This window comes from Bacillus sp. S/N-304-OC-R1 (assembly GCF_019749375.1).
Classification (GTDB): Bacteria; Bacillota; Bacilli; order Bacillales; family Cytobacillaceae; genus Cytobacillus.
Map to the genome: position 1 here is coordinate 1 of NZ_JACWFE010000005.1, position 179,980 is coordinate 179,980.

General features: G+C 37.3%; 162 protein-coding genes, 2 pseudogenes and 3 riboswitches. Of the genes and pseudogenes, 99 read left to right on the forward strand and 65 right to left on the reverse strand.

Annotation, left to right across the window (positions count from 1 at the left end; all coding sequences use genetic code 11):
- Positions 1-192: 192 nt before the first annotated feature.
- The 3 genes from H0173_RS07290 to H0173_RS07300 form a co-directional block, all read right to left on the reverse strand.
- Complete coding sequence (locus H0173_RS07290) at positions 193-909, reverse strand: potassium channel family protein (RefSeq protein WP_221845700.1); 717 nt, start codon at positions 907-909, stop codon at positions 193-195.
- A gap of 143 nt (positions 910-1,052) precedes the next feature.
- Positions 1,053-1,367, reverse strand: a complete 315-nt coding sequence (locus tag H0173_RS07295; RefSeq protein WP_221845701.1) for a hypothetical protein — start codon at positions 1,365-1,367, stop codon at positions 1,053-1,055.
- 105 nt (positions 1,368-1,472) lie between these two features.
- Complete coding sequence (locus H0173_RS07300; RefSeq protein ID WP_221845702.1) at positions 1,473-1,841, reverse strand: hypothetical protein; 369 nt, start codon at positions 1,839-1,841, stop codon at positions 1,473-1,475.
- Between the two features lie 384 nt (positions 1,842-2,225).
- Between H0173_RS07300 and H0173_RS07305 the strand changes: the two genes are divergently transcribed.
- The 4 genes from H0173_RS07305 to H0173_RS07320 all read left to right on the forward strand — a co-directional run bounded on the left by H0173_RS07305 (position 2,226) and on the right by H0173_RS07320 (position 8,380).
- Positions 2,226-4,592, forward strand: a complete 2,367-nt coding sequence (locus tag H0173_RS07305; RefSeq protein ID WP_221845703.1) for a polyprenyl synthetase family protein — start codon at positions 2,226-2,228, stop codon at positions 4,590-4,592.
- 294 nt (positions 4,593-4,886) lie between these two features.
- Complete coding sequence (locus H0173_RS07310; RefSeq protein WP_221845704.1) at positions 4,887-5,264, forward strand: SET domain-containing protein; 378 nt, start codon at positions 4,887-4,889, stop codon at positions 5,262-5,264.
- 563 nt (positions 5,265-5,827) lie between these two features.
- Positions 5,828-6,682 carry a malate synthase gene (locus H0173_RS07315; RefSeq protein WP_221845705.1) on the forward strand — a complete coding sequence of 285 codons (855 nt, stop codon included), beginning with the start codon at positions 5,828-5,830 and terminating at the stop codon, positions 6,680-6,682.
- 288 nt (positions 6,683-6,970) lie between these two features.
- Positions 6,971-8,380 carry an IS110 family RNA-guided transposase gene (locus H0173_RS07320; RefSeq protein WP_221845706.1) on the forward strand — a complete coding sequence of 470 codons (1,410 nt, stop codon included), beginning with the start codon at positions 6,971-6,973 and terminating at the stop codon, positions 8,378-8,380.
- Between the two features lie 419 nt (positions 8,381-8,799).
- Here the strand turns inward: H0173_RS07320 and H0173_RS07325 are convergent, their stop codons facing one another.
- The gene (locus H0173_RS07325) at positions 8,800-8,964 is read right to left on the reverse strand and encodes a hypothetical protein (protein WP_221845707.1); all 165 of its coding nucleotides are present in this window, start codon (positions 8,962-8,964) and stop codon (positions 8,800-8,802) included.
- 240 nt (positions 8,965-9,204) lie between these two features.
- Between H0173_RS07325 and H0173_RS07330 the strand changes: the two genes are divergently transcribed.
- The 3 genes from H0173_RS07330 (at position 9,205) to H0173_RS07340 (ending at position 14,394) form a co-directional block, all read left to right on the forward strand.
- A complete protein-coding gene (locus H0173_RS07330; RefSeq protein WP_221845708.1) occupies positions 9,205-11,433 on the forward strand; it encodes an AAA domain-containing protein in 2,229 nt (742 codons plus the stop codon).
- A 319-nt stretch (positions 11,434-11,752) separates the two neighbouring features.
- Positions 11,753-12,970 (forward strand): MFS transporter, encoded by a 1,218-nt coding sequence (locus H0173_RS07335; protein ID WP_221845709.1) that lies wholly within the window; start codon positions 11,753-11,755, stop codon positions 12,968-12,970.
- A 17-nt stretch (positions 12,971-12,987) separates the two neighbouring features.
- The gene (locus H0173_RS07340; protein ID WP_221845710.1) at positions 12,988-14,394 is read left to right on the forward strand and encodes a M20 family metallopeptidase; all 1,407 of its coding nucleotides are present in this window, start codon (positions 12,988-12,990) and stop codon (positions 14,392-14,394) included.
- 57 nt (positions 14,395-14,451) lie between these two features.
- Here the strand turns inward: H0173_RS07340 and H0173_RS07345 are convergent, their stop codons facing one another.
- Positions 14,452-15,744, reverse strand: coding sequence for a helix-turn-helix domain-containing protein (locus tag H0173_RS07345; protein WP_221845711.1), 1,293 nt, complete (start codon positions 15,742-15,744; stop codon positions 14,452-14,454).
- A gap of 428 nt (positions 15,745-16,172) precedes the next feature.
- Positions 16,173-16,718, reverse strand: coding sequence for a helix-turn-helix domain-containing protein (locus H0173_RS07350; protein WP_221845712.1), 546 nt, complete (start codon positions 16,716-16,718; stop codon positions 16,173-16,175).
- A 525-nt stretch (positions 16,719-17,243) separates the two neighbouring features.
- On the opposite strand from H0173_RS07350, the gene dapA reads away from it, so the two are divergent.
- The 3 genes from dapA to abaF are packed head-to-tail and all read left to right on the forward strand — an operon-like array spanning position 17,244 to position 20,949.
- Positions 17,244-18,110, forward strand: coding sequence for a 4-hydroxy-tetrahydrodipicolinate synthase (gene dapA / locus H0173_RS07355; RefSeq protein WP_221845713.1), 867 nt, complete (start codon positions 17,244-17,246; stop codon positions 18,108-18,110).
- A gap of 16 nt (positions 18,111-18,126) precedes the next feature.
- Positions 18,127-19,611, forward strand: a complete 1,485-nt coding sequence (locus H0173_RS07360) for an aldehyde dehydrogenase (RefSeq protein WP_221845714.1) — start codon at positions 18,127-18,129, stop codon at positions 19,609-19,611.
- Positions 19,612-19,641: 30 nt separating this feature from the next.
- Positions 19,642-20,949, forward strand: a complete 1,308-nt coding sequence (abaF, locus tag H0173_RS07365; protein WP_221845715.1) for a fosfomycin efflux MFS transporter AbaF — start codon at positions 19,642-19,644, stop codon at positions 20,947-20,949.
- A 298-nt stretch (positions 20,950-21,247) separates the two neighbouring features.
- On the opposite strand, the gene H0173_RS07370 is transcribed toward abaF, so the two are convergent.
- The 4 genes from H0173_RS07370 to H0173_RS07385 are packed head-to-tail and all read right to left on the reverse strand — an operon-like array spanning position 21,248 to position 25,223.
- Positions 21,248-22,366, reverse strand: coding sequence for a M20 metallopeptidase family protein (locus tag H0173_RS07370; protein ID WP_221845716.1), 1,119 nt, complete (start codon positions 22,364-22,366; stop codon positions 21,248-21,250).
- Position 22,367: 1 nt separating this feature from the next.
- Positions 22,368-23,846: a sodium:solute symporter family protein gene (locus H0173_RS07375; RefSeq protein ID WP_221845717.1), complete on the reverse strand. Its 1,479-nt coding sequence runs from the start codon at positions 23,844-23,846 to the stop codon at positions 22,368-22,370.
- A complete protein-coding gene (locus H0173_RS07380) occupies positions 23,843-24,040 on the reverse strand; it encodes a DUF3311 domain-containing protein (protein ID WP_221845718.1) in 198 nt (65 codons plus the stop codon). Before H0173_RS07380 ends, H0173_RS07375 begins: the two co-directional genes overlap by 4 nt.
- A 1-nt stretch (position 24,041) precedes the next feature.
- On the reverse strand, positions 24,042-25,223 hold the full coding sequence (locus tag H0173_RS07385) for an aminotransferase A (RefSeq protein ID WP_221845719.1): 1,182 nt from the start codon (positions 25,221-25,223) through the stop codon (positions 24,042-24,044).
- 299 nt (positions 25,224-25,522) lie between these two features.
- Here H0173_RS07385 and H0173_RS07390 point away from each other — a divergent pair, with 299 nt between their 5' ends.
- Complete coding sequence (locus tag H0173_RS07390; protein ID WP_221845720.1) at positions 25,523-26,953, forward strand: sigma-54 interaction domain-containing protein; 1,431 nt, start codon at positions 25,523-25,525, stop codon at positions 26,951-26,953.
- Positions 26,954-27,060: 107 nt separating this feature from the next.
- On the opposite strand, the gene H0173_RS07395 is transcribed toward H0173_RS07390, so the two are convergent.
- The 3 genes from H0173_RS07395 to gad form a co-directional block, all read right to left on the reverse strand.
- Positions 27,061-27,741 carry an ABC transporter ATP-binding protein gene (locus tag H0173_RS07395; protein WP_221845721.1) on the reverse strand — a complete coding sequence of 227 codons (681 nt, stop codon included), beginning with the start codon at positions 27,739-27,741 and terminating at the stop codon, positions 27,061-27,063.
- A gap of 1 nt (position 27,742) precedes the next feature.
- Positions 27,743-28,777 carry an ABC transporter permease gene (locus tag H0173_RS07400; RefSeq protein WP_221845722.1) on the reverse strand — a complete coding sequence of 345 codons (1,035 nt, stop codon included), beginning with the start codon at positions 28,775-28,777 and terminating at the stop codon, positions 27,743-27,745.
- 178 nt (positions 28,778-28,955) lie between these two features.
- Complete coding sequence (gene gad / locus H0173_RS07405) at positions 28,956-30,542, reverse strand: glutamate decarboxylase (protein WP_260631083.1); 1,587 nt, start codon at positions 30,540-30,542, stop codon at positions 28,956-28,958.
- Between the two features lie 181 nt (positions 30,543-30,723).
- Between gad and H0173_RS07410 the strand changes: the two genes are divergently transcribed.
- Positions 30,724-31,725, forward strand: a complete 1,002-nt coding sequence (locus H0173_RS07410; protein ID WP_221845723.1) for an LLM class flavin-dependent oxidoreductase — start codon at positions 30,724-30,726, stop codon at positions 31,723-31,725.
- A 137-nt stretch (positions 31,726-31,862) separates the two neighbouring features.
- Here the strand turns inward: H0173_RS07410 and H0173_RS07415 are convergent, their stop codons facing one another.
- Complete coding sequence (locus tag H0173_RS07415) at positions 31,863-33,050, reverse strand: amidohydrolase (RefSeq protein WP_221845724.1); 1,188 nt, start codon at positions 33,048-33,050, stop codon at positions 31,863-31,865.
- Positions 33,051-33,251: 201 nt separating this feature from the next.
- Here H0173_RS07415 and H0173_RS07420 point away from each other — a divergent pair, with 201 nt between their 5' ends.
- From H0173_RS07420 to H0173_RS07455, 8 genes are all read left to right on the forward strand, one after another.
- On the forward strand, positions 33,252-34,352 hold the full coding sequence (locus tag H0173_RS07420; protein ID WP_221845853.1) for an MBL fold metallo-hydrolase: 1,101 nt from the start codon (positions 33,252-33,254) through the stop codon (positions 34,350-34,352).
- A 518-nt stretch (positions 34,353-34,870) separates the two neighbouring features.
- The gene (locus H0173_RS07425) at positions 34,871-36,448 is read left to right on the forward strand and encodes an ATP-binding protein (RefSeq protein ID WP_260631084.1); all 1,578 of its coding nucleotides are present in this window, start codon (positions 34,871-34,873) and stop codon (positions 36,446-36,448) included.
- Entirely contained in the window at positions 36,441-37,109 is a 669-nt protein-coding gene (locus H0173_RS07430; RefSeq protein WP_221845725.1) for a response regulator, read from the forward strand. Before H0173_RS07425 ends, H0173_RS07430 begins: the two co-directional genes overlap by 8 nt.
- A gap of 159 nt (positions 37,110-37,268) precedes the next feature.
- Positions 37,269-38,297 (forward strand): DctP family TRAP transporter solute-binding subunit, encoded by a 1,029-nt coding sequence (locus H0173_RS07435; protein ID WP_260631085.1) that lies wholly within the window; start codon positions 37,269-37,271, stop codon positions 38,295-38,297.
- A gap of 137 nt (positions 38,298-38,434) precedes the next feature.
- Positions 38,435-39,457: a TRAP transporter substrate-binding protein gene (locus tag H0173_RS07440; protein WP_221845726.1), complete on the forward strand. Its 1,023-nt coding sequence runs from the start codon at positions 38,435-38,437 to the stop codon at positions 39,455-39,457.
- 81 nt (positions 39,458-39,538) lie between these two features.
- Positions 39,539-40,036 carry a TRAP transporter small permease gene (locus H0173_RS07445; protein WP_221845727.1) on the forward strand — a complete coding sequence of 166 codons (498 nt, stop codon included), beginning with the start codon at positions 39,539-39,541 and terminating at the stop codon, positions 40,034-40,036.
- Positions 40,017-41,288 (forward strand): TRAP transporter large permease, encoded by a 1,272-nt coding sequence (locus H0173_RS07450; RefSeq protein WP_221845728.1) that lies wholly within the window; start codon positions 40,017-40,019, stop codon positions 41,286-41,288. Before H0173_RS07445 ends, H0173_RS07450 begins: the two co-directional genes overlap by 20 nt.
- A gap of 419 nt (positions 41,289-41,707) precedes the next feature.
- A complete protein-coding gene (locus tag H0173_RS07455) occupies positions 41,708-42,874 on the forward strand; it encodes a sulfite reductase subunit alpha (RefSeq protein WP_221845729.1) in 1,167 nt (388 codons plus the stop codon).
- An 84-nt stretch (positions 42,875-42,958) separates the two neighbouring features.
- Here H0173_RS07455 and H0173_RS07460 read toward each other — a convergent pair whose 3' ends face one another.
- The 4 genes and pseudogenes from H0173_RS07460 to H0173_RS07475 all read right to left on the reverse strand — a co-directional run.
- The gene (locus H0173_RS07460) at positions 42,959-43,798 is read right to left on the reverse strand and encodes a YitT family protein (protein ID WP_396021193.1); all 840 of its coding nucleotides are present in this window, start codon (positions 43,796-43,798) and stop codon (positions 42,959-42,961) included.
- Between the two features lie 182 nt (positions 43,799-43,980).
- Positions 43,981-44,553 (reverse strand): hypothetical protein, encoded by a 573-nt coding sequence (locus H0173_RS07465; RefSeq protein ID WP_221845731.1) that lies wholly within the window; start codon positions 44,551-44,553, stop codon positions 43,981-43,983.
- A 9-nt stretch (positions 44,554-44,562) separates the two neighbouring features.
- Positions 44,563-45,012, reverse strand: coding sequence for a DUF4085 family protein (locus H0173_RS07470; protein WP_221845732.1), 450 nt, complete (start codon positions 45,010-45,012; stop codon positions 44,563-44,565).
- 6 nt (positions 45,013-45,018) lie between these two features.
- Positions 45,019-45,207, reverse strand: a pseudogene (locus H0173_RS07475) (multicopper oxidase domain-containing protein); the annotation flags it as partial.
- 165 nt (positions 45,208-45,372) lie between these two features.
- On the opposite strand from H0173_RS07475, the gene H0173_RS07480 reads away from it, so the two are divergent.
- From H0173_RS07480 to H0173_RS07495, 4 genes are all read left to right on the forward strand, one after another.
- The gene (locus H0173_RS07480; RefSeq protein WP_221845734.1) at positions 45,373-45,987 is read left to right on the forward strand and encodes a pyroglutamyl-peptidase I; all 615 of its coding nucleotides are present in this window, start codon (positions 45,373-45,375) and stop codon (positions 45,985-45,987) included.
- 282 nt (positions 45,988-46,269) lie between these two features.
- Complete coding sequence (sstT, locus tag H0173_RS07485; protein ID WP_221845735.1) at positions 46,270-47,508, forward strand: serine/threonine transporter SstT; 1,239 nt, start codon at positions 46,270-46,272, stop codon at positions 47,506-47,508.
- 364 nt (positions 47,509-47,872) lie between these two features.
- Complete coding sequence (locus H0173_RS07490; protein ID WP_221845736.1) at positions 47,873-48,574, forward strand: Na-translocating system protein MpsC family protein; 702 nt, start codon at positions 47,873-47,875, stop codon at positions 48,572-48,574.
- A gap of 243 nt (positions 48,575-48,817) precedes the next feature.
- A complete protein-coding gene (locus tag H0173_RS07495; RefSeq protein WP_221845737.1) occupies positions 48,818-49,510 on the forward strand; it encodes a Na-translocating system protein MpsC family protein in 693 nt (230 codons plus the stop codon).
- A gap of 76 nt (positions 49,511-49,586) precedes the next feature.
- Here the strand turns inward: H0173_RS07495 and H0173_RS07500 are convergent, their stop codons facing one another.
- Positions 49,587-50,912, reverse strand: coding sequence for an ATP-binding protein (locus H0173_RS07500; RefSeq protein ID WP_221845738.1), 1,326 nt, complete (start codon positions 50,910-50,912; stop codon positions 49,587-49,589).
- Positions 50,913-51,304: 392 nt separating this feature from the next.
- Between H0173_RS07500 and H0173_RS07505 the strand changes: the two genes are divergently transcribed.
- Positions 51,305-52,312 (forward strand): hypothetical protein, encoded by a 1,008-nt coding sequence (locus tag H0173_RS07505; protein ID WP_221845739.1) that lies wholly within the window; start codon positions 51,305-51,307, stop codon positions 52,310-52,312.
- A gap of 73 nt (positions 52,313-52,385) precedes the next feature.
- On the opposite strand, the gene H0173_RS07510 is transcribed toward H0173_RS07505, so the two are convergent.
- The 3 genes from H0173_RS07510 to H0173_RS07520 form a co-directional block, all read right to left on the reverse strand.
- A complete protein-coding gene (locus tag H0173_RS07510; RefSeq protein ID WP_221845740.1) occupies positions 52,386-53,255 on the reverse strand; it encodes an alpha/beta fold hydrolase in 870 nt (289 codons plus the stop codon).
- Positions 53,236-53,844 (reverse strand): TetR/AcrR family transcriptional regulator, encoded by a 609-nt coding sequence (locus H0173_RS07515; RefSeq protein ID WP_221845741.1) that lies wholly within the window; start codon positions 53,842-53,844, stop codon positions 53,236-53,238. Before H0173_RS07515 ends, H0173_RS07510 begins: the two co-directional genes overlap by 20 nt.
- Before the next feature lie 134 nt (positions 53,845-53,978).
- A complete protein-coding gene (locus H0173_RS07520) occupies positions 53,979-55,772 on the reverse strand; it encodes an ABC transporter substrate-binding protein (RefSeq protein ID WP_221845742.1) in 1,794 nt (597 codons plus the stop codon).
- A 104-nt stretch (positions 55,773-55,876) separates the two neighbouring features.
- Between H0173_RS07520 and H0173_RS07525 the strand changes: the two genes are divergently transcribed.
- The 4 genes from H0173_RS07525 to abc-f all read left to right on the forward strand — a co-directional run bounded on the left by H0173_RS07525 (position 55,877) and on the right by abc-f (position 61,479).
- Positions 55,877-57,103, forward strand: coding sequence for an MFS transporter (locus H0173_RS07525; protein WP_221845743.1), 1,227 nt, complete (start codon positions 55,877-55,879; stop codon positions 57,101-57,103).
- 87 nt (positions 57,104-57,190) lie between these two features.
- A complete protein-coding gene (locus H0173_RS07530) occupies positions 57,191-58,063 on the forward strand; it encodes an alpha/beta fold hydrolase (protein ID WP_221845744.1) in 873 nt (290 codons plus the stop codon).
- 323 nt (positions 58,064-58,386) lie between these two features.
- Positions 58,387-59,094, forward strand: a complete 708-nt coding sequence (locus H0173_RS07535) for a M48 family metallopeptidase (RefSeq protein WP_221845745.1) — start codon at positions 58,387-58,389, stop codon at positions 59,092-59,094.
- 459 nt (positions 59,095-59,553) lie between these two features.
- On the forward strand, positions 59,554-61,479 hold the full coding sequence (gene abc-f, locus H0173_RS07540) for a ribosomal protection-like ABC-F family protein (protein WP_221845746.1): 1,926 nt from the start codon (positions 59,554-59,556) through the stop codon (positions 61,477-61,479).
- Between the two features lie 195 nt (positions 61,480-61,674).
- On the opposite strand, the gene H0173_RS07545 is transcribed toward abc-f, so the two are convergent.
- From H0173_RS07545 to H0173_RS07555, 3 genes are all read right to left on the reverse strand, one after another.
- Entirely contained in the window at positions 61,675-62,646 is a 972-nt protein-coding gene (locus tag H0173_RS07545; protein WP_221845747.1) for a nuclease-related domain-containing protein, read from the reverse strand.
- 464 nt (positions 62,647-63,110) lie between these two features.
- Positions 63,111-63,572 carry an SRPBCC family protein gene (locus H0173_RS07550; protein WP_221845748.1) on the reverse strand — a complete coding sequence of 154 codons (462 nt, stop codon included), beginning with the start codon at positions 63,570-63,572 and terminating at the stop codon, positions 63,111-63,113.
- A 14-nt stretch (positions 63,573-63,586) separates the two neighbouring features.
- A complete protein-coding gene (locus H0173_RS07555; protein ID WP_221845749.1) occupies positions 63,587-65,266 on the reverse strand; it encodes an FAD-binding protein in 1,680 nt (559 codons plus the stop codon).
- A gap of 286 nt (positions 65,267-65,552) precedes the next feature.
- Between H0173_RS07555 and H0173_RS07560 the strand changes: the two genes are divergently transcribed.
- The 5 genes from H0173_RS07560 (at position 65,553) to H0173_RS07580 (ending at position 69,596) form a co-directional block, all read left to right on the forward strand.
- On the forward strand, positions 65,553-66,152 hold the full coding sequence (locus H0173_RS07560; protein ID WP_221845750.1) for a TetR/AcrR family transcriptional regulator: 600 nt from the start codon (positions 65,553-65,555) through the stop codon (positions 66,150-66,152).
- Positions 66,153-66,280: 128 nt separating this feature from the next.
- Positions 66,281-66,364: riboswitch (cyclic di-GMP riboswitch) on the forward strand.
- Between the two features lie 56 nt (positions 66,365-66,420).
- Positions 66,421-68,424 carry a diguanylate cyclase domain-containing protein gene (locus tag H0173_RS07565; RefSeq protein WP_221845751.1) on the forward strand — a complete coding sequence of 668 codons (2,004 nt, stop codon included), beginning with the start codon at positions 66,421-66,423 and terminating at the stop codon, positions 68,422-68,424.
- Positions 68,425-68,440: 16 nt separating this feature from the next.
- Entirely contained in the window at positions 68,441-68,818 is a 378-nt protein-coding gene (locus tag H0173_RS07570) for a PilZ domain-containing protein (RefSeq protein WP_221845752.1), read from the forward strand.
- A gap of 125 nt (positions 68,819-68,943) precedes the next feature.
- Complete coding sequence (locus tag H0173_RS07575; RefSeq protein WP_221845753.1) at positions 68,944-69,243, forward strand: nucleotide pyrophosphohydrolase; 300 nt, start codon at positions 68,944-68,946, stop codon at positions 69,241-69,243.
- Positions 69,244-69,269: 26 nt separating this feature from the next.
- On the forward strand, positions 69,270-69,596 hold the full coding sequence (locus H0173_RS07580; RefSeq protein WP_221845754.1) for a YnfA family protein: 327 nt from the start codon (positions 69,270-69,272) through the stop codon (positions 69,594-69,596).
- Between the two features lie 56 nt (positions 69,597-69,652).
- Here the strand turns inward: H0173_RS07580 and H0173_RS07585 are convergent, their stop codons facing one another.
- Positions 69,653-71,119, reverse strand: a complete 1,467-nt coding sequence (locus H0173_RS07585) for an alanine/glycine:cation symporter family protein (protein ID WP_396021194.1) — start codon at positions 71,117-71,119, stop codon at positions 69,653-69,655.
- Between the two features lie 201 nt (positions 71,120-71,320).
- Positions 71,321-71,408, reverse strand: a riboswitch (glycine riboswitch).
- A 3-nt stretch (positions 71,409-71,411) separates the two neighbouring features.
- A riboswitch (glycine riboswitch) is annotated at positions 71,412-71,512 on the reverse strand.
- Positions 71,513-71,691: 179 nt separating this feature from the next.
- On the opposite strand from H0173_RS07585, the gene H0173_RS07590 reads away from it, so the two are divergent.
- Entirely contained in the window at positions 71,692-72,153 is a 462-nt protein-coding gene (locus tag H0173_RS07590; protein ID WP_221845755.1) for an FUSC family protein, read from the forward strand.
- Between the two features lie 157 nt (positions 72,154-72,310).
- Here H0173_RS07590 and H0173_RS07595 read toward each other — a convergent pair whose 3' ends face one another.
- On the reverse strand, positions 72,311-72,646 hold the full coding sequence (locus H0173_RS07595; protein WP_221845756.1) for a hypothetical protein: 336 nt from the start codon (positions 72,644-72,646) through the stop codon (positions 72,311-72,313).
- Between the two features lie 115 nt (positions 72,647-72,761).
- Positions 72,762-73,283 carry a cupin domain-containing protein gene (locus tag H0173_RS07600; RefSeq protein WP_221845757.1) on the reverse strand — a complete coding sequence of 174 codons (522 nt, stop codon included), beginning with the start codon at positions 73,281-73,283 and terminating at the stop codon, positions 72,762-72,764.
- 161 nt (positions 73,284-73,444) lie between these two features.
- Here H0173_RS07600 and H0173_RS07605 point away from each other — a divergent pair, with 161 nt between their 5' ends.
- Positions 73,445-73,822 (forward strand): VOC family protein, encoded by a 378-nt coding sequence (locus H0173_RS07605; RefSeq protein WP_221845758.1) that lies wholly within the window; start codon positions 73,445-73,447, stop codon positions 73,820-73,822.
- A 106-nt stretch (positions 73,823-73,928) separates the two neighbouring features.
- Here the strand turns inward: H0173_RS07605 and brnQ are convergent, their stop codons facing one another.
- The 3 genes from brnQ to H0173_RS07620 form a co-directional block, all read right to left on the reverse strand.
- Positions 73,929-75,287: a branched-chain amino acid transport system II carrier protein gene (gene brnQ / locus H0173_RS07610; RefSeq protein ID WP_221845759.1), complete on the reverse strand. Its 1,359-nt coding sequence runs from the start codon at positions 75,285-75,287 to the stop codon at positions 73,929-73,931.
- 134 nt (positions 75,288-75,421) lie between these two features.
- Positions 75,422-76,402, reverse strand: a complete 981-nt coding sequence (locus H0173_RS07615) for a proline dehydrogenase family protein (protein WP_221845760.1) — start codon at positions 76,400-76,402, stop codon at positions 75,422-75,424.
- A 30-nt stretch (positions 76,403-76,432) separates the two neighbouring features.
- On the reverse strand, positions 76,433-77,416 hold the full coding sequence (locus H0173_RS07620) for a proline racemase family protein (RefSeq protein ID WP_221845761.1): 984 nt from the start codon (positions 77,414-77,416) through the stop codon (positions 76,433-76,435).
- A gap of 317 nt (positions 77,417-77,733) precedes the next feature.
- Between H0173_RS07620 and H0173_RS07625 the strand changes: the two genes are divergently transcribed.
- The 3 genes from H0173_RS07625 to H0173_RS07635 all read left to right on the forward strand — a co-directional run bounded on the left by H0173_RS07625 (position 77,734) and on the right by H0173_RS07635 (position 81,183).
- Entirely contained in the window at positions 77,734-79,104 is a 1,371-nt protein-coding gene (locus H0173_RS07625; protein WP_221845762.1) for a sigma-54 interaction domain-containing protein, read from the forward strand.
- A gap of 517 nt (positions 79,105-79,621) precedes the next feature.
- A complete protein-coding gene (locus tag H0173_RS07630) occupies positions 79,622-80,665 on the forward strand; it encodes an alpha/beta fold hydrolase (RefSeq protein WP_396021195.1) in 1,044 nt (347 codons plus the stop codon).
- 191 nt (positions 80,666-80,856) lie between these two features.
- A complete protein-coding gene (locus tag H0173_RS07635) occupies positions 80,857-81,183 on the forward strand; it encodes a hypothetical protein (RefSeq protein WP_221845763.1) in 327 nt (108 codons plus the stop codon).
- A 57-nt stretch (positions 81,184-81,240) separates the two neighbouring features.
- Here H0173_RS07635 and H0173_RS07640 read toward each other — a convergent pair whose 3' ends face one another.
- Positions 81,241-81,951: a class I SAM-dependent methyltransferase gene (locus H0173_RS07640; protein WP_221845764.1), complete on the reverse strand. Its 711-nt coding sequence runs from the start codon at positions 81,949-81,951 to the stop codon at positions 81,241-81,243.
- A 116-nt stretch (positions 81,952-82,067) separates the two neighbouring features.
- Between H0173_RS07640 and H0173_RS07645 the strand changes: the two genes are divergently transcribed.
- Both H0173_RS07645 and H0173_RS07650 read left to right on the forward strand, forming a co-directional pair.
- The gene (locus H0173_RS07645; RefSeq protein ID WP_221845765.1) at positions 82,068-82,412 is read left to right on the forward strand and encodes a hypothetical protein; all 345 of its coding nucleotides are present in this window, start codon (positions 82,068-82,070) and stop codon (positions 82,410-82,412) included.
- 234 nt (positions 82,413-82,646) lie between these two features.
- Positions 82,647-82,823, forward strand: coding sequence for a hypothetical protein (locus H0173_RS07650; protein WP_221845766.1), 177 nt, complete (start codon positions 82,647-82,649; stop codon positions 82,821-82,823).
- Positions 82,824-82,903: 80 nt separating this feature from the next.
- On the opposite strand, the gene guaC is transcribed toward H0173_RS07650, so the two are convergent.
- Positions 82,904-83,887 carry a GMP reductase gene (guaC, locus tag H0173_RS07655; RefSeq protein WP_221845767.1) on the reverse strand — a complete coding sequence of 328 codons (984 nt, stop codon included), beginning with the start codon at positions 83,885-83,887 and terminating at the stop codon, positions 82,904-82,906.
- Between the two features lie 385 nt (positions 83,888-84,272).
- On the opposite strand from guaC, the gene cyoE reads away from it, so the two are divergent.
- Both cyoE and H0173_RS07665 read left to right on the forward strand, forming a co-directional pair.
- The gene (gene cyoE, locus H0173_RS07660; RefSeq protein ID WP_260631087.1) at positions 84,273-85,175 is read left to right on the forward strand and encodes a heme o synthase; all 903 of its coding nucleotides are present in this window, start codon (positions 84,273-84,275) and stop codon (positions 85,173-85,175) included.
- A 245-nt stretch (positions 85,176-85,420) separates the two neighbouring features.
- Entirely contained in the window at positions 85,421-87,367 is a 1,947-nt protein-coding gene (locus H0173_RS07665) for a GTP-binding protein (RefSeq protein WP_221845769.1), read from the forward strand.
- A 99-nt stretch (positions 87,368-87,466) separates the two neighbouring features.
- Here the strand turns inward: H0173_RS07665 and H0173_RS07670 are convergent, their stop codons facing one another.
- Positions 87,467-87,883, reverse strand: coding sequence for a PaaI family thioesterase (locus H0173_RS07670; protein ID WP_221845770.1), 417 nt, complete (start codon positions 87,881-87,883; stop codon positions 87,467-87,469).
- 18 nt (positions 87,884-87,901) lie between these two features.
- Positions 87,902-88,360, reverse strand: coding sequence for a PaaI family thioesterase (locus H0173_RS07675; RefSeq protein ID WP_396021196.1), 459 nt, complete (start codon positions 88,358-88,360; stop codon positions 87,902-87,904).
- A 443-nt stretch (positions 88,361-88,803) separates the two neighbouring features.
- Between H0173_RS07675 and H0173_RS07680 the strand changes: the two genes are divergently transcribed.
- The 13 genes from H0173_RS07680 to paaX all read left to right on the forward strand — a co-directional run bounded on the left by H0173_RS07680 (position 88,804) and on the right by paaX (position 100,532).
- Entirely contained in the window at positions 88,804-90,132 is a 1,329-nt protein-coding gene (locus H0173_RS07680) for a phenylacetate--CoA ligase family protein (RefSeq protein WP_221845772.1), read from the forward strand.
- A 238-nt stretch (positions 90,133-90,370) separates the two neighbouring features.
- A complete protein-coding gene (gene paaA / locus H0173_RS07685; protein ID WP_221845773.1) occupies positions 90,371-91,324 on the forward strand; it encodes a 1,2-phenylacetyl-CoA epoxidase subunit PaaA in 954 nt (317 codons plus the stop codon).
- 24 nt (positions 91,325-91,348) lie between these two features.
- Entirely contained in the window at positions 91,349-91,693 is a 345-nt protein-coding gene (paaB, locus tag H0173_RS07690) for a 1,2-phenylacetyl-CoA epoxidase subunit PaaB (RefSeq protein ID WP_221845774.1), read from the forward strand.
- Entirely contained in the window at positions 91,690-92,502 is an 813-nt protein-coding gene (gene paaC / locus H0173_RS07695) for a 1,2-phenylacetyl-CoA epoxidase subunit PaaC (protein ID WP_221845775.1), read from the forward strand. The genes paaB and paaC overlap by 4 nt, the downstream gene beginning before the upstream one ends.
- Positions 92,503-92,545: 43 nt before the next feature.
- Entirely contained in the window at positions 92,546-93,046 is a 501-nt protein-coding gene (gene paaD / locus H0173_RS07700) for a 1,2-phenylacetyl-CoA epoxidase subunit PaaD (RefSeq protein WP_221845776.1), read from the forward strand.
- A 17-nt stretch (positions 93,047-93,063) separates the two neighbouring features.
- Complete coding sequence (locus tag H0173_RS07705; protein ID WP_221845777.1) at positions 93,064-93,369, forward strand: EthD family reductase; 306 nt, start codon at positions 93,064-93,066, stop codon at positions 93,367-93,369.
- The gene (locus H0173_RS07710) at positions 93,369-94,145 is read left to right on the forward strand and encodes an enoyl-CoA hydratase/isomerase family protein (RefSeq protein WP_221845778.1); all 777 of its coding nucleotides are present in this window, start codon (positions 93,369-93,371) and stop codon (positions 94,143-94,145) included. Before H0173_RS07705 ends, H0173_RS07710 begins: the two co-directional genes overlap by 1 nt.
- A gap of 13 nt (positions 94,146-94,158) precedes the next feature.
- Positions 94,159-94,932 carry an enoyl-CoA hydratase-related protein gene (locus H0173_RS07715; protein ID WP_221845779.1) on the forward strand — a complete coding sequence of 258 codons (774 nt, stop codon included), beginning with the start codon at positions 94,159-94,161 and terminating at the stop codon, positions 94,930-94,932.
- 15 nt (positions 94,933-94,947) lie between these two features.
- On the forward strand, positions 94,948-96,465 hold the full coding sequence (locus tag H0173_RS07720; protein ID WP_221845780.1) for an aldehyde dehydrogenase family protein: 1,518 nt from the start codon (positions 94,948-94,950) through the stop codon (positions 96,463-96,465).
- Positions 96,466-96,624: 159 nt separating this feature from the next.
- Positions 96,625-97,497 carry a 3-hydroxyacyl-CoA dehydrogenase gene (locus H0173_RS07725; protein WP_221845781.1) on the forward strand — a complete coding sequence of 291 codons (873 nt, stop codon included), beginning with the start codon at positions 96,625-96,627 and terminating at the stop codon, positions 97,495-97,497.
- Positions 97,494-98,699 (forward strand): 3-oxoadipyl-CoA thiolase, encoded by a 1,206-nt coding sequence (locus H0173_RS07730; protein ID WP_221845782.1) that lies wholly within the window; start codon positions 97,494-97,496, stop codon positions 98,697-98,699. The genes H0173_RS07725 and H0173_RS07730 overlap by 4 nt, the downstream gene beginning before the upstream one ends.
- A 99-nt stretch (positions 98,700-98,798) precedes the next feature.
- A complete protein-coding gene (locus tag H0173_RS07735; RefSeq protein ID WP_221845783.1) occupies positions 98,799-99,575 on the forward strand; it encodes an enoyl-CoA hydratase-related protein in 777 nt (258 codons plus the stop codon).
- Between the two features lie 78 nt (positions 99,576-99,653).
- A complete protein-coding gene (gene paaX, locus H0173_RS07740) occupies positions 99,654-100,532 on the forward strand; it encodes a phenylacetic acid degradation operon negative regulatory protein PaaX (protein WP_221845858.1) in 879 nt (292 codons plus the stop codon).
- Positions 100,533-100,638: 106 nt separating this feature from the next.
- Here the strand turns inward: paaX and H0173_RS07745 are convergent, their stop codons facing one another.
- Positions 100,639-101,166 carry a gamma carbonic anhydrase family protein gene (locus H0173_RS07745; protein ID WP_221845784.1) on the reverse strand — a complete coding sequence of 176 codons (528 nt, stop codon included), beginning with the start codon at positions 101,164-101,166 and terminating at the stop codon, positions 100,639-100,641.
- An 80-nt stretch (positions 101,167-101,246) separates the two neighbouring features.
- Between H0173_RS07745 and H0173_RS07750 the strand changes: the two genes are divergently transcribed.
- The gene (locus H0173_RS07750) at positions 101,247-102,227 is read left to right on the forward strand and encodes an NAD(P)H-dependent flavin oxidoreductase (protein ID WP_221845785.1); all 981 of its coding nucleotides are present in this window, start codon (positions 101,247-101,249) and stop codon (positions 102,225-102,227) included.
- A 61-nt stretch (positions 102,228-102,288) separates the two neighbouring features.
- Here H0173_RS07750 and ltaE read toward each other — a convergent pair whose 3' ends face one another.
- The gene (gene ltaE / locus H0173_RS07755) at positions 102,289-103,332 is read right to left on the reverse strand and encodes a low-specificity L-threonine aldolase (protein ID WP_221845786.1); all 1,044 of its coding nucleotides are present in this window, start codon (positions 103,330-103,332) and stop codon (positions 102,289-102,291) included.
- A 168-nt stretch (positions 103,333-103,500) separates the two neighbouring features.
- On the opposite strand from ltaE, the gene H0173_RS07760 reads away from it, so the two are divergent.
- Positions 103,501-103,776 (forward strand): CC/Se motif family (seleno)protein, encoded by a 276-nt coding sequence (locus tag H0173_RS07760; protein WP_221845787.1) that lies wholly within the window; start codon positions 103,501-103,503, stop codon positions 103,774-103,776.
- Between the two features lie 61 nt (positions 103,777-103,837).
- On the opposite strand, the gene H0173_RS07765 is transcribed toward H0173_RS07760, so the two are convergent.
- From H0173_RS07765 to H0173_RS07775, 3 genes are all read right to left on the reverse strand, one after another.
- Positions 103,838-105,643, reverse strand: a complete 1,806-nt coding sequence (locus tag H0173_RS07765; RefSeq protein ID WP_221845788.1) for a carbon starvation CstA family protein — start codon at positions 105,641-105,643, stop codon at positions 103,838-103,840.
- 136 nt (positions 105,644-105,779) lie between these two features.
- On the reverse strand, positions 105,780-106,517 hold the full coding sequence (locus tag H0173_RS07770; RefSeq protein WP_221845789.1) for a LytR/AlgR family response regulator transcription factor: 738 nt from the start codon (positions 106,515-106,517) through the stop codon (positions 105,780-105,782).
- Positions 106,492-108,276, reverse strand: a complete 1,785-nt coding sequence (locus tag H0173_RS07775; protein ID WP_221845790.1) for a sensor histidine kinase — start codon at positions 108,274-108,276, stop codon at positions 106,492-106,494. The genes H0173_RS07770 and H0173_RS07775 overlap by 26 nt, the downstream gene beginning before the upstream one ends.
- Positions 108,277-108,564: 288 nt before the next feature.
- On the opposite strand from H0173_RS07775, the gene H0173_RS07780 reads away from it, so the two are divergent.
- From H0173_RS07780 to H0173_RS07790, 3 genes are all read left to right on the forward strand, one after another.
- The gene (locus tag H0173_RS07780; protein WP_221845791.1) at positions 108,565-109,806 is read left to right on the forward strand and encodes an MDR family MFS transporter; all 1,242 of its coding nucleotides are present in this window, start codon (positions 108,565-108,567) and stop codon (positions 109,804-109,806) included.
- A gap of 139 nt (positions 109,807-109,945) precedes the next feature.
- On the forward strand, positions 109,946-110,791 hold the full coding sequence (locus H0173_RS07785) for an SDR family NAD(P)-dependent oxidoreductase (protein ID WP_221845792.1): 846 nt from the start codon (positions 109,946-109,948) through the stop codon (positions 110,789-110,791).
- Positions 110,792-110,802: 11 nt separating this feature from the next.
- Positions 110,803-112,311, forward strand: coding sequence for an AMP-binding protein (locus H0173_RS07790; protein WP_260631095.1), 1,509 nt, complete (start codon positions 110,803-110,805; stop codon positions 112,309-112,311).
- Positions 112,312-112,347: 36 nt separating this feature from the next.
- Here H0173_RS07790 and H0173_RS07795 read toward each other — a convergent pair whose 3' ends face one another.
- Together H0173_RS07795 and H0173_RS07800 are read right to left on the reverse strand one after the other, a co-directional pair.
- On the reverse strand, positions 112,348-113,778 hold the full coding sequence (locus H0173_RS07795; protein WP_221845794.1) for a Na+/H+ antiporter NhaC family protein: 1,431 nt from the start codon (positions 113,776-113,778) through the stop codon (positions 112,348-112,350).
- 177 nt (positions 113,779-113,955) lie between these two features.
- Entirely contained in the window at positions 113,956-114,483 is a 528-nt protein-coding gene (locus tag H0173_RS07800) for a ferritin-like domain-containing protein (protein ID WP_221845795.1), read from the reverse strand.
- Positions 114,484-114,640: 157 nt separating this feature from the next.
- Here H0173_RS07800 and H0173_RS07805 point away from each other — a divergent pair, with 157 nt between their 5' ends.
- Positions 114,641-114,898, forward strand: coding sequence for a hypothetical protein (locus tag H0173_RS07805; protein WP_221845796.1), 258 nt, complete (start codon positions 114,641-114,643; stop codon positions 114,896-114,898).
- Positions 114,899-114,995: 97 nt separating this feature from the next.
- Here the strand turns inward: H0173_RS07805 and H0173_RS07810 are convergent, their stop codons facing one another.
- Positions 114,996-115,298: a DUF5634 family protein gene (locus tag H0173_RS07810; protein WP_221845797.1), complete on the reverse strand. Its 303-nt coding sequence runs from the start codon at positions 115,296-115,298 to the stop codon at positions 114,996-114,998.
- Positions 115,299-115,353: 55 nt separating this feature from the next.
- Here H0173_RS07810 and H0173_RS07815 point away from each other — a divergent pair.
- From H0173_RS07815 to nagA, 3 genes and pseudogenes are all read left to right on the forward strand, one after another.
- Positions 115,354-115,563, forward strand: a pseudogene (locus H0173_RS07815) (nitronate monooxygenase); the annotation flags it as partial.
- Positions 115,564-115,599: 36 nt separating this feature from the next.
- Complete coding sequence (locus H0173_RS07820; protein WP_221845798.1) at positions 115,600-116,487, forward strand: ROK family protein; 888 nt, start codon at positions 115,600-115,602, stop codon at positions 116,485-116,487.
- Positions 116,488-116,872: 385 nt separating this feature from the next.
- Positions 116,873-118,063 (forward strand): N-acetylglucosamine-6-phosphate deacetylase, encoded by a 1,191-nt coding sequence (nagA, locus tag H0173_RS07825; RefSeq protein ID WP_221845799.1) that lies wholly within the window; start codon positions 116,873-116,875, stop codon positions 118,061-118,063.
- Between the two features lie 362 nt (positions 118,064-118,425).
- On the opposite strand, the gene H0173_RS07830 is transcribed toward nagA, so the two are convergent.
- Together H0173_RS07830 and H0173_RS07835 are read right to left on the reverse strand one after the other, a co-directional pair.
- Entirely contained in the window at positions 118,426-119,523 is a 1,098-nt protein-coding gene (locus tag H0173_RS07830) for an ABC transporter ATP-binding protein (protein WP_221845800.1), read from the reverse strand.
- 128 nt (positions 119,524-119,651) lie between these two features.
- On the reverse strand, positions 119,652-120,557 hold the full coding sequence (locus H0173_RS07835; RefSeq protein ID WP_221845801.1) for a PucR family transcriptional regulator: 906 nt from the start codon (positions 120,555-120,557) through the stop codon (positions 119,652-119,654).
- Positions 120,558-121,045: 488 nt separating this feature from the next.
- Here H0173_RS07835 and H0173_RS07840 point away from each other — a divergent pair, with 488 nt between their 5' ends.
- Positions 121,046-122,284 carry an ATP-binding protein gene (locus H0173_RS07840; protein WP_221845802.1) on the forward strand — a complete coding sequence of 413 codons (1,239 nt, stop codon included), beginning with the start codon at positions 121,046-121,048 and terminating at the stop codon, positions 122,282-122,284.
- A gap of 191 nt (positions 122,285-122,475) precedes the next feature.
- Positions 122,476-123,066, forward strand: a complete 591-nt coding sequence (locus H0173_RS07845; protein ID WP_221845803.1) for a hypothetical protein — start codon at positions 122,476-122,478, stop codon at positions 123,064-123,066.
- Between the two features lie 76 nt (positions 123,067-123,142).
- On the opposite strand, the gene H0173_RS07850 is transcribed toward H0173_RS07845, so the two are convergent.
- On the reverse strand, positions 123,143-123,526 hold the full coding sequence (locus H0173_RS07850; protein ID WP_260631089.1) for a DoxX family protein: 384 nt from the start codon (positions 123,524-123,526) through the stop codon (positions 123,143-123,145).
- A gap of 155 nt (positions 123,527-123,681) precedes the next feature.
- Between H0173_RS07850 and hemG the strand changes: the two genes are divergently transcribed.
- On the forward strand, positions 123,682-125,067 hold the full coding sequence (gene hemG, locus H0173_RS07855) for a protoporphyrinogen oxidase (protein WP_221845804.1): 1,386 nt from the start codon (positions 123,682-123,684) through the stop codon (positions 125,065-125,067).
- Between the two features lie 166 nt (positions 125,068-125,233).
- Positions 125,234-126,103, forward strand: coding sequence for an AraC family transcriptional regulator (locus H0173_RS07860; protein WP_221845805.1), 870 nt, complete (start codon positions 125,234-125,236; stop codon positions 126,101-126,103).
- A 46-nt stretch (positions 126,104-126,149) separates the two neighbouring features.
- Here H0173_RS07860 and H0173_RS07865 read toward each other — a convergent pair whose 3' ends face one another.
- From H0173_RS07865 to H0173_RS07875, 3 genes are all read right to left on the reverse strand, one after another.
- The gene (locus tag H0173_RS07865; protein WP_221845806.1) at positions 126,150-127,049 is read right to left on the reverse strand and encodes an NAD-dependent epimerase/dehydratase family protein; all 900 of its coding nucleotides are present in this window, start codon (positions 127,047-127,049) and stop codon (positions 126,150-126,152) included.
- A gap of 51 nt (positions 127,050-127,100) precedes the next feature.
- On the reverse strand, positions 127,101-128,330 hold the full coding sequence (locus tag H0173_RS07870) for a CynX/NimT family MFS transporter (protein WP_260631090.1): 1,230 nt from the start codon (positions 128,328-128,330) through the stop codon (positions 127,101-127,103).
- 211 nt (positions 128,331-128,541) lie between these two features.
- The gene (locus H0173_RS07875; RefSeq protein ID WP_221845807.1) at positions 128,542-130,653 is read right to left on the reverse strand and encodes a GAF domain-containing protein; all 2,112 of its coding nucleotides are present in this window, start codon (positions 130,651-130,653) and stop codon (positions 128,542-128,544) included.
- A 165-nt stretch (positions 130,654-130,818) separates the two neighbouring features.
- Between H0173_RS07875 and H0173_RS07880 the strand changes: the two genes are divergently transcribed.
- From H0173_RS07880 to H0173_RS07890, 3 genes are all read left to right on the forward strand, one after another.
- The gene (locus tag H0173_RS07880; protein WP_221845808.1) at positions 130,819-131,997 is read left to right on the forward strand and encodes a M20 family metallopeptidase; all 1,179 of its coding nucleotides are present in this window, start codon (positions 130,819-130,821) and stop codon (positions 131,995-131,997) included.
- 216 nt (positions 131,998-132,213) lie between these two features.
- Positions 132,214-133,407 (forward strand): hypothetical protein, encoded by a 1,194-nt coding sequence (locus H0173_RS07885; RefSeq protein WP_221845809.1) that lies wholly within the window; start codon positions 132,214-132,216, stop codon positions 133,405-133,407.
- 87 nt (positions 133,408-133,494) lie between these two features.
- A complete protein-coding gene (locus tag H0173_RS07890) occupies positions 133,495-134,724 on the forward strand; it encodes a Zn-dependent hydrolase (protein ID WP_221845810.1) in 1,230 nt (409 codons plus the stop codon).
- A gap of 315 nt (positions 134,725-135,039) precedes the next feature.
- Here H0173_RS07890 and H0173_RS07895 read toward each other — a convergent pair whose 3' ends face one another.
- Positions 135,040-135,990, reverse strand: a complete 951-nt coding sequence (locus H0173_RS07895) for a DMT family transporter (protein WP_221845811.1) — start codon at positions 135,988-135,990, stop codon at positions 135,040-135,042.
- A gap of 120 nt (positions 135,991-136,110) precedes the next feature.
- Here H0173_RS07895 and pdxR point away from each other — a divergent pair, with 120 nt between their 5' ends.
- Together pdxR and dpaL are read left to right on the forward strand one after the other, a co-directional pair.
- Positions 136,111-137,499, forward strand: a complete 1,389-nt coding sequence (gene pdxR / locus H0173_RS07900) for a MocR-like pyridoxine biosynthesis transcription factor PdxR (protein WP_221845812.1) — start codon at positions 136,111-136,113, stop codon at positions 137,497-137,499.
- Positions 137,500-137,595: 96 nt separating this feature from the next.
- On the forward strand, positions 137,596-138,816 hold the full coding sequence (dpaL, locus tag H0173_RS07905) for a diaminopropionate ammonia-lyase (protein ID WP_221845813.1): 1,221 nt from the start codon (positions 137,596-137,598) through the stop codon (positions 138,814-138,816).
- A 41-nt stretch (positions 138,817-138,857) separates the two neighbouring features.
- Here dpaL and H0173_RS07910 read toward each other — a convergent pair whose 3' ends face one another.
- On the reverse strand, positions 138,858-139,430 hold the full coding sequence (locus tag H0173_RS07910; protein WP_221845814.1) for a hypothetical protein: 573 nt from the start codon (positions 139,428-139,430) through the stop codon (positions 138,858-138,860).
- Positions 139,423-140,190, reverse strand: a complete 768-nt coding sequence (locus H0173_RS07915) for a hypothetical protein (protein WP_221845815.1) — start codon at positions 140,188-140,190, stop codon at positions 139,423-139,425. The genes H0173_RS07910 and H0173_RS07915 overlap by 8 nt, the downstream gene beginning before the upstream one ends.
- A gap of 292 nt (positions 140,191-140,482) precedes the next feature.
- Between H0173_RS07915 and H0173_RS07920 the strand changes: the two genes are divergently transcribed.
- The 3 genes from H0173_RS07920 to H0173_RS07930 all read left to right on the forward strand — a co-directional run bounded on the left by H0173_RS07920 (position 140,483) and on the right by H0173_RS07930 (position 143,977).
- Positions 140,483-141,241: an NRDE family protein gene (locus H0173_RS07920; RefSeq protein WP_221845816.1), complete on the forward strand. Its 759-nt coding sequence runs from the start codon at positions 140,483-140,485 to the stop codon at positions 141,239-141,241.
- Between the two features lie 137 nt (positions 141,242-141,378).
- The gene (locus tag H0173_RS07925) at positions 141,379-142,362 is read left to right on the forward strand and encodes a diaminopimelate dehydrogenase (protein WP_221845817.1); all 984 of its coding nucleotides are present in this window, start codon (positions 141,379-141,381) and stop codon (positions 142,360-142,362) included.
- 160 nt (positions 142,363-142,522) lie between these two features.
- Positions 142,523-143,977 (forward strand): PstS family phosphate ABC transporter substrate-binding protein, encoded by a 1,455-nt coding sequence (locus tag H0173_RS07930; RefSeq protein WP_221845818.1) that lies wholly within the window; start codon positions 142,523-142,525, stop codon positions 143,975-143,977.
- Positions 143,978-144,021: 44 nt separating this feature from the next.
- Here H0173_RS07930 and H0173_RS07935 read toward each other — a convergent pair whose 3' ends face one another.
- The 3 genes from H0173_RS07935 to H0173_RS07945 form a co-directional block, all read right to left on the reverse strand.
- On the reverse strand, positions 144,022-145,248 hold the full coding sequence (locus tag H0173_RS07935; protein ID WP_221845819.1) for a PucR family transcriptional regulator: 1,227 nt from the start codon (positions 145,246-145,248) through the stop codon (positions 144,022-144,024).
- 156 nt (positions 145,249-145,404) lie between these two features.
- Positions 145,405-146,949, reverse strand: coding sequence for an L-glutamate gamma-semialdehyde dehydrogenase (gene pruA, locus H0173_RS07940; protein ID WP_221845820.1), 1,545 nt, complete (start codon positions 146,947-146,949; stop codon positions 145,405-145,407).
- Between the two features lie 24 nt (positions 146,950-146,973).
- Positions 146,974-147,891: a proline dehydrogenase family protein gene (locus H0173_RS07945; RefSeq protein WP_221845821.1), complete on the reverse strand. Its 918-nt coding sequence runs from the start codon at positions 147,889-147,891 to the stop codon at positions 146,974-146,976.
- 256 nt (positions 147,892-148,147) lie between these two features.
- Here H0173_RS07945 and H0173_RS07950 point away from each other — a divergent pair, with 256 nt between their 5' ends.
- The gene (locus H0173_RS07950; RefSeq protein WP_221845822.1) at positions 148,148-149,878 is read left to right on the forward strand and encodes an ABC transporter ATP-binding protein; all 1,731 of its coding nucleotides are present in this window, start codon (positions 148,148-148,150) and stop codon (positions 149,876-149,878) included.
- The gene (locus H0173_RS07955) at positions 149,871-151,712 is read left to right on the forward strand and encodes an ABC transporter ATP-binding protein (protein ID WP_221845823.1); all 1,842 of its coding nucleotides are present in this window, start codon (positions 149,871-149,873) and stop codon (positions 151,710-151,712) included. The genes H0173_RS07950 and H0173_RS07955 overlap by 8 nt, the downstream gene beginning before the upstream one ends.
- Before the next feature lie 114 nt (positions 151,713-151,826).
- On the opposite strand, the gene H0173_RS07960 is transcribed toward H0173_RS07955, so the two are convergent.
- From H0173_RS07960 to H0173_RS07970, 3 genes are all read right to left on the reverse strand, one after another.
- Positions 151,827-152,018, reverse strand: coding sequence for a YfhD family protein (locus H0173_RS07960; RefSeq protein WP_221845824.1), 192 nt, complete (start codon positions 152,016-152,018; stop codon positions 151,827-151,829).
- 90 nt (positions 152,019-152,108) lie between these two features.
- The gene (locus H0173_RS07965; RefSeq protein ID WP_221845825.1) at positions 152,109-152,237 is read right to left on the reverse strand and encodes a YfhE family protein; all 129 of its coding nucleotides are present in this window, start codon (positions 152,235-152,237) and stop codon (positions 152,109-152,111) included.
- An 82-nt stretch (positions 152,238-152,319) separates the two neighbouring features.
- Positions 152,320-153,222 (reverse strand): TIGR01777 family oxidoreductase, encoded by a 903-nt coding sequence (locus H0173_RS07970; RefSeq protein WP_221845826.1) that lies wholly within the window; start codon positions 153,220-153,222, stop codon positions 152,320-152,322.
- A gap of 93 nt (positions 153,223-153,315) precedes the next feature.
- Here H0173_RS07970 and recX point away from each other — a divergent pair, with 93 nt between their 5' ends.
- Positions 153,316-154,116 carry a recombination regulator RecX gene (recX, locus tag H0173_RS07975; RefSeq protein ID WP_221845827.1) on the forward strand — a complete coding sequence of 267 codons (801 nt, stop codon included), beginning with the start codon at positions 153,316-153,318 and terminating at the stop codon, positions 154,114-154,116.
- 49 nt (positions 154,117-154,165) lie between these two features.
- Here recX and H0173_RS07980 read toward each other — a convergent pair whose 3' ends face one another.
- Complete coding sequence (locus tag H0173_RS07980; RefSeq protein ID WP_221845828.1) at positions 154,166-154,828, reverse strand: SDR family NAD(P)-dependent oxidoreductase; 663 nt, start codon at positions 154,826-154,828, stop codon at positions 154,166-154,168.
- Between the two features lie 159 nt (positions 154,829-154,987).
- Here H0173_RS07980 and H0173_RS07985 point away from each other — a divergent pair, with 159 nt between their 5' ends.
- Entirely contained in the window at positions 154,988-155,302 is a 315-nt protein-coding gene (locus H0173_RS07985; RefSeq protein ID WP_221845829.1) for a YfhH family protein, read from the forward strand.
- Between the two features lie 36 nt (positions 155,303-155,338).
- Here H0173_RS07985 and H0173_RS07990 read toward each other — a convergent pair whose 3' ends face one another.
- Positions 155,339-155,509 carry a small, acid-soluble spore protein K gene (locus tag H0173_RS07990; protein WP_221845830.1) on the reverse strand — a complete coding sequence of 57 codons (171 nt, stop codon included), beginning with the start codon at positions 155,507-155,509 and terminating at the stop codon, positions 155,339-155,341.
- 134 nt (positions 155,510-155,643) lie between these two features.
- On the opposite strand from H0173_RS07990, the gene H0173_RS07995 reads away from it, so the two are divergent.
- On the forward strand, positions 155,644-155,913 hold the full coding sequence (locus H0173_RS07995; RefSeq protein ID WP_221845831.1) for a YfhJ family protein: 270 nt from the start codon (positions 155,644-155,646) through the stop codon (positions 155,911-155,913).
- A 36-nt stretch (positions 155,914-155,949) separates the two neighbouring features.
- On the opposite strand, the gene H0173_RS08000 is transcribed toward H0173_RS07995, so the two are convergent.
- A complete protein-coding gene (locus H0173_RS08000; protein ID WP_221845832.1) occupies positions 155,950-156,930 on the reverse strand; it encodes a metal-dependent hydrolase in 981 nt (326 codons plus the stop codon).
- Between the two features lie 213 nt (positions 156,931-157,143).
- Here H0173_RS08000 and mutY point away from each other — a divergent pair, with 213 nt between their 5' ends.
- Complete coding sequence (gene mutY / locus H0173_RS08005) at positions 157,144-158,232, forward strand: A/G-specific adenine glycosylase (protein ID WP_260631091.1); 1,089 nt, start codon at positions 157,144-157,146, stop codon at positions 158,230-158,232.
- Between the two features lie 120 nt (positions 158,233-158,352).
- On the opposite strand, the gene H0173_RS08010 is transcribed toward mutY, so the two are convergent.
- The gene (locus tag H0173_RS08010; protein WP_221845833.1) at positions 158,353-158,544 is read right to left on the reverse strand and encodes a cytosolic protein; all 192 of its coding nucleotides are present in this window, start codon (positions 158,542-158,544) and stop codon (positions 158,353-158,355) included.
- A gap of 127 nt (positions 158,545-158,671) precedes the next feature.
- On the opposite strand from H0173_RS08010, the gene fabL reads away from it, so the two are divergent.
- The 5 genes from fabL to H0173_RS08035 all read left to right on the forward strand — a co-directional run bounded on the left by fabL (position 158,672) and on the right by H0173_RS08035 (position 163,043).
- The gene (fabL, locus tag H0173_RS08015) at positions 158,672-159,421 is read left to right on the forward strand and encodes an enoyl-[acyl-carrier-protein] reductase FabL (RefSeq protein WP_221845834.1); all 750 of its coding nucleotides are present in this window, start codon (positions 158,672-158,674) and stop codon (positions 159,419-159,421) included.
- A gap of 130 nt (positions 159,422-159,551) precedes the next feature.
- The gene (locus H0173_RS08020; protein ID WP_221845835.1) at positions 159,552-159,845 is read left to right on the forward strand and encodes a gamma-type small acid-soluble spore protein; all 294 of its coding nucleotides are present in this window, start codon (positions 159,552-159,554) and stop codon (positions 159,843-159,845) included.
- A gap of 232 nt (positions 159,846-160,077) precedes the next feature.
- Positions 160,078-160,329: a YgaB family protein gene (locus H0173_RS08025; RefSeq protein WP_221845836.1), complete on the forward strand. Its 252-nt coding sequence runs from the start codon at positions 160,078-160,080 to the stop codon at positions 160,327-160,329.
- Positions 160,330-160,667: 338 nt separating this feature from the next.
- Positions 160,668-161,201 (forward strand): nucleoside tri-diphosphate phosphatase, encoded by a 534-nt coding sequence (gene ntdP, locus H0173_RS08030; RefSeq protein ID WP_221845837.1) that lies wholly within the window; start codon positions 160,668-160,670, stop codon positions 161,199-161,201.
- Positions 161,202-161,294: 93 nt separating this feature from the next.
- Positions 161,295-163,043, forward strand: coding sequence for an ABC transporter ATP-binding protein (locus H0173_RS08035; protein ID WP_313770620.1), 1,749 nt, complete (start codon positions 161,295-161,297; stop codon positions 163,041-163,043).
- A gap of 74 nt (positions 163,044-163,117) precedes the next feature.
- Here the strand turns inward: H0173_RS08035 and H0173_RS08040 are convergent, their stop codons facing one another.
- Positions 163,118-164,188 (reverse strand): FUSC family protein, encoded by a 1,071-nt coding sequence (locus H0173_RS08040; RefSeq protein WP_221845838.1) that lies wholly within the window; start codon positions 164,186-164,188, stop codon positions 163,118-163,120.
- 291 nt (positions 164,189-164,479) lie between these two features.
- The gene (locus H0173_RS08045; protein WP_221845839.1) at positions 164,480-165,778 is read right to left on the reverse strand and encodes a glutamate-1-semialdehyde 2,1-aminomutase; all 1,299 of its coding nucleotides are present in this window, start codon (positions 165,776-165,778) and stop codon (positions 164,480-164,482) included.
- A 172-nt stretch (positions 165,779-165,950) separates the two neighbouring features.
- Between H0173_RS08045 and H0173_RS08050 the strand changes: the two genes are divergently transcribed.
- The 10 genes from H0173_RS08050 (at position 165,951) to perR (ending at position 178,031) form a co-directional block, all read left to right on the forward strand.
- The gene (locus H0173_RS08050; RefSeq protein WP_221845840.1) at positions 165,951-166,358 is read left to right on the forward strand and encodes an ion channel; all 408 of its coding nucleotides are present in this window, start codon (positions 165,951-165,953) and stop codon (positions 166,356-166,358) included.
- 76 nt (positions 166,359-166,434) lie between these two features.
- Entirely contained in the window at positions 166,435-166,905 is a 471-nt protein-coding gene (gene bcp, locus H0173_RS08055) for a thioredoxin-dependent thiol peroxidase (RefSeq protein WP_221845841.1), read from the forward strand.
- A gap of 229 nt (positions 166,906-167,134) precedes the next feature.
- Positions 167,135-167,851 carry an ABC transporter ATP-binding protein gene (locus H0173_RS08060; RefSeq protein WP_221845842.1) on the forward strand — a complete coding sequence of 239 codons (717 nt, stop codon included), beginning with the start codon at positions 167,135-167,137 and terminating at the stop codon, positions 167,849-167,851.
- Positions 167,823-170,309 carry an FtsX-like permease family protein gene (locus H0173_RS08065; RefSeq protein WP_221845843.1) on the forward strand — a complete coding sequence of 829 codons (2,487 nt, stop codon included), beginning with the start codon at positions 167,823-167,825 and terminating at the stop codon, positions 170,307-170,309. The genes H0173_RS08060 and H0173_RS08065 overlap by 29 nt, the downstream gene beginning before the upstream one ends.
- Positions 170,302-171,084 (forward strand): hypothetical protein, encoded by a 783-nt coding sequence (locus H0173_RS08070; protein WP_221845844.1) that lies wholly within the window; start codon positions 170,302-170,304, stop codon positions 171,082-171,084. Before H0173_RS08065 ends, H0173_RS08070 begins: the two co-directional genes overlap by 8 nt.
- A gap of 324 nt (positions 171,085-171,408) precedes the next feature.
- Positions 171,409-173,181: an ABC transporter ATP-binding protein gene (locus H0173_RS08075; protein WP_221845845.1), complete on the forward strand. Its 1,773-nt coding sequence runs from the start codon at positions 171,409-171,411 to the stop codon at positions 173,179-173,181.
- 153 nt (positions 173,182-173,334) lie between these two features.
- Positions 173,335-174,810 carry a PAS domain-containing sensor histidine kinase gene (locus H0173_RS08080; protein ID WP_221845846.1) on the forward strand — a complete coding sequence of 492 codons (1,476 nt, stop codon included), beginning with the start codon at positions 173,335-173,337 and terminating at the stop codon, positions 174,808-174,810.
- A gap of 197 nt (positions 174,811-175,007) precedes the next feature.
- On the forward strand, positions 175,008-176,459 hold the full coding sequence (locus H0173_RS08085) for a PAS domain S-box protein (protein WP_221845847.1): 1,452 nt from the start codon (positions 175,008-175,010) through the stop codon (positions 176,457-176,459).
- A complete protein-coding gene (locus H0173_RS08090; RefSeq protein WP_221845848.1) occupies positions 176,452-177,102 on the forward strand; it encodes a response regulator transcription factor in 651 nt (216 codons plus the stop codon). The genes H0173_RS08085 and H0173_RS08090 overlap by 8 nt, the downstream gene beginning before the upstream one ends.
- Positions 177,103-177,593: 491 nt before the next feature.
- Entirely contained in the window at positions 177,594-178,031 is a 438-nt protein-coding gene (gene perR, locus H0173_RS08095) for a peroxide-responsive transcriptional repressor PerR (RefSeq protein ID WP_221845849.1), read from the forward strand.
- Between the two features lie 70 nt (positions 178,032-178,101).
- Here the strand turns inward: perR and H0173_RS08100 are convergent, their stop codons facing one another.
- Complete coding sequence (locus tag H0173_RS08100; protein ID WP_221845850.1) at positions 178,102-178,452, reverse strand: YgzB family protein; 351 nt, start codon at positions 178,450-178,452, stop codon at positions 178,102-178,104.
- 255 nt (positions 178,453-178,707) lie between these two features.
- Here H0173_RS08100 and H0173_RS08105 point away from each other — a divergent pair, with 255 nt between their 5' ends.
- Positions 178,708-179,583 (forward strand): nucleotidyltransferase-like protein, encoded by an 876-nt coding sequence (locus H0173_RS08105; RefSeq protein WP_221845851.1) that lies wholly within the window; start codon positions 178,708-178,710, stop codon positions 179,581-179,583.
- The last annotated feature ends 397 nt before the right edge of the window (positions 179,584-179,980 follow it).

The following is a 179,980-nucleotide window of genomic DNA, read 5'->3' on the forward strand; positions in this document are numbered from 1 at the left end:
TTCAAATAAAATGAACGCATGCAAGGCTAGTGGGACTGGTCTTGCCAGACCCCCATTATAGTAATAGTTTAATACATTAGTAGGGATTGGCATCTTTTTTTGGTGAGTTTAGTTAGAGAATACCTATGAATATTATTAGTGCCTGATCTCCAGTGTAGTATTACTTTCATACTCAGGCGATCAGGCACTTTTTTAAGTCTGATTATGCTTATTCTTCATTTTTTGCAGTTTTTCAATCATATAGTTATAGTCAATTTCATCAATATTTGGGTAGGCATCAATCGTTTGTTTAATATCCTTAAGCTCCTTTGGGAGTCGGTCATCTCGATTATCCGTAAATATGGAGGCTACTGTTCCTGTTATTAAACCGATGACACCTATTCCCGTTAACATTAGCACGCTCGCAATGATTCTGCCAACCGTTGTTTCCGGGGATAGGTCCCCATATCCGACTGTTGTCATTGTGACAATTGCCCACCAAAGTGCATCGCTATATGAATCAAAACTCGGTTCAATGAACTTCATAGGCAAAGCAATAAGAAAAAGAATGGACATGACTGAAACAACGAAAGTGTCAATTTTGTATTTTCTTAGGAGTTGATCAAGGAAGGCTATGCGTCTGTTCATGATCATTATTAGGCGAATAATCCTGAAAATCCGAACAAACCGCGCAGTCCGGAAAAACTGATCTAAAGGCAGAATGGCAATAAAGTCTAAAGGGTGGCCCTTGAAATACTCCCATTTATTATCACTAATGTATAGCCTAATTATGTAGTCCAGAATAAAGATTCCCCAAATAAACCAGTCGAGAATTGCCCCTTGCTTTGAGGGCAGATCAAGAACAAGGGAAAGTATAACTAATGCAGCTAGGCAAAGCTCATATATGATGCCAAAGTATATTTTTTTCATCCAATCCCTACTTTGTTAAACTATTATTTTGTCATTTTAACATAATAGGTGTGTTTTTTTACCTTCATAAATTTTCATTTTTCGCATCCCTTTTCAATAAATTCGTTCATTTATGTATAGAAAGGGGGGAGAAATCCCCCTTACTAATCTTTAATTTGATACAATACCTTAAATGCTTTTTCAGCAGCTTCTTGATCAAGAATATCTATATGGATTCCATAGATGTACACGCCGTCAACGCTAAATCTCTTATCTGGTATGGAAATTGTTAAAAAGTATTCTACTCCATCATTTTTAAAGCTAGAGCCTTTTGCTAAGTCCGCATATCCATTTTTGTTTTTAACAGAATCTCTGAATGGTTGTGTTTTTGTTAAAAATATATCAACATGTTTGGATACCTCTTTAAGTGTTAATTCTTTACCGATTCCCTTCGACACCGTAACTAATAAATTTTTCATAAAATCCCCATCTATAGGAAAATCCTTACTGTTAGCAATTATGTTAATTTGCTCTAATTTACCATCAATTTCTTTAAACTCGACATTTTTATCATTAGAAAATAATTAATTATCTTCTTTACTATAAGTCCATATTTGGATGCCGGTGGACACTGTGCTTCCGTTTTCGTTAATTCCTGTCACTATTTCATACTCTTCAACATTAGACGGATTAGAGTATCCGTAATCAGTGGATTTTACTAAATCAATCCTAGGATACTCAATCTTTAATGCATCTATTAAAGTATCTCTAGGAATCAACTTCCTGTTAAAGTCTTCTTCATTGAATTTATTATTAAAATTACTATTTGAGACTATGTGATTTCTTATTAAATTGCATCCATTAACTATACCGACAACTATTAATATAATAATTAGTGTTACAACACTCCCTCTAAAACTGCTATTCTTCTTTTTTACTCTAGATCTGCTCATGATTTTCTCCAATCAATTAGTTATTACATTATTCTTATCGGAAACATTTTCACATTCATTTAATATAAGTATTATTTCTCGTTTTCAGAGATTCACTCAATATAAAAGAATCATAGTATTTAGATTTGAGTGTCTACAATGATATAAAATCCACCTAATATGCAATTATAGTTTGCAGCTATGTAAATGTATTTTATCTAAACTGATTGCTTACAGAACTGATACAACTTTACTTTTTAATATCTAATTAAAGTCTATACTTAGCTATTTAGTTAAAACGATGTTATTTTTGAGCAAAATAATTTTTGTCGATTTTTATGAAAAATACTTGAATTAATATTGGAATAGATTTATAGAAGAGATGGTTAAGTTGAGGTAATGATGATGAATAAAGGGTTAATAATAAATGCTGATGCATGCTACCGACTGGCGGAGCGGAGGGCTGCCCAGTACTTTCAATCACTTTATGTGCAAGTCATGGAAAAGGCTTTTGTACCAATCCTAACAAAAGATTTTCAATCATGGAAACATAATCATATTCAACATTCTTTCGTATCCTTTTTTTCGCGTGGAAAGAGAAAAACAGATTCTAAAGAGTATCACCATTATATCCGTTGGCTAGAGCGTAAAGGCAAACTAGATAATTACTTGGATCGAAGCATCTCCTATATTTTCTTGAGGGATCTGGGGAAAGCTCTGGACTCAACTGACACATTGACAAGAGTTCGTCGTGTCGTTGAAAGTATAAAAAATAACCTGACTCATTCCACGGCAACAGATGAGATGTTAAGCATTGTTGGATTGTACAGGAAAGCTCAGAAGGAATGCATTGAATCCACTATGATCTGGATGCTAGAGAAGCTAAAGACTGTAACTTCCAATATTCCAAAGGGAATGGATGCTGAAGAAGCCCAGCGAAAACTGATCAAAATCATAGTCGGGGTCATCATGCATGTCGTCGATGCGATGGATAGTGACATATCAGCAGAAGAACGTAGGCAGAAGCTTGATGAAGCGATTAGGCTAGGGTATTACTATGGTCTGACCTATCCATTCATTGATGATCTACTTGATGCCAAAATCTTATCTGAAAGAGAGAAAAGGCAGTATTCCCAATTAATTAGGACAACACTGACCACGGGAAATGTGCCGGAATTGGGGAAGTGGACGGGAGTATACTCAAGCTTAATACGATATATTCATTCGGAACTTCGTGAGGCCTTTGAGTATATTAAGACCTATCAGAGGCCAGAGGCAAGAAAAAAATTTTTTGAGCAATCCTATGTATTTTTTCATTCGCAGGAAGTGGACCGAGTTAAAGAACTATCGAATGCCAATTACACGAATGAAGAGCTTTATATTCCGATCATATTAAAATCCTCTTCATCACGATCCATTGTCCGTTCAGTCATTAGTGCTTCTGAGGACGAGGGCTTTGACAACCGTACATTCTTTTATGGAATTTACAATCAGCTCGCTGATGATTTTGCAGATATGTTTGATGACATGAAGGAAGGAGCGGTCACACCATATACGTATTATTTGAAATACCATGATAAGCGTCCGGATCTTATCAATCCCTTTGAATTATATTGGACGGTCATTTCCCACTTGATCCATCATGTGTATCATTCTGATGCCAAGACTTGTGAAGTGATGTTGGACCGAGCAATAAATGGCCTAAAGCGATGTAAGGAACGATTGGGAACCAAAAAATACAACGAGTTGATGGATTTATTGGCTTCTGGAACTTCGGAATTCAATAGTTTGATTCAAAATATGGTGAAAAAAGCGGATGATGTGGATTTCTTTGATAAGCTGCTTCGAGATCGTATGATTACTATGCTGAGAAATGAACGGAAAGAGCAAGAAGACTTTTTAAATACGATCGAAACAGTACGAGAACAAATCAACAACGCCCTGCCTATTCATAAAACCAATGATAACTCTACAATGAATGTGCCAATCATTGATGCTGCGAACTACAGTTTGGCAGGCGATGGAAAGCGATTGAGGCCCATAGTTGCTTGGTTCATGGGAGTGAACGTATATGGATTAGATAGTTCAGCCATCGTACCACTTCTAAGATCATTGGAATATATGCACACGGCATCCTTAATCTTTGATGATTTGCCATCTCAAGATAATGCATCAATCCGCAGAGGACGTTCAACCCTCCATCATGTATATAACAGTGCCATTGCTGAATTAACTGCTCTCTTTCTGACCCAGAAGGCAACTTGGGAACAAGCAAATCTTGATCGGTTCGATGCGAAAGTTGTCCTTAAATTGATCCAATATTCGGCTCAAATGACAGAGGAGATGTGTAAAGGGCAAGTAATGGATTTGGAATCTAGAGGGAAGCAATTGACTTTGGAACAATTAAATACGGTGAGTTTTTATAAAACTGGAATTGCCTTCGAAGCTTCTTTAATCATGCCTGCCATTCTTGCCCAAGCAAATGAGGCAGAAATGGAAACTCTGAAAACATTCGCCCGCCATGCCGGCATTGCGTTTCAGATTAAGGATGACCTCCTTGATGTTGAAGGAGATCTAACCTTACTAGGAAAACCAATCGGCAAAGATGCTGAAAACAACAATATGACTTTTGTAGCCATCCTAGGTAAGGAAGGTGCCAGAAAAGCAATGTGGGAACATTACTGTCTGGCGATGGAAGCGATAGAAGAAATGCCGCGTAAGACTTCATTTTTGAAGCATCTTTTGAATTATATGGTGAATAGGGATCGTTGAGAGGTTGTTATCGATCAATCTAGTTAGAATAGGTTTTAAAAAAGAGTTTATATTCAACAAGGGATTGAACCGAAACCCGAATAGTGGACACTAATATTTTGTGCCTGCCCCCTAGTACATTAATCCATTAATGCATTGGGGGGCAGGCACCTTTTTTAAAATTGTAAACTTTAAGGTTAGTGAAGTTTCAAAAAACGAATCAAATGTCTTGTTTGAAGTATAAAAAATGAGCTCAAGGTTCAATTAAATGTTACAGTTAGAAAGATAAATTTTAAAAGTGAGTAGGCGAACAATATGATTGAGGTAAAAACATCTACACTAAGTGATGGAGAATTCAACAGAGGGGTATTTGCTACACGTGATATCAAAAAAGGAGAGCTTCTGCATGAAGCACCTGTCATTGCTTATCCAAACGACCAGCACCAACACATTGAGCAAACGATACTGGCTGATTACGCTTTTGAGTATGGGAAAAATCATTCTGCTATCCTACTTGGTTATGGAATGCTGTTTAACCATTCTTATGAACCTAATGTAACTTATGAAATTAATTTTAGCAACCACACATTTGACTTCTATGCTTTCACAGATATAAAAGCAGGAGATGAGATTCTAATCAATTATAATGGCGATGTTGATGACAAAGATCCACTTTGGTTTAATCAGGATTAAATCCTGGACCGATACCTTTTGCTGAAAGTAACGTGCAAAAATATGTGAAAAAATCGTGCAAATATCCAAAACATCGTGCAAATCTGGATAAGAAACGTGCATATAAACAAAATATCGTACAAAAAGCTGTTTTTGATTATTAATTCGGTGTCTGATACCCAGTGTGTTAATCCAGTAATACATTGGGGGCAGGCACCTTTTGTTTGCTTCTATTCGGATCTAGGGCATTGAGGTTTCGCGATTTTTTGGAGCCCTATATTTCACAGTTATTTTAATAAGATAAAAAGAATAAAATTTTATTTTACCTCATGATAAAATATATTGTCAACAATAATTTTGTGATATTTTCAAAAAAATGATATAATAGTGTTACAATTGTTTTTTTAATCGTATTCCGAATTCCGCTGTATTTTTTTGCTTATAGAAAGCGGATACGTTTTTTTAATATCCATTTTTAGCCGAAGAACAATTGTGTGAGCTTTAAAGGTAAGTTAGTTGAATAAAATGATCAAATTACTATCTAATAGTAACCGAGTTTTTATTCTACAAGGAGGACTAGAATAATGAATCTAATCAATAAGAAAGTTACACACAAGAGTTTTGGCATGGGTAGTATAATTAAACATAATGATTCTAGTATTGAAATACATTTCGCATTGGAAAATAAAAAGTTTGTTTACCCCGACGTATTTGAGAAACACCTAAAACTACATGATAAAAGTATGGCTCTTATACTTGAAAAAATTATACAAAAAAAGGAATTGGAACGAAAGGAGGAAGAATCGAAGAAGGAAGAGGAAAAAAAACTACAACGAAAAAACCTGGAACTTCGCTTGGAACATGAAAAACTTATGAGAAATCATAAACTTCATCCCGAATCACAAATGGTTTTTTGGTGTGACACAGAAGAACAGAATAGTTCTTTTTCAGAATGGAAGGTTTTCTCAGGTGTAATAAAAAGTGGTGATAACAAGGGGAATCCAAACAAACCCATCCGTTTGTACAAAAATAGTGCTGTCCTGTTAACAGCAATAGATTCTGATAAGCCTGAAAAAGATAGACGTATCTTAGGGGTCTATATGGTGAATGAAAACTTTATCGGTAAGCTTTGTGAAGATGGATATATTCCTGCTCATTCAAAATACAGACTCCAACTTACAGAACAGGAATCCGATCAGATGCTTTTCTGGGAATATTATACAAATAAGAAATTCCCACACAAAATGACATGGAATACAGGTAAATACCGTTATTTTGATAATTTATGGATAGCTCAAATTTTGCATGATATAGTTTCGTTGAAAAGTGATCCAAAGGAAAGAGAGCTGGCACAACAATTTTTAAAACATTTTTGTAAAATGAATCAGATAACAGATCGAGAGTTACCAAAGCCTAATGGTGCATTAATGCGTATTTAGACGTTATCCCAAAGTTCTCGGTTCCTGACCCCCCAATGCGTTAATACATTGGGGGTCAGGAACCTTTTTTCATGTGGGAACATTACTGTTTGGCGATGGAAGCGATAGAAGAAATGCCACGTAAAACTTCATTTTTGAAGCATCTTTTGAATTATATGGTGAATCGAAGGCTAATGTGCCTAGTATAGTAAATAGTTAATAAATAAAAAAAGACCACCGTTTTCATTGTAAAATAGAAGTACCTATCACAGAACTTCCAATTACTATCCGACCAAGGAGATGAAAACGATGGCATATTCATTATTGAATCACATTCAAGGTAAAAAAGGAAGTCGATGGGCACAATTTGTACGGGACACGGGATCAGAAAATTTACTGGTAGTGGCTATTGATGCAGCTAAATTTACACATAAGGTATTAATTTGTACGTTTTATGGAGATGTATTAGTGAAACCCTTCGAGTTTGATGCATCTTTGTCTGGATTTGAGAGAGTTAAAAAGCAGATCCAACTAGAAAAGGACAAGCATGGAATGCAGGATGTAGTTGTGGGGATTGAAACTACTGGACACTATTATGAGGATCTTGTCCGGCGTTGTCATTTAGAGGGTTTTCATGTTCGTATTGTTAATTCAGCGACCACAGCACAAGAAAGAGATGCCCTCTTAAATTGGTCAAAGACAGATAATTTAGATTTAATGGCGATTGTTCAATCCATTATACATGGAAGAGGAACTTCGAATGAATTATCTTCAGGCAATGTACATACATTACAAAAACTAACAAGGGCACGTCGCGAACTAGTCGATGAACGTACAGCTACTCAAAATCTCATTCGTATGCATATAGATCATATATTTCGGGAGTTCCAGGGGAAAAGTGTATGGAAAAATGGAAAACGTGAACACTGTCAACCCTTTTCTAAATTATTTGGCAAGGCACCTCGTTATATAATGCGGCACCATCCACATCCAAGCGATATTCTTGCGCTAGGAGAAGATTGGCTACGAGCACTCTCTATTCGTGAGAACCTTAAATTAAGAGATCAATCTATTAAGACATTACTAGAATTTGCGAAAGAATCAATTTCTCAACCTAAAAAGTATGTAGAGGCAGATATATTTCTTCTCATTCAAAAACTCGACAGATTAGAATTATTGGATCATCAAATCAAGGTATTAGAACGAAAAATTGAAGATTTATTCATAGAGACAGAGGGTGCCGTTATACTCACTGTTCCAGGAATAGGGGTAGTAACAGGAGCTGAATTTTTCGCAGAAATGGGCGATATCTCTGATTTCGATCATGCGGGGCAATTAATTAAACTGGCTGGGACCAATCCGATTGTTAAACAATCGGGAGGACATAAACCCACTTACTATGGTATTTCCAAACAAGGTAGGAGAACCTTTAGGAATATTACCTATCAAGTTGGAAAGTCCTTGGCTGTTAATAACCCCGAAATGAAACAGAGATATTTGGACCTTAAAGAACGTGGAAAACACACCCGGCAGGCATATGTCGCTCTTGGAAATCGGATGATACGCCTTGCCTTTTCAATGATTCGCAATCGGACATTATACAGTACTGATCAAGAGAATTATGTGTTAATTAATGAATTAAGTAAAAAGCTAAGAGCTGCCAATGTGAAGAAATTTTATGAACAACATATCTCGTCAACTGTCTGTCTATCAGCTTAGATTAATGTTTTTTATTAGTTAATTTTGCAGTCCTGTTTTAAATGGGGCTTCTCTAGGACGTCAGATCACATTGTTTTTCGTGCCTGAGGCTTCAAGACCTCGCGGGTCAGCGTTATGGATCTTGTCCTACAAATACGGATAATACGTGAAAATCAAAGTTTAAATTTGCTAGGCGGTATCACTGTGGGATGAAAATGCAAGGTCCTTTCACGTTCTAGAGAAGCCCTATAATAATATTCTGTGATAGTTGAGTACTCAAAAAAATGGAAATTGGGCACTTTACTTAAGGTCGGCCTTTTTTAAGAAAAATTGACTCTTGATTTATTTACAATTATACGCTGACCCCTAGTACGGTAATACTTTTATATTACTTGGGAACAGGCATTTTTTTTCTGAAAACGGCTCAATTGATTGGCATTTTAATCCCGCATCCCCCCAGCTTCCCGCGAAGTCACCGCCCCTTGCCCTGCACTCACATCTTTCCTAATTTCCTGTTTCACCTTCTGCGGATCCGTTCCAACAACTCCAGATTGCATATTAGAACCAGAACCTAAATTCTTATTAGCCTGTTGATTCGGTTTCATACAAATCCTCCTCAATTGATTATTTAACCTTCATATTATTTACAAATACCACTCATATATCCCTAGGATTTAAGCCTCCTCTCAAATGACATCTACTTTTTCCAATGTTTACAATCCGAAATACGCATGCGGATTACCATACGAGGCAATCATTTTAATGTATAATAACCGTCAGTAGAACTTACAAGTACCGGATTTGATTTAACATAATCAACAAGTAGTAAATAACAAGGAGAGCAAATGACAACAACCAAAACATATATCAAAGAATGGCAGCAAGCCTTACAACAAGAGATTAATCACTTAAAAAAGTTTGGCGGGAGCCGCTATTCTGTTATAAATGGAAGGCTGTTATCAAACGACGGCCCGTATAGCTACTATTTTGATACAGCCATTTCATTGAGGATACCGGTTGGTTCCTCGATAAAATTGGAATGGGGAACGATGAAAAGCAGTGGAAAGGTGCTTTCCTCTGAGGGCAGGGGAATCATTCTGGCACTAGAGCATAGCTTTGGCGACCTTATCCCAGAAGCGTATTTGCTGCATGACCCTTGGGAATTGCTTGAACAATTAATCGAGCGATTGGATGAAATCAAAAAAAGCAAACAGAAGCGGCTGCGAGTGCAGAGATTGATGAACCCTTCCATGGAAACGAAACATCCGGAGGAAAAGATCAAAAGCAATGTTCATGAATTGGTTTTGCGGTCTAAATACAATCCTGCAACGTTCGTTTGGGGCCCCCCTGGTACTGGAAAAACATACACCTTAGCGAGAACAGCTTCGAATAAATATATGCAAAAGAAAAAAGTGTTGATTTTGTCGCATAGCAATCAGGCTGTCGATGTCTTGATGAGTGAAGTGACTGATTTTCTTAAAAAGAAGAAAAAGTTCAGTGAAGGGGATGTACTTCGCTACGGCGGGAACGTTGGAGAAACGCTCTCAGCCCATCATGAAATTACCACAAATCTGCTGATTGAAAAGCAGGACCCGCTCCTTGCTCAGGATCGTGAGAGATTAGTGGAAGAAAGGCGCCACTTAAAGCAAGACTTGGCTCATTCCTTCAGTAAACGAGATTCGGATCATCTGCTGGAACTAGAAACGAAAATTGCTAGGATTCTGGAGAAGGTACGGAAACAAGAAGTTGAATTAGTTAAAGAGGCGTTCATTGTAGGCACTACGCTGGCAAAGGCGGCTAGTGATAGCGCGATTTATGAAGAGGATTTTGACCTCGTCATCCTTGATGAAGCAAGTATGGCTTATGTACCACAGGCCGCTTTTGCCGTAAGCTTAGGAAAGCGAGTCATTATTTGCGGTGACTTTAAGCAATTGCCACCGATTGCTTCAAGCCGAGATCCTCTTGTAGCGGAATGGCTGAAAGAGGATGTGTTCCATAAGGCGGGAGTAGTGGACTGGTTGAATGAAGAGAAGCTTCATCCGCAGCTTTTTTTATTAAAAGAACAGCGGAGGATGCACCCGGATATTTCAGCTTTTACGAATCGGTACATCTATCATTCACTAGTTGGAGATCATGAAAGTGTTAATAAAAGTAGAAATAGCATCGTAGGCCAAGCTCCTTTTAAAGAGCAAGCTGCTGTGCTATTGGATACGAGTTTCACAGGTTTGCATTGTTTAAGTGATAAAGCAACCAATTCTAGATTTAATTTATGGCAGTTGCTGCTGTCTTTTCAATTAATACATGAAGCATATTTAAGTGGAGCGAAATCGATTGGATATGTAACACCATACCGTGCTCAAGCGAATCTCATGGAGATGTTTCTCGAAGAAATATATGAAGAAGAGCGCAGTGGAGCGGATATTATTGCAGCAACTGTTCACCGATTCCAGGGAAGTGAACGGGATGTGATGATATTTGATACCGTCGATAGTGCTCCACAAGAGCGGGCTGGTATGCTTCTAACCGGCAAGGAAAGTGAACGATTGATTAATGTTGCCATTACGAGAACGAAGGGGAAATTTCTTCACGTCAGCAACAGAGATTTTATCGAAAAGCATGTTTTCGCAAAAAAAACGCTTCGCCAGCTTGTTGATCATCAAGTCCGGAATAACCAAACCGTCACTACAAAAGAAATTGGTTCATGGATTCAAAACCAACACCCAAAATTAAGATGGATGCATGCACGAAAACTGGAAGCTGTTTTTCAAGATCTGCTAAAGGCAAAGTCATCGATTATCATCTCCTTGCCAGAGGGAAGCAAGTTATCTGAAGAGTGGACGAAGCATCTATCAAATAGAGGAAAACGAGTAAAATTAACCGTTATTTCGAATCAAGAGTGTAGCGATTCCGATGTTTGGCTGGACGAGAGCTTTGCATTTCCATTTGTGATCATCGATGAGAAAGTACTGTGGCTCGGACTTCCGCTAGAAGGTGCGAGAGGAGTTCAGCCTCCTTATGTAGCGGCGAGGCTTCGTTCGAGTAAAGTGTGTGAGTATTTGTTAAAACAGATTTAATTAAACTATTACGAGTTAGATGTGATATAACGACTAAAGCTAAGATTGATAGTTGTGGAAGAACCAATGACATTCATTATTTGAAAAAAATAATTTCTATGTTTACGCCTCTCACATTTGTTGAGAGGTATTTTTTTGTATCAACTAGTGAAACTGATTCATGGAAGATATGAAAGAGCTATTCGTAATATTTAGAAATATATTGCGAAATAATAATATCGAATATATAATTAGGGACAAGACCGTTATTGACCGAAAATAGTGAAAGTTAGGTTTTAGCAGGTTGGTTTTATTCTTACTACGCGGAAGGTGAAAATGTATGGGTTTACAAATGAGCACTGGCAGACGCAACTTTATTTTTTCATTGTTGTTTCTTGGATGGCTGGTTGATTCGTTAACATTGTTTGGAATGAATGTTGCAATTATTCCAATTAGTAAAGAATTGAATTTATCTCAGACACAGAGCGGTATGGTCATTAGCAGCTTCTGGCTAAGCAGTGCAATGATGACTCTGATTGCCGGATGGGTCTCTGATAAGTTTGGTTCAAGAAAAGTTATCACGATTGCCGTATTTATCATTTCGCTATTTTCATTGTTAACTGGGATGGCAGGATCATTCGTAGCGATTTTAGGGATTCGCTTTGTTCTTGGATTGGGTGATGGAGGACTGCCTACAGGAAGCGGGGTTGCCATTACCGAAATTTACAAAAGAGAGGTTCGAGCAAGAGCCAAGTCAATGCTTCTTGCGGCACAATTAATCGGTGGGGTGCTTGCATTATACCTTACAGGATTAATCTCAGACGTTTGGGGCTGGCGAGTAATGTTTTACATTGTTGGTGGTCTGGGTCTTGTTACAACCCTATTATTAGTCAAATTTTATAATCCGCCAAAAATGGTAAAGCAAACGCAAGAACAGTCTAATTCCTTACCAATGAAAGAATTATATAAAAGTAAAGTTCTATGGACGATCGTCATCATGTATTTTTGTTCAAGTGTAGTGCATTGGGGTTTTTCTTCATGGCTACCGTCTTATTTAGAGGAAACTCGCCATTTAAATTTAAGGGCAGTAGGATCTCTTTCTATGATTCCGCAGGCATGTGGCTTAGTTGCTGCAGTTCTTACAGGCTATTTAATTGACAAAGCTTTAGCAGGTAAAGAAAAACTAATTGTCATAATTGGGGCCATCGTTTCTGGAGTTTGTTTGTATTTAATGTTTAAAGCACCAAATATTCAAGTGGCGCTTACGTATCAAAGTATTTTCTCTATTGGCGATTCCATGATTGCAATGGCCATTATTACAATACCGCTTAAATACGTTTCACAAAATATTATTGGCTCCTTCATGGGCATGATGTATTTTGCTGGGGGATTAGCCGGATTTATTGCTCCAACGGCAATGGGTGCTCTAATCGACGGATTTGGGGGATCATTCGAAGCGGCATTTTTCTTCCTTATTGGTGCACTAGTTGTTGTTGTTATTTGTGGGTTATTATATAAAATCCCAACCAATAATCCTAGTTTCGTAGGAGATAATTAATATAAGAGGTGTAGGAAATGGACTATCGTACGCGATTATCACAAATCATTGAAGATAAGCGGGAGAAGCTGATTGGAGTAAGTAATAAGATTTGGAGCTATGCCGAAACAGGCTTCGAAGAGTTTAAATCAGCAGAATTATTATGCCAAACGTTAATAGAAGAAGGATTTTCGGTAGAAAAAGGCATTGCCAATATTGAAACCGCCTTCATGGGCAGTTTCGGCAGCGGTAAACCGGTGATTGCTTTTTTAGGAGAGTTTGATGCACTTACAGGATTAAGTCAATCTGGCGGCGTTACTCAAAAGACTCCAGAAAAAACTGGAGGAAATGGCCATGGCTGCGGTCATAACTTATTAGGAACAGGATCACTTGCGTCTGCTATCGCACTAAGATACTTCATGGAGGAAAATAACATCAAAGGGACGGTTCGCTATTATGGCTGTCCTGGAGAGGAAATTGGCGGCGGCAAGACGTTTATGGCCAGAGACGGAGTGTTTGATGATGTGGATGTTGCCTTAACATGGCATCCGGGAACGACTAATAACGTATGGTCTGTGGCAACCCTTGCTTGTTATGAAGTTTACTTTAAATTTAAAGGAAAAAGTGCGCACGCAGCAGCTAGTCCACATTTAGGGAGAAGCGCACTTGATGCGGTTGAACTTATGAATATCGGCGTAAACTATTTACGGGAGCATATCATACCTGAAGCTCGTGTACATTACGCCATTATAAATACTGGCGGCCTTTCTCCAAATGTTGTCCAAGAGGAGGCGGAAGTATTGTATTTCGTTAGGGCACCAAGGGTGTCGCAAACAGAGGAGATTTATCAGCGAGTTTGCGAGATTGCGAGAGGAGCTGCGCTAATGACGGGAACGCAGGTAGAAGTCGATCTGGCCTCAGCTCTCTCAAATGTGATTCCGAATACAACGTTAGAAAAAGCGATGTATGATAATTTCTTAGCACTAGGTATTCCTGAATATTCAGATGAGGAAGTACAATTTGCCAAGGAGATTCGTGCCACATTGGAAGAGGCAGACAAACAATATGAGGTACAAAAAAATCGCTCTATGGCAGGTAAAGACCTAGCGGACAGCATCGACCCGTTCACTCCAGATGTTTTTATGGCCGGTTCAACAGATGTGGGCGATGTCAGCTGGATTGTTCCGACTGCACAATGTATGACTGCATGTGAACCGCTTGGCACACCTCTTCATACGTGGCAAATTGTCGCTACCGGAACGACTTCATTAGCTCATAAGGGAATGTTGCATGCCGGAAAAGTCATGGCTTCAACGGCCTTAACCGTTCTCCAACAACCAGAGCTTATCGAGAAAGCTAAGCAAGAGCTTGTAGAGCGTCGAAATGGGGAAGAATACATGTGTCCATTACCGCCGGAAGTAAAAGAATATAAAGTTAGAATCTAAAAAAACGGAGAGCACACTCTAATGAATGTGCTCTCTTTTCAACGTTTACCTTTTAGATTAAAATGGAGAAATTTTATAGATTTTTCGCGGCCTTCCACGTGTTTGAGGCTTCTCCTCAGCAACCACCTCGGCAAATCCTTTTTCCTCAAGAGTCGTTAATATTCTTCGGGCACTTCTTGCGGGGATTTGCATGTAATTGGCAAGCTCATTTGCGTTCAGTTCATCACTTGCTAATTTTTTTAAGGAGGATTTCAGTTTATTTAAAGTCATCACACTAAGGGATGTTTGTTGGCTAATGGATTCTAATTGTTTTGATGTATAGGAATAGGTGATTTTTTCTTGTTTCCCTAAAGGACCTGTGAATCTCTTATCATCAAAACAAACCATCCATGAGCCTTTTCCGCATTCTTTTGCATGAAGTAAGGCATTCCCTGCATTAATTTCAGCAGCGTACACCGTTTGACCAATACCAATTCCACAAGTAATAGCCTGTTTATTAAACCAGTCAAAATCATCGCTATATGGCAAGTGGCTGAAGTCTCCTGTTATTTCCTGCATTAATCCTCTTGTTGTAAAAATAACATAGCGCCCAAATCCCGATGATTTAATTGAACCATGTACTTTATTTGTATAGGTGAGCAAATTTTCCATTACTTTAAGCTCAATTCTATAAAGTTCATCGGTTGAAAAAGCATCCTTTTTCATTCCGATAAACGTGTCAATTTCGATAATCTGGACAGCAGTTTGAGTAGACTTATAATGCAGCATTTCATAGGTGCGAAGCATATTCGTCAGCACTGCCTCAACCGCCATTGAGGATGGAAGAAGCCGATAAGCAGGAACACCAAGCATCTTGAGTTCATGATCAATTGGATGTCCAGTAACGACAGCTTTCGTTTGACCGTTTTTCCAAAGATCAAAATGATATTGCACTAAACCTGTAAGCGAGATCATCTCGGATTCGACATATTTCGGCTTAGTTTCTATGCCTGCCTCCTGTAATGCCCGTTCCCATGAAAGAAAATCGGTAGCATCAAAGCTGATTTCATCCACTTCAATTTTTTGTTCATATAATACGCGTAACACAATTTTATACAGGGAGGAACCGTTGTAATCTATACAAAATATAGGAGATGCAATTCGATTCCAGTCCTGAACGATATTATAGGTGATGGGTCCAGTACAGAGCCACATATCCATTTGTTCAATAAATGGCGATACCTTCTCATCCAAGTCTTCTAAAGTCAGACATTCAAAAGGTGTACAAATGAATTCTGGCCTTTCACTAATAACGGACTGGACAAATTCCAAAGAATCAGACGGACCTAATAGGCCGAGTCGAATTTTCAAGAACGACCCTCCTCTTCTAATTTAAATAAAAATACATATATTTGAAATTATTTTTCCAATTCATATTTTAATTTAATTATATCAAAAGTATAAATATTAAAGTAGAACTATAAAAAAGAAAGAGGTTTTCTTTTACATTTAGTAATGAAGCCGCTTATTTATCGTGTATGCAATTTTTCACAACCATTTTCACCAATTTATCAGATGCTCTTATTTGGAAAGTATTAAAAGCAAACCTTTAATTGGACAATAAAACATTAGTCCCCGTTCTAAGTTAAAATAGTGCATTTCCGGAAAAAGGGTGACAAAGTCATTAACCGGTTCATATTACGTTGGTTTTAATCATTCATTTAAGGTTTTGAAAAGGTGATGGCAACAGCTATAACTCACAGTGCGGAGAGCACAGTGGGTATTTTTCTTAATGAAACTTATACGGGAATACTTGAAATACAAAGGAATTTTACAATCGAATCAGTTTTATTTATCCAGTTGTGTGGGGTAGTAGAATCTAAGAAAATACAGTCAAATGGTTTTAAATCATGTTCCTCTTTATCTATAAGGATTGTAAGCGTTCCTTCTAGGACGTAAAGAAATTCTTGCCCTGAATGTGAATAAGAATCCTCTCTATTACCACCTGGATTGAGTAAAACTAATATAGGATTAAATAGTGGATTTTCAATGTTACCCGCTAAATCTCTATAAAAAAATGGATTATCAAGGGTGTTTGTTTTACTAATTACGTTTCTCATAACAGCTGGCGCTGCTTTCTTATCGGATTCCGAAAAAAAGTAGCTTGGATTGACTCCAAGTGCTTCAGAGATTTTTTTCAATGATTCAAGCGTTATGGATGATTTTGAACGCTCTACTTGAGATATAAAGCTGATTGATAGATTAGTCTGATCTGCTATTTGCTTTAATGTTAACTTTCGTTCTTTCCGTAAACTCTTTATTTTTTCTCCAATTAAATCATTCACTTTACTCAACTCCCTTCACAGCTATTCATCACGCTTACTATTCTACGAAAGTTTATTTGCATAAATTTTTTTTACTTTCACTTTAATAACTTCAATCGTTTTACATAAAATTAAGTCCCATATGCCACAGATACTTATCAAATAAAAATAAAAGTATTTTACTGTAGATTTATTGATTTTTAGGTCGATGAATACATAATAAAACTCCTTATTATTAGGTTTGGCAGTCCTGTCCAAATCCCTAATCAAAAGGAGAAAACTTAGATAAGAATAACACAAAAGTCAAAATTTATGAACTATTAAAGTAATTAACGAACAAAAATAAAGTAAAAACTGAAGTGCTACTTAAATAAAATATAATATTTAATCAAAAAAGAGAAGTTTTTTAATAAATATTCAAAAAATTACATTTACAACGAAAATTCAGTGTGTTATTATCAAAAATAATTGAAGTACTACTTCAATATTAAATTTTATATTAAATGATTTATTACTAAAAAAATTTATTATTTGAGGAGAATGACGATGAATTTTCATGGTATTTTGGTTCCATTGGTGACCCCTTTTAAAAGCGATAAAAGCTTGGATGCAGAAACCTTAAAACAATTGACTGAATCCTTTATCAATAAAGGTGTTACTGGTTTAGTAGTGTGTGGCACGACTGGTGAATATTACACCTTAAATGAAGAAGAACGTGAAATCGTTTTAAAAACGGTAGCAGAAATCGCCAAAGGCCGCGTAACTCTGATTGCTGGTATCAATGATTTATCAACTGAAGGGGCAGTTAATCATGCTAAACAAGCTAAAGATTTGGGCTATGAAGGTCTAATGTTAGCACCTACGCCTTATAGCCTGCCTGATCAAGCTGGTGTGATTGCTCATTATGAAGCGGTGGCAGCGGCGACCGATTTACCAATTATCATGTACAACTTTCCTGCTCGTATCGGCATTGAAATTGAATATGATACCGTGGTGCAATTGGCTAAGAATCCGAATATTGTCGCTATTAAAGAAAGCAGTGGCGACTTTAGCCGCGCTTTACGTTTGCTTCAAACCCCATTTGATAATTTTGAAGTGATTTGTGGTTGCGATGATCAGCCTGTGGACTTTTTCTTCTGGGGAGCGAAAAGCTGGATTGCGGGCGCAGGTAATGTGTTCCCTGAAGAGCAAGTCGCCATGTTTAATGCTGCGCAAGCTGGTGACTGGGACAAGGCTCGACAAATTATGAGCAATATCTACCCAGCTATTTACTCTATGGAGTCCGGCAATTACAACCAAAAGGCGAAACTAGGCTGTCTGAAAGGTGAAATCAACGTCGGTACGGTACGCCTGCCTTTATCTGATTTATCAGAAGAAGACAAAGCAGAATTCTTGGCTTTCTTTAAAAAATAATTAGGAGGAGAGGTAAATGACCGTTACAAAAGAGCAAGTCTTTGCCCGCGCCAAAGAAGGCAAACTATGGGCAGGCAACTTAATTGCTGGCTTTACGAGTGAAGCTGGCAAAATAGAAAACCGTACCCCTATCGACAATAGTCTAATTGGCTATATTGCCGATGGCGATGCACGGGATGTTGATGCTGCTGTTAAGGTAGCAAGAGACACATTTGAAGCAGGGATTTGGAGTCAATTATCCCCAAGTGAGCGGAAAAAAGTGATGGTTCGTTGGGCGCAATTGCTAGAAGAACATAGCGAAGAATTGGCCGCCTTGGATTGCGTTGATGCAGGTAAACCTATTACAGAATGTTTGAATACCGATATGCCAGCAACGATCGATACATTTTATTGGTATGCCGAAGCTATTGATAAGCTCTTTGGCAAAGTCGCTCCTACAGGTAGGGATGCTTTGGGATTGATTATCACTGAACCGATTGGCGTGGTTGGTGCGGTGCTGCCTTGGAACTTCCCGGCGCAAATGTTTGCCTGGAAAGTGGCACCTGCTTTAGCTGCAGGGAATTCTGTGATTGTAAAGCCTGCTGAATTAACTTCACTTAGCGCTTTCCGAATGATTGAACTTGCTTATGAAGCGGGTGTGCCTAAAGGCGTTATAAGTTTGGTGTGTGGTTTGGGCGAGAAAGTAGGCGAACCATTAGGGCGGCATATGGATGTGGACATTGTCTCATTCACGGGCTCAACTGAAGTTGGCAGGTACTTCTTAAAGTACTCAGCAGAAAGCAACCTCAAGGAAATTGTGTTAGAGTGCGGTGGTAAAAGCCCACAAGTGGTGTTTGAAGATGCTGATTTGGAGGCTGCGGTTCCACATATTCTATCTGCTGCTTTCTGGAATATGAGTGAAAACTGCAGCTGCGGTTCACGTTTAATCGTGCACGAATCCGTCAAAGACGAATTAGTAGAAAAATTAAAAGCTGGCTTAACAAGCTGGAAGGTGGGGAACCCGATGGATGAGTCAGTCGCTATTGGCCCCATGGTCGAAGAAGCACATTTTAATAAAGTGAAATCGTTCTTGGACATTACGCTTCAAGAAGGGGGACGCTTAGTTGCTGGTGGGAAAATTCACAGTGAATTGGGTAGCGGCTGGTACATAGAGCCAACTATTTTTGATCATGTAACCGCTAACATGACCTTGTTCCAGCATGAAGTATTCGGCCCTATTTTAGCCGTTAGCACTTTCGAAACGGAGGAAGAAGCTATCGCGCTTGCCAACAACACCTCTTATGGTTTGGCTGCTTCTTTTTATAGCCAAAATGTACATCGTACGGTCCGTGTGGCACGTGCCATAAAAGCTGGGACAATTTCTGTGAATGGCTTTAGTGAGGGCGATATCACCACTCCATTTGGTGGCTTTAAACAATCTGGCTTCGGCGGCAAAGACAACGGCTTAGAAGCATTTGAACAATATGTGCAAACAAAAGTGATTTGGTACGTTAATTCATAATAATCTGAATGGTACTTTGGGGGAGTAAATATGGTGAAAACAGATAATAAGCTTCTAAAAAAAGTAGTTGCTGCTTCGATGGTTGGGTCTGTAGCTGAATGGTATGAGTTTTTCTTATATGGTACCGCTTCTGCTCTCGTCTTTGGGGAATTATTTTTTCAACAAACGGGGAGTGCAATTGACGGCATACTGGCTGCATTTGCTCTTTATGCAGTAGGCTTTTTAGCTAGACCGATCGGAGGACTTGTTTTTGGTCATTATGGAGATAAAATTGGGCGTAAAAATTTATTACAGCTTAGTTTGATTATTGTTGGTATTACGACCTTTTTAATGGGCTGTATTCCTACATTCCATAGTATTGGCTATTGGGCTCCAATCTTACTCGTTACATTACGTTTAATTCAAGGATTTGCTTTTGGGGGAGAATGGGGAGGTGCTGTTATATTAGTATCTGAGCACAGCCCTGATGATCGACGCGGTTATTGGGCAAGCTGGCCACAGGCAGGCGTGCCACTAGGGAATTTAGTAGCAACCATCATCCTGTTACTTTTATCTAAAAACTTAAGCCCTGAGCAATTTATGGATTGGGGCTGGCGCGTAGCATTTTGGTTCTCGGCAGTAGTCGTCCTAATTGGTCTTTGGATTCGTAAAAGTGTAGACGATGCCCCTATTTTCAAAGAGGCACAAGAAAAACAAGCACAATTAGAAAAGCAGCAGCTAGGAATTTTAGAAGTATTGAAACACCATAAAAAAGCGATTATTGCAGGTATTGGAGCTCGTTTTGCAGAGAACATATTATATTATATGGTAGTCACTTTCTCCATTAGTTATTTAAAACTTGTTGTGGATAAAGACACATCCCAAATTTTATTATTAATGTTTGGTGCCCATGCTATTCACTTTTTCTTTATTCCATTAATGGGACACTTAAGTGATATTTTGGGACGTAAGCCAATCTATATTACGGGAGCCGTCTTAACTGCATTTTGGGGATTCATTGGGTTCCCTATGATGAATACAGGAAATGACTGGTTAATTATGTCTGCCATAACGATTGGATTATTCATACAATCGATGACGTATTCACCATACTCAGCATTGATGACAGAGTTATTTCCAACTCACATCAGATATACAGCACTGTCGCTATGTTATCAAGTTGCGCCAATTTTTGCAGGCTCGTTAGCTCCATTAATTTCATTAAGTCTTTTAAATAAATTTAATAGCTCCATCCCAATTTCAATTTATTTAGTTGTATCAAGTATCATTTCGATTTCATGTATCATGTTAGTAAAAGAAACAAAAGGAAAATCACTTACTTTTAAGAAAGCAGGGTAATTGTTTTCGTCAGTCTTACACATTTTTGGAAAGAAACATCAGATAGAATTAACCGTAGAAAAAGGGCACAAGGAAAGATCCCTGACACATATTGATATGCTCCCCATAAGGTAGATAGATTAAAAAACAATCTGTTTCATCTTAAGGGGAGCTTTCTTTATTAATTTACGATCAATGCATCCGAGAGGTACTGGCAGGCAATAAACAAGCCTATGCACATATTATTAAAGCCTTAACTCTGGATAAGGTACCAGCCCCCACACTACGGTTTTGCATTAACCCCTTGGAGAACAAGCCTCTATTTCAATTCAGCCAATCCCTTAAATAGCTCAACTCCCGATTCAATTAGTTCATCAGGAAAGTCGTATGCATACGTATGAACATGTGGATGATCTTCACCGTTTCCAATCATACAATAGGCACCTTTTGTTAACTTGGTAAAGTGTCCAAAGTCTTCAGAACCACGGAATGCTTCCTTCATTTCGATTAAATCCATTCCCTTAGATTTTGCAACGAAACGAATGTTGTCTGCGCTTTCTTTATGATTGAACGTTTCGGGGAATTCATCGTTATAATCAAAGCTTACTTTTAACCCGAATTCTTCTGCTTGTGCTTTAGCGAAATTTTCAAGGTTATCTTGAAGTCTATCTAACTCTTCCTCATAATAAGCCCTTATTGTCATGCGAAGATCGCCTTTTGATGCAGCAATACCGAATGCTTTTTCGCCAACATCGATTTGTACAACTGTGCAAAGGATCAGACCTTTATTGTTTTCTGGAGAAGTGAATTCTGGAATCATCCTAAGAATATTTCCGATTGCGTAAGATGGATTGATTCCCGTTTCTGGCTGACTGGCATGGGCTGGAGCGCCTCCTAGATGAATGGTCATTCCTTTCGATGCACAAAACATCGTACCATCCATAATCCCAACAGACTTGTAAGGGAAACCACTCATATTATGATAGGCGTAAATTTCATCAATCTGGTGTTCCTTAATGAAATCAACACATTGAATTGCACCATCTCCTGTTTCTTCTGCAGGTTGAAAGAGGAAGAAGATGTTTTTATCCGCACCCTCTTGATCAATTTCAAGTGCAAATCCAGCTAGTGTTGCAGAGTGGCCATCATGACCACATTTATGTGCTTTTCCAGGAAATTTAGAAGCCCATGGAAGATCAATCACTTCGTCCATCGGAAGGGCATCAAAGTCCGCTCGGAAAGCAATATTTGGCTTATCTGTTCCTGCATGATAAATCGCATAGAACCAATTTCCTTTATCTACAACTTCGAGGGCTGTATTCGCTTTCAAAAACTCCATTAAATGTTGCTTTGTCCAAACTTCTTCATTAGATAGTTCAGGATGTTGATGTAGTTCGTGACGCAGTTTTTTGGCTAATTCATAATTTTGTATTTTCATATTAGGCAACTCCTCTTTCTAAACTTTTACTTCCCACTGTTGATTTCTGAGTTACAAGACTGACGGCAATTGTTACGATTGCATTGATGATTAACATATATAAACCATTATTAATATCTAAAATATAGGAAGGTAAATGTGGGAATAATTTTGCTACCGTTGTGCCTGTTGCTGCTGAGAATAGTGCTAATGATAAACCAACGACAATCCCACTGATTGCACCTTGTTTCGTAACAAAGTTTTTCTTCGATAAGCTAAAGATTAAAGATGGGAAAAGCTGTATGATAAAGTTATAGCTTAGTAATTGCAGCAGCACGAGTGCACCACTTGAATGTAATGATAAATATAAGCTAATAATCGCAGCAACGATTGCAAAAGATCGTGCAATATTCATTTGCTTACGAGCTGATGTGTTTGGTTTCAAGGGCATATAAATATTAGACATGATCATTGAACCAATTGTAATAAGCATGACTGAACACGGAACTAAAGATGCGAGTAAACCCGCTGCTCCAATTAATCCAACAAACCACGGATCGAAAGTTTTAAATACTAACTGAATTAATGCCATATCACTTTCCGCACCTACTAGATTCGGAATCGTTAAGATCGCCGCTAATCCGACAAAACATGAAAATAACTGCATTAATGAATATAAGGGCATTAATATTGAATTTTTACGAATAGCTTTGTCACTTTTTGCTGCATATGCTGATAAAAATGTATGTGGCCAAATATACACTCCTAAAGACATTAATATGATGCTAGAGATAAACCATACTAGACTTAGACCTGCCTTTGGAAAGAATAATACTTGAGGCTTCACTTCAGAAATTCCTTTAATCATTGATCCAATGCCATCATGATAATGGAAAGGGAAGTACAGACCTAGAAATAAAAGCACGCCAAATGTAAGAATATCCTTAATCAAAGCTACACGAGATGATCCATGAAGCCCTGAAATTAATGTATAGATGACAACAACAATGCTTCCTATCCAAATGGCAGTTGAAGAAGATATTGCTCCATATGATGCGACAGACACAATCAGACCTAACCCTTTTAGTGCCATAACAATCATTGGCATAATGGCCACGACACCTACAATGGTAATAAGCTTCCCTAGAATCGGACTAGAATATTTCTTCTCAAAAAAATCACCTTGTGAGATTAGCTTATGCTCTTTACTGTAACGTCTGATTTTTGGTAATAGAAAGTAGCCAAGAACGCAGCCAATTGAAATATATGTCATGATATATAGTGTTGCAATTCCACTATTATAGGCTAGTCCCACTAATCCAGTTAATGAAAATGCGGTAAAAAACTCTCCAGCTAATAAGAAGAAGGTAACGATAGCCCCCATGCCTCGTCCACCTAATGCCCATTCTTCCATATTGCTATTTTTCCCTCTTCCTGCCTTGATCGCCCAATACATACAGACGATCACAAAAGCAATCATAATTGTGATAGAAATCTTCATTCTGCACCCTCCTCATCATGTTTGTCGAACTTATACATAACCAAAACCGTTAAGGAACTTAATACAACACACAAAACAATCCAAAACATGGAGAAAGGTAACCCTAATACAAAGGGTTCAATTCGATTCGTTAAAGGTACGCCAATAAGAAAACCGACGATGGGAATAAATGCTAGATAATATAATGGTTTCAAGTTAATCAACCTCCACAGGTACTTTTTTTAATAAAGGCTGTACAAACTGCTGCATACGTTTCATTGCCTCTTCAAGCTTCTCCATTGAACATGCATACGAAATACGGATGTACCCTTCGCCATATTCAGAAAAACCATGGCCTGGAATGAGGGCAACTTTCGCTTCCTCTACAAGCTGAAGGATAAATTCATTCGAGCTTAGGCCAGTCTTTTCAATGGAAACAAATAAATAAAACGCTCCTTCTGGTTTGATTGCTTCTAAGCCCATGTCCGTAATGCACTGATAAATATAGTTGCGTCGTTTTTCATATTGCTGACGCATTTCTTCAACTTCCGGTAAATCGTGATTTAATGCCTCGATAGCAGCGTATTGACTGACGGAGCTTGCACATACACAGTTAAATGCATGGACTTTAAACATTTCTTCTGTAATAAAAGCAGGAGCTAAAGTGAAGCCAATTCTCCAGCCTGTCATCGCATGGGACTTTGATAAACCATTGATGACGATACATTGCTCTTTCATTTCTGGGTATGACGCGATTGAAATATGCTTCAATCCATAGGTTAGTTCACTGTATATTTCATCTGAAATAACGAAGATCTCTTTACCTCTTAAAAGGTCTGCGATTTCTTCTAATTCATGAGCTTCTAACATGGCGCCTGTAGGGTTTGATGGATAGGGTAAAACAACGCATTTCGTTTTTTCTGTTAAGTTTTCATCAATTAATTTAGCCGTGATCTTACAATTATTTTGACGAGTATCCACAAACACTGGTGTTGCGTAGCACATCCGAATAAGTGGCTCATAACCAGGATAAATAGGTGCAGGTAAAATGACTTCATCACCTGGCTCTAAAATCGTACGGAATGCAATATCCAGCGCTTCACTTGCGCCCATTGTAATGAGAATTTCATCTTCAGGACGATAATTAAGTTGGTAACGTCTTCTGACAAAATCAGCAGCAGCTTGTCTAAGCTCAAGCACACCTGAGTTATGTGTATAACCAGTTTTGCATGCATCAATGGCACGTTTTCCTGCTTCTAAAATGGAATCCGGTGTAACAAAATCCGGTTGTCCAATGGTCAAGTTAATAATCGACGGATCATTAGCCACTTTGTTACCGATTTCACGGATGGCAGAAATCTTGATGTTTTTTATAGTTTTACTAAGTAAATGTTTCATGATATCCTCCTCAAGCATGCTATAAATTTGAGTACACTTTTTACATAAGCAAGAATCATGCCAATTGTTAAAATATTGATAAATCAGTATTTATGAAACTGCTTACATTGAAAATATAATTCTATTTCGATTTGTTGATTCGAATTAGAATCGAAAGATGTAAAAATTCAGAGAATTATGATGGATAGTATGCTATAGTTTTTTACAAAGGGGTTAATAATGAGTCGTTTTCGAATCATTAGACTAAACGCTGAAATATTTCGAGAGATGTAAACTATTTGCGAATGGGGAGAAACGCTTTGACAGCGAAGGATTTACCACAATTTGATGAGCAATTATTTTTGAAAATTTTAAATGCATTGAATGACCCTATTTGGATTATCGATAATAAAGGAAATGTATTGTGGGTGAATCAACCAACCTATGATTATTTTTCATCGATCCAAATTCATGAATTGGTTGGCCAAAACGTTTTTGAAATGGAAAAACGAGGAGTATTTTCACCATCGATCGCAAGGCTTGTCATTGAACAAAAACAGGCTGTAAGCACCACTCAGATCACTCAAAATAATCTTCACATGATTATTTCTGGTGACTATATTCCAGACGAGAATGGAAATATTCAATATATCGTTACGCATGTAAGACAATTATCTCAAGCGATCAATCAATCGAGTGAATTAGAAAAAATAGAATCGATTTTACAACAATATAAGCAGCAAATTCGCCAGCTACTTTTACAAAAAAATCAGCAAGATGACGATTTCTATGTCGGAAAAAGTAAAGCAGCTCAGTATATTTCTGTATGGTCTGAAAAGATTGCAGATATCGATGCATCAATTCTATTAACGGGAGAAACAGGAGTTGGGAAAACAGCCTTTGCCTTTCGAATTCATCAGCTGAGTAATCGTAATAATAAACCATTTATTCATTTAGACTGCGGTGCCATTCCAGAATCTCTTATTGAATCTGAGTTATTTGGATACAAAAAAGGGGCATTTACAGGGGCCGATGCGAATGGAAAAATCGGATTAATTGCAGCGGCCGATCAGGGGACATTGTTTTTAGATGAAATCGGAGAATTCCCTCTCCATCTACAATCAAAGCTTCTGCAATTTTTACAAAACAAGACATATCGGATGATTGGGGATAACCAAGTACAACAAGCAGATGTGCGCATTATTGCAGCTACCAATGTGGATTTAATGGAAAGAGTAAAAGAAGGAACATTTCGTAAGGACTTATTTTACCGTTTAAATGTTCTTCCACTGAAAATTCCACCATTACGCGAAAGAAAAGAAGATATTATTCCGCTAATAAATTATTATTTACATAGATTTAACCTAAAGTATAGCCGTCAACATACATTATCCAAAAACTTAATGGATGCCCTATACAATTACCGTTGGGAAGGCAATATTCGTGAACTTGAAAATTTAATGGAACGGTTAGTCATTACATCGGCTGGACCAAAAATTGATATGGATGATTTACCAAGCGACTTCCCGCTTCAGCGCTCTCAACAAATGCTCCTTCAGAACGTAGAAGAAGTGAGCCTGCCAATCTATTTAGAACAGATTGAGAGAAGCATATTAATTAATACTTATAATGAGACGAATAGTACGTGGAAAACAGCTAAAAAACTTGGCGTCTCTCAATCCTATATCATTCGTAGGTTAAAAAAGTTTAATTTGAGAATAAGTGATGCGAAGGAATTGGTTGAGGGTTAGTTTTAGAAAAGCTCAGGACGGGGATATTCAATAATAAGCAGTAATTATAAACCCTCGATTAGCATTTCCAACGCTAACCGAGGGTGTTTTTTCTCTAATTACATTCATTAATGCAAAACAACTTGTCCATCGCTCATTTTAATAATCCGATCCGCATATGAAAGCATTTCTTCATCATGAGTAACGAGTAAAGTTGAGATGTTCAGCGATTTGGTTAATTCACGAATTAAAGCCATGACATCTTTAGACCTTTTCGAATCCAAACTAGCCGTTGGTTCATCGGCAAAGAGAACTTTCGGTTTATGGATAATGGCACGTGCAATAGCAATTCTCTGCTTTTCGCCACCAGACAAAGAAGATGGATAAGCATTTTTCCGATGGCTCATTTCTACTAACGATAGAATCTTGTCTATTTCTTTTTTCTGTTCATGTTTCTTCATTTTTGAACCTGCTACATCAAGCATCAGCAGGAGCTGCTCTTCTACTGTAAGAAAAGGGACGAGATGGGCAAATTGAAAAACAAATCCGAATTTGTTTGCCCGTATTTTTCGAACTTGCTCAGCATTCATAGAAGTCATGTTTGTCCCTTCGAACAGCACTTGTCCATCTGATGCTGGCTGAAGTCCAGCTGCAATTGTGAGAAGTGTACTTTTCCCCGAACCCGAAGCTCCAACTAATGCTGTAACCTCGCCTTCTCTAAGGGAAAGATTGACTCCTTTTAGAATTTCTTCTGTCACTTCACCATTTGTAAAGCTTTTTCTAACGTCCTCTATTGTAAATACGGTCATATTAAACCTCTCCTTGTTGAATGGCTTGCAATGGTTCTACTTTTTTAATCTGGATACCTGAAAGAGTAGCTCCAATAAATCCGATGATAAGGAAAACGATCGATAATTGTACCGTTGTTTCAGGTGTTAAATGAAAGGGCATCCCCTCAGGTGCAATCATATTAAAAACTTGACTCAGTCCAATAGATAGACTAAGAGCAATGGCAGTAATAAACAGCATTTGAGTCCACATCATTTTAAACAAAGCACTTGTTTTGACACCGATCGCTTTTAAAATTCCGTATAAACCAATTTTTTGAACGTTCATCATGTAGAAGAAGATAGCAAACAACATTCCGCTAATGACGACTAAAAACCAAACAATCATATTCAAAGACATCTGTTCTGCTTTATAACTTGCAATGGTATTTAGAAATTGCGTGTTAGAAAATGCTTGTAATCCATCTACTGCTTTTGCTGAATCCTTTCCAGGGATGAAAAGCATTTGCATTTCATCTGTCCGATACATTTCCTTGAAGTCATCCATATGAATATAAGCAACAGGAGCATGACTGAATTTCTTTTGCTCGACAAAACCTTTTACAATAAATTCACCGCTGTATTGATTATTTGTCAGGACATCGCCGACCTTAATTCCCTTATCTTTCATCGAGTCATCGAGGACGATTTCTCCTTTTTTCACATTTTGAAACAACGAAGAATCCGTCGATGTAACAAACACAACACTTTGCTGTTTATCAGCCGCATCATTCACAAAACCCATTCCAATAGAAAAAGAAACAGCCTCTTTTTCTTTCGTTAAAACTTCATCTTGTATGTCATTAGGGATTCTTGAAAGAGTAAACGTTTTGTCGGAATCCTTTGTCATATAAAATTGCCCCTCAGGCAAATCCTTAATGAGTGCCGCATTATCTTGTGATAATCCATTCGCCAGACCAGATATAATAAACGTTAAAAAACTAACGAGAAAAACGATAGAACCTAAAATGAGAAATCTAACTTTACTTTTTTTAATTTCTTTCCAAGCCATATTCATCTCTTATTCCTCCGATCTCTTTTTGACATCTTTAGTTTATGCTTGGAATGTGAACGGAGAATGAACAGGAAATTACATATGGTTTCTATGAAAAGGATTATTGCAAGGTGCGGGACTTCACGAAAGAATGTACAGGGGCAGTACAACATACTAAAATGGAAGCCCCTTATTTTAATGGTCAATGGCGAATGCTGATATCACATTCTGAATCATGTGGTATTGGGAAATCTAAGGAATCAAGGAAGGTAACGGCCTGTTTAAGGTTGATCAAGAACAATTGAGCCATATTCAAGGAAAATCCATTACGGATGACAACACGCATAATTGTAATATTTTCCATGTCCGGTGGTAAAGAATATGCTGGGACTTGCCAGCCAAATCGCTTCAGCTGCTGTGATAAGTTATATAGGTTCCAGATGGAAGTGTATCCTTCTTTCAGCCGAAACGTTAATACAGGAATATCCGATCCATTTGTAAATATGTCAAAAGGTCCTATTTCCTGAATGGCCTTGCTAAGAAAAAGCGCTACTGATTGAGAAGCACTTTGTACTTGATAGTATCCTGCTTTTCCTAAACGAAGGAAATTATAGTATTGCAAGAGCACTTGTGCGCTCGGACGTGAGAAAGTTAAAGATAGTGTACGTATGTTTCCGCCTAAGTAGGACACATGAAATATAAGATCTTCTGGAAGATCCTGAGCTTCACGCCAAATAATCCAGCCAATTCCCGGGTATACTAATCCGTATTTATGCCCTGAAACATTGATGGATTTCACCCTAGGCAATTTAAAATCCCAGACTAAGTCTGGTTGCAGAAATGGGGCTATAAATCCTCCAGAAGCAGCGTCAACATGTATCGGTATATCAAATCCCGTTAAAGCTTGAAACTCATCTAGGGCTTTTGCAATTTTATCAACAGGCTCATAGAGGCCAGTATAAGTTACTCCTAAGGTAGCTACCACACCAATTGTGTTTTCATCTATGGCAGCAACCACAGCCTCAGGATCCATAGACGGGTGTTCTGGTGTAATGTTCACATATCGCGGTTCAACATCCCAATAGTTCGCGAATTTTTTCCAAACGATCTGTACAGCTGAACTAAATACGATATTAGGCTGGTCAATTGGCTTTCCTTTCTTTTTACGCGCATTTTGCCAACGACGTTTTAATGCAAGTCCTCCAAGCATGCATGCCTCTGACGATCCCGTTGTCGATATGCCCATCGTTTCATGCGGTTGGGGAGAATGCCAGAGATTCGCTAATATTCGTACACATCTTTCCTCTATAGCTGCCGTATGCTGGTACTCACACTTGTCAATTAAATTCTTGTTGAATGATTCCGCATACAATTGATCTGCAGAACGCTCCATCCAGGTGGTTACGAAGGTGGCAAGATTGAGTTTAGGATGTCCATCAAGAGTCAGTTCATCGTGGATCATTTGATAGGCTGTTTCAGGCAGCATGCCCTGATCAGGTAAATGAAAATTAGGGACAGTTTCTGTATGGCGGTCAGACAGGGGACTTATGTTAGATTCGTGAGAGAGCCGTCGCGCTCTGTTTCTTCTTGCTAGCTTATGAGGAAAAGGGGAATACAGCTGTTCCCATTGTGATCTCGGTCCCAGTGCATTTACGGGAGTTGAATGTGTATGGTTTGTCCACTGATATTCTGTAAATAAATTAGGAGATTGGGTGTGTGTCATATGCTTTATTGGTGAATTAGAAGCGTGCGGGCTTAAGTAGGGTTGAAAAAACGTATAATAACTCATCAAGGACCTCCTTTTTCAACAATTTAGTAATAACTATGAGAAACAACCTAAATCTAGAAGGTTAATTTAAAAGGGACAAAAGCTGATTTTTCAGGTATTCCGAGTAAGCATTTAAGTTTGTTTTCTATATGTAAATTGTTAGTATGGTATTGAAATCTTTCTATAGAAAGGATCAATCAGAATGGCAAATATACAAATACCTGTTTCTGTATTAAATCTTGCTCCCATTCGCGAAGGTCAAGTGGCGAGGGACGCCATTGATTCAATGGTTGATTTGGCGCAGGCAACTGAAAAAATGGGTTATACACGTTATTGGATTGCTGAGCATCATAATACGCCAACACTTGTTAGTTCAGCCACCTCAATTTTAATAAAACATACATTAGAACATACAGACCATATACGTGTAGGATCTGGCGGGATCATGCTGCCGAACCATTCTCCTTTAGTTGTGGCTGAACAATTTGGAACGATGGCGGCTATTTATCCTGGTAGACTAGATTTGGGACTTGGCAGGGCACCAGGGACAGATATGATGACTGCAAGTGCACTAAGAAGATCCAAAAATGATTCAGTCTACACTTTCCCTGAGGACGTTCAAGCGTTGCTTACGTATATGGGGCCAGAGGAGCACCAAGGCTATGTGAGAGCCTATCCAGGTGTGAATACCAATATCCCGATTTATATCCTTGGTTCATCCACCGATTCTGCATATTTAGCGGCAAAATTAGGATTGCCATATGTGTTTGCGTCACATTTTGCTCCTCAATTTATGGAAGAGGCCATTTCTATTTATCGAAATCGATTCCAGCCATCACAATACCTTGATTCCCCATATATGATGGTTTGCTTAAATGTGATTGCAGCTGAAAGTGATGAAGAGGCGCAATTTGAATCAACGACGATGCAGCAATTTTTCCTAAATGTTGTCCGGGGAACACGAAATCCGCTAAGGCCACCAGTTGAAAGCATGGATCACGTTTGGAGTACTGAAGAAAAACATGCATCCGGCACAATGTCCAGAGTTACTTTAATAGGAAATCAAGCTTCTATTCGAAATCAATTAACAAGTTTTCAGGAGAAATATAATGTAGATGAAATTATGGCTGTGTCTTATATTTTTGATCCTGACAAACAAAAGCGTTCTTATGAAATCTTAAAAGAAGTTGTGGATGGGAAATGAATTTGCAGTTCTGATCATTCAAACAAACTGGAATAGGCTTTAAGATAATGGCATTAAATGAACAAAAGGCAGCTCCAATAGGACTGCCTTTTTTATATAGTTTATTTGGTTTGGGGGCCTCTATTTATCAATAAACGTTAATCAATATCGTAATATCCACAAACTACTGTACCAACTGCTTTGGCTGCTACTAAAAGTGCATCTTCATCAATATCAAATTTAGGGTGATGGTTGAAGTATGGCTTTTCAACCCCTTTTGGTGTACAACAAATGTAGAAAAAACATGCTGGGAATTTTTTTGCATAGTGTGCAAAGTCCTCAGAAGGAGGCATTGGCTCGAATTCCTGCACATCCACAATATCTTTATCGTTTGCATTTTTTAAGTAAGAAGCAACCATTTTAGTCACTTCAGGATCATTGTAAAGTGGCGGATAGTCCGGTGTATATGTTAATTCACAAGTAACATTGAATTCTTCTTCGATTCCTTTTGCAATGCGGCGAATTTCTCGTTGTATCGTTTCCCGTGTTTCTTCTGTCATTGCACGAACATCGCCTTCAATTTCCACGCTATCTTTAATGACATTAAAGGTTCCTTTACCATCAAATGAACCAATTGTTACTACACCCATATCAAATGGATTTAATCGCCGGCTGACAATTGTCTGAATCGCTGCAACAAAATGTGCACCTGCGACAATTGAGTCATTTGCCAAGTGTGGTGAAGAGCCATGTCCGCCTATACCTTGGACTTTTACTTTAAAGTAAGCACGGCCTGGGAATACATAACCACTGTTATATCCTACTAAACCAGATGGACCAAGAGGTAATAAGTGAATACCAAAAATATTATCTAAATCATCTAATAAACCAGATTGGATCATGCCGATTGCTCCACCTGGCGGAACTTCTTCTGCAGGCTGGTGAATGATTTTGATCGTACCAGGAATTTCATCTTTCAATTGAATGAGGCAATCAGCAAGAACTAACAGGTAAGCTGTATGTCCATCATGTCCACATGCATGCATAACACCAGGATTTTTAGATTTAAACGGTACATCCGTTTCTTCTTCTATCGGAAGCGCATCAAAATCTGCCCTCAGTCCAATTGTTTTTCCTGGTTTCCCACCTTTTATTGTGACAATAATTCCATGGCCACCGCCGACTTTTGTATGAATATGAACATCTTTTCCTTTATAAAAATCCTCAATATATTTGCTAGTTTTTTCTTCTTTGAAAGAAAGCTCAGGATTCTCATGAAGGTGACGGCGTATTTGAATGATTTCTTCTTTACGTTCTTCAAGCATTTGCATTAATTTATTTTTCATTGCCCATTCTCCCATTCAAAACTAAATAGATTATTCAATTATTCCACAAAGTAGTGTTGTCTAATCGTTGCAGGTTGGAATCAAGGGGCTAGAAAATTGAACGAATCGAGAGCAAGACTTGTTATATAAAGTTATACAAAAGATGATAAAATAAATAAGCTGTTATTTATAGGAAGTAAGGGAGGTCTTGTGAAACTGGTTATGTTATATTTAATCATTTTTATAATAATTATCGTTTTACTCATTTTACTAATAATTAATCTACATCCTGCATTTGGCGGAAAGTTAACCAAAGAGCAAAAGCGAGACTTTAAGAAATATGACCAATTTGTCGATGGGAAATTCATAAATCAAGAGATAACAAGAGCTAACATCCGTTTATCGGAGTTTCCCTCAATGATGAAGGATTTCATTCGAGGAGGCAATGACCGTACTCCTAATGAAGCACTTTCTGTGGCTGCAATTGATTGGAATAAAATTATGAGCGAAGAAGATAGTGTAACCTGGTTTGGACATTCCGCTTTCTTGGTCAGTCTTGATAATAAAAAAATCTTTGTTGACCCCATGTTAAGTTTAAGAGCTTCACCTGTTTCATTTGTTGGCAGTAAACGCTATACAGGAAGCATGCTTGATGTGATTATCGATTTGCCTGATATCGATGCTGTTTTTATTACTCATGATCACTATGATCATTTAGATTATTCATCTATTACTATGCTGAAAAACAAGACTGCTCATTTTTTTGTTCCACTAGGAGTAAGCAATCATCTAATACGGTGGGGGATTCCAAAAGAAAAGATAACGGAGCTGAATTGGTGGGATGAAACGGACTTTGAAGGTTTAAAGGTGGTCTTCACTCCATCAAGGCATTTCTCAGGTAGAGGAATCTTTAACCGGAATACAACGTTATGGGGCGGCTGGGTCATATTAGGGAAAAAGACACGGTTTTATACGAGCGGTGATGGAGGATATGGCCAGCATTTTAAAACAATTGTTGATAAATACGGGCCATTTGATATGGCGTTAATTGAGGGTGGTCAATATGATAGGCGCTGGCCAATGATTCATATGACACCGGAAAAAGCGATTCAGGCAAATGAAGATATTAAGGGCAAGTCAATGATGCTTATACATTGGGGAGCCTACACTCTTGCCAATCATGGCTGGACGGAACCAATTGAACGGGCAATATGTGCAGCCACAAAAGCCGATAACAACCTAATCGTTCCTCAAATCGGCGAAACTGTATCATTAGAAGAAGGAGAATTTGCAACTGCAATTCTTCCTTGGTGGCATAGATAGCTCTACACTAATGATTCAGTAAAAAAGCTACCTTTTTCAATATGCAAAAGTACCCTATAGGTAGACTTATTTAAGTCTACTCAATAGGGTATTTTTTTATATACTATTTAGCGGATATATTCCGGAACTAGCGGATATATTGAAGAACTGGCGGATATATTGTGGAACTGGCGGATATATTGTGGAACTGGCGGATATATTGTGGAACTGGCGGATATATTCCGGAACTAGCGGATATATTCCGGAACTAGCGGATATATTCCGGAATTGGCGGATATATTGTGGAATTTGCGGATATATATCGGAACTGGCCGATATTTTCCAATAAAAAGGCATAGGTAAATGTTTACTATCTCCTATCAATACTCAATGCTAAAGGACTCAAATATATTTGCAGATATTTAGAGTAAATATACTGTATTTTCAAAAAAAGGTATTATTACATTTTTTAAGATGTTAAAATTTTTATTATATGGATATTGTCTGGATGAAAGTATTTTTTGTTGTGGGGTATTCGAATGACTAGAATTTCTTTGCGCATGAAGATGTTTATTTTTTCATTTATTTTAGTAGTTTTTTCGGTGATGACAAGCGGGTTGATTATGATCCTTAATATATCCAATTCATTTGAAAAAGAGCTTGGAGCACGTGCGATCGCCATAGCAAGAACTGTCGCTCAGCTGCCAGACATTAAATCATATGTTGGGAAAGAAAGTGGAGAACAGACCATCCAGCCTATTGCTGAGAGAGTACGGTTGGCTACAAATGTTGATTATATTGTTGTTTTTGATATGAATCGGATTCGCTACTCTCATCCATCGGAAAGTAAGTTAGGTACACTTTTTGAAGGCGGGGATGAATTAGCATCATTATCTGAGCACGAATATATTTCAAAGGCGCAAGGCGTTTTGGGATATGCTATTCGTGCATTTGTCCCAATCATGAATGAAGAAGGGGTAAAGCAAGTTGGTGTCGTGACGGTTGGGATTTTGTCTCCTACAATTCAAACCTTGATTACGGAATATCGGGTTAACATGCTGATCTCTTTGTTTTGGGGCTTATTGATTGGTCTTATTGGTTCCCTTATTATTGCGAACCATCTTAAAAAGCAGACACTGAATCTAGAACCCTATGAAATTGCCCGCTTAGTAGAAGAACGTTCAAGTATGATCCAGTCTATGGATATTGGAGTCTTAGCAACGGATGAAAAAGATAATATTACTTTTATGAACCGCTTAGCAAAACAATATACGAATTTTTATGGGGAATCTATTAAAATTGGTGATCTCTTTCCTGAAACATGGATAGGGAAGGAATTTTCTTTAAGCAAGGAAGTCATTTCCCGTCCTTTGCTTTGCCGAGATGTGATGTACTTAGTGAAAATTTATCCTATTAATGTAAAAAATCGGCGGGTTGGTTCGTTAATTATGATGACGGATCGAAAAGAAGCACATATGCTGGCAGAGGAATTAACCGGAATTAAAGCACTTGTGGATGCATTACGCTCCCAAAATCATGAATATATGAATAAATTACATAGTATAGCTGGGTTAATCCAATTAGAGAGAACAGAGGAAGCTTTAAATATGATTGTCGATGAAATATCAGATGAACAAACAGTTATTCAGTTTTTAAAGGATTATATATCTGACTATTCTGTTCTTGGTCTTCTCCTTGGGAAACGATCGCGAGCCAAGGAATTAGGAATTTCACTCGTCATCGATAAGGAATCTTTTTTACTAGAAGGAATGAATGGGATTTCAAGTGGGGATCTCGTTACTATTATCGGAAATTTACTAGATAATGCGATGGAGGCCTGTTTAAAACAGGAGGAACGTAATGTCTCTCTATTATTACAGGGGAATGCAACGTTTTTGTATATAGAGGTTCGAGATAATGGGGCTGGCTTGCCGGATAATGTGGAGAGAATTTTTGAATACGGTTACAGTACGAAGCAAAAGGAAGGCAGAGGAATTGGATTAGCATTAGTGAAACAAATTATCGATTCAAACAAAGGAGAGATTTCAGCTGAACAGCTGTCACATGGTGGTACAGTCTTTAGAGTAAAAGTAGGAGGGAGAAATCATAATGAATAAAATTTCTGTGTTTATCGTTGAGGATGAGCCGATCGTATTAGAAGTAAATAAAGGCTTTTTAGAGAAAATGGACGGCTTCTCCCTTATTGGACAGGCTACAACTGGAAAGGATGCCCTGGAACAAATAAAAGAACTAAAACCAAAGCTGATATTGCTGGATATGTTTTTGCCAGATATTTCGGGTTTAGATATATTGGTCGATCTTAGATCAGAACGGATTCCTTCTGACATTATCATGATTACAGCAGCTCGTGATGCTGGTACTATTCAAGAAGTCATGCGTTTGGGTGCGGTTGATTATCTAGTAAAACCTTTTCGTTTTGAGCGATTTCAAAAATCACTTCAGGAATACAGGAAGATGTTGAAAAAAATAGAATCACTCCAAACGTTAGTTCAGGCTGATATTGATGAGTGGCTGGGAAATTTAGAGGATGAGGATGATTTACCAAAAGGATTCAATGACATTACAATGAAACAAATTTTACTTGGCTTAGGTTCAACAGAAGAGCCAATAACAGCCGAACAATTAGGACAAACCCTGGGGATGGCTAGAGTAACAGTAAGAAAATACTTGGATTTTCTAGCGGGAAAAGATAAGGTTCATATTGAATTGCAGTATGGAAATGTGGGGCGACCAACGAAGTATTATTCATTAATATAAGACTAAAAAGAAGTTGTTCACAAAAGGTGTAACAACTTTTCTTTTTTATTTTTTTGATACCATAAAAACCAAAAAAATCATTAAATACAAAATATCTAAAAATTACAAATATGAAATACAATAAAAATGTTCTACTTTTAGAAGGTTTGGAGGAATAAATTGTACATCAGGTCAAGTTTAAAGGTCACTATAGTTATCTTGATTATCATTTTATTTGGTTGTCAGTCTGTTCCATATCCGAAAGATTATGAGCAGTTAGGTGCAGATGAACGAATTGTTATTCGATTTTCACATGTAGTAGGTGAAGATACGCCAAAAGGTTTGGCTGCTCGTAAATTTGCCCAGCTCGTTAATGAACGAAGCAATGGCTATGTTGAAGTACAAGTATTTCCTAATGGGTTTCTTTATAAAGATGGCGAAGAAATGGAAGCGCTTTTACAAGGGGATGTGCAAATGATTGCGCCTGCGACATCAAAGGTGACATCACTAATTCCTGAATGGTCAGTCATTGATCTGCCTTTCGCTTTCAAAAGTTATGAGGAGGTACATGAATATATAGCCAGTCCGGTTGGACAAGAACTTACATCCAAGTTTGATAACCATGGCATACTCATGCTAGGCATCTGGGACAATGGATTTAAGCAGATTAGCAATCGTAACAAGCCTATTTATAAACCAGAAGATCTAAAAAATTTAAGAATTCGAATCATGCCAAGCGACATTATTTACAATCAATTTTTTAGCTTAGGAGCGGTACCGCAGAAAATTGATTTCAATACAACCTTTACACACTTAGAAAGAAACGATATTGATGGTCAGGAAAATACACTCTCAAATATTACAAGTAAAAATCTTCATTTTCTTCAAAACTATTTAACAGTAAGCAATCATGGCTATCTAGGTTATGTATTGTTAATGAATAAAGAGTTTTGGGATCAGCTCCCAAATAATATCCAAGTCCTAATAAATGACACTCTCAAGGAAGTAAGTGTATGGGAAGCGGAGCTGGCACAAAAGACAAATGAAGAAAAACTGAAAGAACTAATAGAGTGTAATTGCATTAATATCTATCAACTAACAGATGAAGAAAAAAAAGCTTGGGAACAAGACTTTAAGCCAGTATATGAATATTTCCAGGAAAAATACGGGGATAAGTATATAAAGGCATTGCCTAAATATAAAGAATAATAGTTCCTGTAATAAAGTGATGAAAATTAGAGTTAATGGGCAATTTCAAGAGAAACAAATTCTATGTTTAACTCTAGTATTTTATTAACTTTTTACAATATAAACATTTTCATTAAAAAAAATAAGGGGGAAAAAGAATGAAAAAGTTTACTTTAATTAGCATTATTAGTCTTTTCATGATACTTGCCACAGCATGTTCTGGAGGTACTGAGAAGAAAACAATTGCATCCAAAGATAACCCTATCATTATCAAATTTTCGCATGTTACATCTATTGATAGTGTTAAAGGAAAAGCGGCTGAGCGCTTTGCTGAGTTAGTAAAAGAAAAAACGGATGGGAAGGCAAAAGTAGAAGTTTATCCATCTTCGCAATTATACGGAGATAATGATGAGTTGGATGCTCTTGTTTCTGGAAATGTCCATATGATTGCTCCTTCTGTAACGAAAATGGTTAAATTAGATCCACGCTGGCAGTATGTAGACATGCCTTATTTATTTAAAGACCAAGAGCATGTTCATAAGTTTTTCAATAGTGATATCGCAAAGACTCTATTAAATAGTGATAAATTAGCAGCTAATGACATTATGGGCGTCGCTTTCTGGGAAAATGGATTTAAGCATTTCACGAATAATAAGCATCCATTGAAAGCACCTGAGGACTTTAAAGGAATTAAATTCCGTGCTCAAGCTGGAAAAGTGTTAGAAGCTCAGTTTAAAGCTCTTGGTGCAGGAAGTGCAACTATTGCGTTTGGTGAAACATATGCAGCTTTACAGCAAGGTACTGTAGATGGGCAAGAAAATACTTATAACAATATCGACACTCAGAAATATCAAGAAGTACAAAAATATATGTCAATAAGTGAACATGGAAGGTTGGATTATGCAGTATTTGTTAATAAGTCATTCTGGGATAGTATGCCAGAGGATATTCGTACAAAAGTAGAAGAAGCAATGAAGGAAGCCACAGAGCTTGAATGGAAACTTGCTGGAGATGAAAATGCAAAAAGCTTAGAAAATATTAAAAACTCTGGAAAAGTGGAAGTTATTAATTTGACTTCGGAAGAAAAAGAAGGTTTAGCAAAAGCTTTACAGCCAGTTTACGATGAGTTCGAAGAAGTCATTACTCCTGAATTAATTAATGGCATTCGTGATCTTAAATAAGGACATAAGAGTGTCGGTCATGTTATTTGATCGGCACTTATTCTTTTATTCAATTAGAAATGATTAAAGAAGGGGTGCAGCATGAAAGGATTGAAAAGAATTTGGAACTTATTTGAAGAAGTTTCCGCGGGGACATTCTTTTTTGCAGGAATTACACTCATTTTCTATGGGGTAATCATGCGGTATGTCTTTAATGAACCGAAGGCCTGGGTGGAAGAGATTGTGAGATATTTAATCATTTGGGGAACCTTTATCGGATTTGCCATTGCATTAAGGCATAATCAGCATATTCAGGTTGATATTTTATATGATAAACTCCCGAATGGCGCAAAACGAGCAGTAGATTTATTTGCAACTACAGTATGTATATTATTTTGTCTTGCTTATACGTTTTATGGTTTGATCCTTGTAGAAAATCGATATTCTTCAGGAATGGTTTCGTTAGACGTTGGATTGCCAATGTGGGTAGTCTATTTAATTCTTCCGATATCTGGAATCTTATTTTTATTACGATTTATTGAGCGGTTTCTGAACCAATTGCGAGGAAAGGAGGAAAACTATGATAATCCTATTACTTAGTATTTTCTTTCTTTTAATGATTCTTAGGGTGCCCATAGCCATCAGCTTAGCTGGGTCGACGATGGTAGTATTAATGCTTTCTGATTTTAATATGAACATGCTGCCACAAAGATTTTTCACGGCAATTGATTCTTTCCCAATGATGGCGATTCCAGGATTCGTTCTAGCGGGTGTCTTACTAGCCCGAGGAGGAATCTCCAAATATTTAATTGAAGCATTAAGATCATGGGTTGGCCATTTACCAGGCGGCTTATCGGTAGTAACCATTTTAGCTTGCATGATCTTTGCTGCCATTTCCGGCTCAAGTCCAGCAACGGCTGCAGCAATCGGTTCTATTATGATTCCGGCAATGGTTAATGCTGGTTATGATAAGAAATATTCAATGGGCCTAGTTGCGGCGGCTGGAACTCTAGGTATTCTCATTCCACCAAGTATTCCACTCATTATTTATGGAATTACAGCTGAGGAATCCATCGGGAAATTGTTCATGGCTGGAGTAATCCCTGGTTTATTACTTGGAGGGGTTCTAATAGTCTCAGCCATCTTTTATGCAAAGAGAAAAGGTTATGGAAAAGGTGAGAAAGCTTCTTGGGAAGAAAGAGGCAAAAAGTCTTTAAAAGCAATTTGGGGGGCATTTTTGCCATTCTTAATTCTAGGGAGCATTTATAGCGGGATTGTAACACCAACAGAGTCAGCCGTTATTGCTGTATTTTATGGGATCATTGTATCTGCATTCATTTATCGGGAACTCCATTGGAAAGATGTACGCCCCATTATAGTAGAATCCATTAATATTACTGCTATGATTTTCTTAATTATTGGGGCAGCAAGCTTGTTTGGATTATATTTAACAAATGCTCAAATTCCTCAAGAAATTGGTGCCTGGATTGCCAGCAGTGAGTTGAATAAATGGGTATTTATGATAATCGTGAATATCTTGTTCTTCGTAATGGGGATGTTTCTAGAGGCAGTTTCCATTATTCTGATTACATTGCCAATCCTGCTTCCAATGCTTAAACATTTCGATATTAACTTAATTCATTTCGCCATCATCATGACGATAAATATGGAGTTAGGAATGATTACACCGCCAGTTGGACTTAACCTTTTCGTTGTTAGCGGAATAGCTAAGGAGAAACTCGGCAATGTTGTAAAGGGTGTCATTCCATTTATCGTATTAATGATTGTCGTACTCATTTTTGTCATCATCGTACCTGGATTATCTCTTTGGCTGCCAGATCGAATGCAATAAATGAAGAAGCAAAGTGAATCATTCTAAATTGATTCTAACGAAGCACCCTTCCAAACTAATGATGGAGGGTGTTTTTAATAATGGAAAAAAGGAAGAACACGGTAAAAATCAGTAAAAAATGACCAAGAAATTATGCTATAAATGATTATTAAGTATTCTCTATTTGTATACTAGAAATAGTAGCGAACAAACATAGGTGATTTTTTTTTGCCAAAGGAAGTACATAATAATAACTTTGAACGATTTTAAAATAAGTGTTTTTAATCAACATTTGGGGAATTTCGAACATAATAGAAGAAAAAGAAAAGGATCCTTTTGTTTCTTCGAAAAATTCAATCATTTTGTGTCAAAAAACACATCTGATTCTCCCTATTTATGTTATTCTAGCTATATACATCTTGTTTTGGAGGAATAGCGAAATGCAAAATACTTTAGAGAATCCTAAAAGTGAAAAACTGCCATTTTCAAGAACTAACCCATTTCCAGCAAAAGTACTAAAAAATACTAATCTGAACGGGACTGGCTCTAGCAAGGAAACAAGACATCTAGAATTGTCATTAAAAGATTCAGGCTTGTTCTATGCTCCAGGTGATGCACTTGGTATTGTCCCTTCAAATGATCCTGAACTAGTGGCTGCTCTTCTAGAGAAAATGGGCTGGGATGAAAAAGAAGTTGTAACTGTTGGAAAACAGGGGGAAACGCTGCCATTGAAGGAAGCGCTAACAACCTATTGTGAAATCACACTTCTGACAAAGAAAATTCTACAGCAGGCAGCAGCATTCACAGAAAATGAAGAACTGCAAAAGCTTATATTGGTTGAAAATGCAAACGAACTAAAAGAATATTGCAATGGCCGCGATTTATTAGATATGCTTCGTGATTTCGGCCCTTGGAAGGCATCAGTACAAGACGTTGTTTCCATGTTAAGAAAAATGACACCGCGCCTCTATTCCATTGCAAGCAGTATAGCTGCTCATCCAGATGAAGTTCATCTAACTATTGGGGCTGTTCGCTATACTGCCCATGGACGTGACCGTAAAGGTGTTTGTTCTGTTCAATGTGCTGAACGAGTTCAAGAAGGAGATACGATTCCGGTATTCGTTCAAGCGAATAAACATTTTTATTTGCCGGATTCTCAAGATCAAGATATTATCATGGTTGGTCCAGGGACAGGCATTGCGCCATTCCGTTCGTTTATCGAAGAACGTGCAGTAAGTAAGGCAGATGGCCGAACATGGTTATTCTTTGGGGACCAGCATGCATCGTCAGATTTCCTTTATCGTGACGAATTGGAAAAGTATCAGAGTGATGGAGTACTAACAAAGCTAGATACTGCCTTCTCACGTGATAGCGATCAAAAAGTATATGTTCAGCATAGAATGCTTGAAAATAGTAAAGAAATGTTCCAGTGGATTAGCAATGGTGCTTATTTCTACGTCTGTGGAGATAAAGAGCATATGGCGAAGGATGTCAATGAAGCACTTATTTCGATCGTAGAAAAGGAAGGCTCCATGTCGCGTGATGAAGCTGAAGCTTACTTGAAGGATCTGCAAAAGCAAGGCCGTTATCAGCGTGATGTTTATTAATCAGAAATTTATTATTTTGAGTTTTAATTAAGAAACACCCCTTCGTTTTTTTTCGAAGGGGTGCTTCTGCGTATGCCTTATAATCTAATGAATATCATGCTTTTTAAAGTTTCCGCCTTTCACCTCAGCAACGTCATAAACCGTCACAAAGGAATAGGGGTCAATTTCTTGAATAATTTCTTTCATTTTTGTTTCTTCTAAACGGTTAATAACACATGTAATTTCTTTGAATTGTTCATTTGAATAAGCACCCCGAACGATGTTATACGTGGCACTGCGGCCTAAGCGGTCACGTATCGTTTCTACCATTGATTCGGGTTCATTCGTAATAATTTTAAAAGTTTTAGAACCACTTAAACCCGTTTCAACGATGTGAATAACTTTTGATGCAATAAAATAGGCAATCCCCGATAGAATTGCTCCTTGCAGACCAAACACAGTAGAGACAACAATAAATACAAACAGATTTAAGAAAAGGATAAGGTCACTTGTTCCGAAAGGCAGTTTTCGGGATAGAAGAACGGCTAACATGTCAATGCCATCTAGGGCACCGCCATTACGTAAGGCTAGTCCCATTCCAAAACCAATAATGATACCGCCAACAACAGTTATGAGCAGCGTATCTCCTTCAATTATAGTATGGACTTGATGCATGACACTAGTCCCCACTGCAAGTGAAGCAATGCCGATAATGGAATTAATTGCAAAGCTTTTACCAATTTGTTTATATCCTAAATACACGAATGGGATATTCAGTACAGCAATTAACACTCCTAAAGGTAATTCAATTAATTGTGAACCGGCGATGCTGAGTCCTGTCACTCCTCCGTCTGATACATTGTTTGGGATTAATACCGCTTCTAGGCCATACGCTGTAATAAAGGCTCCTATAATAATCAGTATAGCTCTTGATAGTTTTATCATCTTTCTCTGGCGTTTTTGCTGGGTGTTCGGGTTCATATAATTCCTCTCTTCAGCCAAATAACTTCAAACTTATGTAATTTGCTTATATTTTATAGTATATGCTTTGAGAAAAACAATTACTGATACTAATTCGAATTCGATCTATTTATTAAATAAAAGCTTTGAAAGGCATCCAAGTATTTTTAATCAATTAGCGATTGAAACTTTTCAATAACTGCTTCTTTTAAAATACCTAATTTATAAAAATGGCTCGTAAAAACACTAACCATCATTTCATTTTCTTCTGTAATTGTAATTTTCGATAAGACACGGTTAATTATGTCTATAAGTTCAATAGGATTAGCATACAGCGTATTCCAAGCACGCACTTGCAATTCTAAATCACTGCCAAAGATGGCAGCTTCTATTTCCTCTGATGGCACGGGTACACTAAAGTGTGCATAGGGATCTTCGTATACGTCTGTATGAATATATGTAATGGGGTTGTACTCTTCTAAATCATACGCATAACGTTCATTTCCGATCGTAACAATTATTTCATTTTGCTCAAATTCAACCTTCCCATTTCCTAAAACGATACTATTCGAAAATGATTGAATGGCACTGATCACATCGGGAGTAATTAGCCAATACCGAAAATTAGGATTTATCTTCTTAATATATTCCTCAAGTGATGTTTTTTTAATCTTTCTTTCATCTCTCAAAACCGTATATTCAGCCGGACGATAAAAATACTCGGCATCTAGCCCTTTCATTGTAATTGTCTACTCAGAATCCGGGCATTCAAACAACACTCGAAAGGCAAAACCATCATCATTTTTTTGCAATTCGTAGTAAACGATCCATTGGCCAACACTTAATGCTTTATCACTTTCCTCAGTTAGTACGTTTTGAAAAATAAGGTGTATATGCGATTTAGATGTAAATCCGCCATCCGTATTGATGAAAAGATGAAGGGTATCCCCATATCGATCAATCAGCTCTATAGATGAATCATGCAAACTTTCTGCAAATACATCTTGAACCGCAACTGGTAAATATGGAACTGCTTGTTTAGTCTGCCGGTCTGCAGCACCTAAAAATTCTTGAAATGCTTTATCTGCTTCTCTCATCCATTGTAAATAATCTTCACTAACTGTTTTGGGTAAGGTTGGCCCATTTAATGTGCCATTTTCTACATAAGGAATGAAACGGCTCGGCAAAATATATTCCACATAAAATCACCTTAAATAAGTTGGTAAAAATAGTATACTATAAGCGCATTCGTCTTCACATTGGCATCTGCGTTCAACAACTTCAAATAGGCGCATCATATCATCATCTTCATGCTCTAATATGTGACAGTGGAATACATAGCGGCCAGTGAATGGACGAAATTTCATCATAATTCTTGTGATAAATACTGAAGGACATTTGAACGGTGTTTCTAATCGTAACGATAAATATCTCGTTATGCCATATTTTTTTGTAAAATTTCCCTGTTTATCATACTCAGAAAAGTTAGGGTATCTGATAAACTTAAATAGAAGAGTATTTAGAAAGAACTTCTACAAAATTAGAGGAGGAAACTAAGAGTGAAAACATTATTGCTGACTGGTTTTGAACCTTTTTTACATTTTTCTATTAACCCAACGATGCGTATTGTTCAGGATTTAAATGGGCAGCAGGTAGGAGATTACAAGATTCATAGTGAGGTATTATCTGTAGATTTTAAGAAATCTGGGAATCAGATTATAGAACATTTAAAGAATATTGAACCAGATGCAGTTATTTCTTTAGGACTGGCTGGTGGACGCTACAAAATTACACCTGAACGTATAGCGATAAATATAAATGACGGAGAGGCAGATAACAGCGGCAATACTCCGGTTGATGAGGTTATTCAGCAGGAAGGACCAGATGGCTATATGAGTACTCTTCCAATCAGTGCAATGGTGGGTAGGCTGATTGAGGAAGGACTCCCGGCAGAAATATCAAATACTGCCGGGACGTATTTATGCAACCATGTTATGTATCAAAGCCTGCATTTTGCGAGCACACATAATAAACAAATTCCTGCTGGCTTTATCCATATTCCTGCTTCACATGAGTTAGCAATTCAGCATGGGAAGATTCCAAGCTGGTCTCATGAGGATTTGAAAAAAGCGGCTCTAACTTGCATAAAAGTTTTATCTGAACAAAAATATTAATTTGGATAAATGGGGGTGTCATGAGCTTGAATGGCACCCCCATTTATATTGGAGTTTTTAAGTGAATCTCTTTTTTGAAATAGTAATTTATAGTAATGAAATTGGAGTGGTTATTACAATTTATTGCAATATTTAATAGATTATGAATAGTTTTAATAAAAATAATAGTATTGTAGTATATCAAAAAACACCGTATAATATTTTTATAGAAAGACAAGTGTCTTTATAGAGTGGAATTTCGGTAAATGCGATAAGAATATACAGAATAATGGAGGAACATCTATGAAAAGCTTGCTAATCAAGTGGAGCAGATTAGGCCTAGTAAAACAAATCATCATAGGTTTGATAATTGGCATTGCTCTAGCTTTAACAATCCCTGAAGCGGCAAAACCGATTGTTATTTTTGGCTCTTTATTTGTTGGTGCTTTGAAAGCTATTGCACCTGTACTCGTACTCTTTTTGGTTATGTCAGCAATTGCTCAGCACAAAAGTGGTCACAAGACGAACATGAAATCCGTTATCATACTTTATCTTTTAGGTACTTTTTTGGCTGGATTGATCGCTGTTGTTGCTAGTTTTATTTTCCCTGTAAACTTAATACTTGTTAAAGGTGCTGAAGGGGTAACCCCTCCAAGCGGTGTTGTTGAGGTTCTTAAAACATTGCTGTTGAATATTGTGGATAATCCAGTGAAGGCACTATTTAATGCGAATTATATCGGTATATTGGCTTGGGCGGTTCTGCTTGGTTTGGCATTAAGAAATGCAGCTGATTCAACAAAAACGTTGATTTCTAATTTCTCCGATGCAGTATCAAAAATGGTTACTTGGGTGATTAAGTTTGCTCCGCTAGGAATTATGGGACTAGTATTTGAATCCATTACAACAAATGGAGTGGAATCGTTATTAGGCTACGGAAATTTACTAGGCGTATTAATTGGTTGTATGCTCTTTGTGGCACTAATTGTTAATCCAATCATTGTGTTTGTGTATATTAAACAAAATCCATATCCGCTCGTGTTTAAATGTATAAAGGAAAGCGGTATAACTGCATTCTTTACACGAAGCTCAGCTTCCAATATCCCTGTTAATATGAAGCTATGTGAAAATCTAGGCTTGAATAAGGATAGTTATTCAGTATCTATTCCATTAGGCGCAACAATCAATATGGCTGGTGCAGCTGTTACGATTTCTGTTTTAACACTTGCAGCAGTTCATACTCTTGGTATCCAAGTGGATCTTCCAACTGCGATCATTCTTAGCGTGTTGTCAGCAGTCTGTGCTTGTGGTGCTTCAGGGGTTGCCGGCGGATCCCTACTGCTCATTCCACTAGCTTGCAGCTTATTTGGAATCCCAAATGAAGTGGCTATGCAGGTAGTTGGAGTCGGCTTTATTATCGGAGTTCTGCAAGACTCATTTGAAACAGCTCTAAACTCTTCTACAGACGTTTTATTCACCGCAGCAGCTGAATACAAAGAATGGCGTAAAGAAGGGAAATCAATAAATCTTAACAAAACAGCTTAATGAATATGTGATTGAACTGTATCCTAAATGTTAGAAGAAGTCATTAGGATACATGAAAAAAGGAGTCGCATAAGTTAAAGTGAACTTCAAAATCTATATTGCTATATTAATCAACAGATGATATACTTTGTTTGATTAATGTCTTACTGTCATTAATTTTTTCTTTATCATCTAAGTAGAAATAAATTTCTAATATAATTTGTAAAATTGTTTTATGGTAAATGGAAGAAATATTGTCTATCCGTGGCCTAACTCCTTATTTTTGGAGTTAGGCCATTTTTGTTTTCTGTTAAAAATTTTCTTTCATTAGCTATGTTCCAGTATTAGTACAAATTTAAAACGCAATGTAAAGGAGGGACAAATAATGATTAGAAGCGGTAATAAAAATCAAGAAGATCTCCTCCAGCTAAGCAGCACATTAAGTAAAATGCTTAAACAGAGATTTGGAAAAGGTCCTGAATCATGTTTTGTAACTCTTCATACGGGAAAGCTGATCGTATATATACGCAATTTTATTACGCCTGCAGAGGAAGTGCTAATTACAACTGAAGAGATGAATTTAGCATATGATTTTCGAACCCTTTTAATGAACCATATTGCTAAAGAATTGATTACACACGATGCTTTTAAAGTTCTAGACTTTAATTATGTTTCATTTCATCAAGATTGGGATTATGAAACGAATACGGCTATATTGTTATTTGAAGAGGAATCTTTAAGCACGGATTTAGATGTAAAAAACAAACCATATTATTATGAAAAAATGGCTCAACAAATTAAGTATATAAGTGCAGAATTACACAAGGCACCTCAAGCAATGGAGCTCATGAAGATTAGCCCAAATTTATTGGCTGTTAGATGCAGTGGTGTCATGTTAGAAATTGAAAAAGTACTAAATAAAAAAGGGCATCAAGATTTATTACAAGAACGCTCTTGGGAAATCAAAAAAAGTTTTCAAGACAAAAAGGACTCCTTTACCAATATTATTGGCAAAGAAGTTGAATGCATATACATATTATGGGATTATATAAAAGATCGAAACTTTATATTCTTTTATCTGCAATAAGAAGAATTAGAAAAGCATATTTGGACATTTTGTAAATTATCTTAAGCCAATATAAAGCAGACCACCGGCTGCTTATTATATTGGCTTTTTTAAATGGAGTCTTTAAATGGATACCTTACCAGGAAGTAAGATAATGTATAAAAAAATTGAATGAAAATGGAGATAAATAGTTTATTTATGATAAAGACTATCTAATGGGGACTAAAGAAGGAAAACGTATTGAAAAGGATTGGGGGTAAAAAGATGGAACATGAGAAGGACAAACTAAATACTATTAGCAGTTTTACAAGCAAGTTATTGCGAAAGAATTTTGGAAAAGGGCCACAATCCTGTCAGTCAACACTAACAAAAAATCACCTAGTCATATATATTCGCGGCTTCATTTCTCCAATGGAAGAAGTGTTAATAAAGCAGGGGCAAAGAAATCAAGTCGAAAAGGCACGGACTGTTATATTAAATTATTTATTAAATGAGTTAAAGGGTGTTATCGAGTTAACACTGGATCAGGAAGTAAAACGGGTGTACCATGATTGGAATTTTCCGAATAACTCAGGTGTTATTATGCTTGTTTTAGACGAAGAAACGAATGGAGGAGCAACAGATTCCAATTTTCAGGAATTAGAAGCAGAAGTAGCTCGAATTAGTAAATTAGTACAAAAAGTTCCAGATAAAATCTTTGTGTATCCAATGTCCTCTACCATCTACTTAGTAGAACGGGTGGGCATATTAATGATGATCGAAAAAGCATTAGTACAAAAAGGATTTGCTGAAGAACTGAAAATAACAAAAGATGAATTAGAAAAGGAATATTTTCACCGCCAGGGGAGATTTAGTGAAATATTCAATAAAAGGGTTCGAGATATATTTATTGATTGGGATATACACGGTGATCGATCTTTAATGACCTTTATTCTGAAAGATAATAATTTAAATTAATTTTTTATAATGCAGCCGGTTAAGCCATATACCAGAAAAAAAGACCGTCCTAGGACGATCTTTTAAAAAAATTTGGTTAAAAATATTCCTTAACCTGGTTGTTATTTACTGCTAGAGTGAGGTCTTTTTGGGCCCCTTTTACCGTAATAGTTGCCTTTGTTCCTTTACCGACTTCACTTTCAAATGTTAGGGATCCGCCAATTGCTTCAATCAGACGGAAGGTGACCATTAAACCAAGACCAGTTCCTTCCGTTTTGGTTGTATAAAAAGCTTTTCCTATTTTTTGAAGATGCTCCTTAGACATTCCTGATCCGGTATCAATCACTTCAATGATGACTTGCCCTTTCTTATGATTAAAGCTGGCAAGCACGCTTACATTTCCTTTATCCGTAGCTTCAATAGCATTTTTAATGATATTTAGGAGCGCTTGCTTAAACTTTAAAGGATCACCCTCTATATATACTTCCTTATCTATTTGGCTATTTAGCTCAATTCCTTTTATATTTGCATATGAGTTCATCAAAAGAATCGTTTCTTTAATTCCGATGCTCGCATTAAAACTTTCAAATCTCTCCGTCAATTGAGGCTTAGCAAAATTTAAATAATCAGAAATAATCGTTTCTGCTCGATCCAGCTCGTTAATAGCGGTATTCATATAATTCTGTGTAGTTGGGTCCACTTTGCTTTTTGTCAGTTGGATAAAACCTCTAACAACTGTAAGCGGATTTCGAATTTCATGGGCAATAGAAGCCGCTAACTCACTAACAATGTTTAATTTTTCTGCTTTATGTATTTCTTCCACAAGGTTTAATCTGTTCAGCTTACTCTCAGTAAAATATGTATAAATAAGAAAACAAAGAATATAAGAAATGGCTGTTTGGAATAATAGTTCAGAATTAATAATAGAACTTGATAATCCAACAAGATGGAAATGAATGTTTATAGATATTATGACTAAAGCAAAGATTAAAATCGAAGAAATAAAACTAACTAAATATTTTTTCACTATACTTAATTTATGAAATATTGGTCGGAATAAAATAAATGCTGCAAAAAGAATGATTGAACTAATGAAAACATTTAAGGAAGCTGCCGAACCGCCTAAAAAGAATCGATAGCTTACTAATAATATTCCGCAAATTGTCCCCGAGATAGGTCCCATATATAGAATACAAATTACAAAAGGAAAGTAACGTAAATCCCATATAAAAGTTCCACCATATGAAGCATGAATAATAGGGAACTCCATGCTTAAAATGGATGCAGCCCCAAAACAAATACCTGCTAAAACCTTGTAAAACTTTTTATTCGGATTTGAAAAGATCCATTGATAAAAATAAATAGGACTTAATACAATAAGTAAATTTACAAAGATGTCTTTAATCAAAGATGTAGGTTCCAAATATAATTCCCTCCTTTCAAAATAGGCTTTAATAAAAATAAAAAAGCCAAATAAGAGCAGAAAAATCTGCGACTTATCCTGGCTTTAAAATCTAGCTTTTGCTACTAGAGTATCATAACCACTTATAATTATTTTCATTTTCTATTTGAAAGAGACCTGGGCATCGAATCCCTGTATCCAATTAATATATTACTTGTTATACATTCTCTTTACAACAATAAATAGCGCTTTTATAGGTTTTATAGGAAAATAGCCTGTATCGGCTATATCGAATAACTGTAAAGAAATACAAAAAAAAATTTTTAATTAATTCAGAATTTTTAATAAATAATGGTAAAATATATATAATACATGTCATCTCGTTCAATAATAAGGGCGAAGGGAGAATGAAAATGAAGAGGTTTTTATGGGGGATCGTATGGCTGGTAATCTCGGGCGTACTAGTTGCCTGCTCGAATCAAACGAATGCAAATGAGACAACCGAAATCAATGAATTAAAAAAGCAAATAGAGCAGCTATCAATGGAAAACAAAGCTTTGCAAATAACGATGGAGCAGCAAAAGAAATTCATTGAAGAAAATATAAACAATAACTCTTCTGTTATTCTCAAAAAAGACATCCAAACATATCCACAATCATTATTTAAAGAGGCGGCTTTTGATATCAATGATGATGGAAAGGAAGAAATAATTGAACTATATGTAAATGCAGAAAAAATGGAAGATGGCATGTTTGCGTGGGATGATGGGCAGACATGGCTGTTGGTCGTAAAGGATGGGGAGGATACTTATCCGCTATTTGATGATTTTGTTCAGTTAGGATCAATCGATTTTAGTACGGCCAAGTTTGATGGAAAACCTGGTATTGTGATGCTAGAGACTGGTCATGGAGATAAATCAATCCACAAAATTGCATACAATCAAAACGAAAAAGGATTTGTGAGGGAAACTATTTATAAAATAGAAAATTCCTTTCAGCACTATACTCAGCCAGCGTCCTATGCCTTTTTCAAGGACGCTTATGAATTAATGCAACTAGCTTTTACAGAAAAGGCAGCAAGGGCTTTAGATGAAAATGAGGATAAACTTAAGGAACTTAGAGATCGTGCTGAGATCTTTAATCCTATTGAAGTTAATCTTTGGAATGCACAGCGATTGTTTGAAACCGCCGGTGAGCTGAATCCCGAATTAAGTGTTTCCGTAGAAAGAGTAATTGATTTGCTTAATGACATGGTAAGAGAACAGCCTACAGAAGGACAATTGAAAGTGTTAAGGAGTATTTGTGATGTATTCAAAGAAAATGAAAGCAGTCAATTGATAATTGAAGAAGAAAATCAAATCCATCCTGACATTATGGCTAAGTTTGAAAAAATTAAATTCATTCTTAATGAGGGAAAGTGACCTTTGTAAAAAGCCCATCCGAAAGAATGGGCTTTACAAGTATATTTGAAAATCAAGGATTAGCAAATTGCATTTATATAAAAAACTGCTCAATTTCTTCAATGATGATCTTCAAATTATTCTCATTTTGAAAGTGGCTTGCATTTTGTAATGTGATGGCTTTGGATAATGAAGGAAAGATGTTCTTTGCCCTTGGTATGACTTCTTTTGCTGGAAAAAACACATCATGCTCAGCTGCAAAAATTAAAGTAGGAGCATGGAAATTTTCTAATTCTTCTTTTGTAGCGTAGCTTGGAAAAGCAGTTTCCAGTTTAACATAGTCGTAAACATACTTGATCTGTAATAGCAATTCAGGCTCTATGTTTGTATCAAACATTTCCTTACTCGCTCTTACTAAATTTCTTTCATTCGGAAATAATTTATATAAAGCAAGAGGGATAAGGATTTTCTTCATCATATTTGAAATTTTCCCGCCAGCGATTGCAGACGGTACAAGAAAAACTGCCTTTTCTATACGTTCTGGTGCATAGGCAGCTAATCTAATCAGAATACCGCCTCCATAGGATGGGCCAATAAAATTTGCTTTTTTAATGCCAATACCATCCATAAAATCACAAACCCACTGAGCATATTCATTTGACTTTGGATTGAGGCGAACTTCATCACTTTTTCCTGGATGACCGATTGTATCTGGCGCGAAAATTTGGTAATGCTTCGCCAGTGGTTCAAACCATTTTAATGTAATAGGGTTTACGACATTTCCCCCGTGAAAGCAAATTAGAGGTTCTGCCCCCTGATTCCCTCCAACAAGAATATGAGTTTTCCCAAAGCGAGTGTCAACATACTTACTTTCAAATATAGTGTTAAGCCCGTCCGTCATCTTATCATAAATCTCAAGGATTTTCTTTTTGCCCTCTGGATCTTTATAAATGGTTTTCATCATGTTTTCCTCCATTGAAAAGGGTATTGGCAAGGCTCTCTATTAAAAATCTAATGACTCCGTCAAAATGGTTATGACCAATTTCATTTTTATGAAGCAGTGTAAAGAAAATCGTTTTTAATGCAGATGAAACAAATCCACTGTCACACTTGATGTTAAAGTGCTCTAGAAGGATTGAAATATCATCCTGATCCTTTATTAAGTGGCTTTTTATTTCATTCTCAGGAAGCTTCTTAAGTATTTGCTCATAAACGCCATTTTGCAGGTCCAAAATCCATGGATTCTTTTCTATTTCCGAAAAAATAGCATGTATGGCAGAAATAAATTTTTGTTTTGGAGGGTCAGTTGATGCCTGTAATGTATCAAAAACCTTCGTTTTTACACGCCTATCGATTCGTTCCAGCACCTTAAAAAAGAGAAGTTCTTTGGATGGATAAAATAAGTAAAATCCACCTTTTGAAATGCCAACTCTTTTGACTAGTTCATCTACTGTTGATTTTTTATATCCATAAATAGACCAGCATTCCTCCGCGGTGTCTAAAAGTTTCTCATTAATTGCTTTCTTTTCCTCTTCACTAAACCCCTTTGCCATAGCTTCACCTCATTTGTGTGACTAAAATTTAAAAAACGGTCATATAAATAGTAAAAGATTCCATGAAAAAATACAATCAATTTTTATAAAAATTAAGAATTTATAATTAGTCAAAAAAAGATGAATATAACGGTTTACGTTATTTCATCTTTTTTTGTTACGTCCGGTTTGATCCATATATTTTTAAAATCTACGTGCCCTCTAGAATTGATCTTTACCCCTTTAATGGAGGGATGAAAGGTTGATTCAATACTTTTATGAACTAAGAAGGCAGCTGCCTGTTCTGAAATGAGATGAGCTTCTATTTCTGAAAATAACGTTGATCGTTCCTCTTCTTTAGATGTTGCGAGGATTGTCTCTATCTTTCTATCAATAGCATCCTTAATTTCTGGATCCAAATGCTGATGCAAAAAGCTAAAGCGGGATTGATAAAGTTCCAGCTTAGACATTTCTTTTTCTCCCCATACAGCTTCAAATAAAATACAGTCTGCTTGTTGGATACTTTCTTCATTAAGGATTTCCTGCCAGCCGAGAATCGTTATATGAATAGAAATCCCATATTGGGCTGCTTCAGTCATTATCCATTCGGCATCAGGCTGATGCCGTTCGTACGTAAATAATTGAATGGGTTCCCCGGAATAGCTAGATTGCTGTAAAAGAAACTGTATTTCTTCATTCTCTATTTTTTCCTGAGTCATGAGCAGAGAGCGTTGCATTTCAAAGCTAAAGGAAGGAAGCAGCCTCGGTGATCCTAGGTCAGCAATCAGCTTTTTACGGTCAATTAGCTTATTGAGTGCCTTTCTAAAAAATATACTTTGCAGAGGGCTATTCTTTTTTCGAAGATTAAAGGTTAAAAGACTGCTGCCTTCATACATCCCCTCGACTACTTCATGAGATGGATCGTCACTGGAGTAATTACTTTCGCCGGTGTTAACAAAAATACTGCTGTTATCTGCTAAAATTTCTTTCTCATATTCTCTTGGCACATTTAAAATTTCAAAACGGTCCACGAAAGGTCTGCCTTCATAATAAGATGAATTTGCTTCAAGAACAGCGTAATTTTCATTATACGTATGTACCTTAAAAGGTCCTGTACCTATATAGTCTGTACCTTCCGCGGGGATAATGGAAAGGGCAGGAAAACTAAGAAATCGCAAAAATAGTTCGTTTGGTTTATGTAAATGGAATCGTACCGTGTATCGATTTAGACATTCAATGTCATTAATATTTTTGACAAGCCATGATTGTTCAAAGTCTGGATGGAAAAGTAACGAAAACGTAAAATGAATGTCAGTTGATATAAGTTCCTTGTCATTGTGGAATTGTAATCCTTTTTTCAAATAGAATGTCCACTCTGTTTTTTCCTCGTTAACCTCCCAATGATGGGCAAGTTTCCCCTTTACTTTTTCGGTTGAATGATCAAATAAAACGATCGTGTCATATACCTGCTTAATGAGATGGACATCGAAATCAAAGAAAGCTTTTGAAGGAACTATCGAATTAAAGGTTCGAAACATTGGGAGTCGAATAATATCCTTCACTACCTTAGCGTTTTCTTGTTGCGTATAACCAAAGTATTGATTTAGCCATTCCAAAAGCTGTTTTTTTAAATCGGGACTACCATAGAGTGTGGCAAGCTCCAATCCTTCTGTAATTTTTCCATTCATAAATAGATTTATTGCTTCAGAAAAAGCAGCATCGTCAATTGATTTTAAAAAGGTAAGATGAGATTTATTTCCTCGCCCGCGGCCAGGGGAAAATAATATCCAGCCGGACTCGATGAGCTTTGATAGGATAAACTTTGTATTTCGCTGTGAACAAAACAGAAGATTTGCAAGCTCTTCCATCGTGGTCGAGAATGGGACATGCTCGGGTTGGCTTTTATAGTAATCACGTATCGCTTTGTAGTTCTCAATTAATCGACTCATTTTTCCACTCCTAAAACCCGAAACTTTTTAAATTATTTCTTCCATTTTTACATATTAAAAATCCACCTACAATAAAAACAAAGATTGAAAGGGGAATGGCATGAATGTCTACTTCATTAGTGAAATTGAATAAAGAAACAGGAGGTATTTGGAGTAATCAATCCTTTCTCATCCTCCTTAGTTCAACATTTTTGCTAAGCTTAGCGAATCGAATTTATGAGCTTCTGCTTCCACTTATTCTTTTTGAATTAACGAATTCGTCTGTTGCGGTAACAACGATGCGAACTGCAGAGCTACTGCCCAATTTGGTATTTGGCATCTTCATTGGTGTGATTGTTGATCGAGTGAATAAAAAGAAGCTTGCACTATGGAGTATCGGTTTGCAAGCTGCACTGCTTTTCTGCATGGCTTATTTGTTAAAAGTGGGAACAAGCTGGCTAGGCATTTATTATATTATCGGCTTCCTGCTGATGACTTGCAATTATGGGTATTTCAATGCTCAGATTGGGCTAGTCAAAATGAACATTCCAACGAATTATTTAAATTCGGCGAATGCAAAATTCTCCTTTATAGAAACGTTTATTAGTGTGATGGGTCCTGTTATTTCCGGCATTATTTTACTGCTGCCATTTTTCTATAATGGAGTGCTGCTTACCGCCTTTGTTTATATGCTTTGCCTGTTCATTTTGGCACGGCTATCACACCAGGCAGAAGCAGTCAGGATGAATAGCTCTGGATTCTTTGCTGATTTTCGTGAAGGTTGGAGAGCGTTTAAAGATAATAAACTCCTTTGGATGATGACTATTTTTATTATGCTATTAAATTCAACATTTTCAGTTGTCCAGATTGCAGTGCTACTTTTCGCAAAAGAGGATCTAGGTCTAAAATCTACCGGAGTGGCGATCGTCATATCGGCTATTGGAATTGGTGGAATGATCGGCAGCCTTTTCTCAAGTAAACTAAGAAAAGCATGGGGATTAGGCGTTTTATTCGGAGTGTCTGCATTTCTTCATGGAGCTGCCTATTTGTTAATGTATTTTTCAGATCATTACTATAAGCTGATTATAGCACTGTTTTTTAGCGGAATAGCAACATCATTTTACACTGTCTGTGCATACACATTCAGGCTGGAGCAGACGACTCCCGAATTGATTGGCAGAATTAGCGGAATGACAGGAACGTTTTTCAGAATCGGGATGCCGATTACTGTTTATTTGTCAGGCTGGGTCATTTACAAGTGGGGGACTGCCCCGATCTTTCTCACAGCCGCGATTTTTAATCTTATTGTTTTTATCATCTACCGCATGACTCTCTTATGGAAGGTAAAGTAAAAAAAGTTCCGATAAATTTAAGAGAAAAAGAGAAAAATATTAATAGTTAGATTGTATTTTTTTAACAACTAAATAGGATGGTGTAACTTGTCTAATTTAACCTTTCCAATAGAAGCCACAAGAGAATTGTATTATCAGAAATATGATGAATCATTAAAGCAATGGAACATTGAGATAGAGTCCCTTTACATCAATACAACATTCGGGAAAACACATGTGATTGCTTGCGGACCCAAAAATGCTCAACCGCTTGTACTGCTTCACGGTATGACTGTAAGCTCCGCAATGTGGTTTGCGAATGCTCCGGGTTGGTCCGAAATGTATCGAGTTTATGCGATAGATACGATTGGAGATTTCGGAAAAAGCGAATGTGTTCAGCCAATTACAACTTCTGAGGAAATGAAGACTTGGCTTAATGAGGTTCTTGATGCTTTAAAATTAGATCAAATCTATTTGGTTGGACACTCAATGGGAGGATGGATCTCGTTAAAGTTTAGTTTGGAATCTGAAAAAGTAAAAAAATTAGTTTTATTAGCACCTGTCATGAGCTTCTCTTCATTAAATTGGAAGTTTCCATTTAAATTGCTGCCTGCAATGATATTAAAAAACTCGTATTTTATTAGAAGTTTATATAATTGGATGTTTGCAAAACAAAGTCGTCCCAATTCCATTCTCTACGAACAATTTCTTCTAGGGTATAAATATGGAAAAATTCAGCTAAGAGTTGCACCAACTGTTTTTAAAGAAACGGAATTAAAAAAATTGCAGCCTGAAACCTTAGTTCTGATTGGTGAAAATGAAGTCGTCTATTCATCAGTAGAAAAAGCACTAAAGAATGCAGAAGCTTCACCAAAAATAACCGCTAAATTAATTCCAAGCAGTTCACACTGTTTACCTGCTGAACAAAATCAACTTGTCAATCAATTGGTAATCAATTTTTTAGATGAAATGAAGAAATAAATATTCTTTTATCTTTCTAGAAAATTTTGTTTTATTCTTTAAAAATATCTTTTTTAGGCAAAAAGGTATGGTATAATTTTACTAATATTTTAATGGGAATGAGGTTATTGTATGCCAGAAATTAAGTGGGGAACTCCATTAAGTTTAGCTTGTTTAGGAATATTTTTAGGCGGTTTAGGCACCTTTTTTAAGGCAGTTTGGAGTACTTTTTTGTAAACAGACTATTACAGTCTGTTTTTTTTTATTTGCATCCTATCACTTAGTTTTTATAAGATTATCCAAGGTGATCAAATTTACTTGAATAGCTAACAATAGGTGATGAAATGATACATACATTCTTAGGAGATACAATTCATTTTGAAATAAAATACAAAAATCGAACTTCCATGGGCATTTATATAGATCACTATGGAAATATTGAGGTTCAAGCTCCAAAGGGGACACCAGATAAAAAGGTGATTCAATTAATAGAAGATAGCTGGGATTTAATCCAGAAAAAATTAAAAGAAATGAAGGACAGAATGGCAGGTCCAATTGATAAAGTCTATGACGCTAGTGAAAGCTTTCTGTATTTAGGAAATGAGTATCCTATCCAGATCCACGAAAATCATAATGCCGATCAGGACTATGTTGTATTTGAACGAGATAAGCTGCACATATATGTGCAGCAGCTTGAGGATGAGAGGATAAAACAAGCTTTAAAGCGATTTTATTATCAGCAATGCAAGGCTTTAGTGGAGAGGAGCATTTCCGCTCATCAAAGTTTCTTTAAAGAAAAGCCTCGTTCTATCCGAATTTCAGATAGTAAGACGACATGGGGAACGTGTGATTCAAAACGGCAGTTAACCTTCAATTGGAAGCTGGCAATGGCACCACGAGAAGTAATCGATTACGTTGTGGTGCATGAGATGTGTCATATGGTTCATCTGAATCACGACCGATCCTTCTGGCGTCTCGTTGGAGGGATGATGCCGGATTATAAGGAACAGGAAAAATGGCTAGCCCGATCAAGCTGGAAAATGACTGTTTAGCGTTTCTGATTTTGTTATTTACAAAAAAATAAAAAAGTGGGATAATAAAGAAAATTTCGGAGGTGGAAAGTAAGTATATGGAACCAACTAATTGCTAATATTAATTTATTTTTTAAATTAATAACGATTTTCAAATGAGTGACATTTACCTAAAAAAGTTAGGTTTATTTGTTATGCTCTTTATGGAATGAAGGCAATTAGAAGGTAACTTACTTTACTACTATTGAGATCATAATTTATAGAAAATTACGTAGTCTTTGTGAAATACAGCAAGCCAGTTTTTGGTGCGTATTTTTTCATGACTGTGTTAATAGATTATTTTCTATGATCAATCTAGACTGTAAGAAGAAATCCTCTTCTTATGGTCTTTTTTAATTCATAAATTAATAGTAAATATTGTCTTTCTTCACCTTGTCCATAAAATGCGTAACGTAAATATGGATGAAAGAAGGAATTAACATGTTAGAACTGAAATTGAATGGAATTAAAAAATATATGGAAGCTACTCTTGTCGTGAAAAATATTACCTTTGAAGCGTATGAAGGGGAGAAGATCGGAATTATTGGTGCAAATGGAAGCGGTAAAAGCACGATTCTCAAATTAATTGCAGGAATCGAGCCCATGCATTATTATCCAGGTTACCCGCAAACCTCTAGTCCTGGATATGATGAGGGGCTGATTCATTCTCCACGAGGGGCAACTAAGGCTTACCTCGAGCAATCACCTGTGTACCGGGAAGGCTTAAAAGTAAGAGATGTGTTAAATCTTGCTTTTGCAGAGATTGAAAGCATTGAAATTCAAATGCGTGAATTAGAGGAACAGTTGAAGACATTGGAAGAGGCTGCTCTAGAAAAAGCTCTGAAAAAATATAGCGATCTTCTTCATCAATTCGAAGTAAAAGGGGGATATGAGCGGGAGGAGAAAGTCAGCAAGGTTTGTACGGGTCTTCAATTTGATGAGAGCTTCCTAAATATGGAATTTGATATATTAAGTGGAGGAGAAAAAACGACTGTCGTGCTAGGCAAGCTCTTAATTCATAATCCGGATATTTTGCTGCTCGATGAGCCTACAAATCATTTGGATATGGAATCGATAGAGTGGCTTGAAGGGTATCTGAAAACCTATAAAGGAATCGTATTAATTGTCTCCCATGACCGGTATTTCCTGGACAATGTCGTGACAAAAATCGTAGAGATAGAAGATATGGAATCAATAACCTATAAGGGAAACTACTCCTCTTTTATTAGTCAAAAAGAAGAGAATATGCGGATTCAATACGAGCATTTTCGAGAGCAGCAAAAAAAGATTAATAGCATGGAAAAGACGGTTATGAGCTTAAGAGACTGGGCGATGAGAGCAGATAATAATAAGTTTTTTCGAAGAGCGTCCAGTATCCAGAAGAAGCTGGATAAGATGGAGCGCATCGAGAAGCCAATTTTTGAAAGACGAAATATGAAGCTGGATTTAAAAGAAGCCGTCCGGTCAGGAACTGAAACAATAAAGGCAATCGGGCTCTCTAAAAGCTACGGGGATAAAATCATCTTGAGGGATGCAGATTTGCTAATTACCTTTGGTGAAAGAGCAGGTTTAATCGGGCCGAATGGGAGCGGGAAAACTACTTTTCTGAAGATGCTTTTAGGTGAAGAACAGCCCGATGAAGGCGTAGTGGAATTGGGAGCTAATGTGGTCGCTGCATATTTGCCTCAGAAAATTGTTTTTAAGGATGAAGAACATTCTGTAATCGAAGTATTTAGGGAGAATATCTCGATTGTAGAGGGTAAAGCAAGAGAGTATCTTTCAAAGTATATGTTTTATAAAAGCAGTGTCTTTAAAAAAGTAAAGCATTTATCCGGAGGAGAAAGAATCAGGCTGAAGCTAGCTATGCTGTTGTATCAAGATATCAATTTACTAATTTTTGATGAGCCTACAAACCATCTTGATATTGATTCGATTGAAACGCTTGAGGAGGCTCTGGAAGACTTTAAGGGCACCATATTCTTTATCTCTCATGACCGGTATTTTATTAATAAAATCGGCCAAAGGGTAATAGCCCTAGAGGACTATTCTTTAAAAAGCTATCTTGGGAACTATGATAATTTTAAAATTGAAAAAGAAAAAATTAGTATTGGAGAAGAAACGAAAAAGCCAGTTATAAAAACGGATAAAGTTAAAAAACAAAAAAGTCAATCTGAAGAAACAAAGAAGGAAGGAGCTAATGCCTTAGCTCGAATTGAAATTCTTGAAAGGGAAATAAGCGAGATTGATTTAGCCATGGCTGCCGACTTTATGGATTATGAGAAGCTTAATATCCTGTATGAAAGAAAACTAGAATTAAATAGTGAACTGGAATCGATTATGGAAGTTTGGTTGGGATTAGGTAATTAATTGAGCTAAGGCGCCTGTTCTTCAGCGGATATAAGCTGGAGATCAGGCGCTTTTTTATTAGTTTCATACCATATTTCTGTATATTATTTAATTTATTTGCGAAACAGGACAGTTTATTTGCGAAACAACAGGATTTGTTCGCGGAATTGGACAGATTATTTGCGAAACATCAGGATTTATTTGCGAAACTGAATTTTACCAAGGAATGTTTTCAACGGAATAAGAACGGTTCTTTTTCTCTCCCGAACTAATAAGTCTTACGGATCGCAATTGTCTTCCTGCTGCGTCGACAGATTCAATATGGGCAAAATTTCGAAACTCGTGGTTAGTTATTTTCGGATCATATAGTAAAAAATAATCTAGTAACGAGCACTCTAGTGCATCACTAGAAAAACTATTACATGATGGACAGTACCATTTTCTCTTTTTGCGAACAATAGGAAGAGAATCGCATAAGGGACAATGAATTCCCGTTAATAATTCGCTCTTTTTAATATCATATCTTTCTAATATATGGACTGTTGGCGGTGTATTCTTTTTGACAAAGAGCTTGCTTAGTTTTCGTAGCTCCTTTTCTTCGAGGATTTCATGCGGGTACATGCTCTCAATCATATCAATTTTTTTCAGGAGATTATGAGATTTGCACACTCGTTGTTTAGCTTCTGGATTGTGTCCAATAAAGGAGATAATGGCATAAGGATTACTAATTACGACTAAGTAATCAACTGGCACTGAAGGGAAATTATATTTAGAGAGAAACTCTTTTATGCAGGCTTTTTGCATTTCAGCCTGAGAGATAGGGTCTGTGTAGCCTTTATATTTTTCATCAACCTTTTGATAAAATTGCTCATTTTCAAAATCAAAATTTAACGTTCCTGTCATATTTTTGGTTTCAACTATAAGGGCGAATTTTTTAGTAAGGAGGAGTGTATCTATTTGGCAGTTAAATTTTCCAAATGGAAGGTTTAAATCGTGGAAAATCATATATTCTTTATCGGGGAGTCTGCAAAAAAAGTAGTCTAGGGATTCTTCACCTTGATAACCTGCCTGTCGTCTTGCGAGTTCCTTCATTATCTGTTGGCGTTTTTCATGATTTTTGGGGAGTCGCCGCAATAAGGCCGTTAAAATCAAGATAATTAATGGGATTTTCCGTTCCTTAATAATCAAAATGATCATTCCTTTTGTTTTTATATACTAATTCTCATTTGGTTAGAAAATACCTGCAGAATCTTGTTGAAAAATATCATATTTTAATAGCTTGCTTTATATATTTTTTTTGAATAGGATTTATTTGCGAAACTAGGCAGTTTATTTGCGAACCGACTAAATTTGTTTGCGGAACTAGGCAGTTTATTTGCGAACCGACTAAATTTGTTTGCGGAACTAGGCAGTTTATTTGCGAACCGACTAAATTTGTTTGCGAAACTAGGCAGTTTATTTGCGAAACAACAAAATTTATTTGCGATATACCCTTATTATCTTAAAAACGTGAGAGAATTTATAAAGTCATTAATTTCTTTTTTTCATCTTGATTCATATTTGTATTTATGAATAAAAACAGTACTGGAATGTCAATAGATAAGAGTCTGTCCATCAACACTTTAATGTGAAGTTGGCAGACTCCTTAAACATTATGCGCCGCCTTTAACGGTTTCGATTTCAATGATTTTGTTTCCAATTGCTTCTGTTAATTCTTCTGCCGTTTTCGGGACAAATGATTTTAGTATGGCGTTGATCATTGGTCCCATCATGCCGCCAGCAGTAATGTCTAAATTTCCTATCATTTTCGTTGTGTGATCTGGTAAGGATTCAGCCTCGAAGTATCCGTTTCCAGAGAAGTTTTCATTCAATCCTGATAGTTTGAAGGTGACACGAGTTGGTTCAATCCATTCGGTTATATCAATTTTTAGCTTTACCGTTTTTTGCATGATGCCGATATCGCCTTTGAATACCCACGTAGATTGTCTTTCATTTAAAATATCGTGCTCGATATAACCAGGAACTAATGGTGCCCATTTGTCCATGTCCTTGACAAAATCCCAAATTCGTTCAATTGATACATCTAAATCCTTCGTATGTGTTCCGGTTGGCATCGGAATCCCTCCATTTACATTGTTGTCGTTGTTTTCAAATCTTTATTAATCTCTCTTGAAGGCGCGCTTCCCGAATGAATGCCTGCTAAGTAACCAAATGTTAATGCAGGTCCAATTGTTCCGCCTGCACCTGGATATGCAGGGCCGAGAATGCCCATTGCTGCATTTCCTGCAGAATAAAGTCCAGGAATTACTTTTCCGCGAACGCTGATTACTTGTCCATGTTCATTGATGCGTGGTCCGCCATTTGTACCTAGAGTGCCATAGTAAATTGGTAGCGCATAAAATGGTGCCTTCACAACTGGACCGATGTTCGCCTGAGGACCAGCAAAGCGGTTAGCGAATTGCTCAAAATGTAAAGTACCTCTGTTAAATTCAGGGTCTTCTGCATTTAACGCGTGCTTATTAAATTTCTCAACCGTTTGCTCAAGACCATCTGGATCAACGCCGATTTTTTCAGCAAGTTCTCTAATGGTGTCTGCCTGATCAACCCAATCTGGTGCAGGTTCTCCCGGAGACATTGTCACAATTAAGGCACGATCCTTCAATTGCTGGTCAAAAATAAGCCAAACAGGCGGTTCATTCGGTAATGTCTGAGTAACCTGATCATACTCATAGAATGATTTAGGGAAGTCCATATAAGTTGATCCTTCATTTGCAAAGCGCTTTCCATGACTGTTAACAATAATAGAATTCGCCATAGTACGAGCGGGGCTATCAATTTGGTTATACACACGGCCCTCGTATTCTACTGTCGGGTCAACAAACGCTGGCGACCACCAAGCCTCGCCCATGTTAGCCAAACCAGCACCAGCTTCCATCGCCATAATCAGGCCGTCACCTTCATTCGTGGCTGGTGATTGAGGGTGAGTAACCTGCCCTTTCAGGAATGAACGGACAAGCTCTTTATTCCATTCAAATCCTCCTGTTGCAATAACAACACCTTTACGAGCACCAATATAAAAGTTGCTTCCATTTCGTTCAGCTCGAACACCAATCACTTCTCCATCATCATTCATAACAAGTTCTTTTCCAGGTGTTTCGATATATGTTTCAATGCCGCGATCAAGAACTGCCTTAAACAGACTGCCTACAAGTGCTCTCCCCATAGTGGTAATGTTTTTTTCCATGCGATCGGCAACAATTGAAAAATCAATATCTCCCGGATCAGCAGCTCCGCCTTCTTCTAGTGTTAAAGGAGGAAAGATAGGATTTCTCCTAATTTTGTCTGCCCATTCCCCTAAATCATTCAGAGAAAACGGCTGAGGATCAAGTGAGCGCCCTTCATTTTTTCCCCCTGGAAGATTTGCATAGTAATCTCCGTATCCCCGGGGAACTGAAAAACGTACAGGTGTATGCTCATGTAAGTAATCGATCATTTTCCATCCATTATCAACAAAAACATCAATGAGGGCAGGATCAGGCTCTTTTCCTCCAGTTAAACGTGAAATGAGTTCCTTTGCTTCTTCCTTAGAATCTGAGACGCCACGGTCCTTCATATATCGGTTCATTGGAATCCATGGAATCCCGCCGGAAAAAGCTGTAGTACCTCCAACTTGATTCGCTTTTTCCAAAATGGTTACACGCGCACCTTGGTCATGTGCAAGAATGGCAGAGGTTAGTGCAGCTCCACCACTTCCCAAGACGATTACATCAGTCTCTAAATCCCATTGAATTTCTTTTCTCACTACCATTTCATAACCTCCCATAGTCATTGGTATCGCTTACAAAAAATGAATTGGACTAAATAATGCTGTTCCTGCTCTGAATAATTCTGAGTGGGTGAGAAGAACTACTTTTCTCTCAATAAATTACTGGGAATTTTTTGGTGACAATACTTTTTTGATGAAGCATGGTCATATATAATGGTAACAAATACAGTTTTATAGACAATAAACAATCTTCTGATAAATGCTGTTTAATAGGCAATATGGTCTATTTTGTTGAGAAGATTATTAAAAAGAGACAAAGGGGATAAAAATGTCTAGAAAGTTAGATCCTCGCGTTAAACGAACAATGAAAATGTTTGAAGACGCATTACTAGAGTTACTTGCAGAAAAAGAATATAAAAAGATTACAGTACAAGAAATTACAAAAAGAGCTTCTTTGAACAGAGCGACTTTTTATTTGCATTTTTATGATAAGGATGAGCTTTTAGAAGCCTGCTTGAATAATGCATTGATGGACTTAAGAGAAAGTGTTAAACTGCCTGAGTATGAATTCACCTACAATGGGGAACATCCACATCCAACTATTATCCGGCTACTAGAAAAAATGATGGAAAATAGCAGATTCTATAAAATTATGCTAGCTGAAGAGAAAATTCCTTATTTTACTGAAAAAGTGTTAATAGTAGTTGAGGAACTTGTAGACCAAGGAATGAGTTTTTTAGAAAAAGACAATATCGAAAAAAGAGTTCCTGCTCCAATCATAAAATCATATATTTCAACAGCCTATCTCGGTTCCATTATTTGGTGGCTTAAAAACGATATGCCGTACACACCGGTCTATTTGGCGACTCAACTAACAATCATGTCAACTGTCGGTCCCTTTGTGCAAAATCCGTATATAAAAAAATAGATTTTTTAATTGTAATTAACTAGACATATTTAGGTAGAAATTACTAAAATTATGTTGAAATTTGTAAAATATCCATATACTATAGTTTATAATTCATAGATTGTTAGAGAAGATTTAAACAGTGAAAACCATTTTATGGAAGTGATGAACTATACTTTTTATTTGGGCATCTGAAGTATAGGGAGCTAGTGATGCAACCGGCCAACCTTTGTTGGTCTTTTTTTGTCATTAAGGATTTGCATGGATGGGGAAAAGTGGGGATTTTGGAATGGTTTTTAATCGTATTGTTTCATTACTAGGAATTACGAGCTTAAAGGGAAGACTACGATTTTGGTTTATATGTTTTCTTGTACTATTAGTTTTGTTGGCTTCGTTTCCATTTGTTATTTTAGGCAAAATGCAAAAACGTGAAGATGCCAAGATTGAACTAGAAAAAATGATAAATTTACAGCAAATCGTTATTAATAATTGGTTTGAGGAGAAATTAGCAGATATAAAATCTATTGCCGAACTTCCAACTTTTAAAGAAAAAGATTATAAGAAAATGAATGAGGCTCTTGAAGTATTTGTTAATAACCATGCTGAATTTAGTGCAATGGTATATGTAAATGAAGCTGGAAAAACAGAAATTGATACATCTGGTCCAATAGGATTAGATTTGTCTGACAGACAATATTATAAGGAAGCCAAAAAAGGAGATTCCTACATAACGGATGTATTGATTGGAAGGCAATCCAACAAACCAATCGTTATTATCTCTGTCCCTATTTACAGCTACTCAGGTCAGTTTCATGGATTGGTATTTGGTTCTGTACCAATTACGACGATCGACAAAATTATGGAGCAGTTTCAAGATAGCTCCCGCGAGACATACTTGGTTGATAGGGAAGGAATGCTGATTACGAAATCTAGGCAAGGTGAAATTGGAGATACAATTTATACGGAAATTTATAAGCACGCATTGACAGGAAATCGTGTAAATAAGTTTTATCAAACCCAAAATGGAGATCTAGTTCTAGGAGAATATCGGTGGGTTCATCATCAGAAATGGCTCATAATAGGAGAAATAAAGGGAAGTAATATTTATGAACCATTTTACCGTATGGCAACTGCCTTTTCTATTGTTCTAGTACTTTTAGCGATTCTAGGATATATTCTAATTATTTGGGTTTCAAATCAAATTGAAGCCCCTATACGAAATGTGTTAATTGGAACAAGAAAAATTGGTCTTGGAAAATTTGGCTATAGATTATCGAGGTCAGATTACCGTAAGGATGCAAAAGAGCTTCAGGAGCTAAGTGAAAATTTTAATAATATGGCTGAGTTAATTGAGAGACATATAGATTCTATTGCAAAAAGTGAAGAGCGATTCCGGATGATTGCTGAGTATTCAAGCGATATGATTACCATTCATGATTCAACTGGAAAATATCTTTATGTGTCCCCTGCAGGAAAAGAAATATTACAATATGATGATAAGGAAGTTATTGGATTTGATGCTTATTTTTTCATTCATCCCGATGATATTGAGATGATTAGAAAAAGTCATGAAAAATTATTGAAGACTGGCTATGTTGTTTCCACTTATCGAATCCGCAGAAAAGATGGAGAATATATTTGGCTTGAATCTTCTATTAAATGTTTGCAGGCAGAACATCCAGGGGAACTGCAAATTATAGTGATTTCGAGAAATATTACAGAAAGAAAAATGGCGGAGCTAAGACTGAAGGAAGCTAATCGGACACTTCATGAACTATCTACTAAAGATGGATTGACAGGGGTTTGGAATCGCCGTACATTTGATAAACAAATTGAAAAAGAGTGGAAACGAGCTTTAAGAGAATTAACGCCGCTTTCCCTTATTATGTTCGATGTGGATTATTTTAAAGCTTATAATGATTCATATGGTCACCAAGCTGGAGATGAATGCTTAAAAGCTTTAGCAGCTAGAATGAATGAAATTTTGGAAATGTCTAGGGGTATGGTTTTTAGGTATGGAGGAGAGGAGTTTAGTATTCTTTTGCCTAAAACCGACCTAGCAGGTGCGAAAGTTGTTGCAGAAAGGATTAGAAAAGCTGTAGAAAAATTAAGCATTCCACATAGAGAATCTCAAATTAGTAACTATGTCACGATGAGTTTTGGAATTAGCTCCACTGTTCCAACTAATGATAATACAATAACTCAATTTATAGGAGATGCAGATAAGGCTCTTTATAATGCTAAAAAAGATGGCAGAAATTGTGTCAGGTTCTATACTAATGATAAATATTAGAAAGTAGGCAGTTTATATGAGATATAGAAGGCAAGAGTCATTCCGCTATCAATTTGAAGAACCTGTTGCATGTACATTTAGAATTCTAAAAGTAGAAAGCAAAGAGCGATTAAGTAATACAGGAAATGCTTACGTATATGACATAAGTGAAGGTGGTGTAAAGCTAACAACTCCTTTGAATTTATCAATAGACAACAAGAAAATAGAAATTGAAATTTCTTTTCGATTAAATGAAGCAGAATTATTGCTAACAGGCATATTAGTTTGGAAAAAGAATCATATAAATGATTATTCGTACGGAGTTCATTTTACAATAGATGAGAAGCTGAAAAGGAAATTAATAGAGGAACTTAAAATTTTTTCAAGAGGAATTGCGTTCATTAAGAGGAAGTAATATTTGCTTTTTTGGTCTATATCCTAATGATGTAGGCCATTTCTTATGTTGATAGTAAAGAAATTTTAATCTGGTCTCCATACTGGTAAAATAAAACAAGAATACATCGTTCGGGGGGACTTTTTATGAAAAACATGATCGATAAAATTACCGAATTCCGTGATGAAAGAGGATGGGGACCGTTTCATAACGAAAAGGATCTCGCTATTTCCATATCATTGGAGGCAAGCGAGCTGCTGGAAAATTTTCAATGGAAGAGCAGCGAGGAAGCAGTCAGTGCCACTAGACAAAATATTAAAGAAGAAATGGCGGATATTTTAATTTATCTTTTACAGTTAGCGGACAAAATGGAAATAGATTTAGAAGAGGAAGTATTTAAAAAAATGGAAAAAAATGCACTGAAATATCCAGTTCATCAAAAGTGAGTAACAAATATTAGAAAAGGTGAAACATGTTCTATACAATAATCGTATTTTTACTAGCAGGAATTGCAGAAATCGGCGGGGGCTATTTAGTTTGGCTATGGCTCCGTGAAGGAAAGCCATATTGGTACGGAATTATAGGCAGTATCATTTTAGTTTTATATGGAGTTATTCCTACCTTGCAAAAGTTTCCGACGTTTGGAAGAGTGTATGCAGCCTATGGCGGCGTATTTATCATTCTCTCAGTTTTGTGGGGCTGGGGAATAGATAAGAAAACACCAGATACATATGACTGGATCGGAGCAGTTATTTGCTTAGTGGGCGTCTCGATTATGCTCTGGGGTCCAAGGCAGTAATGGCTGAAAAAAGACGCTGCTAATATAAAGCAACGTCTCTTTTCAATGACAAAAATTTATGATACATTTTTCTCTTTAGCTTTATCTTCAGTATTTACATGTTCCCAGTAATCCGCATTTTTAATTCCTAATTTAGCACAATTAAATGTTGGATCAAGGCCTTGTTTCTTCTGTTTTTCATAATCTTTTAGAGCTATAAAAGCGGGCTTAGCTAAGAAAACAATGGCAATTAAGTTTAGCCAAACCATCACACCTACACCGATATCCCCAAGTGTCCATGCTAAAGTTGCTTCTTTTACTGCGCCGAAAAAGGTAGCACCTAACAGAATAAGCTTCAGAATGGTTATTGGTACTTTATTGTTTTTCCCTTTTAGAATATAAGCTAAATTGGTTTCCGCGATAAAGTAGTATGACATGATCGTTGTAAATGCAAAGAAGAATAGCGCGATTGCTACAAATTCTGAACCAAATCCAGGCATAAGGGTATCAACGGCGATCTGAGTATACCCTGGTCCTTCCTGGACATGTGACAGGTTTTGTACTAAATAATCTCCAGTTTTTTCATTAATTGTATTGTACATGCCTGTAAACAATATAATAAACGCCGTAGACGTACATACTAAAAATATATCAAAATAAATCGAAAAGGCTTGTACTAAGCCTTGTTTGGCAGGGTGAGATACTTCTGCAGCAGCTGCTGCATGGGCACCCAAACCTTGTCCAGCTTCACTTGCATAAAGTCCGCGTTTAACTCCCCAAGCAATAGCTGATCCAAGAATTCCGCCAAATACAGAGTCTGCACCAAAGGCGCTTGAGAAAATAAGCGAAAAGACAGCCGGAATTTCCGTATAATTAAATGCCACAATCAAGACAGCGATTAGGATGTATATACATGCCATAAAAGGGACTATGTATTGGGCAACATTTACAATCCGCTTAACTCCTCCAAAAATAATTACCCCTAACAAAATAACTAGAAAAATACTCGTTATCTTCGAATCTACGTTAAATGCATTTTTAATGGAAACGGCAATAGAGTTTGATTGAACGCCGGGCATTAAAATGGACATGGCTATTAGCGTGGCAATTGCAAAGACAAATGCATACTTTTTCCAGCCAAGACCTTTTTCAATATAAAATGCAGGGCCACCCCTGTATAGCCCGTCCTTCTCTTCCTTGTATATTTGGGAAAGTGTTGATTCAATGTAAGCTGTAGCAGCCCCAAAAAAACCGATCACCCACATCCAAAAAACAGCACCAGGCCCTCCAAATGCAATCGCAGTAGCAGTTCCAGAAATATTTCCGGTACCAATCCGGCCAGATAAGGCTAGAGCTAAAGCTTGAAAAGAAGAAACTCCCTTATCCGAACTTTTTCCATTAAACAATAAACGAATCATTTCTTTAAAAAATCGCACTTGTAAAAATCTCGTAAGCACACTAAAGTATAACCCTGCAACAACGCAAAAAATAATTAACGGTGCGCTCCATAAAAAATTGCTTACATTTGATGCCATTTGTTCCAACAAGATAACCTCTCCCTTTATAAGTAGTAGTATCAATACTCTTAGAGTGGTTTATCTTCAGGTATTCATTTGCAAAAAACTTAGGAAACATAGGGTGTAATATATTTTTTTGTGAAAATAAAAAAATCCTTTTTCTGCTCGCAAATGTAAAGCAAGCAAAAAAAGGACAAAAAAGATGAATTAAAAAATTCATTGACCCTTCTCTGTCCTTTATACCTGAGAGTTTAACCCTATTATGAATAGAGTCTTTCTCCTTTGGTGTCGTACATAAAGTACGCACTCTCCAGAGGTGCGTCCGGTTACAGTCCTTTTACCTGAGAGATTAATTCCAAGGGTATTTTTGGAACTTGCTCCTTCGGTGGCATATTACATGCTCTCTCCCGCAACGTTCATCCGCCTATATTTCATTATTTCAGAATATTGATTGTTATATCATATACTGTTAGGTTCCATTAATCAACATAATTTTTAAAGGGGGATACTTCCACATCTTTTAGTGGTTTATCAAAAATCGCAATTGAGCTAATAGTTCTAGGGAAAATGAAAGATGCTAATGGATATGGAGGTGTATTATGAAAACAGAACTAATTTGGAAGTTAGCACTAGGATCGGCTATTGCTTGGGAAGGGGCAAGATTATTTGGTTCTGAATATCCTTACTTAGCTCCGATTTCGGTCATATTATGCACACAAGCAACACTTAATAAAGCTTTTCGTCTATCCCTGCATCGTATCATCGGAACGATTATTGGTATTTTTGTTACGGTTTTAATTGCTAGTCATATAAAAATTAATGGAGGATATTTAGGGCTGCTAATATTGATTGGAGGTTATTTGGCAAAATGGCTAAAGCTTGATAGGATGGTCATTCATCAAGTTGCTCTAACGATACTATTTGTCTTTGCCTTTGAGCACAAAATGAAGGACTATCCTTTAGAACGGATGAAAGATACGATTATAGGTGTTATGGTTGCCATAATCATTCAATTTATATGGTCAAAGTTTTTTTCCCGAAATAAGCCAAATGCCGGCTGATACATATTTTGATGGTGATTAATAACAGATGCATAGGAAATTGCCTATGCTTCTTCGTTTTTATTGCTCTGCAAATTCTTGTTGAATTGGAAAATAATCCTACACCTATGCTCTCATTGTTTTTCTAGAGTTCCATCATTAATTGTATTCTTTTTCCTTACATTTCATACTTCAAATATTCGAAATGCCCTGTAGGATTACTCTTTATCACATTGCCATCCTTATCTTTAAAAACTTCATATTCTTCGTATGTTTCAATATAATAGTTGCCACCATCCGCTTTTTTTCGATCAACAAATTTTAGTTCCATTACAGGAATCATGTTTTCGCTCATTTCTTCTTCACTCACTTCGGCATTAACTGCCTGGTTGGACGAAGAATCAGAGAAAAGAGACAAGTTCCCGGTATCATTCCTTTTTAGATCAAAGGATTCAAAATATGCTGCCACGCCAAGAAACACTATTATGACTATTAGTGACATGAATTTTTTCATCTCTAAAACTCCTTTAACATAAGACTTTTTAAAAATTTATGCATGTCCTTACCGTTATATGAGCTTTAGGGTGCATTCTTCGATTTCAGAAAGCTGGAGACATCCGTAATGTCTCCTACTCAGGAATCACTTCATAAGCGAGCTTCTTAATGACCTCCTCGTGCTGTGGATATTTTGCTAATAGCTCGACCTGTGTGAATAACTCAAAATCTTGAAATTCAAAGCCAGGGGACACCATACATCCTACTAAAGAGAAAGTGTCCTCCTTCATCACAGAAGACCCAAAGATTGAGTTTTTGCGAACTAGCGCTTGTGGAACTTCACCTTCATCCAAGTTTAATCCAAGCTTTATCTCTTCGTATTTCCCGTCTTCATGAATAATGTGAATGGTTAAAGGGCTTCCAGCGTGGTAATACCATAGCTCATCAGATTTTAACCGGTGAAAATGGGATACATCATTAGACGTTAATAAGAAATAGATGCTTGTATATAGCTTTCGTTCTCCATTAAACTCAACCGTCAATTCTGCATCCGTAATTCTTTCTCGAGATTCAAAAGTTCTCCTATAATAACCGCCCTCAGGATGTGGATCCATCCTAAGATTTGTTACATAATATTGTGCGTCGCGCTGATTCATCGCAAAATACCCCCAATATACTTTAGCTGTTTACTCCTTGAAATTATATCAAATGTATTGATATTACAAAAAAGTCATACAGACGTATAGAAATTGCTTTTGCGGCCAGTCGTTGTTAAACTTATTTTGTCTATCTTATTGTTAAAAAAAGGAGAATTCAGATGATAAATAAAATTGGAAAAGTCACTGTCTATGTACAAGATCAACAAGCGGCTAAAGATTTTTGGATTAACAAAGTTGGTTTTGTTTTAAAGTTTGAACAGCCTATGGGACCTGATGCTTCTTGGATCGAGGTTGGACCAAGTGAAGAAGAATTTACAACTTTAGTTCTTTATTCTAAAGCAGCGATGGAACAGCATCAGCCTTCTAAAGTTGCTCATCCTTCCGTTCTATTCAGCACAACTGATATTGAAGCGGCGTATGAGAAAATGAAGCAGAATGGTGTTCAAGTAGAAGAAATGATGAGACTTCCATTCGGGACAATGTTCTCATTCAAGGATCAGGATGGAAATGATTATTTAATACGCGAAGATAAATAAAGATTTTGCATAAGATAAAAAAGACCTAGGTCTCATTTTTTTGAGAGCTAGGTCATCCGTTCATATGAAAACGCTTTAGTAAAAGCGTGAAAAAGATAGGTGATTTCTACATTCTATTTACTTCTTGCCCTGCAATATTTATTAATGTAATAGGTTCCTTTCTTGATTTGGCTACTAAGAAACCGATGACAAATCCAACTAAGCCTGTTACAATCCATCCAGCTCCATTTTCAAATAAAGGGATGAAGCCAAAAATACTGTTAATCGTCTCTGGTGCTATTTTTGCATCCTTTAATGCATCAAGAATAGCAACAAAGCCGACTCCGATAATCGTTCCAATATAAACAGATCGATGTCCTTTGAATAAATTATTAGTAAAAATTAATGCAATTAGAGCAATCGCAATTGGATACAGCAGCAGTAATATTGGCGAAGCCAAAGTTAAAATCGTGTTTAATCCAAAGTTTGTAATAATTAAGCTTAATATCGAAAAGATAATTAGCCATTTTTTATATGATATAGATGGAACAATTCTTTCGAAATACTCTGAGACAGCTGCTAAGCAAGCTACATTCGTCGTAATCCCTGTTAAGAAAATAACTGTTCCGATAATATAAATACCAATTTCTCCGAAAAGAACTTTAGCACTTTGAGCTAAAACCTCTCCGCCATTTTGTTTAAATCCGATTTGCTCTACACTTGAAGCTCCAATCCATGCCATGGAGATTTGTAAAAGCACAAGCCCGATAATCGTTACAATTCCAGATTTAATAAAGAGCTTTGATACCTCTTTTTGAGAGGTGATTCCTAATGAACTGATCGATTTGATAAAAATTCCTCCGAAAACAAATGCAGCAAGTACGTCCATTGTATAGTACCCTTGAGTGAAACCTTTTAAAAAGGCACCGCTTACATATTCCTCCTGAACCTCTCCAAGACTGCCCATTGGGGTAACGATCGACTTTACAATTAGCGCTATTAGTAAAATTCCGAAAATAGGAGTGATAATTTTCCCTAAACGATCGACGAACTTTGTTGTATTCCATGAAAGGAGAATCGTTAACAAAATAAACAAGAAAGAGAAAATGAATAGGTAAAGACTTGTACTAGATTTTGTCTGGATTAATGGATGTATAGCAATTTCATATACAACCGAAGTCGTTCTTGGAATTACGTATATTGGGCCAAGTGTTAAGAAAAGTAATATGGAAAAAATAGTTGCAAATAGGGGATTTACTCTTCCAGCAAGTTTTTCCACTGTTCCGCCGCCACGTGTCAATGCAATGATAGCAAGTAAAACAAGTCCCACTCCCGTGATTAAAAATCCGCTCATTGCAATCCACGTATTTGTTCCCGCTTGCTGTCCGACCATAGGAGCAAATATAACGTTTCCTGCGCCAAGGAACATGGCAAATAACATAAACCCAATTGCAAGTACCTGTGAAAATGACAATTTCTTTTCCATTGTGGTTCCCCCTTGTAATGTTAACGTCTGATTGTATTAATAATTATAGTAACATAGTGATTTTTTTGTAAATTGGTTAATTTAATAATGATATAAATTTTATGAACAAGATAGGGGAGAAGAGCCCCTATCAATCACTTCTTGAGCTTTTTAGTAGCTCTTCCTAATAGGAACGCCCCTGCTCCCATTCCTATTAAAGTATTAGTCTTTTTATTAAACATTTGTTTTGCTACAAGATTAAGATTTTGCGGGCGTTCAGCTAAGCGTCTCATGAAATAGCCGTACCAGTCATTTCCGAATGGAACATAGGTGCAGAAATTATATCCTTCCTTAGCAAGCTTAAGCTGTAAATCCTTTCTGAAACCATAGAGCATTTGGAATTCAAATTTGTCATTTGGAATATTGTGCTCTCTTACAAAATTCTTCACATGATTAATAACATGATGGTCATGTGTGGCAATAGACGTAAATTTACCATTCAGCAGGTGATATTCAATCATCTTAGTAAAGTTACGATCAATTTCATTCTTATCTTGATATGCTAGGTTTTCAGGCTCTTTGTAGGCACCTTTCACAATCCTTAATCGGTAGTTTTTATATTTTTCGATATTGTCTTCTGCATTATAGAAGTAGGCTTGAATCACTGTGCCGATATTATCATAGTCAACAGAAAGCTCGTCTAAAATATCAAACGAAGGCTGAAGATGACCGTAATCCTCCATATCAAAGTTAATAAAAATGCTATATTCGTATGCTTTGGCAACGATTTCTCTTAAATTATCTAAACAGAATTGATATTCAATATCTAATCCGAGCTGAGTTGGCTTTAAAGAGATATGTGCATCTAATTGGTTTTCATGAATAGCTTCAATGACAGAAAGAATTTGTTTTTTAGCATCGAGAGCTTCTTTTTTCTCAAAAACAAATTCACCCAGATTATCAATAGTTGCAGAAATTCCCTCTGCATTTAAAACTTTTACACTCTCAACCATTTCTTTAATATTTGTTCCGGCCACGACAGATTGTGCCCCAAGTCTTAATCCCCAACGCTTAGCTCCCCTGTTTAAAACCTTATTTTGAGAAAGCATAATGAAGAAGTCTCTAGTTAGTCCCATAGTTAATTCCTCCGCGATAAAAAATGTTAATTACTTTAATAAAAATCCTTCGGTATAAGGGTCGGTTGCTTCAAGTGAGAATTGATGAATGCCAGTCATCCATGCAGACCCCGTTATTTTAGGCAGGATGGCTTTATAGTTTTGAACTCTAGTATGTTCCACAACAGCTCCTTTAAAAGTAGAGCCAATAATGCTTTCTTGAATAATTTCTTCACCTGGCTTCAAGTTTAGGGTTGCTAGCTTTGCGCATGTTCCCGTTCCGCATGGAGAGCGGTCAATTTGTCCATCTCCGAAAACCACCGTGTTTTTATAATGGTTTTTGCCTTTTTGTAAACTGAACTCTACTAAATCAATAGAATTGATTTGTGGGATTTCAGGATGCTTAACGGTTAATTGTTCGTTTGCCGCTTTCCTAATGGCAAGGCCAAGAGAGGCAATTTGATCTTGTTCATCCAAATCTAGTTTTAGATTCAATTGATCAGCATCAACAATTGCAAAGAAGCTGCCTCCGAATGCTATATCCATATTGATATACCCTATGTTTTCTACTAAAACGCTTTCACCCTTCAGAAGTACAAAAGCTGGAACATTAATAAAGGATACTTCCTTTACTCGGCCATGTTCATACGCTACTTCGCATTCAACAATGCCAGAAGGTGTATCAAGCAAAACTTTGTCTTTTTTCTCGATGATTCCGTTGTTGATCGCAATCGTAACCGCCGCAATTGTACCGTGGCCGCACATATTTAAATAACTGCCGCTATCCATGAAAAGAACACCAAGGTCACAAACTGATTGGCAAGGCTTTGTTAATATAGCCCCAAACATATTCAAGTGCCCTCGTGGCTCATGCATAAGCAGTTTTCGTATATGATCCAACTCCGATTGCATATAAAGCTTCTTTTCCATCATCGTATTCCCTTGGATATCTGGAATTCCATTTGTAACAATTCTTGCTGCTTCTCCCATCGTATGGGCATCAATTGTTTGAATATAGTTCTCTAAAACTGCCATAAGAAAAAACCTCCTGGTGTACACAATTAATCGCTTTTCACTCTATAAATGCAATTTGTGTGCCAAAAGAATTATTTTTTCTGATTTTATTGTTTTAAGGACTTTTATAATCAAACAAAAATCGATAAAATCCAAGAATTATAAGAAGAAAATAGTAAAAACTTAGCGTTAAAAAAGATTCGAATCAAATTAATATATTGTCAATATTCATATGCTTCTGTACAATGAACTGTAAACTCTGGTTTACACTTTTGTAAATCTAAGTAAACAATTTTGTAAACTGCTTCATAGTTTTATAGAGAGAGTGTGGGAAATCAATGAATTCTTCTTTTAATCATTCACTATATTATTTAAATACTTTAATAGAAACGAGTTCGGATGCGATTACCATAATTAATACGGCAGGAGAGGTCCAATATTGGAGTTCTCAAGCTGAAAAAATGTATGGAATTTCTCTGCAGGAAATTAAAAATAAAAAGATAAGCCATTTTTTTAATAAAGAGGATCTTAAATTAATAGAGATTTTAGAAACAAAAGTGCCTGTTTTTAATATCTATCACCAGCCAAGACCAGATAAGCACGTGCTCATCAGTTCCTCTCCCATTTTTGATGAGAATGGAGAATTAATTGGGGCTATTTCAATAGACCAGGATATAACAAACATTGTTAAGCTAAATGAGAAATTAACACTCACCAATAGCCAATTACAGAAAATCAAACAGCAATATCAAATTCAGGAACAAATTGGTCCATTAGCTGAAATAAAAGGAAATAGTGCCACTATACAAAATGCGAAAAATTTAGCTGTTAAGGTTGCCAAGACAGATGCAACCGTATTGATTCAAGGGGAAAGCGGTGTTGGAAAGGAGCTTTTTGCTCAAGGGATTCATGATGCAAGCTTTCGGAAGAATCAGCCGTTTATCCCAATTAACTGCGGTGCAATCCCTGAGGCTCTGTTTGAAAGTGAGTTATTTGGCTATGAGAAGGGCTCGTTTACAGGTGCATATAAAGAGGGAAAAGCAGGGAAGGTGGAAATGGCAGACGGCGGAACGCTATTTTTGGACGAAATCGGGATGCTTCCTCTCGAAATGCAGGTTAAGCTGCTTAGGGTTCTCCAAGAGAGAGAGGTATTTCGTATAGGGGGCAATGCATCAATTAAGGTAAATATAAGAGTGGTAGCAGCTACAAATAGTGATTTAAAAGATATGGTGAAGAAGGGGCTATTTAGAGAGGATTTATATTATCGCTTAAATGTAGTCACGTTAGAAATACCGCCGCTTCGTAAAAGAATTAATGATATTCCGATACTAGTAGAGAATTTTGCTCAAGAGTTTTCCGCTAAATATCAAAAGGAAATGCCCACTCTATTGGAAAGTGCAATGGAAGTATTTACGAACCATCATTGGCCAGGAAACATTCGAGAATTAAGAAATGTTGTTGAAAGAATGATTATTTTTATTGATAAGTCTACGATTCATGCAGAAGATGTAATGAGTATTTTTCCTGTTGAGGTCAATGAAATAATTGTAAAAGAAGGGCTTGCACAAGAGAAAGCTCTATTGGAAAAAGATCGGATTGAGCAAGTTCTAACTGAAACGTACCGAAACAAAAGTGCGGCAGCAAAGAAGCTAGGGATATCAAGGGTAAGTCTTTATAAAAAATTGAAGCAGTATAATATTGATATGTGATTTCTATTTTAAAAGTCAGAGTTTTATAGATGCTCATTTTATGCATTTATATTAACAAAGGGATTTAAAAAGCAGCCTCGTAGTTTTTATAGAGTTATAATATTTTGGTGTAAAGGACATGCTCTTGGCTAAATGCTGAGAGCATGTCTTTTTTTGTTTTCTGAATTCAGTTCAATATCTATTGTGATTCATTTAATATTAAACTAAAATTTAATTTACTATTAATAGATATTTTGGAAAAATAGCCTTGTTATTATCCGAAAAATATCATTATTGGACAGGAAATGAGTAAATCTAACCAAGGCTGTCCGATAACCCCTTTTATTGGACAGCTTTTTAACAAAATGGCCAGTTTCTGTCCGATAAACCTTTTTATTGGACAGCTTTTTAGCAAAATGGCCAGTTTCTGTCCGATAAACCACTTTATTGGACAGCTTTTTAGAAAAACAACCTAAAGCTGTCCGATAATATATTTTATCAACTGAATTAATAAAGTATTTTAAGAGATAAGGAGTCAATTTTGAAAAAGAAGAGAAAGATGTTCATTGCCTGTATAATTATTATCTTATTAATTGGAATTAAATTTATTATCCCGACTTGGACACCTAGCATTAAAGGAACTGACAGTATTAGCACATTACAGCAGGTTGAAATAAATGGAACAAAGTTGGAAGTTATGGTTAGAGGACAAAATCGATCCAATCCAATTATCATTTTTGTACATGGAGGACCAGGATGTTCGGAAATCCCTTACGTCAGGAAGTACCAGGATTTGCTTGAAAAGGACTTTACGATTGTCCACTATGATCAGCGCGGAAGCGGAAAATCTTTTCACTTTTTTGAAGAGTATTCGAACTTATCAACAGATGTACATGTGGATGATCTATTGGCATTGACGGACTATATTTCAAAAAAATATAAGCAGAAAAAAATCCTTTTAATTGGTCATTCTTTTGGAACTTATATAGGTTTGAAGGCAGCAAGCAAAGCTCCTGAAAAATTTACAGCCTATATTGGGATTGGGCAGGTTGCAGATACTATGAAAAGCGAATTAGACGGTTGGGAATTTACAAAAAGTCAGGCACTGCTTGCGGGGAATAGAGCGGACGTTGAAAAATTGGAGAGCCTTAAAGACTCCATTGAAAAAGGAGAAGCCTATACACCAAGGAACTTAATTCGAAAATACGGGGGAGCAGCAAGATTAATTAATGATAATATGGATTACTATTTAGGTTTTTTGTTTAGCCCGGAATATAACTTTCTTGATGTCGTTCGCTATCTAAAAGGAGTTTCGGTTTCACAGAGTATTCTTCTTCCAGAAGAAAGACAGCATAGCATTACAAGTTTAGTTGATCGCATTGAAATACCTTGCTTTTTTGTTATGGGACAATACGATTATATGACGTCAGTAAATGCTGCAAAGGCATACTTTAATCGTCTTGAAGCGCCTGAAAAGGATTTTGTGATTTTTGGAATATCGGCTCACTATCCACAATTTGAGGAGAAAAAAGAGTTTGCAGCGTGGCTGAATCAAAGATGGGAAGAGCTTGGCGAAAATTAATAGTAGAAACCGGTGATTGGATCCAAAAATGCAAGTATAAGCTTAGGACAATCATATGTCACAGGCTTGTTTGTTTTATAGGCGGTTGTAGAGCCTCCTCAGACTTCTTTTTCGTGGCAATATTTGGCACATAAAGGCGATTATAAGAATAATTTATGATTGTAGTCAAAAATAGAGGAGGTAGAGTTGTCTTGCAATATGGTGTTTATCCCCAAAGAAATATGGAGAATTTCCATGAGAAGTGCAAAAAACACTTGTATCAATTTGTTCAAATTGAATTAAATGATGGATCTGTTTATCAGGGATTACTTCACAGCTATGATCGGGAGAAGATATACATTATCATGCCTAAAATGCACCACGATCACCATGATCACCACCATCATCACCATCATCATATGACGATGGAAAGCAGTGATGAAAGCCGCTTATTTCCTTTCTTTGGACCATTTGGGCTGTACGGCTTTCCTTTCTTTGGTGTGAGAGCCTTTGGACCATTTTTTCCATTTTTTATTTAATAAATGATAGTAAAAAAGGCTTGAAGTTCATATGAATTTCAAGCCTTTCGATTAAATTCATTTCGAACATGTAAATATGCGATAATCTATAATTCCTTGATATTTTGCTAGTATATAATGATGCTGGTTCATGACTGAGAAAAGTTCAGGTTCAATATACGTAGAATAGTGAAATTCCTGTGCAGCATTATTTTTAAGGAGCGATGGTTTTTCCTTGCGCATTTTTATATTTGAAAATCCAGATTGTTTTAATAAACTGACCCAATCCTGTTCCATAAGAACCGAATCTAATCCATAAAATTGTTTAATTTCTTCCCTGTTTGCTAGAGAAAGATCGGAATTAATCGTAAGCTCATTTGCAATAAAGCGGCCGCCGTCTTTTAATAACCGGAATATTTCATGTAGTGCTTTAGGTTTGTTCACAAAAGCAAGAACAGATTCGGAAATAATAAAATCGAATGTTTCATCCCTGAGTGGGCAATCCTCGATGGACCCTACAATGATTTCTACAGGTAGTTTATGTCCCGCTATTCTTTTTTTTGCTTTTTTCACCATAACGGGATTAATATCCATCCCTATTACCTTTGCCCCAAATTGAGATGAAAGATAAGCGGCAGTTTGGCCAGTTCCACAGCCTACATCAAACACAGTTGAGCTGTTATTAATTTTTTCTGACAAAAGGATTTGCTTTGTCAGTTTTAATCCTCCGGGATGTGCACCGCCAACACCAAATTTGGATAGGAAATCTAAATATTTTGAAGTTGCCATTAGAACCACCTTCTATATTTATTACTTTTCCCATGATATGTAATAAGAATAAGAAGGTCACACGGTTTTATTATTTTGCTCTTTTTCATAGACTCTTCTAAAAAGGGGAGAAAATCATGAACAGTGAAATGCAAAAAGCAAATATTCTGGCTGAGCAAATAAATGGTTTCATTTCATTTGTAGACAAATGCCATCGGAATAAAAGTGTTTATTTCAATTCTGACAAAATGTATCAAGTTATGCTTTGGATAGATGAGTATAAATTTCAAACTTTAGCAAAAGAGCTCCTTCGAATCAATCGATTTTCTTGGGATGAAAAGTATACACATTATTTAGTGGAGCAATTTCTGAAGGGATCTGCCATAATTGAAGAATACGTCAAAAATCATTATGATGATTTGTTCCTTCTAACAGCAAGACTATATACATTGAAAAATATTTGTTCGTCCTTTACAAAGTGAAAACAAGGAGTGATTCTATTGGCAATGTCTCATTATTATAAAAAGATGAGGGAGAGAGTTAGAGATGATCTCAGAAAAATGACTATGCTAATATTTTAAAAATTAAAAGATACATAAATGTACAAAGTATGCCAATTCCAAAAGAGGGATTGGTTTTTTCATGTCAATCAAAAGTTTAAAAGGGACAAGCATGGGTATTAAAATAAATAAACTTTCATGTAAAGGAGGAAAATTATGAGTAATGAAATGGAGAGAATAAATGGAACGATGGTTCGTAATTTAAAGGAAATGAAGGAAAATGGCAAGGTAATGGAGAGTATGAAAACAAACCAACAAATAAACGAAGAGGGAATGGAGCCAGATCCTAAGCAAGAAAATGTTTCTAATAAAAACAGCTCCTTAAAGGAATAGATGTGAATATGAAAACCCCCGCCTTAAACGAAAGCGGGGGGGTGTTCCATACATATCAAACGTGAATGATTCTATTTCTATTAATAAACTCGATCTCCGTTGAAAATGGAGTTTTTAACAACTACATAATCTACATTGCGGATAGAGCTTAATTTGTTGCCGCCAGAGTATGAAATGGAGGATTGAAGATCCTGTTCCATTTCAGTTAATGTTTCTTGTAAAGGTCCTTTGTACTCCACATACATTTTTTTGCCTTCTACATTTTTCTTTTCACCTTTTTGGAATTCAGAAGCAGAACCGAAATATTCCTTGTAAAGTTTTCCGTCCTTTTCAACTGTTTCTCCAGGTGACTCTTCATGTCCAGCAAATAGGGAGCCGATCATAACCATTGTTGCACCGAAGCGTACTGATTTTGCGATATCCCCATGAGTACGGATTCCGCCGTCAGCAATGATTGGCTTGCTTGCTGCTTTTGCACACCAGCGTAATGCAGCCAATTGCCAGCCGCCTGTTCCAAAGCCCGTTTTGATTTTCGTAATACAAACCTTACCAGGTCCAATGCCAACTTTAGTTGCATCAGCACCAGCATTCTCAAGCTCTCTTACTGCCTCTGGAGTTCCAACATTTCCAGCAATTACAAAGCTATTAGGCAGGTGTTTCTTAATATGGCCAATCATGTTAATAACAGCATTAGAATGCCCATGAGCAATATCGATGGTGATAAATTCTGGAGTAAGCTGTTCATCTGCTAATTGTTGAATGAAATCATATTCTTCTGCTTTCACACCAACACTAATAGATGCGATTAATCCACGACCTTGCATATCCTTAATGAATGAAATTCTACTTTCAGGATTAAAGCGATGCATGATATAAAAATAGCCATTTTCAGCTAAGTATAGAGCAATATTTTCATCTATAATTGTTTGCATGTTTGCAGGAACGACAGGTAATTTAAATTTATGTCCGCCCAATGTAACAGAAGTATCACATTCAGAACGGCTGTTCACTATACATTTTGCAGGAATCAATTGAATATCTTCGTAATCAAATACGTTTTCCATATATTACACCCCTAAATACGAATATTAAAATAAATACTCATAGTAAATGTTCGTACATATAGTAATGTACATGATTATAAACTCAATGTCAAAGTATTTTATTATTATTTGTGAAAGAGTTTGAAAAATCCTTATAAAGTATTTAAAGTGTCATTCAGCAATAAGATAGCAAGAATTAATGGAATATAAGTGACTACTTGCTTGCAATTTATCGCTTGTTAGTACAATACTATTAAAGGGCTCGATTGTTGGGGCAATTTATAGGGCAATAGTCGATGATAATACCAACGATTCAATAATGCAAAAAGTATATTAGAACAGACATGTAGCTCATACTGAAACTGAACATTTATTTCATTAATAATTGATGGGGGAGGAAAGAAAAATGAGTAATGATGGAGTACCTTCTCCGAAAAAGTCCTTAATAACTGATTTAAAATACCTTGTTAAAGCTAATGTTTTAACCGCTAATGTTCTTCCGGTTTTTACCGGTTTTTGGCTAGCACTTTATTTTACGAATCAATCTTTTGCAGATAACATAAGTTTGTTTCTCCTAACGATTATTGGCAGTACCTTTGTAATTGCAGGGGCTCTCATAATTAATAATTGGTATGATGTTGATATTGATAGGGTAATGGATAGGACTAAAAAGCGGCCTACAGTAACCGGAAATATATCTTTAAGAACGGTCTTATGGTTAGGTATTATTCTTTCCATTCTAGGTTTTATTTGTTTGCTTTTTACGACAATAGAAGCGACGATATATGCATTTATTGGATGGTTTACATATGTAGTTCTGTATACGATGTGGTCGAAGCGAAGGTTTACACTTAATACGGTCATTGGGAGTATTTCAGGGGCTGTTTCCCCATTAATCGGCTGGTGTGCGATTGCGACAAGTGTACATATCGTGCCCATTGTCCTATTTCTCATATTATTTATTTTTCAAATGCCTCATACTTTTTCCATTGCGATGCGGAAAAATGATGAATATAAGGCTGCCGGGGTCGCGATGCTTCCAGCCGTGCACGGATTTGCGATGACAAAGAGACAAACAATGGTTTATATTGCCTGCCTGATTCCGTTTCCATTCTATTTAACATCTCTCGGAACAGTATTTATCACCGTAGCTACTTTGCTAAATATTGGCTGGCTTGTCATTAGTATTAGAGGATTCTTTACGAAAAATGATGAAAAGTGGGCAAAGGTGATGTTCCTATATTCTGTTAACTATATTACGATCTTGTTTTTGCTTATGGTTATAGTGACACTGCCAATATTCGAATAGGAAGAAGGGAACACGGTGAAAAAAGCCATGTTCCCTTTCTTCATTTATCGAATTCTGCTCATGGAAGGCTGGATTAATCCATTTGATGATGCAGCCTGAACCCAGCCAGGATACTCGGCCATCAATAAATCGAAAGCTCATTTTCAGATGTGAATTGAGGATCTGCCACACTGGATTTTTCCAGAGTGGTATAAGCTTGCTATAATAAAAAATATCCTAAACGATAGAATAGGAGTCCTGCATAAATGAACAAAACAATAGGAATATTAGCACATGTTGATGCGGGAAAAACAACCTTCTCCGAACAATTGCTTTATCATACAAATAGCATTAAGAATCGGGGACGAGTGGATCACCAAAGCGCCTTCTTGGATAGTCATGAAATTGAGAAACAGCGTGGGATTACTGTTTTTGCCGATCAGGGAATGTTTGATTTTGGTGACAGCACGTATTATTTAATAGACACTCCGGGGCACGTCGATTTTTCTCCGGAAATGGAGCGGGCTATTCAGGTGATGGATGTTGCCATTATCGTTGTCAGTGCAGTTGAAGGTGTGGAAGGCCATACGGAAACAGTATGGAATCTATTGAAAAAGCATCGTGTGCCAACATTTTTCTTCATTAATAAAACAGATAGAACGGGTGCAGATGTAGATAGGGTGCTAGAGGAAATTCGCAGTAATTTATCTGCAAATGCCTGTAATATTTTTGAATCACTTGCTTCTGAAGTGATGAATGAAGAATTAATCGAATTCATTGCCGAACGGGATGAGGCGCTATTGGAGCATTATATGGAGGAAGGATATGAGCCAAAGCTTTGGTTTAATGCAATGCAATCGCTGGTTCAATCCTCACAAATTTATCCATGCTCAAGCGGATCAGCCTTACAGGATATAGGGGTAAAGGAGTTTCTTGAACAGCTCGAATTACTAACAATTACGAATTTTTCTAATCATGAACCTTTTGCAGGACGAGTATATAAAGTCCGATATGAAGAAAATGGCACAAGAGTTACGTTTATTAAAGCGCTAAGCGGGACATTAAATGTACGAGATGAAATCTCATATGGTAATGAAATGATCGAAAAAGTAACTCAAATTCGCCGTTATAATGGGAGTCAATACGAACATATTAATCAGGTTAGTGCTGGTGAGCTTTTTGCAGTTATTGGACTATCTGATGCATCAGTTGGAGATGGAGTTGGCGTACTAAGGGAAAAAGCTATATATGAATTGGTTCCCGCTCTACGTTCAAAAGTTGTTTTTGAATCTGGTGTAAACGTGAAAGAAGCTTTAAGATATTTTCGCATGCTCGAGGCTGAGGATCCTTCACTTAACGTCATCTGGGAGGAACGTTTTCAGGAAGTTCACCTTCATGTGATGGGAGCTATTCAATTAGAAGTCCTGCAGCAAATTGTTCGGGATCGCTATCGCTTAAATATAAAATTTGAAAAGCCGGAGATTCTTTATAAGGAAACGATTGAAACAGAAGTCATCGGCTATGGCCATTTCGAGCCGCTGCGGCATTATGCCGAGGTGCATGTGAAATTAGAACCAGGAAATAGAAATGATGGAATTACATTTGAAAGTAAGTGTCATAGCGATGATTTAGCGATTGGATTTCAAAATTTAGTTGGTCAGCATATTCATGAAAAAGAGATACACGGCTTGTTAACCGGTTCACCTCTTACCGATATTAAAGTGACGCTGTTAACAGGAAGAGCCCATAATCAGCATACGCATGGCGGCGATTTTAGAGAAGCCACGTTTCGTGCTATACGGCAAGGACTTGAGAAGGCTAAAAAACTATTGCTCGAGCCGTATTATCAGTTCAAGATTAAAGTAGAATTGGAGCAAATGGGAAGGGTTTTAGCAGACATTCAATCAGCATCCGGACGCTTTGATCCGCCTGTTACAGAAGGCGAAAAGACAATAATAACGGGAATTGTTCCAGTTGCTACGTTTATGGATTACAGTGCTGTGCTTGCTTCCTTTACCCATGGCAAGGGCCGCATTTCCCTAACGTTTCAAGGCTATCACCGCTGTCATAATGAGAAGGAAGTAATCGATCGGATTGGATATGATAAAAATGCAGATCCTGATTTTACGTCTTCTTCAATCTTCTGTTCGAAAGGACAAGGCTTCTCAGTTCCATGGGATGAAGCGGAAGAAATGATGCATTGTATAAAATAAATGCCGATCTACTTGTAGAATGATATCACAGGTAGGTGGTTGCAATCCCAGCAGGGTCGGCTTTTTGCTGCTAAAGAACAAGGACCGACCCTGTTTTCTTTATTTTTTTTGCATAACCATGATGGATGAAACTGCATTGGCTATTCTTTTTTTATTTTGTGTGAGTACTGAAGTTACGTAGGATATGGTGTTGCCGAATTTCTCCACTGTAGCTTCTATCTCAACGTCACCGCTTAAAATAGGACGATGGAATGTAGTATCTAAATCAATAGAGGCAAACGTTTGCCCTTCATTCAAAAGAGTGGAAATGGCATAGGCCATTGTTACATCAGCTGCAGCAGAAACAAACCCGCCCATCACTACGCCATTTCCATTCAGCAAGCGATCATCAATGGTCCATAGACATTTTGCATATCCACTATTTGCTTCCAAAACCTTTATTCCAAGCGTGTCATCACATGCAGGTGGATCGCTTTCACGGCGAATTACCTTATTTAAATCTATATTTTGTCTCATCTAGTCATCCTTCCTTTATTAAAGTTCTACCGGTACGAAATACTGGTCTTTGCGATACACAGTTGCATCCATAGTGGCCAAAAGATTTCCTTCACTTTCTACTGTAATCCGATACCAGGCGATCCGTCGGGTTTTCTTTTCCTCTGTAGCTGTGGCTGTGAGGATAGCCCCTTTACGGCCAGGAGCCATAAAGTTCATATTGGTCGATAGACCTACAGCGGTTTTTCCATACGAATTGCTTGCTGCAGCAAAAACATAGTCAGCAATTGAAAACATTATCGCTCCATGAACGGTTCCATGGGAATTTAACATATAATCCTTAATTTGCAACTCTGCAGAAGCTGTTCCTTTTCCAAGTTCAGTTAATCGAATACCAAGGTGATTTGCATATGGCTCCTGCTTTAGAGTTTCAACGATTTGTTCGTAATGCGTTTCGTGTACTTCCAGTTCATCCACTTGTTTAGTCAATGAAAACACCTCAATCTTATAGATTTGCAGAATAAAATAATCTTCTAGTGGGATTAGCATATTATGTAAAAAGTCAAGCCAATCCAATCTTTTGAAAAAAATACAACGTTTATTTCACGACGAGTAAATATTAGTTTATATAGCTACAAATAAAAAATATCATAGCTTATATAAAGTGTAAATGAATGTTTTTGAATATTTCAGTTAATGAGAAAAAATAGTCCGAATAACCTTGAAAACACTATATTTATTAAATGTAAGCAATATAAAGATGATATTGTCAAATGTGAATTTTCAGAAATTATTGTTGACAACCTATTCAACTGATTTTAATATTTAGTTATATTTTCATTGTTGCTATGTTACTAATCGTTTAAACGGCGTATTTAAACTGTTATGAATTCTTTTTTACATAACAGTAGAGATATATTTATGACATTGGAGGGCTACACATGTTTAATCCAGAAATTGAATCAATGGCACGCCATAAAATGGAAAATCTGCAAAGTGAACGTCTTCAAGCAACTGTAAAAAGAGTATATGAGAATGTTGAATTTTATAAGAGAAAGTTTGATGAGCTTGGAATTACTCCGGAAAATATAAGAAGTCTGGATGATATAGTAAAGCTTCCTTTCACAAAAAAGCAGGATCTGCGTGATAACTATCCATATGGTTTATTTGCTGTACCACTGGATGAAGTTGTTCGAATTCACGGATCTTCCGGTACAAGCGGGAAGCCTACTGTTGTCGGGTATACACAAAATGATATTGATGTTTGGAGTGAGGTAGTAGCTCGCTCGATTGTTGCAGCTGGAGGAAAAAAATCAGATGTTTTTCATAATGCATATGGATATGGATTATTCACTGGCGGTCTCGGCCTCCATTACGGTGCAGAAAAACTAGGTGCTGCAGTTATCCCAATTTCTGGAGGAAACACAGAGAGACAAATTACAGTCATCGAAGACTTTAAGCCAAGAGGCATTTGTGGAACACCATCGTACATTTTGAATATTGCTGAAAAAATGCAGGATATGGGTTTGGATCCAAGGAATACATCGGTCGAATATGGTATTTTCGGTGCAGAGCCATGGTCAGAGGAAATGCGTGCCAAGCTTGAAGAAACGTTTAATTTGAAAGCGGTTGATATATATGGACTAAGCGAGATTATGGGGCCTGGCGTATCAATTGAATGTCACGAAGCTCAAAACGGATTGCATGTTCAGGAAGACCATTTCTTCGTTGAAGTTTTAGATCCAAAAACACAGCAGCCGGTTCCTGAAGGTGAAGTCGGTGAACTTGTTTTTACGAGTTTAACGAAGGAAGCATTTCCTGTAATCAGATACCGTACTGGTGACCTAGCTTCAGTAACAAAAGAAAAATGTATTTGCGGCCGGACTACAGTTAGAATGTCAAGAGTTAAGGGACGTACAGATGATATGATCATTATCCGCGGAGTAAATGTGTTCCCATCCGAAATTGAACGTGTTCTTTTGCAGATTAATGGACTAGTCCCACATTTCCAAATTCATCTAACTCGAAAAGGAACAATGGATAGCGTAGAGCTCCATGTTGAAATTGAAAATGGAATATACGAAGAAATTGGCGGAGATCTAACTCACTCTCGAATTCAGGAAATGAAATATGAAATTGGGCATTTAATGAAGTCTACATGTCTAGTATCAATGAATACAATTTTCAATATTCCTAAAGCGCTTCCAAGAAATGAGGGTAAAGCGATTCGGATCGTTGACTTAAGAAATTCAGGTGCTGTAGGTGTATAAAGTTTCTCAACTATATCATTCTAGTAAATATTCATTTGAATAGTGTAAGAATAAACGCCAGTCATCACAAAGTCTGGCGTTTTATATTGTTTGTAAGTTTAAGAATAGCATGGCTGAAGATAACTTTTTATAAAAAATTATCTGAATATATTTACAAAACTTATAACAATAAATTATAATAACGTTAATAAAGTGTTATATAGTGAATAACTTAATATAGATTTAAAGGGGGAGCAAAATGTCTAATCTTACTATGGTATCGGAAGAGGAAAAATTAGCGCAATTTATCGAGCGGATTGAAGAAGGAGATAAAATTGAAGCAGATGACTGGATGCCTGAGGAATATCGCATGGCACTCATTAAATTAATCTCAATGCATGGAATAAGCGAAATCATGGGGGCGCTTCCAGAAAAGGAATGGGTGCCAAAAGCGCCATCATTACAGAGAAAACTTGGCATTATGGCTAAAGTACAAGATGAGATGGGACACGGACAGCTGCTGCTTCGGGTAGCAGAGGATTTATTAAAGCCATACGGAAAAAATCGCGGTGACTTAATGCAGGATTTATTTAACGGCGATTTGAAGTTCCACAACGTTTTCCATATGGATACAAAAACATGGGCAGACGCAGGGCTTATTGGCTGGTTAGTCGATGGAGCAGCAATCATTACCCAAACAAACATGCTTGGCGCATCCTATGGACCGTATTCAAGAGCACTTCAGAGAATTTGTGCAGAAGAGGTTTTCCACGCACAGCATGGAGAGGCCATTATTATGGCTCTTGCAGAAGGAACAGAAGAACAAAAAGCAATGATTCAGGAAGCACTTAACCGCTGGTGGGATGCACTCCTTATGTTCTTTGGCCCAGCAAGCAGTGCTACAACTGGCGCATCGAAACAAGATGTGACGATCAAATACAAAATTCGTACAAAAACGAACGAAGAATTAAGACAAAACTTCTTTGACAAATACATCCCAAGAATTAAATCTTTAGGATTAACGATTCCGGATCCGACAATGCACTATGATGAAGAAAATAAAACTTGGGTATATCAGCAGCCCGATTGGACTGAGTTCAAAAAAATTATCAAAAATCAGGGACCACGTTCTCAAGCACGCTTAAACCTTCGAAGATCTTCTTATCAAAACAATGCTTGGGTGCGTGACGCACTTGCAGCGACAGTAAACTAAGGAAAAGAAAGGGGCAGAAGACAAATGGCAGAAAAAACATTTTATCAGGAATTTGAAGTATTCAGTAAGCGGACTCCTAGCTCTTCCTTCCAGCATCAGTTTAGTCTGCTCGCTCCAAACGAAGATATGGCGCTTGTTATGGCTCAAGAAAATTTTATGCGCCGAGAACCAGTTGCAGACATTTGGATTGTGAATAGGAAGCATATTAGAGGATTGGATGCTGAAGAGAAACAAACACTGGCCAGACTGGATAATAAAGACTATCGTACAACAAAAGGATATGGCTACTTAAAGAAAAAATGGCGTCACTATGAACAGCAAATGCTCGATGAAAAAGAAATTCTTTCATGGGGAGGCGAGGGCAAATGAGCAGCACAGAAAACGTATTAAGCACGGAATTTAAAGAAGCTTTGACAAATCTGTTGTTTCAGCTGGCAGATGATGACTTCTTAATTTCTTACCGCGGATCAGAATGGCTTGGTCTTGCTCCTCATATTGAAGAGGATGTTGCTTCCTCTTCAATAAGCCAGGATACGATGGGACATGCTGCCATGTATTATACACTCCTTGAAGAGCTTGGAGCGGGGAATAAAGACGAACTTGCTCATGTGAGACCAGCAGAAGAACGGAAAAATAGTATCCTAGCTGAGCGGGTAAATGGCGAAGGATATTATATGGAAACACCGACTTATGATTGGGCTTATGCTGTTGTTAGGAATTTCTTCTATACACAGGCTAAAAAGGTGAAAATCGATTCGCTGCGCCAAAGCTCGTATACACCGCTAGCAGAGGCAGCTGTAAAGGTGAATATGGAGCTTTACTATCACCTACTGCACTGGAAAACGTGGTTTGTTCAATTATTAAGCTCAACAGATGAAGCAAAAAAGAAAATGAACGATGCGATTGAGCTTGTGATGAAAGACTTTGGGGATGTTTTCTCGTACGGAGATCAAAAAGAGGCTATTGAGAGCAATGGACTGATTGGCAGTGAGGAAGAATTAAAGGATAGATGGCAAGAGAAGATAGCACCTATATTTGAAACACTCGGATTGAAAGTGCCGGAAATTCCAGAACCATCACATTTAAACGGCCGTAATGGCGAGCACACAGAGGATTTAACAGAGGCATTAGCTACCCTTTCAGAAGTATATCTACTAGACCCTGCAGCAGCTTGGTAATCAACTTTTTTCAGCAAAAATCTGTGAAAAAGAGGTGTCTTAGATGGCTGCGTCAGAAGAATCTATTAAACAACAAGTATTCGAGGCACTCATGAATGTAAAAGACCCAGAGATTGATACAGTTAGCATTATTGATCTCGGGATGGTGGAAGAAGTAAAGATGAACGAAAATTCCGTAAAGATTGTTCTTCTTCCAACATTCTTAGGGTGCCCAGCCCTAGAAATTATTAAAAAGAATACAGTGAATGCAGTAAAAGAATTGAATTTAGTAGACGAGGTGGAGGTAGAATTTATTTTTCATCCCCCTTGGACATCAGACCGTATAACAGAAGAAGGTCATAAAGGCTTGCGGGCGTTTGGAATTGCACCGCCGCCAAAGCATTTTGAAGAGGATGGCACCTGGCATGTGGATTGCCCGTATTGTGAATCAACGTATGTCACAATGGAAAACATCTTTGGACCAACAGCTTGCCGCAGCATTCTATATTGCAAGTCTTGCAAAAATGTATTCGAAGCAATGAAACCAGTTTCAACATTAATGTAAAGTGGAGGGAATTAACAATGGCTAAAGTCGTTGCGCTATATAAACAACCAAAGGATAAAGAAAAATTTGATGAGCATTATTTTAATGTTCATGCACCTATTACAGCAAAAATTCCAGGACTTCGTGAAATGAAAGTATCAAAATTTAATAAAAATGTCATGACTGGCGGTGAGCCTGATTACTATTTAATGTGTGAAATGATTTATGACAGCATGGACGACTTAAAGAATGGCATGCGTTCTGATGAAGGAAAAGCATCTGGAAAGGATTTAATGGGATTCGCGGGTGATCTAGTCACTCTAATGATTGGTGAGGACGCGTAATGAATCGTTTTGAATACATCGAAACATCGATTCATGGCAGCAAGGCGGTTATTGAATTAAATCGCCCTCGCCAGCTAAATGCACTAAATCGAAAAATGGTCAGTGAAATTGCCGAATCTATGGAAGAGTTTGACAGGAATGAGGAAATTCGTGTCATCGTTCTAACGGGAAAAGGCCATTCTTTCTCAGCTGGTGCTGATATCGATGAAATGGCTGATGATGATCCGATTCGTCTTGAACTGCTAAATCAGTTTTCCGATTGGGATAGGCTATCCCTTATTAAAAAGCCAATTATCGGAGCAGTGAAAGGATTTGTATTTGGTGGAGGCTTTGAGCTTGCGTTATGCTGTGATATTTTGATCGCGGCTGCGGGTACAGAATTTTCCTTCCCAGAAGTATCAATCGGAGTTATGCCAGGTGCAGGCGGTACACAAAGGCTGACTAAACTCGCTGGCAGAACAAAAGCCATTGAATGGCTGTGGACAGGTGAGCGAATTCAGGCAGAAGAGGCACTGAAACATGGTGTAATTAATAAAATTGTAGCACCTGAATTGTTAATGGAAGAAACGTTAAAGTTTGCAGACAGAATCGCGAAACAGCCCCCATTATCTGTCCGACTTATTAAAGATTCGGTAAATAAAGCCGTAGATTACTCATTATATGAGGGCATGCAATATGAGCGGAAAAACTTCTATCTGCTGTTTGCCTCACAAGACCAAAAAGAAGGCATGAACGCATTTGTTGAAAAAAGAAAACCGAATTATAAAGGAAAGTAAGGGGGCTTAACGAATGTTTGAAACGATCCAATATAACGTTAAGAATGGGGTCGCTTGGCTTCGTTTAAATCGGCCAGACAAACTCAATGCCTTTATAGCGAAAATGAATCGTGAAATAAAGGAAGCAGTCAGAAGTGCCTCAAAGGATGAAGAGGTTCGCTGTATTGTTATTACAGGTGAGGGACGAGCGTTCTGTTCAGGTCAAGATTTATCAGAGGTTGATGAAAACATGGATCATGGCGAAGTGTTAAGAAACCATTACGGTCCAATGGTCAAGCAAATAAGACAATGTGAAAAGCCGATTGTAGCAGCGGTAAACGGAGTTGCAGCAGGAGCAGGTTTTTCACTTGCGCTAGCGTGTGATTTCAGACTAGTTTCTGAGAAAGCTAGTTTTATCAATGCCTTTGTCCATGTTGGCCTAATCCCGGATTCAGGCAATCTATATTTTCTAAGCCAGCTTGTCGGCCAGGCAAAGGCGGCAGAGCTTGCGATATTAGGAGAAAAAGTGTCAGCAGCTAAGGCTGTTGAAATTGGTCTTGCAACCAAAATGATCCCTGCGGAAGTATTTGAAGAAGAAGTGAACAGCTTCTCAGCACATCTAGCCACTATGCCAACGAAGGCAATTGGATTGATTAAACGATCCCTCAAAGCTGTTTCTGAATTATCATTTGATGACTATCTGGAGCACGAAGCCCAAGGTCAGAGAACAGCAGGATTAACAGCTGATCACCGTGAAGGCATCGAAGCATTTATGCAAAAAAGAAAACCTGTATTTTCAGGAAAATAAAGGGAGTGGGTTACTATGTCAACAACTCAAGAAACGAAGTTAGAACAAGAAGCAGTTAAACGCGAATACTATCATCTAATCATTAATGGAGAAAAAGTGAAGAGCAGCACAGGAGCAACCATTAAGACATATAACCCAGCTACTGGCGAATTAGTGGCTGAAGTGGCTAAAGCATCTAAAGAAGATACTGAAAAAGCGGTTGCTGCAGCGCGCGAAGCATTCGATAACGGGAAGTGGAAGAAGTATCCAGTAGGCAAACGTGCACAAGTTTTAAACAAAATTGCAGCTATCATGCGCTCCCGATTTAATGAACTAGTGGAGTTGGAAGTTTTAGACACAGGTAAAACAATTCACGCAGCTCAAGGCCAGATTACACAAGCAATCGAAGACTTCGAATTCTATGCTGGTGCCATTGTCGGCCACCGCGGAACTGTTAACAATGTTCCGGGACAATTCCACAACTATACAGAGAAAGAGCCGGTAGGTGTTTGTGCGCAAATTACACCTTGGAACTATCCAATGATGATGGCAGCATGGAAAATTGCCCCTGCCATTGCAGTTGGCTGTTCCGTAATCGTAAAGCCTGCATCATTAACTCCATTAACAACAATAGTTCTTGGTGAAATCTGTTTAGAAGCTGGTGTCCCAGCAGGCGTTGTGAACATTATTCCTGGATCAGGCTCTGAAGTAGGAAATCTTCTTGTAGAGCATCCTCAAGTAGATAAGGTAGCATTCACTGGCTCAACACCAGTTGGGAAAGATATCATGGGCAAGGCATCTCAAACGCTTAAGCGTGTAACACTTGAGCTTGGGGGCAAATCTCCTAATCTCGTATTTGAAGATGCGGATATTGACGGGGCTGTAGACGGTTCATTATTCGGTATTTTCTATAACTCAGGCCAATCCTGTGAAGCACGATCCCGTCTATACGTTCATGAAGACATTTATGAAGAATTCATAAGTAAGTTTGTTGAAAAAGCGAAGAGAATCAAGCTAGGCGATCCATTTGATAAGGGCACACATATGGGGGCATTAATTGACCAGGATCAGCTTGATACAGTTGACGGCTATGTTAAGTCTGCTATTGCAGATGGAGCAGAGGTCCTTACAGGCGGTAAACAAGTACATCCTGAAGGATTTGAAAATGGCTTCTGGTATGAGCCAACTATCATTGCTAACGTAAATCATGATATGAGGGTTGTAAAAGAAGAAATCTTTGGCCCAGTTGTAGTGATCATGAAATTCAAAGACGAAAAAGAAGCAATTAAACTAGCAAACGACACCGAGTTCGGTCTTGGTTCTGCCATCTGGACGAAGGATGGCGCACGTGCAACTCGTGTCGCAAACCAAATTCAAGCAGGTATTGTGATGATCAACTGCCCATTCTCTGCATTCCCGGGAACTCCATTCGGCGGTTATAAGCAATCAGGCTTCGGCCGCGAATTAAGCATTGAATCATTAGATCTGTACACAGAAACAAAGAGCATTCTGTCCTACTATGGAAGCCGTCCAATAAATCCACTAGGTCTTTAAATTAGTCTACTTTCTAAAGAATTGAAAGAAACGGTTCTCTGTTTAGTCTTATTTAAACAAAGTTTACGAAAACAGCCTTAAAAAAATTTATGAGTACGGACAGAGTGCAAATTGTGCAGTCTGTTCGTACTCATTACATGCATAAGGGGGAGAATCCAGATGATTAACCGTATCGTGGTTGTTGGTTCCGGAGTAATGGGCAGGGGAATTGCCTATGTCGGAGCAACAGGCGGATTTTCAGTGACATTAGTGGACATCAATGAATCTGCTTTGCAGAATGCGAAGAAGGAAATTGAATCTATTTTTGAAAAGGGACTATCACGCGGAAAAATAACAGCTGAAGCAGCCGAAAACGCCCGTGCCCTTTTGAATTATGAAAATGACCTGGCTAAAGCAGCAGCTTCAGCCCATTTAATTATTGAAGCGGTTCCTGAAATAGCACATATTAAAAAGCAAGTATTTGAAACGATAGAAGAGCACGCAACAGAAAGCTGCTACTTTGCTACGAATACATCCACAATGAGTCCAACAGAAATTGCATCCTATGCAAAACGTCCAAATAAAACAATCGCTATGCATTTCTTTAATCCAGTGCATAAAATGCCGCTTGTAGAAATTGTTCGAGGACTAGAAACAAGTGATGAAACAGCAGAAGTGATCCGAGAAGTAGCGGCTAAAATGGGCAAGGAAACAGTCGTTATTAATGAATTCCCTGGATTCGTGACAAGCAGAATCAGTGCGTTAGTAGGCAATGAAGCGTTTTATATGCTCCAAGAAGGACTTGGAACACCAGAAGAGATTGATAAAGCGATTAAACTAGGTTTGAACTATCCGATGGGTCCATTTGAACTGGTTGATCTTGTCGGCCTTGATGCTCGTTTAAATAACTTGAAATACTTACATGAAAAGCTTGGAGAGAAATACCGTCCAGCACCGCTTCTAGAGCAGTACGTCAAAGCAGGACGCTTAGGACGTAAAAGCGGTAAAGGGGTATATGATTATACAAACAAGGAAGAGATGGTAAGAAAATGAGAGAAGTAGTCATTGTTGATGCTGTCCGTACACCGATCGGAAGATATAAAGGAGCTTTAAAGGATGTAAGACCAGATGACCTTGGTGCGGTAGTCATTAAAGCACTTATCGATAGAAACTCGAATCTTCCCCTAGAAAAAATTGAAGAAGTGGTATTCGGCAACGCGAACCAAGCTGGTGAAGATAATCGTAACGTTGCCAGAATGTCTGCTCTTCTAGCTGGACTTCCTGTAGAAGTCGGCGGAACAACTATTAACCGATTATGCGGTTCTGGACTAGACGCAGTCATGTATGCAGCAAGAGCGATCGCTATTGGAGAAGGGGATATTTATATTGCTGGCGGAACTGAAAGCATGACACGTGCACCGCTTGTTATGGCAAAGCCTTCACAAGACTACCCGCGCGGAAACATGGAGCTGCACGATACAACGATCGGGTGGCGCTTTACGAATCCGAGGCTTAAAGAAATGTATGGGGTCGACTCTATGCCGCAAACTGCTGAAAATGTAGCACAGCGATATAAGGTTTCCCGTGAAGACCAAGATCAATTTGCATTTGAAAGCCAACAGCGAGCAAAGAAAGCGATGGAAAAAAATCGCTTTGCGGAAGAATTAGTGCCTGTTGTTTATAGAGATCGAAAAGGTAATGAAATTATCGTTGATCAAGATGAGCATCCACGTCCAGATTCAACGCTAGAAAAGCTTGCTAAACTGAAGCCTTTATTTGAAGGCGGTACAGTAACAGCCGGCAATGCGTCTGGAGTAAATGATGGGGCTTCGGCACTGCTGCTGATGAGTGCCGAAAAGGCAAAAGAGCTTGGCCTTAAGCCATTGGTTAAATATGTAACAGGTGCAACAGCTGGACTTGAACCAGCTGTCATGGGACTTGGCCCAATTTATGCTTCAAGAAAAGCGCTTGAGCGTGCCAAATTGACGACAGATGATTTAGGGCTAATAGAACTGAACGAAGCATTCGCTTCTCAATCCCTTGAATGCATCCGTCAGCTAGAACTAGATCAAAGTAAAGTCAATGTTAATGGCGGAGCCATTGCTTTCGGTCATCCGCTTGGTGCAAGCGGAGCTCGTATTCTGACTACCCTTATTTATGAAATGAAGAAGCGCAATGAAAAGTATGGCCTTGCCACAATGTGTATTGGTGTTGGGCAAGGAATTGCAGCTATTGTAGAGAATGTGAATGAATAGAAGGGAGCAGTGAACACTCCCCTTAACAGGCTGTCTCTCTTGCACCGCTAATAAGCGGAGGGCAATGGACAGCCTGTTGCTATAGAAAGGATGAATAATATGACTACAGTTTTATATACGAAGAAAAACAATATTGCCTATATAACAATCAATCGTGAAGAGGCTTTGAATTGTTTTAACTATGAAACCTTGAAACTATTACAGGAAGTAACAGACAATATTTCTATTGATCCGGAAGTAAAAGTCGTGATTTTTACTGGAGCGGGTGATAAAGCTTTCAGTGCCGGTGCTGATTTAAAGGAGCGTAAGACGTTGACAGAAACGGAAGTACGCCGCAATGTAAAAGCAATCCGTGATGTATTTAATAGTATTGCAGCTTTGCCTCAGCCAACCATTGCTGCTGTAAATGGCTATGCCCTTGGAGGCGGTTTTGAGCTAATGATCGCGTGTGATTTTCCGATTGCAGCAGAGGGTGTAATGATGGGGCTAACTGAAACAAGCTGGGCGATTATTCCTGGAGCCGGCGGTACACAGCGCCTTCCCCGTCTTGTTGGTGAGATGAAAGCGAAGGAATTAATTTTTACCGCCAAACGGTTCACTGCTGAAGAAGGACTTGATCTCGGGGTTGTTCTGAAGGTTGTTAAGAAAGAAGAGCTGTTAGCCGCTTGTGAAGGGCTGGCATCTGAGATTATGAAAAATGGTCCTGTCGCAATCAAGCAAGCTAAATACGCGATTACACAAGGAATGAATACAGATCTTCAGACGGGACTAGCTATTGAATCAAAAGCCTACGAATTTACAATCCCAACGGAGGATCGACTAGAAGCGCTGCAAGCATTCAGTGAAAAAAGAGCCCCTCAATTCACTGGGAAATGAGTTTACTTTTCCCAGTGTCACGTTATAATGAAGAAAAAAGATCGTAAATGATTGACAGAAGGGAAAAGAGTGGGAGAGATGGCGAACACACAATCAATGATTTTTACGATTTACGGCGATTACATTCGTCATTATGGGAATAAAATTTGGATTGGCAGTTTAATTCGCTTGTTAGAACAATTTGGCCATAACGAGCAATCTGTCCGCGTTGCGGTTTCACGAATGGTAAAGCAGGGGTGGATTCAGTCAGAAAGGGAGGGAAATAAGAGTTATTATTTCCTCACCCCTCGCGGAGAGCTTCGAATGGAAGAAGCAGCCCGTAGAATTTTCAAGCTTAAGGCACATGAGTGGGATGGAAAATGGCGGATGCTTATGTATACCATTCCTGAAGAGAAAAGGAATATCCGCGATGAATTGCGTAAAGAGCTTTTGTGGAGCGGTTTTGGCAGCTTTTCAAATGGATGCTGGATTTCACCTAACAATCTTGAAAAAGAAGTAAAAATGCTCATCGAGAAATATGACATTGGTGAATATGTTGATTTCTTCATATCCGAATATAAAGGCCCTCAGGAAAATCATGCGCTTGTTGAAAAAAGCTGGCCAATGACCGAGATTGAAGCGAAATACGATGAGTTTATTTCGGTATACAGCAAAAGATATATCATTCATCAAAGCGCAATGGCGAGCGGACAAATGACAGATGCTGAATGCTTTGTCGAACGGACTAATCTAGTTCATGAATACCGTAAATTTCTCTTTACAGATCCTGGGCTACCGAAAGAACTTCTGCCAGACATGTGGAATGGAGACCATGCAGTTCTTCTATTTGCTCAATATTACAAGCTCCTTGCAACACCGGCTAGCCAATTTTTTGAAGACGTTTTTAGCGAAGATAATGATATGGGCCGGAAGGATAAATCCTATGATGCCGATGATCATCCGTATATTGTGAATTAGGGACTGAAGATATTTAGTTATTTAATGTCACTGCATGGAAAGAATATTGATTAAGGCCATATAATTGATTGAAAAAAGCTGCTCTCAAAGGCAGCCTTTCTTTTTCCTAGTTTTTATTCTCTTCAGAAAATATTTCCCGGAATTCATAGCCCTTTTGTACGTATGTGTCGATAGATAGCTGAATGAGTTCGAGGTCTTTATCATTCAATTCACGCACTACTTTGCCTGGGGAGCCAACGATAAGTGAACGTGGCGGGATTTTTTTGCCGCTTGGAATGAGTGTATTGGCACCTATAATACATTCTTCTCCGATGTCAGCGTGATCGAGAATAGTTGAGCCCATGCCGATAATGGACCGTTTTCCAATTTTACAGCCATGCAAAATTACGTTATGGCCAATTGTCACTTCATCTTCAATGACAACGGGAGCGCCTTCATACAAATGAATGGTAGAGTTGTCTTGGATGCTGCAGCGCTTTCCGATTGTAATTGGCCCTTCGTCTGCACGCAGCACAGCATTGAACCAAATGGTGGATTCTTCCTCAATACGGATATCTCCTATTAAATCGGCACTTGGTGCAATAAAAACAGACGGATGAACTTCAGGTTTTTTTCCTTTGTATGGAACAATCATTGTATTCCCTCCATTGAAATTAACGGAATTGTTTTTCTTTTTAATATAGTATAACATTATTTTTATGGGGAGGAGAATGTATGAAATATGTTTGTGGATTGCTTGGTATCAAATACCCTATTATCCAAGGGGGAATGGGCAATATTAGCAATGCCCAGCTGACAGCTGCTGTGTCTGAAGCAGGGGGCCTTGGCACAATTGGCTGCGGCACGATGACACCTGATGAAGTAGAAAATATTATTACAGAAACGAAGCAACGCACAGCTAAACCGTTTGCTGTCAATATTGCGATTAGTGTATCACCTTATCCGAAGGAACTAATTGAGCTCGTCATTCGGCACAAAATCAGTGTCATATCTCTTTCTGCAGGAAATCCGGCACCTTATATTCCGGTGCTTCATGAGCATGGAGTGAAGGTCCTGGCTCTCGTTGCGTCTGTTAAACATGCACAAAAAGCAGAAGCGGCTGGTGCAGATATTTTAGTAGCTGAAGGGTTTGAAGCTGCTGGAATCAACTCTAGTTTAGAACTGACTACCTTTACCCTTATCCCGCAAATTGTAAAGCACGTAAATGCACCTGTGTTAGCGGCCGGAGGAATTGGCGATGGAAAAGGGCTTGCTGCGGCACTTATGCTTGGAGCCAGCGGCGTGCAGATGGGGACAAGGCTCATTGCGACAAAGGAAGCTCCGTTTCATGATATATATAAACAGAACCTCGTGAATGCAAGCGACACGGATACAATGATTTTTGGCCGAAGTGTTGGCCGTGTACGAAGAATATTAAAAACACCATACGCGGAAACACTTCATAATCGTGAAAAAGCGGGAATGACATTAGAGGAATATGCGGATTGGACATCAGAAGAGAAGCATATCAAAGGTGCAATTGAGGGCGATATGGAAAAAGGCTTTATCAACAGCGGCCAGATTGCGGGTCTCATTGAAGATTTGCCAAGTGTGAAGGAATTGTTTGATGCTATGATGGAAGAAGCGGGTACACGGCTCTATCAGTCGGCTGAAGAGTTAAAGGAACTTCTAGTATTGAATGACAATAATAGCTAGAAATCGATTGAAAACGATTATTAAACAGGCCTGTTCCCTAGTATCGGGACAGGCCTTATTGCTATTCTTTTATGATAGAATTAACAATTGATTTAACAGCTAGAACAGCTTTTTGAATATCGTCTGCAGTTATTTCTCTATGTGTGACAAATCGAATTCGGTGTGGACCAGATGATGTTGCTAGTATATCAACCTGTTTTAGTTGTTTTATAAACTCTTCAGAATCGAGTCCAATTTGTTCAAATGACATCATGACAATATTGCTCTCGACGCTGTCTGCATCAATGTCGATTCCTTTAATTTGTGATAAGCCCTTTGCAAGGGATTTTGCATTTGCATGATCCTCTTCCAGACGATTAATCATTTCCTCTAACGCTACAATTCCCGCAGCACCAATCATACCAGACTGGCGCAGTCCGCCGCCTAGCATTTTTCTCCATTTCCGTGCTTTTTCAATAAACTCTTTAGAGCCTGCTAATATCGAACCCATTGGCGCACTTAAGCCTTTTGATAAACAAAACTGTACCGAATCTGCATATTTAGCAATTTCCTTAGGTTCCACGTTTAAACTAATCGCAGCATTAAATAATCTCGCACCGTCAAGATGAATGGGAATTCCATGCTTTCTTGAAAGGGAATAGACCTCCTCCATATAGCTTAGAGGCAAAACACGTCCACCTGAGTACGCATGTGTATTTTCCAAACAAATGAGGCTTGTCCTTGGAAAATGAATATCATTTCCACGAATGGCACTTTCAATATCAGAAATAGGCATTCTGCCATTTGTTCCTCTAATTGTTTTCGCCTGTACACCAGCAATTGTTGATAGTCCGCCTGTTTCATAGTAATAGATATGGGCATGCTCTTCTAAAATAATTTCGTCTCCGCGCTGTGTATGAGTTAGTACAGCTACCTGATTACCTTGAGTTCCGCTAGTGACAAAAAGAGCAGCCTCTTTTCCCAGTAATTCTGCAGCTATTTTCTCTAAATGGTTAATAGTTGGATCATCTCTATACACATCATCTCCAACCTCAGCATTACGAATAGCATCTCTCATTTTTTCTGTAGGAGTTGTTACAGTATCACTTCTAAGATCAATTGGCATATGTGCTTCCTCCTTGAAAATTCTATATATTCTAATTTAAGCATAAGGCTCATTTTATGTATAGAAACAAACCTTCATATAAAGACAGTTTTTTGATCATGGAAATGATTTTGCAAATGATTAGTCAGTATTATAATAGATATAAAGAGGCAGCGGGAGGCATGGGGTATGATCATTGAAGTAGATGAGGAATCAAAAAAGTGGATTGAATCAAAAGGGAATCAACTAACTGTTAAGACTCTTGATGTGAAAGGATGCTGTGCACCCGGAGTTCAGGAGATCGTAGCCGTTCCGGGAAAACCGAAGACATTGAATTACTTTCATGAAGTTTCTGTTGATAATTTAACTATTTATGTTCAGAGGGATATTAAATTTAAAGAAAAGCTAGTGTTAAAACTATCTGGATTTAGTCTATTAAAAACAATGTCTGTTAAGCTTTATTAATTAAAAAAAGGGGGTGTCTCATAGCGAATTATCCAGCTGATTGAGACGCCCCTGTATTTACTTAAGCAATTTCTTTTTGTGATTGTTCCACCAGTAAGGCTTGTGGTATTTTAGAAAGCTGTATCCACTTGTTAATAGAAGTAATTAATATCACGAATCCTAGGACAAGCATGATGATGGAAAGAACGCCATTTAATACATTGAAGCCTGGACTGCCAGAATTTAAATAGACATTTTTTATCATCCAGTATCCTGCCACGTTAACCGTTACATATAGATATGCAAGCGGTACTAAGCAAGTTAGCATATACCAGCGCTTTTCAGCAATTTTGAGAACAACTGTTGCTCCAATAATTAATCCAATAGAAGCCATTAACTGATTGGAAACCCCGAATAATGCCCAGACAGAGCTAATATCACCAGAATATAGCAGGTAGCCCCAGAATAAGCATGCTAATGCACTTGAGATAATATTAGCAGACAATGAATCTGTGCGTTTTAACGGTTTTACAAAGTCACCGACGAAATCCTGGATTAGATATCGGGCAACACGTGTTCCGGCGTCAATCGCTGTTAAGATAAAGACAGCTTCAAAGAGAATAACAAATTGGTAGAAAAATGATGCCATCTTTTCAAAGAAAGGAATTCCTGTAAAGATGTCTGTCATTCCAACAGCCAGAGTCACAGCTCCACCTGTTCTTCCTTCTAAATCCATGCCAATTTCTTCACTAAGCTTTTGCAAATGAACTGGTTCCATTCCAAGTGTTGCGTACTTCTCTGGTGTTGAATTGATGGCAAAATAATCGCCCGGCTGCAATGATACAGCTGCAATTAATGCCATAATCGCAACTAAACACTCAACAAGCATAGCTCCAAATGCAACACCTTTAATATCTGTCCAGCGATTAATCATCTTCGGAGTCGTACCTGAACCAACAAATGCGTGGAATCCGGAAATCGCTCCACAAGCAATTGTAATTGAAACGAATGGCCATACTGGTCCAGCAATAATCGGTCCGCCGCCATTAATAAATTCTGTAAATGCAGGGAACTGAACTTCTGGATTTACGTAGAATACCCCAATGATTAGAGCAATAAATACCCCAATTTTCATAAATGTACTTAAATAATCACGCGGTGCCAGCAATAGCCATACTGGAAGAGCCGCAGCAAAGAAAGCGTAAATCGGAAGTGCAAGAGCAAGTGTGCTCTTTTCCAGTGTTAAGAATTCCCCTAAAGCTGTACCCTTAATATCTTGACCAAATATGATTGCTAAAACGATTAAAGAAAATCCAACAATGGTCGCAACTTTTAAATTTCCTGTTTTCTTATGATACAATCCTACTCCCATAGCAATTGGTATAGTAATTCCGACTGCAAATGTTCCCCAAGGATTTCTTTCTAAGGCGCTTAGGACAACTAAAGATAAGCCTGCCATCGTAATCGTAATAATGAATAGCATCGCTAATCCTGTACAAAAGCCTGCCACAGGACCAAGTTCTTCCTTTGCAATTTCTGATAATGATTTACCATCTCTGCGCATAGAAGCGAAGAGAACAACCATATCATGGACTGCGCCACCAATAACTGCACCAATTAGAAGCCACAATAGACCTGGTAAGTAGCCGAACTGTGCTGCCAGAATAGGCCCGACTAATGGTCCCGCCGCAGCAATTGCCGCAAAATGGTGACCAAAAGAAACCCATTTGTTCGTGGGTACATAGTTTTGACCATCCTCTAATTTGTGTGCAGGTGTCGGCTTAGCATCATTAAGCTTTAAAACCTTCGCAGCCATAAATGTCCCGTAAAGACGGTAAACAATTAACAGTATACAAATGGAGCCAATAACGATTGTAACCGCATTCATTTTTTAATTCCCCCTTTTGATTCTAATCATACAAAACGTAAAGTTTTTTTTTTGATTTTCAAAATAAAATACATAAATAGGGGGTTAAATTGCATGAATAAACAGATGAATTACAATATTCTATAAATATAAAGATTTAGAAACCGATTAACTGTTTTAATTCCTTTACATATGTTCTGCTGACAGGAACTTTGGATTTGTCTTTCATGATTAAGTTATAAGTAGAGTTAAACCATGGTTCGATTTCGCCAATTTGATCTATGTTTACAATGTAACTGCGATGTACCCTGAGAAATTGTCTTTTATTTAGTTTTTTCTCTAATGCAACAAGAGTTTCACTTAATTTATATTCTTGCCCTTTTGTTTTTATCGTACATTTTCCTTCACTTGATTCTAGATAAAGGATTTCAGAGTAATTTAGTAAAATAATTCTTTCGTCGATATTAACAGGAATTTTATCACTTCGATCACTTTTCATTAAGGGTGCGGGAGGTACAGATTGGTTTCCGTTCGTCTGCAGTTTTTTTACTTTTTCCAATGTTTTCTTAAGACGGTTTTCATCGTAAGGCTTTAATATATAATCAATTGCATTCAGCTCAAAAGCCTGAAGTGCATACTCATCATAAGCAGTTGCAAAGACGATAGCTGGCGTTAAATTGAGTGCCTCTAATTGCTTTGCCAAATTTAATCCGTTTTGTTCGGATAGTTCAATATCAAGAAAGACAAGATCAGGCTTAAGAATAGAAATGTCTGCAACCGCCTCCTCAAAACAATCACTTTCACCAGCAATTTCTACCTCCTTGCTCCGATTGAGGAGAAATTTCAATTCATCCCTTGCTAATGGTTCATCATCCACTATATAAGCTCTCAACATCGCGTTCAAAAACTCCTTTACTGTCGAGCGGTATGGAAATAGTGATGGTTGATCCACTATCCACTTGACTTATTATTTTTAAGCTTGCTAAACCGTTATAAATCCCATTTAGGCGTTCATAAATATTAAATAGTGCTGTGCCATTTCCTTTTTCCGAATTCACAATTTGCTTCCCAAGCAACTTTATCCGATCTTCGGGAATTCCCTGACCATTATCAGCGACAATAATTAGAAGCTGATTATTGTCGGTAAAAATTCTAATCGCAATTTTCCCTTCGGACTTACATCGAGGGAATCCGTAATGAATTGCATTTTCAACTAAAGGCTGTAAGGTAAACGGGGGAATGAATACTTTTTCAAGACCAGGCTCGATTTGATACTCAATGCAGTATTTATTAGGAAAGCGTGTTAGTTCCAAAGAAACATAAGCTTTCACATTTTCTAGTTCCTTCTCCAATGGTATGAGCATTTGCCTTGCCCCTTGGAGGTTGCCTCGAAAGAAAGAGCCTAAATCTAATAATAATTTACGTGCTCTATTTACATCCGTACGGCATAAAGCTGAAATGGTATTTATACTATTAAATAAGAAGTGCGGATGGATTTGTGCCTGTAAGGCTTTAATTTCCGCATCCTTTAACAGTTTGGTTTGGTGCTCTGCCTCTGCAAGCTCTAGTTGTGTGGAGAATAAATTAGCGAGTCCTTCTGCTAATTGCTCCTGAATTTTATCTAGCTTTTCTGGTTGATTAAAGTACATTTTTAATGTTCCAACGATTTTATTTTTCACTTTTAAGGGGAGGACGATTGCTGCTTCTAAAGGACAATGTTCATGGAAGCAAAATATATCCTCCTTCCTTTTTACAACCGCAATTTTCCCGTTTTCAAGCACCTTTTTTGTTAAACCTGTAGCAAGCTTTTCCTTAGGTATATGGTGATCCGAAGCAGTTCCTACATGAGCAAGAACATGATTGTCATCTGTAATGGCGACCGCATCAGCGTCTGTTAGGTTAAGCATAATTTTAGAAATCTCTTTACAAGAAATTGTGTTCAAGCCTTGCCGGAAGAATGGAAGTGTTTGATCAGCAATTTGAAAGGCAAGATTTGTTTGATTTGCTCGTGCACGGACTTCATCACGCATAATCGATTCAATAATGAACATGAAGAGCAAAGTGCCCAAACCATTTACAAAAATCATCGGCAAGCCAATCACTTGTACGAGCCCCCATGCATTCTCAAACGGTTTAGCTGTTAAAAGAATAATCACCATTTGCAAGAATTCCAATGTCATTCCCATTATGACAGCATATCCGGCTGTAATTTTCTTTCCCATCTGTTTTCTTCTTCTGCCAAAATAGCCGGCTATAATTCCAGCAATAATCGTAGAAAACGAACAGGAAAAGGCTGTGAATCCACCTAGTGAATAGCGATGAATTCCGGCGATTAGTCCAGCTCCTACACCAACAAACGGCCCTCCAAGCAAACCACCAATTACAATTCCCATAACTCTCGTATTAGCTAGAGCACTTTCGGGATCTATGGCGGCAAGCCAATGCGCTTTGTTAATCAAGGAATGATTAATCTCAATCCCAGTGTAATTACTGATTATGCCAAATGAGCCGAATAGAAGAATAATCATCAGCTTCTCATTTCTGCTGTGATCCTTTTGAACGATTTGCCGAAACGACTTCATTTGAGAGAGTAGAAAAGCAAGGATAACAATGATTCCAACCTTTTCTAGCATTAACGGTGCTAAATTGAACATGACCATCCGTCCTTTATTTCTAAAATTCAGATAAACTGGAATAAACGAATCGCTCGTTCCTTGATCCCACATTGCACCTTTGATTTATGCAAGTATGTTATTATTCTATCAAAATTTAGAATACTTTTTATTCCTTTTTTATAGACTTATCAAAATATTTATTTTCATTAGGATTGGATGGATAGGAAATTTTTGATAATCTATTTTATTGCCATAATATGTTTTTCCAGCTAAAATAAATTCACTGTCTAGCATTAGTAATTACTGAAAACAGAATAGAGGAAAAGTATGAGAGAACTAAAGCACCTTCACCCGTTAATATGGAATATTATCATCGGAACGGTTTTTGGAAGAATGGCAACCTCCATGAGTATTCCGTTCTTGGCGATATATTTAACGAATGTTAAAGGAGTTTCTGCTACTGAAACAGGATTGATTATTGCCGTGAGCTCGTTTGTTGGGATTGCAACAAGCTTTTTTGGCGGTTATTTTTCAGATCGTTTTGGTAGGAAAAGCGTTTTATTAATTTCCATTTTTCTTTGGTCATTTGTCTTTGTTGGTTTTGGCATGGTAGAAGCGGTTTGGGGTTTCTTTATGATGAATGCACTAAATGGCTTTTGCCGTTCGGTTTTTGAACCAGCCTCAAGAGCATTGCTTGCGGATTTGACACAACCAAAGAATCGGTTAATTATTTTCAATTTGCGCTACACCGCTATTAATGTTGGTGTCATATTTGGACCGCTGCTTGGATTTTACTTAGGGTCTTCTAAATCGACCTTTGCCTTTTTTATCGCGGCCGGAGTGTACGCATTATATGGACTTTCGCTGCTGTTAACCTATCAAAAGACGATGATAAAAACAGAGGCTACGGTTAATAAGGATGAAAGTAATCACGTCAAATTAATAGATGCGATAAAAATTACGAAGTCAGATACCGTTTTATTATGGTCTTTAATTGGCTTTATCCTGGCCATTACCGGATATTCTCAACTTTCATCGACCTTGCCGCAATATCTATCAAACACATCCTTAATAGAAAATGGAGCGAAAACATTTTCTATTTTACTAGCTTTAAATGCTTTCACTGTCATTTCCATTCAATATCCTTTATTAACAATCGGAAAGAAGTATTCGCCGTTAACATCCATTATGATCGGTAGTATTTTAACAGGCTTAGGTCTAATTGGCTTTGGTTTGGCACGAGGAATGTTTACATTAGTATTAGTAGCGATTCTCTTTACTGTTGGAGAAGTATTAATGTTCAGCATGACTGATTTATTTATGGATAATATTGCGAAGTCACATTTGCGTGGAACTTATTTCGGCGCGATGGGCTTTACACAGATAGGAAATGTGGTTGGTCCTGCTCTTGGCGGATTTTTACTTGATCATTTCGGATATAATCAGCCGATTTTAGTATTTGGGTTTTTGGCTCTAGCTCCATTCCTGGCGATTCCGATATTATTAGGAGTGATGGCAAAAATGAAAAGAAACACAATAGTGAAGGTAGAAGAAAAACATTTCCAATGAGTTTTGAGTGGAAAGCCCTTGTCATAGCTGATAAGGGCTTTCACTTTATAGAAAATCGAAGTAAGAAAGGTTTTTATATTACCCTCATAGAATAGAAGGTAGAAGTGGTCAGATTAATTGAGAAAAAGGAAAATGATTGATGCACAAATATTCTATGTTAGAGAAATTACTATTTTTATCATCGAGTTTGAACACAGAGAAATTAAGAAGGGCAATAGAGGGAAAAACGGTATTGATTACAGGGGCTAGCTCAGGAATTGGCGAGCAGGTAGCGTACATGCTTGCTGATTTTCAAGTTCACTTAATTTTAGTTGCGAGAAAGGTGGATAAGCTTCTTGCCGTAAAGGATCAGATTGAAAAGAAGGAGGCCAGTGTAAGTATTTTCTGTGCAGACTTAAGAAGTGATGAGGAAATGAAAGGGCTGCTTTCTTTCATTCATCGATTGCCTAACGGTCTTGATATAGTTGTTAGTAATGCAGGTTTATCCATCAATCGCCCTATCAGCCAGTCTCTAGACAGGTTTCACGATTTTACACGGACGATGGCAATTAATTATTTTGCCCCCGTCCAATTAATGCTGTCTCTGATTCCTATACTTGAAAAAAACAAAGGACAAGTAATTAATATTTCAACAATTAATGCTTTGCTTCTGCCATTTCCTAATTGGGCTGGATATCAGGCATCTAAGTCCGCTTTCGATACATGGTTTCGATCGGCAGCACCAGAATTAAATGCGATGGAAATTGCAACAGCCTCCATATATCTTCCATTAGTAAAAACTCCTATGATTTTGCCAACTATAGCTTACGAAAAAATGCCAGCTATGTGTCCGAATCATGTAGCAAAGATTATTTGCAAAACAATGTATACAAAGCGAAAAACTTATAAGCCATGGTGGTTAATATTTGGAGAAGTTGCTTCGATTTTGTTTAGAGGAATATATGAACGCCTTATTCCAAAAATATTTCAAAGTAGGGGGAAGTAGTTTTGAACATAATGAAACTAATGTATGTTCTATACAAAATGAAATTACTTTCCCCAACTGGACTGTACAGGGTTTTGTCAGCTTTATACTGCTGTGGTGTAAATGTTATGACGCTCTTGCATATTGCTGCAAAGACATATGGGAACAAGATCGCTATAGTGGATGATCATGAAGAGATTAGTTTTGAACAGCTTATGATTCAGTCAGAAAAGCTTTCTATCATTTTATATGAATATTACCAGCTCAAAAACGGCCAAAAAATTGCGGTTTTGTGCAGAAATCATATGTCGTTTGTAAAAACAATATTTGCAGTTTCACGTCTAGGAGCAGATATTTATCTGCTTAATCCGAAAATGAGCAGAAGACAGTTTTTGTACTTTAATGAACAATACCAATTTGATTTTCTTATTTATGATTGTGAATTGGATTCAATTATTCATAGGTCCGAATTTCACAATAAGAAAATTTATAGTTATCATGATAATTTACCTGCGATAAATAACATCACTTCTATAAATATAAAAGAAAAAATGAAAGTTAAACGAGCGTCTACGGGAAGATTAATATTGCTGACAGGAGGAACCACAGGGACATCAAAAAAAGCGCCACATAAACCATCTTTCTTTCAGTATTTAAATCCCTTCATAGGTATGCTGACGAAATTGAATTTAGGACGCTATGAAAATATTTATATAGCAACTCCTTTATTTCATGGTTACGGTGCAGCGGTTCTCTTTTTATTTATAGCATTAGGAAAGAAAGTGGTAATCAGCACAAGGTTCCATGCTCAGCAAGCATGTTCACTCGTTCGAAAACACAAAGTGGAAGTCATAACAGTCGTTCCTTTAATGATTAGACGGATGATCAACTATAATATTGACGATCTTCGGACTCTTACATGTATCGCATCAGGCAGTGCAGAGCTTAATCCTAAGCTTGCCGCTGAGGTTTTACAAAAGCTAGGGAATGTATTGTACAATCTGTACGGCACTTCTGAAACTGGTTTAAATGTAATCGCCACGCCTTCTGACTTGGTCTATTCAAATCGGACAATTGGCAGGAAAATTGTAAAACTAAAAATATTAGATAAACATTTAAAAGAAGCGACAGCTGGAACAGTTGGCCAATTGTATGTAAGGGGTGGGCGGGAATGGAAAGCAACAGGTGACTTAGGGTATCGAGATCAGAACGGCTATTACTTTCTATGCGGGAGAGTAGATGATATGGTTGTTTCTGCCGGAGTAAACGTGTATCCCTTGGAATTAGAACAGATCTTGATTAGTCATCCTCTCATTCAAGATGCTGCTGTAATCGGAATTGAAGATGAGGAATACGGACAAAGGCTAAAGGCTTTTGTTCAATCAGTTAATAATGCCGAACTCTCTAAAGAGGAACTTTATAGGTGGTTATCTCTAAGAGCTGCAACATTTCAAATTCCTAAGGAAATCGACTTCATGAAAGAAATGCCTTATACGGCATTAGGTAAATTGGATAAAAAAAGATTAAGGACATATAGATAAATAACACTTTGTCTTGAATGGACAAAGTGTTTATTTTTAGCCTAAAAACAATGAAAAGCCAATATAAAAAATAAATGCAGCGGCTGCACCGACGGCAGAAAGTTTTAATTTATAGCGGGCATAGTCCACAATGGATAAGTCAAGAATCGAAGCAGTCGTGATGGTCGTATCGCCAAGCGGAGAAGTGATGGCGCCAAAGGCTCCGCTTGCGAAAACAGCTCCGACCGTTAACGGAATTGAGGCACCAGTCGCCACAGCTAATGATATTCCTAATGGCATAAATAATCCCCATGTGCCCCAAGACGATCCAATAAAAAATCCAACAACAGAGCCGATCAAAAATATTGTTGCAGGTGTCATAAAGGCAGGTACAAAGCTTCCTAAAGTGGAACCGACAAATGCTGAAAAGCCAAGGTCTTCAGCTGCTGATGTTAATGCCCAGATCAAAATGAGTAGGCTGATGGCCTGCATCATTTGGTTGCCGCCATCATAAAAGTGATACAAAATCTCACTCATTTTCTGCTTACGGACTATGTAAAAAATATATGTAAAAATCAAGGTAATAAAAACGGCGAGGAGCATAACGAATGTGGCATCTGCCTTTGAAAACGCCTCAAAAACAGTTTGAGCCCCTTTAGATATTCCATTCTTCCATAATAGAAATAGTGATAGTGCTAACAAAATAAAAACCGGAAATATTAAATGCCATGGCTGAGCCTTCACTAAAGATAATTCTTTATTTATCCCCATTCGGTGAAAATCATGATCTCCATGTTCATTTTCTGCATTCTTGTTCAGTTTATTATCATACTTCGCTTTTTTAGTCGATGGCCAAAACGTTTGTATAATGCCAATCCCAAGCATAATAATCGCATAAAAGTTAAACAGGATACTTAATAAAAATACTTCATACGGTGACATGCCTAAATTTAAACCACGTATTCCGCCCGATACTAACGAGACCATAAAACCAACAAAGGCAGTAGCAACAGGTAAGAGAACAATGGTCGATTCCGTTGAAATATCTAACGTCATTCCAACCTTTTGTCTAGAAAGATTCATTTTATTGATAAGCGACTTGACGATTGGTCCAATCATCATAATGCGAAACATAGGCATCATAAAAGTAAAGGGAAGAGTAAACCAAATAAGTCCAAGGAGTCCACGCTCGGTCTTAATTTTTTTTCCAACCCATTCTGCGAAGCCTTTAATGCCTCCAGCAATATTCATCATCCCGACAAGACCGCCAAATAAATATAAAAAGCCGACTATTTTAATATTTGTATTATCCGATAATGTGGATACGATGTATGTAACAGCTTGTTGTGTGCCAGTTAATAAATTTGAAGTGACCAGAATGGAGCCAACAAGGATCCCTACAACAAGTCCCGGCAGAATGTCTTTTAACCAAATAGACATAGAAATGACAATAGCAAATGGTAATAACGAAACCCAAGCATGCTCCACAACCTTATCCTCCCCATTTAACTGCATCTTTTTTAAACAGGGAAAGAATAAACTGTCCCTGTTTTCTATACATGCCTAGTATGACCATTCATCGTATTCCTAATTACATTGTTCTAGCAATGAAAAAAGCCTCCTTGATGAAGGCTTAATTAGTTCTGGTAGTCTAAAAAAGACATTTTATAACGAATTATATAAAACCCCAAATTGAGTCCCATGCTCTATCTCATCAACCATTGCAAATAAAAAGGTATCCTTCACTAATTGATCAGTATTGGACAATTGCACATTTCGATAGAATTCGGCTGCTTTTAATTCATCTTTTAATGCCATTAGGAGTCCTGCTTTGTAATTTGGATATTGAGAAGGGACAATACGATATTGTGGTGTTTTTCCTGTTAAATACGTATAGAGCTTTTTGAAAGCTTCTAAGTGTTCTAATTCATCATTTCTTGCATGCTGAACAAACTCTTTATGCAAATTATTCGGAGCTTCTTTCAATAAACGAGAATAAAAATCGGCTGCAGTCGCTTCATCCACAATCGCCTTCATAGTGTTTTTAATTAATTGATCCATCGTTTCTTTTCCTAATAGGGGTAGATTAGGGATGTTGAATTGTTGATTATGATCAGGGGTACGTGGATACATATGCTGATTTTGCGGATAGGAAGCCATGATCGGTACATAGGGATAATAATTATTATACATGAGCAAATCTCCTTATTTATTTATAGTATTAATTATTAGCCTATGCACACTCATATTTTTTGGTTCTGAAGCGATTTGTTTTTTTGAAAACCTTCTAAAATGGATATATCTGTATTGAGCATGTATAATATTTATAATATATTGCAGGGGGGATCTCATGGAAGAATTGATGGGTTTCTTATTAGGATCTTTACAATTGTTCTATCCTTTGCTAATAGCATCTGGCATTGTTTTTGTGTATGGACTCATAAAGCGTTCATGGATTTCGATGACAGTAAGTGCTATTTTACTTTATCCTGATGCCTGGTATTTTAGTGGCTATCCTCCATTTCCATGGGCGAAATTTATTCCGATTATTTTCATATTAATAGCTATTGCATTTTACTTAAGAAAAAGAAAAGGGATAATGGATTAAGAATAAGATTGAAATTCTGGAAATGAGTCTTGTGGATTAGCTAATATAATGAAAATCGCTCAGATTTCACTGAGCGATTTTAAAGTATATTTCAAGCTTAGATTTCTCGAAAGATACTGTCTAAACTGCTATATCTTCTGTGATCATCTGCGTTTGGATTATCATGTTCAACAATCCATTCATCCATTTCCTTAGCTAATTCTCCTTGGTCATTTTTTATGTATGGGCTATGGATATGATAGGTTTTGCCGTTCTTATTGACCGTATAGCCAAGATAATATCGGTCGCCTTCTCCGTGTTCTTCAAAAATCCCAATATCATCTACATTATATTTATCCATATAAGATTGAAACGACTGCTGTAAACCATTGATTACTTGCTCGCGCGGTAAAAAATCCATTCGATCAGCTCCTTTCATTATTACTACACTTAATATGGCTTAGCTTTAATTTTTTTACACTAAAGTAGGAAAATCATTTCCTGAATTAGAATTAATAGAAAAATTGGTCATAGAATTTAGTATTCCGATTATTGCTAAAGGAGGTATTTGGACACCAGATCAGTTTAAGAAGGTATTTGAGCTTGGTGCTCATGCAGCAGTTATTGATACCGCTATCACAAGACCAATGGAGATTACGAAGAGATTTGTAGAGGAAATGAAATAGACTTATATAATGATACACATATTGAGGTCGAATGAAATGAACATATTAGCATTGGATATAGGGGGAACCTCTATAAAAGCTGGCGTCAGTGATGAGAGGGGGAATTTAAAGGATTTTAATGAATACCCTACTCAGCTCAGCGGCAATCAAAAAAATATAGTTGAAAAAATAAAGGCAATTATTGCAGACTATCATGGCTTTGATGCAATCGGTATAAGCACAGCTGGGCAAGTGAATAGTGAAGAGGGATATATCATTTATTATGCAAATGACAATATTCCAAACTATACAGGTACAAGCTTAAAGGATATTTTAGAGGAGCAATTTAATGTGCCGGTTGAGGTTGAAAACGATGTAAATGCAGCTGCTCTCGGTGAAAAGTATTTTGGAGCGGGCAAAAAATATGAAAATTTTCTTTGCCTGACCTTTGGGACTGGAATTGGCGGAGCAATTGTTCTTGGATCACAATTGTATAAAGGACATCGGGGAATTGCAGCAGAATTTGGCCATATGATTACCCACCCGAATGGAAGGAAATGCCCGTGCGGCCGCTTGGGGTGCTATGAAACCTATGCTTCTACAACAGCTTTAGTTAGTAAAGCTAAGGAAATAAATACAGACTTTATGAACGGGAAGGTAATCTTTGCGGAAGAAAATAAAATTCATTTTGAACTTCAAAAGGTTATACAAGAATGGATCTTCGAGGTTTCCCTTGGTTTAACCTCCCTTATTCACATTTTTAATCCCTCGGCTATAATTATTGGCGGTGGGGTTATGGAACAAGAAGATCTTGTTCACATGGTGTCACTAAAGGTAAAAGAATTAATCATGGAAAGTTTTTCAGATGTAGTTATAACGAAAGCGTCTTTAGGCAATAAAGCGGGGATGTTAGGCGCTGCTTTATTACATTTGCAAAAGCACTAAATAGAGGGAGTGAATAAATAAATAATCAAGATATTTTTTCACTCATTCACTCACAATATAAATCATTCACTCTCTTATAGCACGTCTAATGATAAAGATAATCCGCAAATGACAAGTAAAGTTACAATGTGAGATACGATAAAATAATTATCAACAAAATTACTGGTATGAAATGTAATGCTTTAAATGTAAGAAGGTCCAAGGAGGCAGTTTAACAGTAAAAATTTCACAGCTATTTATTGGATCTTCTTTATTTTGAATTCTTTATTCGAACTAACAATGAAGCAGCTGTCAACCAAGAGCTTACGGCAAAGGCAGTTATAGAGAAATTGCTTTAAACAAATACGCTTGAGAGCTTTTTGGGTGGCGGCAAGAAGGTGATGAAGTGGACAAGTTAATCATATTAAATACTACAGTATATTCAGAGGATGATGTCATCACCAAAGGCTACATCAAGATAGAGGCAGGCAAAATTGCTGAATTAGGAAATATGAAAGAACTAGACGATATCCAGGACTATAAGGTTCTTTCCTTTCCAATGAATTATTCAGCAATTCCCGGCTTAATTGATGTACATATTCATGGAGTAAATGGCGTTGACGTGATGGATGCCACTAAGGAAGCACTTGAAACAATGGCTGCAGTTCTTCCAAGAGAAGGAACAACCAGCTTTTTAGCTACGACTATGACACAATCAAAAGAAGCTATAGAAAATGCCTTAATCAATGCAGGGGAATTTATTGAAAATCAGGTCGATCATAATAAAGCTGAAATTCTCGGTATCCATCTCGAAGGTCCCTTCGTTAATAAAAAAATGGCAGGGGCACAGCCTGTTCAATATATTATCGATCCTCAAGTTGAGTTATTTAAGAAATGGCAGAAGCTTTCAAAAGGGTATATTAAGTTAGTCACGCTAGCTCCAGAAATCGATGGGGGACTCAAACTTACAAAGTATTTAAAAGGAACGGGAGTTATTGCATCCATCGGTCACTCTCAATCAACATATGAAGAAGCTGTTCATGCCATTGAGGCTGGAGCTACTCATGCCACTCATCTTTTTAATCAGATGAGCGGTTTACATCACCGGGAGCCGGGTATAGTAGGTGCGGTATTTTTACGAGGAGAATTAAAAGCCGAGTTAATTGCAGATGGTGTGCACGTTAAACCTGAGGTTGTGAAGCTAACTCATAAAATGATCGGGACTGACCGAATTATCTTAATCACAGATTCAATGAGAGCGAAATGCTTAAAAAATGGAACGTACGATTTAGGCGGCCAAGAAGTAACGGTTAAGGATGGAAAGGCTGTATTGAGAGAGGGGACCCTGGCTGGAAGCATATTAAAGCTCGGTCAGGCGATAAAAAATATGATGTCTTATACGGGTTGTTCATTAGAAGATGTTATTGAGATGGGATCAGCGAACCCTGCAAAACAGCTCAATGTGTTCCATCGGAAGGGCAGCCTCGCTGTTGGGAAGGATGCAGATTTAGTAATTCTAGATGGAAATAAGGATGTGTATATGACACTTTGCCATGGCTCAATCGCATATGACAAAGGTGTTACGAAAAATCCATGAACATTAAAAGAGTTCGACAAGCTCCCATTCAAATAACGATTATTGTGATGAAACGGCATTATCGGGAATACATTTTTAAAGTGATCTGTACCAGATCCATAACGATTGGAGGCATGATAATGCAAAAGACATTTTCAGCTGATGGGGAAGATGCTGGGGAGCTAGTTAGCAAGCTATCTGAAGTCATGATTTCGCAAGCTATTGGTGAAGAATGTTAGAGATTTAAAGAAATTCCTGTTTCATATATAGTCGCGATAGCAACGAATTATAGAAGTACATCAAAAATCGGAAGCCACTAATTCCAAAGGCTTCCGTTTTTAATGTCTTTGCTTTTTCAAGGCACGCCAATCAGCGAGTTTTCTTTACCGAATGCGCACTTCTGTTTCCGCATCAAAGAAGTGGACTTTATTCATATTCAAGGCAAGTTCAATTTTCTGGCCGCTTTGTACAGGGGTGTTGGCATCTATACGAGCGACAAAATTTTGACCTTCAATGCTAGAGTAAATCATTAATTCAGCACCCGTTAACTCCGAAACATCCACCTGTACTGAAATCGCTGATCTTTTGGAAGATTGTATGAAGGAAGCATCATTTTGAATATCTTCAGGACGAACACCAAGAATGATATTCTTGCCAACATAGCTTTTATCACGAAGAACCTTAAATTTGTCTTCTGGTATAGCAAGAGTTGTATTACCAACTATAAATCCATTTTCCTCTAACACACCGTTAATGAAATTCATCGCAGGTGAGCCAATAAATCCGCCGACGAAAAGATTTTCAGGATTATCGTAAACCTCTTTAGGAGCGCCAACCTGTTGGATCACGCCATCCTTCATTACAACAATTCGAGTTGCCATTGTCATGGCTTCGGTCTGATCATGAGTTACATAAATCGTTGTAGTCTGTAGACGCTGATGGAGCTTAATAATTTCTGAACGCATTTGTACCCGAAGCTTCGCATCGAGATTAGAAAGCGGCTCGTCCATTAAGAACACCTTTGCATCGCGAACGATAGCTCTTCCGAGAGCAACACGCTGACGCTGTCCGCCAGAAAGAGCTTTTGGCTTACGATCTAAATACGTATCAAGACCAAGAATCTTCGCTGCATTTCTAACGCGGCGATCAATTTCATCTTTTGAAAATTTACGAAGCTTTAATCCAAATGCCATATTTTCATAAACGCTCATATGTGGATAAAGGGCATAGTTTTGGAAAACCATGGCGATGTCCCGATCTTTAGGAGGGACGTCATTCACTCTTTTTCCATCAATATAAAAATCACCCTTTGAAATCTCTTCAAGACCGGCAATCATTCGTAAAGTAGTAGATTTACCGCAGCCTGAAGGACCAACAAATACAATAAATTCTTTATCCTTAATATTAAGGTTAAAGTCTTCAACAGCTGTTACTTTATTGTCGTAGATTTTGTAAATCTGTTCGAGTTTTAATTCAGCCATATTTAACAGCCCCATTTCGTTTAGTGTTAATTTAATTGTAAGAAAAATCTTTGATTCAGAATATGGGCTGGCTGCACAAACTTTTTTCGGAATTTTTAGTCTGTTCTTATAAATGCTAAGCCATTATTTTAATTACCTTCATTTTTAAATAATAGACAAGAAAGGTAAACCGTAATTGTGCTATTGAAATCCTTGAAATTTACCCCTGTCTTTTGGGCGAATTTATCTAATCTGTACTGTAATGTATTCCGATGAATATAGAGTTCTTTTGCGGTTAACGTAACGTTCGAGTTATTTTCTAAAAATCGTTTGACTGTCATTAACAATTCAGGCTCATCCGCAATTTTTTTTAGTATTTCTGACTGCAGCCAATTCCGTATTTTTTTCGGCATCTGGTGGGAAAGTATAAAAGGCAAACTTCGTTCAAATGTGTGAAAGACCTGTGATGGTATGAGTTTTATCGCTTGTTCAAAAAATCCTTGAGCTTCTTTGATTTTAGCTGGCCATTCTTTTGATAAAGGCTGGATTTTTCCACTATAAAAATAAGCTTTAATAAAAAAGTCACTTTCAAGAGTTTGACTAAGGGAGAGGAATAAACTTTCATCTTCTTTTGGTTCTGAATTCTGTTCGATAATAATGCCAAATTCGTGACCTTCCCAAAGAATAATAGCTTCATCTCGAAAAAAGCCGTACATAGCTTCCTCTAATCCATCTCGCTCCCACTCTTTTCCAAACAAATGAAATAATATGAAACGATTATTGGTATCGTTTTCGGAGATCGGAATTTCTCCGTTGTTGTAAAGGAAATCGTGCCATTTTTGGACCTTTGGATGAATGGCAAATGAGTTAGATTCATATTGAAATAGAGATTTTAATAATAGGAGTTCTTTTTTATGAATGGCTCCAAATGGAATTCCGAGCCATTGTGAGCTAGAGTCATCTTTAAACCAATGAAAGCCGGAATAGTAGCTAAAATTAGGCTTCTCAGCTAATAGCAGGGAATCACAATAATAAGCTTGTAATTTATCAAACATGAAAAACTCTCCATTATATTCAAGTATTTACGTTTAATTCAAGTTACTTCTTAATTATATGTTATTAAAAGCGATGTCACTAGCAAATTTGATTTTATATTAAAGTGAGAGAAGGTCATTGATAAAAAATCTTAAGACCATGACACTCATCTGTATATTTGATTAGAATGATTAAATTTTCATATTTCCCGAGAAATATACAATTGAAGATATAAACGAACAGGATTGGACAGATTTTTCAAAGAGCCGCTTACATATAAGGTGCCAATTGATCTATGGCTCGTGAAAATCTCAATAGAATTATTGAGTAATGTCTGAAAAAAATGAAATCTTGCAGGTAATAACTGCCGTTTCAACCTTTTTATATCCTGTATATAATTATGATATAGAAAAGTATTTTAGCGAAAGTTGTCGAATAAATGAATATATTGTCGATTTTTTAGAGGAGGAGGTATAATAGTACTATCAATGATTGTGAGGAAGCAAGCATGAAAAATAAGAAAATTACAACTCTGTTGCTTCATGAAGAGAAGCGAGCACTTAAATCCTACTTACTATTATTTTATATAACATTATTTCTATATGATTTCTTTTATTATTACTTATATCCTAAATTTATTATAAAAACGGAGCCAGGGTTCGGCAGCTCTTTGAGTTATTGGAATTATATACTATTCCTGCTTTTAATCCCTGTTTCATATTTGTTAATCAAAAAAAACAAACTGCATACAATTAAATATTTATATCTAGTCGTATATATGACCTGTGTTGCCATAACCGATATTATTTTGTTTACAGGGGAAACGGTCGAATACAGGAGTGGAAATGCTGCTGAGCTTATACTAATATTATTTTCACCCATATTTATTAGTAAAGGTTTCTATTGGACTGCTACTATTACTTCTATATTAAGGTATTTAATTGTAGGTATTTTCATTCAGTCTGCAACGGTAGTTACGCCGATTGCGATAATATGCATTCTCTCAATAATCGCTTATATTTTCCTCAAACGCTCTACCTCCTATATTGATGCACTCACCTCAATGTATGAGGAATTGCGAAATAAAGAAAAGCTCGCATTTATTGGACAAATTGCTGCTTCAATCGGTCATGAAATAAAAAATCCTCTCGCTTCCTTAAAGGGGTTTACACAACTTCAGAAAGAAAAAGATTTGGAAGAAGAACAACAATACTATTTAATAATGGAACAAGAAATTGACCGCATAAATTCTATTGTCAATGATTTACTGCTTCTTGGGAAGCCAAGGTCAGCTAAGCAATTTCGCAAGAATAATATTAATGAAATTATTGCATATGTTATTTCAATAACTCAACAATTGGCTTCACAAAAGGAGATAGAGCTTTTATTTCATGTCGACGATAATATGCCTACAGTCTTATGTGATGAGAATCAATTAAAGCAAGTATTTATTAATCTTATAAAAAATGGAATCGACGCCATGAATGATGGAGGAGTGATCAGAATCTCCTCGAAAATGGACGAAATTAATACATTATCGATTAGTATTATTGACCAAGGATGTGGGATTCGTCCATCTGAGATGGAAAGGCTTTTTGATCCATTTTATACAACGAAAGTGGATGGAACAGGCTTAGGTCTGTTGGTTTCTAAAAAAATAGTCGAGGATCATAAAGGGCAAATACAGGTTGAGAGTGAAGTAAATAACGGAACAATGGTTGAAGTGATTCTGCCTATAGTTCAATAAAAAGCAGGGAGCAGCATGTAAAGGCATGAATGCTCCCTGTTTATTTATTTTCATTTTAAGTATAAATTGTCAGCACAGAAGATTGCTCGGCGTATGTGGCAATCTGTAAGTTTCAATAAGAAAAAAGGTAAATGGCTGTCATGAATCGAACCATAAAACATATGATTATGGAAAACCATGGAGGTGCTTATTTGCAGAATAAATTACGATTGATTTTATTTGGGTGTATCACGTTATTACTTATGTCAGCATTTCCCTTTGATGTAAAAGCTTGCTCCTGTGCAGAACTTCCAAGTATTGAAGAGGAATTTGACCGTTCACAGGCAGTATTCAGCGGGAAAGTAATTCGTATAAGTGAGACTGAATCTATGAAAGGCTACAGAACAAAAACTGTATTATTTGAGGTAATAAATACTTGGAAGGGAGTCACGCAATCCCAAATCATTATTAGAACAGGGCAAGGCGGAGGAGATTGCGGGATTGACTTTATTGAGGGAATAGAATATTTAGTTTATGCCAATGAATCAGATATGTATGGTCCAAAGGAGCTTGTGACTATTATATGTGATCGAACAAATAAACTAAGTGCCTCTCAGGAGGATATACAAGTGCTTGGTGCAGGAACTCCTCCAACGGAAATGGTAGATTTGACTAAAAAAATAGAGGAGAAACAGGAAAGAATAGAGGAGAAACAGAAATTTATTTGGGGCGCTGTCATTTTAACGATCGGGATTGGGGCGGTTTTAATTCTATTATTGAGAGGAAGGAAAAAGAGAAAATAATAAAGCCAAGGAGATGAAGTGAAACAGCAAGGAAAGCCTGCGACTAGAACTTCCTCTGTACGCAGGCATTTTATTCTCAAAGTTTTATACTCCTAGATTGCTGCTTATATATAATAAAAAGCAACACCAACATCACAATGTCTAATCGGGCATTTGCTGCAAACTGGAAAAAGCCAGTATGCAAGGTTGGAATCTTTGTTAATATAATTGCCACAATCATAATGCCGATTAAAGGCAATGAAGCATTAGATACACTTCGATTTAATAAAATCAGGATACCACAAACTAATTCCACAAGGGCTACAATATACATCACCGTAATTGGGTAAGGCAGTCCCAAATTAACAAAGTAAGTACCCATCTCAGGATTAATAAATTTAATGATTCCGGCGATAATGAATACGTACGACACAGCATAGCGAATTAATTGATCCGCTGATAATGATGTTTTTATGGTCAACCCCTCCTTTAATAAAACTGTATGCACAGTTAAGGACAAACAGTCTAAAAACTCGCCTTTTTGTCACAAAATTGTTGGAAGAGTGGCCATACGGATGCAACATAAAGTATGATACACTTTGATTAGAATCAGGAACAAAAACAGAGGTGTAAACAATGAAAACAGTCTTAGTTATTGGCGGGGGAATCACAGGCTTATCTGCAATGTACGAATTACATAAATGGAAAAAAGCAAATGGATCGGACGTAAGGCTCATACTTGCAGAAGCGGGACCGGAGCTTGGCGGAAAAATTCGAACGGTTAAAGAATGCGGTTTTATTATGGAGGCTGGGGCTGACTCGATTGTAGCTCGTAAAGCAAACTCAATGTCCTTCATCAACGAGCTTGGTTTAGAAGATGAACTAGTGTATAACGCTGCGGGCCGGTCATTTATTTACACCGATGATGAACTTAAGCAAATTCCTGCGGATGCAGTATTTGGGATTCCGGCAAGTATAGAGTCTTTAGCTAAAACGACACTTGTATCGGCAGAGGGAAAAGTAGAGGCCCTCAAAGATTTTTACACAACAAGTGATTCATTTACGAAAAATGATTCTATCGGAGATTTCCTAGAATATTTCTTCGGGAAAGAATTAGTTGAGAAGCAAATCGCCCCTGTCCTATCAGGTGTTTATTCCGGAAAGTTAAGCGATTTAACAATTGCTTCTACGCTTCCATATTTATTAGATTATAAAAAAGAATACGGCAGCATTATTAAAGGATTTGAAGCGAATAAAGAAAAATTCCAAAGCGGAAGCGGGAAAAAGTTTCTTTCTTTCAGAAGCGGCTTAGGAAAACTGATAGATGCCTATGAAGAAAAGCTGAGTGACGCAGAGATTCTAAAAAATGCACGAGTAAGCAAAATTGACAAGTCTAGTGAAGGATATCTTATCACTCTGCACAATGGGGAAGTGATCCAAGCTGACTATGTTGTACTAGGCATACCAAGTACAGAGGCGAAAAATCTATTTACTGATTATGAACTGGAAAGTAGCTTTTCTCAATTTACAAATAGTTCCCTTATAAGTATCTATATTGGTTTTGATGTACCAGACAGCATGTTGCCAGAAGACGGAACAGGGTTTATTACGGCAAATTCTAATGATGTTTTATGTAATGCATGCACATGGACAAGCCGCAAATGGGAGCATACATCAGAAACGAAAAATCTGCTTGTTAGGCTTTTTTATAAGAGCAGCATTACTGCGTTTGAGTCATTATCAGCGATGAGCGAAGAGGAGTTATTAGAAGTTGCCTTAGCGGATATTCAAAAAAGCCTTGGCATCTCAGCTAAACCTGTTACATGTGAAATTACAAAATGGACAGATAGCATGCCGAATTACCTAATTACTCATCCAAACACAGTTGAAGAGCTTGAGAAAAAGCTTGCAGCTGCCTATCCTGGGGTGATGCTTGCCGGCTGTTCGTATTATGGTGTAGGGATTCCTGATTGTATTGAAAATGGGGCAAATGTAGCCGAAAAGATTATTGAAACTCTATAAAACCGAAGGACAGCTAATAACGGCTGTCCTTTTTTCTGCTGTAAAAGGATTTTTTTCCTCGTACAAAGAATTATAAAGGAGAATGTTCTAAACTGTCCGAACAAAGCACAAATTGACAGGATTCCATTTTCGGCTCTTGTTAAGATGAGATCAAGGGAGTGAGACAATGGCTTGGATAGAATCTATACAGAAAGCAATTGACTATATAGAGGAACATTTGCAAGAAGAAATCACTATAGAAGAGGTCGCTTTTAGAGCAAATGCATCTGCTTTTCACTTTCAGCGAACCTTTACGATTCTAACTGACATGTCTGTTGGTGAGTACATTAGGCGGAGACGTTTAACTCTAGCTGCTCAGGAACTATCTAGAACAAACTGTAAAATTATTGATCTTGCATTTAAATATGGCTACGACACTCCCGAGGCTTTCACTAAAGCATTTCGCAGACAGCATGGAGTTGCTCCTACTGAAGCGCGAAAGTATATGGGAAAGCTGAAATTCTATGAACGCCTGGTGGTACAGGTAATTCTGAAAGGGGCAGAACCGATGAAGTATAATGTTTTGGAAAGAGATGGATTTCAGGTAGTTGGTATTAAACGCGGGTATTCAATCGTCAATGGGGGAAATTTGATAGGTATCCCTAAATTATGGGATGAAGTTTTGAATGATGGAACTTGTGAGAAGGTAGCTCGTTTGAACAATGGTCAAATTAAAGGTGTGCTAGGGGTATGTGTGTGTGCAGATAATAATGATGCTGCTTCACAAGGAATGATTGATTATTGGGTTGCAGCTGAATCTACTGACAAAGTTCCTGAAGGCTTCTTATCGTTAGATATTCCTGCAAGTAAATGGGTTGTTTTTGAAGTACATGGTCCAATGCCAGATGCGATGCAGAAAAAGTGGAAACAAATTTTTTCAGAATGGTTCCCAACAAGCGGCTATGAGCATGCAGGGACACCTGAGTTAGAGGTGTATCCGGAAGAGGACTCAACGAGTGAAAATTATTATTCGGAAATCTGGATTCCAGTAAAGTAAAATAGAGCAGGAGGGTCCCGTAGATAAGGGAACCCTCCAGTTAAAATTACGCATTTATATGTTTACTAGAGTAATAATAAATCAATTCATCTAAGACTTCATCTAAACTAGCGAAAGAATAGCCTAGTTTTTCTGCTTTTGCGGTATTAATGGACCAAGAACCATCGAGAGAATAAGGAGAGGTGTTTTCCTTTGTTAACACCCCTGTAGTGTTTGCCTTCTTATTTAAGTGAGTTTCAATTTTCCCAATAAATTCTATAACGGAAATATCCTTTTTGCTTCCTGGATTGATAGGACCAGTGAAAGCTGATTTCCCAATATCGTATAAAAATTGGGCTGCGTCATCAGATAAGATAAAGCTAAATCTTGCCTTTGGATTGGATACTCCGATTTCTTCCCCATTTTTCACCTTATCTACATGGAATTTGAGCCTGTTCGTAAAGTCATCCTTGCCAATTACGATTGGAAAACGGACTGCCACAACATCTATTCCCTTTTGTGAGAGTAATAAAGCCTCTGCAGCACGCTTTGCTTCCTGATAGCCTTTATAGCCAATATATTTCTCTCTTGGCTGAGGGTCAAAAGTATATATGTATGGATCAAAATTCTCCTCAATATGTTGTTCTCCAAAATCGTATACTGCTTGAGTGGAGGTGAACACATATTTTTTCACTTTCCCTTTTAAAGCATTCAGTATGAACTGTGCTTCAAGAGGTGATTGGCAGGTTTGGTCATAAATGATATCCCATTCGCTGTTAGATAAAGCAAGATCAATCGACTCTTTGTTTCTTCTATCGATCACTAATCTTTCCACCTTATCCTCAAAAGGATCCGGTGTGATGCCCCTCGTTGCGATGGTTACCTTTTCTCCATTTTCAATCAGCTTTTTGACTAATTTCTTTCCAAAAAATTGTGTTCCGCCCAAAACTAATACTCTGCTATTCAATGATTTCCCTCTTTTCTGTATTCGATTAATAAAATTTGCTGAGATCATTCTTTAAGCAATAGTTGATGGAGATTGCTGATTCTTTTGTGGTTTTTCTTGTAGTACGTAAAGATTTCTTCCTGCACCAATTCCGGCAATCGTGTATAAAACGGTGATAAAAATAAGCAATATTAACGGAATGGTCCAGCTTTGAAAAAAATCAAAGAGAAATCCAATTATAAATGGTCCCATTGCTGCTAAAATATATCCGACCGATTGTGCCATTCCTGATAAGTCAGATGCCTGCTTTGCATTGGCAGCACGCAGACCAATAAGCGTTAAACCATGACTGATTGCAGCTCCAAGAGCAATACCTAACATAATTATACAGCAAATTATAATTATTTTATTAGTGCTAAAAATTAAACCGGCTAATCCAGCTAAGCATAAAATTCCGATACCTAGGGCGATCCCTTTTTGATGAGGAAGCCGATCGGCAAGAACAGGAATAATGATATTTGCTGGTAATCCAGAAAACTGAAATAATGTAACCATCCATCCCGCAACAGCAATTTCAAAGCCTCGGCTAAGCAGTATTTCTGGTAGCCAGGATGTGACACTAAAGTAAACCATTGATTGCAAGCCCATAAAGAAGGTTACCTGCCATGCTAATGATGAAAACCAAATGGGTGAAGTGGATTTATTTTGAGTGGGGCTCTTTAATGATGTTTGTTTTATTTTCAGTTGAGGCAGCCAAAAGCCGATTGCAGTTATGATAATAATTGTCCACATTCCAAGTGACATTCTCCAGCCTAAGTTTAATGTATCAGCAAGCGGGATGCTTAGGCCAGGTGCCAAGCCAGCAAATACACCCATTGAAAGTGTATAAATACCGGTTAGCAGCCCCACTTTCTTTGGGAATGACTGTTTCACAATACCAGGCAAAAGAACATTACAAACCGCTATTCCTAAGCCAATGAAAATAGTGCCGGAGAACAGAAGTACGATTGTGTCAGCAGATCGAATCATAATACCTGCACCAAGAATTAATAATCCAATCAAAACGCTCATTTCGTTGCCAAACCTTCGTGCAATTCCCGGCACAAAGGGAGAGATGAGTCCAAAGGCAATGAGAGGAAGTGTGGTAAGCAGTCCTGCTAAGCCATTGGATATTCCGGTTTCAGCGCGGATGTGTCCAGTTAATGGACCGATTGATGTAATAGCAGGCCTTAGGGTAAATGCAACAAAGATAATACCAATCATCAAAAGGGTATGCTTGCTTTGTATTTCTTCATTCTTCATTATTTTAAGTCCCCCAATTTACAAAAATCGCTCAGTATGATTAAAGTTATTCACTCTCCATAAGAAAAATTTGATTTTGACAACAATAGGAAAAAATTTCATATTCACCCATTATAATGAATATTCAGAATTTTGTACAGAGAAAATCGCAAAAAAGTGCCTCCCTATATAACATATGTCAATTAGTCATTAGGGCAAGCACTCTTTTTAATTATTCTAGATGAGAGAAATTTTCATGGAGATGACAGGCTAATAGGATTTGTAAATAATCATCTGGATCATTGAAATCAAGCTGAAGTAATTCCTCAATCTTTTTAATGCGGTTGTAGAGCGTATTTTTATGAACATGAAGCTTTTCTGAAGTGTCGATAATAGATTTGTTCCATTTAATATACGTAAAAAGGGTATTCTCCAGATCATTGTTCATAGCTTTTTCTGTCCGCAATGGAGCTAAAATATCATTAGCAAACCGCTCAATTTCTGGAGAGGGCTGAGCAAGAAATAACCGGTTAATTCCCATTTTTTTATAATTCATAATTCCTGTTTTATGCCTGCTAATTAAATAGGATAGAGATTTTTGTGCTTCATCAAAGCATTTAGCTATGGCAAGAATTCCTTTATGTGAAGAGCTTAATCCGGCATAAAGAGGGATATCCTCTTGATTTCCCCACTTAACTAAAAGAGAGTCAAGCATCATGGCTACTTCATCGATCTCTTTTGGATCTTTAGTTGAGAAAAGTATCGTAACTTTGTTGTGAAATCCGAATACGATTGTCCCTTTTTCGTGTATTCTCCGTTTAATCCGTGAAATAAGTCGATGAATGACAGCTTCTAATATTTGCAGATCTGTATATGAGACGATTTCGAGCTGCATAACAGAGAAGTAGGAATTCGTATTTAAACCTAGTGATTCTCCAATCTCCTCTAAAACAAGAGGATCTTTATTTTTTAGCAGGACATTAAATACTTCCTGCGTTTTTTTATAATAGACTTCTGCCTGGGTTTTCTGCTTTGTCAATTCTAGCGCGAGGACAGAGCTTGCCTGTTCAATTGTCATTTTATCCTGTGAAGAAATGGACCTTAGCATCGGAATAATGAAGCAGCCGAGTGAAACTCTATCCGAGAGAATTGGGTATATATAATATTTGATTTCACGTTCATCATGAATTTCTATAAAGAATGGTTTCGTTTTTGTTCGTAGAATATAGGCAAATTCATCAGTGCTTAAATATGGGTATTGGACGGCCTTTTTAGGCAGGAGCTCAGAGTCTAAGTTATCAAAAAAGAAAATTTCACTATTCATCATGTGATTTAATTCCCTAATAATGTATTCCACGCTTTTATTTTGCAGGGATAGACGAGTTAGTGTTTCATGTATATCGGCCCTTCTTAAAAGCAGCTTGTTTTTCTCCTCTAAGCGTTTAGTTAATTCAGTAATTTCCTCTAATTGCTCATTCTTTTCCTTATAAAGCTTTGCATTGTGGATAGCGATGGCAGCCTGTGCCGCAAAGCCTTCTAATAAACGAAGATCATCCTCACTTAATCTGCCTTTCGCTCCATATTGATGAACAGTCATTACACCAATTGGTTGCCCATCCAGCATAAGCGGAACTGAAATGAGAGATTTTAATTTGGTATGATCACTTGCACTCTGGATATTATTGAAGTTTTCCTTCGATAGAGTTTCCATTCCTTCATAGATTTCAGATTTAGAATAAAAAATGACTGGCTTTCCATCTCTAAATACTTTACCTGTTATGGATTCTCCACTTTTTATCCGGATGGCTTGCAGCTTATTGTTAAATCCAATGGCTGATTTAACAGTTAATTCCTTTGTTCTGTCATTTGCCAGCTGTACATACCCTGCATCGGCAGCTCGTATAACACTTAGGGCATGGGTCACAATTTTGTCCAATACTTCATCAATTTCCAAAGATGAGGTGATCGAGAGAATACTGTCAATGATATTAGTTAGCTCACTCTCTTTTGAAGTAATCCGATTTTCTAGTTCAATAATTGAGAATAAAAGAAATAGTTCGTCCAGTTCTCCTTCTGTGAAAGGAAAATCGGGATCTGCGAGACAGAAATGAACTAGATTTTTTTCAGAATAAATAAATGAATAGATCACGCAATTCGGACATGATTTAGTTATAAACCTCTTGTTTACAGTGCTAGTTATATCAGGGATCTCACATTCACTCATGTTTCCATGTGAATATAGTAACTGTGGCTTCAGATTTATATTAGGAGAATAATAAATTTTATACGCAATTTCATTAAACCTCTTTTCTAGAAAAGAAGATAAATAAGGATTGTTAACCAAGTGAACACCTCCTAATGGACTATTATACAATAACCATTCCTAATTATTGTACAAATGAACATTGAAGTAATTTTCAGATATTTTATTATATTCATTATAGAAAAAACAACCGTAAAATTTTATTTTGGAAAAGTATTTCAAAAAATATTTAAGGAGTGAATGAAAATGAATAAGTTTTTTGAGCTATTAGACCAGGCTTACGATGAAATGGTAGAAATCCGCAGATATTTACATCAAAATCCAGAGTTATCTTTCCAAGAAGAGAACACACCAAAATATATTGCCGAATACCATGAAAAATTAGGACATGAGGTTCGCACAGGAGTTGGCGGACGCGGAGTTGTTGCAACATTGCGCGGAGGAAAGCCTGGCCAGACAGTGGCTTTAAGAGCTGACTTTGATGCATTGCCAATTCATGAGGAAACGGATGTACCTTTCAAGTCTAAAGTAGATGGAGTTATGCATGCATGCGGCCATGATAGCCATACAGCCACACTTCTTGTCCTAGCAAAGGTTTTAAATAGCATGAAGGATGAAATTGAAGGAAATGTAGTATTTATCCATCAGCATGCTGAAGAGGTACTGCCTGGCGGTGCGATTGCGATGATTGAAGATGGCTGTTTAGATGGGGTAGATGTTATCTTTGGTCAGCATATTTGGTCACTAAATCCGGTTGGAACGATTGAATATCGTCAAGGCCCAGTGATGGCTGCATCAGACTTCTTTAATGTAAAAATTCAAGGTAGAGGCGGACACGGTTCACAGCCGCATAAAACAAAGGACAGTGTCGTAATTGGCGCTCAATTAGTAGGAAATATCCAGCAAATTGTTTCACGCAGAGTAGATCCTCTTGATTCAGCCGTTATTTCAATTGGATCATTTGAGGCAAAAAACGCACCTAATGTTATAGCGGATAGTGCAACACTTTCTGGAACGGTCAGAACTTTTAAGGAAGAAACACGCGAATTTATTATAGAGGAAATTGAGCGAATTATTAAAGGTACGTGTCTAACTGGAAATGTAGATTACGTATATAACTACCAAAAGGGATACCCTGCAGTAGTAAATCCTCAGGAAGAAATGGAATTTGTTGCAGAGATTGCAAAAGGAGTTCCTGGAGTTACATCTGTTGAGGAATGTGTTCCACATATGGGTGGAGAGGACTTTGCTTATTATCTTCAAAAGGTAAAAGGAGCGTTTTTCTTCACAGGCGGACAAAATCCAGAATGGAAAGAAACGTACCCGCACCATCATCCGAAATTTGATATTGATGAAAAAGGAATGCTGATTGCAGCTAAAACTTTAGGTGCTGCGACATTAACGTATTTGAAGAATAATAATTAATCTATTAAAATAGCGTACCTGGCTTTGGCAGAGGGATCAAAGTCGGGTACGAGAATAGGTCTTTTTCAGAGTTAATTATTTGAATTTTTCATCATTTTAACACTTCAAAGCTTTAGTAAATTAAACCAATATGCAAAATAATCTTTTAATTGAATTTTTCTGATGATATTATACTGATATAATTTTTAGAATATTAAATGAAAGGAAGGGATTCACATGTCTCAAATGTTAGCCCTAGCAATTCTTACACTTATACTATTTATCGGAGACATTATAGCAACTCGAACAAAAGCGTGGGTTCCTTCTGTGTTTGTTTGTGCAGTGCTATTTCTAGCAGGATACTGGACATTCTTCCCTAAGGATATTGTGTCAATTGCGGGTGTGCCACCTGTAGTAGCAACAATGATTATTTATATTATTATCACCAATATGGGAACTTTGCTTTCTCTTAAGGAATTAATGAAACAATGGAAAACCATTGTCATTGCTTTAGCCGGTATTGTTGGAATTATCGCGATTCTATTTAGTATCGGAACACTAATTTTCGGCTTTAAAACGGTAGTTGTTGCCATTCCACCGTTAGTTGGCGGTTTAGTATCGGCCTTAATTATGTCAGACGGTGCTAAAGAGGCTGGTTTAACTAATTTATCTGTATTTGCCATCGTGATTTACGTTGTACAAGGATTTGCGGGTTATCCGTTAACATCGATTGTATTGAGAAAAGAAGGAAGAAGACTTCTTGAGAAGTTTCGTAAAGGTGAACTAGAGGTTAAAGAAGAGGAAAGCACTAATTCACAATCAAAAGAGCGAACAGAGCTTAAGCTATTCAAAAATATGCCTGCGAAATATAATACAGACTACTTTAAATTCTTTAGATTGGCTGTAGTGGGTTTAATTGCTTACTATGTATCAACTTTACTTGCGCCAATCGCATCAATTAGCCCGTTTGTTCTCTGTCTTGTATTCGGTGTTATCGGAAGAAGCATCGGATTCCTTGAAAAGCAAACATTGCAAAAGGCAAATGGTTTTGGGCTAGGAATTATGATTCTAATGCTCTTTATTTTCGACGGTTTAAAAATCGCGACACCAGGTATGATGCTTGAAATTCTCTATCCGCTTATTGGCTGTATTATTCTTGCCGTTATAGGGATGTATATCTTCTCTTTCTTTATCGGGAAGGTATTAAAGGTAAGTAAGGAAATGGCCTTTGCTGTATCATTAACAGCTCTATATGGATTTCCAGCTGACTATATAATTACAAACGAGGTCATTAAATCCCTAACAGCAGATGAAAAAGAACGTGAAGCCTTAATTAGCCATATGCTGCCCCCAATGCTAGTCGGCGGTTTTATAACCGTTACAATGGTTTCAGTTGTTTTAGCAGGTATTTTCGTAGGATTCTTAAAATAATATATTTATACGAAACTAGCGGTTCTATGGATTTCCAGAGCCGCTAGTATTATTCTTATTAAAAATGATAGAAAGCGGGGGAATCACATGAATAAGTCCAAACAGAGGATTGAAGATCATATCAACGCTTTGAGCCAGTTTACGGCAACTCCTGGGAAAGGAGTAACCCGACTAACTTATAGTGAAGAGGATTTACAGGCACGTAATTATATTAAAGCTGCTATGAAAGAATATGGTTTGGATGTCCGTGAAGATGGTTTAGGAAATATTTTTGGCAAGCTGGAAGGCAGTTTGAAGGATGCCCCAAGCGTTATTGTCGGTTCTCATTTTGATTCCGTCCCAAATGGCGGGGCATATGATGGAACTGCTGGGGTTGTAGCAGGATTGGAAGTAGCTGCCCTTTTTAAAGAAAATAATGTTAAGCCAACATATCCATTGGAAGTTATTGCGATGATTGAAGAGGAAGGCTCACGTTTTGGTGGTGGCTTAATGGGCTCTAGAGCGATCATCGGGACTTTAAGTGTGGAGGATTTTGGAAATTTAAAGGATGCAGACGGTATTTCAACTGTTGAAGCGATGAAGAAAATCGGATTGAATTCTTCCTTGGAGAAACAAAGAGATCCAAAAACAATGAAGGCTTTCTTAGAGCTGCATATTGAACAAGGACCAATTCTAGAAGAATCTAACATTCCAATTGGAGTAGTTGAAGCTATTGTAGGTTTAACCCAACTGGAAGTAACGATTGAAGGGCAAGCTGGCCATGCAGGCACAACGCCAATGAATCGCAGATCGGATGCACTTGTAGCGGCAGCAAAAATCATCGCTCAATTACCTGACCTTGCATATGAAGAGGGGAAAGGAACAGTTATTACAACGGGCCGCCTCAATGTGTTTCCAAACGGAGCTAATGTCATCCCAGATAGGGTTATTTTCACAATCGACATCCGCTCAGGAAATGAAGAAAACGTTCTTAATGTGTTAGAAAAAGTAAAACAACTTATTGGATGGTATGAAAATGAGGGCATTCGCACATCTGTTAAACAGCAACTATACATTCAGCCAAAAGCATTGAGTAAAAATGTACGATCACTTTTAAAAGAAAAGAGCGAGGAATTAGGAATCGCGTATTGCTCCATTAATAGCGGTGCTGGCCATGATGCTATGGTTTTTTCAGATGTGACAGAAGTTGGAATGATTTTTGTACCGAGCAAGGACGGACTAAGTCATTGCCCAGAGGAATGGTCTGATTCACAGCACTTAGCCGATGGGATTCAGATCTTATTTGAAGCGGCTAAGAGTTTGACAGAGGCGGAGTAAGTAGAAATTAAAGGATCCGCCAAAATGGAGGTTCATCACATTTTGGCGGATTTTTTTCATATGCAATTTAGGATAGAGTGTGGAGTTTTGCATTTGCAGTAGGGATTTTTGGTCATATTTCTTCTTTTTAGAGTCTTTTTATTCTATTTTCAAGAATTTATCGGCTATATTCCGTAATATATCCGCTACTTTCGAGATATATCCGCGCCTTTCGGAATATATCCGCAACTTTCGGAAAATATCCGCACCTTCCAGAATATATCCGCGCCTTTCGAGATATATCCGCGCCTTTCCAGAAATATCCGCGCCCCTGCCTTATGACATGAACGACTTTTCCGATATGTTTTCAATATTAATAGATTGATTTACCTCCCTCTCCGGCAGAGAAAGCAGGACAACAGCAGCGACAATAAACACCCCACCAGCTAATTGATAAACCCCAAATGTTTCATTTAGCCAAATAATCGAAACAACCGCAGCTACAAGGGGCTCAATACTTGATAATAAACTAGATTCTGCTGCAGATAGATATTTTAAGCTGCCAATGTAGAGGATGAAGGAAAACGTTCCAACTAAAATAGTTAAAAATAACATTGAGCCAGTTGAAAAAGTTAAAGCATTTTCGACATCATGGAAGCTAAATTGCGGACTGAAAAGAAATAACGCAATACCCCCGATCAACATTCCCCAGCCAATAATGACTAACGTTCCCCATTCTGTAATTAAGTTTTTCGGCTGAATCGTATAAAAAGCAAATCCGACCGCTGTTAAAATTCCAAAAATAATCGCTTCCCGAGTAAGAACTATATTTTCTAATGAACCGTTAGTTATTAACAAGAAGACTCCTGCTAATGCAGCCATTATCGCAATAAACTGAACCATCGACGGCAGTTTCTTCACTTGGAAAGAAACATAAATGGTAATCAGAATAGGGGCTAAAAACTGGAACAACGTGGCGGTAACAGCATTGCTGACATAAACAGCTTCAATAAATGCATATTGAGCGCCGAGCATCCCAAGTGTACCGAAAACGATTAGCCCCATCCAGTGGCGGGGATGCTTCCAAATACTAAAAATATCTTTTTTAGCAATAACTAAGAAACCTAAAATGAGAAAGCCTGCCATTAGCAGACGAACGATTAAAAAATCGATTGAAGATAGTTTTGTATTTTGGAAAAGCCATTGAATCATCGGTCCGGAAAATCCCCATAATGTGGCGCCGCTAATAATCATCAGCAGACCTAGATGTCTTGGTTTCACGAACATTTACCTCCTAAACAAAATCCCTTGATTTTCATTAAATAGAATGCTATTGATAGAGGTATTATATAAGTCAACTGATACTAATGAAAGTATCAGTTTTTAAAATGGGGATGGGATCAGTTTATGCCGGAGCTTACACCAAAGCTGGATTTGAATAATGAAATGCCATTATATATCCAATTATATGAATATATTAAAAGTGAAATAAAAAAGGGGAAGTTGCAGCCAAATATGAAGCTGCCATCAAAGCGCAAGCTATCCCGTTATTTAGGCATTAGCCAGAATACAATTGAGAATGCCTATTCGCAGCTTATTGCTGAAGGCTATATAGAGGCACTGTCACGCAAAGGCTATTTTGTCTGTAATATTGAGCAAGAATTAATATTTCAAGAAAAACAGCTCAACAAGGATATCCCAGAAAAGCTATTTTATGATCCAACTTATCACTTTGATTTTTCTCATACAGGAGTGGACAGCGGAGCGTTTCCATATGCAGTCTTTAGAAAGCTGACGAATGAAGTAATCCGGCCAGAAAATGAGCAAATATTAAGAATTGGCCATCCACAAGGAGAGTTCAAACTCCGTGAAACAATTGCAAAATATTTATTTCATTCCCGTGGCGTTTATTGCTCGCCAAGTCAAATTGTCATTGGTGCTGGGTCACACTATTTGTATCGATTATTATTTCAGCTGCTTGCCGGGAGCCGTTTTGCAGTGGAAGACCCAGGGTATCAGCGGAGATTTGTTATTTTTGAAAAGGGGGAAGAAAATGTAGAGATGATCCCGCTGGATAAGGAGGGGATTATGGTCTCTCATTTAGAGAAAACTACTGCCAATGCTGTATTTGTTACACCGTCCCACCATTTTCCTTGTGGATTGGTTATGCCGATTTCAAGGAGGATGCAGTTATTAAAGTGGGCAGAAGAAAGAGAAGATAGGTTCATTATTGAAGACGATTACGACAGCGAATTCCGTTATTCAGGTAAGCCAATACCAGCGTTACAGGGAATGGATCGTGATGGAAAAGTAATTTATATGGGGACTTTTTCAAAGGCGTTGATTCCGTCATTACGAATTAGCTATCTCGTACTTCCAATGCTGCTTATTAAAAAATATCAGGAAGAATTTTTCATATACAGTCAAACAGTATCGCGGATCGATCAAGAAATATTAGCGAAGTTTATTGTAGAAGGATACTGGGAGAAGCATATCAATAAAATGCGGGTTGTTTACCATCGAAAACGTAATGAGCTAGTAGCCGCTATTTCTTCATTTTTCCCAAATTCTGCTGAAATCATTGGACAGGATTCCGGTCTGCATGTATTGGTTCGTGTTCACAACGGGATGAATGAGCAAGAGCTAGTTGCAGAGGCATTAAAATATAACATAAAAGTATATCCTGTATCGGCCTACGGAAAGAGTGATAATAAGACTATTCTACTTGGCTTTGGAATCATGCCTGAGGAAGAAATTTCGCAAGGCATTCAGCTTCTATCGAAGGCTTGGTTGTGACATTTGGCATCTGTCGGGTTATTGGGCAGATGCCTTATTTTTTGGTGGAGGAGCTTTCATTAAGATGTCGAATTAATAATGCAGGGGGGATGGAGTATGCAGAAAACAGTAAATACTGAAATACATTGGGTTAAAAATCAACATTTCTTGCCTGAATATAATGAGGAAGAATTGTCTTTTTTTCAAGACGAGGAAATACATAAAGTTCATGAGTTTCAAAAAACACATAAGGTATATACGAAAACACCTTTGTACCAACTGAGAAACCTAGCAAAACATTTGGGTGTTGCTGATTTTAGAGTTAAAGATGAATCCCAGCGTTTTGGTCTTAATGCGTTTAAGGTGATGGGTGGAATTTATGCAGTTGGCAAGTATTTAGCTGAGCTACTCGGAGAAAGCATAGAAAATTTATCGTTTGCCGAATTGCAATCGCCAAGGGTAAAGGAAAAGCTAGGGGAGTTAACTTTTATTTCTGCGACAGATGGGAATCATGGCCGTGGTGTCGCATGGGCTGCAAGAGAACTCGGCCAGAAATCGGTTATTTATTTGCCTAAAGGTTCGTCATCACAGCGTCTAGAAGCAATCAGGAATGAAGGGGCTGAAGCGGATATAACTCAACTAAACTATGATGATACCGTAAGATTATGTGCTGATCTTGCTAGTGAAAATGGATGGATCATGGTTCAGGATACTGCATGGGAAGGCTATGATCATATTCCGCTTTGGATTATGCAGGGATATGCATCAATGGCTAAAGAAATAGTAGAGGATATAAATGAGGATAACGGGCAGTCGCCTAGCCATATTTTTCTTCAAGCAGGTGTTGGTTCTTTTGCTGCGGCGATAGCGGGGTATATGGTCCAGCATTATAGAGATAACCCGCCGAAAATCATTGTAGTTGAACCCGATCAGGCAGATTGCTACTATCGTTCTTTTTCAAGCGCTGAAGGAAAACGGGAAAAAGTCACAGGAGATATGAATACGATCATGGCTGGTCTTGCTTGCGGAGAACCAAATACACGAGCATTTCGAATTCTGAGGCAATATGCTTTAGGCGCATTTTCCTGTCCTGACAGTATTGCCGCACTCGGAATGCGAGTGTATGGTAATCCATTGAAGAATGACCCTCGTGTCGTTTCGGGAGAATCTGGTGCAGTTACGCTTGGGCTCCTCTATTATTTGCGAAAAAATAATCCTCAAATCTGTGAAGAACTGCTTCTAAACTCACAATCTCGTGTTCTTCTCATAAGCACGGAAGGAGATACGGATGCTCAAGATTATCAAAGAGTAGTTTGGGAGGGACATTGTCCATTATGAAAAAAATACTGCCAAGTTAATTATAGTAACTGGGCAGTATTTTACAGGACCATAAATCTTTTTCTAAAGCGCCTTAGTAAAACAAGGATAATGATTTCTATAATGATGGTTACCAAAGCACTTATGATAATGATTAAAAACGATTTCGATTCATCTGCATTCCATACAAATGGCATGGCAGCTAATGCAGCAAGTGTACCAATGATATAAATGCGCAATCCTTTTTTCGCACTTTCTTGAAGATGGAAAAACTCCTCTTTTTCCGCCACAACAATGAGCCCTTGAACTGCATATATGATTAAAAATAAATGCAGAATGCTGTGGATTGTTTGAGTAAGCAAGCTAAATAGCGTTATGTTTGAAATTCCGAATTCCTCCATTGGTATCGGGGGATTTATAAAGACGATCACTAAAGATGATAGTGCTAATAGAATGCCGAAAACTTTAGCCTTTGAAAAATACGAGGAGTGAGGCTGAAGCTGACTTAAGCCAGAAACGACTATTAAATACCCGATGATATCCGGTAATAAATCGAAATAAACAATATTTAAGTCAACTAGGACAAAGATCAATCCCCAAAAGATTTTGTTAATGGAAAAAGGTATGTTAGTCATTTCGGCCCTCCTGAACTATTGCTTTTAAGTCTTTCTTATCAAGATAGGGCCGATAGTTAAGATTTAAGGTATCTGTGAATTTCTGCCCGCCATCGCCTATTCCCTGCAAACTCACATCAAAATCATAGAAGTTCAAGCGATTTTCGTCATTTTCTGGAAAGGTGAATTGATATCTTACGGAAAGGAGTTCTTCTGATCTTATTTTCAATGGAAATAGTTCTGCTGATGGTGGTTCTCCTGTATCTTGAAGAATTTCCGGAACCGGTTGATTTAAAAAATCCTGAAGTTCTACCCCATTGCTATTAAGCTTTAAAGAAAGTGTGTTTGTTAATTCCTCTGCATATGGGATATTTAAACTAGTAATCTCTACATCCTGTAATGCTTTAAAAATATGGTATCCAGTGTGGTCACTCGAGCTGCCACTGCTCAGTGATGATAAGGCTCGATCCAGGTGCTGATATAAGGTAACTTCACCGACATCCAATTCTATGCTTTCACCATTTGCAAGATGGGCAATAATTTTATTAAAGCTCCTATTTTGAGCCATAAAGGTTTCGTCCAACTTAAGATAATAGGTTTTTAATTTGTACTGACCAATCGTTTGGCCGTGAGAAGGTCCTTCGTACAAAGGAGAATAAAACATTTCGTCAATCTCAGGGATGGATATCGATTGAATTTCTAGATTATCGCTGCGGTTATCAATATAATATAAATTCAGCATGGATAAATTAGAAGGTAAATAATAGTAGTGCTTTAACATAATTGGCTTCTCCAACTGGTTCGAGACAAATACCAGGTAATTTCCTATTATACTTATGAATACGGCAGCCACCCCACCAAATAACAAATACTTATTAATTTTCATCACGTATTCCTTTCGATAAAATGTCATTATAATATTTGTATATTCCATTTAAAATGTTATTTTCCTTGTTTTAATGAAAAATGGGTAATTTGGTTTCATATTTATTGAGAAACTATAAAAAAGAGATTTCGTTGATGTGCTCTCTTTCATCCAAATAAATGATTAATCGAACAAAGGAGGTTAATAAATGTGTCTTATTCTATTTGCATTTAAAGTCCATCCCACATACAAACTCATCGTTGCAGCGAACCGGGATGAATATTACGCGAGACCAACGGCAGCGGCGCATTTTTGGGAAGATGAACCGCAAATTTTAGCTGGACGTGATCTTGAAAAATTGGGAACTTGGATGGGGGTCACAAAAACTGGCAGGTTTGCTGCCCTCACGAATTACAGGGATCCAAAGGAAAACGCAACCAGCAAGCAAACACGTGGAGAATTAGTAGCAGGATTTTTAAAAAGCGATGAAAAACCAGAAGAGTATCTTCAAAAAGCAGCACTTCAAGCAAAAATGTACCCAGGCTACAATTTATTAGTTGGCGATGGGGAAGAGCTATACTACTATTCAAACATCCAGAATGAAATCAAAAAGCTTGAACCTGGCATCTATGGAGTCAGTAACCATCTGTTAAACACAAATTGGCCAAAAGTTAAAAGTGGAAAAGAGGGATTATCGGCAATCTCGGACCAAAAAAATAATAATTTGACGGATGAGCTATTCAAACTTCTGCAAAATACTGACCAAGCACCAGATGATTTCCTACCAAACACCGGCGTTTCCCTCGAGTGGGAGAGGATTCTTTCTCCGCTTTTTATTAAAAGTGAAGGTTATGGGACAAGAAGTTCAACAGTATTATTGATGAATGGTAGTGATATGACCTACACCGAAAAGGTATTCTCGGCAAACAAGGTAAGCAGACAACAATTTAAAATAGAGTTTTCCTAGAAAATTGGTAGGTTTACCATAAAAAAACTTTAATGTAGTAAAGGTTTTTATATTGTATCTTTTTCTAAAAAAAGGTAAGATGTAAAAATAAAAAGGATGCATCTCCTTATTAATTTCAGCAATGGAGGGATTTCACAATGAGCAATGGAATTAGAGTAGGTATTGTTGGATATGGAAATCTTGGACGTGGAGTTTTAGCTGCAATCGAGCAATGTTCAGATATGCAGGTAGAAGGAATTTTTACTAGAAGATCACCTGAAAGTATTTCCGTTCAAAATGATAGTTTAAAAGTTTTACATATTTCCGAGGCTGAAAATTATAAGGATAAGATTGATGTCATGATTCTTTGTGGTGGTTCAGCGACCGATTTACCTCAGCAAGGACCTGAGTTTGCAAAGCTGTTTAATACAGTTGATAGCTTCGATACACACGCGAAAATTCCAGAATATTTCGATTCGGTTGATAAAGCTGCTAAAGAAAGTGGAAAAACAAGCATTATCTCTGTCGGCTGGGACCCAGGTTTATTCTCAATTAATCGTCTAATGGGAGAAGCGATTTTACCGGCAGGTGAAACATATACATTCTGGGGAAAAGGCGTCAGCCAAGGGCATTCGGATGCGGTTCGCCGAATTGAAGGGGTTAAAGGAGCCGTTCAATATACAGTTCCGATTGAAGAAGCTGTTGAAAAGGTAAGAAGCGGTGCTAATCCGGAACTGACAACTTCTGAAAAGCATTTACGTGTTTGCTATGTTGTGGCAGAAGAAGGCTATGATCAGTCAAAGATTGAAGAAACGATCAAGACGATGCCGAATTATTTTGCTGATTATCATACAGAAGTTCATTTTATCTCTGAAGATGAGCTGAAAGCTAACCATTCGAAGCTTCCACATGGCGGTTTCGTGATTAGAGGCGGACAGACCAATGAAAACAAACAAATTATTGAGTTTTCACTTAACCTCGATAGCAATCCTGAATTTACCTCTAGTGTATTAGTAGCATATGCACGTGCTGCATATCGTTTGAACAAAGAGGGGCAGGCTGGAGCTAAGTCTGTATTTGAAGTAGCGCCAGTTTATCTATCTCCGAAGTCTGCTGAAGAATTAAGAAGAGATTTACTATAATTAGAAGTTTAATATTGGGACGCTGAACCCGTCCCTTTGTCCCGGATGTCATATTTATTATGGCATCTTTTTTTGCATAAAATTTGAAAAGTATATTGTTAAAAAGAATTAAAAAGTGTAAAATTACACTAATTATTTATAGAGGGACGTGTACATACTGATGAAAAAATTAGGGGCGCTGTTTTTATATTTTGGAATTATCCCGTTTGGACTGTCATTTTTAACGATTGTCATTTTAATGAGTGGAATAGATAATGTTATGGTTTCTTCACTTATTCCGCTTATTATAGGCGGCGGCATCATTGGTTTTAATGCTGGTAAAAAGGAAAAACAGAATGAAAAATCATATAGTAGATTATTGCTTTTTTTAATCCCGCTCCTTTATACAGGAATTCTATGGGCGATTTTTATGGTCATTACAGACGGATTTTACGGTTCAGATATATGGCTGTTTTTCGGGATTTCTCATATTGCTTTTGCTCCAATATTTTTAATAGGATCATTCATGGGAGTGGGCGGTCTGTTTATTTGGGCACCATTAGCATATGAGCTTGCGTTTATTTTTGTCTTTATTTTTACGGTGATGGTAAGAAAAGAGCGCCTGATTTTTACTTGGAAGCAGCTCCTAACTATTCTATTAATCTCAATGATTGCATTTGGAACAGGAGCAAACATTCAATGGCAGCGAAGTAAAAACGTTTTACCTTCATATGGATTTGACTACGGGGGAGGTTACTCCAGTACTGACTTGACACCATATTCCGTGACGAATTGGAATAATCGTCTCCCCAAGCTTGATGAAGAAGCAGCATTTAACATAACTGAACGTAAAGATATGCCGATTTTGGATGGGGCTGAGGCGGCTTATCCCGTTTATTCGGCTTTTGCTAACTCAACCTATGAAAATATAGCCAGACTTAATCATTCAGAGGAAATTGTTACCTTTACAAATACGATCTATGCTTATGAACGGCTGCTTTCTGGAGAAATCGATATTTATTTTGGTGCGGAACCTTCGAAATCACAGATCGAAATGGCGAAAAAGGCGGGAAAAGAACTTGTCATGACGCCAATTGGAAAAGAAGCATTTGTTTTCTTCGTTAATCCTGATAATAAGGTTAATAGTTTAACTGTTCCAGAAATTAAAAGCATCTACTCTGGAAAAATAAAAAATTGGTCTGAATTAAATGGAAGTAATGAACGTATTGTTGCCTTTCAGCGGCCTGAAAACTCTGGGAGCCAAACTCTATTAGAAAAAATAATGGGAGATACTCCAATCATGAAGCCACTAAAAGAAGAGGTGCCGAGAGGGATGGGCGGAATTATGGAACAGGTCGCAGATTATCGAAATTACAAAAACGCGATCGGATTTTCCTTCCGTTTCTTCGCCACTGGCATGAACCCAAGTTCTGATATTAAGCTGCTGGCGATTAATGGAGTAGAACCAAATCCGGTCAATATATCAAGTGAAAAATACCCTTTTACCGCTTCACTGTATGCCATTTCGTTAAAGGATAATCAGAAGGAAACGATTCGTCCTTTCTTAGAATGGATGCAAGGTCCTCAAGGACAAAAAATTGTTGAGGAAGTTGGGTATATCAAGCTGCAAAAATAAAGAACACAAACAGATGCCCCATAAAAGGAGGCATCTGTTTGTGTTCATTGTTTCTGTTTCATCAGCTGCAAATCAATAAATAACTGACATCTTAGATTAAAATCATCCAGATCAAGCCCAGTTAATTCCGTTATTTGCTTAATTCTGTATTTTAGTGTGTTAATATGAATAAAAAGCTGATCAGAAGTTTGCTTAAGCCGGCCGTTATTTAATAAGTAAATTTCTAATGTATTGACTAAATCTGTTTGACTTTCTTGATCTTTTCTTTTTAGAATCATCAGATCTTCATTTTGATAATTAATCTGTTTATTGTGTCGGGAAATCGTTTCTAGATAGTGAAAAACTCCAAGCTTTTTATATTCGTATACTTGTTGAGGAGAGCCGAGAAATTTAGCAGAATTGATTACATCAAGAGCCTCATTATAGCTTTGATTCATCTTCATAATAGAAGAATAAGGACGTCCAATGCCGGCAAAAATAGGCTGATTTTTAAATTGACTCACTACTGTATTCGTTAGTTCGTTAGCATTATTCATCAATTGTCTAGTGTTGTCCGAATTACTTCCCATGACCACAATAATCTTCAGCCCATCGCAAAAAAGATGAGAGGGATTTTTAAGAGCGTTGGCAAACAGTCGAACAGTTTCTGTTAGCTCATCGAAAATATCCTCTTCACTTTGCGCTATTGTAAAGACTGTAATTATTGACGAACTTGGAATAATAATATTTTTATTCGCTGCTTCCCATTTCAATTGATTTTCTGATAGATGCACATCATGGATAATTTTTTTGAAAAAGAGGGCTTTTTCTTCATCTTTTTTTAGCTTTTCCTGCATTTTTTGATAAAGAAGCTTGCCAATTTGCAAGGAAACATCAGATAAGAATTGAAGCTCCGTTTCGGTAAGAAGATGATTCGTTTCCTGAATCCAAATATAACCGAGGATTTTATTCTTATGTTTGGCACTCATGACAACCCGCTGATTTAAGCCAATTTCTTTCATTTCCTTTATTCGAAAGGGCTTAGTTTCCATCTTTAACCTATCAACAATTCCTTCATCCATAAATTTTTCCAAAATTGAAATCGGCCAGCGCTTTGAGAAAATGGTTTGTTGGTTCGCATTGTCAAATTGCTCAATATAGAAAGAACTGTAGGCTATTAAAGAAAACTGTTCATTTTCTATAACAACAGGCTTTTTCAAATAGGTACTAATGAGATCGGTAATTTCATCAATGTCAGAAAGAGTTAAAATCTTTTCCAATGGCTGGTTCACTCGGCTTCTCCTTTCTTAAGAATTTTAATCTATATAAAATCTTCGTAAAATATAAACATAAACCTTAGATTCTATCATACTTACATTGAGTATTTCTGTATAGTTTTTTTCGGAAAATAAAAAATCAACCGGCCCGAAAGCCGATTGATTCTATAATTAAAACATCTCAGATGTAGTTTTAGCTTGCATATGAAGAAGAAGGTAATCAGGGCCGCCTGCTTTAGAGTCAGTACCTGACATGTTGAAACCACCGAATGGCTGGTAGCCTACGATCGCACCAGTACAGCCGCGGTTGAAGTAAAGGTTCCCAACATGGAAATCTTCATGTGCTTTTTCAATGTTTTCGCGGTTATTTGTGATAACGGCACCTGTTAAGCCATATTCAGTATTGTTTGCAATTTCGATTGCTTCATCGAAATTCTTCGCTTTTGTAAAGCCAACAACTGGTCCAAAGATTTCTTCTTTCATGATGCGTGCTTCAGGAGAAAGATCAGCGAAAATAGTTGGTTTAATGAAGTAGCCTTTGGAATCGTCTCCTTCGCCGCCTGTCATTAGCTTTCCTTCTTGCTTGCCGATTTCAATGTAGCTCATAATCTTATCGAAAGCACTTTGGTCAATTACAGTTGCCATATAGTTGCTAGGATCTGTTGGATCACCTTGTGTTAACTGATTTGTAAGCTCAACTGCACGATTTAATACTTGATCATATACATCTTCTACAATAACGGCACGTGAACATGCAGAGCATTTTTGGCCAGAGAAGCCAAATGCTGATTTAACGATTGATTGAGCAGCTAATTCTAAGTCTGCCTCTTTATCAACGACAATAGTATCTTTACCGCCCATTTCCGCGATTAGGCGTTTCATCCAAATTTGCCCCTCGTTAATTTTTGATGCACGTTCGAAAATGCGAAGACCGACATCACGAGAACCAGTGAAGGAAATAAAGCGTGTTTTCGGATGATCAACTAAGTAATCGCCAACTTTAGCGCCGCTTCCAGGAACAAAGTTCAGTACGCCAGCAGGAAGTCCAGCCTCTTCCATAACCTCTACGAACTTAGCTGCTACAATTGGTGTTGTAGAAGCAGGTTTTAGAAGAACTGTATTTCCTGTTACGATTGCAGCAACAGTAGTTCCAGCCATGATCGCAAATGGGAAGTTCCAAGGCGAAATAATAATTCCGACACCTAGTGGAATATAATCATAGCGGTTGTATTCGCCAGGACGGCTTTCAACAGGCATACCGTCTTTGATTCGAAGCATTTGACGAGCATAGTATTCTAGGAAATCGATTGCTTCAGCTGTATCAGCATCTGCTTCATTCCATGGCTTACCAGCTTCTTTTGTAAGAAGAGCAGAGAATTCATGCTTGCGGCGGCGAATAATCGCAGCTGCTTTGAATAATACGTCAGCACGCACTTCAGGTTTTACTTTTTTCCAAGATTCGAATGCTGTAACGGCTGCTTGCATCGCTTTTTCAGCTAGATCCTTGCTTGCTTTAGAAACGCTTCCGATTACTTCTTCTTTGTTTGCTGGGTTATAAGAAACGATTTTGCTATCAGTTGTTACTTTTTCATTGCCGATAACAAGAGGATAATCTTGGCCAAGGTAGCCTTCAACTAGTTTAATAGCCTCTAAGTAAGCTTGTTTATTTTCTTCAATTGCAAAATCAGTAAATGGTTCGTGTTTGTATGGAATCATTATATTCGCTCCTTTTGATATAATTTAGCTTTTTACCATGCCTTTGAAGGCAAATGCAATATTGGCTGGTCTTTCTGCTAGTCTTCTCATGAAGTAGCCGTACCAGTCTAAACCGTATGGTACATAGACACGGAATTTATAGCCTTGTTTTGCTAACTCTAATTGAGTTTTATTTCTCATTCCGTAAAGCATTTGGAATTCAAAACGATCATTCGGAATGTTATGCTCATTGGCAAGATTTTTTGTATACTCGATGATGGCATCATCATGCGATGCGATCGCTGTATAGTTGCCGCTTAATAAGCTTTGTTTAATGAGCTTTTTATAGTTCTCATCCACGTCTTTTTTATCAGGATATGCAACATCCGCTGATTCTTTATACGCACCTTTTACAAGACGCAGAAATGGCTGATAGGCACTAAGATCTTTCAAGTCTTGCTCGGTACGATATAGATAGGCTTGAAGAACAGTGCTAACATATGTATATTTCTCTTTTAACTCTTTAAAAATATCAATTGTTGCCTGGCAGCGAGGAACATCCTCCATATCAATCGTCACCATAATTTGATGTTTTTCAGCACGATCTAGGATTCTAGTCATATTTTTCATAACTAATTCACGATCAATGTCAAGTCCAAGAGAAGTCATTTTCAAAGAAACATGTGAATCAAGCTTTTCCTTACTGATCATTTCAATCGTACGAATACATTCTTCTGTACGTTCATTAGCAACCTCAACTGAATCTACGAATTCTCCTAAATGATCGACAGTAACAGATAATCCTTGCATATTTAACTTTCTGATAAATTCGATTGAACTTGGAAAATCAAGACCGCCAATCAATTTACCTTGTGCGAATTTTCCACCGCTTTTTTGAGCAATTCTATTTAAAGTATCGCTTTTAGAAAGAAAGAGGAAAAAGTCTCTAGTAATCGCTTCCAAAAATATTCCACCTCCGTGAATTTAGTGAATGCCTAACATTCCATTAGCTAAGATAAATTCTACAATTGTGTGACAACTGTCTACAATGTTTGTGAAAAACAATAATTGTGCTGTTCTTTTGTCGGTTTTGGACAATGAACTTTATTATTTAAATATTCGGTAAAAAGAGGTATGATAAGAATAACTGAAATTATTTAGGGTTTCGAAGTATCGTTGAACATATATATGAATTGAAAACAGCTTTGGAGGAGGACAAATGTTAAAGGTATTATCGTTTTTAAAGCCATACCGGATCGCGGTAGCCATTGCACTCGTGTTAACACTAACTGAGCTTGCAGTTGAACTGGTCCAGCCGTTGTTCATGGCTAAAATTATTGATGAAGGCATTTTACAAAAAGATTTATCCGTTGTCATAAAATGGGGAAGCATTATGCTTGTATTTTCACTTATTTCCTTTGCTTCTGGTGTTCTTAACTCGTTCTATGCTGCACATGCTAGTCAAAGCTTTGGCTTTGATATTCGCAGAAGTCTATTTGAAAAGGTGCAATCCTTTTCCTTTGCTAACTTTAATTTATTTCCGGCATCTTCGCTCATTACAAGAATGACAAATGATATTACCCAAGTCCAAAACACTTTATTTATGAGCTTACGCATCATGCTGCGTGCTCCTTTATTGATTATCGGCGGTCTAATTATGGCATTCTATGTAAATGTAAAGATGGCACTTATCTTGTCCATTGTTGTTCCATTTCTGTTTATTTTTCTTAAATGGATTATGGGAATTGGCGGGGTCCTGTTTAAGATGGTTCAAGAGAAATTGGACTCAGTGAATGGTGTCATGAGAGAGACATTAACTGGAATAAGGTTGATCAAAGCATTCGTAAGGAGAAATCATGAGACAGAGCGCTTTACACAAGCAAATGGAGATTTAAAGGATCAAACCGTTAAGGCATTAAGATTAATGGAAGTGACAATGCCTGTGTTGCTAATTATTATGAACCTATCGATTCTGGGAGTGCTTTGGTATGGAAGCATACAGGTAAATAGCAGCGAAATTAAGGTAGGGGAAGTAGTCGCTATTGTAAACTATGCGACTAGAATTTCAGGAGCATTCTCGATTTTTTCTTTTATCATCATGGCTTTCTCACGTGCACGTGCATCCTCAAATCGGATTGTCGAAGTGCTTCAGGCAAAGGTTGATCTAACTGACGAGGAGGATGCAGATTCAAGCCTATTTATACGGGAAGGTAGGGTTGAATTTAAGAATGTTAGCTTTCAATATCCGGGAACAGATTCATCTGCACTAGAAAATATCTCTATTTCAGTGGAGGCCGGACAGACTGTAGCGATATTAGGAGCAACCGGCTCTGGAAAAACATCATTATTTCAGCTTATTCCAAGGCTATATGATGTAAATGAAGGTGAAGTATTAATTGATGGAATTAATGTTCGTGAAATGAAAATGGAGAATCTTCGCAGGAAAATTGGGTTTGTTCCACAGGAGGCATTATTATTCACAGGAACTGTAGAAGAAAATATTGCATGGGGCAAAGAAAATGCTTGCCAAGACGAAATTAAAGAAGTAGCTAAAAATGCACAAATTTACGAAACGATTGAGACTTTTCCAAACAAATTCGAAACAAGGCTTGGACAAAAGGGAGTTAACCTATCAGGCGGTCAGAAGCAGCGACTGTCCATTGCGAGAGCTCTCGTTAGAAAGCCGAAAATCCTGTTGCTAGATGATAGCACAAGTGCTTTGGATATGAGAACAGAAGCCAAATTGCTGGAGGCATTGAAGTCATATACTTGTACAACCTTTATTATTACTCAAAAAATTAGTACAGCAATGGAAGCAGACTTGATATTACTTCTTGAGGAAGGGAAGCTTTTAGCCGAAGGAACTCACGAAACTCTATTAGATGAGTCTCCTCTATACAAGGAAATTGTCCGATCTCAAATGAGGGAGGAGCGAAGAAATTATGCTTAACGAGTTTAAAAGGCCATTTCAATATAAAAAACCGTTCGTATTAAAACAGAGAGAAAATAAACCGCAACGTAAAGAAAAAGCTAAAACCAAAAACTACAGGCAGACAATAAAACGGCTTTGGCATTTTCTTTCAAATAATAAAGGATTATTGTTCCTTGTCTTATTAATGGTTTTAATTAGTTCTGTTTTAGGTTTGCTCGGTCCATATTTAGTAGGAATGTCGATTGATAACTATATTGTGAAAAAAAGTACGGATGGATTTTTTACACTGCTTATTGGGCTCGCAGGCATCTATGCAGCTTATTCACTCTCTCTTTGGTTTCAAAATTACTGGATGATTGGCATTGCACAAAACACTGTATTTGAGATGAGGACAAAGCTATTTAAGCATTTGCATAAACTGCCAATTCCCTTCTTTGATAAAAGACAGCATGGGGAGCTAATGAGCAGAATTACGAATGATATCGAAAATGTCAGCTCTACTTTAAATAGCTCTGTTATTCAAATTTTTTCAAGCATCTTAACACTTGTCGGGACTGTGACCGTTATGCTGTGGCTTAGTCCGTTTTTGACATTGCTGACATTAGTAATTGTCCCTCTCATGTTTCTGGGGATGAAGTGGATTACAAAGAGGACGGGTGTACTATTTAAAGAGCAGCAGAAAAATCTTGGGGAATTAAATGGATTTATTGAAGAAACAATCTCTGGGCAAAGAATTATTAAAACTTTTTCTCAAGAAAACAAAGTGATCCAGGAATTTTTGGAAAAAGGAGAAAGATTACGGGGAGCAGGATATTGGGCACAAACGTATTCGGGTTTTATTCCAAAGGTAATGAACTTTCTTAACAATTTAAGCTTTGCGATTATTGCAGGGATTGGCGGGATTTTTGCATTAAAAGGATGGATTTCAATCGGAGTGATTGTGATCTTTACGGAATATGCACGACAGTTTACTCGGCCATTGAATGATTTGGCGAACCAGTTCAATACACTGCTATCAGCCATTGCAGGTGCAGAAAGAGTGTTTGAAATACTTGATGAAGATGATGAGTTTCCAAATGAAAGCTCACTTCAGGAAATGCCCATTGTGAATGGAGAAGTCGAATTTCGCCAAGTAAGCTTTGGTTATGAAGAAGATGGAAATACTATTAGGAATGTTAATTTTCATGTCCTGCCCGGAGAGACGGCAGCTTTTGTCGGTCCAACAGGTGCAGGGAAAACGACAATGATTAACCTGTTATCACGATTTTATGAAGTAGATAGCGGGGAGATCTTAATAGATGGAAAGCCGCTCACAGGAATAAAAAAGGAAAGTCTCCGAAAACATATGGGCTTTGTTTTACAAGATTCCTTTTTGTTTCAAGGAACGGTAATGGAAAATATCCGTTATGGGAAGTTAGATGCATCCGATAACGAGGTGATTAAAGCAGCTAAAATGGCAAATGCCCATTCGTTTATTATGAGGCTTCCAAATGGATATAACACATTATTAAACCAGGACGGAAATGGAATTAGCCAGGGTCAAAAGCAGCTGTTATCAATAGCAAGGGCATTTCTTGCCAACCCGTCCATTCTTATTCTAGATGAGGCAACGAGCAGTATTGATACAGTAACCGAATTAAAAATTCAAGAGGCCTTGCAGGAGCTGATGAAAGGCAGAACGAGCTTTGTCATTGCTCACCGATTAAATACTATCCAAAATGCAGACCGGATTTTTGTTCTTCATGAAGGTAAAATTATTGAAGAAGGAACACATCAATCATTATTAAAGCAAAAGGGCTTCTATTTTCAGCTTCATGGAAGTAAGAGGGAAGCTGCAAAACTAGGGTGTTGACCGTTATGCAATCCCATACGTTAAGAATATATTAGGAAAAGGCAATTTCAAGGCTTTAAAACAAACAGGCTTTAATAATTTAAGCAGCAAGGAGCTTACCCTTGCTGCTTTACTTTATTTTTTCTTTTGTCGTGTTTTTGCCCGCTGGTTAGCTGCATTTGCACGTGCTTGTGCTTCAAGATCAGCTTGATCTGCTAGCTCTTGTGAAAATTCCTCATCAATTCCATCCGATTTCATATTTTTAGGTACTTGAGGAAGTGTTGCTTTATTTTTGTCTCGAGATCTTTGTCCGCGTGAACGGCCCATAGCAAAAACCCCTTTCAACAATAAAGTACGGAAACTGTAATTGCTTCCGTCCTTATTGTTTGCTATCCACTCTCGATCTAATGATGGGAATTAATGTTTATTATGTCTGCCATCTAAATAACCGCCGGCCCGGTCAGCCATCTTAAACTCACGTGAATAGAGAACCTCCTGAGTGGCAGATAGAGAACGTTTTTTCTTATCCTTTGTTTTTTTATCCATTCCGATCACCCTTTCAAAAAAATAAGGTAAAAACTCATACCACTATTATTTTTCCCTTAATTGAAAGGAATGATACCAAACTTTAGTAAATATCCTCTAAAGCTTCCTGTAAATGCCTGAATAAAAATGGATAGCCATTTAAAGTCAGCTTGGCTGGATGAACATTCTGACCTTCAAGAACGAGAACACTCATCTCGCCTAGTACAGCTTTTAATGCAAAACCAGGAGCGGGAATCCAATGCGGCCGGTGCATAACCTTTCCTAATATTTGACCAAATTCCTTCATTTTCACAGGAGTAGGAGCTGTAAAATTTATAGGACCATTCATCTGTTCGTTTTGAATGGCAAAAATAATCCCGTTCACTACATCCTTTAAATGAATCCAAGAAACCCATTGCTCACCCGATCCTACTGTTCCGCCTGCAAATAATTTATACGGAAGTGCAATTCTCGGCAGTGCGCCATCCTCTCCATTAAGAATAATTCCAAAGCGGCAGCACACTGTACGAATCCCCATTTCTTTAGCTTTTAAAGCTTCAGCTTCCCATCGCTGTACAGTTTGGGCAAGAAAATCAGTCCCCTTATCAGATGAGTCCTCTGTGAAAGTTTTTGTTTGTGAGGTACCATAGTATCCGATTGCACTTGCATTGATTAGTACAGAAGGTTTTTGTTCTAATTTTTCCAGTATCCTTAGTACTTCCTTTGTTGCTGATATTCGGCTTTTCAATATACTCTTTTTTCTACTTTCCGTCCACCTGCCGCTATTGATGGATTCTCCAGCCAAATTGATGATGACTTCTATTCCTTCAAGTGTTTCTTCAGGATGATCCCCTTCGTTTAACCACGAGATATAAGTGATATTATCAGTGTTTTTTCGAGTACTGGTATTTCTCGTTAAAATAAAAATTTCATGGCCATTCTTAATCAATTCCTCTGTTAATGCTCTGCCAACAAAGCCAGTTCCGCCTGTCAAAGCAATTTTCATATTCCTGCTCTCCTTCAAAATTAGCATATTAATATAGAGTTCTCTATGCAGTTATGAAATCCTTTATGATACATTATAATAGAGGTGAACAAAATGCCTACCATTACGAAAATTACCGTGCAGGAAAAACTAAAGGACCGGTATAATATTTTTTTAGATGAAAAATACGCTTTTAGCATCGATGAGGATGTATTAATTAAGCATGGGCTTAAAAAAGGAGTGGAGCTAGACGAATTTGCTATTTTGGAAATCGGCTATCAAGATGACATTCGTAAAGCCTATAATACAGCGATTCAATATTTATCAAGAAGAATGCGATCAGAAAAAGAAGTCCGACAGTATTTATCAGGAAAAGAAGTAAATGAAATCGTCATACAAGAAGTTATTCATAAATTAAATGAGTACAAATTTCTAAACGATCAGGAGTTTGCAATTGCTTTCGTACGAACTTTAATGAACACGACAGATAAAGGATCAGGAATTATTCGGGGGGAATTAAGAGAAAAAGGGATTTCCGAGGATATTATTGATAAGGCAATGAAGGAATTTCCTTTTGAAAGGGAATTTGAAGCAGCGCTGAAGATTTGCGCTAAATTTGTTGAAAAGAATACGAGGGATTCATCTAGAATCACGAAACAGAAGCTTGAGCAGACCCTTTTTAGAAAAGGATATTCAAATGAAATCATTCGAGCAGCAATTGCTGAAACGGAAATGGATAAGGGGGAGGATTTGGAAATGTCAGCTCTTCGAACGCATGCTGAAAAGGCACATCGCAAATATTCACATCTATCTGGGTTTGAATATAGGCAGAAAATGAAACAGACCCTTTACCGCAAAGGATTTTCTATCGAATTGATCGAACAAATTCTTGATGAATTAAAAGAAGAAGAATAAGCAACCCTGCCACTCTTCATTGGCAGGGTTAATTATTATGGGTTAAGTATTATTTATTTTCAATTATGATTGTATCCTGATTTCTATTTGCATAAATGATTTCTGCTATTTTTGCAGGAGATTGAAGCCGAGATTTGTCTTTTATATGGTTACTTTGATCCCAAAATGGAGTATCCATACCGCCCATATATACAGCTTTTATCTTTATATTCGTATCTTCATATTCCTTTTGGAGGCTTTCAGTAAGTCCCCGTACAGCAAATTTGCTTGCGCAGTATCCCGCTTCGTTCAGCTTTCCTCGTAAACCCGCTGTTGAAATAATGTTCATCACAAAGCCTTCTTTAATGGCAGGAAGAAAAGCTTTAGTCACATTGATTGTTCCAAATACATTCACTGCAAACATACTTTCTAGGTCTGAGATGGCTGTTCTTTCAAACGGTCCAAAAAATCCAGTACCTGCATTGTTAATGAGTCCATACAAATGAAAGTCGGTGCTTATCTTTTCTATAAAAGAATTTACTTCATCAGGGATTGTAATATCAACTGCAGCTGAGCTAGCAGTGCCATTATTATCAACAATCATTTTTTCAACTGATTTTAACTTTTCAATTGACCTGCCTACAAGGATAATATGGTAGCCTTTTTGTCCATATAATAAGGCGAGTTCTTTGCCCAATCCTGAGCCTGAACCTGTAATAATGATGGATTTCATTTTCGTCACACCTTTAAGCGAAATTCTTCATTCATTGTACCAAATAATGATAGAAGCTTTTACTTCTTTTCTATTTGTCCTTTTTTCAATATACTTTAATATGATGCTATTAGGATGCCCTTTAGGTAAAAAAAGGTGCATGACAGGAAGGTGTATAAAATGCAGGAAAAAAGATATAGTGAAATGACTCCATATGAATTACAGCAGGAAATTGCCTCGTTAAATGAAAAGGCAAGAAAAGCAGAGCAAATGGGGATGGTCAATGAATATGCAGTTCTTGAAAGAAAGGCTGTAATGGCAAAAGCATATTTATTAAATCCAGATGATTTTAAACCAGGATATATTTATGAAATAGAAGGTGCACCAGGCTCTCATTTTAAAATTGACTATATGAACGGTGTTTTTGCTTGGGGATACCGATTAAACGGTGGTGGAGAAGAGGCCCTGCCTATTTCAATGTTAATTAAGAAATAAGAAAGAGGTAAAGTCCTCTTTCTTATCCAAAAATAATTAAAATTCAGGTGTATCACTATCGCGATTGGAAGAAGCTCTCATTCTTTCTTGGGGATGTGTATTTATAGTCCCATCCGCCCTTTTAGAAGCATATTCGGCTTTCGCACGGGGCTCCCCTTCAAATTTATTATTATTTTGGTTTGGGAAGTTTTTCGCTTTATTACGCATAATTCAACAGCCTCCTGACAAGGGATGAAAGAACGTGAAAAGCAAAGGCGGTATGCAATGCTCATCACGTATTAATAGTATGGATCTTTCCCATTCCTGTATGATGATAAGTAATTGGAAAAGAGGTCATGAAAATGAATGAATACCAAAAAAGATTATATGAAAGACTACTTGAGAAAAACGAACATCTTTCAGCTAGCCTAGCTCAAACATGGGTTGAACTTTTATGGGATGACTTTGAAACGACTTATGCAAAAGCAGGCAGGGAATATAAAGGCAGTGAGATGACGGAAAGAGTGGTCAGCCAATGGATTGAGCACTACGGGGATAAGTTGCATGAATTTGTAGCGAAAAATCCAAAATACAAACATTTATTAGAACAAGATCCGAACAAGCTTCATTAAAAAATCTGGTCCCTCTTGATCGGACCAGATTTTTTCTTAACTAGGGAGAATATCAAGCTTTTTACGCAGTTTTTCTTCGCTAAAGATCCAGCCTGTATACGAAGTAATGATCTCTAAATCTTCAGTAAGCTGAACAACTGCCACGAATGGATAATAATCATTGCTGCGATATCGCAGGTCTATGAAACGTACTTCATAATAATCATCATATACATCAATTTCCCATCGATAAACAGGTGAGAAGGATAAAAATGCAGATAGGTTTTTATCTTTCTTTGCTGCTTCTAATACAGGAGTTTCCGGTACAGGAACGCGATTAAACTGATCGATGATTTTCACTTCATTATTTTCTGCACGTCCCACAAAAAACTGATGTTTATTGATAACGGCAATCCGCCATTTATTATACCTCATAGTTGGAGCAATAATGATCTCTGTCGCATCAGGGATCATTCTTTTAACCTCATAGTACACTTTCTTTTGAGCAATAAACCGGAACACATAGTAGAAAATTAAAATGAAGTATATAGGCAAAAATATATACCCTGGGTGTGCACCTAATGCCCAAATTAAAAGTCCGACAATATGGATGCCAAAAATATAAGGATCAAATGTATTGATTACACCTAATGCGACCCATTTAGATGAAAAAGGCCGTAACGCTTGAGTTCCATAAGCATTGAAAATATCAACAAAAACATGAAGAAAAACAGCAATAAAGGTCCAAATCCAAAGATGGAGTAAATTTGCTCCTGGAAAGAAAGGGTAAATTGCAGCAGTCAGAACAATTGGCCAAAGGAGAACAGCGGGTATAGAATGAGTGATCCCGCGATGGTTACGAATATAAACAGCGTTGCTTCTAAGTTTTAATACGGTATCAATATCTGGAATTTGTGAACCAACAATGGCCCCGATCATAACGCTTGTTGTGGCAGCTGTGTTTTCTGCAACAACAGGATCAAGCGTAGCAATACCAGCTAATGCAAGACCCATTACTATATGTGTACCTGTATCCAAGAGGAAAAACCTCCTTAAATAAGAAATCATTAATATTAATTTTAGTATGATTTTGCTTGTTTCACCATATAAAAATCGTTAAATTTAAAGGAGTTGCTAAATTTGATGAAAAAACCTAATTAAAATTTTATTAATATACGTCAATATATTTTTCCCGTTATTTTTATTGTTAATCCTATTTAGGGGATTTACCAATTACTTGGAGGAGAAACATTGAAATTACAAGAAATTAATCATATAGATATCAATGAATTTCAGCATGATTTAATAAGCTGGTTTGAGGCAGAACAAAGAGATTTGCCATGGAGGAAGGACAAAGATCCTTATAAAGTTTGGGTTTCTGAAATTATGCTTCAGCAAACAAGAGTTGATACGGTCATCCCGTATTTTCATCGGTTTATGGAACAGTTTCCGACAACAAAAGCATTGGCAGAGGCTGAAGAAGACCGTGTGCTGAAGGCATGGGAAGGACTAGGTTATTATTCAAGAGCCAGAAATCTTCAAGCAGCTGTAAGAGAAGTTGAAGAAAAATATGGCGGGAAGGTTCCGGATAATTTAAAAGAGATATCCTCTTTAAAAGGAATTGGTCCATACACAGCAGGTGCTGTTCTCAGTATTGCATACGGAATCCCAGAGCCGGCCGTGGATGGAAATGTTATGCGGGTTTTGGCCAGAATTCTGTCAATATGGGACGATATTGCCAAGCCTTCTACACGAAAAATTTTCGAAGAGGCCGTAAGAAAACTCATTTCCCATGAAAATCCATCTTTCTTTAATCAGGCATTAATGGAACTGGGGGCACTAATCTGTACCCCAACTTTTCCGAAATGTTTATTATGTCCAGTTAGAGAACATTGTCATGCTTTCCACGAAGGCACCATTGCTGATCTGCCTGTAAAAACGAAAAATAAAAAACATCGGCATGTTCGAATCGCGGCAGCAGTATTTACGGATGAACAGGGGAGGATTCTCATTCATAAAAGGGATGAGAACGGACTGCTCGCTAACCTATGGGAATACCCAAATACAGAAATTTTGTTGCCATATGAACATGAAACCACTCAGCTAAAAGAGATTATGAAGGAACAATACGGAGCAGACGTTGAAATTAACGAAATGAATGGCCAAATCGAGCACGTCTTCTCACATTTAACATGGAATATTAATGCTTATAAAGGGACTTTGCTTTCGTTGGAAAAAGAAACAGATAATTTAAAACTAGTTACTTTAGAAGAGATGGAGCAGTATGCATTTTCAGTTTCCCATCAGAAGATTTTTCAACAGTTTTTTGAATTAATGTAACCGTTTTGGAGAGAAAACAAACAATTGGGAAAATAAATGGGGTTTATCTCTTCAATCTGATACAGCATACGAAAAAATGGTCACATTGAAGTTTCAATGTGACCGCCAAACATTTTATTATCAGCTCTTCGTGTTCTGTAATCCCCCGCGGTTTTGAATCTCTTCAATTATTTCACGCTGGATCGTTTGGCCTTCTGCGTTTAGGTAGGGGACGATTTGCTGGAAAGAGTGGTGGAAATATCTTATTTCCTGATCCTCCCACTCGTTTTTGGGAATCATTGACAATTCAGTCATATCTCGGCCATTATACATATTTATCTTCCTTTCATTTATCGTATTAGTATTGTTTGATCTCGATTGATAGATATACACGAAAAAGATAGAATGAGCATTAGAAGAATATGTTGAAGACAGTTTTAAGAGGAGAGGAACGAGAGCAATGAAACAGAAAGTAGCGTTAGTCACAGGAAGCAGCAGAGGAATTGGGAAGGCAACTGCGATCAGATTAGCAAAGGAAGGCTATGATATCGTCCTGAATTATGCTAGAAGCAAATCATCTGCAATGGAAACAGCGGCTGAAATTGAAGCACTAGGAAGAAAAGTTCTTATAGTCAAAGCCAATGTTGGTGATGTCGAAAAGATTAAAAAGCTCTTTTTAAGTATAGAGGAGGAGTTTGGCCGTTTAGATGTGTTTGTTAACAACGCTGCATCAGGAGTGCTTCGTCCAGTAATGGAATTAGAAGAAACTCACTGGGATTGGACGATGAATATTAACAGTAAGGCTTTATTATTCTGTGCTCAAGAAGCGGCTAAGCTGATGGAGAGAAATGGCGGGGGGAAAATTGTCAGCATTAGCTCACTAGGTTCTATACGCTATTTAAAAAATTACACAACGGTTGGCGTATCCAAAGCTGCTCTAGAAGCACTAACAAGGTATTTAGCTGTTGAATTGGCACCTAAAAATATTTCCGTAAATGCCGTTTCAGGCGGAGCTGTGGATACCGAGGCACTAACGCATTTTCCAAACCGTGAGGAATTGCTCGCAGAAGCGAAAGAAAAAACACCTGCTGGCAGAATGGTTGAAATTGAAGATATGGTGAACGCAGTTATGTTCTTATTAGGCGATCAGTCTTATATGATTCGAGGCCAGACCATTATTGTGGACGGAGGCATTTCTTTACTAGTTTAATCGTTAATAGGAATTGTAGTAAATAGTATTTAGCGGCACATTATTCATTTTTCTCACCTTTTAAAACTTTTTTTAATCTAAGGATAATTTTTCATTCCTTGGTTAAATTAATGTCGTGGAGGTGATAATCATGGCAAAACAACCAAATCAAACTCAAGCTGGTACAAACATTCAAGAAGTTAGACAACAAAACGCTCAATCTGCAGGTGCAGGTCAATTCGGCACAGAGTTTGCTAGCGAAACAAACGCTGCTGAAGTAAGACGTCAAAATGCACAATCCGCTGGTGCTGGTGCAGGTGCAGCTGGTGCTCAAGGTCAATTCGGTACAGAGTTTGCTAGCGAAACGAATGCTGCTGAGGTAAGACAACAAAACCAACAAGCTGAGGCTCGCAAAGCACAAAACTCCGGCCGTCAAAGCCGCTAAATAAGTTAGAAGGCGCTCTTTAATACTAAAGAGTGCCTTCTTTTTTTATGCCTTTTTAGGTCTATGAGCAAGCTATAGCGGATATACTGCTCAAGAGTGGCAGAACCCATTGTGATAAGCATTTATATAATTCGACAAAACTTCTATCCAATCAACAGAAGTAGTCAAAGGAAAGGCAAGGTTAAGCGAGAATACATAGAAAAAGAAAAATAATCTGGACGGTGATTCTTTAGTGAGAAACTTTAACCATTTAGTATCTGAACAAATGCAAACGATGGAAAAGCTTCTATATCTCCAAGGTGAATTGGAACGCTGTGAAGAAATCGAGGAGGAGCTTAATAGTCTACAGCAAGAAACAGAGCTTGAAAGCATTCAAGTGGAAATAGCCAATTTACGAAAAGAACTGAAAGAAATTCATCAGCTGTTTGAAATTCAGACAGAAGAAGTTATTCGCTCATATCAAAATATGAAGGTGACCGTCTAAAGTTAAAGTAAAAACGCATAATAATTAAAATCATGCAACGATGATCCTAATTCAGTTTTCTTTCAGCCATTGACGATTTTCAATGGCTCTTTGTTTTAAATTTTAACTGAAACCGTTATAATAATAGAAAAAAGCATCGTTCTTTGTTACCTTTAGTAAATAAAAACAATAGTATCAGAGGCTTGAGTAGGAAGAGTTTTTTACACGGTAGGAACACATTGCTTGTGCCTATCGCTCACCTCTAGTTCTCAACTAAAGAAAGACAAGCTAATCTAATCTAATCTTTCTTAGAAAGACAGGTTGCAAAGCCCGGGATTAACGAAAGTAGGGGAAAAAGAATGGCCATACCCAGAGAGGGAGAACCAGTACAAATTCATAGCTATAAACATAATGGGCACATCCACCGCGTCTGGGAGGAAACAACTGTTTTAAAAGGGACTCAGAATTTGGTTATTGGCGGGAATGACCGGACTGTTGTAACGGAGTCGGACGGAAGAACTTGGATTACGAGAGAACCTGCAATATGCTATTTTCATTCTCAATATTGGTTTAATGTCATTGGGATGATTCGCGAGGATGGAATATATTATTATTGCAATATTAGTTCCCCATTTATTTTTGATGGTGAAGCAGTGAAGTATATTGATTATGACCTTGATATTAAGGTTTATCCCGATATGACCTTCAATTTGCTGGATGAGGATGAGTATGAACGGCATCGTCTTGAAATGAACTATCCTGAGCCTATTGACCGTATTCTAAAATCGAATGTTGATCAATTAATTCATTGGATTCGTCAAAGAAAAGGTCCATTTGCACCCGATTTTATTGATATTTGGTATGAAAGATATTTAACCTACAGACGCTTATAAATAGGTGAAGTTGTCACAAGAAATGCCTGTTGACTGAAGGTTCAACAGGTTTTTGCATGTTTCTAAAGGTAAGTGTAAAGAGGGGGAGAAAAGTTGGACAGCATCAAGCGTTACATGCACTTTGTTAAGCCATACCGCGTTCAGATTATCATAACGCTCATCATTGGCATTATTAAATTCGCGATTCCCCTATTAATTCCATTATTAATTAAATATGTAATTGATGATATTGTAGGAAATCCAGATTTAAGCAGTGGGGATAAAACAGACAGCTTATTTTTAATAATGGGTCTGATGATTTTTATCTTTGTGATCATTCGGCCGCCAATTGAATATTATCGCCAATATTTTGCCCAATGGGTAGCAAGTAAAATACTATACGATATTCGTGACAGGCTATTTACGCATATCCAAAAGCTAAGCTTTAAATATTACGCAAATACAAGAGCTGGAGAGGTTATTTCAAGAGTTATCAATGATGTAGAACAGACGAAAACATTCGTCATTACAGGGCTTATGAATCTTTGGCTTGATATGGCCACGATTGTCATTGCAGTTGCCATTATGGTGAAAATGGACGTGACACTAACACTTGTGTCGCTAATTCTGTTTCCGTTTTATGGGCTTTCTGTTAAGTATTTTTTCGGCAATTTAAGAAAGCTTACTAGAGAAAGATCACAGGCGCTTGCTGAGGCCCAGGGCTATCTTCATGAAAGAGTTCAGGGGATGGCTGTTATTAAAAGCTTTGCCATTGAAGATTATGAACAAACCCAATTTGACAAACAAAATGACAATTTCCTGACAAAGGCGATTGCTCATACGAAATGGAATGCTAAAGCATTTGCAGTCGTTAATACGATTACGGATATTGCACCGTTACTTGTTATTGGCTATTCTGGTTATCAAGTTATTCAAGGAGATCTGTCAATCGGAACGATGATGGCTTTCGTTGCATACATTGATCGCCTTTATAATCCTCTTAGAAGACTGGTCAATTCTTCAACAACCTTAACTCAGTCAATTGCATCTATGGACAGGGTGTTCGAGTTAATTGACGAAAAATATGATATTGATGATTCTCCAAATGCAGTTGAATGTAAAAATGTAAAAGGAGATATTGATTTTGAACAGGTAAGCTTTGCATATGATGAAAAGGAAGAGCCTGTCTTAAAAAATATTTCTCTGCATGTAAAAAAAGGAGAAACGATTGCACTTGTTGGCATGAGCGGCGGCGGAAAGTCCTCATTGGTAGGCTTAATTCCGCGATTTTATGATGTGACAGAAGGCAGAATTCTCCTAGATGGGACGGATATCCGGTCATTCAAGGTTCGTTCCCTTAGAGATAAAATCGGCATGGTTCTGCAAGATAATATTCTTTTCAGTGAATCGGTCAAAACTAATATTCTATTAGGAAAACCAGATGCATCCGATGAAGAAGTAATCGAAGCGGCAAAGGCAGCCAATGCACATGAATTTATTATGAATCTGCCAAATGGCTATGATACGAAGGTTGGCGAACGTGGAGTCAAGCTATCTGGCGGGCAGAAGCAGCGTGTGGCTATAGCACGTATCTTCCTGAAAAATCCACCGATTTTAGTTTTGGATGAAGCGACATCAGCACTAGATCTGGAAAGTGAACATTTAATTCAGGAAGCGCTGGAGGAGCTGGCAAAAGACCGTACGACCTTTATTGTAGCTCATAGGCTGTCTACCATTACTCATGCTGATCGAATTATTTTAATAGAGCATGGAGAAATTTCTGAAGAAGGCAGCCATGAGGAATTAATGAAGAAGCAAGGAAATTATTATAAACTTTTCCAAGTTCAGCAACTAGAAAATTAACGAAAAAAAGAGCATCCGCATGAAAACTTATCCTCAATTATTGTGAGGTGCAGCTTCATGCAGGATGCTCTTTATTATTTGTCAATTGTCATTTCATTTGCTTTTTTATGATACGTTTGAAAACTAGTAATTAATTTGTTCAGATGTTCAACCTGTTCATTATAATCAATAATTGCCGAGATAATTTGCATATTGTGGGAGAGAATCGCTTCATCTTCAAGCTGTGCTTTATCCTTTTGTGCTAAAAAGAGGTTGAAAAGCTCTTTCCTGTTTAGAAAAATATCACCCTCTTCAAAAACAACGTGGGGCCGAACCTTCCCGATAAATTTTAACATGATATGTTCATGATAATGAATGAGGCAGTCTAACTGCTGCTGAATAGCATTTTGGAAATCGGCTGGCATGTCTTGAAGGTCATTTTCGAATCGGTGCAATTTCCGTAAAGTTTCGAGGGCCCTTTTTGCTGTTGAAATCATTTGCCGATAAATCACAAGCTTTCGTGATTTAGACATCGTATCCTTTTTGAAATAGTTGCGTTCCTCTTTATACATTGAGTATAAATGATCAAGGCTTCTAACCGTTTCTTTCATTTTTCCAATATCATTCTTTAAAAGTTTATGCTCGGATGCATGTCTAATGGTAAGCCGTATCCACTTTGTTACTTCCTCTGTAATGTCTGAAATGCTGAAGTATAATTTCTTCTCATACTTTGGCGGCAAAAACAGCAGATTGACTATAAAAGCTGAAAAGACACCTAACATAATAGTAGAAAAACGTATAAGGGCAAATTGAATAAATTCGTCACTTGGTGTTTCCATAATGACGATCATTGTTACAAGTGCAAGCCCAATCGTGTTTTCGATCTTTAGCTTTAGGTTAATTGTGATGACAACAATTGCTGCTAAACCAATAATAAACATATCATTGCCAAATAATAGAACAAAGACAACCGCTGTCACAGCCCCAATCGCATTTCCTTGAATCTGTTCAATGATTGATAGGAAGGAACGATATATGGTCGGCTGAATGGCAAATATAGCCGCAATGGCTGCAAACACTGGTGAAGGCAGCTGAAAAACTTGAGATAAAAATAATGAAAGAATAATTGCGATTCCCGTTTTTAATATGCGGGCGCCAAGCTTCATACTGATTTGTTTCCTTTCTTGCAGAAGAGACTCTTCTGGTTCTCACATATCATATTATCGAGTAAAAGGATATTTTAACAAACATATCCAAACTTTGGAATGTTTTTGTTAGAAACAATTCGATATATGACAATACTGTACTATACATGGATATAGAGAGAAGTACAATGGGCATTTTGGTGAATTTTTTTCTGAGGTGAAATGACAAATGCGGTTCATAATTTTGATAGAGCGGCTGTAAAAAAAGGAGCGAAAAAATCGCTCCTATAATCATATGAATAAAAAAACTAATTATTCTTCATCTCGCAAAGCTTGGAAGGCTTGCTCGACTGCATGAATGGTTGCCTGAATATCGTCCTCTGTATGTGCAATGGTTACAAACCAAGCTTCATACTTGGATGGAGCTAGGTTGATTCCTTGCTTTAGCATAAGCTTAAAGAACTTGGCAAACATTTCACCATCTGTGTTTTCAGCTTGCTCGTAATTTACAACCTTTTCGTTTGTAAAATAAACAGTTAGTGCACCTTTTAATCGATTAATAGTGATAGGAATTCTGTATTCATTAGCTGCAGCTGTAATTCCTTCTTCAAGCATAGCACCAAGACGATCAAGATATTCATATACGCCTTCCTGCTTTAATACTTCAAGACATGCAATTCCTGCCAAAATCGAAGCTGGGTTACCTGCCATCGTTCCCGCCTGGTATGCTGGTCCGAGCGGTGCAACCTTTTCCATGATTTCTTTTTTACCGCCGTACGCTCCGATTGGAAGTCCGCCTCCAATAATTTTCCCCATAGCCGTAAGGTCAGGAGTAACACCTAGTAAATCCTGAGCTCCTCCATACATAAAGCGGAATGCTGTAATAACCTCATCATAAATAACAAGGGCGCCTGCAGCATGAGTTAGTTCATTCACTTGTTCTAAGAAGCCAGGCTTCGGTTCAACAATCCCAAAATTCCCAACAATTGGCTCTACTAGAACAGCTGCAATTTCACTGCCCCATTTATCCAAAGCCTCTTTAAAGGGTTCAATATCATTAAAAGGAACAGTAATCACTTCTTGAGCAATACTCTTAGGGACACCAGCTGAGTCTGGAGTACCTAATGTAGATGGTCCAGAACCTGCTGCAACTAGAACTAAATCTGAATGGCCATGATAGCAGCCGGCAAATTTAATGATTTTATCTCTGCCTGTATAAGCGCGGGCAACACGAATTGTTGTCATTACAGCTTCTGTTCCAGAGTTAACGAAACGGACCTTTTCTAGGGCTGGCATTGCTTCTTTCAGCATAGCAGCAAATTTCACTTCATGAGGAGTCGGTGTTCCGTATAAAACGCCTGTCTCCGCAGCTTTCTTAATAGCTTCCGTAATATGCGGGTGGGCATGACCTGTAATAATGGGTCCATAGGCAGCTAAATAATCGATATATTGATTTCCGTCCACATCCCAAAAGTAAGCTCCTTGTGCTCTCTCCATAACTACAGGGGCTCCGCCGCCAACTGCTTTATATGAACGGGAAGGACTGTTTACTCCTCCGACAATATGTTCAACTGCCTCTTTATGTATACGCTCTGAATTTGTAAATTGCATGTAGATCCTCCTTCTATGGACTTAAATAAATATCATCCAATCTTATCTTATCATGTTTTTTAAGAGAATGGTCCGATTCATAATTGCGACTTTTTTTAACTTGACAAGCAGTCATACGTCATTTGCTGTGAACGTATAGTTTATAGAGGCAGAGAGGAAAGTGGGAGTAGAAATGTTTTTTTATTTGTCCCTTGCATTAATAGTCATCTGTATGATTATGAGTATTCGAACCTTATTTTTGCCACATAAAATAAAAGGCAAAAAGGTAAGCTTCGAAAATTTCATTTATTTAGCATTTATTTATATTACTGTCATGTTAGGATTTGGTCTAATCTATATTTTACTACAGACAAATGGATATACGATTTTTGGAGAAGGTACTATAGGGCTGGATGGCGATTTTGTGAATCAATTGGAAACGGGCATTTATTTTAGTGCAGTCACTCTTTTTTCAGTCGGCTATGGAGATATTGCTCCTATTGGGATTGGCAGAATGATTGCTGTGCTTGAAGCATTAATTGGCTATACGATTCCTGCCGCTTTTGTGTTCAGAGCCGTTTTTGAAATGGAGAAGAAATGAAGGCTTGAAGGTTTTCTAATTGTTTTTCTAGGAAAAATTGGATAGGCTTATGGTAAAAGCATTAGGAGGAATATTGATGACCGTTTCTATTGGAAACCTAGCCCCTGACTTTTCGCTAAAAGCAAGCAATGGTGAAACTGTGAAGCTATCTGACTTTCGCGGAAAAAATGTTGTTCTGTATTTTTATCCAAAGGATATGACGCCTGGCTGTACAACTCAGGCTTGTGATTTTAGAGAGTTTCATTCTGACTTCACAAAGCTGGATTGCATTATCCTTGGAATTAGTCCTGACCCACAAGACAAACATGAAAAATTTATTGAGAAATACAACTTACCATTTCTACTTTTAGTAGATGACGAACATCATGTAGCTGAAATGTATGAAGTTTGGAAGTTAAAGAAGAATTTCGGAAAAGAGTATATGGGAATTGAGCGATCTACATTTGTGATTGATAAGGAAGGGAATCTTACTAAGGAATGGAGAAAGGTAAAAGTCAAAGGGCATGTTGAGGAAGCTCTTCAATATGTAAAAGAAAATCTATCATAAATCAAAGGTATACGAGCTAATACATTTGTGGCTTTACTTCCATAGGAAGTAAGGCTTTTTTGTGTTTATAAAAATTGTTTCGGTGAACCATCAATTTTTTGCGGATGTGTCTCTTAAAGTGTGCGGTTTGGAAATGTTTATTTAACCGTAAAATGAAATCATTCAAAACAACATCAAAACTTTAGCTGGAATAAGTACTATAAATTCATAATTATGGAGGGTACTACTCATGATAAACATTCAAAATGTTTCAAAGGTATTTTCGTTAGAAGCAGGTGATTTCTATGCTTTGAAGCACAACAATCTTCACATATCAAAAGGAGAATTCGTAGCGATTATGGGTCCGAGCGGCTCGGGGAAAAGTACGCTTTTGCAGCTTATCGGCGGTCTTGATCAGCCAACATCAGGGGATGTAATAGTAGACGGAATTCAATTAAATCATTTGACTGAAAAAGAGTTAACCCTATTTCGCCGGACGGGGGTCGGTTTTGTTTTTCAAAATTATCAGCTATTGCCAATGTTGACTGTAGGTGAAAATATAGCTTTGTCATTAGCAGCGAACAAGGAAGCAAAAAGTGAAATCAAAAAAAGGATACAGCAATTGCTTAAGGAAGTTCATCTCGAAGGTAAAGAAAATCAATTTCCTGTCCAGTTAAGTGGAGGACAACAGCAAAGGGTAGCAATTGCCAGAGCGATTTCTATGAAACCGAAATTGATTTTGGCAGACGAACCAACGGGAAATTTAGACCAACAGAATGGTAAGAGTATTTTGCAGCTGCTTTCCAAGCTTAATAAAGAAGAGAACATCACAGTTGTAATGGTCACTCATGACCAGCAGGCAGCTGAAGCAGCAGAGCGGGTTATTATCATCCGGGACGGAGAAATTATTCGAGATCAGAAGAAGGGAGTGAATGGTTATGAATCTTTGGTTAGTAGCCTGGCGTAATTTAATGCGCAGAAAACTTCGCAGCATTCTGACCATAATATCCATTGTAATTGGAGTAGCCTCTACCTTCGCAGTTATTACTGCTGTTGACTCTGCCGAAAAGGCATTTCCGGTATACCTTAAATCAGCCTTTGGGAAAGCAGATTTTCAGATTAGCGGCACAGATGCTTATTTCTCAGAAGATGTTTACCAAAAGGTCGAGAAGCTCGAGGGAATTGAGTCAGTAGCCATACTGAAAAAAAACACAAAGATTCACATAGAAAACAGCGAGCTGAGCTCGATTCAGAAAAGAGTCACACTTGGCGGTTTTAGTAATCTCGATACACCACTTACCGACTTTAAATTAGTTCAAGGGAACCTCACTGCAAATGGCGCCATTATTACCGACAGAACAGCAAAGGTCTGGAAAAAAGAAGTTGGCGACTCACTTTCTTTTGATACAGATGCTGGGGTAAAAACGATTAAAATAACAGCCATCGTTAAATACACAAAAGATTTAATGGGGCCATCTAGCTGGTCGATGGCAAACTTTCATCCTTGGTCGGTTGCCGTTCCGTTAATCTATGTACAGGAATGGTATGACCTACAAGGAAAAATTGACAATGTGCAGGTCAAGGCAGACAATCCTGCCACTATTGATAAAGTAGAACAAGGTTTAGAACAATTTGTTAAGCAAAATGAAGGGATTTATGCACAGCCCATTGTAATTGATTTTGAATCTCAATTTAAGACTCTTGATACATTTTTCCTTGCCCTTTATATAGCTGGGTTTTTAGGAATTGCCCTTAGTGCCTTTATTATCTTTAACTCCATTTACGTCAGTATTAAGGAACGAAAAAATGAGTTTGCTGTTCTCAAAACGATCGGCTATACATCTTCGCAAGTTCAGAACATGGTACTGTTGGAGGTTATGCTGCTATCCCTAATCGGAACTGGGATTGGCTTACTATTAGGCTATGGTTTAGGTTATGGATTAAAATCATTAATTTTTTTGATTTATAGTGTGTACGATAGCGAAACGATGATGATTACAAAAGGAATTCTCCTTTCTGCTATAGCGGGACTTCTAGTACCGGTTGTTTCGGCACTATATCCAATTCGTCAGGCAGGGAAGGTTAGTGTCATTGAAGTGTTAAAGGAAAATCGAGTATCATATGCAAAACCGAAGAAGTGGTTTGGTATAATCGGCGTGATTCTCATTATTTCTGGTTTCTATATTAAGAGTCTGCTGCTTGTAATCCCATTGATGGTTGGGATTGCTCTGATATTCCCTTACTTGTTCAAGTTATTTGATTTCGTGCTGAAACCAATTTACCGGTATTTATTTGGGTTCATTGGAGAACAGGCTTCACGCAATTTGAATCGAAACATCGGGCGTACCTCTATGACATCGGTTATCCTTTGCTTAGGAATTGCAATGATTGTATTAATGAGTTCATTAAACTCCGCCCTGCTGCAAACATATGAAAGGGTTATTTATTCTTCCTATGGCGGCAATCTAGATGTCATGTTCCACCATATTGAAAAAGATGATCTAGAAAAACTAAAAAATACTGCAGGAGTGGCAGATGCTACAACCTATTCCCTTCAAGCTATTGTTTGGTCTCATGAAAATAAAAATAGGAAATTACCAGTTTATGGGGTAGGGGAAGAATGGATTGATAAATTTCCGCTGTTTACTTCGACAAACGCTTCACCAGGGACATTAATGAAAAATTTAAAAGCAGATGAAATTATCCTAGACAAAATTGCCTGGGGCGTATGGGGCGGAAAGATTGGTGATACAGTTCTGCTTCAAACTCTTGAGGGATTCAAACCGTTTAAAGTGAAAGCCGTAGTAGATACGATGAAAAACAGCGGCTATGGAGCTTTTATGACAGAGGAGAGCTTTAAAGAAAGCTTTGGCATGAAATATGAAAGAAATGCACTTGTTCTCAAAGACGAGAATACAAGTCCATTACAGCTTAGGGAACAAATATTTGCTCAGTTTGGCGAAAGAATTGAAGAGATGTTTGGACCTGAAGATTGGGTAACTGTCATTAGTGCTACTTATACAGGCTCCTTTAGCATTATTAATGGGCTGATTTTCCTTTCGATTATCGTTTCAGGAATTGGGATTACAAACACATTACTCATCAGTATTATGGAACGTATTCGAGAGATTGCTATGATGCGTGCTGTTGGTGTGACCCGCCGGCAAATTATCGGGATGATTCTTTTAGAGGGACTGGGAATTGGATTGACTGCAACGATCATCGGATGTTTGTTTGGAATCCTGTTAATATATATTACTTCTACTTTCATGGAGGTCAATTCACTTACATTTACCTTCGGAATTACTTGGTGGATTATTCTATTAAATGGCCTGTTTGGTGTTTTGGTCAGCTTGTTCGCAAGTTTTACACCTGCTTCACGAGCATCTAATACTAAATTAGGTGAGGCGCTTAGATATGAATAAAACACATATCTATATGCTCTTATTGTCCTTCCTCCTGTTATCGGGCTGCGCGGCTAATAATTCCTGGGAGGTCGAAAAGGTAAGTGAGGTAAATCGTCCGATTCTTTCAGAGAATGTGGATGTTTCGTGGAATGTAAGGGGAAGAAATATCCAACTGGAAATAATGAATGAGAACCGTATTTCTATAGAAGGATTCGAAGTGAATCATGAAAAGTTACTTCATTTAATTCTTGTCAGCAAGGACTTATCGTATTTTAACCATATTCATCCAGAATATAGAGGGAAGGGTATGTTCGAGATTCAGAATGATTTTCCGTCTGGCGGGGATTACAGACTGATTGCGGACTTTAAACCTTCCGGGGGCAATTCAATGAGTAAGATGGCATGGGTTCAGGTAGATGGTCCCAAGACAGAGGCTGCTCCTGTTACAGTTGATGAAAGTCTTGAGAAATTGGTTGATGGTCATAGGGTTCAATTATCAACAGATTCTCTTGAAGCGGGCAAGGAGGTAACACTTACATTTACTGTTATGGGTGAGAAGAACAACCAACTCATTTCCGATCTTCAGCCTTATTTAGGTGCAATTGGCCACGTAGTCGTTCTATCTAAGGACGGCGAACGTTACCTGCATGTTCATGCGGCTGAAGATCAAGGTAGTGGACCAGAAGCTCTTTTTGAAACAGAATTCCCTAGCAGCGGCATATATAAGGTCTGGTTCCAATTTAAAAGACATAATCAAGTTTTTACGGTTCCTTATGTGGTGAATGTTCAATAGGAAGAAGTGGAAGAGACAGTAAAATGCTGCTCTCTTCTTTTTTTACTAGATGAACATTATTTTTTGTAAATCTATTAAAAATAGCTACATAAGCTAAAGGTTGCTCTAACGAATTGTTCCTCAAATCTCTCTTCTTTTGCTACTACTATATTACTTCTTTCTCTCTCTCTCTGACTTTTCGGTGCACCTCAAAAAACTTGCGGTTCTTATTCAAAAAGGATGCGGGGGTATTCAAAATGACTGCGGTTTGTAAAGGCTTCATTCACCGTAGAATGAAATTATCAAAAACATCGTGGTGATAGGGGAGAGAAAGGAGTCCTAAAAATGAAAGACTTTAAAATGTTTTTACCTTATGTAAAGCAGGTGCAAACATTGTATTTGATAGGTTTTATGGGGAGTATTTGTCGGTTTTTAATACCGCTGTTTGTACCTTTAGTTTTGAAATATATCTTTGATGGATTGCTCCAAAATGAGGCACTATCTCGCACAGAAATGTTCAATCAGTTATTATTTATTGCTGCTGGAATGTTAGCCATATTTTTATTCATCAGGACACCGATGGAATACGTTAGACAATTTTGTATTCATAAAGCCAATAACAATATTATTAGGCAGCTTAGAAGGGATGCATTCAAGAAGGTTCATTCGCTGGATGCTAAGTATTTTGTTGATAATAAGAGTGGAGAAATTGGCACACGCTTCTTCGACGATATTGAAAAGGTAAAAGGATTTTTGACAGCTATGTTCGGAAACATCTGGATCGAAATGCTTGTCCTTCTTGTCATTGTTTCCGTTATGCTTACTCTTAATGTAAAATTGGCAGTTCTCTCCATACTGTTAGTCGGGTTTCAATTTATCTTGGCGCATTTTCTATCAAAGAGATTTAAAAATTCGACACGGAATATGATGAAGTACCGGTCCGTGCTTAGCGGGTTTATTTTTGAAAAAATTCAGGGAGCCTTTCTTTCAAAATTATTTGCATCAGAAAAACAAGATAAAGAAGAATTGGATCAGCATTTAAACCATTTTGATCAATTAACAGATAAACATGCGAAAATAAATGCAACGATGTTAGCGTTAGTAAATGTTCTGAGCGATATGACGCCATTTATTGTCACAATTGTAGCTAGTCTTTTTGTTATTGATGGAAGTTTATCAGCAGGAAGCTTAATTGCTTTTTTCGCTTACGTTGATAAAATGAGAAGCCCAGTTGCAGCCTTAGTGAATGCCTACCCAGCTATTACAGAAGGAAATGTAGCTCTAAAAAGGATTTTTGAATTTTTTGGGACACCGTCAGCTATAATTGAGAAAGAAAAACCTTTAGAGCTTAGGAAATTCACGAATTCCATTCAATTTAAAAACGTTTCCTTTTCTTATGATGGCAGAAATAAAATCATTCATGACGTATCTTTCACTCTTGAAAAAGGAAAAACCTATGCATTTGTGGGGGAAAGCGGGGGTGGAAAAAGTACCATTCTTCAGCTGCTTCTTCGGATGTATGATGTTTCAGCTGGTGAGGTAATTATTGATGGAGTGAATATTAAAGATTATGCAATTTCAAGTTTAAGAGTGCATATGGGAATCGTAACGCAAGACAACTTTCTCTACAGTTCATCGATTAAAGATAATATTAAGATGGCAAAGCTGGACGCAACCGATGAGGAAATTGCGGCAGCTGCGAAAAAAGCATTTGCTCATGAATTTATTTCAGCACTGCCAAAAGGCTACGAAACTGAAATTGGTGAAAGAGGAATAAAGCTTTCTGGTGGCCAAAAGCAGCGAATTGCTCTTTCACGAGTTTTTTTGAAAAATCCTTCATTAGTCATTTTGGATGAAGCGACGAGCGCACTTGATAATGAAAGTGAAAAATTAGTCCAACAATCAATCAACCAGTTTGATCATAATAAAACCGTCATCATGATCGCACATAGATTATCAACGATTGAAAATGCAGATACGATTTTCGTTTTAAAAAAAGGGGAAATAATTGAAAGAGGAAGTCATCAAGCTCTGTTAAACCGTAATGGATATTATCGAGAGCTATATTCAAAACAAAATCAGTCAAATGCTGCTCAATATCAATTATCAGCTGGATAAGAAACCAAAAAAAAATTTATTGAGAGATCGAATCTTAGGGTTTGGTCTTTTTCTATTAAGACAGTTGTGGAGGGGCTAATTTTTCTATTCAACTTTACCTTCGTCGTGTAAAATGTAATTTGAGGAAAAAATATCCATATAGGGGTGAATACCTTGGATAAAACGGGAAATTATTGGGAATTTGATATGATTACAAAGCATACACACGATATTCTCATAATTGTTGATCAACAGCAGATTGTAAGGTATGTAACGCCTTCTTTTGAATCAATATTAGGCTATAGCCCTGAGGAGTTTGTGGGTAAAAATGCTTTTGATCCTATTTTTTCTGAAGATCGGAATCGAATAATAGCCTCACATAGGGAAGTGCTTTTGACAAAGCAGCCTAGAGTAGATGATTATCGAGTTCTTCATAATCATGGTGAAATAAAATATTTAGAATCCCGGGTCATGCCAGTACAAGATAATCCAGATCAGATTGTGGTTGTTTCTATTCGGGATATTACCTTTCGCAAACAAATGGAAAAAGAGCTAGAGCATAGAAAGAACAGATACCAAGAATTGCAAAATAGTTTAAAAAACTACTCTCAAGACTTATCAAAGGTAATGAAAGTGTCAGATATTACAAATAGACTGATAAAAGAGCTTAAAACGATGATGCATGATTCTCAGCCACAAATTATCAACCATATTCGTGAAATAAACATGGTTAAAGGAGACTCTGATCTAATCCCATTCTCCGTTGGGAATCAATTAACAGTTGGTAAGCTGCATTATCATAATGATCTAATTTATATATTATTAGGCAATAGTAATGAAATGGCGTATATTCTGACAGTCCGAGCCTCCGCTATTAAAGAATCTATGGATTCGCTATGGCTGGAAACTTTAATTTATTACACAGTTATGGTATTTGAGAGTTTAAATGTCATTGAGAGTCTATTAAATCAGTTAGAAATAGCCCTTCAAAAAAGTGAACGGCCACAATGGATATTAAGATTAATGTTTAATTTATCAGAGAAACAAAGAATGGAATTATCAAGTGATTTACATGACACTGTTTTACAAGATCAAATGGCTCTTTTTCGTAAACTTGAGAGCATTTTAAAGGAATACAAATTGGACAGTGAAGTGGATAAGCAACTAAAAGGGATTGTAGAAGGGCTATTAGACACAATTCATAAGATAAGAGTGACCTGCAATGAACTACGTCCGCCTCTTTTAAGAGAAATGGGACTTGTTCATGCATTAGAAAATCTATTTCAGTACACCCAAATTTCATCTACTTATAAAATTAGCTTTACTGCGGATAATACAGAAGGTCTAAATTTAAATGAAGAAGAAACTCTTGGATTATATCGCATTGTTCAAGAGTTACTTAACAATGCGGCTAAACATTCTCAAGCTTTTAATCTATGTTTTAATTTGAATTGTTTAGATGGTATCCTCTTTTTGCATTATTGGGATGATGGAATAGGCTTTGATTCTAAAGTATTATCGCCATCCTTCAAAAGTATGGGGCTCTCAGGAATAAGGGAGAGAATTCGAAGCCTTAATGGTAATGTAGAATTTACATCTCAACCGGGTAATGGTCTTAAAGTAAAAATGCAATTGCCAATAAGTGTGTAAGTCTGTTAATAAATAGGTCTGCCAGTGCTAGAACATACTGGCTTTTCTTTATGGTATTAAAATTACATCTTAGAAAAATAACGGTAATCCTGTATGAATCCATCATAAAAAAATCGCCTGACACGCAAGATTTTTGCGGTTTGTATGAACTGTGCTTCCGGTACAATATAAATAGAACGAATACAGGTGGTGTTGTTATGAATGACATGCAGCAATTGTTTCAGACCGTCCTGAACTATACAAGTGATATGCTCATGATCGTTGATCGAAATCGTCACCCAATATATATTACTCCTAATGTATATGAGCTCACAGGGTTTACACCTGAAGAGGCTTTAAATAGGGACGCCTTCCTTTTAATTCATCCTGAGGACCGAGATTCGTTGATGTCTAGACATAAGAAACTCCTTGAAACTGAACAGAGTAACTCCTCGGAATATAGAATTATTAAAAAAAATGGAGAGATTCGATATTTTGAATGTAAAACTACCCCGCTGCCTTATACAGAAAATTACCTTCAGGTAGTTTCAGTTAGAGACATACATGAAAGAAAACAGATGGAAATCGAACTCGAATACTATAAGAATCGCCATGAAATTCTGCAGACTAGTCTAAAGAATTTTTCGCAAGAACTTTTTTCTGTTATGAAACTGACGGATCTTGAAGAAAGACTGATGAAGGAAATCAAAGAAATAATCCCCGATTCAAATCCAACTATAATGAAAGGTGATTTAGAGAATGTAAGATCACCAGAACTTCGGCTAGGTAAAATAGAAGTGGTCTCCGACAAATTGTTAATTAAAATAGGAGAGAAAAAGCAACGATCCTATATTTTATCCGTACAAGCAAATGCTGCTCAAGAAAAGATGGATTTGATTTGGCTGGAAACTCTTGCTCATTATTCAATGATGGTTTTTGAAAATTTAATTATGATAGAAAATCTGGTGGAACAGCTCGAAACAGCTTCACAGAGTAAGGAATCTCCCCAGTGGGTATTAAGGATGATGTTTAATTTGCAGGAGCAGCAGCGTTTGACATTATCTAGTGATTTACATGATACAGTCTTGCAAGATCAAATTGATTTATATCGCAGACTAGAATCTATTCTAAATCGCTATGACTTGGATAAAGATGTGAAATCCAAGTTTATCGAGATTGAACAAGGATTACTGGATATTATTCATGAGATTCGGACTGCATGCAATAATTTACGTCCTCCATTATTAAGAGAGTTGGGACTGGAAAGGTCTTTGGAGAATTTGTTTGAGCATATTCAGGTGACCTCGACCTATAAAATTATTTTTACGGCAGAAGATCTCTCAATGCTATCGTTAAGCGAGGAACAAACTATTGGGATATATCGAATTGTTCAGGAATTCCTTCATTATGCTGAAGAATACTCGAAAGCCAATTTAATAAAATTTGATTTCTACAATGAAAAGGATCAAGTAAAGATTATTTATAGGGATAATGGGGATTTGCTGGAAATGAATAGTGAGAATCCTTTATTTGAAAATATGAGATTAGCGAATATAAATCAAAGAGCGCAATGCTTAGGGGGAAGAATAGATATTCTTAGGCAGAATTGCGGTGTAATGGCTGTATTAGAGCTTCCGATTGAGGTAGAAAGGAGTTTAGGTGATGGTTAATATATTGATCGTAGATGATCACTTATCGATAATTGAAGGAACCAAGATGCTTTTGGAACAAGAAAAGGATTTTAACATTACGATTGAAAACAGCTCACTTAATGCAATGAACTTAATAAAATTAAAGCAATATGATGTAATGCTTTTTGATTTGTATATGCCTCACTTAAATGGTCTGGAGCTAGCAAAACAAGTATTAAATAATAATCCTGATTTGATTGTCCTAATTTATACCGGGTTTGATATCAAGCCTCACTTTAATTTGCTGGTTGAGGCAGGTGTAGCCGGGTTTCTGTCAAAAACGTCTTCAAGGGAAGAGCTGGTGGCAGGGATTAGAAGCGCTTTAAGGCAACAAGTACTGCTCCCGCTTTCTCTCGTTAGAGAATTAAGAAGACCAGGAATTATAGCGGACAGTTCCAGTTCTAATGAAAAAGTAGTATTAACCTCAAATGAAGAACAAATCCTTATAGAACTGTCTAAAGGAAAAAGTACAAGGGAAATTGCCTCCACTTTAGCTATGAGTCAGCGATCATTGGAATATAGTTTAACAAATCTATATCAAAAGTTTGGTGTGCGGACAAGAGTGGACACTGTATCCAAGGCTAAACAGCTTGGGATTATACCTGAAGAAGAATTAAAATGAAAAATCCATAAGAAAAGAGCTGTATAAAAATTTGGTATTAAAGAATCCTATTTTCTGCCTATTTTAATTTTTGCAAGGCTTTTGTCCATTCATCTGAAAAGGTTTTGAATATCATTTTATTAGGGCATACCTCCTCAGATATTTTTTTGAAGCGAATCTAAATGGATTCGCTTTTTTTTGCACTAGAGAGCTTAAGGATTATTCATTGCAGACCATTGTCTTTACTTTCCAACCTCACTAATCGTCGATTTTTCCTTAACATAAACTTAAATTTTCAGTTTTTAAATTTACAAATGGGTCATATATTAAACTAAGAATAGTCGTGGGGAAAGACTGGGGGTGGAGAAATAAAAAATGGCGGACGGTTATGTATAATATTATTTGCAGCCTTGTAATTCAGTTTGTAATGTTGACAAATGTGGCAAATAGTTAGTAAACTAATTATAAAGATTATAAAGTAATAATTCTTGTTAGAAAAGAGGTGCATGGCGGTGGCGCAAGTACAGTTAAAGGAAGCGCTGGACACTTTAAAGGATACTGGAGTTCGCATTACACCACAGCGTCATGCGATACTTGAATATTTAATAAACTCTATGTCACACCCAACAGCAGACGATATTTACAAAGCTTTAGAAGGAAAGTTTCCAAATATGAGTGTGGCTACAGTTTACAATAATTTAAGAGTATTTCGTGAGGTTGGGCTTGTAAAGGAACTAACGTATGGAGATGCATCAAGCCGTTTTGATTTTGTAACAACACATCATTATCACGTTATTTGTGAGAACTGCGGAAAGATTGTGGACTTCCATTATCCAGGCCTTGATGAAGTAGAACATTTAGCATCCCATGTAACAGGTTTTAAAATTAGCCATCATCGGATGGAGATTTACGGGACCTGCCCGGAGTGTTCGAGTAAAGAGGCACATTAATGAGTTGTTAACAGAGCTGCTGGCCAATGTGCTGACAGCTTATTTTAATATAAAAAATCTCGGCTTCACTTCACGGCCGAGATTTTTTATTGTATTTTTCATCGAACTCTTTACCTTCAAGATTTCGGTCTAATGTTAACGGTTCATTACAATACATGCACATATCAACTTTGCCCAATATTTTAGTATGTTTTCCGCAATTAGGACAGACAACCTGAACAGTTTTTGTTGACAGCATTCCAATCCAAAAATAGACTCCTGTACTCGCGATAATGAAAAGCATTCCTAAAAGCATGAACAGGGTCATAAGTAAAGCGGATTGTCTAAAGAAAATTCCAAGATACATAACTAAAAAACCGACAAATATTAAAATAAGGGCGAATGAACGTATTTTATTTATTTTACTAGAATATTTAGCCATTAATGTCCCTCCTAAGGAAATACTATAACATAACAAAGGAAAGATAATAAGTAAAAAAATAAACTGAGATATATTGACTCGAACTTCTTACTGATACATAGACAAATGGCAATAGAATATGAAAAATTAAGAAGGATTATTTAAAAAAATTGTCGAAGTATATTCTCATTACATTTTTATAGCCTAATTTAGACAGATGAGAAAAGGTTGAAACAGACTTGACATAGAGCTAAATAAAAATATGGAGGAATCAAGATGGAAGACATTCTCCGTCCGATTTATCAAGAAAGAGCAAGTCAAGCAAATACACTAGGTGTCTTAATGATAAAGAAGCAGCAGAAAAATATTCCTGTGACAGATACCTTTGACGTTGTGTTGCTTATTTTAGTAAAGGAAGCAGAAATACCAATTTATGTGAAGCATTACACTTATAATGATCAAAAAGCAGCATTATATATGATTACTGATGAGCAATTAAGAGAATGGATATTATTAGGAACAAATAAAAAAGTTTTTGATTGGCTATACAATGGGAAGATTATGTTTGAACGCAATGAATATTTTCAAAAGATTATTACTGAATTAAGAGATTTTCCATTCAATGGGCGCAAACTAAAGATGGGAATTGAATTTGCAAAGTTAATTCGACGTTATATGGATGGCAAGGCACTGTTTGAAAATGGACATTATCTAGACACCTATAATCATGTTGTTCATTCACTTCATCATCTAGCCCGACTGGCTTTAATTGAACAAGGCTTTCACCCGGAAGTTACAGTTTGGCAGCAGATAAAACAAATCGAACCAGAAATCCTGAAATTATATGAAGAACTAATCAGCAGCCAAGAGCCCCTTGATAAAAGATTAGAACTATTATTCTTAGCAAGTGAGTTTCTAATCCACTCAAAAATAAAAAGCGGTACTATTCATTTTGTTGAGGTTCTTTCAGAAAAAGAATTCTGGTCTATTAATGAAATGATGGATCATAAAGAACTGCACCACTATGCTGTTGACCTAGGAATGCTCCTAGAGTATTTAATTGATAGAAATATTATTGAGGTTGTTACGATTGAGACAAAAGGTAAAGGTGTTTACCATCGTTATTACAAGTTAAGTAAAAAGCTATCTTGAAAAAATAAAAAAGTTATTGACCTTTTGAGGAATAATTGTTATATTAATATCCGTCGCTGCAATTTGTTAAGAAAAATGAAGGGCTGCTGACGGATATAGATTATAAAGAAGTGTTGACATTATATACAACACATGTTATATTAGAAAAGTCGCTTCTGAGCGGCGAGGTAGTTCTTTGAAAACTAAACAAAGCAGAAACGTCAACGTTTTAGTCTTTTTACTAAAAAAAGACATTTATGAGCTAATCAACTCACAATTTATCGCGTATAACGCGCAGTAATATCCTATCGGATAAACTGCCACTAAATGCCCGATTGATTCGACTAACCATTCCGGGGAAAGACATCCCGAAACGGAAGTCTCATTTTATTGGAGAGTTTGATCCTGGCTCAGGACG

What these genes read in the sequence shown, in the direction of transcription:
- H0173_RS07965 (WP_221845825.1), bottom strand. Translation starts at nt 152,237, where the DNA reads ATGGATAAAAAAACAAAGGATAAGAAAAAACGTTCTCTATCTGCCACT.
- H0173_RS07360 (WP_221845714.1), top strand. Translation starts at nt 18,127, where the DNA reads ATGACCGTTACAAAAGAGCAAGTCTTTGCCCGCGCCAAAGAAGGCAAA.
- H0173_RS07910 (WP_221845814.1), bottom strand. Translation starts at nt 139,430, where the DNA reads ATGACTAACATACCTTTTTCCATTAACAAAATCTTTTGGGGATTGATC.
- H0173_RS07725 (WP_221845781.1), top strand. Translation starts at nt 96,625, where the DNA reads ATGATTAACCGTATCGTGGTTGTTGGTTCCGGAGTAATGGGCAGGGGA.
- pruA (WP_221845820.1), bottom strand. Translation starts at nt 146,949, where the DNA reads ATGATTCCATACAAACACGAACCATTTACTGATTTTGCAATTGAAGAA.
- H0173_RS07340 (WP_221845710.1), top strand. Translation starts at nt 12,988, where the DNA reads ATGGACTATCGTACGCGATTATCACAAATCATTGAAGATAAGCGGGAG.
- paaB (WP_221845774.1), top strand. Translation starts at nt 91,349, where the DNA reads ATGGCAGAAAAAACATTTTATCAGGAATTTGAAGTATTCAGTAAGCGG.
- H0173_RS07510 (WP_221845740.1), bottom strand. Translation starts at nt 53,255, where the DNA reads ATGATGAAAACCATTTATAAAGATCCAGAGGGCAAAAAGAAAATCCTT.
- H0173_RS07395 (WP_221845721.1), bottom strand. Translation starts at nt 27,741, where the DNA reads ATGACCGTATTTACAATAGAGGACGTTAGAAAAAGCTTTACAAATGGT.
- H0173_RS07970 (WP_221845826.1), bottom strand. Translation starts at nt 153,222, where the DNA reads ATGAAAATTGCTTTGACAGGCGGAACTGGCTTTGTTGGCAGAGCATTA.
- paaD (WP_221845776.1), top strand. Translation starts at nt 92,546, where the DNA reads ATGGCTGCGTCAGAAGAATCTATTAAACAACAAGTATTCGAGGCACTC.
- H0173_RS07765 (WP_221845788.1), bottom strand. Translation starts at nt 105,643, where the DNA reads ATGAATGCGGTTACAATCGTTATTGGCTCCATTTGTATACTGTTAATT.
- H0173_RS07555 (WP_221845749.1), bottom strand. Translation starts at nt 65,266, where the DNA reads ATGGTAGTGAGAAAAGAAATTCAATGGGATTTAGAGACTGATGTAATC.
- H0173_RS08075 (WP_221845845.1), top strand. Translation starts at nt 171,409, where the DNA reads ATGAAAGACTTTAAAATGTTTTTACCTTATGTAAAGCAGGTGCAAACA.
- H0173_RS07645 (WP_221845765.1), top strand. Translation starts at nt 82,068, where the DNA reads ATGAACAGTGAAATGCAAAAAGCAAATATTCTGGCTGAGCAAATAAAT.
- recX (WP_221845827.1), top strand. Translation starts at nt 153,316, where the DNA reads ATGCCTACCATTACGAAAATTACCGTGCAGGAAAAACTAAAGGACCGG.
- H0173_RS07745 (WP_221845784.1), bottom strand. Translation starts at nt 101,166, where the DNA reads ATGATTGTTCCATACAAAGGAAAAAAACCTGAAGTTCATCCGTCTGTT.
- H0173_RS07300 (WP_221845702.1), bottom strand. Translation starts at nt 1,841, where the DNA reads ATGAGCAGATCTAGAGTAAAAAAGAAGAATAGCAGTTTTAGAGGGAGT.
- H0173_RS07335 (WP_221845709.1), top strand. Translation starts at nt 11,753, where the DNA reads ATGGGTTTACAAATGAGCACTGGCAGACGCAACTTTATTTTTTCATTG.
- H0173_RS07605 (WP_221845758.1), top strand. Translation starts at nt 73,445, where the DNA reads ATGATAAATAAAATTGGAAAAGTCACTGTCTATGTACAAGATCAACAA.
- H0173_RS07705 (WP_221845777.1), top strand. Translation starts at nt 93,064, where the DNA reads ATGGCTAAAGTCGTTGCGCTATATAAACAACCAAAGGATAAAGAAAAA.
- abc-f (WP_221845746.1), top strand. Translation starts at nt 59,554, where the DNA reads ATGTTAGAACTGAAATTGAATGGAATTAAAAAATATATGGAAGCTACT.
- H0173_RS07750 (WP_221845785.1), top strand. Translation starts at nt 101,247, where the DNA reads ATGAAATATGTTTGTGGATTGCTTGGTATCAAATACCCTATTATCCAA.
- H0173_RS07410 (WP_221845723.1), top strand. Translation starts at nt 30,724, where the DNA reads ATGGCAAATATACAAATACCTGTTTCTGTATTAAATCTTGCTCCCATT.
- H0173_RS07375 (WP_221845717.1), bottom strand. Translation starts at nt 23,846, where the DNA reads ATGAAGATTTCTATCACAATTATGATTGCTTTTGTGATCGTCTGTATG.
- H0173_RS07445 (WP_221845727.1), top strand. Translation starts at nt 39,539, where the DNA reads ATGAAAGGATTGAAAAGAATTTGGAACTTATTTGAAGAAGTTTCCGCG.
- H0173_RS07550 (WP_221845748.1), bottom strand. Translation starts at nt 63,572, where the DNA reads ATGCCAACCGGAACACATACGAAGGATTTAGATGTATCAATTGAACGA.
- H0173_RS07770 (WP_221845789.1), bottom strand. Translation starts at nt 106,517, where the DNA reads ATGTTGAGAGCTTATATAGTGGATGATGAACCATTAGCAAGGGATGAA.
- H0173_RS07330 (WP_221845708.1), top strand. Translation starts at nt 9,205, where the DNA reads ATGACAACAACCAAAACATATATCAAAGAATGGCAGCAAGCCTTACAA.
- pdxR (WP_221845812.1), top strand. Translation starts at nt 136,111, where the DNA reads ATGCCGGAGCTTACACCAAAGCTGGATTTGAATAATGAAATGCCATTA.
- H0173_RS07820 (WP_221845798.1), top strand. Translation starts at nt 115,600, where the DNA reads ATGAACATATTAGCATTGGATATAGGGGGAACCTCTATAAAAGCTGGC.
- H0173_RS07890 (WP_221845810.1), top strand. Translation starts at nt 133,495, where the DNA reads ATGAATAAGTCCAAACAGAGGATTGAAGATCATATCAACGCTTTGAGC.
- H0173_RS07295 (WP_221845701.1), bottom strand. Translation starts at nt 1,367, where the DNA reads ATGAAAAATTTATTAGTTACGGTGTCGAAGGGAATCGGTAAAGAATTA.
- H0173_RS07305 (WP_221845703.1), top strand. Translation starts at nt 2,226, where the DNA reads ATGAATAAAGGGTTAATAATAAATGCTGATGCATGCTACCGACTGGCG.
- H0173_RS07450 (WP_221845728.1), top strand. Translation starts at nt 40,017, where the DNA reads ATGATAATCCTATTACTTAGTATTTTCTTTCTTTTAATGATTCTTAGG.
- paaC (WP_221845775.1), top strand. Translation starts at nt 91,690, where the DNA reads ATGAGCAGCACAGAAAACGTATTAAGCACGGAATTTAAAGAAGCTTTG.
- H0173_RS07325 (WP_221845707.1), bottom strand. Translation starts at nt 8,964, where the DNA reads ATGAAACCGAATCAACAGGCTAATAAGAATTTAGGTTCTGGTTCTAAT.
- H0173_RS07495 (WP_221845737.1), top strand. Translation starts at nt 48,818, where the DNA reads ATGGAACATGAGAAGGACAAACTAAATACTATTAGCAGTTTTACAAGC.
- guaC (WP_221845767.1), bottom strand. Translation starts at nt 83,887, where the DNA reads ATGGAAAACGTATTTGATTACGAAGATATTCAATTGATTCCTGCAAAA.
- H0173_RS07990 (WP_221845830.1), bottom strand. Translation starts at nt 155,509, where the DNA reads ATGCGTAATAAAGCGAAAAACTTCCCAAACCAAAATAATAATAAATTT.
- H0173_RS07810 (WP_221845797.1), bottom strand. Translation starts at nt 115,298, where the DNA reads ATGGATTTTTTACCGCGCGAGCAAGTAATCAATGGTTTACAGCAGTCG.
- abaF (WP_221845715.1), top strand. Translation starts at nt 19,642, where the DNA reads ATGGTGAAAACAGATAATAAGCTTCTAAAAAAAGTAGTTGCTGCTTCG.
- H0173_RS07985 (WP_221845829.1), top strand. Translation starts at nt 154,988, where the DNA reads ATGCAGGAAAAAAGATATAGTGAAATGACTCCATATGAATTACAGCAG.
- sstT (WP_221845735.1), top strand. Translation starts at nt 46,270, where the DNA reads ATGAAAAGCTTGCTAATCAAGTGGAGCAGATTAGGCCTAGTAAAACAA.
- H0173_RS07525 (WP_221845743.1), top strand. Translation starts at nt 55,877, where the DNA reads ATGTCTACTTCATTAGTGAAATTGAATAAAGAAACAGGAGGTATTTGG.
- H0173_RS08065 (WP_221845843.1), top strand. Translation starts at nt 167,823, where the DNA reads ATGAATCTTTGGTTAGTAGCCTGGCGTAATTTAATGCGCAGAAAACTT.
- H0173_RS07600 (WP_221845757.1), bottom strand. Translation starts at nt 73,283, where the DNA reads ATGAATCAGCGCGACGCACAATATTATGTAACAAATCTTAGGATGGAT.
- H0173_RS07575 (WP_221845753.1), top strand. Translation starts at nt 68,944, where the DNA reads ATGAAAAACATGATCGATAAAATTACCGAATTCCGTGATGAAAGAGGA.
- H0173_RS07955 (WP_221845823.1), top strand. Translation starts at nt 149,871, where the DNA reads ATGCTTAACGAGTTTAAAAGGCCATTTCAATATAAAAAACCGTTCGTA.
- H0173_RS08050 (WP_221845840.1), top strand. Translation starts at nt 165,951, where the DNA reads ATGTTTTTTTATTTGTCCCTTGCATTAATAGTCATCTGTATGATTATG.
- ltaE (WP_221845786.1), bottom strand. Translation starts at nt 103,332, where the DNA reads ATGCCAATTGATCTTAGAAGTGATACTGTAACAACTCCTACAGAAAAA.
- H0173_RS07960 (WP_221845824.1), bottom strand. Translation starts at nt 152,018, where the DNA reads ATGGGCCGTTCACGCGGACAAAGATCTCGAGACAAAAATAAAGCAACA.
- cyoE (WP_260631087.1), top strand. Translation starts at nt 84,273, where the DNA reads ATGAGTAATGATGGAGTACCTTCTCCGAAAAAGTCCTTAATAACTGAT.
- H0173_RS07925 (WP_221845817.1), top strand. Translation starts at nt 141,379, where the DNA reads ATGAGCAATGGAATTAGAGTAGGTATTGTTGGATATGGAAATCTTGGA.
- H0173_RS07520 (WP_221845742.1), bottom strand. Translation starts at nt 55,772, where the DNA reads ATGAGTCGATTAATTGAGAACTACAAAGCGATACGTGATTACTATAAA.
- H0173_RS07885 (WP_221845809.1), top strand. Translation starts at nt 132,214, where the DNA reads ATGTCTCAAATGTTAGCCCTAGCAATTCTTACACTTATACTATTTATC.
- H0173_RS07840 (WP_221845802.1), top strand. Translation starts at nt 121,046, where the DNA reads ATGAAAAATAAGAAAATTACAACTCTGTTGCTTCATGAAGAGAAGCGA.
- fabL (WP_221845834.1), top strand. Translation starts at nt 158,672, where the DNA reads ATGAAACAGAAAGTAGCGTTAGTCACAGGAAGCAGCAGAGGAATTGGG.
- H0173_RS07400 (WP_221845722.1), bottom strand. Translation starts at nt 28,777, where the DNA reads ATGAATATGGCTTGGAAAGAAATTAAAAAAAGTAAAGTTAGATTTCTC.
- H0173_RS07680 (WP_221845772.1), top strand. Translation starts at nt 88,804, where the DNA reads ATGTTTAATCCAGAAATTGAATCAATGGCACGCCATAAAATGGAAAAT.
- H0173_RS07625 (WP_221845762.1), top strand. Translation starts at nt 77,734, where the DNA reads ATGAATTCTTCTTTTAATCATTCACTATATTATTTAAATACTTTAATA.
- ntdP (WP_221845837.1), top strand. Translation starts at nt 160,668, where the DNA reads ATGGCCATACCCAGAGAGGGAGAACCAGTACAAATTCATAGCTATAAA.
- H0173_RS07665 (WP_221845769.1), top strand. Translation starts at nt 85,421, where the DNA reads ATGAACAAAACAATAGGAATATTAGCACATGTTGATGCGGGAAAAACA.
- H0173_RS07650 (WP_221845766.1), top strand. Translation starts at nt 82,647, where the DNA reads ATGAGTAATGAAATGGAGAGAATAAATGGAACGATGGTTCGTAATTTA.
- paaX (WP_221845858.1), top strand. Translation starts at nt 99,654, where the DNA reads ATGGCGAACACACAATCAATGATTTTTACGATTTACGGCGATTACATT.
- H0173_RS07760 (WP_221845787.1), top strand. Translation starts at nt 103,501, where the DNA reads ATGATCATTGAAGTAGATGAGGAATCAAAAAAGTGGATTGAATCAAAA.
- H0173_RS07720 (WP_221845780.1), top strand. Translation starts at nt 94,948, where the DNA reads ATGTCAACAACTCAAGAAACGAAGTTAGAACAAGAAGCAGTTAAACGC.
- H0173_RS07880 (WP_221845808.1), top strand. Translation starts at nt 130,819, where the DNA reads ATGAATAAGTTTTTTGAGCTATTAGACCAGGCTTACGATGAAATGGTA.
- H0173_RS07440 (WP_221845726.1), top strand. Translation starts at nt 38,435, where the DNA reads ATGAAAAAGTTTACTTTAATTAGCATTATTAGTCTTTTCATGATACTT.
- H0173_RS07590 (WP_221845755.1), top strand. Translation starts at nt 71,692, where the DNA reads ATGAAAACAGAACTAATTTGGAAGTTAGCACTAGGATCGGCTATTGCT.
- H0173_RS07735 (WP_221845783.1), top strand. Translation starts at nt 98,799, where the DNA reads ATGACTACAGTTTTATATACGAAGAAAAACAATATTGCCTATATAACA.
- H0173_RS08105 (WP_221845851.1), top strand. Translation starts at nt 178,708, where the DNA reads ATGGAAGACATTCTCCGTCCGATTTATCAAGAAAGAGCAAGTCAAGCA.
- H0173_RS07535 (WP_221845745.1), top strand. Translation starts at nt 58,387, where the DNA reads ATGATACATACATTCTTAGGAGATACAATTCATTTTGAAATAAAATAC.
- H0173_RS07915 (WP_221845815.1), bottom strand. Translation starts at nt 140,190, where the DNA reads ATGTTAAAGCACTACTATTATTTACCTTCTAATTTATCCATGCTGAAT.
- H0173_RS07290 (WP_221845700.1), bottom strand. Translation starts at nt 909, where the DNA reads ATGAAAAAAATATACTTTGGCATCATATATGAGCTTTGCCTAGCTGCA.
- H0173_RS07320 (WP_221845706.1), top strand. Translation starts at nt 6,971, where the DNA reads ATGGCATATTCATTATTGAATCACATTCAAGGTAAAAAAGGAAGTCGA.
- H0173_RS07830 (WP_221845800.1), bottom strand. Translation starts at nt 119,523, where the DNA reads ATGGCTGAATTAAAACTCGAACAGATTTACAAAATCTACGACAATAAA.
- H0173_RS07490 (WP_221845736.1), top strand. Translation starts at nt 47,873, where the DNA reads ATGATTAGAAGCGGTAATAAAAATCAAGAAGATCTCCTCCAGCTAAGC.
- H0173_RS08070 (WP_221845844.1), top strand. Translation starts at nt 170,302, where the DNA reads ATGAATAAAACACATATCTATATGCTCTTATTGTCCTTCCTCCTGTTA.
- dpaL (WP_221845813.1), top strand. Translation starts at nt 137,596, where the DNA reads ATGCAGAAAACAGTAAATACTGAAATACATTGGGTTAAAAATCAACAT.
- brnQ (WP_221845759.1), bottom strand. Translation starts at nt 75,287, where the DNA reads ATGGAAAAGAAATTGTCATTTTCACAGGTACTTGCAATTGGGTTTATG.
- hemG (WP_221845804.1), top strand. Translation starts at nt 123,682, where the DNA reads ATGAAAACAGTCTTAGTTATTGGCGGGGGAATCACAGGCTTATCTGCA.
- H0173_RS07835 (WP_221845801.1), bottom strand. Translation starts at nt 120,557, where the DNA reads ATGTTTGATAAATTACAAGCTTATTATTGTGATTCCCTGCTATTAGCT.
- H0173_RS07560 (WP_221845750.1), top strand. Translation starts at nt 65,553, where the DNA reads ATGTCTAGAAAGTTAGATCCTCGCGTTAAACGAACAATGAAAATGTTT.
- H0173_RS08010 (WP_221845833.1), bottom strand. Translation starts at nt 158,544, where the DNA reads ATGTATAATGGCCGAGATATGACTGAATTGTCAATGATTCCCAAAAAC.
- H0173_RS08020 (WP_221845835.1), top strand. Translation starts at nt 159,552, where the DNA reads ATGGCAAAACAACCAAATCAAACTCAAGCTGGTACAAACATTCAAGAA.
- H0173_RS07515 (WP_221845741.1), bottom strand. Translation starts at nt 53,844, where the DNA reads ATGGCAAAGGGGTTTAGTGAAGAGGAAAAGAAAGCAATTAATGAGAAA.
- H0173_RS07570 (WP_221845752.1), top strand. Translation starts at nt 68,441, where the DNA reads ATGAGATATAGAAGGCAAGAGTCATTCCGCTATCAATTTGAAGAACCT.
- H0173_RS07425 (WP_260631084.1), top strand. Translation starts at nt 34,871, where the DNA reads ATGACTAGAATTTCTTTGCGCATGAAGATGTTTATTTTTTCATTTATT.
- H0173_RS07565 (WP_221845751.1), top strand. Translation starts at nt 66,421, where the DNA reads ATGGTTTTTAATCGTATTGTTTCATTACTAGGAATTACGAGCTTAAAG.
- H0173_RS07805 (WP_221845796.1), top strand. Translation starts at nt 114,641, where the DNA reads ATGGAAGAATTGATGGGTTTCTTATTAGGATCTTTACAATTGTTCTAT.
- H0173_RS07670 (WP_221845770.1), bottom strand. Translation starts at nt 87,883, where the DNA reads ATGAGACAAAATATAGATTTAAATAAGGTAATTCGCCGTGAAAGCGAT.
- H0173_RS07715 (WP_221845779.1), top strand. Translation starts at nt 94,159, where the DNA reads ATGTTTGAAACGATCCAATATAACGTTAAGAATGGGGTCGCTTGGCTT.
- H0173_RS07615 (WP_221845760.1), bottom strand. Translation starts at nt 76,402, where the DNA reads ATGGGACTAACTAGAGACTTCTTCATTATGCTTTCTCAAAATAAGGTT.
- H0173_RS07460 (WP_396021193.1), bottom strand. Translation starts at nt 43,798, where the DNA reads ATGATAAAACTATCAAGAGCTATACTGATTATTATAGGAGCCTTTATT.
- H0173_RS07895 (WP_221845811.1), bottom strand. Translation starts at nt 135,990, where the DNA reads ATGTTCGTGAAACCAAGACATCTAGGTCTGCTGATGATTATTAGCGGC.
- H0173_RS08090 (WP_221845848.1), top strand. Translation starts at nt 176,452, where the DNA reads ATGGTTAATATATTGATCGTAGATGATCACTTATCGATAATTGAAGGA.
- H0173_RS07465 (WP_221845731.1), bottom strand. Translation starts at nt 44,553, where the DNA reads ATGAAAGGGCTAGATGCCGAGTATTTTTATCGTCCGGCTGAATATACG.
- H0173_RS08085 (WP_221845847.1), top strand. Translation starts at nt 175,008, where the DNA reads ATGAATGACATGCAGCAATTGTTTCAGACCGTCCTGAACTATACAAGT.
- H0173_RS07775 (WP_221845790.1), bottom strand. Translation starts at nt 108,276, where the DNA reads ATGTTCAATTTAGCACCGTTAATGCTAGAAAAGGTTGGAATCATTGTT.
- H0173_RS07790 (WP_260631095.1), top strand. Translation starts at nt 110,803, where the DNA reads ATGAAACTAATGTATGTTCTATACAAAATGAAATTACTTTCCCCAACT.
- H0173_RS07950 (WP_221845822.1), top strand. Translation starts at nt 148,148, where the DNA reads ATGTTAAAGGTATTATCGTTTTTAAAGCCATACCGGATCGCGGTAGCC.
- H0173_RS07580 (WP_221845754.1), top strand. Translation starts at nt 69,270, where the DNA reads ATGTTCTATACAATAATCGTATTTTTACTAGCAGGAATTGCAGAAATC.
- H0173_RS07930 (WP_221845818.1), top strand. Translation starts at nt 142,523, where the DNA reads ATGAAAAAATTAGGGGCGCTGTTTTTATATTTTGGAATTATCCCGTTT.
- H0173_RS07385 (WP_221845719.1), bottom strand. Translation starts at nt 25,223, where the DNA reads ATGAAACATTTACTTAGTAAAACTATAAAAAACATCAAGATTTCTGCC.
- H0173_RS07620 (WP_221845761.1), bottom strand. Translation starts at nt 77,416, where the DNA reads ATGGCAGTTTTAGAGAACTATATTCAAACAATTGATGCCCATACGATG.
- H0173_RS07430 (WP_221845725.1), top strand. Translation starts at nt 36,441, where the DNA reads ATGAATAAAATTTCTGTGTTTATCGTTGAGGATGAGCCGATCGTATTA.
- bcp (WP_221845841.1), top strand. Translation starts at nt 166,435, where the DNA reads ATGACCGTTTCTATTGGAAACCTAGCCCCTGACTTTTCGCTAAAAGCA.
- paaA (WP_221845773.1), top strand. Translation starts at nt 90,371, where the DNA reads ATGTCTAATCTTACTATGGTATCGGAAGAGGAAAAATTAGCGCAATTT.
- H0173_RS07920 (WP_221845816.1), top strand. Translation starts at nt 140,483, where the DNA reads ATGTGTCTTATTCTATTTGCATTTAAAGTCCATCCCACATACAAACTC.
- H0173_RS07595 (WP_221845756.1), bottom strand. Translation starts at nt 72,646, where the DNA reads ATGAAAAAATTCATGTCACTAATAGTCATAATAGTGTTTCTTGGCGTG.
- dapA (WP_221845713.1), top strand. Translation starts at nt 17,244, where the DNA reads ATGAATTTTCATGGTATTTTGGTTCCATTGGTGACCCCTTTTAAAAGC.
- H0173_RS07785 (WP_221845792.1), top strand. Translation starts at nt 109,946, where the DNA reads ATGCACAAATATTCTATGTTAGAGAAATTACTATTTTTATCATCGAGT.
- H0173_RS07860 (WP_221845805.1), top strand. Translation starts at nt 125,234, where the DNA reads ATGGCTTGGATAGAATCTATACAGAAAGCAATTGACTATATAGAGGAA.
- H0173_RS07780 (WP_221845791.1), top strand. Translation starts at nt 108,565, where the DNA reads ATGAGAGAACTAAAGCACCTTCACCCGTTAATATGGAATATTATCATC.
- H0173_RS07870 (WP_260631090.1), bottom strand. Translation starts at nt 128,330, where the DNA reads ATGAAGAATGAAGAAATACAAAGCAAGCATACCCTTTTGATGATTGGT.
- H0173_RS07420 (WP_221845853.1), top strand. Translation starts at nt 33,252, where the DNA reads ATGTTATATTTAATCATTTTTATAATAATTATCGTTTTACTCATTTTA.
- H0173_RS07505 (WP_221845739.1), top strand. Translation starts at nt 51,305, where the DNA reads ATGAAGAGGTTTTTATGGGGGATCGTATGGCTGGTAATCTCGGGCGTA.
- gad (WP_260631083.1), bottom strand. Translation starts at nt 30,542, where the DNA reads ATGAGTTATTATACGTTTTTTCAACCCTACTTAAGCCCGCACGCTTCT.
- H0173_RS08045 (WP_221845839.1), bottom strand. Translation starts at nt 165,778, where the DNA reads ATGCAATTTACAAATTCAGAGCGTATACATAAAGAGGCAGTTGAACAT.
- H0173_RS07310 (WP_221845704.1), top strand. Translation starts at nt 4,887, where the DNA reads ATGATTGAGGTAAAAACATCTACACTAAGTGATGGAGAATTCAACAGA.
- H0173_RS07995 (WP_221845831.1), top strand. Translation starts at nt 155,644, where the DNA reads ATGAATGAATACCAAAAAAGATTATATGAAAGACTACTTGAGAAAAAC.
- H0173_RS07315 (WP_221845705.1), top strand. Translation starts at nt 5,828, where the DNA reads ATGAATCTAATCAATAAGAAAGTTACACACAAGAGTTTTGGCATGGGT.
- H0173_RS07980 (WP_221845828.1), bottom strand. Translation starts at nt 154,828, where the DNA reads ATGAAATCCATCATTATTACAGGTTCAGGCTCAGGATTGGGCAAAGAA.
- H0173_RS07370 (WP_221845716.1), bottom strand. Translation starts at nt 22,366, where the DNA reads ATGAAAATACAAAATTATGAATTAGCCAAAAAACTGCGTCACGAACTA.
- H0173_RS07710 (WP_221845778.1), top strand. Translation starts at nt 93,369, where the DNA reads ATGAATCGTTTTGAATACATCGAAACATCGATTCATGGCAGCAAGGCG.
- H0173_RS07800 (WP_221845795.1), bottom strand. Translation starts at nt 114,483, where the DNA reads ATGTATAATAATTATTATCCCTATGTACCGATCATGGCTTCCTATCCG.
- H0173_RS07455 (WP_221845729.1), top strand. Translation starts at nt 41,708, where the DNA reads ATGCAAAATACTTTAGAGAATCCTAAAAGTGAAAAACTGCCATTTTCA.
- H0173_RS07415 (WP_221845724.1), bottom strand. Translation starts at nt 33,050, where the DNA reads ATGAAAAATAAATTAATGCAAATGCTTGAAGAACGTAAAGAAGAAATC.
- H0173_RS07730 (WP_221845782.1), top strand. Translation starts at nt 97,494, where the DNA reads ATGAGAGAAGTAGTCATTGTTGATGCTGTCCGTACACCGATCGGAAGA.
- H0173_RS08100 (WP_221845850.1), bottom strand. Translation starts at nt 178,452, where the DNA reads ATGGCTAAATATTCTAGTAAAATAAATAAAATACGTTCATTCGCCCTT.
- H0173_RS07640 (WP_221845764.1), bottom strand. Translation starts at nt 81,951, where the DNA reads ATGGCAACTTCAAAATATTTAGATTTCCTATCCAAATTTGGTGTTGGC.
- H0173_RS08060 (WP_221845842.1), top strand. Translation starts at nt 167,135, where the DNA reads ATGATAAACATTCAAAATGTTTCAAAGGTATTTTCGTTAGAAGCAGGT.
- H0173_RS08040 (WP_221845838.1), bottom strand. Translation starts at nt 164,188, where the DNA reads ATGAAGCTTGGCGCCCGCATATTAAAAACGGGAATCGCAATTATTCTT.